General features: G+C 44.3%; 159 protein-coding genes, 2 pseudogenes and 1 riboswitch. Of the genes and pseudogenes, 128 read left to right on the top strand and 33 right to left on the bottom strand.

Features of this window, described 5'->3' with window-relative positions; translation table 11 throughout:
- Together J2Z65_RS24150 and J2Z65_RS24145 are read left to right on the top strand one after the other, a co-directional pair.
- Nucleotides 1–1,256 (top strand): stalk domain-containing protein (locus J2Z65_RS24150; RefSeq protein ID WP_209856138.1); only part of this gene is annotated, 1,256 nt, incomplete at its 5' end.
- A gap of 537 nt (nt 1,257–1,793) precedes the next feature.
- Nucleotides 1,794–1,955 carry a hypothetical protein gene (locus J2Z65_RS24145; RefSeq protein ID WP_167059587.1) on the top strand — a complete coding sequence of 54 codons (162 nt, stop codon included), beginning with the start codon at nt 1,794–1,796 and terminating at the stop codon, nt 1,953–1,955.
- Between the two features lie 239 nt (nt 1,956–2,194).
- On the opposite strand, the gene J2Z65_RS24140 is transcribed toward J2Z65_RS24145, so the two are convergent.
- On the bottom strand, nt 2,195–2,755 hold the full coding sequence (locus tag J2Z65_RS24140; protein ID WP_167059584.1) for a hypothetical protein: 561 nt from the start codon (nt 2,753–2,755) through the stop codon (nt 2,195–2,197).
- A 201-nt stretch (nt 2,756–2,956) separates the two neighbouring features.
- Here J2Z65_RS24140 and J2Z65_RS24135 point away from each other — a divergent pair, with 201 nt between their 5' ends.
- The 8 genes from J2Z65_RS24135 to J2Z65_RS24100 all read left to right on the top strand — a co-directional run bounded on the left by J2Z65_RS24135 (nt 2,957) and on the right by J2Z65_RS24100 (nt 14,366).
- Nucleotides 2,957–5,098: a sensor histidine kinase gene (locus J2Z65_RS24135; RefSeq protein ID WP_167059581.1), complete on the top strand. Its 2,142-nt coding sequence runs from the start codon at nt 2,957–2,959 to the stop codon at nt 5,096–5,098.
- The gene (locus J2Z65_RS24130) at nt 5,095–5,748 is read left to right on the top strand and encodes a response regulator (RefSeq protein ID WP_338111703.1); all 654 of its coding nucleotides are present in this window, start codon (nt 5,095–5,097) and stop codon (nt 5,746–5,748) included. The genes J2Z65_RS24135 and J2Z65_RS24130 overlap by 4 nt, the downstream gene beginning before the upstream one ends.
- Nucleotides 5,749–6,048: 300 nt before the next feature.
- The gene (locus J2Z65_RS24125) at nt 6,049–6,870 is read left to right on the top strand and encodes an SDR family oxidoreductase (protein WP_167059578.1); all 822 of its coding nucleotides are present in this window, start codon (nt 6,049–6,051) and stop codon (nt 6,868–6,870) included.
- Between the two features lie 122 nt (nt 6,871–6,992).
- The gene (locus tag J2Z65_RS24120) at nt 6,993–7,580 is read left to right on the top strand and encodes a TetR/AcrR family transcriptional regulator (protein WP_167059575.1); all 588 of its coding nucleotides are present in this window, start codon (nt 6,993–6,995) and stop codon (nt 7,578–7,580) included.
- A gap of 336 nt (nt 7,581–7,916) precedes the next feature.
- Complete coding sequence (ppsA, locus tag J2Z65_RS24115) at nt 7,917–10,529, top strand: phosphoenolpyruvate synthase (protein ID WP_209856136.1); 2,613 nt, start codon at nt 7,917–7,919, stop codon at nt 10,527–10,529.
- Between the two features lie 188 nt (nt 10,530–10,717).
- The gene (locus tag J2Z65_RS24110; protein ID WP_167059572.1) at nt 10,718–12,112 is read left to right on the top strand and encodes a spore germination protein; all 1,395 of its coding nucleotides are present in this window, start codon (nt 10,718–10,720) and stop codon (nt 12,110–12,112) included.
- Nucleotides 12,094–13,278, top strand: coding sequence for a Ger(x)C family spore germination protein (locus J2Z65_RS24105; protein ID WP_209856134.1), 1,185 nt, complete (start codon nt 12,094–12,096; stop codon nt 13,276–13,278). The genes J2Z65_RS24110 and J2Z65_RS24105 overlap by 19 nt, the downstream gene beginning before the upstream one ends.
- On the top strand, nt 13,275–14,366 hold the full coding sequence (locus tag J2Z65_RS24100) for an endospore germination permease (protein ID WP_167059563.1): 1,092 nt from the start codon (nt 13,275–13,277) through the stop codon (nt 14,364–14,366). Before J2Z65_RS24105 ends, J2Z65_RS24100 begins: the two co-directional genes overlap by 4 nt.
- Before the next feature lie 18 nt (nt 14,367–14,384).
- Here J2Z65_RS24100 and J2Z65_RS24095 read toward each other — a convergent pair whose 3' ends face one another.
- From J2Z65_RS24095 to J2Z65_RS35430, 3 genes are all read right to left on the bottom strand, one after another.
- The gene (locus tag J2Z65_RS24095) at nt 14,385–14,804 is read right to left on the bottom strand and encodes a hypothetical protein (protein WP_167059560.1); all 420 of its coding nucleotides are present in this window, start codon (nt 14,802–14,804) and stop codon (nt 14,385–14,387) included.
- A gap of 27 nt (nt 14,805–14,831) precedes the next feature.
- Entirely contained in the window at nt 14,832–15,251 is a 420-nt protein-coding gene (locus J2Z65_RS35435) for a class I SAM-dependent methyltransferase (protein WP_240159753.1), read from the bottom strand.
- Between the two features lie 96 nt (nt 15,252–15,347).
- Nucleotides 15,348–15,506, bottom strand: a complete 159-nt coding sequence (locus tag J2Z65_RS35430; protein WP_240159752.1) for a hypothetical protein — start codon at nt 15,504–15,506, stop codon at nt 15,348–15,350.
- A gap of 122 nt (nt 15,507–15,628) precedes the next feature.
- On the opposite strand from J2Z65_RS35430, the gene J2Z65_RS24085 reads away from it, so the two are divergent.
- The 3 genes from J2Z65_RS24085 to J2Z65_RS24075 all read left to right on the top strand — a co-directional run bounded on the left by J2Z65_RS24085 (nt 15,629) and on the right by J2Z65_RS24075 (nt 17,084).
- Nucleotides 15,629–16,129 (top strand): NUDIX domain-containing protein, encoded by a 501-nt coding sequence (locus J2Z65_RS24085; protein ID WP_167059557.1) that lies wholly within the window; start codon nt 15,629–15,631, stop codon nt 16,127–16,129.
- Between the two features lie 147 nt (nt 16,130–16,276).
- Nucleotides 16,277–16,651 carry a GNAT family N-acetyltransferase gene (locus tag J2Z65_RS24080; protein ID WP_193580971.1) on the top strand — a complete coding sequence of 125 codons (375 nt, stop codon included), beginning with the start codon at nt 16,277–16,279 and terminating at the stop codon, nt 16,649–16,651.
- Between the two features lie 163 nt (nt 16,652–16,814).
- A complete protein-coding gene (locus J2Z65_RS24075; RefSeq protein ID WP_167059551.1) occupies nt 16,815–17,084 on the top strand; it encodes a hypothetical protein in 270 nt (89 codons plus the stop codon).
- 93 nt (nt 17,085–17,177) lie between these two features.
- On the opposite strand, the gene J2Z65_RS24070 is transcribed toward J2Z65_RS24075, so the two are convergent.
- Entirely contained in the window at nt 17,178–17,507 is a 330-nt protein-coding gene (locus tag J2Z65_RS24070) for an antibiotic biosynthesis monooxygenase family protein (RefSeq protein ID WP_167059548.1), read from the bottom strand.
- A 195-nt stretch (nt 17,508–17,702) separates the two neighbouring features.
- Between J2Z65_RS24070 and J2Z65_RS24065 the strand changes: the two genes are divergently transcribed.
- The 9 genes from J2Z65_RS24065 to J2Z65_RS24025 all read left to right on the top strand — a co-directional run bounded on the left by J2Z65_RS24065 (nt 17,703) and on the right by J2Z65_RS24025 (nt 26,885).
- Nucleotides 17,703–18,305, top strand: coding sequence for a class I SAM-dependent methyltransferase (locus tag J2Z65_RS24065; RefSeq protein ID WP_167059546.1), 603 nt, complete (start codon nt 17,703–17,705; stop codon nt 18,303–18,305).
- Nucleotides 18,306–18,500: 195 nt separating this feature from the next.
- The gene (locus J2Z65_RS24060; protein ID WP_167059543.1) at nt 18,501–19,061 is read left to right on the top strand and encodes a 5' nucleotidase, NT5C type; all 561 of its coding nucleotides are present in this window, start codon (nt 18,501–18,503) and stop codon (nt 19,059–19,061) included.
- Between the two features lie 309 nt (nt 19,062–19,370).
- The gene (locus tag J2Z65_RS24055) at nt 19,371–20,453 is read left to right on the top strand and encodes a metallophosphoesterase family protein (RefSeq protein WP_338111702.1); all 1,083 of its coding nucleotides are present in this window, start codon (nt 19,371–19,373) and stop codon (nt 20,451–20,453) included.
- Between the two features lie 378 nt (nt 20,454–20,831).
- Nucleotides 20,832–21,200 (top strand): DUF5412 domain-containing protein, encoded by a 369-nt coding sequence (locus tag J2Z65_RS24050; RefSeq protein ID WP_167059537.1) that lies wholly within the window; start codon nt 20,832–20,834, stop codon nt 21,198–21,200.
- 162 nt (nt 21,201–21,362) lie between these two features.
- Entirely contained in the window at nt 21,363–22,460 is a 1,098-nt protein-coding gene (locus tag J2Z65_RS24045) for an acyltransferase (protein ID WP_167059534.1), read from the top strand.
- A 199-nt stretch (nt 22,461–22,659) separates the two neighbouring features.
- Entirely contained in the window at nt 22,660–23,088 is a 429-nt protein-coding gene (locus J2Z65_RS24040; RefSeq protein WP_167059530.1) for an NUDIX hydrolase, read from the top strand.
- A 45-nt stretch (nt 23,089–23,133) separates the two neighbouring features.
- Entirely contained in the window at nt 23,134–24,714 is a 1,581-nt protein-coding gene (locus tag J2Z65_RS24035) for a hypothetical protein (RefSeq protein WP_167059528.1), read from the top strand.
- Between the two features lie 259 nt (nt 24,715–24,973).
- On the top strand, nt 24,974–25,582 hold the full coding sequence (locus tag J2Z65_RS24030; protein ID WP_167059525.1) for a manganese efflux pump: 609 nt from the start codon (nt 24,974–24,976) through the stop codon (nt 25,580–25,582).
- A 136-nt stretch (nt 25,583–25,718) separates the two neighbouring features.
- Nucleotides 25,719–26,885: an FtsW/RodA/SpoVE family cell cycle protein gene (locus tag J2Z65_RS24025; RefSeq protein WP_209856132.1), complete on the top strand. Its 1,167-nt coding sequence runs from the start codon at nt 25,719–25,721 to the stop codon at nt 26,883–26,885.
- A 61-nt stretch (nt 26,886–26,946) separates the two neighbouring features.
- Here the strand turns inward: J2Z65_RS24025 and J2Z65_RS24020 are convergent, their stop codons facing one another.
- Nucleotides 26,947–27,279, bottom strand: coding sequence for a winged helix-turn-helix transcriptional regulator (locus J2Z65_RS24020; RefSeq protein WP_209856149.1), 333 nt, complete (start codon nt 27,277–27,279; stop codon nt 26,947–26,949).
- Between the two features lie 119 nt (nt 27,280–27,398).
- Here J2Z65_RS24020 and J2Z65_RS24015 point away from each other — a divergent pair, with 119 nt between their 5' ends.
- The 6 genes from J2Z65_RS24015 to J2Z65_RS23990 all read left to right on the top strand — a co-directional run bounded on the left by J2Z65_RS24015 (nt 27,399) and on the right by J2Z65_RS23990 (nt 33,428).
- Nucleotides 27,399–27,842 (top strand): DUF4267 domain-containing protein, encoded by a 444-nt coding sequence (locus J2Z65_RS24015; protein WP_167059519.1) that lies wholly within the window; start codon nt 27,399–27,401, stop codon nt 27,840–27,842.
- Nucleotides 27,843–28,072: 230 nt separating this feature from the next.
- Nucleotides 28,073–29,272, top strand: a complete 1,200-nt coding sequence (locus J2Z65_RS24010) for a TIM barrel protein (RefSeq protein ID WP_167059517.1) — start codon at nt 28,073–28,075, stop codon at nt 29,270–29,272.
- Between the two features lie 104 nt (nt 29,273–29,376).
- The gene (locus J2Z65_RS24005; RefSeq protein ID WP_167059514.1) at nt 29,377–29,976 is read left to right on the top strand and encodes a TetR family transcriptional regulator C-terminal domain-containing protein; all 600 of its coding nucleotides are present in this window, start codon (nt 29,377–29,379) and stop codon (nt 29,974–29,976) included.
- Nucleotides 29,977–30,039: 63 nt separating this feature from the next.
- Nucleotides 30,040–31,248, top strand: a complete 1,209-nt coding sequence (locus J2Z65_RS24000) for an MFS transporter (RefSeq protein ID WP_167059512.1) — start codon at nt 30,040–30,042, stop codon at nt 31,246–31,248.
- 138 nt (nt 31,249–31,386) lie between these two features.
- The gene (locus J2Z65_RS23995) at nt 31,387–32,859 is read left to right on the top strand and encodes an amidase family protein (RefSeq protein ID WP_167059509.1); all 1,473 of its coding nucleotides are present in this window, start codon (nt 31,387–31,389) and stop codon (nt 32,857–32,859) included.
- Between the two features lie 245 nt (nt 32,860–33,104).
- The gene (locus tag J2Z65_RS23990; protein ID WP_167059506.1) at nt 33,105–33,428 is read left to right on the top strand and encodes a peptidylprolyl isomerase; all 324 of its coding nucleotides are present in this window, start codon (nt 33,105–33,107) and stop codon (nt 33,426–33,428) included.
- Nucleotides 33,429–33,523: 95 nt separating this feature from the next.
- Here J2Z65_RS23990 and J2Z65_RS23985 read toward each other — a convergent pair whose 3' ends face one another.
- The gene (locus tag J2Z65_RS23985) at nt 33,524–33,616 is read right to left on the bottom strand and encodes a YjcZ family sporulation protein (RefSeq protein ID WP_167059503.1); all 93 of its coding nucleotides are present in this window, start codon (nt 33,614–33,616) and stop codon (nt 33,524–33,526) included.
- A gap of 210 nt (nt 33,617–33,826) precedes the next feature.
- Between J2Z65_RS23985 and J2Z65_RS36170 the strand changes: the two genes are divergently transcribed.
- The 7 genes from J2Z65_RS36170 (at nt 33,827) to J2Z65_RS23950 (ending at nt 43,673) form a co-directional block, all read left to right on the top strand.
- Nucleotides 33,827–34,084 (top strand): spore germination protein, encoded by a 258-nt coding sequence (locus J2Z65_RS36170; protein ID WP_420850825.1) that lies wholly within the window; start codon nt 33,827–33,829, stop codon nt 34,082–34,084.
- Nucleotides 34,085–34,606: 522 nt separating this feature from the next.
- Nucleotides 34,607–35,494 (top strand): ABC transporter permease, encoded by an 888-nt coding sequence (locus tag J2Z65_RS23975; RefSeq protein ID WP_240159751.1) that lies wholly within the window; start codon nt 34,607–34,609, stop codon nt 35,492–35,494.
- 16 nt (nt 35,495–35,510) lie between these two features.
- Nucleotides 35,511–36,386, top strand: a complete 876-nt coding sequence (locus J2Z65_RS23970; RefSeq protein ID WP_167060310.1) for an ABC transporter permease subunit — start codon at nt 35,511–35,513, stop codon at nt 36,384–36,386.
- A gap of 82 nt (nt 36,387–36,468) precedes the next feature.
- Nucleotides 36,469–38,106, top strand: coding sequence for an extracellular solute-binding protein (locus J2Z65_RS23965; RefSeq protein ID WP_167059494.1), 1,638 nt, complete (start codon nt 36,469–36,471; stop codon nt 38,104–38,106).
- Between the two features lie 106 nt (nt 38,107–38,212).
- Complete coding sequence (locus J2Z65_RS23960) at nt 38,213–40,438, top strand: helix-turn-helix domain-containing protein (protein WP_167059491.1); 2,226 nt, start codon at nt 38,213–38,215, stop codon at nt 40,436–40,438.
- Nucleotides 40,439–40,484: 46 nt separating this feature from the next.
- On the top strand, nt 40,485–42,674 hold the full coding sequence (locus tag J2Z65_RS23955) for a family 78 glycoside hydrolase catalytic domain (protein WP_167059488.1): 2,190 nt from the start codon (nt 40,485–40,487) through the stop codon (nt 42,672–42,674).
- Between the two features lie 114 nt (nt 42,675–42,788).
- The gene (locus J2Z65_RS23950) at nt 42,789–43,673 is read left to right on the top strand and encodes a helix-turn-helix transcriptional regulator (protein ID WP_167059485.1); all 885 of its coding nucleotides are present in this window, start codon (nt 42,789–42,791) and stop codon (nt 43,671–43,673) included.
- On the opposite strand, the gene J2Z65_RS23945 is transcribed toward J2Z65_RS23950, so the two are convergent.
- Nucleotides 43,664–44,482: a phytanoyl-CoA dioxygenase family protein gene (locus J2Z65_RS23945; protein ID WP_167059482.1), complete on the bottom strand. Its 819-nt coding sequence runs from the start codon at nt 44,480–44,482 to the stop codon at nt 43,664–43,666. The genes J2Z65_RS23950 and J2Z65_RS23945 overlap by 10 nt on opposite strands.
- A 345-nt stretch (nt 44,483–44,827) precedes the next feature.
- Here J2Z65_RS23945 and J2Z65_RS23940 point away from each other — a divergent pair, with 345 nt between their 5' ends.
- From J2Z65_RS23940 to J2Z65_RS23910, 7 genes and pseudogenes are all read left to right on the top strand, one after another.
- Nucleotides 44,828–45,283 (top strand): hypothetical protein, encoded by a 456-nt coding sequence (locus J2Z65_RS23940; protein ID WP_167059479.1) that lies wholly within the window; start codon nt 44,828–44,830, stop codon nt 45,281–45,283.
- Between the two features lie 437 nt (nt 45,284–45,720).
- Complete coding sequence (locus J2Z65_RS23935) at nt 45,721–46,668, top strand: helix-turn-helix transcriptional regulator (protein ID WP_167059475.1); 948 nt, start codon at nt 45,721–45,723, stop codon at nt 46,666–46,668.
- 56 nt (nt 46,669–46,724) lie between these two features.
- Nucleotides 46,725–47,207 carry a GyrI-like domain-containing protein gene (locus J2Z65_RS23930; protein WP_167059472.1) on the top strand — a complete coding sequence of 161 codons (483 nt, stop codon included), beginning with the start codon at nt 46,725–46,727 and terminating at the stop codon, nt 47,205–47,207.
- A 597-nt stretch (nt 47,208–47,804) separates the two neighbouring features.
- A complete protein-coding gene (locus tag J2Z65_RS23925) occupies nt 47,805–48,650 on the top strand; it encodes an NAD-dependent epimerase/dehydratase family protein (RefSeq protein ID WP_167059469.1) in 846 nt (281 codons plus the stop codon).
- Nucleotides 48,651–48,942: 292 nt separating this feature from the next.
- Nucleotides 48,943–49,302, top strand: coding sequence for a phage holin family protein (locus J2Z65_RS23920; RefSeq protein ID WP_167059466.1), 360 nt, complete (start codon nt 48,943–48,945; stop codon nt 49,300–49,302).
- Between the two features lie 17 nt (nt 49,303–49,319).
- Nucleotides 49,320–49,412 (top strand): annotated as a pseudogene (locus J2Z65_RS23915) (histidine phosphatase family protein); the annotation flags it as partial.
- Nucleotides 49,413–49,459: 47 nt separating this feature from the next.
- The gene (locus J2Z65_RS23910; protein ID WP_167059463.1) at nt 49,460–49,663 is read left to right on the top strand and encodes a hypothetical protein; all 204 of its coding nucleotides are present in this window, start codon (nt 49,460–49,462) and stop codon (nt 49,661–49,663) included.
- Nucleotides 49,664–49,829: 166 nt separating this feature from the next.
- Here the strand turns inward: J2Z65_RS23910 and J2Z65_RS23905 are convergent, their stop codons facing one another.
- Entirely contained in the window at nt 49,830–51,818 is a 1,989-nt protein-coding gene (locus J2Z65_RS23905) for a hypothetical protein (protein ID WP_167059460.1), read from the bottom strand.
- A gap of 192 nt (nt 51,819–52,010) precedes the next feature.
- On the opposite strand from J2Z65_RS23905, the gene J2Z65_RS23900 reads away from it, so the two are divergent.
- The 8 genes from J2Z65_RS23900 to J2Z65_RS23865 all read left to right on the top strand — a co-directional run bounded on the left by J2Z65_RS23900 (nt 52,011) and on the right by J2Z65_RS23865 (nt 58,371).
- Nucleotides 52,011–52,439 (top strand): VOC family protein, encoded by a 429-nt coding sequence (locus tag J2Z65_RS23900; RefSeq protein WP_193580955.1) that lies wholly within the window; start codon nt 52,011–52,013, stop codon nt 52,437–52,439.
- Nucleotides 52,440–52,812: 373 nt separating this feature from the next.
- Nucleotides 52,813–53,601: an SDR family oxidoreductase gene (locus J2Z65_RS23895; protein WP_342357355.1), complete on the top strand. Its 789-nt coding sequence runs from the start codon at nt 52,813–52,815 to the stop codon at nt 53,599–53,601.
- A gap of 284 nt (nt 53,602–53,885) precedes the next feature.
- Nucleotides 53,886–54,812: an alpha/beta hydrolase family protein gene (locus tag J2Z65_RS23890; RefSeq protein ID WP_167059454.1), complete on the top strand. Its 927-nt coding sequence runs from the start codon at nt 53,886–53,888 to the stop codon at nt 54,810–54,812.
- Between the two features lie 104 nt (nt 54,813–54,916).
- Nucleotides 54,917–55,261 carry a VOC family protein gene (locus J2Z65_RS23885; RefSeq protein WP_167059451.1) on the top strand — a complete coding sequence of 115 codons (345 nt, stop codon included), beginning with the start codon at nt 54,917–54,919 and terminating at the stop codon, nt 55,259–55,261.
- 165 nt (nt 55,262–55,426) lie between these two features.
- The gene (locus tag J2Z65_RS23880; RefSeq protein ID WP_167059448.1) at nt 55,427–55,942 is read left to right on the top strand and encodes a DinB family protein; all 516 of its coding nucleotides are present in this window, start codon (nt 55,427–55,429) and stop codon (nt 55,940–55,942) included.
- A gap of 468 nt (nt 55,943–56,410) precedes the next feature.
- Nucleotides 56,411–56,656, top strand: a complete 246-nt coding sequence (locus tag J2Z65_RS23875; RefSeq protein WP_167059445.1) for a hypothetical protein — start codon at nt 56,411–56,413, stop codon at nt 56,654–56,656.
- A 296-nt stretch (nt 56,657–56,952) separates the two neighbouring features.
- On the top strand, nt 56,953–57,279 hold the full coding sequence (locus J2Z65_RS23870; protein WP_167059442.1) for an ArsR/SmtB family transcription factor: 327 nt from the start codon (nt 56,953–56,955) through the stop codon (nt 57,277–57,279).
- 90 nt (nt 57,280–57,369) lie between these two features.
- A complete protein-coding gene (locus J2Z65_RS23865; protein ID WP_167059439.1) occupies nt 57,370–58,371 on the top strand; it encodes an NADP-dependent oxidoreductase in 1,002 nt (333 codons plus the stop codon).
- A gap of 87 nt (nt 58,372–58,458) precedes the next feature.
- On the opposite strand, the pseudogene J2Z65_RS23860 reads toward J2Z65_RS23865, so the two are convergent.
- Nucleotides 58,459–59,314 (bottom strand): annotated as a pseudogene (locus J2Z65_RS23860) (MATE family efflux transporter); the annotation flags it as partial.
- 137 nt (nt 59,315–59,451) lie between these two features.
- On the opposite strand from J2Z65_RS23860, the gene J2Z65_RS23855 reads away from it, so the two are divergent.
- The 6 genes from J2Z65_RS23855 to J2Z65_RS23830 all read left to right on the top strand — a co-directional run bounded on the left by J2Z65_RS23855 (nt 59,452) and on the right by J2Z65_RS23830 (nt 67,646).
- Nucleotides 59,452–60,039, top strand: coding sequence for a TetR/AcrR family transcriptional regulator (locus J2Z65_RS23855; RefSeq protein WP_167059436.1), 588 nt, complete (start codon nt 59,452–59,454; stop codon nt 60,037–60,039).
- Nucleotides 60,040–60,041: 2 nt separating this feature from the next.
- Nucleotides 60,042–62,714 carry a phosphoenolpyruvate synthase gene (locus tag J2Z65_RS23850; protein WP_167059432.1) on the top strand — a complete coding sequence of 891 codons (2,673 nt, stop codon included), beginning with the start codon at nt 60,042–60,044 and terminating at the stop codon, nt 62,712–62,714.
- Between the two features lie 639 nt (nt 62,715–63,353).
- On the top strand, nt 63,354–64,220 hold the full coding sequence (locus J2Z65_RS23845; RefSeq protein WP_167060304.1) for a pentapeptide repeat-containing protein: 867 nt from the start codon (nt 63,354–63,356) through the stop codon (nt 64,218–64,220).
- 13 nt (nt 64,221–64,233) lie between these two features.
- Nucleotides 64,234–65,478 (top strand): serine hydrolase domain-containing protein, encoded by a 1,245-nt coding sequence (locus J2Z65_RS23840; RefSeq protein WP_167059429.1) that lies wholly within the window; start codon nt 64,234–64,236, stop codon nt 65,476–65,478.
- A 162-nt stretch (nt 65,479–65,640) separates the two neighbouring features.
- A complete protein-coding gene (locus tag J2Z65_RS23835) occupies nt 65,641–66,162 on the top strand; it encodes a GrpB family protein (protein WP_167059426.1) in 522 nt (173 codons plus the stop codon).
- A gap of 248 nt (nt 66,163–66,410) precedes the next feature.
- Nucleotides 66,411–67,646, top strand: a complete 1,236-nt coding sequence (locus J2Z65_RS23830; protein ID WP_240159749.1) for an MFS transporter — start codon at nt 66,411–66,413, stop codon at nt 67,644–67,646.
- 146 nt (nt 67,647–67,792) lie between these two features.
- On the opposite strand, the gene J2Z65_RS23825 is transcribed toward J2Z65_RS23830, so the two are convergent.
- The 3 genes from J2Z65_RS23825 to J2Z65_RS23815 form a co-directional block, all read right to left on the bottom strand.
- Complete coding sequence (locus tag J2Z65_RS23825; RefSeq protein WP_167059423.1) at nt 67,793–67,942, bottom strand: hypothetical protein; 150 nt, start codon at nt 67,940–67,942, stop codon at nt 67,793–67,795.
- Nucleotides 67,943–68,325: 383 nt separating this feature from the next.
- A complete protein-coding gene (locus J2Z65_RS23820; protein WP_167059420.1) occupies nt 68,326–68,889 on the bottom strand; it encodes an NAD(P)H-dependent oxidoreductase in 564 nt (187 codons plus the stop codon).
- Between the two features lie 62 nt (nt 68,890–68,951).
- Nucleotides 68,952–70,700: a DHA2 family efflux MFS transporter permease subunit gene (locus tag J2Z65_RS23815; RefSeq protein ID WP_167060298.1), complete on the bottom strand. Its 1,749-nt coding sequence runs from the start codon at nt 70,698–70,700 to the stop codon at nt 68,952–68,954.
- 528 nt (nt 70,701–71,228) lie between these two features.
- Here J2Z65_RS23815 and J2Z65_RS23810 point away from each other — a divergent pair.
- The 12 genes from J2Z65_RS23810 to J2Z65_RS23755 all read left to right on the top strand — a co-directional run bounded on the left by J2Z65_RS23810 (nt 71,229) and on the right by J2Z65_RS23755 (nt 83,357).
- Nucleotides 71,229–71,414, top strand: coding sequence for a hypothetical protein (locus J2Z65_RS23810; protein WP_167059417.1), 186 nt, complete (start codon nt 71,229–71,231; stop codon nt 71,412–71,414).
- Between the two features lie 69 nt (nt 71,415–71,483).
- Entirely contained in the window at nt 71,484–71,885 is a 402-nt protein-coding gene (locus J2Z65_RS23805) for a hypothetical protein (protein WP_167059414.1), read from the top strand.
- A 953-nt stretch (nt 71,886–72,838) separates the two neighbouring features.
- Nucleotides 72,839–73,852, top strand: coding sequence for a thiamine pyrophosphate-dependent dehydrogenase E1 component subunit alpha (locus tag J2Z65_RS23800; protein ID WP_209856130.1), 1,014 nt, complete (start codon nt 72,839–72,841; stop codon nt 73,850–73,852).
- 12 nt (nt 73,853–73,864) lie between these two features.
- Nucleotides 73,865–74,848: an alpha-ketoacid dehydrogenase subunit beta gene (locus J2Z65_RS23795; RefSeq protein WP_167059411.1), complete on the top strand. Its 984-nt coding sequence runs from the start codon at nt 73,865–73,867 to the stop codon at nt 74,846–74,848.
- 18 nt (nt 74,849–74,866) lie between these two features.
- Nucleotides 74,867–76,099 (top strand): dihydrolipoamide acetyltransferase family protein, encoded by a 1,233-nt coding sequence (locus tag J2Z65_RS23790; RefSeq protein ID WP_167059408.1) that lies wholly within the window; start codon nt 74,867–74,869, stop codon nt 76,097–76,099.
- 23 nt (nt 76,100–76,122) lie between these two features.
- Nucleotides 76,123–77,271: an acyl-CoA dehydrogenase family protein gene (locus J2Z65_RS23785; RefSeq protein WP_167059405.1), complete on the top strand. Its 1,149-nt coding sequence runs from the start codon at nt 76,123–76,125 to the stop codon at nt 77,269–77,271.
- 4 nt (nt 77,272–77,275) lie between these two features.
- The gene (locus J2Z65_RS23780) at nt 77,276–78,622 is read left to right on the top strand and encodes an acetyl-CoA carboxylase biotin carboxylase subunit (RefSeq protein ID WP_167059402.1); all 1,347 of its coding nucleotides are present in this window, start codon (nt 77,276–77,278) and stop codon (nt 78,620–78,622) included.
- 58 nt (nt 78,623–78,680) lie between these two features.
- The gene (locus J2Z65_RS23775; protein ID WP_167059399.1) at nt 78,681–78,893 is read left to right on the top strand and encodes an acetyl-CoA carboxylase biotin carboxyl carrier protein subunit; all 213 of its coding nucleotides are present in this window, start codon (nt 78,681–78,683) and stop codon (nt 78,891–78,893) included.
- 22 nt (nt 78,894–78,915) lie between these two features.
- Nucleotides 78,916–79,815 (top strand): hydroxymethylglutaryl-CoA lyase, encoded by a 900-nt coding sequence (locus tag J2Z65_RS23770; protein ID WP_167059396.1) that lies wholly within the window; start codon nt 78,916–78,918, stop codon nt 79,813–79,815.
- A gap of 40 nt (nt 79,816–79,855) precedes the next feature.
- Complete coding sequence (locus J2Z65_RS23765; protein ID WP_167059393.1) at nt 79,856–80,638, top strand: enoyl-CoA hydratase; 783 nt, start codon at nt 79,856–79,858, stop codon at nt 80,636–80,638.
- A 122-nt stretch (nt 80,639–80,760) separates the two neighbouring features.
- Complete coding sequence (locus tag J2Z65_RS23760; protein ID WP_167059390.1) at nt 80,761–82,299, top strand: acyl-CoA carboxylase subunit beta; 1,539 nt, start codon at nt 80,761–80,763, stop codon at nt 82,297–82,299.
- A gap of 146 nt (nt 82,300–82,445) precedes the next feature.
- Entirely contained in the window at nt 82,446–83,357 is a 912-nt protein-coding gene (locus J2Z65_RS23755; RefSeq protein WP_167059387.1) for a LysR family transcriptional regulator, read from the top strand.
- A gap of 120 nt (nt 83,358–83,477) precedes the next feature.
- Here the strand turns inward: J2Z65_RS23755 and J2Z65_RS23750 are convergent, their stop codons facing one another.
- Nucleotides 83,478–84,665, bottom strand: a complete 1,188-nt coding sequence (locus tag J2Z65_RS23750; RefSeq protein WP_167059385.1) for an MFS transporter — start codon at nt 84,663–84,665, stop codon at nt 83,478–83,480.
- A 119-nt stretch (nt 84,666–84,784) separates the two neighbouring features.
- Here J2Z65_RS23750 and J2Z65_RS23745 point away from each other — a divergent pair, with 119 nt between their 5' ends.
- Nucleotides 84,785–85,663, top strand: coding sequence for a LysR family transcriptional regulator (locus J2Z65_RS23745; protein ID WP_209856147.1), 879 nt, complete (start codon nt 84,785–84,787; stop codon nt 85,661–85,663).
- A 222-nt stretch (nt 85,664–85,885) separates the two neighbouring features.
- On the opposite strand, the gene J2Z65_RS23740 is transcribed toward J2Z65_RS23745, so the two are convergent.
- Nucleotides 85,886–86,788, bottom strand: coding sequence for a LysR family transcriptional regulator (locus tag J2Z65_RS23740; RefSeq protein WP_167059382.1), 903 nt, complete (start codon nt 86,786–86,788; stop codon nt 85,886–85,888).
- 144 nt (nt 86,789–86,932) lie between these two features.
- Here J2Z65_RS23740 and J2Z65_RS23735 point away from each other — a divergent pair, with 144 nt between their 5' ends.
- Together J2Z65_RS23735 and J2Z65_RS23730 are read left to right on the top strand one after the other, a co-directional pair.
- Nucleotides 86,933–87,796, top strand: coding sequence for a DMT family transporter (locus tag J2Z65_RS23735; RefSeq protein ID WP_167059379.1), 864 nt, complete (start codon nt 86,933–86,935; stop codon nt 87,794–87,796).
- Nucleotides 87,797–87,883: 87 nt separating this feature from the next.
- The gene (locus J2Z65_RS23730) at nt 87,884–88,456 is read left to right on the top strand and encodes a beta-class carbonic anhydrase (protein WP_193580954.1); all 573 of its coding nucleotides are present in this window, start codon (nt 87,884–87,886) and stop codon (nt 88,454–88,456) included.
- A gap of 135 nt (nt 88,457–88,591) precedes the next feature.
- On the opposite strand, the gene J2Z65_RS23725 is transcribed toward J2Z65_RS23730, so the two are convergent.
- Nucleotides 88,592–89,224, bottom strand: coding sequence for a hypothetical protein (locus J2Z65_RS23725; protein ID WP_244999171.1), 633 nt, complete (start codon nt 89,222–89,224; stop codon nt 88,592–88,594).
- 1,070 nt (nt 89,225–90,294) lie between these two features.
- On the opposite strand from J2Z65_RS23725, the gene J2Z65_RS23720 reads away from it, so the two are divergent.
- The 3 genes from J2Z65_RS23720 (at nt 90,295) to J2Z65_RS23710 (ending at nt 96,338) form a co-directional block, all read left to right on the top strand.
- Nucleotides 90,295–90,930, top strand: coding sequence for a 2OG-Fe(II) oxygenase (locus J2Z65_RS23720; protein ID WP_167060293.1), 636 nt, complete (start codon nt 90,295–90,297; stop codon nt 90,928–90,930).
- An 865-nt stretch (nt 90,931–91,795) separates the two neighbouring features.
- Nucleotides 91,796–95,362, top strand: a complete 3,567-nt coding sequence (locus J2Z65_RS35940) for a rhamnogalacturonan lyase family protein (protein ID WP_167059373.1) — start codon at nt 91,796–91,798, stop codon at nt 95,360–95,362.
- 367 nt (nt 95,363–95,729) lie between these two features.
- Nucleotides 95,730–96,338 carry a hypothetical protein gene (locus J2Z65_RS23710; RefSeq protein ID WP_193580953.1) on the top strand — a complete coding sequence of 203 codons (609 nt, stop codon included), beginning with the start codon at nt 95,730–95,732 and terminating at the stop codon, nt 96,336–96,338.
- Between the two features lie 239 nt (nt 96,339–96,577).
- Here the strand turns inward: J2Z65_RS23710 and J2Z65_RS23705 are convergent, their stop codons facing one another.
- On the bottom strand, nt 96,578–97,666 hold the full coding sequence (locus tag J2Z65_RS23705) for a M24 family metallopeptidase (RefSeq protein ID WP_167059367.1): 1,089 nt from the start codon (nt 97,664–97,666) through the stop codon (nt 96,578–96,580).
- A gap of 302 nt (nt 97,667–97,968) precedes the next feature.
- On the opposite strand from J2Z65_RS23705, the gene J2Z65_RS23700 reads away from it, so the two are divergent.
- The 3 genes from J2Z65_RS23700 (at nt 97,969) to J2Z65_RS23690 (ending at nt 100,277) form a co-directional block, all read left to right on the top strand.
- Nucleotides 97,969–98,403 carry an SMI1/KNR4 family protein gene (locus J2Z65_RS23700; RefSeq protein WP_167059364.1) on the top strand — a complete coding sequence of 145 codons (435 nt, stop codon included), beginning with the start codon at nt 97,969–97,971 and terminating at the stop codon, nt 98,401–98,403.
- A 712-nt stretch (nt 98,404–99,115) separates the two neighbouring features.
- Complete coding sequence (locus J2Z65_RS23695; protein WP_209856128.1) at nt 99,116–99,592, top strand: DinB family protein; 477 nt, start codon at nt 99,116–99,118, stop codon at nt 99,590–99,592.
- 154 nt (nt 99,593–99,746) lie between these two features.
- Entirely contained in the window at nt 99,747–100,277 is a 531-nt protein-coding gene (locus J2Z65_RS23690) for a GNAT family N-acetyltransferase (protein WP_209856126.1), read from the top strand.
- Nucleotides 100,278–100,544: 267 nt separating this feature from the next.
- Here the strand turns inward: J2Z65_RS23690 and J2Z65_RS23685 are convergent, their stop codons facing one another.
- From J2Z65_RS23685 to J2Z65_RS23670, 4 genes are all read right to left on the bottom strand, one after another.
- On the bottom strand, nt 100,545–101,858 hold the full coding sequence (locus J2Z65_RS23685) for a voltage-gated chloride channel family protein (RefSeq protein WP_244999170.1): 1,314 nt from the start codon (nt 101,856–101,858) through the stop codon (nt 100,545–100,547).
- Nucleotides 101,859–101,921: 63 nt separating this feature from the next.
- A riboswitch (Fluoride riboswitch) is annotated at nt 101,922–101,982 on the bottom strand.
- Between the two features lie 178 nt (nt 101,983–102,160).
- Nucleotides 102,161–102,535, bottom strand: coding sequence for a hypothetical protein (locus J2Z65_RS23680; protein WP_167059353.1), 375 nt, complete (start codon nt 102,533–102,535; stop codon nt 102,161–102,163).
- 203 nt (nt 102,536–102,738) lie between these two features.
- Entirely contained in the window at nt 102,739–104,271 is a 1,533-nt protein-coding gene (locus J2Z65_RS23675; RefSeq protein WP_209856120.1) for an MDR family MFS transporter, read from the bottom strand.
- Between the two features lie 52 nt (nt 104,272–104,323).
- On the bottom strand, nt 104,324–105,028 hold the full coding sequence (locus J2Z65_RS23670; protein WP_209856117.1) for a hypothetical protein: 705 nt from the start codon (nt 105,026–105,028) through the stop codon (nt 104,324–104,326).
- A 214-nt stretch (nt 105,029–105,242) separates the two neighbouring features.
- Here J2Z65_RS23670 and J2Z65_RS23665 point away from each other — a divergent pair, with 214 nt between their 5' ends.
- From J2Z65_RS23665 to J2Z65_RS23650, 4 genes are all read left to right on the top strand, one after another.
- Entirely contained in the window at nt 105,243–106,223 is a 981-nt protein-coding gene (locus J2Z65_RS23665; RefSeq protein WP_209856114.1) for a dTDP-glucose 4,6-dehydratase, read from the top strand.
- Between the two features lie 13 nt (nt 106,224–106,236).
- Nucleotides 106,237–107,151, top strand: a complete 915-nt coding sequence (rfbA, locus tag J2Z65_RS23660; protein WP_167059344.1) for a glucose-1-phosphate thymidylyltransferase RfbA — start codon at nt 106,237–106,239, stop codon at nt 107,149–107,151.
- Nucleotides 107,148–108,218, top strand: a complete 1,071-nt coding sequence (rfbB, locus tag J2Z65_RS23655) for a dTDP-glucose 4,6-dehydratase (protein ID WP_167059341.1) — start codon at nt 107,148–107,150, stop codon at nt 108,216–108,218. Before rfbA ends, rfbB begins: the two co-directional genes overlap by 4 nt.
- 310 nt (nt 108,219–108,528) lie before the next feature.
- Nucleotides 108,529–109,110 (top strand): TetR-like C-terminal domain-containing protein, encoded by a 582-nt coding sequence (locus tag J2Z65_RS23650; RefSeq protein ID WP_167059338.1) that lies wholly within the window; start codon nt 108,529–108,531, stop codon nt 109,108–109,110.
- 74 nt (nt 109,111–109,184) lie between these two features.
- Here the strand turns inward: J2Z65_RS23650 and J2Z65_RS23645 are convergent, their stop codons facing one another.
- The gene (locus tag J2Z65_RS23645) at nt 109,185–110,522 is read right to left on the bottom strand and encodes a glycosyltransferase (RefSeq protein ID WP_209856110.1); all 1,338 of its coding nucleotides are present in this window, start codon (nt 110,520–110,522) and stop codon (nt 109,185–109,187) included.
- 278 nt (nt 110,523–110,800) lie between these two features.
- Between J2Z65_RS23645 and J2Z65_RS23640 the strand changes: the two genes are divergently transcribed.
- The 23 genes from J2Z65_RS23640 to J2Z65_RS23530 all read left to right on the top strand — a co-directional run bounded on the left by J2Z65_RS23640 (nt 110,801) and on the right by J2Z65_RS23530 (nt 133,775).
- Nucleotides 110,801–112,027, top strand: coding sequence for an FAD-dependent monooxygenase (locus tag J2Z65_RS23640; RefSeq protein ID WP_167059329.1), 1,227 nt, complete (start codon nt 110,801–110,803; stop codon nt 112,025–112,027).
- Between the two features lie 27 nt (nt 112,028–112,054).
- Nucleotides 112,055–113,308, top strand: a complete 1,254-nt coding sequence (locus J2Z65_RS23635; protein WP_209856107.1) for an acyltransferase family protein — start codon at nt 112,055–112,057, stop codon at nt 113,306–113,308.
- A gap of 18 nt (nt 113,309–113,326) precedes the next feature.
- Nucleotides 113,327–113,770, top strand: a complete 444-nt coding sequence (locus tag J2Z65_RS23630) for a YrdB family protein (RefSeq protein WP_338111700.1) — start codon at nt 113,327–113,329, stop codon at nt 113,768–113,770.
- Between the two features lie 302 nt (nt 113,771–114,072).
- The gene (locus J2Z65_RS23625; RefSeq protein WP_209856104.1) at nt 114,073–116,424 is read left to right on the top strand and encodes a beta-ketoacyl-[acyl-carrier-protein] synthase family protein; all 2,352 of its coding nucleotides are present in this window, start codon (nt 114,073–114,075) and stop codon (nt 116,422–116,424) included.
- Nucleotides 116,425–116,512: 88 nt separating this feature from the next.
- On the top strand, nt 116,513–116,800 hold the full coding sequence (locus J2Z65_RS23620; RefSeq protein WP_240159744.1) for a phosphopantetheine-binding protein: 288 nt from the start codon (nt 116,513–116,515) through the stop codon (nt 116,798–116,800).
- An 88-nt stretch (nt 116,801–116,888) separates the two neighbouring features.
- Complete coding sequence (locus J2Z65_RS23615; RefSeq protein WP_167059322.1) at nt 116,889–118,406, top strand: phytoene desaturase family protein; 1,518 nt, start codon at nt 116,889–116,891, stop codon at nt 118,404–118,406.
- Nucleotides 118,403–119,146 (top strand): 3-oxoacyl-ACP reductase family protein, encoded by a 744-nt coding sequence (locus J2Z65_RS23610; protein WP_167059319.1) that lies wholly within the window; start codon nt 118,403–118,405, stop codon nt 119,144–119,146. The genes J2Z65_RS23615 and J2Z65_RS23610 overlap by 4 nt, the downstream gene beginning before the upstream one ends.
- Before the next feature lie 11 nt (nt 119,147–119,157).
- A complete protein-coding gene (locus tag J2Z65_RS23605) occupies nt 119,158–119,895 on the top strand; it encodes an SDR family NAD(P)-dependent oxidoreductase (RefSeq protein ID WP_167059316.1) in 738 nt (245 codons plus the stop codon).
- A gap of 48 nt (nt 119,896–119,943) precedes the next feature.
- Nucleotides 119,944–120,969: a ketoacyl-ACP synthase III gene (locus J2Z65_RS23600; RefSeq protein ID WP_338111711.1), complete on the top strand. Its 1,026-nt coding sequence runs from the start codon at nt 119,944–119,946 to the stop codon at nt 120,967–120,969.
- Nucleotides 120,966–122,879 carry an HAD-IIIC family phosphatase gene (locus tag J2Z65_RS23595; protein WP_209856101.1) on the top strand — a complete coding sequence of 638 codons (1,914 nt, stop codon included), beginning with the start codon at nt 120,966–120,968 and terminating at the stop codon, nt 122,877–122,879. The genes J2Z65_RS23600 and J2Z65_RS23595 overlap by 4 nt, the downstream gene beginning before the upstream one ends.
- Nucleotides 122,876–123,109, top strand: coding sequence for an acyl carrier protein (locus J2Z65_RS23590; RefSeq protein ID WP_167059309.1), 234 nt, complete (start codon nt 122,876–122,878; stop codon nt 123,107–123,109). Before J2Z65_RS23595 ends, J2Z65_RS23590 begins: the two co-directional genes overlap by 4 nt.
- Nucleotides 123,109–123,933: a 2-oxo acid dehydrogenase subunit E2 gene (locus tag J2Z65_RS23585; protein ID WP_167059306.1), complete on the top strand. Its 825-nt coding sequence runs from the start codon at nt 123,109–123,111 to the stop codon at nt 123,931–123,933. Before J2Z65_RS23590 ends, J2Z65_RS23585 begins: the two co-directional genes overlap by 1 nt.
- Nucleotides 123,923–125,461 carry a phytoene desaturase family protein gene (locus J2Z65_RS23580; protein WP_209856098.1) on the top strand — a complete coding sequence of 513 codons (1,539 nt, stop codon included), beginning with the start codon at nt 123,923–123,925 and terminating at the stop codon, nt 125,459–125,461. The genes J2Z65_RS23585 and J2Z65_RS23580 overlap by 11 nt, the downstream gene beginning before the upstream one ends.
- Nucleotides 125,458–126,240 (top strand): enoyl-CoA hydratase/isomerase family protein, encoded by a 783-nt coding sequence (locus J2Z65_RS23575; RefSeq protein WP_209856095.1) that lies wholly within the window; start codon nt 125,458–125,460, stop codon nt 126,238–126,240. The genes J2Z65_RS23580 and J2Z65_RS23575 overlap by 4 nt, the downstream gene beginning before the upstream one ends.
- An 18-nt stretch (nt 126,241–126,258) precedes the next feature.
- Nucleotides 126,259–126,726: a 3-hydroxyacyl-ACP dehydratase FabZ family protein gene (locus J2Z65_RS23570; protein ID WP_205300991.1), complete on the top strand. Its 468-nt coding sequence runs from the start codon at nt 126,259–126,261 to the stop codon at nt 126,724–126,726.
- A complete protein-coding gene (gene acpS / locus J2Z65_RS23565) occupies nt 126,726–127,133 on the top strand; it encodes a holo-ACP synthase (RefSeq protein WP_244999169.1) in 408 nt (135 codons plus the stop codon). Before J2Z65_RS23570 ends, acpS begins: the two co-directional genes overlap by 1 nt.
- A 14-nt stretch (nt 127,134–127,147) precedes the next feature.
- The gene (gene fabD / locus J2Z65_RS23560; protein ID WP_342357354.1) at nt 127,148–128,077 is read left to right on the top strand and encodes an ACP S-malonyltransferase; all 930 of its coding nucleotides are present in this window, start codon (nt 127,148–127,150) and stop codon (nt 128,075–128,077) included.
- Nucleotides 128,078–128,079: 2 nt separating this feature from the next.
- Nucleotides 128,080–128,925, top strand: coding sequence for an acetyl-CoA carboxylase, carboxyltransferase subunit beta (gene accD / locus J2Z65_RS23555; RefSeq protein ID WP_240159740.1), 846 nt, complete (start codon nt 128,080–128,082; stop codon nt 128,923–128,925).
- A gap of 13 nt (nt 128,926–128,938) precedes the next feature.
- Nucleotides 128,939–129,952, top strand: coding sequence for an acetyl-CoA carboxylase carboxyl transferase subunit alpha (accA, locus tag J2Z65_RS23550; protein WP_167059295.1), 1,014 nt, complete (start codon nt 128,939–128,941; stop codon nt 129,950–129,952).
- A gap of 46 nt (nt 129,953–129,998) precedes the next feature.
- The gene (accB, locus tag J2Z65_RS23545; RefSeq protein ID WP_167059292.1) at nt 129,999–130,523 is read left to right on the top strand and encodes an acetyl-CoA carboxylase biotin carboxyl carrier protein; all 525 of its coding nucleotides are present in this window, start codon (nt 129,999–130,001) and stop codon (nt 130,521–130,523) included.
- Nucleotides 130,520–131,902: an acetyl-CoA carboxylase biotin carboxylase subunit gene (gene accC, locus J2Z65_RS23540; RefSeq protein WP_167059290.1), complete on the top strand. Its 1,383-nt coding sequence runs from the start codon at nt 130,520–130,522 to the stop codon at nt 131,900–131,902. Before accB ends, accC begins: the two co-directional genes overlap by 4 nt.
- A gap of 98 nt (nt 131,903–132,000) precedes the next feature.
- The gene (locus J2Z65_RS23535; RefSeq protein ID WP_167059288.1) at nt 132,001–132,801 is read left to right on the top strand and encodes a hypothetical protein; all 801 of its coding nucleotides are present in this window, start codon (nt 132,001–132,003) and stop codon (nt 132,799–132,801) included.
- A 5-nt stretch (nt 132,802–132,806) separates the two neighbouring features.
- Nucleotides 132,807–133,775, top strand: coding sequence for an MBL fold metallo-hydrolase (locus tag J2Z65_RS23530; protein WP_193580967.1), 969 nt, complete (start codon nt 132,807–132,809; stop codon nt 133,773–133,775).
- A gap of 446 nt (nt 133,776–134,221) precedes the next feature.
- On the opposite strand, the gene J2Z65_RS23525 is transcribed toward J2Z65_RS23530, so the two are convergent.
- Entirely contained in the window at nt 134,222–134,332 is a 111-nt protein-coding gene (locus J2Z65_RS23525) for a YjcZ family sporulation protein (protein WP_163954161.1), read from the bottom strand.
- 433 nt (nt 134,333–134,765) lie between these two features.
- Entirely contained in the window at nt 134,766–134,876 is a 111-nt protein-coding gene (locus tag J2Z65_RS23520; protein ID WP_082595659.1) for a YjcZ family sporulation protein, read from the bottom strand.
- 1,279 nt (nt 134,877–136,155) lie between these two features.
- Between J2Z65_RS23520 and J2Z65_RS23515 the strand changes: the two genes are divergently transcribed.
- The 3 genes from J2Z65_RS23515 to J2Z65_RS23505 all read left to right on the top strand — a co-directional run bounded on the left by J2Z65_RS23515 (nt 136,156) and on the right by J2Z65_RS23505 (nt 137,608).
- On the top strand, nt 136,156–136,647 hold the full coding sequence (locus tag J2Z65_RS23515) for a hypothetical protein (RefSeq protein ID WP_167065665.1): 492 nt from the start codon (nt 136,156–136,158) through the stop codon (nt 136,645–136,647).
- 126 nt (nt 136,648–136,773) lie between these two features.
- Nucleotides 136,774–137,052: a DUF3953 domain-containing protein gene (locus J2Z65_RS35935; protein ID WP_342357353.1), complete on the top strand. Its 279-nt coding sequence runs from the start codon at nt 136,774–136,776 to the stop codon at nt 137,050–137,052.
- Nucleotides 137,053–137,098: 46 nt separating this feature from the next.
- Entirely contained in the window at nt 137,099–137,608 is a 510-nt protein-coding gene (locus J2Z65_RS23505; RefSeq protein WP_167065671.1) for a P-loop nucleotide/nucleoside kinase family protein, read from the top strand.
- Between the two features lie 261 nt (nt 137,609–137,869).
- Here the strand turns inward: J2Z65_RS23505 and J2Z65_RS23500 are convergent, their stop codons facing one another.
- Nucleotides 137,870–138,271, bottom strand: coding sequence for a VOC family protein (locus J2Z65_RS23500; protein WP_167065674.1), 402 nt, complete (start codon nt 138,269–138,271; stop codon nt 137,870–137,872).
- A gap of 370 nt (nt 138,272–138,641) precedes the next feature.
- Between J2Z65_RS23500 and J2Z65_RS23495 the strand changes: the two genes are divergently transcribed.
- Nucleotides 138,642–139,679 (top strand): phosphotransferase, encoded by a 1,038-nt coding sequence (locus J2Z65_RS23495; protein ID WP_167065677.1) that lies wholly within the window; start codon nt 138,642–138,644, stop codon nt 139,677–139,679.
- 433 nt (nt 139,680–140,112) lie between these two features.
- Here the strand turns inward: J2Z65_RS23495 and J2Z65_RS23490 are convergent, their stop codons facing one another.
- Nucleotides 140,113–140,541, bottom strand: a complete 429-nt coding sequence (locus J2Z65_RS23490) for an exosporium protein C (protein ID WP_167065680.1) — start codon at nt 140,539–140,541, stop codon at nt 140,113–140,115.
- A gap of 429 nt (nt 140,542–140,970) precedes the next feature.
- Here J2Z65_RS23490 and J2Z65_RS23485 point away from each other — a divergent pair, with 429 nt between their 5' ends.
- Both J2Z65_RS23485 and J2Z65_RS36165 read left to right on the top strand, forming a co-directional pair.
- A complete protein-coding gene (locus J2Z65_RS23485; RefSeq protein ID WP_167065682.1) occupies nt 140,971–141,459 on the top strand; it encodes a hypothetical protein in 489 nt (162 codons plus the stop codon).
- Nucleotides 141,460–141,537: 78 nt separating this feature from the next.
- Nucleotides 141,538–142,128, top strand: a complete 591-nt coding sequence (locus tag J2Z65_RS36165; protein WP_425326208.1) for a dockerin type I domain-containing protein — start codon at nt 141,538–141,540, stop codon at nt 142,126–142,128.
- Between the two features lie 318 nt (nt 142,129–142,446).
- On the opposite strand, the gene J2Z65_RS23475 is transcribed toward J2Z65_RS36165, so the two are convergent.
- The gene (locus tag J2Z65_RS23475; RefSeq protein WP_167065688.1) at nt 142,447–143,085 is read right to left on the bottom strand and encodes a DUF1796 family putative cysteine peptidase; all 639 of its coding nucleotides are present in this window, start codon (nt 143,083–143,085) and stop codon (nt 142,447–142,449) included.
- 390 nt (nt 143,086–143,475) lie between these two features.
- On the opposite strand from J2Z65_RS23475, the gene J2Z65_RS23470 reads away from it, so the two are divergent.
- On the top strand, nt 143,476–143,787 hold the full coding sequence (locus J2Z65_RS23470) for a DUF1806 family protein (protein WP_167065691.1): 312 nt from the start codon (nt 143,476–143,478) through the stop codon (nt 143,785–143,787).
- Nucleotides 143,784–144,494 (top strand): PIG-L family deacetylase, encoded by a 711-nt coding sequence (locus J2Z65_RS23465; protein ID WP_167065694.1) that lies wholly within the window; start codon nt 143,784–143,786, stop codon nt 144,492–144,494. Before J2Z65_RS23470 ends, J2Z65_RS23465 begins: the two co-directional genes overlap by 4 nt.
- A gap of 82 nt (nt 144,495–144,576) precedes the next feature.
- Here the strand turns inward: J2Z65_RS23465 and J2Z65_RS23460 are convergent, their stop codons facing one another.
- The 5 genes from J2Z65_RS23460 to J2Z65_RS23440 all read right to left on the bottom strand — a co-directional run bounded on the left by J2Z65_RS23460 (nt 144,577) and on the right by J2Z65_RS23440 (nt 155,816).
- Nucleotides 144,577–149,634 (bottom strand): OmpL47-type beta-barrel domain-containing protein, encoded by a 5,058-nt coding sequence (locus tag J2Z65_RS23460; RefSeq protein WP_209856092.1) that lies wholly within the window; start codon nt 149,632–149,634, stop codon nt 144,577–144,579.
- Between the two features lie 116 nt (nt 149,635–149,750).
- Nucleotides 149,751–151,424, bottom strand: a complete 1,674-nt coding sequence (locus tag J2Z65_RS23455) for an extracellular solute-binding protein (RefSeq protein ID WP_240159969.1) — start codon at nt 151,422–151,424, stop codon at nt 149,751–149,753.
- Nucleotides 151,425–151,490: 66 nt separating this feature from the next.
- Nucleotides 151,491–152,366 (bottom strand): carbohydrate ABC transporter permease, encoded by an 876-nt coding sequence (locus J2Z65_RS23450; RefSeq protein WP_167065702.1) that lies wholly within the window; start codon nt 152,364–152,366, stop codon nt 151,491–151,493.
- Nucleotides 152,367–152,385: 19 nt separating this feature from the next.
- Nucleotides 152,386–153,327 (bottom strand): ABC transporter permease, encoded by a 942-nt coding sequence (locus J2Z65_RS23445; protein ID WP_167065744.1) that lies wholly within the window; start codon nt 153,325–153,327, stop codon nt 152,386–152,388.
- Nucleotides 153,328–153,584: 257 nt separating this feature from the next.
- Nucleotides 153,585–155,816: an AraC family transcriptional regulator gene (locus tag J2Z65_RS23440; protein ID WP_209856088.1), complete on the bottom strand. Its 2,232-nt coding sequence runs from the start codon at nt 155,814–155,816 to the stop codon at nt 153,585–153,587.
- A 348-nt stretch (nt 155,817–156,164) separates the two neighbouring features.
- Between J2Z65_RS23440 and J2Z65_RS23435 the strand changes: the two genes are divergently transcribed.
- The 9 genes from J2Z65_RS23435 to J2Z65_RS23400 all read left to right on the top strand — a co-directional run bounded on the left by J2Z65_RS23435 (nt 156,165) and on the right by J2Z65_RS23400 (nt 167,703).
- Nucleotides 156,165–156,965 carry a class I SAM-dependent methyltransferase gene (locus J2Z65_RS23435; protein ID WP_167065708.1) on the top strand — a complete coding sequence of 267 codons (801 nt, stop codon included), beginning with the start codon at nt 156,165–156,167 and terminating at the stop codon, nt 156,963–156,965.
- Nucleotides 156,966–157,223: 258 nt separating this feature from the next.
- Nucleotides 157,224–158,171: an ABC transporter permease gene (locus tag J2Z65_RS23430; RefSeq protein WP_167065710.1), complete on the top strand. Its 948-nt coding sequence runs from the start codon at nt 157,224–157,226 to the stop codon at nt 158,169–158,171.
- 12 nt (nt 158,172–158,183) lie between these two features.
- On the top strand, nt 158,184–159,053 hold the full coding sequence (locus J2Z65_RS23425; protein ID WP_167065712.1) for a carbohydrate ABC transporter permease: 870 nt from the start codon (nt 158,184–158,186) through the stop codon (nt 159,051–159,053).
- Nucleotides 159,054–159,124: 71 nt separating this feature from the next.
- Nucleotides 159,125–160,711: an extracellular solute-binding protein gene (locus J2Z65_RS23420; RefSeq protein ID WP_167065714.1), complete on the top strand. Its 1,587-nt coding sequence runs from the start codon at nt 159,125–159,127 to the stop codon at nt 160,709–160,711.
- A gap of 89 nt (nt 160,712–160,800) precedes the next feature.
- The gene (locus tag J2Z65_RS35415) at nt 160,801–161,565 is read left to right on the top strand and encodes a PDC sensor domain-containing protein (protein WP_244999168.1); all 765 of its coding nucleotides are present in this window, start codon (nt 160,801–160,803) and stop codon (nt 161,563–161,565) included.
- Nucleotides 161,562–162,539, top strand: a complete 978-nt coding sequence (locus J2Z65_RS35410) for a sensor histidine kinase (protein WP_240159971.1) — start codon at nt 161,562–161,564, stop codon at nt 162,537–162,539. Before J2Z65_RS35415 ends, J2Z65_RS35410 begins: the two co-directional genes overlap by 4 nt.
- Nucleotides 162,536–164,161 carry a response regulator gene (locus tag J2Z65_RS23410; RefSeq protein WP_244999167.1) on the top strand — a complete coding sequence of 542 codons (1,626 nt, stop codon included), beginning with the start codon at nt 162,536–162,538 and terminating at the stop codon, nt 164,159–164,161. Before J2Z65_RS35410 ends, J2Z65_RS23410 begins: the two co-directional genes overlap by 4 nt.
- Nucleotides 164,162–164,261: 100 nt before the next feature.
- The gene (locus J2Z65_RS23405) at nt 164,262–166,487 is read left to right on the top strand and encodes an FAD-dependent oxidoreductase (protein WP_244999166.1); all 2,226 of its coding nucleotides are present in this window, start codon (nt 164,262–164,264) and stop codon (nt 166,485–166,487) included.
- 7 nt (nt 166,488–166,494) lie between these two features.
- On the top strand, nt 166,495–167,703 hold the full coding sequence (locus J2Z65_RS23400; protein ID WP_167065720.1) for an SGNH/GDSL hydrolase family protein: 1,209 nt from the start codon (nt 166,495–166,497) through the stop codon (nt 167,701–167,703).
- 556 nt (nt 167,704–168,259) lie between these two features.
- Here the strand turns inward: J2Z65_RS23400 and J2Z65_RS23395 are convergent.
- Nucleotides 168,260–169,480, bottom strand: coding sequence for an MFS transporter (locus J2Z65_RS23395; protein ID WP_205301071.1), 1,221 nt, complete (start codon nt 169,478–169,480; stop codon nt 168,260–168,262).
- A gap of 375 nt (nt 169,481–169,855) precedes the next feature.
- Between J2Z65_RS23395 and J2Z65_RS23390 the strand changes: the two genes are divergently transcribed.
- From J2Z65_RS23390 to J2Z65_RS23360, 7 genes are all read left to right on the top strand, one after another.
- Complete coding sequence (locus J2Z65_RS23390; RefSeq protein ID WP_193581105.1) at nt 169,856–170,611, top strand: YheC/YheD family protein; 756 nt, start codon at nt 169,856–169,858, stop codon at nt 170,609–170,611.
- 275 nt (nt 170,612–170,886) lie between these two features.
- On the top strand, nt 170,887–171,279 hold the full coding sequence (locus J2Z65_RS23385; RefSeq protein WP_167065723.1) for a hypothetical protein: 393 nt from the start codon (nt 170,887–170,889) through the stop codon (nt 171,277–171,279).
- Nucleotides 171,280–171,590: 311 nt separating this feature from the next.
- On the top strand, nt 171,591–171,908 hold the full coding sequence (locus tag J2Z65_RS23380) for a rhamnogalacturonan endolyase family protein (RefSeq protein WP_240159974.1): 318 nt from the start codon (nt 171,591–171,593) through the stop codon (nt 171,906–171,908).
- Between the two features lie 456 nt (nt 171,909–172,364).
- Nucleotides 172,365–176,195 (top strand): polysaccharide lyase family protein, encoded by a 3,831-nt coding sequence (locus J2Z65_RS23375; RefSeq protein ID WP_167065729.1) that lies wholly within the window; start codon nt 172,365–172,367, stop codon nt 176,193–176,195.
- Between the two features lie 688 nt (nt 176,196–176,883).
- Nucleotides 176,884–178,731: an S-layer homology domain-containing protein gene (locus J2Z65_RS23370; protein ID WP_167065732.1), complete on the top strand. Its 1,848-nt coding sequence runs from the start codon at nt 176,884–176,886 to the stop codon at nt 178,729–178,731.
- 116 nt (nt 178,732–178,847) lie between these two features.
- Nucleotides 178,848–179,018: a hypothetical protein gene (locus tag J2Z65_RS23365; RefSeq protein WP_167065735.1), complete on the top strand. Its 171-nt coding sequence runs from the start codon at nt 178,848–178,850 to the stop codon at nt 179,016–179,018.
- A 478-nt stretch (nt 179,019–179,496) separates the two neighbouring features.
- Complete coding sequence (locus J2Z65_RS23360) at nt 179,497–180,864, top strand: eCIS core domain-containing protein (RefSeq protein ID WP_193581106.1); 1,368 nt, start codon at nt 179,497–179,499, stop codon at nt 180,862–180,864.
- Nucleotides 180,865–181,132: the final 268 nt, after the last annotated feature.

Raw genomic sequence — 181,132 nt, 5'->3', positions numbered from 1 at the left:
CACCAACACCAACACCAACACCAACACCAACACCAACACCAACACCAACACCAACACCAACACCAACACCAACACCAACACCAACACCAACACCACCTATATCGAGCCCAGCTCCAGATAGTCCGTTGATTCATGTGCTCTTCAATGGTCAGGAGCTTCAATTTGATCAAGCAAGACCGCTATTGAAAGATGGTTCAACACTCGTCCCGTTCCGTACATTATTCGAGACGCTTGGCTTCGAGGTAAATTGGAAGGAGACTGAATCGTCACAACAGGCAATTGGAATCAAGGACGGTCTCACAATTGTGTTGACAATTAATAGCACAACCGCAATCGTGAATGGTAAAAACGTGAGCTTGGATGTCCCTGCACAAATCCTGAATGGCAGCACCTTAGTCCCGCTTCGCTTTGTAGCGGAAAACAGCGGTTACCAGGTGACTTACTCCAGGAGTGGCAACGAGGCGACAGTTCGGATTGATGAAGCAGATGCACCAACTACACCAACACCAACACCAACACCAACACCAACACCAACACCAACACCAACACCAACACCAACACCTGTCCCTTCTCCTGCTCCAATCCCCGATCCTGTGAAAGAGGAGGTTGAGCCCTATGTCGTCAAAGGTTATGTGCGCGATGCAAAAGGTCAACCCATCCCTGATATCGTCGTTTATGCCGATAACACATTGCTTTATGACAGTAATATCCTCGGAGTTACCGATGAATCGGGACACTATCGGATTGAATTACCTCAGATGGCTACAACATGGCGAATGGGTGCCGATGTGACTAAAACATTTAACGGAAAGGACTATACCTTTCATTTAAACGCGAACAAGGATCTCCCGCTTTCAGGAAGTACAGGAGCCGTCCGCGACTTTACCTGGAACAAATTTGATGGGCAAATTTATATTTATCCGAATTTTACATCTTCGGACGATTCGCTTCCGGAGTTCGATATGAGCGATTTGGAAGTAACGTTGACACCCGTCGGCCCGCTGCTCGATGGCAGTCCAGGTCAAACGATAACGAAGCGAGGAGGACCGATTTCAGGTGGAGCTGGCATTGATCAAATACCAATTGGCCGCTACAAGGCTACTGCCAGATGGGTGCCGGAAGGGCATGCGCCAATTTCGTTGCAGATTAGTGACTCCGCCGGTAAATATGCAGAGTCTGTAGAGTTCGAATTCGGTCCTCCTAAAGGAGTATCCACAACTAATTATCTGAGTGAACTCGAAGTTAAGATTCCTTAAAAATGGGCAGTTATCAAAGAAGTATATTGGAATAAATAAGTCTTACAACTATTTCTAACTACCAACTGCGCCATTATTTAAGCAATTCATTGTATTTACGGAATTATTCTAACAGTTCTCCAATGAAGTCCATGAAATCTGACAAAACAAACTTGAAACGGCTGCCCTAGGGCAGCCGTTATTATGTAAACAGAAACGTTAGTTCAATCGTTAGTGGTTTTGCATATCATTCATTTTTGTAATGGGAGGAGCGACTTGCTTAATCATAGATGTGTCAATCCGATATCCTCAATTTGCCCCAGAAGCCTCAATGGTTTAGCGGAAATAGGGATCAATTTAGCATGTCCTTTAGGGACAACTTTGGCTTTCAAGGTTATTTGTATGTAGGAAGACGCTTTTTTTTAGAGGAGTTTTCACAAAATAGGCATTCACACATACATTACATTAGGTAAATAACCGCGATAGAAATGAGGAGTGATTGCTATATGTTAACATCTAACGAGGAAGAATTGCGCCCACCTGTTGGAGGAGGTATTCATGGTGGCGTTGGTCCTGGAATTCATGGTGGTGTTGGCCATGGTATCCATGGTGGAGTTGGTCCTGGAATTCATGGTGGTGTGGGCCATGGTATCCATGGTGGAGTTGGTCCTGGATTTCATGGGGGTGTTGGCCACGGACATTTTCACGACTTTAACGTAGTCCCTATTGTCGTTCCAATTCCTACACCATATCCTAGTTATCCAACCTACTATCCATACCCTTGCCCATATCCACCATACCAATACCCATGTCCATACCCATACCCATATCCATATCCATATTAAGTTCAAAAACATGACAAGAGCCGCAATTTATTGCGGCTTTTTTGTTGAGCCTTACATTCCACTAGTCAAAAGCAAAAAAACTCTGACCACACGGTCGGAGTTCCTAGCTTGTAATTAAGCAGTTAGTTCATTTGTCTTGACCTTCGGATAAAAATTTCCTGTCCATACCATAAAACCCATCGCTACATACACTAAGCCCCAGAAGAAGGCGAACCATTTCTCAAGCCCTGGCATTCCGAACGATACGAGCATGAGGATAAAAAGGATAATCGTCCAACGAGGAAATACTTTAGCTCTGAAAGTAACAATCATAAGAATGATAGTTCCGAGCAGCATCCCTATACCGGAGACAGCTCCGGTAAGATCAACGAACAACTGCCCTTTTTTAGCATATTCGCCGTATGCGAACAAACCGTAAAAGTTAGATGCGACAAGCAAATTGCCAATCATGATAAGCAGCGTAGAAATAAATCCCAATACGCCGGTCTCCTTAGACTGTGCCATATACAGCGCAATAGAACTTACGGCCATGAGGATACAAGCGATAAACCCGCAGATTACTTCCGGCATGCTGTCGTCTCCCCAAATGAGCGACGACGGGGTCATTCCGATTCGTACGATGCCTGCTAAGAAACAGATAAATCCGAGCAATTTCACTACTTTTTCTATTGTCATTTTGACCAACCTCCAACTGTTTATTGACTTCCTTGTAACGAATTGTACCAAATGATCGTTCCCGTCATCGAGAGTATCTCCTACCTAGCGAAGACAGGAATATTTATGGGTAGATCCGGGAAGTAGTCCGCAAGTCATATACAGATTATGGGTCAGGGTTTATAATTTCGATATACGATCCTTGGCAGATTAGGAGGAAATATGAGGCCGTTAAGCAGGATACTTAGCAGTCAAACGGAGTGGCTATTGAAGGCGCTTATGGTTGCAATTAGCGCCATTTTCGTTGTTTTTTTCATTAGCAGCATTTCGGGCTATTATGAAAAGCTACGCAATTATTGCATACTGCAAGCATGTGGTTCATTGGCTCCAGCTCCGCCGACCACGATTGAAGTGCTGAACCAGCACAATTTAACAATCGATTCGTATGCGGTGGTTTTAGTCGCGATTGACTGTGGGCTTGCCTTCCTCTTCTATACAGGTGCCGGTATCATACTCTGGAAGAGCGGGCGGGAGTGGATGGGGAAGCTTGCCGTGCTCGCGCTCGTTGCGTATGGTACTACGTTTCCCTCGCTCGTCTATATCGCTTCGGAAGGAAGTAAGGCGCTGCAGAGGTGGCCGGATGGAATCAGCACGATCGGATGGATGACGTTATTTTTGTTTTTCTTATTGTTTCCTAGCGGAAAGTTAGCACCTTTCTGGACACTCTACGTTTGGATCCCGTTTAGCTTGGTTCAGATTGCCAGCTTTCTATTCCCGGAAACCGGAATCGATTTACAGCAATGGTCCGCAACAGCGAGGATCTTGTACTATTTGACTGCCATCGGCAGTATGATTTATTCGCAAATTTATCGGTATAGGAAGTTGTCCAATACCGAACAGCGACAGCAGACGAAATGGGTCGTCTACGGCGTTACCATTTCGTTTCTCGGTTTTTTCGGAATCGGTGCCTTTTTTGTTTCGGATGCAGCGTTCAGCCCGGTCTCCTACATCTATTTAAACGTCGCTTTACATGTATTTGTTTCCATTATTCCTTTGACGCTTGCATTTGCCATCCTTCGTCACCGCTTATGGGATATCGATCCACTCGTCAACCGAACAATTGTCTACGGTGTGTTGTCACTTGCCATCGTAATCGTCTACTCGGCATCGGTACTATATCTAAGCAGCGTGTTCCGGACGGAGAAAAACTATATCATCTCCCTTATCGCAACCTCCATCGTCGCTATTCTCTTCGCACCACTTAAGCAGTGGCTTCAGCGTATCGTGAATCGGTTGATGAAAGGCAGGCACGATGACCCGTTTGCCGTGTTGGTCGAGTTGGGGGACAGCCTAATAAAACCGATGACCCCTGATCGAGTGCTAAGTGTCGTTGCCCGAACGATACAAGACGCTCTTCGTCTTCCACATGTCGGTATCTCGATCGGAATGAACGGGCAGGAGACGGTGGCGGTATCCGTCGGTGAAAAAAAATATGATATGCATGTCTATCCACTTATTCACAGTGGTGAAGAGCTTGGAACGCTTTGGCTGTCGAGTCGTTCGCAAGGCGGAGCATTCAGCACAGAAGACAACAAGCTGCTGGATATTTTGCTTCGTCAGGCTGTGCCCATCGCAAAAAATATAAATATGACTACCGGTATGAAACTGCTGGCCAAAGATTTACAGGAATCGCGTGAACGGTTGGTGCTTGCCCGTGAGGAAGAGAGAAGGCAAATCCGAAGAAATCTTCACGATGATCTTGCGCCGCGTCTGATGTCGCTCGCGTTTAACGTAGCGGCTGCGGAACAATATATTCGAAAAAGTCCAGATACGGCGATTGAGCTACTGGGAGAGCTGAGGCTGGTCATCCGAACGACCGTAAACGAAATTCGCACAATGGTACACGATTTGCGCCCGCCGACGCTGGACGAGTTCGGTTTGTTGGGCTCTATTGAGGCACGCATTGACGAGTTATTGAAGACGTCCGGTCAAATGAATAGTGACCCGATATGTGTGAAATTACACGTATTGGAGGCGCTTCCGGCTTTACCAGCAGCGGTGGAGGTAGCGGTGTATCGCATCGTAACAGAGTCATTAGTTAATGTCATCAGGCATGCTGAGGCAACGGCTTGTGATGTTCATATACGATTGACGCCGGCACAAGAGCTGCAAGTGGAAGTCATCGATAACGGGAAAGGCATTCCTGTTCCTATGAAGACAACAGGAAATGGGGGAATCGGATTGACCTCAATTCGCGAGAGAGCGGTAGAGCTTGGCGGTCAATGCATAATTGAAAGACTGGAAACTGGCGGTACGCGTGTAATGGCACTGCTGCCGCTAATACGTGGGGAGGAATTAAAGTGAGAATTTTGCTAGCAGACGATCATCCGCTATTTCGCGGAGGGGTGCGCAACTTAATTGGAACTACAGAAGATTTGCAGGTAGTAGGGGAAGCCTCAAACGGGGAAGAAGCGGTGCAATTAGCCTTGTCACTGCTGCCTGATGTCATCGTCATGGACATTCGGATGCCGGGCATTAACGGTATCGAAGCGACAAGAATGATCAGGGAAAAGCAGCCAGAACAAAAAATACTCATCGTAACAATGCTAAAAGACGATAAGTCCGTTTTTATGGCCATGCAAATGGGTGCACGAGGTTATGTACTTAAAGATGCCGGGGAAATGGAGCTGCTGCAGTCCATTCGAATGGTTGGTGGTGGTGGAGCTGTATTCAGCTCCGATATTGCAGCACGCATGATGCATTATTTTACGATGCCGAAACAGTCACAGCCGCTAAATCCGGCGCTCTCCGAACTGACGGGCCGTGAGACGGAGGTGCTTGAGCTGATCGCGGACGGATACTCGAATGGACAAATAGCATCCCGTCTGTCATTGAGCACCAAAACGGTCGCCAACCATGTCACGAATATATTAAATAAGCTTCAAGTTCAAGACCGTCACGAAGCCAAAAAAGTGTTGAGGAATTTTCATGAAGCAGCTGACCTCGAATCGTAATACCACTAAGAGGATAAGAACAAATTATGAATGTACAATATATTTTTTGGTATCAAAGGCTGCCTGGTGCAGCTTTTTATGTTAATGGGCTGGATAACGCAATTACGTCATCAATTTATATTGCTACAAAACGCTTGATTTTCATCAGGTTTTCAGCGTGATGGTAGAAATTAATATTCCGCTAAAGAGTTTGTATTTGACAGATTACGAAACCTGCATCATAATTAGAATGAACTTTCGATCTAATACGTATAATTGTTATAGAGTGAACGTTCAATTTATAACTTGGAGGTATTCAACATGAGTAAAACAGTTTTTATTACAGGAACCAGTTCAGGCTTGGGAAAACTTACGGCAATTCGGTTTGCTGAAATGGGCTGGAACGTAGCTGCAACTATGCGTACACCCGACAAAGAAACGGAGCTTATAGCTTACGATAATATTAAAATTTTCAAACTGGACGTCACCAATGTGCGTGAAGTTCAATCATCGGTAGATCAGGCCATAGCCACATTCGGTAAGATCGATGTTGTTATCAATAATGCCGGTATGGGGACTTACGGTCCGCTGGAATTAGCCCAAGAGGAAGCGATCGACTGGCAATTCGCGGTTAATACGCGAGGACCGATCAATGTTATCCGTCAATTTGTTCCTCATTTTAGAGCAAATGGCGGAGGCATGTTCATCAATATCAGCTCTTTCATGGGAATCACGACCGCGGTGCCGCTCGGATCTCTCTATAATATGTCTAAATTTGCTTTGGAAGGACTAACGGAAGGTCTTTATTACGAACTGAAGCCGTTGAATATCGAGCTTAGATTGATCGAGCAGGGAGGTTCTACAGGAAATAATTTCAAGAACAGTATTACTTGGAACCGAGATGAAAACATACAGGATTACGATGACCTGATGACGAAAGTGCAGGATTTAATGAATCATGCGGAATCCGGCTCTACATTGGATGATCCTCAGATTATTGTAAATGCCATAGTCGCATTGGCGACTGGAGAGAGCAATAAATTTCGCACTGTCATCGGAAAAGCGGGCAATGATCTGATGACGCTTAGAAATTCTGTACCGATTGAACAATATTTGGAGACGATAGCTAAAAATTATATGTAAGAACATTATGAAACGCTTCGTCATAACGCAGGGTCGATATGACAATCTTGACTATGGATTATATGGGGTGTATGTTAGATTAGAATGATCATTCGATCTTATGGTGGGAGCGGGAAAACCAAATGTTTGAGAAATATAACAAGGTGCAGCAAGCCGTCCTTGAAACAACACTTAATATCATCATCCGAAAGGAATTACAGGCTACCTCAATGTCGCTTATCGCCAAGGAGTCTGGTGTATCGACCGGGAACATTTATCATTATTTCAAAAGCAAAGAAGATATCGTTAACGAATTGTACAAAGCCATTGTAACGTTTAACGGAGAGTATGTGAGAGAAGGCTTGCTGAAGGGCACAACGATTCGTGAAAAGTTTGAATTCGGTTGGAATCGGGTTATCGAATTGGGGAAACAATATCCTCAAGGCTTTCAATTTATTGAGCAGTATTCGTTCTCACCTTACATTTATGAAGAGGTAAAGCAAGAAGTCTATACCGGCGGATGGTGTGGGCCAATGAACGAGTTATATCAAGAAGCTATTCAGGAGAAGCTGTTTATTCCGATGAATCCAAAAATGATGGTACAGATGCATTACGGCACATTTGTTTACATGTTGAAGGCCCATCTGCACGGAATCTTCGAGTTAAGCAGTGAGAGCATCAGCGGCGCAATCCGTTCGTGTTGGAATGCTGTAACTAAAGATGTAACGTAGCTAGATGAACAGAAGCCGCCTTCAAAGGAAGTTCGATAACATCCTTTGAGGGCGGCTTCTTTATTTATGGGTGGGGCATAATATCTCAATGTAAACTTCCAAGGGATTATGGAGTGACGGAGATCGTTGTGTAGAATTGTTTAATAAAATCAAAAAAGAACCTGTGTAGTTTTATCAGGTTTTTCTATATTGCATATAAACAGTCATGGTGATATAATCACATTACGGCTTTTTATTTCACATGAACAAATGTATTTCATCTTACAATTTAATTGTACCATGCCGGTGAGCTCTTGTCAAATGTTTTCTCAAATTAATGGATAGGGGAGATATTGAATGAGTTCTTTGGTTCTCGGTTTTCAGGAAATGGAAAAAACGCAGCTTTTGCTCGTTGGCGGAAAAGGGTTAAATTTAGGGGAATTATCAAAAATCAAAGGCATACAAGTACCAGAAGGATTTTGTGTTACAACTGTGGGTTATCAAAAAGCCATCGAAAAAAACGAAATGTACCATGCTTTGTTGGATCGACTAACCATGCTAAAAGTAGAAAATCGAGATCAAATTAGTGAAATCAGTAGGAAGATTCGGCAAATCATTATGGAAGTAGAAATTCCTTCCGATGTTGTGAAAGCAGTTACTCACTATCTCTCCCAGTTAGGTGATGAACATGCTTATGCGGTGCGTTCTAGTGCGACTGCTGAAGATTTACCACATGCCTCTTTTGCTGGTCAACAAGACACCTATTTAAATATCATCGGTAAAGAAGCAATCTTGCAGCATATCAGCAAATGTTGGGCTTCCCTGTTTACGGATCGCGCGGTAATCTACCGTATGAAAAATGGATTTGACCAAAGTCAGGTATATTTATCCGTTATTGTTCAAAGGATGGTTTTGCCACAAGCTTCTGGGATTATGTTTACTGCAGATCCAATTACATTCAACCGAAAGTTACTTTCAATCGATGCCAGTTTTGGACTTGGAGAAGCGCTGGTCTCTGGCTTGGTAACTGCCGATTGTTATAAAGTACAGGATGGGGAAATCGTCAATAAGCGGATAGCAGCCAAAAAACTGGCTATCTATGGCCGAAAAGAAGGTGGAACAGAAACAAAGCAGATCGATCTTGATCAGCAAAAGACCCAAACACTTACTGAACAACAAATTGTACAACTGGCACGTATCGGAAGACAGATCGAAGCTTATTTTGGCTGTCCACAAGATATTGAATGGTGTTTGGTTGATGATACGTTTTATATTGTCCAGAGCCGGCCAATCACGACTTTATTCCCCATCCCTGAAGCAAACGATCAAGAAAACCACGTCTATCTATCTGTTGGTCATCAACAAATGATGACTGACCCCATAAAACCATTAGGGTTATCTTTTTACCTGTTAACGACTCCTGCACCCATGCGTAAAGCTGGTGGAAGGTTGTTTGTTGATATTGCACCTAGGCTTGCTACACCTATCGGCCGGGAAGCTTTATTAAATACCATGGGATCCGATCCGCTCATAAAAGGCGCACTCATGACTATAATAGAGCGAGATTTTATAAAATCGTTACCAGATGATGGTGAAAAAATACCAAGTTCCAGTAAAAACAATGAAGGGATATCTTCTTCGGATTTTCAAGCACAAATCGAATACGATCCGACAATCGTTTCTAATTTAATTAAGAGTAGTGAAACATCAATAGAAGAGTTAAAACAAACCATCCAAACGAAATCAGGATCAGATTTATTTAATTTTATTCTAGAAGATTTCCAGCAATTAAAGAAGATTTTATTTAACCCGCAAAGTACTCGTGTATTTATGACTGCTATGGAAGCTTCATCATGGATCAATGAAAAAATGAACAAATGGTTAGGTGAAAAGAACGTAGCAGATACGCTTTCTCAATCAGTACCTAACAATATTACTTCGGAAATGGGTCTGGCTCTATTGGATGTCGCGGATATAATTCGTCCTTATCCAGAAGTAATTGATTATTTACAGCGTGTAAAAGATGATAACTTTTTGAGTGAACTCGTTAAGTTAGATGGTGGACAGGAAAGCCATGACGCTATCTATGCTTATCTTAACAAATACGGAATGCGGTGCGCTGGAGAAATCGATGTGACTAAAACTCGTTGGAGTGAAAAACCAATTACACTTGTCCCGATGATTCTTGGTAACATCAAAAACTTTGAGCCTAATGCTGGCAAACGTAAATTTGAGCAAGGACGACAGGAAGCTTTAGATAAAGAACAAGAGTTATTAGATCGATTGAAACAATTACCGGATGGTGAACGAAAAGCCAAAGAGACAGCACGAGTGATCAGCCTAATCCGGAATTTCATCGGTTATCGTGAATATCCAAAATACGGGATGATTAATCGCTACTTCGTATATAAGCAAGCTTTATTGAAAGAAGCCGAACAACTCATACAAGCGGGCGTTATTCATGAAAAAGAAGATGTTTACTATCTCACTTTTGAAGAATATCGCGATGTCGTTAGCACCAATAAATTAGATTATCAGATCATCAACAAACGAAAAGATGATTACAAATTTTTCGAAAAACTAACGCCCCCACGTGTAATTACTTCTGACGGTGAAATCATTGCGGGTAAGTACGAACGAGAAAATCTCCCAGCCGAAGCTATTGTAGGTCTGCCTGTTTCTTCAGGAGTGATTGAGGGTCGAGCACGAGTCATCTTAAACATGGAAGATGCTGATCTAAAAGAAGGAGATATCTTAGTAACCTCCTTTACTGACCCTGGCTGGACACCATTGTTTGTATCCATTAAAGGACTAGTCACCGAAGTTGGTGGACTGATGACCCATGGAGCAGTTATCGCACGCGAATATGGCTTGCCTGCAGTTGTCGGGGTAGAAAATGCTACCAACCTGATAAAAGATGGGCAACGAATTCGTGTGAATGGGACAGAAGGGTTTATCGAAATATTGTAGCCTAAGTTAAATCAAATAATTGGCTCTCAATCGACATCAAAGCATAAATAAGAGTGCATTTAGATCCCCGTCAATCGGGGATTTTTTTTTTCGAAGCATCTATGTAGTTCTTCTTTTACTTTTTCTGGAATAATGCAATAAAAATTCGCGCAAAATATACAGTGAATTTCTGGAAAGGGGGAATCAGCATGGATCCGAGCATTCCCGTGGATTTGAGTGAAAATGCTGTTATCAATCATGATGCATTGCGATACATTTTTCGTAATTGTGATGATGTCGTATTTCGGTCACTAAAACTATCGGATCACTCAAACATTCTGCTCGTTTATATAGAAGAACTGACTGATTCTACCAAACTGGAAGAGATTATTTCTGCATGCATAATTAGTCATGATTTTGAGCGACTTACACAATATAAAATTGTAATTCGCATATCAGAAATTGCAGCTAAAGTTCTGAAAGGCAGTACAGCCATCATTCTAGACGGTAAGCCATACGCTTATTTAGCAGATCTTTCCGCTTTCAAACAACGCGCGATCAATGAACCTTCGAACGAGGCATCGATACGCGGTCCGCGTGAGGGATTCACCGAAGACCTAAAAACAAATTTAAGCATGATTCGAAGAAAAATAAGTAACCCGAAACTAAAGTTCGAAAGCCATCAAGCAGGAGAGCTGACCAATACAGAGTTTATCGTTGCATATATCGAAGATAAAGTGAAACCCGAATTGCTTCAAGAAGTCACAAGAAGACTTCATACTTTCCGCACGAATCAATTGTTGGATTCCGGCTATATTGAAGAATTTATCGAGGATAAGACCTTATCCCTATTCCCGCAAATCCAAAATACAGAACGACCGGACTCCGTTTCCGCAGGTTTATTGGCAGGAAGAGTAGCCATTATCGTTGACGGCTCTCCAAACGCACTATTATTGCCAATGACATTTTGGTCAGGCTTTCAAGCAGCTGAAGACCATTATGAACGCTTCTTATATGTCTCAGCAGTTAGACTTTTGCGGTTCTTGCTGGCAATTATGTCTTGTCTGCTTCCATCCGTATATGTTGCTCTAACGACGTTCCATCCACAGATGATTCCGCTTTCTTTAATGCTTAGTATTTCAGCGTCTAGAGAAGGTATTCCGTTTCCGACCGTTATTGAAACTTTGTTAATGGAACTTATGTTTGAAGGATTGCGAGAAGCCGGGCTTCGTTTGCCTAAAGCAATCGGTTCAGCCGTGAGTATCGTAGGCGCATTGGTTATTGGGGAAGCAGCAGTCCAAGCTGGTTTTATTTCTGCTCCTATCGTCATGATTGTTGCAGGTACTGGAATTGCTTCGTTCGCTTTTCCAAGTTATAGTTTGGCATTGCCTTTTCGAATTCTGCGATTTCCGCTGCTGATATTAGGGGGATTCCTTGGGCTGTACGGTGTCGCGATCGGAATTATGTTTATCATGATCCATCTTGTGACACTCAAGTCGTTCGGCATTCCATATTTAAAACCGTTTGCTCCTATCAGACCAAATTTCTGGAAGGACACGCTGATACGAATGAATAAACGATACGTATGGGCGCAACGAAAATAATGATGAAAATCTGTTGCTCAATCCTTTGTTTAGTACTGACATTGTTGCTTGCCGGATGTTGGGACAGGAATGAAATAAACGATTACGCTTTCTGGATAGGAACTGCCCTGGATCTAACGGAGAGCGGTAAGCTTCAAAAGAGCGCACAAATCGCAGTTCCCGCCAATATCAAGAGCACCAAAGGAGGCGGGGGAAACGAACGAAGGGCAAATATCGTACTAACAGCGACTGGATCCTCCTCCCTCGTAGATTTGACGCAACAAATTCAAGACAAGCTGCCCCGCAGGGTTTTTCTTGGCCATCGCAGGTCTATTTTCATTGGAGAAAAGTTGGCACGTAAAGGACTAACCGATATAATGGATCAATTTACGCGAAATACCGATACTCGATTGCGGACGGATATCTTCGTTGTGAATAATGGTAAAGGAAAGGATGTCTTAAATATCAACAGTCCGTTCAATCAATTTTCAGCGATTGTGGCCGTTGATCAAGACCGATACTGTCGATTGGGAGACACTGCCCTACGGGATGTCTTGCTCGATGTAGGACGTGATGGCATTCGGCCTTCCATGCCGATGATCGAAATTTCTCCGATTAATGACCAAGAGAAACACAAAATCTTTGACGTTAGATCCGTTGCTATATTTAATAAACAATTGCAAATGGTCGGGGAAGTGAGCGGGAGAGAATCTTTAGAATTGTTTTGGGTCAAAGGGGTATTAAAAAGTCAATTCGTGACGGAAGAAACGGAGCAAGGTAGCATATCTTTGTATGAATCCAACTTAAAAAAATCTATTCGTACAGAGTTCGAAGGCAATAAACTGAAAGCCCATGTGAAACTTGAGGGAACCGGAAGGGTGCTTGAAAACAATACGGATATTGATCTTTCGGTATCCGCCGAACGTATCCGATTAGAAAGAAAACTTAATGAAATTAAAGCAAAGAAAGTTGAAGCGACAATAAAAGAATTACAGCTTCAGTTTGGACAAGACGTGTTCGGATTCGGAGAAGAAGTTCATAGAGAACATCCTTACTACTGGAAAGAAATTCGGAACAAATGGGATCAAATTTTCCCAATACTTGAAGTATCTGTTGATGTCAAATTGAAAATTCAGAGTATAGGGGATATAGGCAAGCGAATCCCAGGAATAGGAGAAAGAAAGTGAAAATTTCAACTTGGCAGTTGTTTTGGATATTCACGACGTTAGAAATTTCGATGAGTATTTGGCTGACTGTATCGCCTACGATCGATATTGCTAAACAGGACGCTTGGATTTCGCTTGCAGTGGCAGGAGTCATTGGACTAGTCGTGACGCTGATTTTAGTTCGAGTCTGTCAACGGCATTCTTCCCATACGCTGGTGGAGTTTACACAAAAGCTTTTTGGAAAGTGGGGTGGAAAACTAATTGGTGTGTTATATGTTTTGGTGTGGTTTTCAGTAGCTGCCGATATACTAAGAATTTTTTCTTTGTTTATTAAGCAATTTCTCTTTCACGATACGCCAATATGGATAATCGCAGCTCTTATGGTTGCAGCTATGGTTTACATAAATTACGCAGGAAGCGTCGAAGCTATTGCACGCTTCAGTGAATTGGCCGGACCTTTGCTTTTGGTCGGAATTGTGATAACTTTTGCATTAAATTTAACTAATCTGCACACATCGCTTCTTTTGCCTGTATACGCGGATTCGGGAGTAATGCCCATTTTAAAGGGTTCACTCGTGAATGCATCCTTCCTAGGAGAGTCCATGATGATCATGATGTTAACGCCTTTTATCGCGAATTCGCAAAAGCTTCTAACGCCGACTCTATTGGCGATTGGTATTCCATCATTGATCGCTACGATTACGGCGGCTATGGTTGTTGCAACATTCGGAACAAATATCGGAGCAACGTTAGTCTTTCCGTATTTTAGTATGGTGCGATTTATTAATTATCTAGAATTTATTCAAAATATGGATGTCTGGATCGTGTTCATCTGGATTTTCAGCGTATTCGTAAAGTTATCCATCTACTTGTTCATCAACAGCTATGGAACCGCGCAATTGCTTGGCATCAAGAATTGGCGGGTTATGATCGGATTTGCTGCAACCGTCATTTTCGTTACTTCTTTAACACCTGCTAACATCGTAGGTATGTTGGATTACGCGAAATTTGTTTGGATTAAATTCATTTTTCCGATTTTCATCGTCGGTTTCCCGATTATTTTTCTACTCGTTAGCTACATTAGAGGCCGACATATGCAAGAAGTGTAGTTGAAAAACCGGGAGAACCTAGAGTTCTTTTTTCTCCAAAATGATGAAATGAGAGGAAGATAGCTGAGGATAGCGCTGATTAATGATCTCGACAATTTCAAAATCTGAAAACTTGGCTAGATGGCTCAATGTATCCCTGTCTTTAATGGTTGCGACTTCCTGAGGTTCAAGCCCTGTAGTAATCTTCGTATATAAAACAACCCACTTGCTCGAACATTGAAACACATCCAATAAGGTCGTGTTGAAATCATGTTCATCCGTTATGTGATACAGTACATCTAAGCACACTACCAGTTCCGCTTTGAAAAAGCCGCGGTTAACAAGATAACCTGGCTTATAGAGCATGAAACTTTTGTTCGTGTCCTCCTTGAATATCTCCTTGCATAAACTAATCGAGGATTGTGCAACATCCAAGCCTATGTACTGTGGATATTTCATAGTTCCAATACTCAATGTAATCGAAATTCACCCAGATGCCTCCTTGCTAAAAACCGCTTTTTTTAGCACAGCTCGAAAACAATATAATCCGCCCCACATGTCAGTATGTAAAGCATCAGGCGGAAGTGTGAAGTTTGCTTCATGATCCATTTCCAACCCTGCGTTTCGAACAAATGACTGAAAGATGCTCAAGTCAATGGTTGGGTAATCGAGTGTGAGGAGAATGATTCCGTCGTCTTTAAGCGTTCTTTTGAATTCCTCCAATACAGTCTGCATGTCCTCGAGGTTCAAATGTTCGAAAACAGAAATACAAAATATTTTATCAAAAAAACAATTAGTGTAAGGAAGATTAGTAAGGTTTGCTTGACTGAGGTGAGTTTCCGTATATGCCCCCTTTTGTACATGCTCGGCTGCCTCATCGCTAATATCTATCCGAATGGTATCCATAATGCTGTTGAATGAAACAATGCGAGAGTCCCAATCACAAGCATAAGCATGCTTACATCTCCGGCCAAGAACAAAATTAAACGGATGGGGGATTCCTCAAGCCGCATCTAAGATAATATCACTTGATTCTATAAAGGAAGCACACCAGGCATACTCATAAGGTCTGCTCCACCAAGTCTCAGGTAATGGATAAACAAAGTCTTGCTCCTTCGGATCGGACTGCTTGAAAAATCGGGAATGGGAATGGGAAGCCATACGAAGTCCTCCTTTTAAGAAACTCAATATTACTCGAGTTCTTTGGAATGGCACGATTCAGATATGTATGCTAAATTAGATGGAAATAGAAGGTAATCCATTTAATCCAAAGGATGATAAAGATGCGCGGTAGTTGGCATGATTCGTATTTAGGAAAACTTCGCAATGCAGTCGGCACTCAGAAGATCATTGTAAACTCAGTACGAGCAATCTTACTTGATGATGAAGGACGTGCCTTGTTTATTAAGCGCCGTGGTGATAAAAAATGGGGTATGCCTGCTGGAGCTATGGAATTAGATGAATCCGTATTTGATGCGATGAAACGTGAGGTCAAAGAAGAAACTGGACTTAACGTTTTGCAGGCAACATTAATTGCTATTTATTCTTCTCCAACAACACAAACATTCACGGACCGTTGGGGGAACGAGCATCATGTAATTGAATATTTATTTCGAGTGGATGCGTGGTCGGGTAGCCTTGATAAAGAGACAGACGAAAGTGTAGATGCTGAATTTTATCCAGTGGATAATTTACCAGAAGCTTCGAGTGAGCTTTTTGCAAGACATCATCTAAGAGTATTTAAAGATTATGAGAAGTACGATGGTAAGGTAATATTGGAATAGTTGTCGGCAAGGCGCAATATCTAGATTAACTTAGTGAACAGATGGTGAAGAATTTTTATAAAACACTTCAAATCCTAAGGAGAGACTTAAGTGACTTATACAATCAGAAAAGCTACTTCAAAGGATTGTTTGGCATTAAGCCGATTAATGACTCAATTGCTTAATAGAGAAATTACTGCGGATATTATGAGAAATAGAATAGATTTTGTAGCTCAAAGCCCTTTTGACTCATTGTTTGTATATGAAGAAGATAAAATAATGGGTACTCTTGGATTTAGAATTCGAGAAAATATAGAAGACATTGTTAGATATGGAGAGATCTCTGTCATCGTTGTCGACGTTGAGGAGAAAAGAAAAGGAATAGGTAGAATATTAATGGAGTATGCTGAGGACCTTGCTATAAAGAACCAATGTAAGGGTACTTGGCTAGTAACAGGACATAAAAGAATCAACGAAGCACATAATTTTTATAAAGATCTTGGGTATGAAGATACAGGAGTAAGATTTGTAAAGAGTTTTTAAGAGTTTCAGGAAGTCAGTAGCCATCAGATCAAAACGTATTCACTCATTGTCACACCAAGGGGTTGTGTAATGCAAATTTGCAGTTGTATAGGATAAAAATGGAATTAATTCCGAAGTTAATTTATAATTAAATAGAAGTACAGCTATGAGAGGAGCGCGAAACATGCTGCAACAAATATCAGACTATGTTTTTATGGGCTCTCTAGGTCTTTTGGTGGTATCGTTAATGTTGTTTTCCCCAGGAAGTGGAGGCAGGTCTAACTATATCAATACCTGGAATACGACAGGCGCTTTAACCGATTTACAAAGAAATCACGACCACACGAAAATGGCAGTTTCGCAACACAATTGGTTAGTCGGACTACTAAAATCATATTTGTTTTGGATTCCAATTTCTGGAATGATTCTTTCGGTTATACTCTCTAAAATTTAGCAAAGCGCAGGAGCTGCATTAAAGCAGCTCTTTTTTGATTCGTTAATGTAAAAAACCTCCAAGTAATCTTGAAGGTTCTTACTCCAATGCTGTTTATAGGGTGACTCTTTTGAAATTCGGAAATGGCTTGTCCGCTTCAGGCAGCGACGATAGGCTTACCAACTCGGCAACTTTCATCATTTTTTCCCATAGCGGCCATACTTTCGGAGAGGTATGCGCTTTGTCCTTCGCTTCTTCAGACAACCATTCGAATATTTCAATCAGTGTTCCATCTGCAGATTGCAGCGTTACTGGAGTAAAATCAGTGATGAGTCCTTCTTCGCGAAGCATCGGGACGTGTTCTTTGACAATCTCAGCTAGTTCATCTTCTTTACCCGGGTGAGGGCGGTACATTGCCATGGTAAACATACAGGAATTTGACATGCGAACCTCCATCTAAAAGAATTGTTTTCCACTTGTGGATTAAGTATATCAGATTGTCTCCAGAAAACGAAAATCCCCCTCAAAAAGGGGTCTTGGTTTTAGATCGCGAATATTTTATATGTACAAAAATTGATTGAATCGGTTTTAAGCTAAACGGGCACGATAAAAAGATGTCAATAGACTGGAGAGGTAATAATGGGAAATACAGATAAGTTTGAAATGATAGCTAATATATATGACACTCCTGAAAGAATTCAAATTGGAAAGGTATCATCTGATGCCATTCGTGAATATTTAGTTGGCACTGATAGTAAAAATGCTATTGATTTCGGGTGTGGAACTGGTCTTGTCGGGATGAGCTTGTTAAGCGATTTCAATTCTATGCTTTTTCTGGATACTTCACAAAACATGATTAATCAAATACAGCAGAAGATTTCTGATTTTAATATTCAGAATGTCGATACATTATGCTTTGACTTTGAAAAGGATGATCTATCGGATTTACATGCTGACTATATTTTTATGGCTCAGGTTCTACTTCATATTAAGGATGTTGAATTTGTTTTATCAAGATTATTTGATGTTCTAAATGAAGGAGGACATTTATTAATCGTAGATTTCAATAAAAATGAAAAAGTAGTTTCAGATATTGTTCATAACGGATTTGATCAAGAAAAGCTAACTGACATAATGACTAAAATAGGGTACAGGAATATTCAATCCAAAACTTTTTACAATGGAAGTAAAATATTCATGGGACATGATGCATCTATGTTTATTCTTGATTCTCAAAAATAAACTTTAGGCGGAAATTATCCCGTTTGTAGATTTGTGACTATTGAGATAGTGTGATCAAGAGGCCACCCGTAAAGGATGGCCTTTAAACTTGCCATTTCAGACAGCGCGGTTGTCATGTTGGAAGGCAAGAAAGGGGAATAAGTATTGTGCAACGCCCCAGTTAGATTAATTCTTAGAAGTCGAGGATGAAAGAAAATGCATATTGGAGTAGATTTAGACAATACAGTTCTTGATGCCACTTCGTCATATTTGCACTTTTATAATAAAGTATCCGGTTTATCGTTTACTCCAGAAGATGTTAACGATTTTTATTTTTACCGTCTGTATGGGTGGGACAATACTGAGCGTGAAAGAGTTTATCATCGATACGGTCACGATATTCATTGGAACTCATCGCCTTTTCCATCAGCAGTAGAAGTATTACAGGAATTATTTATTAGTCATCAAATATCAATTATTACTGCTCGTCCTTTACTTTTTCGAGATGTTACCATTGACTGGCTTAAACATAATGGGATTAGATATCATAATATAGCTTTCACTGAGAATAAGCTACAGGAATGTATAGACTCCGAGATCAGTGTGTTAATCGATGATGCCCCGCATTATGCGAAAGAATTTGCCGATAAGAATATTCCAGTTATTTTGTTTGAACAGCCATATAATACTTCTGTGAACATTGATTTGGTTTATCGTGCTTCTAATTGGTTAGAGGTAAATAGACACATCCATGATTTAGAAGGATCATTGCGCTAACAGATCGATAGTGGAGCTGCACTTTAAGTGCGGCTTTTCACTTTAATTCATTGAAGTAACGAACAGGCTAATCCATGTGCGTAGGCAGCCGAAATATAAACCGGCGGCCGTTTCCACTCTATAGGACAGTTAATTATCGTTCCTTATGCCGCAATTATTTCAATTTCGAGGTTAGATTTGTGAAAACGATGTGAAGAATACCAAAGCCGTTCATATAAGCTTTAACTGCGCTAAATCTCCTGCTTACATTCAAACGTTATGGTAATTCATATCAGGTGCCATAATGCATGGAAATGGAGTGTGGTAGGAGTGAAAACAGGGTTATTGAGATTGGGATTGTCACTTGCTTTACTCGCTGTTCCCGTCAATGTGAAGGAAGAGGAGGAGCCTGAACTGTCCTTCCCCGTTATTAGCGATATTCATGTGCAGTCTTGGGATGAACAGTCCCATTACAAGTTCGCTGCCGCATTACGTGACTTAAACGATCTGAATCCGAATCCCAATATCCTGATCATTAATGGTGATTTAACAAACGGAATGTCATCTGACTATGACAAATTAGATGAATTGCTGAAATCGAATCCTCATCCGAAGAACATTGCATTTACGATTGGGAATCATGAGTTCTATCAAGCATGGTTCGACGCAAAGAAGGCATGGAATGCTGATACATTCCCAAACAAGGAGTCGGAGCAAGCCTCCATTCATCGATTCTTGCAGCTAAGTGGAGAAAAGCAAGTCTACTATGACCGGAAAATTCAGGGGTACCATTTTATTTTTCTTGGATCGGAGCAATATCGTCAATCCAATGAAGCAAACTTGGAAGATGCCTACCTATCCCAAAAGCAGCTAGACTGGTTGAGAACAAAGCTAAAGGAAGATGTTGATGCAGAAAAGCCAGTCTTCGTATTTTTGCATCAACCTTTACCATACAGTGTGGCGGGCACGCATTTCTGCTGTACGAATAACAGAGCGGTCGTTCAACATGAGGAACTGAAAAAAATATTGTCCAATTACCCGCAGGTGATTTTCTTCTCCGGCCATACCCATTGGGAGTTGAAGTTGCTGAATACACTTGTGCGTGATAAATTCACGATGGTCAATTCATCGTCAGTGCGGCAGCCCTGGACAGACAACGGACTCGGCGGTGAAATGGCATTGGGGCCAGATGAAAGCGAGGGACTGTATGTAGAGGTATACAAGGATAAAATGACGATAAAAGGACGTGACTTTTATCGACATCGTTGGATTCCAGAAGCACAATTCTTAGTGACATTGGGGGGGAATGACAAAGAGCCAGAGCGCTTTCACGATGTTGAAAGATCACCAATAGGCGAGCTAATTCGTTGGGTAGCCGCAGTTGCAAAAGATTGGTTTAGAGTTGGCATCTAAATGAATACATGACGATTCATCACGATTGGATCTCATTAAGGTCGGCGTAAATCGCGGCCTTTTTGTTTTATGGGATAAGATTCTAGGCAAAGCCCAATGACAAGATTACGATCATTCAGTTTATATCCTTTTCAAGATACTCGACAGTTATTGTAACATTTGTTTTATTGGGATCGGCTTTATTAGTTTCAAAAGTTGGTTGATCCAATTTCAACAACATCGTTTCTTATACAAAAAACTTGCAATTAGTATGAATATTAACATTAGATAGGTTCTCATCTTTCAACTCCAAAAAATATTAAACTACACAAGTATCATATCAAATTGAACTTTGGGAAAATAATGATGTTAATAAATCTTGCATTTAATGGGGGAAATATGAAATTTAATAAAAAGCTTAAATATGTGCTGCTTCCAATCACATTGGTTGCTTGCTTGATTGGTTACGGTTGGTATTGGGCGTTCTATGACTTGAACAGGCTCTCAGGTGGAGAATTCATTTTACAAACAACTTCGCCCAATGGTACCTATACGATAAAGGCGTATCTTTCCAACGGAGGTGCAACGACAGATTTTGCTGTGAGAGGGCAGCTCATTTTTAATAAGAGTTCAAGCAAGCCCCAAAATGTGTATTGGAATTACGGAGAAGACACTGCCGATATAAATTGGGTAGATGATGATACAGTTAACATAAACGGTCATATTTTGAATCTACCAGATGATAGATATGACTTCAGAAGGCACTGAAACCATGCTGACGTCTTTTCTTAACAAAGTGGCAGGAATTTGGAAATAACTTGCAGAAGTTAAAGGGAGTAGTGTGAGTTGAACGGAAATGAATAAGGGCATCGGGATATTACTGAGCCTCACATCACTATCAATAATAACGTTGAGGTGGTAGGTGATTAATTGATAAATTCCGTTAGATCAAAAATTCATGAAATGGATATTGTAAGAGCATTGGCTATTCTTGCGGTCGTTCTTATTCATTCTACTTCAGATGCAACCCTTGAACCGACTGAGGGAAGCTTATCACAAATGATCTTTTATGCAATCAACAGGGCATGTCAATTTGCCGTTCCTTTATTTATCCTAATCAGTGGTTTTGTTTTATTTTATCAATATTACGATAATTGGAATGGAAAGTTGGCTTGTAAGTATTTCCGAAAAAGATTATGGAGGGTTGCCTTTCCTTATGTAGTATGGTCTTCATTTTACTACATGTTTTATCAATATATATCTAAAAGTGGAATAAAGATAAATTTACATGAATTTTTTGTTTCTTTTCAATGGGGTGAAATCGGATACCATTTATATTTTATGATTCTAATTCTACAGTTTTACCTGCTGTTTCCTGCTCTTATGACATTAGCAAAAAGATGGACCTGGTTTAGGCATTGCTTAATCCCCTTAGGGTTCCTAATACAAGGGTCTTTCTACGTATATAAAAATTGGGTTAAAGAAATACCCCATGTTTCATCATTATCACCTACATATTTTGCTTATTTTTTAATCGGGGGTTATCTGGGTGTTTACTGCATGCTCTTCAAATCATGGTTGAAGAGCAATATTATATGGATATTGCCGGTTACCTTTCTTTCAGGTTCTATCTATGTCGGAATGTTAATAGAAAGTCGGTATTCAAATTTACTCTTTGAAAATACACCATGGTACGATATATCTGTTCTTTTTTATTCAGTAGGAATTGGGGTATCGTTCCTTTGGATAGGGTACTTATTGATAAATAAATCGTATGCGCCAATTCGTTGGCTTAAATCTATTAGTAAATACTCATTTGGTATCTATCTAATACATCCATTTTTACTAAGTTCATATAAAAATTTCTATAAACCTCCCGGTGCCATCTGGGAATATAATTTATACACTTTATTTAGCTTTATAATTGTTTTTGTAGGAGCATGGTTTCTTTCTTATGTCTACCATGAACTAATTAAATGGATGCTAATGATTTACCGAAAAAGAAGCACTCAAAGTTTACAATCCTAAATTCACAAGCAACAGAAATAAATAATTTTTAAGATTGAACATGGCATCCTATGAAAAAATGGGTGGCATGTTTCTTATTTTTGAATAGTACGCAGCAGTTCGTATTTCCGAGTTGTATTTTTAGCGTGGTGAACTTAAAACTTTTTCCACTTATTTCCGTCTATAATTATGCAGTTAATGATCATAAGGGGGCAACACTTTGCCAAAGTTAATTGGTGCAGCAGCCGTTATCTTGGATTCCGAGGGAAGAGTATTATTAGTAAAACATAGCTATGGTAAAAATAATTGGGATTTGCCTGGAGGAAAAGCTGAAGAGAATGAATCAGCGGAGGAAACTGCAAAAAGAGAAGTTTATGAAGAAGTAGGGATAGAAGTCGGAATTGGTCAGTTAACTGGTATATACTACGATCCGAACTTTGACATGCATCATTTTGTTTTCAAAGCGAATAACGATGATAATCAAATACCTCAACCAAGTTCACATGAAATTCTAGAATGCAGGTATTGGTCAAAAGATGAACTTCCTAAGCCGATTAGTGATTTCACATGTAAACGTATTGAGGATGCATTGAATAATGAAAGTCAGCCTCTTTTCCATACTGTGGGACCAAGAAAGTGGATTGAATGATAAGTCTAACGTCTAAAAATGAATGTCGAGATGGAGGCAAAAGTCATGAGAAATCGATGGTTTGCTGCGATGCTAATAGCTTGCAGCATCGTTATGTTGGTAGACCAGTGTCGGGCGGAGGCTAGCTCTGTTGGGGACCGGGTAGGTGAGGTGGTCTCCACCGATATCGCCGCCTACGTGAATGGGAAGCTGATACCTTCCATGAATATCTCAGGAGAAACGGCCATAGCTGCCGAGGATTTGCGGGAGATTGGCTTCGATGTGGCATGGTCACCGCGGGCGAGGACGCTGCGGATTGAGCCGAAGGCTGCGGAGGAGCAGGCAGCGAAAGAATCGGCGCCTCGGAAAGAGCCGGACGGTCTGCCGATAGGAACGCACCTGAAGGATGTGCTATACACCGACATCCAAGCCTATTATGGCGATACACCGCTTCGTTCCTTTAACATTGACGGAAGGACGGCAATCGTCCTGAACGATCTGGATGCCTTCGGCACGGTAGCATGGAGCGAAGCGGAACGGACGATCCGGTTCCAATCGAAGCCCCTTGCTAAGGAGGGGACGCAGGAAGCTTGGCGGGAAGAGGGAGCGAATCTTGTGCTCCGCACGCTCAAGGATGTCAACCTTGCCCTGGATTTCAGGGAGGAAGGGCAGTTTTATGAAGAGGAGCAGGTGGGGTTCGGGGAGGACGGTCTGCCTTATATGAAGCTGGATTTTTTCGCCGACAAATTTGGTTTTACAAAAATACAAGATGCAGGCAGTAAGAGCATCCGGCTAAGCGAAGGACTATATTCCTTCTCCATACAACCGGGGAGCAAACAGGCGGTCACGTATTGGGGCGGGCAGGCTGTGCATACGTATGAGCTGATCTTCCCACCGCGGAAGAAAGATGGAGTCATTTATTTGTATAGTATTGATTTGGAACACTTATTCGGTTATATCGGAAAATGGAACCAGAATTCCCATACTCTATTGATCCGGTATACGAGCTACGATGTGAAGGATTATGCCTTCCCTGCTCAGGAGGGCAGCGACAAGCTGACCGTCAGAGCCGTTGTGACGGAGCCGCCGAGGGACTTCTCGTTGAACGGAGGGATGGCGCTGAAGCTGGATAACGACGGTATCTTCGGCAATCTCATCTCAGCAATGCAGAAGACAGGGGCTAAGGGAGAGACGGTCTCCTGGATGGAGGTTCCAATTCGGCTGCATCTGGGAGATAACGGCATCAGTGCAGAGCTGGTTCAGGGCAACCGAATCCTGTATTCGGCTTCGTATCCAGTACGTACCAGCTACGAAACAGTCCCACTGCTTGTCGGCATCCCCGGCTTCAAGCTGGATCAGACCGAAGAAGGCTATCTAAAAACCAATTCGTCGAATCTGACATTCTCCGGGAGGGCGGATTCGAGCTTTGCATTCACTATCTCCAAGTTTGAAGACGGTCAAGGCTTCGTTCCCCTTACTTCACAAGTCCAGGTGGGAGTAAAAAACGACGGCACATTCCAGATGCCGCTTACCTTAAGCGAAGGTAGCGGATTGTATCAAGTGCAGCTGTTTCGTCCGGTGGCTACTCCGCGGGGGCCAGGTTACAGCAACGAAGGCTATTTCTATGTCATGCTGCTACAACCTTAGCAATTTGAGATTGATAAGGTTTCTACTCAAAAACGTTTAATGTAATACGATAAATTCCGTTTCTTATTAAATCACCATTGAAGGCAGCCGACACTAAACGGCTGTCTTTTCCCCGTGAACGGGCAGTTATGCGTAACAATAACAACCATTTCCGTAAAACTCCTGCTTATTTCGTCAGATTCTTTATTTGTCAATCTCAGGTTCATCTGGGCTGCCTTCTGCATAGTGTAAGTATCTGATTGATTGGAGGAATGCAGCTATGCATTGGTTCTCAATAGCAGTAATCGGGGTTGCTGCGAATATTGATAATTTAGGTATCGGCTTCTCATTTGGGGCACGCTCAACAAAAGTACCGTTCATTTCAAATTTACTTATTGCGCTGTTATCGATGACTGCAACTTATTTAGCCATGTCAGCTGGTATGGTTTTATCCCATTTGATTTCTCCATTATTGGGTAATTTTATTGGAGGCATTGCAATTATAACCATTGGTGCATTGGGGCTTCGTTCTAGTCTTGTAAATCATAGAAGGACTATAACAGGTGTAACACAATGTGACCAAACTACTAAACCTGATCGAATTGCCGATACAGCCGATAAAGATGAAAATCATATCATCTCCTGGGTCGAAGCGATATCATTGGGTTTTGCATTATCGCTTAACTGTATTGCAAGTGGTTTGGGGGCAGGAGCCAGTGGGGTTTCTCCATTGTTTACAGCAATCTCTGTCGGCATTTTTTCACTGTTATCTGTAGATATTGGAGTTAGGTTCGGCTACAAAATAGCAAAATCGTGGTTTGGAAAATATGCGGAAGTTGTAGGATGTATTCTTCTTATTGTCATCGGTATGTATGAAGTTATTATATAAATGTCGATTATGTTAGTTTGAAAAAATGGAACTATTTGTTAAACTGATGCGTCTACACTATGTAGTATTCGCTGACATTTTAAGAAATAGGTGATTTGTTATTGAAAATATCTTCGGGGGAACGCAATTAGCCTTCATGTTGAAGAGGATAACTAAAGGGCTAGATGCCACAATTTTGTTACTGCTGCTCATCTTTATGATTATTAGTATTTTCTGCATCTATAGCGCGACACGGACTGTTCCAGATTTTTCCCAATCTTATATTAAAATGATGTATTATTACGGTTTGGGGTTTATGGTCTTATTTATGATGCTATTTTTTAACTATAAACTCTTATTGCGTTTTGCGCCGTTGTACTATTTCATTGGGCTGGGACTGCTGGTCTTATTATTTTTTAAAGGAGATACTCTCAACAATGCTCAGGGGTGGTTTATTCTTCCTGGTGGGATCGGATTTCAGCCGGCAGAGCTTTGTAAGCTCATTTTAATCCTGTTTTTGTCGTATCTTCTATCCAAAAGAGAAGTCGAGACCCTTAGCTTGTTCAAGGAAATATTGCCGATGGGCTTTATTACATTTGTTCCTTTTTTATTGGTTCTTATGCAGCCAGATCTCGGTAATTCTATTGGGTACTTGGTTATTTTCATTGTGCTCTGTTGGTTCGGTCATATTAACTACAAACATGCTTGGATAGGCCTGGTTATTATGATAATCGTAAGCGGAAGCTCCCTCTACAGCTATATAAAATACCATGAGGAAGTAAAGCAATTCATGGTATCCAAACATAAGGCGTATTGGTTGGATAGGGTGGATGCCGTTCTTTTGCCAGACCAAGCTTCTGAAAAAGCAACCTATCACATGAAACAATCGGTCAAAGCAATCGGATCAGGATCGTTAGAAGGAGATGGTTATCTTCATGGAACCTCTGTCCAGAGTGGTCAGGTTCCGTATACCTATTCAGATTCCATTTTCGTTGTAGTGGGAGAAGAATTTGGATTTATAGGAGCATCTGGATTACTCATCCTTTACTTTCTTCTCATTTATCGAATGGTCACTATCGCACTAAACATCCGCAGCCAAACAGGTATATATATCATTGGTGGTATTTCCGCAATGTTTTTGTTTCAAGTTTTCGAAAACATGGGGATGCTGATTGGTATCATGCCGATTACGGGGATCACGCTTCCTTTTATCAGCTATGGGGGAACCTCGCTGTTGATCAACATGATTTCGATAGGCTTCGTTCTAAGCATAAAAATCTATGATGACTTAGATGTTGCTGGCTTTTCAGCTTATAGACATTAAGCTCGGGAGAATTTACCTGAGAGCTTTTCCATCAAAGTCGCAAAAACAAGAAGAACCAGCTTTAAGACGCTGGTTCTTCTTGTTTTTGTTTATTATGAATTTCTCCCCAAGCACACATCACTTCTGCTGCAGGGTTCAATGTTCTGCCATATTCACTAAGTGAATATTCTACTTTTGGAGGGACGGTGGGGTATACCGTTCTTTCGATCACGCCTTCTTGTTCCAAGTCTCGAAGATGTTGCGTGAGCATTTTTTGGGAGACATCAGGTATTAGCTTTTCAAGATCGTTATACCGCTTGGTTGATTCCACCAAATGCCATAAAATCATCGGCTTCCATTTTTCACCTAAAACATGTATGACTGTCTCGATGGGACATTCACGCTGATGAATTATTGTTAAATCACACCCCTACTTTTAAGTATGTGGCGTACTTTAAAGTGCGTTCTTAACAGAATAATAGTACCGATATACAATAAAGTCAATCAAATCAATTGGAAAAAGGAGACAAAAAAATGAGTAAATCTTATTGGGGACCAAAGTCAGTAACATTTTGGTTAGTGGGTGTTGTTACACTGTTGATGTTGTTTTTAGGAGTAAAAGGTTTTATCCAGCCAGAAGCTGCGATTCGAGATTTTGGTATTCCCCTGCATGATGTTTCTGATAAATATCTTGTTCATATTAAAGCAGATCGTGATTTGTTTATTGGTATCTTCCTACTAGCCTTGATGGTACTTCGTATGAGAAAAGCAATGCTCGTTGTTATGTTAACTTCTATTCTAATGCCTATAATAGATGCTTTATTGGTATTAACGAATGCGGTAGATAAGACACCTTCTTGGATTCATATTGTTACTGCGATATATGGACTTGTTGTAGGTTGGATGTTGTATCGAGAAGAACAACGAGTTCCAACAGCAAATACTAACATGGTTTCATCATTAGAAAAGCAAATCTGAAGCAAAGGGAATATGAACATTTGTCAATAATACTCCAGGAGGAGGCTGCCAATATCAATTGGCAGCCTAATTTTAGTGTAAGGCTGCTATGAAGCTGATTTTATTGAACAAAATATCTCAGTGAGATTACCTAATTTATGGTAAGTTAAACGAGAAGTCGGAAATAAGTTCCTTGTAATTGATATGATTTATTTAAAATAACAAATGCATTTAATGAAGGGAGAAGTTACATGATAGATCCTAAGATTTTTTTGGCTGTGGATAATTGTGTCCTTTCCAAGAGATGGACGCGTCCAGCAGAATGGATGAATTTACTCAAATCCATGGGTGTTTATTTCGTTGAGGCTAGCGCCGATAATGAATGCGATCCTCTTTATATGGGGAGAGAATATATGCTTAGATGGGTTCAGGAAGTGAAAACCGCAAGTGAGAATACAGGGGTAAAGGTAGCGAATATATATTCCGGGCATGGAACATATGCAACATTGGGATTGGCTCACCATGACATTGCTGTCCGCGAACGTATTCAAAATGAATGGATTAAACCATTGGCCGATATTGCAGCAAACGTAGGAGCTGGAATCGGTTTTTATTGCCATGCCTTCTCTGATTATGTTTTACAAAATCCTGTGGTTTACCGCGAGACGGAAGAAGATTTATATACCCGGCTTGCAGATATTGCAGCATATTGCCGAGATAACGGTATTCGCACTCCTGGTGTCGAGCAAATGTATACTCCGCATCAAATACCTTGGACGATCGCAGGTTCAAAACGACTGCTTAAGGAAGTGTTCCGCACTTCACAAGCACCGTTTTATTTAACACTGGACACCGGGCATCAAAGCGGTCAGCGCAAATTTCTTCGCCCGGATATTCAAATGATTAAGGAAATGGTGAACCGTTTTAGAATAAATGGGTATCTGGATTCATTTTGGCTAGGCCCTAAATCCGCTTATGATCTATTTAATCAAATGATACATATGTCAGAAGACCAAGAGTTCGATATGATGGAGCAGATCTTGCAAGAAATAGATCGTCATCCATATCTGTTCGCAATTGAATCGGATGGTGACACGTATCGTTGGCTTGAAGAGCTTGGCTGTTATTCGCCAATCGTACATTTACAACAAACAACAGGCACATCTTCATCCCACCTGCCATTTACGGAGGAGTGCAACCGAAACGGCTTAATTTATGGGGAACCTGTGTTAAGGGCTCTCGAGAAAGCCTATCAAACTCCTGCCCAAGAGGGATTTCCTCCTAAATGCAAGGAAATCTATCTAACGCTCGAGATTTTCTCCGGCACTAGCGAGATGAACGTTGACATTATGAAGAAATTGCAGGACTCGATAAATTATTGGAGACAGTTCATACCTGTAGACGGTATGTCATTAAGTGAAATATTGAAAAATAATAGTAAGCTAACTTAGGCTTGCAACGACATCAATTATCACCTATAATACTGAATAATTGTTCAGTATTATAGGTGATTTTCATTTTATAGATCGATCAGCTAGAAAGTGGTGAAGCAAGTGTGAATAAAAAGAAACAACAAACCGAGCAAACAAAGAAGAAGATCGCCGATGCAGCAAGAATATTATTTGCTCAAAAAGGCTACAAAGCAACCGCCATTGAAGATATTGTAAAAGCAGCCGGGTGCAGTGCCGGTAATATTTATTATCATTTCAAGAACAAGGAAGGGCTTTTTTTATACTTACTTGAAGATTGGAACAGGGAATGGGATAGGACATGGCTGGCCAAGGAAAACCTGTACCCTTCTACAACCGAAAAAATATATGGCATGGCCGAATTTTTGGCGCTTGATCAATTGAGTCATCCGTTAACGAAGGCCGCTGATGAGTTTTTTAATAACGCTGAGAAAGCTCCGGATGTGGAGGAGCGAATTAACGAAATGGTCAAAGGGTACATTGACTTTAATCGGCAGTTGCTTCAAAAGGGGATCGATAACAATGAATTTGAAATTACGAATGTATCCATTCTCGCGATTATTCTGGACAGTCTGTTGCTTGGATTAAGTCAACATTCCCGGAGAATGGAACGAGAGGAAGCGCTAGCGGCGTATCGGTTGGCTATGGACGTGTTTCTGCGGGGCATTGCCAAGCCGATCCATTAGCCTTTTTTTTTGCTATTATCCTGAATATATATTCAGTATTATTTGTGGATGGAGGAAATATCAATGACATTATTAACAAAACATCAGGGAGCCTTATTAATACTCATGTTTAATCTACTTTTGGTCTTTTCGGGAATAGGACTCGTCATCCCTATCATGCCTAAGTTCATGGAGAGTCTGGGCATTACTGGGGGGACTATCGGCCTGTTAGTTGCAGCTTTCTCGCTCACGCAGCTTCTTTGTTCGCCGTTGGCCGGCCGTTTGGCCGATTCTTTTGGCAGAAAAAGAATGATTGTCATCGGCATGATTGTATTCGCTGTCTCTGAGGGGATGTTTGGATTAGCCAGTTCACCTGGCCTGCTCTTTACTTCGAGGATGATGGGCGGCATCAGTGCCGCAATGATTATGCCGGCCGTTATGGCTTATGCAGCAGATATCACAACACCGGAAGAACGCGCGGTAGGGATGGGGTATATTACAGCAGCAATTACAACGGGCTTTATTATTGGACCGGGCATTGGCGGTTATATTGCTGAATTTGGTATCCGCGTACCTTTTTACTTCGCGGCGGCGGCAGGGGTTTTCGCAGCATGTATCACATTGTTTATCCTGCGGGAATCACTTCCTTCAAAAGAGAATTCTGCAGATACTCTACCTAGCGCCGTTGAACGAAGAGGGCTTTTTTCGCAATTGAGGTACGCCTACAGAGAGCCCTATTTTTTAAGCTTGATCATCGTTTTTGTTATGTCGTTCGGACTTGCTAATTTTGAAACAATCTTTGGGCTATTTGTGGATCGAAAATTTGGTTTTCAGCCCAAGGATATCGCCTTTATCATAACGTTCGGATCCATAGCCGGCGCCGTGGTTCAAGTAACGGCCTTCAGCTGGATACTGAAGCGTTTTGGGGAGCAGCGCGTCATATCCCTTTGTCTCTTCTTTGCAGGTTTGTTTATTCTGCTAACGCTTTTTGTTCACCAATTCTGGATGATTTTTGCCGTTACCTTTATTGTGTTTTTGGCGATCGACATCTTACGGCCTGCAATCAGTACGCAAATGTCAATGGTGGCGAAGGATCAGCAAGGCTATGTTGCCGGCTTGAACTCTGCCTTTACCAGTCTTGGCAACATTGCTGGGCCTATTGCAGCTGGTTTTTTATTCGACATGGATGTTAATTTTCCATATACGTTGGCGTGCCTAGTCTTGTTTATTTGTTTCATCATATCGCTTAAAGGTAGAAAGCGTAGCTTGCCGGATAGCCATACATCCTCATGATGAGGAGTTTTGCACCTTTGGCAAAAAGCTTATCGTCTAATTTGACTATAGTTAATCTTTCCATATATGCCTTGCCCCAATTTGTGGTAAAGTTGGTTGCAACATGATGCCTAATAAGGCAATAGGGAGCCGATCAATGTGATAAATCATCTTAAGGATTGGATCATAGAAGCAGATATTGAACGTATGCAGGCAGCCATGGAAACAGGCTTGGTTACATCTGAGGAGCTCGTTCGTACATATCTAGAGCGAATTAATCAGTATGATTCAAAAATCAATGCCATCCTGGAGAAGAATCCTGATGCGATTCAAATCGCGAGGGATTTAGATAAAGAGCGCAAGGAAGAGGGAAGCCGGGGGAAATTGCACGGAATTCCGATTCTTTTAAAAGACAATATAGATACGAAGGATAACATGATGACGAGCGCGGGCTCGATTGCGTTAGCCGAATCGTATGCTGCCAAGGATGCATTCGTAGCAGCTAAGCTGCGATCTGCAGGTGCCGTTGTGTTGGGGAAAACGAATATGTCCGAATGGTCGAATTTCATGTCGAGTTCGATGCCAGCGGGATACAGTTCACGTGGTGGGCAAGTGTTCAATCCGTATGGTGCGAACCTCTTCGTTAGCGGATCTAGCTCGGGTTCAGCAGCGGCAGTGGCCGCAAATTTGGGAGCCGCATCGATAGGTACGGAAACAGCAGGATCTATTGTTGGTCCTGCAAGTCAACACGCTGTCGTGGGGATTAAACCTACAGTCGGATTGGTGAGCCGTGCGGGTATTATTCCGATATCTAGCAGTCAGGACACCCCTGGACCAATAGCTAGAACCGTGAAGGATGCCGCTATTTTGTTAGGTGCATTAACTGGCGTTGACAGCGAGGATTCCGCTACGTTTGCGAGCGAACATGTCTTCCATCAGGATTACACGCCGTTTTTGGATGTGAGCTTTATACGTCAGGCCAGAATCGGTATTCCAAGGCACTATTATCAGCATTTAGACTCAGAAAGACTTGCCATTATGGAAGCCGCTATTACCACGTTGAAAAATGAGGGAGCGACCATGATAGATTCCGTTATCGTTCACGTTGAACAGCAAAGCTGGAATAATGATGTCATTACTTACGAATTTAAAAAAGGCTTAAATGCCTACTTATCGCAACTTGCTGAATCGGTTCCTGTTCACTCTTTGGAGGAGCTGATTGCCTATAATCAGAACCATGCGGAGGCAGCTTTGAAATACGGGCAAGACACACTAGTTCGTTCACAAGAAACTTCTCTGACAGAGGAGACTTATTTGCAAAAAAAACAAGCTTACGGGGAACTGCCTCTCCAAAAAGGGATCGACTATGCGCTAAATAAGGATCACCTAGATGCACTCCTTTTGCCAGGCGATGTGGATGGCATGTATATTGCGGCTCGCTTGGGATACCCTTTGATTTCGGTTCCAGCCGGATATGCTGTGCACGGAGTGATAGATGCAGATGGGGATTCGACAAAGGGTCCTTTTGGCGTTGTTTTTTCGGGCAGAGCCTTCAGTGAACCTACTTTGATCAAAATCGCCTACGGATTCGAACAGGCTGCACAGCATCGTGTTCCTCCTCAATTGGATTAAAGGCAAACTTGAGCAGAAACGATGTGTTAATGCTCCTCACATAAGAAACAAAAGCAGCCGGTCCCAGAGGATCGGCTGTTTTGCTGCACGCAAGACAGTATCTTCTTGCCAAGATTAACTAGGAAGCGATTAGGTCGGGAGCTTAGCAATTCAACCGACAATTGTGTTGAAGAAATGGGTTGAACCCATAGCATCGAACGAAGAAGATGCACACCAGTGGATTTAAGGAGCTGTACCAGGATCTGATGACTGGTAAAAATGTCGATGAGCTATTAGTAAATCCGGAGAAGGCAGCTGAGGAGACGATCAGTGAAGAGAACAAAAGGAATTATTTGAAGTACCGAGAAGCGTTTTTTGAGCATGCAAACAAATTAGAAGTCGGGAAATTTAGCGACATTTTTATAGATCAGGGGAATTATGTCATTGTATACTGCAGCAATCGAATAGAGAGAGGGTACAAATCGCTAACAGAGGTTCACGATGAAGTTTACCGTATGACGATGGATAAACAGTTCCAAGTCTATATAGATCGACTGAGTGAATCGGCGGATGTCCAATACTTAGACTAGGTACAACAAAAGAAAAGAACGGCCCATTTTCTCATCTAATGAGGTAGGGCCGTTTTTGTTTTGCTCGATATTTTTTGTGATATTAGATTAAGAAATTACCATACAAAAGCTGATGTGATGATGACCAAAAGAATAAAAAGAACCAAAATAGCTGCTGTGTTGTTGCCATAACCAACTGCTCCACTCATGTTTTTTCATTCCCTTCAAGTGATTTTCTTAACTACGTATTAAGTATACGCTCAGTACTTATTTCTTGCTTGGACGTTTGCCATGGGATGGAATAAATGTCTAACTATCCAAATCAGGGCACTGGACATATTCACACAACCAAGCAAAATGGTCAAGCTCACATATAATAAGGACATCATAAAGATAAAGGGGTTGAGAGGTTGAAGCAGATGCAGTCTATAATTGGTGCCTTAATGGTTGTCACTAATTCAGGGACTATAACCAATGGTAATTCGTTTAACATCGCACCAACTCAAAGCTCTACAACTTTCAAAGGTTCTGGCACCGATGTTACTGGTGACCATGTCATGACGTTTTCTTTCTTTAACGCAACAATAACGTATGGTTCTAATTCAATTGATGATAGTCCAGTCAAAGTGAATAGAAAGTTATCAAAGAATCGGAGGAAGCCTCCTGGTACGAACTAGAAGGAAAGCAAACAAGAAAGACGGCGGCCATTAATGGCTTCCGTTTTTTTGTTATAACCTATAAAGTTAATTCCGTTTATATATTAATTCTTTAGCGAGCCTCTTCCACGTAATGGGGAAGAGGCTTTGATAAGGTTTACAGCGTTATTAATGCGGTATTAATGCGTTCTTCAAGCAGTACTGAAAAATCCCTATTAATTTGATTAAAAGCGTTCGAAGAACAAACGGACACCCGAGGTGTGAGACACAGTAACGGGTAGCGTTCTTAGAGCGTTCTACTGCCCATATTGAAATAATTGAGGCAAGTGAAAAAGGTGAGATCTGTTGAGTATGTAAGATATGTGATCTACCAGGAAATGTGTGAATTGAATCGGAATGGATCACAAGATAAGATGGGTGCACAGTTTGGCAAAGCGATTTAGGGCTATTGGACAAAAATTCACAAGGAAGGTGAGAGATATCGAGAAGCTACTCCATACAACCGTATCCGGACAACTCAAAAGGAGACGTGGATTTGATCGAATGCGTTTCCGGCAAAATGTTCCCATTATGCTTATGTTTTTACCGGCGCTTGCATTTTTTCTTATATTTCGATATGCACCTATCGGGGGGCTTGTTATTGCTTTTAAAAATTACAATTTTGCGGATGGCGTGTTCGGAAGTCCCTGGGCAGGCATCAAAAACTTCGAAATCCTGTTCTCGCAACCTCAAATGCTGCGAATTATCCGCAACACGATTATTCTAAGTTTTTTACAAATTGTTGTGGGATTTCCTTTCCCAATTTTCTTAGCTATTCTTTTGAACGAAGCTAGGAAGTTGTGGTTTAAAAAACTTGTTCAAACACTTGTTTATTTGCCTCATTTTCTAAACTGGGTCATCATAGGCGGCATTATCGCCCTCGTGTTTGCCCAGGAAAAAGGGGTTCTGAATCATTTTGTTACCCAATGGTCAGAAGCCCCATATCCCTTTTTGTACAAAGAGAACAGTTGGATTGCCATATTTGTGGGCAGTGGGATATGGAAGGAAGCGGGTTGGAACGCCATCATTTATTTGGCAGCTCTTGCTGCAGTTGACCCGTCGCTGTATGAAGCAGCCAGCATGGATGGTGCAGGTAAGTTAAGGCAAATTTGGAGTATTACACTACCGGCTATATTACCGACCATTGCGATCATGTTTGTTCTATCGGTTGGTCACTTTATGGAGGTCAGTTTCGACCAAATATATGTGATGCAAAATTCGGCGGTATCCGCTGTCTCAGATGTCATCTCAACCTGGAATTTTCGGGTGGGCATTAACGGTGGTCAGTTTAGTCTGGCTACGGCAATGGGCTTTTTCGAGTCGATGGTCGCACTAGTGCTCGTCATTGCAGCCAACGTACTTGCAAAACGAACAGGCAATAGTCTTTGGTAGAAAGGAGGGGATTCTCATAAAAGCTTCGTTAACAGAAAAGATATTCTACTTGATAAATTATGCACTTCTTGGAGTTATCGCTGTCAGTTGCTTACTCCCAATGCTGCATATGCTCGCTTTGTCTCTCAGTACAAATGATGCCATCGTATCCGGATTTGTCAGCTTATGGCCTATTGGATGGAATTTCGAGACTTACCATAAGCTTTTTACAGGCACCCGCATTTTACAAGCGGCTCGTAATAGCGTCGAGGTGACAGCGGTCGGAACGTTCCTCAGCATGTTGTTCACCATATTAGGGGCATACCCATTATCAAGGAAGTTTATGTACGGTCGAAAATTTTTCACCATGCTTATTGTGTTTACGATGGTTTTCAATGGAGGATTAATTCCCACCTATCTTGTCATTAAATCACTCGGATTGGTCAACACATATGGCGCACTTTGGCTGCCTGGACTGATAAGCGTTTATAACATGTTGGTTATGCGTTCTTTCTTTAACGGCTTTCCAGAGGAGATAGAAGAAGCTGCCCGCATTGATGGTTGTGGAGAAATCAGACTGATGCTTCAGATGATCCTGCCGCTTTCATTGCCGGTACTCGCCGCACTAACGCTTTTCTACGGTGTTGGATATTGGAATTCCTTTTTCAGTGTCATGATTTACATCAACGATTCCAGTAAGAATACGTTGGCTGTACTTATTCAGCAGATGATTTCCAGCCAGCAGCTGCTGCAGGAAATTGCAAACACTTCATCGGAAGATCTTACTTCCGTTACACCGGAGTCGATTAAGGCGGCAGGGGTATTCGTCATGATTGTGCCAATGCTTATCCTATATCCTTTTCTGCAAAAGTATTTTGTTAAAGGCGTAATGATTGGTTCTGTTAAAGGATAAGTTGAACATCTTAATTTCTGACAAGTCTGCTCTTCCTAAAAGAAGAATGCTTGTATACAATACTAAACAGGAGGGTTATTATATGAACAAAAAAGCGCTAGTCATCTCCACGGTTGCGTTGACGCTTACTGCAACGTCACTGGTAGGCTGTTCCGATAGTAAGACGGGAGAAGCTCAAACATCTTCCACACCTCTTACTTCAGCATCTGCGCGTGCCATGTCCCTCTCGATGTCGTTTTATGATCGGGGAACGATTGCACCTGACCTCGGAACAGCTGAAAACAATATCTGGACGAAATTCATCCAGGAAAAAACCGGAATCAATTTAAAGATATCACCCGTCCCGCGTGCAGAATCAGTTAACAAGCTGAATACCCTTGTCGCATCAGGGTCAGCGCCGGATGTTATTTTAGAATACGATGTGGGATTCCGTAATCAACTGTATTTACAAAAACAGATCATGCCAATCGGAGATTTGATTGAAAAAAATAGCACAACATACAAGCAACTGCTAAATAAATTTCCTCTACTCAAAAAGCTGAGCACGAGGGATGATGGAAAGATTTATGACTTAGGCCGCATTCTTGGCTATGTGCCATACAGTTATACCGTGATTAGGCAGGATTGGTTGGATAAGATGAAATTATCGGTGCCCAAAACGGCGGAAGAATTGTTTCAAGTTGCGAAAGCGTTTGCAACGCAAGATCCAGACGGTAACGGCAAGAAGGATACATACGGCTTGAATATGGCCGGAGGCGGTAACTTAATTGATCCCATGTTCCAAAATGTGACCTGGATTCTCAAAGACGGCAAGTGGGTGAAGGACTGGGATCGGGCCGAGACTGCAAACGCTTTCCGCAAGAAGCTTTTCGATGAAGGCATCGTCGATAAAGATTTTCTGACCGATAAGAATGGAAAGAAAGCCGAGCAGGATTTTGTTACAGGTAAGATAGGTATCTACACAGCTGCAGGCTCATACAAAGTTTTTACTTCTCAATACGAAACGTTGCGTAAAAATGTCCCGGATGCCAAGCTTGTGGCAATCGCTCTTCCATCCAGCCAATATGGCAGCTTTTCACCTGATTTCAATCCACCGGTGCAGTTGACGGGTGTTTTGAACGCCAAAACGAAAGATCCTGAAGCGGCCATCAAAATGATTGATTATTTGAGCTCACCGGAGTGGATCAAAACAACCTATAGCGGCATTGAAGGTACACATTACAAAGTTGAAAACAGTAAAGAAGTTCCAATTAATGCGGATAAAAATAAGAAAGAGCTTGACTGGTTGGGCGATTTCCGTATGCTGGGTGGTCAATATGTGTATAACGAGTTTGATACGACGATGAAGGGATTTGATCAAAGCAATCCACTTCAGAAGGAATTTTACGATCTCGGCAAGGAAGTTTTCAGCTTGAACATTACAAAGGACCGTCCGTTAGCCAGCATTACGCTTGGCGGTTTCATGCCTACGCTTCCTGCTGACATGCAGTTCATCTCCAAGAACTTGCTTGATTCCACCAGCAACCCGATCGGGGACTTATGGAATAAAGCGATTGTTAGCGGATCTTCGTATACTTCGGCTCAAGCGAAGCAGGATGCGATCAATCTTTGGAAAAAATCGGATGGAGATAAACTGGAGGCCTGGTATCAGGATTGGTATACGAAGAATAAGGATACGATGGTTAGCCAGAACGATTTACTTTCTATGAATTTTAACTAAATGAGTATGGAGAATGCTGTCGGCGGATTTCTGCCGACAGCCTTGTTCGTACCGTCCCTATTAGACGGTTTCGCTGTTTCATTCCGATGCCCGAGGAGAGAATGCTATGTTAAAGAAACACTCTTGGTTTTATCGTTTGGTTACAACCTACTTGCCAATTGTCTATTTGCTTGTTTTCGTTCTGTTTTTTGTGTTCTTCATGACGATGAATAAGCAGTCCCAAACGCAAACTGTGAGTGCAAATGAAGCATTTACGCGATATACCATGCTTCAGCTTAACTCGATTCTCGGCAACATCGATCAGAATGTGAATGCGGCAACCGTTAATAATAGAGAGTTTAATCAGTATATGTTTCAGCTTCACGATTCTGACGTCAATCCGTATTTGCTCCGCAGTAAGGTAGCGGAACTTTTCAGGCAAGTCCAGGCGGGTTTTCCATTCATTCAATCCATTTATTTTTATCGCAATATCGATATGACTGTGCTCGGCACGGAAATGTACCTGCCACTTGCAGAGTTTGGTGATCGCGATTTCGTACAAGAGCAGTTGAATCAGCCGCTGCCAAGCATTTGGACGAATGTAAGAACTTACAAAGTTCTTCCTTCTCAACCTTATGACGTTCAAGTTGTATCACTCGTTAAAAAGGTCCCTTTTCTAACAGAGCCAAGCGGTATCCTCATTGTGAATATCGATGTTTCGAGTCTAGCCTCATGGTTGCAAAGCATCTCTGTAAACTCAATTAGTTCAATTACATTAGTCGATCAGGCAGGACAATTAATCGGGCAAAGTAAAGTAAAAGCCAATAAGGACATTCTTAACTTGAAGTTTGAAGAGACTGGATGGACGTTTAACAGCGGTATTAAAGAATCCTACCATTATGGCATTTTTTCAGAGCTCTACTATAGTTGGATCATTATCGGAGTTGTTATGGTTCTGATTGTTTCAGCATTAATTATCTATTTGTCCAAACGATATGCAAGACCGATCGATGCGAGTATGAGCCGAATAACCGATTATTTAAACGTGAGACAGCCGGGTGGAGAATTGATTTCGGTTGTCGATGCCGCCGTAGACAAGATTATTGATTTCGCTGATCGTTATCAGTCGGAGAGTAATTTAAATTTGCCGTATCGTCAAAAATACTTTTTTCAAGAACTTCTAACAGGAGATCGTCCCATAAGTCAAGATGAATTGATCGATGAGATGCATAACTTTGGTTTCCCTTGTAATTGGCATTCTTTCAATACGGCTAAATTGGAGATTGATAGAATTAGTGATTTTACAGAAAGTTATTCCACTCGAGATCAGGTGCTGCTGAAATTTGTATTGTCGAACGTGTTCAAAGAAACCGCTGAGCAGTATGGGATAGGTATTTGGAGTGAATGGATCTCCGTTGATAAAATGAGTATTTTGTTTGGAGCGGACGGCGAACTTTCGATGAGTGATATGAGTACCATTTGTGAGAGTATGCGGGCGTGGGTGGAATCAAATCTTGCATTCACGGTAACGATCGGAGTAGGGAAAAGGACGGAGCGTTCGGAGGATATCGGTGAATCCTATGAGCAGGCTGTTAAGGCCGTACAATACCGCTCCGCATTAGGAAATAATCGAGTTATTCACTATGAGGTAATTACGCGGCAGACGGAAACCGAGTTGTTTGATATTTTGCAGTTAATCCGCACGATCGTTCAGTTATATAAGAGCGGAAACGATGAATGGTATAACCAGTTCGATTTCCTTTTCAAAGCCATCAATCGCGAATTGTATACCCGGGATGAGTTGAAGAACCTGCTTTACTATATGACCTTTACTTTTACGCGTGAATTGTCTGAATTTCCCAGTGAGTATACCGAGTCATGGCGGGTGGAGGCGCTCGTTCCAATTACCCAAGCTATTGACCGATTCGAAACGATGGAAGATATCAAGAAGATACTTCTGGAGCGTCTCAGTACCGTCGCCGAGTTATGGAAGCAGTTGCGTGAAACAAAAAATCACAGGCTGTTAATTCATGATGTGAAAGCTTATATTGACACCCATTACGCAAATGCAGACTTGTCCCTGCAGCTGCTTGCAGAACAATTTTCATTAAGTAAAAATTACGTCAGCCGCTTATTTAAAGAAGAAACAGGTGAAAATTTTATCGATTATTTAACGGCGCTGCGTATCTTTCATTCGAAGCAGCTTTTGGAAGACACGGATACTTCGATACAGGATATTGCCGGACTGGTTGGTTATGAGCACTATTTTTCGTTTAACCGAGCGTTTAAGAAGCTGACCGGGTTTCCGCCGAGTGATTTTCGGAAGAAACGAATCATTGAAAAAATATGGTAATACGTAGTCTGACGTGCTTTCTATTATTGAAGAGGAGATGGTTCGGTTGGCAATAAAGTGGCAGGCAAATTGGTTGACGGATCATGCATTTATAAATTTAAATAAGCCCTATCTCTACCATAAAGAGCTTGAAGCATGTGTAGTAGAACCACATCGAATCGATTTACAGCATCACCACTGGTATGTAAGAACCGTATTTATGCTGGATGACAAGAGTTTGGATGTGAAGGAGATCTGGCTTAATCTGACTGCAGATGATTATTACAAGCTGTATATCAATGGTGAGTTCGTTTGTCAGGGGCCCGCTCAGAGTGATGCGAATCATTACTATTTCAATCGTATCAATGTTCGTTCATATTTAAAGGAAGGGAAGAACGTAATAGCCGTTCATGTCTACTATCAGGGGCTGTTAAATCGTGCTTATAACAGCGCCGACTACAGGCAAGGTCTACTGGCAGAATTGTGGGCAGGCGAGAACTTGCTGCTTAAAACAGATCGTACTTGGAAGGCGAAGCGGGCAAATGAAAATCGGCCCGGTGTGATTTTCGGCTATGACACGCAATTCACCGAGCATTTGGACGCAAGGCAATCGGAGAGAGGCTGGATAGAAGCCGGATACGACGATTCAGATTGGGAGCAAGCAGAAACGACGGAGAATATCGATTATACATTTGTTCTACAGCCGACTCCGCTGCTTGACGTCTATAAGAAACCGCCCACGTATGTTCGTCAGCTTGCACCCGGTCATTATCTGATCGATTTCGGTGGAGAACTGACTGGCCAATTCGCCATGACTGCGCATGGAAATGCGGGAGAAGAAGTGCATATATGGTCCGGGGAAGAACTGATGCCGGGGGATCAAGCGGTACGCTACGAAATGCGCTGCAATTGCCTTTATCATGATCAGTGGACATTATCCGGTGACATCGATTCCTTCCAAACGTTTGATTACAAGGCGTTCCGCTATGTGGAAGTCCAAGGACCGGAGGAAGCACTGAGCCCGGCATCCTTCCATGCTGTGGTAAGACATTACCCGTTTGATGAGCAAAGCTGTTTGCTTCACAGCTCGGATGAGCGGATGAATCAAATTTTTAACATTTGCAAAAACGGCGTCCGATTTGGAGCTCAGGAAAATTATGTAGATTGTCCTAGCCGAGAGAAAGGTCAATATCTGGGTGATAATACGATCATTGGTCACTCCCATATGCTGCTCAGCGGCGATTTACGGCTGTATCGCAAGGCTATTGAGCAATTTGGACGCAGTTCTTTCGTCTGTGGAGGACTCATGGCAGTTGTACCGGGACATTTCATGCAGGAAATAGCAGATTTTTCTTTACAGTGGCCGATGCAAGTAATGACCTATTTCAGTTACAGCGGAGATAAGGCATTTCTTCAAGAGATGTACCCGTATGCGGAAGGTTTGCTGCAGCATTTTGAGAAATTTGAGCGTGAAGATGGATTGCTGCATGGGGTTGTGGATAAATGGAATCTTGTCGATTGGCCGCAAGGATTGCGCGATAACTATGATTTTGAACTAACCAAGCCGATTGGTCCAGGCTGTCATAATGTCATCAATGCGTTATATATCGGTTGCGTGCGTACCATAAACGAGATGCGGGATTTGCTGGGTGTTGACTATGAGAATCGTCTGCCGAAATTAAAGCAAAGCTTCTTGGAGGTTTTCTACGATGAGGAGAAAGCCTTGTTTAAAGATTCGGAACAAAGTATGCATTATGCACTGCACGCCAATGTCCTCCCCTTACTGTTTGGCATAGCCCCTGAGAAATCCGTCGTCGCTATCGTCGACATGATCCGGACCAAACGATTCGCATGTGGCGTTTATTTCTCCTACTTCGTTATGAAGGCACTTGCGGAGGTCAACGAGTATGAATTGATCTATGATTTGCTTTCGTCAGATGATGAGCATTCTTGGGGGAATATGCTGAAAGAAGGAGCGACTACCTGCTTCGAGGCGTGGGGCAAGGAACAGAAATGGAACACCAGCCTATGCCATCCATGGGCGAGTGGACCGGTTCCTGTGCTGATTGAAGATATTATCGGACTAAAGCCTGCTAAGCCGGGTTGGCTAGAAATCGCATTTTGTCCAAAGCTTCCGGCAACTTGGACGTCGTTTTCGCTGCAGTTACGTGTTCCAACCGGAACGATTCAACTCCGTTACCAAAACGGGGTGTGGACCGAAAGCTTCCCGCCTGGTATCACTGTCAATAGAAATTGAGGTGACCTATTATACAGTCGTGAGTTCTAGACCCCAAGCGCCTTTAATCGAGATATGGTTAGCGAAGTTGATGCGCGGCAGTGCAGGCGGACAAATGGAGAGGAGGCTAAGCTTTTGGTTAATCATACCAATGACCGCTTTCTAGAAAGCAATGTATTCCCATTCTATGCGGCCCCCTACGAGCTTTCGGGAGGACGGTACGTAGCTCCGCACAGCCATGAATTCGTCGAATTCGTCTACATCGTCGAAGGTGGAGGCATTCACACATATAAAGGAATTGAACACAAGCTTCGCACAGGCGACGCATTCGTCATTGAACCCGGTACGGAACATTCTTACAGCGTGGGGGAGAGCGAACGGCTTCTCGTCTATAATGTATTGTTTCATCCGGCCTTGATTTTCCATGAGCTGGAGAGGTTGAAGGAGGACTCCTCATTTTTCGATTTTTATTATGTCGTTCCCTTCATGCGTCAATCGGTCAAAGATCAGCCTTCGCTGTGGCTGTCTCCGGTCGAGCAGAGCGCATTGAAATTGCTGCTCGACGAAATTGTCCGGGAATTTACCGTGAAAGACCATGGTTACCGGTCGATGATCCGGTCCAAGCTGGTGGAATGCTTCGTTTTTTTAAGCCGCTGCAACCGAAAGAACAACGACACCGTTAGGCTTGCTAGTACAACCGAAAAGCAGGCGATGGAACAAATCGCCCGCTTCATTGAACGTCATCTGGAAAAGCAGCTTAAGTTGGCCGAGGTTAGCCGTCTGTGCGGCATGAGTGTCTCTACCTTCAAGGCTAAGTTTAAAGCGAATACAGGACGTACGTTTCTGGAATACCGCAATGAAATGCGAATCATGGCCGCCAAACGACTGTTGGTACAGACGGAACTCAAAATGATAGATATTGCCCAGGAGGTCGGCTTTGAGGACGTTAGCTTATTCAATCGCACATTTCGACATTGGACCGGCATGTCCCCCCGCCAGTATCGAAAGGATCATCTTTGAGCAGGGACTTTGGCAAGCAGCGGGAACATAGGCCCGCGCAGCGGTTCCTCCGGTGTACATGACTGTCCATCTAAAACCATGTGAGGCTTCCCGTTAAAAGTTGTTCCGTCCGGCATATAGATGATTGCGTAAGCGCGTCTAGGCTTATCGGTTTTATTCGCATGAGCATAATGAAAAGTAAGACCGTCATGAAATGTGCAGCTGCCCGATTTCAAAGGTACCATTACAGGCTTACGATCAGCTAATTCGGTTCCTTGAACAAAGTCGAAAATATTAACGGGATCATGCAACGAGATGTTCGTTAACTTCCCAACCTTATGAGATTTCGGTACAAACATCATGCAGCCGTTATTCTCATCCACATCATCGAGCGCAATCCAAATGCTCATGCAACCATCCTCATTCATCGGCCACTTCGGAGAGTCTTGATGCCATGGCGTGGCATTCGTGTCACCGGGCATTTTCCATAACGCATGATCGTGGAAGAAACGAATTCCTTTGGCACCTGTCAGACGTAGGGCGATTTCCGCAAATCGGGGGTGAAAGGCGAAAGTCGCCATGCCGCCGTGATCCCTCCAGGTGTTCACCTTCTGATTAAGTACTCTGGCGTAGGCTGCGTTGTCTTTGCCCGTTTTCACCGACAAGCCTTCCTTCGCACTCATCGACTCCTCCATATATTCGCGTAATGCAGCAAGCTCATCCCCATTCAGCAAATCATTGACTTGAACGAATCCGTTTTCCCGATAGAATTCAATGTGGTCCTGAGAGATCCAACGGTCTGCCGGGTGTTGTCCGAATAGTTCATTCATGGCGATCGTCCTTTCGTAATTGGTTTGGCGTTCAACTTTAAGCTAAGTATAGAAGCAATTCTCGGTAAGAACTAGGAGGATTCGCCGACGATATATGCAGATTAGCTGAGGTGCTGCGGGGAAATGGTTGATAACTCCCTGTTACATCTTCAATACCATCCAATTTGAATAAATCTTTCCAGACTTTTTGAGGCTCATCTCCAAGAGATTCCCACTTCTCCACAAAATAGCCCTTGCCCCAAACTGTTCCTTCTTTCTTAATACGACCCTACTAACAGACAGGAATATTATAACTGTGGTAATATTATCCATGCGTCTCAAATTTAAAGTTGGGGTGATATGAATTTGACAAAAAATAAGCTTACCAATATTGGTAGAATTGTTGGATACTCTATATTAGGTTTTGTTTTGTTAATAGTAATTCTCTGTTTGATATATTACAAAGGATTGCTCGATCTCGAGAAAAAAGAGAGAGGTTTTGTTGAGCTACCAAACAATTATTATGTCTTTCAGGCCAGTCAAGAAGGGCCTTATGATATTGCGGCTTGGAAAAATGATGATAAACAAGTCGTAAAACCAAACATTTTAGAGATAGCTTGGGATGAACGGTATGTATTATTTAAGCGTGTAGATGGAACGGAGGAAGAAATTGGTGTTCTAGATACTAAAACAAAAAAAGTTAAAAGCCTTTCTTACAGTTCTGATAATTTACAAAAATTGAAGTCAGAGTTTAGTATAGCTCAAGATATTACTTTAAAAAGTGTAACTAGCTTGTGGCCTGATAGGACTAAAAGGAGATAAAAAGAAACGATTATCTTATTCTACAAATGTACATTTATCCCCCTTCGTTGATACACCCGAAGCTAACGTGAAACGATAGTTAAATAAACGACCAAAACAAGGCAACCGGCAAGATGTGACAGCTGCCTTTCTTTCAAATAATGGCAGTATAATGGGAATATCTGGGGAATATAGTTAGAGGGATGAATTAGGAAAGAATCGAGGATTACATTTATGTTTTGTCCATTCTAGAAAATGATAAAGTATTGTTCAAAGTAATGAATGAGGACAATGCTTCAATAACACAAATCTAAAATGGGATTGGTACGTAGCTATTCCTAACGGGAAACGATAAATTAATGAAAATAGGTTAAGGCATTCGTAAGAGAAGAGAGCCTAAAGTGGAGTCTAGTGAGGTGTGCAATCTGTGATTTTTGTATGTATGAACAGCTATTCGTATGAAAATTGACCGCTTGCTGGCAATGACAGTGCTGCTGTTGAATCGCGGGCGTGTCAGTGCCAAAGAATTGGCTGACCGTTTTGAAGTTTCGACGAAGACGATTTATCGGGATATGGAGACCCTGAATCAATCGGGCATTCCGATTGTGGCCCATCAGGGCATCTCCGGCGGATTTGAAATCATGGAACCCTACACCATGGCTCGGCAATTCTTAACGCTCAGTGAAATTGAAGCGATCGTTGCGGCGGTAAAAGGGATACATACAGCCGTGGATGATCGCATGTTTGGCACCCTACTGGATAAGGTAAGGGCGCTGCTCAGTCGAGTAGATCGCCTTCAAATGGAGCAGCAGGGAGCGGGAATTGTTTTCGATTTCAATCCGTGGGGGCAAGGGCCTGCTGCGCGGGATAAAGTGAACAGCCTGAGACAGGCGATTGAGCATACTAGCAAGGTTAGCTTCAAGTACTTGAACATGAACGGTGCGGAGAGTGAGAGAGTTGTCGAACCTGCAGCTTTAATTTTAAAAGGATACCTATGGTATTTGCAGGCTTATTGCACGCTTCGAAGTGAATTTCGAGTGTTTCGATTATCTCGTATACAGGAGTTGCGGGTGTTGGAGCAATCCTATGTAAGAAAACAAGCCCCTTCGCTAGAGGGTTACGCCTGGGAGTCGGATTGGTCGAATACTAATTTGCAAGAGATGACATTTTTGTTCCATTCGAAAGTTCGGCACCGCGTTGGGGATTCCTTCGATCCGGAACAAGTTAAAAAACAGGAAGATGGTTCTTTACAGGTAAAAGGACCCTTCGCCGAAGATGAATGGCTGTACGGCATGCTGCTGAGTTACGGTGAACATGTCAGAGTCGAAGAACCGATCCACGTCGCCGAAGAATTGGTGAATCGGGCACGAAAAATTATTGAACGATATAAGAAACTGGACAGATAGGTGTCCACGTTCTCTCTGTATACTGATGATAAATACATGGAGATGAGGACGAAGCTATGCATACATATATAACGGAGCAACCAGCAATAACACTAACAGGCGTTCATGTGCGAACAACAAACGCGGAGGAAGCGGGTCCGAATCGGCGACTGCCGCAGCTGTGGAAAACGTATTTTCAGAGCCAAATCACGTCGCAAACCCCGACAATCAATTCCCATCTGATCTATGCGCTCTATACGGAATATGAAAGTGATGCTGCAGGCGCGTACACCACTCTGATCGGGCACGAAGTAGCCGGCGATAAGTTGCAAGATGAGAACAAGTTCCATGCCGTTAAAGTACCAGCGAGCAAATACTTGGTATTTTCGACAGAAAAGGGCCCTGTCTATGAAGTGGTCGCACAGGCGTGGGGAAACATTTGGACCTATTTTAAGGAATCAAAGGAAGTAAGGGCATTTACGGGGGATTACGAGCTGTATGACGCCAGAAATTCGGATCCCGCACAGACACAAATACAGATCTTTATAGCAATTAAGTAGATAAAAAGGGCGCCTAATGAAGGCGCTCTTCGATAATTTATACTTACAGCTTTCAACTCCATGAACTTTTTTTGCTTCTAGGAGACAATCTCTGCGCCAGCTCACTTTTTGCTTTGGATGGTTCGATGGAGTCAAAAAGAAAATATCTGAAACTCTTCCTCGACCGCAATAAAGCATAAAGACAGCCGGTCAGATGTTGGTCTGCTGATTTTGCTCAATTATACGGACGGGCAAAGACTCTTATTCTTGAACAATAAAAGGAACCCCCCTCGCCGTAAAAGGGGTGTTTGTAAGTTTAGAATGACGAGTTGACACTATCAATATATTCGCCCGCTCCATGTCTGTTTTAGGTGTATAGCCCAGTTTTAAATGAGAATTTTCTAAGAAGGGACGCTCCAGATCTTTTTTATTCAGATACATTTAAAAAAGAACACCCCTGCCGCCATAAGAGGTGTTTTTAAAGGTAATTCTCATTGACCATACATTTATATTCAACAGGTTCACTAGTTGCCCTTGCTTGATCTCACTAGTTAATTATGAAAATTTTCTAATGAGATTGGATCATCCTGCTGTGAATGTTAACTAGGAGGCAATACGATGAATATACTCATTACGGGCGCAAACGGATTTATCGGCAAGAAATTGGTTACTAGTTTGGCAAACCAGCATAACGTTATTTGTATGTCGCGGTCATGTCATCCTTATAAAAAAGCTGCTGCGTATGTTCAAGGTTCGTTTGATAGTATTGTGGATTTACGTGCTTTGGATATTCATGAGATCGATGCGGTTATTCACCTGGCCGCCGTTACCGGCGGATGCACAGAAGAGGAAGGACTAGCTGTCAATGTGATGGGCACGAGAAGACTTTACCGGTATTTGCTCGATCGCGGGTGTAAAAAGTTTGTGACGGCCAGCTCGATTGCAGCAGTTGGCGGCTTGGATGATGATTTTATTCCGCTTAAGTTACCGATCCAGGCTAATCATCCTTGTTTGGCAACAGATGCGTATGGGTTAAGCAAAGCCTTAGTGGAGGAATTGACCCGTTATTTTCAACGTGTAAATCCGGACACGGATTTTATCAATTTACGCTTTGGCGCGGTAGCGAATGAGGATTGGTTACCGCCCTTGATTGAGAAGGATAAAAGGATGGCTGTTCCGTTTATCGTCTTAGGACATGTATATGCAAGCGATGTCGTCGAGGCAATTGTCAGAGTCGTGGAAGCGCCAATCAAATCAGGCGTAAGAAACTTTAACCTGGTAGGACCGGATATTAGCAGTACGATACCCGCGCGGGAAATTCTTTCTTCAATTCTGGGGGCCCATTATGATCTGGATTATTACAAACTTCCAGGCAATGAATATAAACCCTTGTATGTCATGGATGATTTCATCGCGGAATTCGGCTATGAACCACGCAGATCAACGCGCCGTCCCGCAGAATAAACTACTTACAAGGAAAGACCTCACTTATTTTTATCCCCAAAATGATTAAGATAACGCAGAACGATAGTGGAGGAGTTTGCATCAGGCAGCTCCTCTTTTGGTTTATTGAAATAATCATGTGACGAAAGAAATTTTCATATAGTATTTAATATCCAATATCATTTTATAACTTGTAAGAAGTGCTTGAAATTTTAAAGAAGTATTACATGTTGAAATTGAACATAGAAATCGTGATCAGTAGGATAGGTGATGAGTGGCTAATTTTATCAGTACATAACAAGGAGGACTGTATTTGAGAAACATACTTAACTTATTGGTTACATTTCTTGTTTTTTGGTGTGGGAGTCATTACTTCAATTCGTATATATCCATATCGGATACAAAAACATTGATACTTGCTACAGTGCTTATGTTTGTTATCAGTATCATTTACGGTTTATTATTAACAGTTTCCATGCTTTCCATTGTAGTTGGAATTGGTTGTTTAACTACTCCATTGTTAGTGGTAGCTTCACTTGTATTAACACCAATAAAGTTGTGGCTTCTTGATAAGTATTTAACGGGATTTGAAATTCATGGATTTTGGACTTATGTGATTCTTACTATTATTTTGAGCATATTTACTGTAAAAGTAAAAAGCAAAAAGGATTAAAGGGTTAAGATCAGTTAATGAAAACCTTTACATTCATGGTCAGGCACGGTGAATCGCTTAAAATGGAAGGTAACGAAAGAACACGTGGACTGACTTTAAAAGGGCGAATCAGATGCCCAACTCGTAGCTCCCTACTTGAAAGGAAATATGATACGTTATGGATATTACTCCACAAGAAGAAAACATGATTAAGGCTCTTCGTGATGCTGCATTACCCCCTTTATTTGTGCTTATACGAATTAGAAATGATATATCAAATGATACTGTAAACGTCGCAGAGAGCCGAAGAGATGACGTCGTAAACACATTAGAAAAATACATCGCTCCACTATGGGAAGATTATCATGAGGGGAAGAAATAAAACAGTAAGAAAGACTGATTGTTATAATGAGGGACGGGAGCACGATAGTTTCACAAACGACTTCTCAACTTGGAGCACGAGGACATGACACATACACATGTGCATAATAAAAAAAGATCGTTCTCCTATAAAGAGAGACGATCTTTTTATATTTAAGCGTGAGTGATTAATTTTGAGCCGGAGCGGTTACATCCCAATCTTTTTTATCGAGTATGCGTTTACCAACTTGGAACACGAGGGATAAATGATTAATCCCCGGCTTCAAGGGAAACTGTAGCGTAACATCATACAACCCGAAGTTGTAGCCCAGTCCGTAAAGCTGTTTTACTTTCGCCAAATGAATATTCGCCAGATCGTTATCATCGGTGTTTTGGCTTTTAACTAAAATTTGCAGATCAGAGGAAATCGCGCCGCTATCCAGATAGCTGTTTTCGTAGAGAAGCCCGGAGAGATGAAGCTCATTTCCGTCCGCGGTTGCAGGCAAGTTAAAACCGGCTATCTCATATTCGCGGGAACTTAGTGTTACATTTTTATCGCCATATACAACCTTGTCATTATTGGCCGTCGTAGCGCCTAAAAGCATTCTCACATCAGATAAGCTTAATAGTGGCGGGAGCTTGGCATCCGAAGTCGCAACCGGCGATGCCGCAAGGTTGACTTCATTCGCAAGTGCACCGTTCCAAAACGTCTTCGACGTCTTCTCGTCAGCCTTGATTTGAAACGTATACCCGTCTTTGTTCTTCAGCGACCACCAACCATCCATATCCGGACCGGTCAGATCATAATGATACTGCTTTGCCAAAAAACTGGCACTGAAATGCGGCTCTCCGTTCAGAATTTTGCCGACGGATTCGGAGCCGAAAGTGAATATACCCGAGTCATTTTGATAAAAAACGCCTTGATACCGCATCGTAGATCGAATTTGTGCATCATTTTCACGACCTTTCAATACGATGCTGTCTTGATAAGGGTCCAACTGAATCCAGCCTTGACCTACAAAAGTATCAATTTTGTACCAGCGCGTGCCGTCCGGTGCGGTCCATGCCGCTAACGGATGGAGTGTTTGAGGCCCAATTTGACCATTATTTAGTGAAATCCTTGTATTTGGGTACCGCAAGATACCTGTTACATGGCCGCGAAGTTGAATGGTCATCGTATCATCCACCGTACCGTCAGGCTCAGCATAGGTCGGGCTAAACCAGCCCTCCGCTTGATCGTTTTTGACGTGAAACCATTCTTCATGAATCGAGTAGCCATCATCATTGAGGGTCGTTTCGACCACGTTCAAATCGCCCGGTGGCAGCTCTGTAATAATATTCACATTCGAATCCGGATACACGAATAATGGACTAGGCTGCGTACGCTTGATTGTCTTTTTTTCTGATGTGATCGGCATGCTTGGGGCAGAAGACCATTTTGGACCATTCTCCGTATCAAATTGATAAGAGCTCCCAAGCAAGGATCGGTATTCTGCCGTTTGATGGAGGAACATTTTGGTAAGAAGCCCTTCATATTGATACGTAATGTAGTCCATGTGCGGTGAGCTTCTGTAATAAACGCTCGGGTAATATACGGTACGATCCAGCGGTAGTAAAGCGCCGATCTCATCCAGGTGCAGGTGAACCCATTGATCACCGAGCCAGGTTGTGTGGACTTTAATCCAGCGCTTCGGATTGTAATCCATCTCTGCTTGACGGAACCAGCTTTTCTCTGCTTCCACAACCGTCACTTCCTGAGGGGAGAGAGCTGCCGTTGGTCCGCCGGCTTCTGATGCCCGCGCATACATAGGAGTTTCCGACATTAATCGAATGGTCGCCGGGGGAGGCACTTCGATTTGCCATGGAACGGTTTTGACCCAACGATCCCCGAAATCGGTATGTATTTTCCACCAGTTGCCTGTGGTAGCCCAATGCACTTCCGCTTCGATCACGTCGACCGTTTGCGGAGAGAAGGAGCCTTCCGGCGCATTTTTCAGCGTATTTGGAATAACGTAGTACGGCATCTTTTCTACAAACGTAAGTTTCTTGGGAACAAAAAATCCGTCTGCCGGCTCCGTTGGCGTATCTGCGTATTCATAGGCAAGACCGGAGGAGGCCAGCAGTGTGATTTGGATTGCGGCGCCTGATAAAGCGAGTAATAAAACTTTTTTCCACATAAGGAGGTCCCCTTTGCGCTTGAGTTTCAATCGTCTAGTATATTCTACTAAGAAATGGATTCGAAGTTGCGGAGGAGGATTCAAAATCACCAGAAAGAACATCTTCAATCGACAGACTTCTCCGTGTACGTAACTTATACTGAGATTGAAATATTTGCACGGTCCGAACATATCGATAAAGGACGTGAAACTATGGAGTGGCATGGCATTCACCACATAGCTATGGCGACACAAGATTTAGAAAAAACGATCCAATTTTATACGGAAGTTTTGGGTATGCAAACAAGCCCCATTTTACCCGCAAACCCCTTTCACGGGCGGCATGCCTTCATAAAGCCAGGGGCCACTGTTGAAACCTGGGGGCTACATTTCTTCGAGCTCGCTGATGCGCAAATTCATTCGCACCCCGATGCTCTGCAACGCCTAACCTTTATCCCAGGTGCTTTGCAGCATATTGCTTTTGCACTTCAGGATGAAGCTGCCGGCTTGCTTATGAGGAGGCGGTTGGAGGATCTCAATGTTGAAATGACCGAACTGCTGAGCAATGGACCTACGAGAAGTTTTGGATTTTTCGATAACAACGGCATTCAATTGGAAGCAATATGGCCTAGACAGCAATAATTTCTCGGAAATCGTCCTGGGAATGATTACCAATAATTTACTTTGTGAAAAAGAGAAGGAGACCCTGTAGTTTGCGGGTCTTCTTATTTCATTGTCCGGACATAGAAACTACCTGCCAATCGTAGATAATGCTACACTTACGTAGGCTTCAAGTTGGGGCTGCTTTTTTCATGATATCCCGATGCACAGACTATCTTTTAGTTAGTATGGTCTTAACGGAATGTGTTTATTGATGGAGTATTATAGAAATGATAAAAACGCCTGAACGATGTCACACATTGAAACCGCCAATTGTCTTAACAGTGTCAAACAAAATATCAACCAGTTAGATTAACAAGAGTTTTTGTTAAAAAAACAACAATAGCCTGTAAATATGGGTTATAAAACTAGGAGGATTATTATGAAAATTGTTGTTATTGGCGGTAGTGGACTCATTGGAAAAAAACTTGTGAACAATCTTCGTGAGCTAGGCCATGAGGTTGTGGCAGCCTCACCTTCCTTAGGCGTCAATTCGGTTACGGGAAAGGGATTGACTGAAGCGGTTAGTGGTGCACAAGTTGTCGTAGATGTTTCTAACGCTCCTTCGTGGGAGGACCAAGCAGTTCTAGAATTCTTTGAAACATCTACTCGAAATCTCCTCGAGGCTGAAGTTGCCGCTGGCGTGAAACATCATGTTGCGTTGTCGGTTGTTGGTACGGATGGCCTCCTTGAAAGTGGTTATTTCCGAGCGAAGATGGCCCAAGAAGAATTGATTAAAGCTTCTAAAGTTCCCTATACAATCGTTCGAGCGACACAGTTCTTCGAGTTTGTTGAAGCTATTGCACAATTCTCCACAGAAGGGCAAATCGTTCGTATGCCGTCTGCCCCAATACAACCGATCGTATCGGATGATGTTGCTGCCGCGTTTGTGGATTTCACTCTTGAGGCGCCTGTGAATGATATCGTTGATCTGGCTGGTCCAGAACGTCTAGGTCTCGACGAACTCGTTCGTCGTTTCCTAACCGCAAAAAAAGACACAAGACAGGTAGTTACAGACGAAGAAGCACGTTACTATGGTGTTGTGATAGACGATAAAGATCATTCTCTCGTCCCTCGCGGCAATGCACGCATCGCCCCGACACGCTTCGAGGATTGGTTAAACCGCTCCATGAGTCAGGTATAATGACCTGCGCGGTCAAGAATACTTTACGAAAAAGAGATGGAGACCTGGTAGTTTGCAGGTCTTCATTTTTTCATTGTCCGGAGAAAATTACACGAAAGTAAATAAATGAGAAAAATCGTGGCTTCTAAACCTTTTGAATTAACTTGGTTGAATGGGGAGAGAGTTGCTCTTTTTGTCTTTAACCTATCTGGCAGTGTACTTCCAATATGTGTTAATGTACAATTGTGTAAAAAGTGAGGATATTAGAGCAGCTGGAATGTGAAATTCATACAGGAGGTTATAAATTGATAGAACAAGTTACGGTTGTGGCAAACGCCGCCTATCCGTTGGAAGGGATTTTGACGTTGCCGGATTCTCTTACTGAGAATGTCCCGGCAGTTGTATTTGTACATGGATCCGGTCCCTTGGATAAAGACGAAACAATTGGTGCAAATAAGCTGTTTCGCGACCTTGCGGACGGACTATCCAAAGAGGGGATAGCATCGCTCCGGTACGATAAACGCACTTGTACCTATGGCAAGCAGATAATTCAAGAACTCGGCGGCAAACTTACAGTAGAAGAAGAGATAATCCAGGATGCGATTATGGCTGTCCATATGCTGAAAAAAGACCCACGCGTGGATGCAAACCGCGTATTCTTGATCGGACACAGTCAAGGCGGGATGCTTGCTCCTAGAATTGATGCCGAAGGCGGCGACTTGGCAGGATTATTTATCTTAGCCGGTACTTCTCGAACGCTTGAAGAAGTCATCATAAACCAAAATGAAGATTCCATAAAGCAGCTTGAAAAATCTCAACAAGAGATAGCCTTAAAGCAGATCAAAGAACTGCAAGACAAGTTTGATGCCATAACTGACATGACGGATGAGATGGCGCAGCAGACTATTTTATTCGGTTCTGTCTATGCTTGGTATCTAAAAGAAATGAAGCAACATCCGATCAAAGATTACTTATTGCAAAGCAAAAAACCGATTTTCGTCATACAGGGTGATAAAGATGTACAGGTTTCCGTCGAAAAAGATTTCAACCGATACCGTGAATTGTTAAAAGACCACCCGGATGTCACATTCAAGCTCTATCCCGGTTTGAACCATATGTTTATGAATGCTGTGTATGGTACGTTAAAAGACATTTGGGATGAATATAATATCCCGCAAACCGTGGACAGGACTGTTTTAGAAGATATAGCACAGTGGATACAGTCGGTTTAGCCTAACAATCAAGCAAATGAGATTGATGGCGAGTGATTAACAAATAGAAAAGTCTAATGTAATCGGATAAATAAAAATTTGATGACAGACAGGAGTAAGATACGATGATAAAAGGTTTCGGAGGAGTATTTTGGAGAACTAGGAATCTTGAAGTTGTAAAGAAATGGTACAGTGATGTGCTGAAGATTGAAATAGAAAATTGGAATGGGACTGTGATACCCCAATTAGGAAATGAGACGATCTTTTCTTTCTTTACGGAGAATGACAGTTATTTTCCAACAGAACAACAAGTGATGTTAAATTTCCAAGTACATAATCTAGATGAGACGATTAAGCATCTTGAACATATTGGTGTGCCTCTTGCGAAGAAAAAAGAGATTAGTGATTTTGGGAAATTTATTTGGATTGAAGATCCTGAAGGTCGACTCATCGAGCTTTGGGAGAAATAACGAATTGTAATTCACAGAGAGCAGCTTGTCGCCGCGGTAGATCCTGCCCCTCTCGAAAAGCTTCTATATTAGCATTGACAATAGAACGGGCAATTCGTATGATCCAAATAGATTGTAAAAAAATGCAAATGGGGTCAAAGTAGGATTAGCAGGGAGAGGATCTGGATGTTGAACGATTCTTCGGCTATTATCGAGCAATACATGCGGAATCTGGAAAGATATTCGATAGATCAGTTGCGATTTAAATGCAAAGAAAACGTATGGTCGGTCGGGCAAATGTATATCCACGTGATCGAAGTGGCGGAAGAGTACATCGGGCATATTGAAACATGCACCAAGGCAACGTACGAAGAGACTGAAGGCAAGACGGAAGTCGGAACGAAGGCGCTTGCTGAAAAAGAGTGGCCTAATATCCGAGTGAAACTTGATGAACCTCCCAATGCGACATGCAATCCCGCGAGCAAGGATGAAATCATAGCAGGCTTGGAACAGGTGCTTGAGAAGTTGGCATACTGGGCTGGTTGCGTAGATGAGGTTAATACGGCTTGCAAGGTGCGCCATGGCTGGTTTGGCTGGCTCAACGCGCGTGATTGGTTTGAGATGGTTGGTATGCACAGCAGGCACCATTTGCGCCAGAAGGCAAGGTTAGACGAGAAACTGGCGGAAGCAGGCATTAAATAGCCCGATTTTCTAAAGAACGAACTGAACATATGAGGTGCAGCGCAAAGCCTCAAGTTCTTCTTATTTCAAAGACAGTATCACTTTACAGCTAATCCCTCATGGCAGTACGTGGGGGAATTTTTTGTTTTAGTACTTGTATAGCGACTACGTCACTTAATAAGAACTGTATGGAGAAGAGAGATATCAAAATGCTCAGCATAATACTTGTTAAAAGTTAATCTTGACCGTTCATTCTTGAAATTGGGGCTAGCCCCTTTGATTTCTTTGTGTGTACAGCCGGAGGAATGGGCGTTTCTGACGGTCAGATAATCTCAACAGTATATTGAAAAAACATGTATAGTATGTGAGTAAATATTGAACTTTGGTAAATTCTTGATATAAATTAGCAAAATTCGACATAATCCTAAAATAATCTATTTTAATATATTGTTGTAAACACAAATCCTTCAATACAAAGGAGCATGTTAAATGCAACAAATATCCGATTATCTGTTTATGGGTTCTTTGATTCTATTCATAGTAACTTTACTTTTTAAAGGTTTAGGTTCAACAGGATCCTCTAATCCTTTAGGGAATATCGATTTACAAATGCAACAAAACCACAAGAATGACTTAGAAAAGCAAGATTCCATTATTTCAAGGGTATTTAAATCTTACTTAGTATGGATATCAATTACTGGAATAGTAATCTCAATAGTCATAACTAAAATTTAAATTCTAAGAATAAAAGTTCATGCGCTTTTTATGTTGGATCAATGAAATCAGTAGGGAATGAACCCGATATTACCAGGCTTTACTAGGGGATTGGGAAAAACTCAAAAAAGTAAAAAAACGAGAGTGTCACAACGATGGTTACACATGCGGCTTGCCCAACAGGCAAGCCGATCGTCCCCGAAGCATCAACGCAGAAACGCTTTTGCGTGTTTCTTTGAGGTTGCACTTGATCTTATAAATCTGATGCTTTATATTTGTTTAAGTGATTAAACTAATGGACGGAATGAGTGAAGTGTATGAGTCAGGTCGAACATATTCAGAAACAATTTAAAGAGTGTATCCCTCTACTAGAAGTTCTGACCGATGTAAACCGTCAAGCCATTATTATGTTGCTGGGACAACATAAATCGGGACTTAATGTCAATACGATCGCAGAACATATCAAATTGTCCAGACCGGCCATTTCCCATCATTTGAAGGTATTGAAACAGAATGGCTTTGTTAATTTTGAAAAAAAGAGCGTTGAAAATTACTATGTGCTGACTCTCCATCAACCTCTTGAGCAAATCAAATCATTAATAACCGCCGTGGAAGATGAGTGCAACAGAATTCAACGTGACTAACAATAGACAGTAGGGAGTAGTTATAAATAGTTTTTTTTGCATATTTGGTTCATTTGTTTAAACCAATAATCATATGGAAGGTGATTTATTATGAAGGCTATGATCATTGAGAAGTACGGGAAGAACACCCCTCTGATTATGTCAGAACAACCAACGCCTGACATGGGAGAACACGATGTGTTGGTAGAAATTCATGCAGCTAGCCTAAATCCAATCGATTTCAAAATAAAGGAGGGAAAAATAAAATTTCTATTAAAATACGAGTTTCCTTTAATTTTAGGCAATGATTTCTCTGGGATTGTTGTCAAGGTTGGTGACCGAGTGAGTGCATTTAAACCCGGTGATGAAGTTTATGGCAGACCACGCAAAAGCCGTATCGGCACATTGGCGGAATATATTGCTGTACACGAGGAAGATATTTCGTTAAAGCCGCGGAATTTAAACTTTGAAGAAGCTGCATCTATACCACTGGTCGGATTAACGACTTACCAAGCCTTCACCGATATTATGCATCTTCAAAAGGGCCAGAAAATTCTAATTCACGCAGGTTCAGGAGGAGTGGGGACGTTTGCCATTCAACTGGCAAAAATGATGGGAGCTTCTGTTACCACAACAGCAAGCGATAAAGGCTATGATTTGGTCAAATCATTGGGAGCCGATTTGATAATTAATTATAAACAAGAGAATTTTGAAGAAATGCTTACTGGATATGACGCTGTTTTTGATACTTTAGGAGGAGCAGCCTTGGAAAAATCATTCCGCATATTGAAGCCAAGTGGACAAATCGTATCCATCTCTGGCGTGCCAAACGCAAGATTTGGAAAAGAAGCAAAATTGGGGTGGATGAAAACGGCAATTTTGTCCATCGTGAGCCGTAAGATCAAAGCTCTTGAGAAGAAGAACCAAACGAGATATCATTTCCTTTTTATGAAATCGAGCGGAGCGCAATTGAAGGTTTTAAAGGAATTTATTGAAGGAGGTCACATTAAGCCCGTTATTGATAAGGTGTATCATTTGAAAGATGCCGGGCAAGCATTCCAGTACCTAGAAGGCGGTAGTGCCAAAGGAAAGGTAGTCATAAGAATAAAGTAATTTTTAATGGCTTACTCGGAGTAGTTGATTTTATTCCCACGATAACCCTCGACCATGTACCTAAAAAGGCAGGATAGGGAAGTGCCCTTATCCTGTCTTCTTGTTTGTTATATCTTCTACTATACCAAAATTATCAAGATCCGGCTGCAATTTAGTCCGCAGGACATACAGCATGATGGCACCAACAAGGAATGCGACGGCATCCGCAATGACGAGCGACCATACCAACCCGTGGAAGCCGTTTATTTGATTAGAGATATACAATACAGGAATAAGTGTAATTCCTTGAATAACTGACATAATAAACGCGGCGGTTCCTTGCGCTGTTGCTTGGAAGATCCCCGTAAACAACGAGGTCATTCCTATAATGAACAAGGATAAGAACGTCACATGTAGAATGTAGCTGCCCATTTCAATTAATTGCGGGTCATGCGTGAATAAACCAATTAAGTGGTCGGAAATTAGATAGACGATGACGCCGAATACGACTGCTAACGCCACAATCGCTTTGATCGTAAGGAAATTGCAATAAACGAGATGAAATTCCGAATGCCGCTATGGCTTGCTCCCCATATTCAACCCAAAAACGGGAACTCCGATTTTGAATACATTGCTGAGAATGTCCTTGGGTAGCCTTGAACCATTTTACGGAGAAGGTTAAGAATTGACTCATATATCCTTTATGGAAGGCGTAGAATACACTCGCAGCCAAATTAGAAATAACCGTAGCAGATGCAACGCCGATCACGCCCCAATGGAAGACGAAGATGACTAGCGCATCGAGAATAATATTCACAACAACACTTAGAATCATACCGATCATCGACGTGATTGCTGCACCCTCCGAGCGCACGATATTCTCCAACGTGAACTGAATATAAACTTTGTGCCGCAGCAACAAACAAACCTGTAACGACGGGTTTGTCGTGTGAAAATTGACTGATCTTCAGCACCTGCCGGTTGGGCCATTCTTGGATGATCAGCATGAACTTTTCACCTTGCGGTTGGTGAAGCCATTATGTAAAATGGAAACTGTAGAAACCATTTTAGTTTCCGGAGTGGAAAGGAGGAGGCGTACGGATGGATGAATCGATCAGGTCGCGCATCGTACAGGAGGCTGCCGATCTGTTTAATGCTAAAGGCTATCGTGGCGTGACATTGAGCGAGTTGGCGTCCCGGCTCGGGATGAGCAAGAAGACGCTGTATTTGTATTTTAGCGGGAAAGAAGAGATCGCAGAAGCAGTGCTGGATACGATTATGAAAGCGATTGCAAATTACGTGAAAACGCATATGCAGACCTCCGGCCATCCGCTTGACGTATTCGAGCGTGTGTTTATGAGCATCAAGAGTGAGATCGTCAAGCTGCATCCGTTATTTTTGAACGATATTCAAAAATATATCCCAGGCTTATGGACGAAGCTAGAAGCGTTCCGCAGCGAACAGCTCACATTCATAGAACGGCTGCTTCAGCGGGCGATGCAGGAGGGACATATCCGGAACGTGAATCCGAGGCTTGTGACAGCCATTATGTTGGAAAGTATTCAACGCATGGCGCGGCCGGATGTGGCTGCCAAGTATGGGGTAACGATGGTGGAGATGGGCGAAACGTTGTTTGGTTTGTATATGCACGGTCTACGCGCGGACCAATCCAATAAGAGGAGCGAATAGCCATGAGCGTTTATGTGCTTGATTTTGACCATCTGGATAAGAGCAGCCTTCCCCTCGTCGGAGGCAAGGGAGCTAATTTGGGGGAGATGATGAAGGCGGGCTTTCCCGTCCCTTCGGGCTTTTGTATCACTACGGAAGCGTACCGGTCATTTCTGAAGCAGAGCGACGTCATGGACGGTTTTTTGGGGCGATTAGACAGAGTTGAGGCGGACCAGCTCGGGGAGATTACGGCGTTGGGGCAGGACATCCGAGAGCATCTGGTAACTTTGCCGGTTCCAGATGACATTCGCACCGCAATCATCCAGGGCTGGCACCGGTCAGGAACGGATCAAGCCTATGCGGTACGCTCAAGTGCCACGGCGGAGGATTTGCCGACGGCTTCATTCGCTGGTCAGCAGGACACTTATCTGAATGTATGCGGGGAAGACGCGCTGCTGGACGCAGTCCGCAAATGCTGGGCGTCGCTGTTCACCGACCGGGCGATATCGTACCGGGCTCGCAATCGGTTCGATCACCGTACTGTGCAATTGTCCGTCGTCGTACAGCGCATGGTGTTCCCCGAGGTATCCGGCATCATGTTTACCGCCGATCCGATCACGGGCCACCGGGGCACCGTGTCGATTGACGCCAGCTACGGCTTGGGGGAGGCGCTTGTGTCCGGGCTAGTCTCCGCCGATCTGTATCAGGTGCGGTCAGGGAAGCTGCTGACGAAGACCGTCTCCCGCAAGAAGCTTGCTATCTATGCGCTGCCGGAGGGAGGCACCGTGAAGAGGGAGCTGCCGGAGATTCAACAAGAGATGCAGGCGCTTGACGATGTGCGGATCCTGGAGCTCGCAGCGCTCGGCGAGAAGATCAAGCGGCATTACGGGTCGGAGCAGGACATCGAGTGGTGCTTCGCGCAAGGGAGTTTCTTCATCGTTCAGAGCCGACCGATCACCTCGCTGTATCCGCTACCCGATTTGAACATCCCGCCAGGGGAGAGCCCGCATCTGCTCGTTTCCTTCGGCCATCAGCAGATGATGACAGACGCTATGAAGCCAATGGGCTTGTCCGTGCTTCGTACTCTTATTCCTTTCGGGAAAACGGGCATCCAGGCGATGAACGAGCATACGGCTGCGGTCGGCGGAAGAGTCTACGTCGATATTACCAAGCTGCTGACGGTGAAGCAGGCCCGTGTTATTTTGCCGAAAGTATTGGCCAACGTCGATGAAATGATCGGCCTCGGCGTAACGGAGCTTGTGAAGCGGGAGTCATTTGTCCAGCATTTGCCTCCAGCGGCCGGTGTGAAAAAAGGCGTACTCCGCTTTATTCGTCCTGTACTGCGGAGGGTAGCGCGCAAGCTGCTGTACGCTCCTGTCACCGATGCGCATCTGGAGGTAAATGCGTATATCGAGGCTTCGGTCCAGAAGGGGGAAATCCGGCTTTCCGGCGTCACCGGCCCGGAGCGGGTCGTCCGAATCCAGGAGCATATAGGCATGCTCCTGCTGACCATTTTTCCCCAGCTGATCCCCTATCCGCTCGCCGGTATCATTTCGTCCCGACTAGTGAATGCTCTGTCAATCAAGTGGTTGGGCGACACCGAGGTCGTGCATGTACTGAATCGAGGACTGCCCGGCAACATCACGAGCGAAATGGGGCTTATGATCGGCGACCTGGCAGATGCAGCCAGATCGTATCCTCAGGTGATCGAGCTGTTAAGGCGCGGCGATCCACTGCAGTTCCGAGAGCAGCTGCGGCAGGTGGAGGGCGGCGATGCGTTCGGGCTGCTGTGGGACCGGTTCATAGCGTTGTACGGGATGCGATGCCCTGGCGAAATCGATATTACGCGGCCACGGTGGCGAGAGGATCCGAGCACGCTGCTTCCGTCGATCGTCTGCCATATGCGGAGCATGGAGCCCGGGGAGCACCGGGCCAAGTTCGCCGAAGGAACCCTCGAGGCTTCAGCTGCGGCAAGCGAATTGCTAAAGCGTCTGCGTGCCCAGCCTTTCGGCTGGCTCAAGGCGAAGCTGATGTCGCGGCTGGTATGCGTATACCGCGGGTTGATGGGACTGCGGGAGCATCCCAAATATTTGATGATGCAGCATTTCGGCCTCGTACGAGAAGGTCTGCTTGACGAGGGTCGCTCACTGGTCAAAGATGGCGTTCTGAATCGGGCGGATGAAGTGTTTTATTTGTCGCTCGACGAGTTGCTGAAACTGACCGAGGGGGAACGGCTGCCCGGGCTTGCGGCGCTGCTCGAGCAGCGGAAGGAGGAGCTGGAGCGATTCCGAGGCATGAAGCCACCAAGGCTGATGACGAGCGAAGGGGAAATCATTACCGGCCGGCGCAAGCTGCAGGACGTCCCCGAGGGAGCATGGGTCGGAACTCCGGTATCGGCCGGCGTCATCGAGGGCATCGCCCGTGTGGTGCTGAGGCCGGAGGAGGCGAATCTGAACAGGGGAGAGATTATGATCGCTCCTTTCACCGACCCTGGCTGGACACCGCTGTTCCATTCCGCCGTCGGGCTGGTGATGGAGGTCGGCGGTCTGATGACGCATGGCGCTGTGGTCGCCCGGGAATACGGGCTGCCAGCGGTCGTCGGCATCGACGGGGCGACGACCTTGATCCGTGATGGCGACCGCATTCGCTTGGACGGGACGCGCGGCTATGTGCTGGTGCTGGAGCGGAGCGAGTGAGGCTTCGGTTGCAGCTAAGCGCCGATCTGCAGCCCAACAGCCGTTGTTATTAAAATAAAAAGCAGGAATGTTGATTCATGAGGTTGGCATATAAATATACTTCCTAGGAAACTGCGCTTTGCGCGGTTTTTTTTTGTTCGTAGATAAGAAAGTATAAGTTTTCTACTTTTGCTTCGCATCTACCTTGACAAACGCGCTCGTCCTAAAAGGACGATGAAGCTGTTTATCCTTATGTATGCACAAATTATTCTAGATAGCGTATTGTATTATAAATAGTACCTTGACAGACATAGTAATGTATCTTATTATGCAGTTATGGAGGTGATTGTATGAGCGAGAACAAGACCACATCCGACCTGCTGCTAGGACATACAGATACGAAATTGTCTAGCTAATTGCCGAGCGTTCGGACGGTGAGAATGAACGAAAGGAAGCCACGATGTACTCCAGGTTCCGGCGGCTTGAAGCAGACAGCGACATCGAGTGGTATTGGGGTGATGACTCACAGGAGCGGACAGCGCAAACATTTTAGGATTACGTTTACCGAAAGGGGAAAAAACACTTACGACCGTCACAAAAGAAATTGTGACTATGCAAAACGCTTGTTAGAAAACTTAGTATAAGGGGAGATTTGATATGATGAATCCAAAATTGACGGATTATCTGAACAGCGTTTTTACGCCATACGATGGGGTAAAAAGCGTCACCGAATTAAAGGCCGACCTGCTTACCGATTTGCAGGAACGATACCGTGAACTTCGAGCGGAGGGCAAGGACGATGAAAAAGCTTTTAAGATGACCATTGAGAGTATCGGTGACATCGAGCAAACGATTCTGGAGGTCGCCAACCTTTCCCGCTCACTAGAACGGAAAGTACTGACAAACTTTAGTGGAAGCAACTTGTCGGAAAGCGACTTTGCAGGCGTTACGGCCCATAAAGGACAGTTTAAAGGCAGTGCACTGCACGGCTCCGACTTTTCGGGCGCAGATTTGACCGGCAGTTCGTTTAAGGCCAGTGACGTGCGCGAAGCTAATTTTGATGGAGCGAATCTGACGGACTGCAGTCTATACGCGCTTGACCTGACAAATGCAAGCTTTAATAAGACGATCCTTGTACGAACCAATTTCAGCAAGTCGGGGCTTGACGGAGCCAAATTCACAGGCGTAAGACTAACCGACGTGACGTTAACGATGACCGATCTTAGAAAAACGATTTTTGAAGGTTGTTTATTTGATGGGGTTGACTTCAAATACACCGATCTGACCAGGCAATGTTTTGACGGACAGACGTTTATCGGCGTTAAGTTTGATAAAGCGGCCTTAACCGAAGTCTCATTCAGGGGCGCTACATTTAATAATGTTTCTTTCCAGCCTGGGTTTACTCTTACTAATAAATACTATCGTATGATCAAAACCATCTGTTTTGACGACGCAATGATGGATAAACTGACCTATGCGCATCTCAAAGGCATGGGGGCCGATTTGTCCAAAGTTACGATTCGATAAGGAGGGATACCAAATGGAAAAAATTATAACGGGACAAAGCAACAGCGGCTTCTCCAAAAGAGGGCTGAGCAGAATGCGCGAAGTGCTGGCACGGCATGTCGAGTCCGGGAAGATTCCTGGGCTCGTCGCCCTGGTCAGCCGGTACGGTGAGACGCACGTCGAAGCGATCGGTACGATGCGGCATGACGGTGGTGCGCCGATGACAAGGGACACAATCTTCCGGATGGCGTCCACTTCCAAGCCGGTCGCGGTCGCGTCAGTGATGATCCTGCTCGACGAGTGCAGGTTGCGGCTGGATGACCCGGTAGAGCCATGGCTGCCCGAACTCGCCGACCGGCGGGTGCTGAAACGGGTCGACGGTCCGCTGGACGACACCGTGCCGGCGCGGCGGCCAATCACCGTACGGGACCTGTTGACCTCCACGTTTGGGCTCGGCATGGATATAACAGCGCTTGGCACTCCGATCATGGGTGCGATCTTCGAGCAGGGGCTCACGCCCGATCTGCCGACGCCGATGCCCGAGCCGGATGAGTGGATGCGCCGGCTTGGCACGCTTCCGCTGATGTACCAGCCCGGAGAGCGCTGGCAATACCACATTAGCAACGATCTACTCGGCGTCCTCGTCGCCAGGGTCACGGGCCAATCGTTTGAGACGTTCCTGCGCGCACGCATCTTCGAACCGCTGGGCATGAAGGACACTGGTTTCCACGTGCCCGCCAACAAGATCGACCGGCTGCCGCCCCTCTACGCCCCGAACCCGCAGACAGGGGAGTTCAACGTGTGGGACGAGGCGAAGGGGGGACGCTACAGCCAGAATCCGGTGTTCCAGGGCGGCGGCGGCGGACTTACCTCCACCGTCGACGACTACCACGCCTACTTCCGTATGCTGCTGAATCACGGGAAGCACGGGACCGAACGGATCCTGTCCCGGCCCGCCGTCCAACTAATGACCACCAACCGCCTCACGCCTGAGCAACAAGCAGTCCGAAACGCCATGGCCAGCAACAACGTCCATCTGTCATTCGGCCAAGGGCAACATGGCGGCTGGGGATTCGGGATGGCGGTGCGCACCTACCGTGGTGACTACGCGTCCATCGGCCAATTCGGCTGGGACGGCGGAAGCGGCACGTCGACCTACGCCGACCCCGACAATCAGCTCACTGGAATCCTGCTCACCCAGGTCGGGATGTCAACCCCGGATTCAGCGCGGCTTATCCACGACTTCTGGACCACAGTCTATCAGGCAATCGAAGACTGACAGCTGCATTTAACTATAAAAGTGAAATTTTGAGGTGACTCCAATGTAATTGAGCTGGAATCCGTAGTGGTACGATTTTGACCAAACTTTAACCGCTGGTGATGTTGATTAATTCTATTTGGATACGGATATGGGTCTTTGATGTTGAAATGGAGGAGTTTGATGGGTACCAGTCTAATAGTGCGTGAATATGACCCTAGTTGGGTTCAATTGTTTCAACAGTTACGAGGCTTTGTGCTGCCTGTTTTAAGTGATTTTGTAGTCGCAATAGAACACGTTGGCAGTACATCCGTTCCAGGGTTGGCAGCGAAGCCGATTGTTGATATCGACGTGGTGGTGCCTAAGCAATCGGATGTCCTTAAGGCTATTCAAAGGCTAGCCACCATTGGCTACGTTCATGAAGGCGACTTAGGAACTACAGGACGAGAAGCTTTTATTCCTCCCGCCGATGTAACCTGGCATCACCTATACGTCTGTACCATGGAAAACTCCGAATATAAGCGACATATCCTCTTTCGAGATTATTTGAGAAATCATCCAGTGGCTGCCAAACAATATGGTGACTTAAAATTGGAACTCGCACAACGATTCCAGAATGACCGTCTGGCATATACGAATGCTAAGGGTGACTTTGTGAGAGAGATACTACAACGCGCTACTACGTTAACGCAGAATGATGGCTAAATAGACGACCAAAACAAGGCTGCCGGTAGACGGTAGCCTTTTCTAACGTGGTGGATGTAATAGCCATCCTTGACTTCCCAGCACTTCACCATACTTTGGCAAGATGGTTTGAATTGATTTGGTGACAGAAGGTTCGGTTTTTCTGAAGTAGTCATTACAACATTTTATCATCCTAAAAAAACGTTCTATTAAGAGCCTCTTAATATTAATGGTATGATAGAGGCAAACGAAGAAAAGGGAGTGCCGCTTTGGTTGATAATTCCTGGAAAAGTAATCTTTTCGTGCTGTGGGTAGGGACTTTCCTCGTCAGTATGGCCTATACGGTATCCATACCGTTTATGTCTATATTTCTGCAGGATGATCTCGGTGTACAAAGTCAACTGGAACTATGGACGGGTGTCGTATTCGCCATTACGTTTTTTGCTGCGGCTTTAATCGCTCCGTTCTGGGGCTCTATGGCCGACAAATATGGCCGGAGGCCTATGATGCTTCGCGCGGGGATTTGTCTGTCGATTGCGTATTTTTTATACTTCATCGTACAAAATCCATACGAGCTTATACTCGTAAGAATTATGGAAGGATTGCTCGCGGGATATATTCCTTCAGCCATCGCCTTGGTAGCAACCAATACGCCGGAGAAGCACGTCGGCTATGCGCTTGGCATTATCTCTACTTCCAGCGCATCTGCTTCCATATTAGGACCGCTGTTGGGAGGGGTCGTAAGCCACTTGATCGGTACGCGTGAAACCTTTTTGCTGGCAGGTGTGATGGTGCTGATTGCCTTCGTTATCGCATGGGTTTGGGTGAAAGAGCCTTCCTTTGTTAAATCCGATGCGAAGCGGTCTTCGGTTCTTAATGACCTTAAGGAAGCAGCGGCCAATCGGACGCTCGTATCCGCGCTGTTCATTGTCTTTATTACATCGACGTCGATCATGATTTTGGAGCCGCTGCTAACGATCTACGTGCTGAAGCTGGGATCCAGTAAGTCATCAGCTTCACTTCATGCGGGTATCATTTTCTCTGCGGTAGGAGTCGCTACATTGATTGCAGCTCCTCGCTGGGGCAAGCTCGGAAGCAAGCTGGGCTACGAGAAGGTACTGTTCATCGGGCTTATCGGCGGAGGGATTGGGAATTTGCTGCAAATATTGTTTCACGATCTGATCGGATTCGGAACGCTGCGGTTTGTTTACGGCCTTTTTTTCGCTGCCGTATTTCCTGCGCTTAATGCTTTTATCGCTACCCATACGGAACCGGGCTTCCGCAGCCGCGCGTTCAGTCTTAATCAATCGGCCAATCAAATGGGCCTGCTGTTGGGGCCGCTAATCGGAGGCTTTCTCGCAACCCAATTGTCGATTCCCGTGGTATTCGGCATCAACGGCTGCCTGTTATTGCTGGTTGCTGTTCTGCTTAAGTTGCCGAAATTTTCTTTCCAGTCTAGTGCATCCGCAGTAAAGGTAGGAACCGGAAACAACCAGAGAGGGTAGCGGTCGCGCTTAAACAAGTGAGGCTTTAAATATCTGCCTTCATTCGGGAAAGACGATGAATTTAGAAGACGAGGCCGCCCTCAAAGGACTATGGATCAACGACCTTTGAGGGCGGCTTCTGTTTATTTAACTAAATACATCAGGATCTAAAGTAGAAAAGAGCCGTACGACAAATTCGTACGACTCCGTTCAATCTTATTGATTGTCTTCGCGTCCTCCTTGCCAATTACCGCCTTGATGTTGACCTGGATGAGGTATTCCTTGCCATCCGCCATGTTGACCTTGCCATTGTCCATGATGCATCCCATGATATGGCATTGGGTGTTGATGTGGATGTTGAACTGGATGAATAATCACATGATGGAAGTGGTGATGGTGATATAGCTGATGAGGATGTTGTTGGTGATGCTGTAGGTGTTGTTGATGTATATTTTGATTGTAACTCATTAGGCAAGCTCCTCCAAATTTTGATACATCAACTTATGTTGAATTGTGATATTCGGATGCTTGACTGTATCTATTTGGGCCTGTTGAAAATGCATAGGCAGTATATCCCCAGACCTTAACATTTAACAGGCGAATACTGTCATGGGGTTTAACCATTTATAATAAACAACCCCCCATTGTAAAACTGGAAGGTTTTTATGTAAAGGTATTCTAGGCCATGGCGTGAAAAAGTTTAATTGCTGGAAAGATACTCCTTACCGGTTAAAAAGATTTTGGTCATATAAGCCACGCGTTTACCTAAGGATTCACCTAGTGAGATACCCTTTTCATAAAGTGAATGAGTGAGCTCATCGTCGGTATCTTCGTCAGGAGACGTAACTCCTATTCCATAATAGCTGCCGTAAAAAGCATTCTCCGGAATATTAGCCGGTAATCCGACAACCATCATGCCTTGATGCAACATCGGTGTAATCAAGTTAAGCAAAGTTGCTTCGATGCCACCATGGACGGTTGCTGTTGTACAGAATACTGAACCGATTTTATCAACTAAATTCCCTTCTGCCCATAAAAAGCCGAGCTTATCAATCCAAGCTTTTAAGCCGGAGCTTATGGTGCCAAAGTGTCCGGGACATCCCCAGATGATAGCATCCATCTGTACAAGATCCCTGATATTTGCATTATTGACATGATTGATAAAAACCTCTGTTCCTTCTATGCTTTTAGCACCTTTAGCAATGGATCGAGCAAGCTTTTCCGTATGACCAACCTCACTATCATAAACGATATAAATTTTCATCGTATACCCTCCTACACGTAGTAGTTTTTCCGTTATTCTTAATAGCCCGTCTCTTATTAAAATTAAAGATCTGATTCTTTATGAAGTTTTTTAAGAGTTTCTCGATATCCTTTATCGTCAATTACTACCACATCATTCAAATCCTTATCATTCCCATTTAACCTCTGTAGAGCCTTCCTGTATTCTTTATCGTTAAAAAGCATATCGTCTTTCGCGGATTGAGATTTGCTTGAAAACCCTTTTAGGGCATTACGAAATTCATAATCAGCACTTTGCTGACCCGCAAGCTCAATTTCCCCAACTCGTTCGGTTTGCCTATATTTAGGTGCAAAGTTCTTTTCTTGTTGAGATTGAACTACTTCAGAACCTTGTTCTACTCCTTGTTCTACTCGTTTGATAAAGAAGGAAAGCACAAGACCGACAACACCGATGGCAACAATAACAAGATATGCATCGTTAATTCCCTCTATGGTTGCTTTTGTGATAATTTGAGCTTGTGTTGCTCCTTTAGTTGCTCCACTATTAGCCATCATATCCTGAATATGCGTTTTCGTTCGATCGCTCATGACGGTTACAAGCAGAGAAGTGCCGACAGCTCCGGCTACTTGACGAATGGTATTTGAGATGGCTGTACCATGAGGATTCAATCGTGTTGGCAATTGATTCAAACCTGCGGTTTGAATTGGCATCAATAGTAAAGCCATCCCAATTCGACGTGCCGTAGACATGAGCAGCAAATAGGTGTAACTAGTTGAGTCCGTTAAGTTGATAAAACCAAGCGTTGTTACAATAGTAATGACCAATCCAATGATCGATAACCATTTTGCACCAAAACGATCGAAGAGCTTACCGGTTACAGGCATTAGAAAACCCATCACAAGAGCACCTGGAAGCAATAAAAAGCCGGATTCTAAAGCGGTATATCCTCGTGCATTTTGTAAATAAAGCGGCAGCAGCATCATATCTGCATACATAATCATTGTTACAGCGATACTGATGAACGTCGTCAAGGAAAACATACTATACTTGAATGCCCGTAAATCGAGCAAAGGAGAATTAGAAATCAACTGACGCCACGAGAAAAGAGCAAGCGAAACAATCCCAATAGCGATTGTGAGAATAACCTCAGTGCTCGACCAACCCAAGCTTCCTGCTCTGCTAAACCCATACAGCAAGGAGCCGAATCCGATGGTGGAGAAAATGACGCTTAGAATATCGAATTGAGTGTTGATCCGTTCGGATACATTTTTCAAAAAAATGAACCCACATGCGATAACTATGACGGCGAGTGGAATCATGCCATAAAACATGGCTTCCCATCTGTAGTTTTCCAAAATGTAACCCGCAAGTGTTGGTCCAATGGCAGGAGCAAAAATAATGGCAAGTCCCATCATTCCCATTGCAGCTCCTCTTTTATCGGGCGGGAACAGTGTTAAAATAACCATTGAGAGGAGTGGCATAATGATTCCTGCACCGGCAGCTTGAATCATTCGACCAGTAAGGAGGATGGGGAAAGTCGTTGCGATTGCAGCGACTATAGTACCCAGAAGGAAGATGATCATCGAAGCCTGAAATAGCTGTCTTGTGCTGAAACGCTGCATGAAGTAGGCCGTAACGGGGATCAGCACTCCGTTAACCAACATGTAACCGGTTGTCAGCCATTGGGCGGTTGCGGCAGTGATATCAAAGTCTTTCATGAGTTCTGGTGTTGCAACGCTCATTATCGTTTGATTCAACGTGGCCAAGAAGGCACCCAAAATCATAACAAACAGAATAGGCCCTTTTTTGATTGAACTACTAATTGTTTCCATTTTTGCATTCAATACAATCTATCCTCTCCCGATACGCTAGATTAAACAGCAAAATCAATAGAAATGTTGATTTTAATATGCTTTAAAAGACATTTTTATATCCCTAAATTAATAAAGACATCGTCAAAAAATGTGGAGATGTTTTTAATAAAATTACAGTAAACGGTAAATCTATTGATAATTCTAAAGAGGCATATCCGATTTTATCGTTTAGAAACATTACTTACTTACCATTACAATAACGTTTTGCCGATCTGATTGTTGAAGAGACTCAAGCATTAAATAATAAATTCGAGGAGTTGTTTGAACCGCGTCTCCAGTGCACCAACAGACCTTAGAAACTTCTTTTCTCAATGTAAGCGCAACAAAACCCTTACCATTTATTGCTAAGGGTTTTTAATCTTGTTATCAACGGATGGTCGGAAAGTGGAGAACTTAACGATTAAATTCATAAAGCGCGAATAGATTTATAGAATTTCCAATCTTATTATCCAATATATGGTACAATTTTGATTGGGAGGGATACTTATGTCATTATACATAATCGGACAAATTGCGAATTTTTTGTTTTTCTTATCTCCATGGGCACTGATATATCTGCTGTATCGTTTTTTAAAAACATATGAGTTGAGAAAAGGAACTGATGAAGAACTTCATCGCAAACTAGATGAATTGAACAAACAGGTTGCAGAAATAAAGGAAAACATAAGTTAATTTCACTAGTAGGTTCAGCCGTAGCTTTTAAGTTATCGGAAAACAATACTTCAACTGACCCAGGGAGCGATGATGAAGAAATATGAACGATCATTAAAATCTCAATTACTTTTTTCAATAATTTCTAGTCTACTCTGTGCAATTCAACTGATAATTAACTTTTTGGATCACAGACCTAAAATATTTATTATTACTTTTAGTAGTGTACTTGTCATATTTGCTGTGTTAGCAATACTTATTAGTCTAGATTTGATTTTGAAAGACGCTTTAATAGTAAAAGGTAAAATAGCCAAGATTGACGGTAGAACGATTAGTGTATTAAAAGCTAATGGGAAGATAAGGAAAGTCCGAATACCTACTGATACAGAGCTTGAATTATATAAAATGGATCAGGAATTAGAATTAATTATTTCAAGACGTACTGGAATCTTAAATGAGATTAATACTTTGGGCAATCCAGATAATCATTGAACCAGTGGTGAACGTTTGCTCAATAAAATCGTCAAAGAGGAATATATGAATGACAATACAACCTAGTACACTGAGTGTGGAAATAACTAAAAAAGTTTCAGAGAATCATATTATTTTGGATCACATCGAGTTGTTGAGTACCATGTTTGGGTAAAATCAATGTCTTATTTATTGCGAAGAAATGGACTATAGACTCTCAGATGGAAAATGACAATTATCAAATAGGGACAGGGTTTATTGGTATATTAAAGTGAAACTTGTCCAAGAACCGTCAGCCATTTGAGTTGCTTTCAAGAATAGAGTAAATCAAAAGTGAGGTGAGATATTTTTGAGGATCGGTGAGGTAACATCAGAGGGTTTTACCTTCAATAATTTAGATAAGGAATCATTCGTCGATTTTAAAGAGTGTAATGAAAATTGGATTATGTATAACAAGAGGAAAAATAATTGGACGGATGATGAAATTCTAGATTTTCGGACAAAGAGTAAATGTGTAGGGCAACGGGATATCTGTGCAAAACCCTTGATTTGAGCTGATTAATGGGTAATAATACTTCAACGAACAGGGAGCAATTGCCGCACAAGAGTGCTCTCATTATGTTGGTTGTATTGTATGTTTGCTTGGTTAGTCGAAAATGAGAAGCCAAACACAATTGAAGATAGCTTAGACGTGACATTAGATATAAACGAATGTGGCCACACCCGAATACTCTTGATATGAGTGATATATGTCAGTTAGGATCTATATTTCATGCCCAACTGTTACTTCTCCATGAAATATTCAGCTCAAAACCCTTACCATTTATTGGTGAGGGTTTTTGGTTTTGCCGCATTGCCGCTATATTTTTTTTGCATAGTTTCTATGCACAATATATATTTCTCGATTGGAATGATGGTATGTAAAATAAAGGAGACCGGAATATGCAACGGCACAATTGTTGGAGGGATACGATATGGATAAAACCGGAAATGGTCAAGTCAAGAACCGGCACCAAGCACTAGGTTTATCGGATCAGCAGGTTCTTGAAATGTATCAGAATATGGTTTTGGCGCGAAAAGTAGATGAACGGATGTGGCTTCTAAATCGTGCTGGAAAGATCCCTTTTCTAGTTTCTTGCCAAGGTCATGAAGCAGCACAGGTTGGAGCGGCTTATGCGCTGGATCAAACGAAAGATTTTCTTTGTCCGTATTATCGGGACATGGGAATGGTCATAGTTTTCGGAATGACGGTAGTGGAATTGATGCTTTCCGCTTATGCCAAGGCGGGAGATCCAAACAGTGGCGGACGCCAAATGCCAGGGCATTATGGAAGTAAAAGACTGAATATACTGTCGGGGTCCAGTGTTGTAACGAGTCAAGTGCCGCACGCTGTTGGAATCGCTTTATCTGGAAGAATGCAGGGGGAAAATCTTGTCGTGTTAACGGCCTTTGGGGAAGGGGCCAGCAATCAAGGGGAGTTTCACGAAGCGGCGAACTTTGCTGGGGTGCACAAGCTTCCTGTCATTTTCTTCTGCGAGAATAATAAGTATGCCATCTCTGTCCCCTTTTCGAAGCAGGCGGCTTGCGAAAGTATCGCGGATCGAGCAAAAGGTTATGGTTTTCCTGGTATCCGTGTGGATGGCAATGATCTCTTAGAAGTGTATAAGGTCACGAAAGAGGCGGTCGATCGGGCAAAAAGAGGAGAAGGGCCAACGCTTATCGAGGCGGTCGTCTATCGTTTAGTTCCTCATTCAAGCGACGACGATGATCGAACCTACCGTACCCGTGAAGAAGTGGAAGAAGCCAGAAAGAAGGATCCGCTAGTATCCTACCGCAATTATCTTAAGGATTTGGGGATATTAGATGAACCTAAAGAGAAGGAAATCCATGACCGGATGCTGATGGAAATCAATGAGGCCATGGAATATGCAGAGATTGCTCCGGATTCGGCTCCGGAAGATGCCCTTAAACACGTTTATGCAGAATAGGGGGAGTGAGAAATGGCCGTGATTTCTTATCTTGATGCAGTGACCCAAGCTCTTCGGGAGGAAATGCAGCGAGATAAAAGGGTATTTGTATTAGGAGAAGACATCGGGGTACGTGGGGGTGTGTTTCGGGTTACACAGGGATTCTATGAGGAGTTTGGCGAACAACGGGTTATCGATACGCCACTATCAGAAGCGGCCATTGTAGGTGTATCGGTTGGGGCAGCCGCTTATGGATTGAGGCCTGTAGCAGAAATTCAGTTTGCCGAGTATATGATGCCTGCCGTAAACCAAATTGTGAATGAAGCGGCCAAAATGAGATACCGCTCGAACGGAGATTGGAACTGTCCCTTGGTCATACGTGCTCCTTATGGAGGAGGAGTTCACGGTGCCCTCTATCATTCGCAAAGCGTCGAAGCCATGTTTTGCAACATTCCTGGTTTAAAAGTAGTCACACCTTCCACTCCTTATGATGCCAAAGGACTGCTAAAAGCAGCCATCCGCGATGAAGATCCTGTTCTTTTCTTTGAACATAAGCGATGTTATCGATCAATCAAAGGAGAAGTGCCAGACTCGGATTACATTGTTTCCATCGGGAAGTCGGATATTAAGCGGCAAGGAGAAGACTTCACGGTTATTTCTTACGGACTTACTTTGCATTTTGCGTTGGAAGCGGCAGAAAAACTTTCCCAAGAAGGATACAGCGCTCACATTCTGGATTTGCGTACCCTTTATCCTCTAGATAAGAAATCTATTGTAGAGGCTGCTCGTAAAACCGGGAAGGTGTTAATTATTCATGAAGACAACAAAGAGGGAGGCGTTGGGGCTGAAGTAGCAGCTGTGCTCGCAGAGGAATGCCTTTTTGAAATGGATGCTCCGATCAAACGCCTTTGCGGTCCGGACGTCCCCGCTATGCCGTATAGTTCGTCAATGGAGAAATTCTTCATGCTCAACCCGGATAAAGTATATCAGGCCATGAAAGAATTGGCCCAGTTTTGATCCGATCGGGAGGAGAATATGGCTGAGAAAATCGTAATGCCTCAGTTAGGGGAAAGTGTAACGGAAGGAACCATCTCCAAGTGGCTCGTAAACATTGGGGATAAAGTCAAAAAATATGATCCCGTATGCGAAGTGATTACAGATAAAGTAAATGCGGAGGTTCCTTCATTTTTTAGTGGTACGATATCCGAAATTGTCGTTCAAGAAGGCGAAACGGTAGCGGTAGGAGCTTTGATTTGCTGTATTGCGGTGAAAGATCACGCGATCTCGCCAGTTGAAACAACGCAAGCAGCCATGAACCAACACTATTCGCCGGTCGTGCTTAAACTGGCGCTAGAAAACAACCTCGATCTTTCTTGTGTGGAAGGATCAGGCGTTGACGGACGTATCACCAGGAAGGACATCTTGGAGATTTTACAAGGAAAGAGGCAGGGCGTAGCAGCCCTCATTCCCAAAGTAGAACCTCCGTCTAAGCCGTCCCAACCGATTGAAACGGCCCGCGAAATTCCGAAGCCGTCCATTTCGGTTGATGCCGTCAATTCCACGCTCAATCAAGCAGACGAGACGATCCCGGTTACCGCCATCCGTAAAACGATTGCCAATCGAATGCTAAAAAGCAAGCAGGAAATCCCCCACGCCTGGATGATGGTTGAATGCGATGTCTCCAATCTGGTACGTTATCGAGAACAGATTAAAGAGGATTTTAAGAAAAAAGAAGGAATCCATCTAAATTATTTGCCATTCTTTATCAAGTCGGTTGTAGAAGCCTTGAAGGAATTTCCCACCTTAAATTCACAATGGGCGGAAGATCACATTATCGTCAAAAAAGCGGTTCATATCTCGATTGCCGTTGGCACCGATCGAGCGTTATTCGTTCCCGTCATTAAGGACGCCGACCAAAAGAGCATTTACGGTCTTGCAAAAGCAGTAAATGAATTGGTCAAGAAGACGAAGGAGGGCAGTTTAACGCTAGAGGATATAACCGGCGGAACGTTTACCGTTAATAACACAGGCTCTTTCGGTTCCGTTCTTTCAGCCCCAATCATCAATCCTCCGCAAGTGGCCATTTTAAGTGTTGAAGCTATCGTAAAACGCCCGATTATTATAGATAACATGATTGCCGTCCGCGATATGATGAACATCTGTCTTTCCTTGGATCACCGGGTATTGGACGGTCTTGTGTGCGGACGCTTCTTGAAGAGAGTCAAGCAAAATATTGAAGGTTACGGCATGGAAACCCGACTCTATTAACGGTTCAAAGGGGCGATGAAATCATGCATTTTGATTTAACTGAAGAACAAGCGTTGATAAAGAAGATGATGCGTGATTTTGCGGAAGGAGAGGTTGCACCGGGAGCAGATGAACGGGATCGTACAAAGGAATTTCCGGAAGCTGTTTTCGATAAGTTAGCTAAGCTGGGAGTCATGGGTCTGCCTTTTCCAGAACAATATGGCGGCGGGGGAGCAGATACAATAAGCTTTGCTATCGCTGTAGAAGAATTAAGTCGGGTATGCGCATCTACAGGTATCACCTACTCTGCCCATATTTCTTTAGGCGGGGCACCCATCCAATTATTCGGAACGCACGAGCAAAAGGAAAAATATTTAACCCCCCTATGTAAAGGAGAATACTTGGGGGCGTTTGGGCTGACTGAACCGAATGCAGGTTCTGATGCAGGAGGAACCCAAACGACCGCGAAGCTGCACAAGGAGCAGTGGATCATTTCCGGTTCCAAATGCTTTATTACCAATGCAAGCTTTGCCAAAAACTTGGCTCTCACGGCCGTAACGGATCGCTCCAAAGGGACGGATGGAATTAGTGCGTTTATAGTATCTACAGAAGCACCGGGAGTTACGGTCATTAGCAATTATGAAAAGATGGGTCTGCACGCTTCGAATACAGCGGAGTTGGTTTTGGAAAATGCAACCGTTATCAAAGAAAATCTCTTAGGGAAAGAAGGAAACGGATACAAGCAATTTCTAGCTACGCTTGACGGAGGGAGAATCGGAATCGGGGCTATGGCAGTCGGAATCGCCAAAGGAGCATATGAAAAATCGCTCCAATATGCCAAAGTAAGAAAACAATTTGGCAAAAGCTTATCCGCCTTTCAAGCCATCCAATTTAAACTGGCTGACATGGCCATGAATATTGAAGTAGCAAGCAACATGGTTTATAAAGCGGCATGGCTTAAGGATCAAGGAAGAGGATTTAAGAAGGAAGCAGCAATGGCTAAATTATTTGCTTCGGAGATGTGTATGAAGGTTTGCGATCAAGCCATTCAGATCCATGGCGGATATGGTTATATGAAGGAATACCAGGTGGAGCGCTATTTCCGGGACGCCAAGCTTTTAGAGATCGGGGAAGGAACTTCGGAAATACAACGAATGGTGATTGCACGCCAGATCGGCTGTAAAGGGGAGTAGTAATATGTTCAAGAAGATTCTAATCGCTAACCGGGGAGAAATTGCGGCTCGAGTAATCCGTACATGCAAATCGCTAGGCATTGCCACCGTCTGTATATATTCGGAAGCGGATAAGAAAGCCCCTCATATCAAGCTTGCAGATGAGGCCTACGGGGTGGGAGGTCCTAAAGTAGCAGAGAGCTACTTGAATATCGAAAAAATTTTGGAAATCGCCCGTCTTTCCCAATCGGAAGCCATTCACCCCGGATATGGCCTTCTCTCGGAAAATGCCGAATTTGCCCGCTGCTGTGAGGAAGCCGGTATCGTATTCATCGGTCCATCAGCGGATGTCATCTCCCGTATGGGCAGTAAAATCGAATCCCGGAATATCATAGAAAAGGCAGGTGTGCCTGTAGTCCCTGGCATTTCCTATCCATTAGCGGATGCGGAAGAAGCAGCACGCGTAGCTAGTTGTATCGGCTATCCGGTCATGCTCAAGGCTTCAGCCGGCGGTGGCGGGATCGGTATGCAGATTGTTCGCAGCGAATCGGAAATTCAAAAAGCATTTGAAGGGAACCGGAAACGCGCCTCTGATTTTTTCGGAGATGGGGCCATGTATATTGAGAAAGTTGTGGAAAATCCCCGGCACATCGAAATTCAGATTTTAGCCGATTCATATGGGAATACAGTGTTCTTATGGGAACGGGAATGTTCCATTCAACGGCGTCATCAAAAAGTAGTGGAGGAAGCCCCATCTACCTATTTGGATGAACTCACACGCGGCAAAATGGGAGAAGCGGCGGTAATGGCGGCTAAATCCATCGGATACCGGAATGCAGGAACCATTGAGTTTTTAGTTGACGAGAACAAAAACTTCTTTTTCCTTGAAATGAATACTCGTCTACAGGTCGAGCATACGATTACAGAAGAGATTACCGGCTTAGACTTGGTTGCAGAACAACTGCGAATTGCGGCCGGACATTCCTTGAATTTTGGTCAATCCGATGTGAAACTGGGCGGTCATGCGATTGAAGTGCGGATTTATGCAGAAGATCCGAAGACGTTCTTCCCATCTCCGGGAACGATTACGAAGTTTGCCATTCCCGAAGGACAGGGAATCCGCCATGAGTTGGCTGTTTATGAAGGCTCCCTGGTCACTCCTTTCTATGATCCGATGATTGCCAAGCTCGTAGTCAAAGGGAAAGATCGCAACGAGGCGATTGACCGACTTCAAGAGGCGTTAGCCCATTATCAAGTTCAGGGAATCAAAACAAACATCCCGATGCTGCAAGAAGTAATCGCGCATCCCGCATTCCGTTCAGGCGATACGACAACGGATTTCGTTGCAAAGTATATACTAGAGAAGACATGACGATATGGCGCCTCTGCGAGTTTCCGGAAGGCTATTCGTAAAACAGGAGGTTATTCAGGTGAACAAAATCGTGGCGATTATGGCGGGGAGTGTATATAAAATTCTTGTCAAGCCAGGGGATCAAGTCGAAGCGGGACAAGATGTGGTCATATTGGAATCGATGAAAATGGAGATCTCGGTTGCGGTTAGTTCCGGAGGGACGGTAAAAGAAGTCATCGTGAGCGAAGGCGACTTTGTTGATGAAGGAGGTCTATTGATCGTACTGGATTAAACATATGCTGGGGGTGGAGGAGATGAACTGGCCGGCGAGTGTGACGATCAAAGAGGTTGGTCCGAGGGATGGATTACAGAATGAGAAGGTCTTTGTTTCGACAGAGGATAAAATAGCTTGGATCAACCAATTGTCCGGCACCGGAATCAAATCCATCGAAATCACTTCGTTTGTGAATCCAAAGTGGATCCCGGCGCTGGCAGATGCTGCAGAAGTTGCCAAAGGAATTGAACGAATGCCTGGCGTCATTTATTCAGCTCTCGTTCCGAATCGTAGGTGGCTGGAGCGAGCGCTCATCGTCGATGTGGATGAAGCGGCCGTCTTTATGTCAGCCAGCGAAACCCATAATCAAAGGAACATAAACAAGTCGATTAGCGTTACCTTTCCCATGCTAAGAGAAGTGGCACAAGAAGCTCTTTCAGCAGGAAAGTCAGTCCGTGGTTATGTGTCAACCGTCTTCGGTTGTCCCTATGAAGGCCCTGTTTCCATCGACGAGGTGATCCGTGTATCGGAAACTTTGTTCGAAATGGGGATTGGAGAGTTATCTCTCGGGGACACGATTGGCATTGCAAATCCTAAGCAGGTGCAAGATGTATTGGATATTCTTTTAAAGCGTTTTGATGCAAAAAAACTGGCCCTGCATTTTCATAATACGCGCGGGACGGCGCTTGCCAATATTCTGGTCTCCATGGACATGGGGATCACGACGTTTGATGCTTCCGTCGGCGGTTTAGGCGGGTGCCCGTATGCGCCTGGGGCCTCAGGCAATGTGGCTTCGGATGATTTACTTTACATGCTTGATGCGATGGGGATTAAAACTGGGGTAAATCAGGAAAAGCTGCTATCCGCTGCCCGTTTTATTCAGGGAAAGATAGGAAGAGCTTTACCAAGCCATAATCTTCAGGTCGACGGCTCGAACTGAAAGATAATCTCGTGATTCGGTTCAGGGAAGGATCTTGTTCATGGAAAAAGCTGTATTGGTCTCCAACATTGGCGATGGAATTGTGCTCATGACTTTAAACCGGCCGGAAGCCGCGAATGCGCTATCGATAAAAATGCTGGAAGAATTGCGGGATGCAGCCGCGACATGTAGATTTGACCGATCTGTTCGCTGTGTCGTGGTCACAGGGGCTGGAAAGAAAGCCTTTTGCGCAGGTGCCGATTTAAAAGAGCGCGCAGAGATGGACATGAACCAGGTGCGCAGGACGGTTTCTTTGATTCGCGAGATCATCAATGATTTAGAAGCCTTGCCCCAGCCGGTCATTGCCGCCGTGAACGGTGCAGCTTTTGGCGGGGGAACAGAATTGGCGTTGGCATGTGACATTCGGATCGCCTCCGAAACGGCAACATTCGCCCTCACGGAGACTTCACTTGGGATTATTCCTGGCGCAGGAGGAACGCAGCGGTTGCCGAGGCTGATCGGGAAGGGGCGCGCCAAAGAGCTCATTTTCACAGGAAGAAAAATCGATGCTAACGAGGCTAAAGACATGGGGTTGGTAGAGTATGTGACACCGCCTGAATCGCTTCTCGATAAAGCACTTGAAATAGCGGGCCAAATTGTTCGAAATGCTCCTATCGCCGTGGCGCAGGCCAAGTTCGCAATCGATAAAGGATTCGATGCGGATATGAGTACCGGGCTTGCGATTGAGCAAAATGCCTATGAAGTAACGATTCCGACAAAGGACCGCTCGGAAGGACTGCAGGCGTTCAAAGAAAAGCGTCCCCCCATATTTAAAGGCGAGTAACTAGCATTTTGAGTAGATAAGAAAGTATAAGTTTTATACTTTTGCTTCGCATCTACCTTGATAAACGCGCTCGTCCTAAAAGGACGACGAAGTCGTTTATCCTTGGATAGGAGGAATAGGGGATGACCATGGAAATAAATCCGGAGGAGCTGCAGGAACGTATTTCACGGATCTTCAAAGGGGGAGCACAGGCTTATCATCAAAAGAACGCGGGGCAAGGAAAACAATTTGTTCGCGACCGTTTGAAGTTATTGTTTGATCCGGGTTTCGAGTTGGAGGATGCATTATTCGCCAACTGCATGGCAGAAGATCTTCCGTCGGATGGCGTGGTTACGGCGATTGGAAAGATTGACGGGAGAATCGTTTGTGTAATGGCCAATGATTCCACCGTCAAAGCCGGTTCTTGGGGATCACGTACGGTAGAGAAGATCATTCGAATACAAGAGACGGCCGACAAAATGAGAGTGCCATTGATTTACCTGGTGGATTCAGCAGGTGCTCGCATTACGGACCAGGTGGAGATGTTCCCCGGACGGCGCGGGGCTGGCCGTATTTTCTACAATCAGGTCAAATTGTCGGGTAAAATCCCTCAAATCTGCTTGCTCTTTGGTCCTTCGGCTGCAGGCGGAGCATACATTCCGGCATTTTGCGATATCGTAATTATGGTGGATGGAAACGCATCCATGTATCTCGGTTCCCCGCGGATGGCAGAGATGGTTATCGGAGAAAAGGTTACGTTAGAAGAAATGGGAGGCGCGCGCATGCATTGCTCGGTATCTGGATGCGGTGATGTGCTGGCCAAAGACGAAGAAGAAGCCATTTCGATGGCACGACGATACCTCTCCTATTTTCCCGCCAATTTTTCCGAAAAACCGCCGGTCGTGGAAGCAGCGGCTCCAAAATACTTTGAGAAGTCATTAGAAGAGCTCATCCCATCCAATCAGAATGCCCCGTTTAATATGTATGGCCTAATTGACCGGATTATTGACGAGGGGTCATTCTTCGAGATTAAGAAGCTGTTTGCCGGCGAATTGATTACGGGATTGGCCCGAATGAACGGAAAACCGGTTGGGATCATTGCGAATCAGCCGCAGGTTAAAGGAGGCGTGCTGTTCCACGATTCGGCGGATAAGGCAACCAGATTTATTAACCTTTGCGACGCATTTCATATCCCGCTTCTGTTTCTTGTCGACGTCCCTGGTTTTATGATCGGTACCAAAGTGGAACGGGCAGGAATTATCCGCCATGGTGCGAAAATGATTTCTGCCATGTCTGAGGCGAGCGTACCAAAAATCTCGGTGATTGTTCGTAAAGCCTACGGGGCAGGACTCTATGCTATGGCTGGTCCTGCGTTTGAACCGGATTGCTGTCTCGCATTGCCTACAGCTCAAATTGCAGTGATGGGACCGGAAGCTGCGGTTAACGCGGTCTATGCCAATAAAATTGCCGGGTTGCCTGAGAACGAACGGGCCGCTTTTACCCAGCAAAAGCGGGAGGAATATAAGCAAGATATTGATATTTACCGGTTAGCCTCAGAAATGATTATTGATGGGATTATTCCGGCCAATTCGTTACGCGGCGAGTTAGTGAATCGATTCGAGGCTTATTCTTCAAAAGTTATGGTCTTCTCTGAGCGGAAGCACCCGGTATATCCGGTTTAATTTGCCGGCATTATCGAACAGCACTAAGCGTTTAGCGGCGCGCGGTGCTGTTTTTTGCGCGTACGACATATCATAATCTTAAGACGAAGGATGAATGGTTTGGATACCACTTTGCCTATAGGGGGAAGGAGGCAGATCCGGATCAGATGGATATTAGACAGCTTCATTATTTTGCAGAAGTGGCCAAATATAAAAATTTCACAAAAGCTTCGCAGGCCCTTTTTGTTTCTCAACCATCCATCAGCAAGATGATCAAAAGTCTGGAAGATGAATTGGGAGTTACTTTGCTTGACCGTTCCGAGAGGGAGGTTGAACTCACGGATACAGGAAAGTTGGTTAACGAGAAGGCTTTAATAATTTTGCAACTGCTGGAGGAGTTAACTTCTTCTGTTAATGAGCTGGTTCAATTGAAAAGAGGAAAAGTGAAGATGGGAATATTGCCTACAATCAGCGCATTGCTTTTCCCAAAAATAATTGCCGGATTCAAGAAGAGTTATCCCAGGATTGAGATTCAAATGGTAGAATACAGCGCGAAACAGGTAGAGATGCAGATGGATCAAGGAAATATCGATTTTGGGGTCACTGTGTTACCTGTGAACACTAAGCTGTATGGAACGGTTCCATTGTTATCTGAAGAGCTGGTTGTCATTGTAAGCAATCATCACTGGCTTGCCGGGAGAAAATCTGTCAGTTTAGTCGAATTAAAGAATGAGCCGTTTATTCTGTTCACCAAGGAATTCGCCCTGCATGACGTAGTTTGGCAAGCATGCTCGCAGGCCGGATTCGAACCCGAGGCAATTCATATGACCTCACTGTGGGATTTCTGCTGTGAGATGGTGTCGTCTCAATTAGGAATTTCATTGATCCCCAGATCGATGGCGAACCGTTTGCATCATCTTGCCGTTCAGACCGTTTCAATTTCCCATCCGCAGATTGCTTGGGAGTTGGCGCTTATTTATCCCCGGGATAAATACCTTTCTTATGCATCCCGGGAGTTTATTGCCTATATCCAAGCCAATCCGCCGCAAATCAGCCAAGATTATGAACAGCGGCTGTGATTGGGGAAGGCATCAAATACTTGTTCCGAGAAATAGGTGATAATGTTGTTCAAGAGTATGTGACAAGAACATTGTCTCATGGAAAGCCGCGTAAATCGCGGCTTTTTTGCAATTCCGAATTCATCCCTTCTCAAGGGACGGACTATTTGCTTGTGAGCCAAGGAGACGTCGAGACAAAAGAAAGGAAAAAGCCAGAAACGCTACTACGATAAAACCATACAACAAGAAATAGCCGCCGATATGGTAGAATAGGCTGCCAACGATCGGGCTAAAGGCCATTCCCATATACCGGAAAAGGTTATACGCTCCGACGGCAGTCGCACGGTTTTTCGTGAAAGCTCCGGTCAGCAGCGTCGTCTGCACGGGGAGAGAGAGCCCAAGGAATAACCCGAAGAAGATAATTCCGGCCAGCAACCAAACTAATGAAATCGAATAAAAGATGAGGAAGAATAACACCGAAATTGCATTTAGAAAAGTCGTCAGAACGACCAGCTTTTCTCCATCTATCCGTGCTTGGATTTTCCCGCCGAAGTAACTGCCAACCACAATGCCAAGCGACATCGGCAGAAATACCAGTCCCTTTTGCTCAGCCGACAATCCGTAACGATCGCTTAAGATGTTCGGCAGGAAGACAAGAAAATCGTAAAACACATAATACTGAATAAACCCAAGATAAATAATGGACGATCCGATCCGATTCTGAAGAATCTTTGCAAAATCCCGCGGTTGAAAGCGGCCAGCTTCGACGTTGTCCGGTTTTGTTTCCTTCAAATATAGGTAGTTGAAAACCAACACAAGCATACCCGTTGCTGCAAGAGCGAGAAACACAGAGTGAAAATTGAACAACCCGCTAAGGAAGCCGCCGATGACCGGCCCGAGCACAGGGCCTAACGAAACCAACATTTGAAAGGTTCCCATCGCTTGGCCGCGTTCTTTTCCATCGAACAAGTCGCTGATGACCGTAACCGCAACGACTGATCCCGCGGCGATTCCGATAGCCTGCAACGCTCGGAAGACAAGAAGCAGCTCTATGCTTTCGGAGAAAAAACACCCGGCCGAAGCGATAACATACAGCGTTAGTCCGAAAAGCATGACTTTGCGGCGCCCCTTCGAGTCCGTAAGCGGACCATAGATCATCTGCATGATGGCAAGAAATAAGGTAAACACTGAAATCGTCAAGTTTACGACGAATGAGGTGGAGTGGAGTTGACTGGCAACCTCGGGTAACACCGGGGTGTAAATGGTTTGTGTGAACGGCCCAAGAAATGCAGCAAACGCAACAAGATAAACAACGAACCTACGATTCATGATGTTCAATCCTTTCTATAGAAGATCTTATTGTCATCATACTTGAAACCAATTATTTATTCCAACGCATTGCATGCTATAATCTCATTGACTAGAAGGAATGAATGGAGTGTGCGAAATTGGAACTTCTTCAACTGCGCTATTTTCTCGCGGTAGCTCGTTCGGAACATGTGACCGAAGCTGCCCGGAGTCTGCACGTTACGCAATCGTCATTAAGCAAAACGATTCAACGCCTGGAGGAAGATCTAGGGGTCTCGCTTTTCGATCGAGTAGGAAGGAAGCTGCAATTAAATGAGTTCGGAAGAAGATTTCTTCGGCGTGCAGAAAGGGCTTTATTCGAATTGGAACAGGGGAAACAGGAGCTTAGCGATTTAGCCAGCCCCGATCATGGCACACTTGAATTAGGGGTGACTAGCGCTAGCGTATTACCCGACATTCTTCGGGAATATCGAAAAAAGCGGCCCAATATTCAATTTCATGTGCAAATGCTGACCACACAGGAAATGGTTATGCTTCTGGAGAGAGGTGAGGTAGATTATTGTTTGTCCTCGCCTCCTATCGAACGGGATGACATCGGATGCCAAATTGTGTTCATCGACCCGATCCTTGTCGCCGTTCCAAAGGGGCATCGGCTGGCGGATCGAAACAGCGTATCCTTGACCGAACTAAAGGATGAATGGTTTGTCGGGGTAAAGATCGGCTACGGTACGCGCGATTTAATGGACGCGGTATGCAGATCGGTTGGATTTGTACCTCATTATGTGTACGAGGGGGATGAACCGGCAAGGCTGGTCAATCTGGTGGAAGCCGAAATTGGCATAGCCTTCATACCAAGCACGGCTAGGAATGAACGAGCACAAATCAAATATCTCCAGGTAGAGACTCACGAAGTGGTGCGGGAAATCGCATTATTGTGGCACAAGAGTCGATATATATCGCCGGCAGCTCTGGAATTTCATGAGATCGTTGTCGAATATTTCGAGGCCATGTCCAAATAGACAATTTAGAATTGATTATTAGTATGGAGAAAAGATTTTAGGTGAGCTGGAATACAAGTACTTTGAAGATGGACTATATTCATTTTTCTAAATGTGAGACTCTACTGACGCAGAACAAGAGCTGAATAAAACACGATTAAAGGCAGCCGGCAAGCGGCTGCCTTTCCCCGTTACCGGGCAATGGAAGGTAATGACCTCGCATACTAGAGAGGGAGTCAAAGCTTAGCTGTTTTGTGTAAAGTCGCATCCGGTGAGTCGTACTGCTGTCTCGAGAAATTGTTTAACGATGGGAGAGTTGTTATCCGTTCGCCAGGCGATACTCATATCTACGCGCGGGGCATTTCCCTCTATGTTCACGTACGCGACGTCCCGGGCATGTAAATTCGCCGTTGAGCTGGGTACGATACTTATACCCAGTCCCGCTGCAACCAACCCGACGACGGTTTGTATTTCTTTCACGTTTTGACGGATGATCGGGCTAAAACCGGCTTCACGACATTTCGTGACTATATCGTCATACCAGCTCGGCCAAACCTCCCGCTCTACTAGTATAAATCGTTCTGCGCTAAGATCGCCCATCGATACGGAAGAGCGTTGTGCCAGTGGATGCAGTTTCGGGACGACCGCGATACATGTCTCTTGATGAACGGACAAGAGTGATAGGAGTCGATCGACGACAGGAGTTCTTACAAAGCCGATGTCGATGTCCTTTCTGCGAAATGCCTCAATTTGCATTGGAGTGGGCATCTCGTGAAGAACCAAATCTACATACGGATACTGATCCTGAAACGCCCGAACAAGATTTGGAAGAATATCAAATGTAGCAGACCCGACAAAGCCTAGCACTAAGCGACCGAGCATTCCCATCTGAGCCCTTTGGGCCGCCGCCTTTGCTTGTTCTAATTGAGTCAGGGCATGGAGGGACTCTTGCAAGAAGACCTTTCCAGCATTTGTTAGCTCTACATGCCGTTTTGATCTCTCGAACAACATGACTCCAAGTTCTTTTTCAAGCTGCAAGATCTGTTGGCTTAGAGGCGGTTGTGTCATCTGTAGGCGCTTTGCCGCACGTCCAAAGTGCAACTCTTCCGCAACGGCAATAAAATATTCAATCTGACGCAGTTCCAAATATGACTCCTCCTCATTAAGATGTTTTTCGACTTAAAGCTACGATATTTATATATTAGACGATAATTCAATTTCGTTGTAAAGTGTCGTTAGCAAGGTATAAAAATTCGAAGAACACGAATATCAAAGAGAGGGTCATTTCGTATGAAAGCTTCGATGGCTATGTTGTGTCTTGTATGGGGATTTAATTTTGTGATCATGAAATTAGGAAATGGCGCGTTTCCTCCAGTCCTGTTTGCCGCACTGCGATTTTTGACCGGAGCCGTGGTGCTCCTTTTCGTGAGCTTTATGAAAAAAATCCCTTTGCCCAATAAATCGGATTTGAAGTGGTACATACTCTGCGGGCTGCTCCAAACCACCTATTTTAACATTGCCATTCAAATCTCGCTTAATTATGTCAGTGCAGGACTTACCTCTGTTCTGACTTACAGTATGCCACTTTTTCTATCAGTTATGGCACATAGATGGATTCCAGGAGAACAGCTGACGACAAGAAAAACGGTCGGAATAGTGCTAGGCCTAGTCGGATTATTTATCTCTATGAACATTCAATTGGGTGGTTCCTTCTTGGCTGTGTTATTGGCTTTAAGCTCCGCGATTTCTTGGGCTGCGGCGAACTTGATATTTAAATTGAAATTAAAGCATTGTGACAACGTTCCATACACCACATGGCAAATGACGATTGGAGCGGTGGGATTATTGTTGTTTTCTTTTTCCTTTGAGCACGGGGAATTGCATTGGGGATTCATGCCGGTCGTTTATATTCTGTTTGCAGGAATTGTTGCCTCCGCCTTGGCGTTTGTGATGTGGAATCATATTTTGAGTCGTACAGAAGCAAGCAAAGCATCGATATTTTTACTGCTTGTGCCCGTCGTGGGTGTCATTTCAGGATACCTATTCTTGAAAGAAAGCTTAAAAATAGTGACGTTGGCAGGAATTCTGCTTGTATTGGCAGGCATATGGGTTGTAAATAGTAAAGGCACTCGCGAAATGAAAGTAATGGATTAGTAGGAGAAAACGGTTTGGCATGTTGAGGGTGCTTAGTAGGTTATGATAAGATGATAAGATATCCAAAAAGAAATTGAGGTGAGAAGCTTGGACCGACTTTATGATATGTTACACTTTAACTCGGAGTTTGTAGAGAAGAAGGAATATGAAAAATATAAAGCATCTAGATTCAAAGATAGAAAGATGGTTGTTGTAACTTGTATGGACTCCAGGCTTACCGACCTCCTTCCCCGAGCATTAAATATAAAGGATGGAAATTCCAAAATCATTAAAGATGCTGGAGCGATTGTTTTGCATCCATTTGGCAGCGTTATGCGTAGCGTTATTGTCGCTGTATATGAATTAAATGCCGATGAAGTGTTTGTGGTCGGTCATCATGATTGCGGGATGAGCTGTATTGACCCTGGCGAAACCATTAATAAAATGAAGGAGAACGGCATATCTTCCGAAACTATCGACACCCTTGAAAGTTCCGGAATTAATTTGCGAAAATGGCTACACGGTTTCGATAGTGTTGAGGATTCCGTCAAAGGAAGCGTGCAAACGGTCAAGAACCATCCCCTTCTGCCAAAAAACATTCCAGTTCATGGCCTTGTAATCGACCCGGAAACAGGAAAGTTAGATTTAATAGTTGACGGTTATAAACATAAGGAATTGTAGGGAAATCAAAATTGAATGAAGCCATTATGGATTACGAAGCGTAATTCTGGGGAATGAAGACACGACGGCAGCCGGCCAGACGATCGGCTGCCGTTTCCTTTGAAATAACGGGAGATTAGTGCTATCGGGATCGCATTATTGGATTAGGGTTAGCATCTGATAGACTTGGCGTTGATCTCCATTCAACCGGACATAGCGACACAGCATTTGGGAGGAACCATCTCCGTCCAAATAGATGCCGTCTACCAATCTTCGGTTGCCTAACGTTTCTAGAATGGCTGTTCGGAACTCTGCTATCGTACAGTATGTAGGTGTAACAATCATATACATATTCTCTAGATTATCATATACAATTGCCGTACGCATACGACTTTCGTTATATGCAGGCATCTCCTCTAAAATCATATCATTCTCCCAACCAAAGCTATCGTTAAGCCTCATACTGACACCACCTTGAGCCCAATAATGATACTTATCCGTTACAGTCAACTCTCCAGCATGCGTGACTACTTGAATCGAGAAGCGTTTAGTGATGTCATCCCAAACGAGTGTTCCACGTTTTAAGTTAGTGTCAATGCCAGTGTTGTACCATCCAGAACCGTAATCACCAGGCAATCCTTTTAGAGGTTGATCGTTAATAACCGCAATGCTTAACAGAGCCCCTTCCCAGAAGAATCCCCCGTTAATTCCATAATATGGAGTTTTGGTTACATTCGTATCAATTGCCTGAAGTCGGATATTATCCGGGGTAGTCCTAATTGTATGCAATATGACATCGTTTGAAGCTTTCTGTTTTTCATAATGATAATGACGGGGAAATTTAGACTCGTTTTGATAATAACTAATTAATGAAACAAGCAATATAAAGGTAATAATAAGAAAAATATGAAAATGATTGAATTTTGTAAGTAACAGTTGCGATAATCTCGAATTGTTCACAAATTACTCCTTATTGGATGAAAATGTTTACGTTGCGTCATTTCTTCTATGTTTGTTCCAACAATAACATGCATTGGATATATATGTATATATAGCTAAAGCCTCATAATATCCTTTATTATCTAATTCTGCCCATTACTTTTGCAGCAAAAAATAGGAGCTGCCGCTTGCAAGCTAATGGGTAAAGGGTGACAAGAAGATTAGCTCATTAAAGGCCGCGAAAGTAGCGGCTTTTTTGTTTGCCGCGGCAACTGCTCTTTTTATAATTAAGATATTGGGCAGGATGACGGAACTTACAATACTTGGAAGCATGGATTATTGTGTTTAATCATTCTAACAATAATAGTTATTGCAATCTTTTATGTGTGTGTATTATTGGACTTTAGCAATCCTAGTGCTCTTCAAGTTCAACTTTTTGGTTTACATATTATACTATTCGGAGTAATCGTTTTGTTGGCTTTTGAAGGTTCTTCTGGATATGGATTTACTTTTGGATTAATTGGACTTATTACTGGCATTTTCGGTTCATTTAGAGAACCCCAAAGGGCTCAGAAAGATAACGTTGATTGAACTAAAACTGAACGATAGTTGAATGACAATGTGTATGGAATGTAAGAAATACTTCAAACTTATTTGTTGTAGATTCAGGTTTTGCCAAAAACATCGCCACGTGGGCTGTATGCTCCAGGCGGTGTTTTTATGTTTGGAGTTAACACTCAATTGCTGAGAGTACATATAGCACGAAGATGAATAGTAGAAAAATCTCGCTTGTTCTAAAAAAAAGTGCAATAGAATAATTTTTATCAAATATGAGGAACTTCTGATCCACGAAGAACTGTTAAAATTAACTGACATAATGTAGATTACTTCCTCAGTAATTAATAATGGAGGATGCAATGATGGCCATTATAGAGCAGACGATCTTCAATTCATTTGGAAACAAAATTATTACTAAAGATAAAGAGATTCAGATTGTCGGCAAAATGGATGAACCGCTCATTTTAATTTTGGACAATGTATTAAGCTACACAGAATGTGACGCTTTGATTAACTTAACTAATAACAGAATGCAGCGAGCTAAAATCGGCAAATCTCGCGTAGTAAGCAATATTAGAACAAACAGCAACATGTTTCTTGAGGAAAGCGAAAATGAATTGATTCAAAAAATTGAGACGAGAGTTTCTGAACTGATGAATATACCGGTTTCACATGCTGAGCCGCTGCAAATTTTACATTATAAAGCTGGGGAACAGTATCATCCTCATTTCGACTATTTTACATCCGGAAATGTTGTAAACAATCGCATCAGCACACTGGTGATGTATTTAAATGACGTGGAAAAAGGCGGTGAAACGTATTTCCCTTCGCTTCGTTTAGCAGTAACTCCGAAAAAAGGCAGTGCCGTCTATTTTGAATATTTTTATAACGATAATCGTTTAAATGAACTAACATTACATGCAGGAAATCCCGTAGAAGTCGGGGAAAAATGGGTAGCAACCCAGTGGATGAGAAGACAAAGACATCGAAACAATTAAAGAACGAAAGAGGAGTTTGCAGCGATGCAGCTCCTCTTTTTCATTGTTACGGGCAGATTAATGCACAATAATGTTATCCGAAAGAAACCTTCCTTACTTATTCAGGTTCTGCGATGTTCCGTGTTCGGAACGTTGGATACATTCGCGCGATTCCTCCGAATCCGTCCCTTTTTAAAACGCGCGGACTAACACCTCTGATTTTTGAACAAATAGGTATGATTTTTAACCTACCCCTTGACCTGTTCGTAGTGTAAGGTGGGATTACCTGGATATCGCAGCGATTCTGGTGGTTTACGACGAACAGGAATAAGGGAGGGTGAATCGAATGGTTGCAAATCTGTAGAGTATGAATGGCTATCAACGGTACCAACTTGGAGAGATACAACGTTTGTTGACCTATTAGCGGAGGTGAAAATTCCTCCGGTCTGTATAAAGGGTAAAAACGCATCTCCAAACAGGAAATGCTGCGAGCTCTCCTATTCCGAGGATGATGCCGATGATTCTCCGCAACGAAGCCTTTAAAAAGGTTACATGAGTATTATACAAACCATAAGGTTAATCCTTTATGCATGAAGCAGTTCATCGTGTTCTATGCGGCAATCTATTAAAAGTATGTTACATCGAATCAGCACTAAGCACAAAGCGTTTGAAGCACAGCGAATGATGAGAGATATTCCTAATCTCATAGAGATTGCATTGGGCCCTATATCTCCTTAATAAGACCTAGGCAACAAGAAAACACGGAGAAGCTGGCAATACTTTCACCATTTGACCGAGAGTCCCTAAAGGAGCTTCGCTATCCTCTGCCTTATGTCTAGACCGAACGAAAGAATGTAGGCACACTGATGCCCTGAGACATGGGAGGGTGGACGGTGACGCTGACTTTGTGAAGATCACCACCATCACTCCCCGGGATGTACAGCCCGAGAGCAACTACGAGACAAACCCCGGCATTGTGAAAGAAAACGTCACTCCATCTAACTACAGCGACCCGGATGGACTCATAACTTCCATCTATGAGGTTGCGCCGGTCATCAACGGCGTTGAGGGGTTGAGACAAGGTATGTCCGTACCTATGTTGTCGGCCTTGGCGGGAAGTTCGGGGCAGGCGAATAGGGGCGCCGTGCAGTATATTCCGATGAAGCCGGCCCCGGTTCCTGTGCCGCTCGCGCATTTCATGTACCGAGGCAATAGATTTGGCCCAGGCACCAATCTGAACGCGGCTAACATGGTTATCCCCGGTACGGGAGGCCAGCACTGGTACGTTGTCGACATGGATTTGCTCAGGGCTTTCCGCGAGCCCCATAACAACAAGACCCCAGTCAGCGTGACAGATCTGAGCGGATGGGTCGACAAGCTCAACGGGTACAACCATGAAACCTGGCAGCCAACCAATTCCCTCGGGACCGACGGCATCATCAGCGACGCCCTGTACACCGAGCTGGAAGCTAAGTTCATAAAGTACGTCGAGGAACTGGACCAAGGTACCAAGCTCCCCTACGCGAAAACCAGCACCGGCGCGATATATACGTCGCAAAGCAGCGCCTACTCCACCCATGACATGACGGTGGGCGATTTTGACGGCGACGGCGAATACGAGATCGTCGTTAAGTGGCGCAGTACCCAGCAAGATCCCATGTATTCCGAACCGATCTTCAGTGGCAGTAACAACTTAACCGCTCCCGAGTACATAGACGTGTACAAGTTGGATGGAACCCTGCTGTTCCGTATCGATATGGGCTATAACGTAAGAGCGGCCAACGATCACGAGACCACCCTGTTCAGTGAAGACTTTGACGGTGACGGCAAGGCTGAGCTAATGCTCAAAACTGCCCTGGGAACTCGTATCGGCAACTGGGACGAAGAGTCGCAGTCCGTCATATATCCGGACACCCTCAACACCGTCGTTGGCGGCGAGGATGGCCTGAAAGCCACCACGGACAAGTTCAAGGAATACTTCGCCACCGGCAACGAACAGGCTCTTGACACTTACTGGTCTCTCCTTAACAGCTTCACCATATCCTACCGCAGCCCGATTGCTGGAGGTGGCAACGACGGAGTCAATGATCCGACTATCAAACGGTGGATTAAGACATACCACGTCGGCCCGATCGGCCCCGCCAAAGACGACCAGGAGTTTTTCTCGGCTTATAAGTGGGACGACGAAGCTGGTAAAGGCGTGCTCGTAGACAGCGCCAAATATCCGTTCCCCTACAAGGGCAGTGTCGACGGCGAAAACTGGGCCATGACGCCTGAATCCCAGCGCGGTAATTTCTCCTATCTGGCCTTCCCCGGCGCCGGCGCCGGTAGTTCGTCTAGTGATTATAAAGCGCAGATAATGGCCGAGAAAGAAGCCTACTGGCTTGAGCATCCCTGGAAGGCGGCCGTATGGGGTGACGCGCAAGGTAACCGCGCGAACCGCTATCTAGGCGTCGTGGCCGCTCTTGACGGCGTTAACAAATATGCTGTCTCGCAGCGTGGCTACTACGCGAGGACGACATTCGCCGCCTACAATATCGTGAACGGCAAGGTCAAACTCCAGGCCAGCTTCGACTCGGCCGACCCGCGGTACTGGGCTCTGGGCGGCACCTCCTACGACTACCAGAACCGTGGCAACCATCAAACCCAAACCGCCGACCTAGACGGAGACGGCCGGGATGAGATCGTGATGAAAGCCATGGTCCTCGGCCTGAACGCCGACAAGACCATGATCCTGCCCAAGGTACTCAATGGAGATATCATGCCTACAATCGAGGGGCAGAACAGCATCCCTCCAGTTGCTGACAGCTTTGAGTTCGCTACCGACGCGGTCCGGAACAACCCGCTGAACGTGTGGGCACCCCTCCGCCACGGTGACCGCAGCGCGCTGCTCCCTGTCTCCAAGGACAACAACATCAGAATGTGGTCGGGTAGCGAGGAGCATATTCTGGACGACATTCGCAACGGCAAGCAGTACGGCTGGCTGCCCGGTCCGGAGGCCCACGACCCGATGAAAGGCAAACGGCTAAACGAGCAGGGTGAGATTGTCAATGAAAACTCGCTTATCTTCGGCGTATACGCCGGGACTGATGCCGAGGGAGCGGTGGCCGGCAACTTCTCTAACCGTTGGCCAGGCGCGCAGGGATACTCGCAGAACGGCGCTAGGAGCATGATCACCGGTGAGCTCCTGAATGGCAGTAGAAATCTGGGCAGCGGCCAGAACGCCATCTGGTTCGGTAGTGGCTTGACGGCCATGGCTGTCAGCAGCGCCACCATCAGCACGGTCAACGATATGACCTTCGCGACCACTCCATATCTCGCGACCGGCCTTACGTCGACCGGCAATAAGAGCACACCCACACTTAAGGCCGACATGTTTGGAGACTGGCGTGAGGAGCTCATTCTCCGGGCTAGCAATAACCGTCTAGCCATCGTCACGACCCTGTCGCCGACGGAGTACGGCATCCGCACGCTGATGCACGACCCGATGTACCGCAACGGTGTGGCGAACAAGAACACTGGCTACGATCAGATGGGATTCGCCAGCTTCTATCTTGGCGACGAGGCTAAGCTGCCCTCCATGAGGACCGACATTGCTATTCCAACGATGGCTCCCAATGCCCAGAGCAAGATCAAATTGACGGGACCGACAGCGGTGCAGCCCGGTGAAACGTTCGAGCTGATCTACCGTGGGAAGGATCTGGAGTCCGGAATAATGGCGCAAGATCTGACCTTCGAGTTCGATCCGACGATGCTGGAGCTGATATCCGATCCTGTCACAATGGCCGATGGGCAATTCGTCATCGCCGATCACAAACAGGTCGGCGGCAAGCTGCGCGTGCTGGGTGTTCATCTTGGTGTAAAGCAGACAGATCCGAACGGGTATCTGTTGAAGCTGAGCCTGAGGGCGAAGCAGGATTCGGAAGGGAATACATCGATCCTTCTCAGCAGGCTGGTTACTGCGGATGCAAATGGCGTTGAGACGACACTTGGCGGAACAAGTCACAGCCTGAGAATTCAGCAGCAGGCGGTGGTAGATAAGTCGGCTCTGAATGCGTTGATTGCGGACGCCCAGGCGAGGCATGACCAAGCGTCGGAGGGCAGCGGAGTAGGTAATTATCCGGAAGGCTCGAAGGCGGCGCTGCAGGCGGTGATCGATCAGGCCAAGTCGGTTGCGAATAACTCGGCAGCCGATCAGGCGGCGGTGGACCAGGCGGCAGCACAACTGCAGACGGCGCTGCAGACGTTCCTGAATTCGGTAATCAAGCCGATCGGCGGCGACTTTAACAATGACAACAAGATCAGCATCGGCGACCTGGCGTTGGCGGTTCAAGCTTACGGTAAGTCGTCCGCGGATTCCGACTGGAGCTCGTGGCAGCAGTTCGACCTGAGCGGCGACGGCAAGGTAGATATTCAGGATCTGGCCATTCTTGCTACCAAGATTTTGAATTAGCAATAGGTTGAGAAGGGGGAGGTTTCGCCTTCCTCCCTTCAACTCACTAATGGAATGCTGCGTAAACCGGAGGGAGGGTGTACACCGGTAGGAGATGCGCAGCGCAAAACCCTTTACCATTTATTGGTGAGGGTTTTTTATTGGTTTTGTCCGACGGATTGCAGGAGACCCCTTAGTGATTAAGCTAACGGGCAGATGTCTTTCAAAAACATCCTCAACAACAAAGGGCTGGATACTTCCAATATGTGTTAAAATGATTTAAGCGTTTAATTTGTGGCGGAAGGAAGTTCACTGAACAAATGGGGATACGTAGCAGATATATATTTGTTAGAGTATGTTTACAAAAATATTGTTAATCTGAGGAGGAATGTTAGTGAAACGAATGCCATTTGAACGTCCTACCGAGCATTATGAAGAGCGAATATTCCTTATTGATGAGAAAATTTGCGAATTGCTTAAACAACGCAAAGAAATCTCGAACAATAATCCAGGTTATCCGCCATTCGAGCATATTAAGAAATGGGCAATTTCTTTTCACCTCTACGAGGATTACTTGAAATCAGTGTTCCACGTCCTGAGAAATGAAGAGAATTATAAACCGATAGTTGAACCTTCTGGATTCAGAAAACATGTCCCTATTTTGAAATCCGTGAATCACGAAGAGTTTTTTTATTCGGTGACCTCTATGCGGCAATATAGTAATGCAAGCTTAATTACTTTTAATATTGATTGGGATGTTACGAGTGACCACTCGGTAAATTCGAATAAAACAAGACACTTCGAATTGTATCTAGGGGAAAATTACCAATGTCATATGGATAGTGGGGGAGGGAGTCCAGGGCATTTATCCTTTAACTATGTTGTATCGCCAGCATTACCTGACGATATTTCGGGTATGAATTTTGTCTTTAGGGAGCTCGGTTCTCCCATGATGGATAAACCGACAGGGGATGATATCGTATTTCATGTGGATTGATTTCGATTACGACGGAGAATGAGAGTGCATTATTTCCGTTACCATACGACAATTCAACGGGGGGAATAATGGCGATTATGATACATGGCATACTACGCACCATCAGGCTGCCGCGATATCGATCGACAGTCGATGCGAGGACAGGAGGAGGGCTCGACTCGCTCCCCGGGCGAACCGCGAGGCTGCTCCGATGCGACAAAAGCCAGCATAAGCTGGCTTTGTCTTTTGTATAGAACCGTTTACCCGATGACGGTAAGTCCCTTCGGGAACGACGTCAGCACCTCGACGCCGCTGTCCGTGACGAGCACATCATCCTCGATCCGCACGCCGCCGACGCCCGGTACGTAGATGCCCGGCTCAATCGTGAAGACCATGCCGCTGCGCAGCAGCTCCTGGTTATGGCCGTGCACGGACGGATACTCGTGCACATCCATGCCAAGGCCGTGCCCGAGCCGGTGCATGAAATACGTCCCGTAGCCGGCGTTGGCGATGTGCTCGCGCGCCGCGTGGTCTAGGCTGGCCAACGTAGCGCCGGGGCGAGTTGCTTCAATGGCCTGCAGGTTCGCCTGAAGTACCGTCTGATAAATTTTCGCCTGCTCTTCCGAAATATCGCCTACCGCGAACGTTCGCGTAATATCCGATGCATATCCGTCCGCATAGACGCCGAGGTCGAACAAGAGCAGCTCTCCTTCGCGGACGGCCCGTGAGCCCGGAGTGCCATGCGGCAGCGCAGATTTCTCGCCAGCCAGCACCATCGTCGAGAAGGAAGGTCCGCTCGCACCGAGCTTCTTCATCTGGTACTCCAGCTCCGCCACAAGCTCAATCTCCGTAACGCCAGGCTTCACTTGCGCGATGCCGGCGCGCAGCACATCCTCGATGATCCGCACCGCATGCTTCATGCGCATCACTTCGTCCGGAGTCTTAATGACGCGCATCTCACGCAGCGGTTCGTCGATATCCGCATAAACGGCTGCACCTACCGCTTGGCTAATTGCCTCGAACCGGCTGACAGTCATATAGTCCTTTTCCAGTCCCAGTGTCTGGACTCCCGCCGGCATAAGCTTGCTGAGAACTTCGTATGGGTTATCGGTATCCGTATGGGTATGGATCTCCTTCACGGACGATGTGGCTTGCGCTGCTTCAAGGTCCAGAGCCGGTACGATTAGCAGCGGTTCGGCTCCGCGCGGAATCAGCAGACCGAGAAAACGCTCATGCGGGTCACTCGCAAAACCGGTCAAATAATACACATGCTTCGGCATCGTAATCAGTACGGCATCGATCGCCCGTCGATCCATGTATGCAGTTAGCTGTTCAATACGAGTATTCATTAAATCAATCAACCGTCCTTTCGCTGTTCACAGATATAAAATAATCCATCATTAGCATTATCGGTAAATGACATTTGAAGTAGACCAATTCAATAAAGCCCATAAATGAATCTGAGGTGACTTAAATGTCACTGCCGATAAATTGTACATAATGGACCCATTATAATGTCAATAAGTGTCGGATGACAAGAAGATTGTCTCATTCCCGACGGATTGCAGGAGTGATTAAGTTAACGTGGCTTGTGCCGCATTTATTAATTAAATGGATTAATTTGTTGATATAGTGAAGGTGAAAAAATTGTATGTGGATGGATCTAATCAATGAACTGACTAAAGATTATAAGTTCCAATTACCTGTTACAGAGTCTCAATTGTTAGAACTTGAAAGTTTACTGCAAGTTGAACTTCCAAAATCATTAAAGGGACTATTGCTTGAGAGTAACGGAGTAATTGGTGAGTACGGTTGCGACATTATTTGGACACTTGAACGAATAAAAAAGGACAATTTTGAATTTAGAAATAATAAAGATTTTAAAGAACTCTATATGCCATTCGATCACCTTTTGTTTTTTGCTGATGCTGGAAATGGAAATCAATTTGCTTTCCCTATTCTAAACGGGAAGATTGTAAGAAACGATATTTATGTGTGGAACCATGAAGATGATAGTAGAACATGGATAAGTTCTTCTTTATCAAGTTTTATAAAAGGTTGGATTAATGGGACAATTAGTGTATAAAACAAACACCAAACCATTGAACTAACTGAAACGTTAGTGGAATAAATGTAACAATAATGAATTCTTATTTTCATAGGGCTTTAATGAATCAAGCCTATAATAAAACTGCCCCCCCCTTTAAAATATAAATAATTATGACTCACAGCCTGTTGCTGTGGGTCACTTTTTTCTTCATGGTAACGAGCAGGTTTTCGCAGTCAAAAAGGATTCAACAGTTCAATGGGGAACCCTCATGCGGGAGGTGTAACCATTCAACCTAGGGACGTAGAGCTTTAATTGAAACAGACCAGTGAGCAGATCGCCGCTGCAGCTGCTATTTTTGTCATTAAGCAATTGGGCTGGATAATGGGACAGTAACTCTCATTGATTTGGAAGAATAGCATGTACGATTTTATAAATATTTTTTTCGATGAAACGCATTCTCAAAGAATTGAAGCGAATGTATTGGAGGCGTTCTTAATTTCAGAGCTAAAGTTTTCCAAGGAGAGTCATCTAAATTTTTTTAAGGGAATTGGTGGTGAAAAAATTACGATTATGGGTATTAAACCCATCATGATCACGCTAGCGAGGGAACGATAGTTAAACATTTGAAGGGCTGCCGGGTGGCAGCTCTTCACTTTGCTAACAGGCAGGATAGTTTTAAAATAATGTAGTTCGTAGAGGTAAAATGTGGTAAATTATCGCTAATATAAACAAAGTGGGAGTGAAGACGATGGAACACTTTTTATTTAAGCAGATGGCATTTGTAAGAGGCCAAACCCTAAAAATGATGGAGGGAGTCACTGAGGAAAGCGCAGATCGGATCCCCGAGGGATTCCGAAATACGATACGCTGGAATTTGGGGCACATTTATGTTGTCTTAGAACGGTTCGCCTTTCAATATTTGGGCCTTCCACAACACTTGCCCGATGGGTTTAATGAACAGTTTGAATATGGTACTTCACCTGCCAACAAATCAGATTCCATTCCCGTGCCGAACTTGCAGGAACTAGAGATTCTGCTAAAAGAACAACAAGAGCGGATACGTAAAGTTTTGGAGCATCGCTTGCAGGAAAAGCTTGTTCCGCCTTATACCACGTCTGCTGGGATGACTCTGGAAACGCCGGAACAATTCCTCAGCTTCAATTTATACCATGAGGGTATGCATTTGAGCGTCATTAAACTTTATAAATCGTTGTTATCCCGCTAATGCGCTGAAATATTTGAGGCGATCATTCAACTAATAGGAGTAGTTTGTCGCGGCAGCTACTCCTTTAATTTTGTCAATGAATAACCAATTAGAGTATTGCGAATTTATCTGCTGAATGATACTATGGATAAAATTTACATTCGGAGGCTGAGAGATGCAAATTTCGAATAGGTTGGTACAACCATCAGCTGACTATAAGGATGAATACATATCGTTTTATGAAGATTGGAAATCCAGTGGTGAAAATATCGTTCCATGGGTTGTAGAAAAAGAACCTTATGATTTCACTGGCATGCTGAATTTTTTGTACTCACAAGATTCAGAAGGTAAGATAATTGACGGAAATTTTGTTCCTCACTCTACATACTGGCTATTAAATGATGACTCAAAAAAAATTATTGGTGCTGTAAATGTAAGGCATAGACTCAACGTAAAACTACTGAACTGCGGCGGGCATATTGGGTATGGAATTCGACCGTCGGAAAGACGAAAAGGTTATGCATCTGAACTTTTGGCATTAACCTTAGAACTAACAAAAATTATGGGTCTGGAGAAGGTTCTTCTTGTTTGTGATAAGTGTAATTATGCATCTGAAAAAACTATTATAAAAAACGGAGGCCGATTTGAATCGGAATTAGTGGAGGATAACGGAAATATTGTTAGACGCTTTTGGATCCAGCTATAAAGAGCCGGGGCTGAGTAATGAAAATTGAGCAAGGTGATTTTCTTGTCAATGGACTAAGTTTGGATTCATAAGACTCATACTTGATTGAGCTAAAGCAGAACGATCGCTTAATAAAATACCAGTGAAGGCAGCACACGAATGGCTGCCGTTGTCCGAGGGAAGTAAAGGGAAGTTTAGCGCAGCAACACAAAGAGGCCCCAACTCAGTTGGAACCTCTTTGTGTTGCGGTGAGGTATTTTGTGTCTCACCTAATCCCCCTAGATACCATTACTTTTTGTTGTACAGAGAGCCAAGAGTAGCATTTTCTCCTATGATGACACTCCTGCTTTTTGAAATGCCGATCCTTTGGGCTACATAAATTCCGGTGTGACCTGAAAACAAGAAGCTAATGATACAACCGATAAACATATACATAGCACCTTCCGCTCCGAATAGTTCGATTCCCATAATGAAACAAGCGATAGGCGTGTTAGTTGCGCCGCTGAATACAGAGATAAAACCAATTGCCGCTAGGAACGGAGCAGATAGATGTAAGTAGTGTGCTAGCGAACTTCCCAGTGTCGAACCAATTACAAACAATGGGGTGACTTCTCCACCTTGAAAACCTGCTCCTAATGTGACTGAGGTAAAAATTGTTTTAAGCAAGAAGGTAAAGGGGGGCACACTCTCACTGAATGACTGCTGTATTAGTGGAATACCCAAGCCAAGATAATTGCTTGTACCAAAAAGGTATACCATTCCGATAATCATGAATCCGCCACAAAAGCTCTTCATAACCGGATTCTTGAACACTTTCGTAAATAATGTCTTTAGACGATGGGTTAGTTCACTAAAGAGTAAGCCTGCTAATCCAAACAAGACGGAAGCAACAACGACCTTAAACAAGAGAAGGGTGCTAAAATCTGGTATTGCCCCCATGTAATAATGGAGATGATGGATTCCCCAAGCTGTGGTAACTTTATCCCCTACGAGACTTGCAATAAAACACGGAATCAGAGCTTCGTACCTGACGAGTCCAATAACAAGAACTTCAAGGCCAAATACCGTACCTGCTAAGGGAGTGCCGAATACAGAGCCGAAGCCGCTGCTTATTCCACACATCAAAATGATTTTACGGTCGAGTGGATTAAGTTTGAGGACATTACAGATCCATTCGGATAAACTTCCCCCCATTTGTACAGCTGTTCCTTCCCGGCCTGCCGAACCTCCGAACAAATGGGTGACGATGGTTCCAAATAGAACGAGCGGTGCCATTCGGAAAGGGATCGTCCCATTGCCTTCGTGTATTTGCTCTAAAATGAGGTTATTACCTTTAGACGAATCTTTGCCAAACTTAAAGTATAGGTAACTGACGACTGCACCACCGACAGGCAAAAGCCATAACAACCATGAATGGTTCGTTCGTGTATCTGTTGCCCAATTCAAACTCGTCAAGAACAGAGCAGACGCAGAACCAGTAAAAATACCGACAAGTCCACCAATTACAATCCATTTGAGTACTGAAGCAAGGATCCCAACGTGAATCCATCTTTCTGCATAGCCCCTGATTCTTACCGCATGGCCTTGGAAGTAACTTTTCAACTTTTGTCTCTCCTTCATAGTTTAGATAAGAAAACAAAAAACTCCTACCAGTTCATGTCAAATAAACTGATAGGAGTCATTAGCACAAAGGCGGTTGATGGCGAACTCCATCGCCTATACAATTATAAGTACCTTAACAAGTATACGTATATCGGGTATATATTTCAAGAGTTATGTCATTATTAACGGGAAACGTTAGTTACATACACTAATTACACTCCCAACTTCTTCGAACTGCACCCCAATTGTAAGACACATTCTAACGATTGGGGTGCAGTTCATCTCACGAGACCTGCTTCTATTTAACATTGAACTGAAGTGACACGGTTAGATAGTCCGAGTAGTTGACTCGATTGGAAACTGCCCCCGACCATTTGATCATCATAATGAGTCAAGTAAAACGAAAGCGAAATATGATTGGGAAGAACAAGTTGAACCCATTGACCCTTGCAAGCCTCTGCCTGTTGTGAATTTTGAATGACAGTCCCATTGCAAACTAATGTGTTATAAGATGGGTGGGTTAAAAATCCTGTTGCATAGCTGAAATCGGCAGAGGTCACGTTAACTTGCAAATTAGTCCCATCTTCTAATTGGATGGTAACCCACTTATTCATACATTGTAAAATGTTTGAAATCCCTTGTCTGTTATCGGGATATGATGGGAAGCTATTCCACATTTGATTATCTCCTTTGAAATTAAAGTTGAGACAATACTCCTCCGAGTGAACTGATCATACATTGCTTCCACCATATGCAATGGAGTGGGCATTTGTGCACAAATTGAAAAGAGCCACAGGTGATTGTGGGCTCTCTTCTTATTTATTTTCTATTAAAATCTTATTACTTTAATGTTTTCGATCCAGGTTTCAGCGTTGTGTAATTAATGAACAATCGCAGATGCCTCAGCTTTTGATTTAGAGTCAGGGTCAGTCTCCAACTTTTCATTACTCATGGCTGTTGCTGTCAAAAGCGCTAGTATGGCAGGAACTAAAGCCCAACCAAAGGTAAGCACAATGGAAGAAGAAAGAGCTTCTGTGATTTTATCAAGTATAGATGAAGGGATTTGCACTCGCATGGCTGGATCAAGAAGAGAGTTATTCGCCATTCCTTGTGGCAGTTGGTCCTTAACGTGAGCATCGGATGCAAGCTTATTCATGAAAGTATGACTTTGGATGATACCGAAGATGGTAATGCCTATCGTCATGCCAAGTGAACGGAGAAAAGTTAACGTTGAACTGGCCGACCCGCGTTGATTTGCATCGAACGAATGAATCGAAGCGTTTCCGAGTACTGAGAACGAAAATCCGATACCTAGGCCGACAATTATCATGTACATCGTAACAATAAGCTGGGAGGAGCTTGATGATAGTGTGGTTAATAAATAGATGCCGACTGCAAACATAACTGACGCAGGTATCATGATTGCACGGTAACTAAATTTTTGCATCAAAAATCCTCCGATGGTTGCAGTAACGACGGTACCCAGCATCATGGGAAGTAGAACCAGACCTGAATTTGTGGCGGAACCACCAAGCACCCCCTGAATGAAGATCGGCGTATATACCGATGTGATAACAAAGGCAGCCCCTCCGAATATCGCGGTTGCGTTGCTCATTGCGTACAGCCGTTTCCTGAACATGTCGAAGGAAATAATTGGTTCTGCGGCGCGTACCTCGGCAATGAGAAACAAGACGGTCATTAGGGCAAACCCACCAAACAAGCTGATAATCAGAGCCGAATTCCAAGCTAGCTGCCTACCCCCGAGCTCTAAGGCGAACATCAAGCAAACGATAGCTCCGACTAAAGTAAATGCTCCCAACCAATCAATTTTTTGTTTGGAGTGCTCATGTGATTCCTTGTAGAAAAAGGCAACAAAAATAAGTGCGAGGAATCCGATCGGAAGATTAATGTAAAATACCCAATGCCAGTTAATGTGATCCGTAATGAAAGCACCAAGTAAAGGGCCAAAGATACTGGCAATTCCGAATACTGCACCGAACAAACCCCCGAGCTTGCCACGACTGTTCGACGGAACGACATCATACATGATCGTGAAAGCGATAGGGATGATAGCACCTCCGCTGATACCCTGAATAGCGCGGTAAATACTTAGCTGAATCATTGTTTGCGCAGTTCCGCAAAGTATAGAACCGAGCATAAAGACAAGGATACCGAAGATAAAAAAAATCTTTCGTCCGTACATATCAGAAAGCTTCCCGAAGATTGGCATACCTGCCATTTCGGAAATCAAATACGCAGACGAAACCCAAACGAATTTGTCCAAACCACCAAGGTCCCCGATAATCGTTCCCATGGCGGTCGTAACGATTGTATTATCCATTGATGCCATCAGAATGCCCAACAAAAGGCCAGCGAACACAATACCCAAATTATTTTTTTTTTGTAGTGACATATTATTTACCTCGCTTTAAACATTAGTTTCAATCCTCTTTCAGTCATTACTTTTACAAGACGCGACTTTTCCTCCACAAACTCACTGCTATCCATAGACATCCAATAGCCACAATCAATCCATGTGCTACTCTTATCGGCTGAGTTCCCATAAATTGCGGAATATACAGCAGAAATCCTAAAGCAAGCGGAATACCGGACCATTTCGGTAAGGTACGAGATTTCCATATCGCAACTGCAGCCATGATGCATCCAATGGCAAGCAAGAGGAGCCCAACTAGTATCATAATGAACCCAGGGCCGAAACGGACTACATTGGCCAAACTGACTAAGTCCGAGTTCTGCTGCTTAATTGCTACCTGACCGATCGCGTGCAGGCCAAAAACCTCGGCACCATAAAAAGGCAATGTCAAGCCTGTTCCCAGCCAACTCAAAACAAACCCTCGGAATGCAAGGCGATCCAAAGTTGCTTCTTGGAGAAAAAGGTGAAGTCCTAAAATTCCAAACGTTAAAAGAATGAATCCGAGCATTGCCATAACGTGCGCAATAATCCATTCCGTGGAAGCAAATGCCGCTGCCCCTAATAATGATACTTCATCAGAGAAGGGACGAATCGCGGGATAGAGGACAAAGAGGATACCGGAGATAGCTAGCGCTACCGTTGCAAATCGAACCCGGTAAACATTCACAGATTTTGGCAAATAGGTCTTATACTCGTTAGTGCTAGTCATTTTCCCTGCAAGCATGCTTGGTTTCATTCCGACAAACCTCCAATAATCAAGTGAAAAGATATCATTCCTTTTGATTCACACACAGTAATCTTAAAACTAATACAATTAGTTTGTCAATAAATTTAGTTTTTATAACTGTTAAACAAATTATTTGACAGACTAATTATATTAGTTTAAATTCTAAGATAGTTCGTAAATAGTTCCACTTTATCGTAAAGATGAAAAAATGGAGGGAATAAGAATGCGTATTTTGTTGACTGGCGGTTCAGGATTTATAGGGACAAACTTAACCAGCCATTTGTTCCAGAAGCATCCAGACTACACAATCATTAATTTTTCTCCTTACCGGACGGGAAGTCGGGCTACGAATGTCGCACGGTTTGAAACAAACCCGAATTACATTTATGTTGACGGAATTATCGAGAACGAGCAGGCTTTAGAACAAGCTTTTGGTCTTGGGGTGGATGTTGTGGTTAATTTGGCTGGCCAAACACACATCGATCGAAGTTTGCAGACGCCCGGTTCGCTGATTTGTGCCAATGTAATCGGGACTCAAAAGGTGCTTGATATGTCACGGAAGTATAGTGTCAATCGAGTGATTCAAATATCTTCCGCTGAAGTATACGGTCCGGTGCATAAAGGGAGCGAGGTTGCAGAAACGTTTCGCCTTGCGCCAGTCAACCCTTACGGAGCAAGTAAAGTCGCAACAGAATTGATTACACAGTCCTACCACCAGACGTTTGGTATGAATACGATTATTACTAGGAGCTCGAACAATTACGGTCCGTACCAGACACCGGAGAAATTGATGCCGCTTGTGATTACGAATGCACTCCTAAACAATCCGATTCCTTTATATGGCGATGGTGGACAAATGCGGGATTGGTTGCATATTACAGACCATTGCTCTGCTCTTGACGCCATTATTCATAATGGGGTTCCCGGTTCAGTCTACAATATTGGTGGGAATCAAGCGGCAACCACGAAGGACATTGTTCAATCGGTGCTTCAATGTTTAGATCGTCCATGGTCATTGGTCCAGTCTGTCCCTGATCGGCCGGGTAACTTTGACAGATATCCGCTCAGTTTTGATAAGCTGACGACGGATACCGGGTGGAAACCGACTTACCTTCTAGAAGAGGGAATCCGCGAGACAGCTTTGTGGTATCAAAGTAATGCCGATTGGTGGGCTGAACAAAGAGAAGTAACTACGATCCGATAGGAGGAGGATAAGAATGAAAGGAATTATTCTAGCCGGCGGACAGGGGACTCGACTATATCCGCTCACAATTTCAGTGACGAAGCATTTGCTGCCTATTTACGACAAACCCATGATTTATTATCCGCTTTCCGTTCTGATGCTTTCTGGCATTCGTGATATTCTAATTATCGGTACGCATCAAGATACCCCACGGTACCAAAGTTTGTTCGGGGATGGGAGTGACCTCGGCCTGTCGATTTCCTACGCGGTGCAAGAACATCCCGGCGGTTTGGCGGAAGCATTTCTGATCGGAGAATCGTTTATTGGGAAAGATGATGTCGCGCTCATTCTGGGAGATAACATATTCTTTGGTCAAGGTTTTACGACAATGTTACTGGACACGGTTAAACGCAAGAATGGAGCTACCGTGTTCGGTTACCGGGTAAAGGATCCGTCACGTTTCGGCGTTGTCGAATTTGATGAGAGTCATCGCGTATTATCTGTGGAAGAGAAGCCGAAACATCCGAAATCGGACTATGCGGTAACGGGGCTATATTTCTACGATAACGACGTTGTTCGGATTGCAAAGTCGCTCAAACCGTCTGTGCGCGGAGAACTGGAAATTACAGATTTAAACGCTGTTTATTTAGCGCAGAGCAAGTTGCATATAACGCTGCTCGGTCGCGGTCTAGCCTGGCTTGACGCAGGAACGCACGATTCATTGATGCAAGCTTCACAATTCATCGAGACATTGGAGAAACGCCAAGGATTCAAGATCGCCTGTATCGAGGAAATTGCCTTTCATTTAAACTATATTGATCAAAATCAGCTCGTTAAGATTGCCAAACGATTGAAGAACGAATACGGTCAATACTTGTTGGATATTGCCGAAAGGAATCAAAGTATGCCTATGAATGCGGCAAACAGAATGGCGGTGCATTTGGTATGACGTCCACCCATACGATTAACCGTAAGCCGATTCTTGTGACTGGCGGTTCTGGATTTATCGGCTCCAACTTTATACTGCACATACTTTCAAAGTATCCGGATTACGAGATTGTCAATCTAGACAAGCTAACTTACGCAGCTGCGCAAGATTTTAATGAGCAAGCGGGACAGTTTCCTCAATATACGTTCCTTCAAGGATCGATCGAGAATCAAGAGCTGGTTAATTTTATTTTCGCAGAATATAACATTCGCGGCGTTATACATTTTGCGGCTGAATCACATGTGGACAATTCGATTTCGAACCCTGGCGTGTTCGTTCAAACGAATATCGTCGGCACATCCACGTTGCTGAACGCCGCAGTGACGCACTGGATGGATGGTCCTGGAAGGGTGAAGCTGGGTTATGAAGAATGTCGTTTCCATCACATCTCAACTGACGAGGTATATGGAGCACTTGGAGAGACGGGCAAGTTCTCGGAAGAGAGCAAGTATGCCCCGAACAGCCCATACAGCGCGAGCAAGGCGAGTTCTGATCTGCTCGTGAGAAGCTTCAACCGTACCTACGGCCTAAATGTGGTTATAACGAATTGCTCCAACAATTACGGTCCGCGGCAGCACGATGAAAAACTCATTCCAACGATAATCCGTTCTGCGCTGCAATTGAAGCCAATTCCTATTTATGGCAACGGATGCAATGTGCGGGATTGGCTCCACGTGCAAGATCATGCGGAAGCAATCGATTTAGTGTATCACAGAGGTACAAACGGCGAGACCTATAATGTAGGCTCGGATAACGAATGGAACAATTTGAATTTAGCTTTGGAAATTTGCACGATTCTGGATGAATTGGCAACTGAACAACTGAGGGAAGCAGGCTTGACCAATTACAGCGAACTGATTCAGTTCGTTAATGATCGGCCAGGGCATGATTGGCGATATGCGATCGATACCACCAAAATAAACAAGGAATTGAGTTGGAAGGCGGGCACTCCGTTTCGCACCGGGCTGCGCCAGACCATTGAATGGTATCGGGAGATGTATCAGCCTAAACAGATTGTACGAGTGTAAGGTTCGTTAATATTATTAACTAAATACATTATCTCAAATAAGATGATCTGCGGCATTAAACTGGATGCTGTAGCCAAATTAATAAAAGTAATTTGATATAACTTTTGGCATTAGTTATAATGGGAAACAATAGCTATCTTCTTCCCCGACTGTTTTTCCGCTATCTGTTATTCGGGGCGATAGAACAGGACGGGGAATTTTATGATACCGGAAAGTCTTACATCCTGAAGCAGACGAACTGCCAAGCTGTTATTGTCAAAAAAGAAAAATATCTTCTTGATCAAGCATAAAGAACAAAGGAGTAACAACTATGGCACCAAGAAACAGTATTAACTTGAACGTCATTTTGCAAGCGGCTACAGAAATTGTTGATACAGGCGGGGTTGAAGAATTATCGATTACTTCGCTTGCGCAAAAGCTCGACATTCGATCCCCATCCCTTTACAACCATTTCAACGGACTTCAGGGCATTCGTAAACTGCTCTCCGTCTATGGTTTGGAGCAGCTTCTTAACGTTTTAATGCGTGCCGCAATCGGCCGCTCAGGTGATGATGCAATTCGCGAAATGGCAAAAGCTTATGTTGCTTTCGCACGTTCGCATCCTGGACTCTATGAGGTAACGCTCCTTGCTCCAGGACCCCAAGACCCGGAGGTACAAGAAGTCGGCCAGGAAATTGTCGATCTCGTCACCCAAGTCTTGAAAGTGTATCAACTAGAGGAAATGGACGCCATTCATATGGCCCGCGCGTTGCGGAGCATTCTGCACGGCTTTGCTTCGCTTGAACAAAAGGGTGGCTTCGGTCTTCCGTTTGACCTTGACATAAGCCTGCAGACAATTATCGACACGTTCTTGGACGGGCTACATGTCCGCTTATCCAACACAGCGCATTAAGCAAGATGTTCTTCTAAGCGAAAAATACCGCACAACTCCTTGTCGGAGTAATGCGGTATTTTTTGTGCATTTTATCAGGCGATAATGAAAGCTTTCTCGTGAGCCGTTTCAGCGGTATCTGAGCAATTAGAAGATGCCATGTTTTCAAGACATTGAATGGAGAGCGAGTAGGCGTCTAGAGTTTCAATTTCTTCTTGTAATTGATTAACCCTTTGCTTAAAACTGGGGTTGGCAAATATTTGGTCAACGGCTTGTCCTACTTCCTCGGGTGTTACCCGATTCAATTTAAGACTGATACCGATTCCGGACCATTCGACGCGTGCACTGACTTCACTTTTATCTTCGGATTTCCCCCAAACGATAAGCGGAACTCCGTGCTGAATCGCATAATGAACTCCGCCATATCCAGCATTGGTCACCATTACATCTAAATGAGGCATTAAAAGAGAATATGGAATAAATTTTTCTACCCTCACATTGTCTGGCAATTGGAACGGAAGATTAATTAATGGTTTGTTTCCGGTTGTCGCTACAACGAGAACATCTTTGTTAGCCAGCGCTTTAATAGCCGGAATCATCAATTGATTAAAGTCTTCATTCGCAAGCGTTCCTTGCGTAACGAGTACGACACGTTTGGCGGTCTGCAAATCGCCCCACCATGATGGCAGCGGGAAATCGTGTACTGGAGTCGTAAGGTTAAAGGGACCCACAAATTGTACATTCGGAGGCAGATCACGGTTAGGATATTCAAAAGATGGGCAAGTCCCCTGAAGGTAAACATCAGAATAAAAGACAGCTGCGTCAAACACCCAACGATCCAATACTGGAAGCCCCATTTTCTTTAAATTATTATTAAAATGCTGCTGCTCTCGGCGAAATACAATTTTCTGAACAAGGAAATTCAACATGCTGTTCCTGAGACGACCGAAAGCAGAATTGACAGGTTTGATGCCGAGTCCGAACGGCGCTATATCCTTGCTGGTAACCGACAACGGCAGCATACCGAGACAAACTGTCTTTATTTGATCCCCGCGTCTTCGAAGCGGAATGATACCGGTGAACGTAGGGCAGATAACAAGCACGTCAGGCTTGAAAGTCTTGCGAATATCGTTTAGGTCCTTATCGAACCCCTCCATTGTACCGCCAATAATGTTGCGGACTCCCCATTTGAACTGTTTGAGCCCCTTTAACTCCATATACTTAGGGAAATGTTCATTCAATGTGGAACCACTAAAATTTTTGAGATTGGTAAAAGGGACAAAAGTGACACCTGTAGACTGAATTTTCTCCTTAAAGAGCGAACTGCAGTACCAAATGACATCATGTCCTCGTTCAACCAGTTTCTTTGCCAAGGGGATTGTAGGATTTACGTGTCCATCAGATGGCCAAACTGCGATTAAAAAGCGTGCCATATTATCTCCTCCTAATAATTCTTGATTTGGCTTTGAAAAATTGTTTGCAAGTGAAGTCAATGCACTAACATAAATAACATGTTAACTTATTGTTTTTGTTGACAAACTAAAGTAATTAGTTTAGTTTTTACTTGTATTAGTCTATCATATAGACATGCATCGGTCAACGGACGTTGGAATGCATCCGTAACCTGCAGGGACTAATCTATATTGTCTATCATCATTATGGAAAGTGGACAGGCGAATGGAACTTGAGTACCAAAAAAGGAGGATTTGTCATGAATCATGTCATTCAAGCAGATGTGTGTATTGTTGGAGGCGGTCCCGCAGGTGCTATGTTGGGATTATTACTTGCTAAGCAAAGTGATCTTGAAGTGGTGGTGTTGGAACAACATCAAGCATTTCAACGTGAGTTCCGGGGGGAGTCTATTTCTCAGGGGTCGGTCGCTATCTTAGATGTGTTGGGCATCATGGACAATCTCAAACAGCACGGGTATTTGCAGGTTGAAGGTCTGGAGATGTATGACAAGGGAGAAAAAATTTTTTCAGTCAATTTTCATGAGTTCTCCTATGAACAGAAGTTTATTATCGATTTGCCGCAGCCGGTTTTGATTGGCGCTATCTTGGACAAAGCCAGTGGTTATCCTAATTTCCACTTAAAAATGGGGGCAACTGGTGTAGAACTATTCGAGGAACAAGGACTAATTAAGGGTGTTGTTTATCGTGAAAAGTCTGGAGAGCTTGTGACGGTGAATAGTTCTGTTGTCGTTGATGCGAGCGGACGGTACACGCGAATACGCGAAATGGCCGGAATTCATGCCAAAATCGATCATTTCAAGCGCGATGCCGTATGGTTCCGTGTACCGCGCCCTGAAGGATGGGAAAGTGCAACCCGTATTAAGGTTGATGGTCATCAGCACTTAATTATTTTGCCTACTTATCCGGATCAGCTGCGTGTCGGTATTAACATTGCGAAAGGCGCATATCAAGAATTTAGAAAACAAGATATTAGTATTTTCTATGACACAGTTTGCAGACTGGAACCTCAGTTGGATGGCATCGTGCAAGAACATATTCAAAGCTGGAAAGATACGGTTCTCCTTGACATTTTCACAGCAGAGGTATCCCAGTGGTCCCGTGACGGACTTGTATTGATTGGAGACTCCGCTCATACCGTTTCCCCAATATTGGGACAAGGGGTTAACTTGGCTATCCAAGATGCATATGAATTGGCACCTGTGATCATAGATTTTCTTGCCAAAAATCCAAAGACAGTCATGCCACAAGAAGCCTTTCAATCGTTCCAGTTAAGGCGCCAGGAATTTGTAAGCTTTATTCAAGGATTTCAGGCGGATCAAGAAAAGGATCTAATGGCTGAAACGGAGGAAGATATGAGTAAAAGACGTATGAAGATGCAAATGCTTGATCAGTCTCCTATGAAAGTAGAACTCGCGACGAAAATGGCGTACGGAATCTTTAGAGAGAGTCTAATGAAAGTCTACTAAAACTATGAAGTAGGAGATCAAGTCCCCGTGAACAAGTCAAACCAAACTGTCAACCATTTAGGTGGAGCTGATGGATTTAGGGCAATAGCCTGTCTTGCCGTCATTTTCCACCACCTGTCACAATTTCTAGCGATGCAGTCGCAGTCGCCTTGGATGCAGGAACTGCAATCCTTTTTACTTATGGGGAATGCTGGAGTAAGTGTGTTCTTTGTATTAAGCGGATATTTATTGGCTTCACCGTATTGGCATAAGTATCTTGACGGTAGCGCATATCCGGATATTAAGCAGTATGTGGTTCGGCGCGCAGCAAGAATTATGCCTGGTTATTACATTGCTGTCATGGTTGCAACGTTAATTACAGTTCTTTTTCATGTACCAACGGAGCACTTCTGGGCACGCCTGATGGCAGGACTAACATTTACTGCGGGATTTCATTACATTACATTGTTTCCTAATGAGGTGAATGGACCTTTATGGTCTATTAGCTTTGAGGTATTTTGTTATGTATTGATGCCTATGTTTATGTTGGGCCTATATCGCTGGACATTCAAACAACGATCTATTCGGAATGGTCTGTTGTATTGGATGGGGGTATTTATCCTTATCTTAGGACTAAACCAACTTGTCCATTTATTTTTTTCAACGGGCAATGAAGGGAAAGGTTGGGACAATGGCTGGATTGGCGGTGCGAAATATTGGATGCCGAACTACAATCCTATCGGTTTTTTTGGTCAGTTCACCATTGGGATACTCGCTGCGGGTGTTGCTGCAGGACTGCGCCAAAGTTCTGAAGGGTTAAACAGGATGAAATACATCGGTTTATTCGATTTTGTAAGCTTAGGGGGATTGTTTTGTTCGTTTGCTCTCCTATGGTACGTACGCCACATGCCAGAATTCAGCCTAAGTTTGCAAAAACAGCCCTTCTTCTTTCCATTTTATTCTTTGCTTATAGCGGTCAGTTTGTGTGCTGCTTCACAATCGAGATGGGCTGCAAAAATATTAGATAATCGCGTGTTTAAGTTTACGTCCAAAGTGTCATTCGGACTGTATCTTTGGCATTTTGTGATTATTGGCGTTTCCTCGGTCACTTGGGCGAAAGACTTCCAGTACATGGGGACGAAAAGTCTAAGTACTTGGTTCAGCGTATCCGGTGTCGTTCTGGTTGTCTCATTCCTATTCGCAACACTTTCCTTTTATTTTGTTGAAAAACCGGTACTTCATTGGTCTCACGGAAAGAGAAAATTTATGGGCAATACGCATCAACCCCTATTGGAAGCCTGATAAGAGTCATTTATTTCCATGCTTCATTACTGGCTGTTAGGGCTGTCCCTGCAGCTATTTTTTATTTTATTGACTCATATAATCATGAGTTTTGGAATGGTGGTGTGGCTATCCTTGTTGATCTTAAATTGGGTTAACTTAGCGTTAAGAGGGCTCATGGAGCTAGGCATTGTGATTGCTTTAGCATACTGGGGCTATCATAGCGGTAAAAACACGATACAAAGTACACTGCTAAGCATCGGTGCACCATTGTTGATCTTTGGGTTTTGGAGTCTATTCGATTTTCGAAAAGTGGTGGCGACTCCTGAACCTTTTCGTCTTGTTCAAGAGTTGATCTTATCCGGTTTAGCAGCTGTAGCATGGTATACAGCAGGGCAGCGAAGCCTTGGTATTACTCTCGGCACGATTTCAATCGTACATCATGTCTTGGTGTATATATTGGGGGAAAGGCTGCTGAAATAACGAGCAATGGATTGGATTGAATAGCGTCATTTGAGGATTGAATAAAAATACAAATTTAGGGAATTTGTATTTTTATATTTACAATAATTATATTAGTTATTTAAATAATAGTATTAATTAATTATAAAAATATATTAGTATTATCTGCAAATAGAGTCATGTTATATCTTAATCATTTTTTAACTTGCCTAATATACTTTATCTTGTTATCTTGAGATTCGATGGAAATATTTGAGTGGAGAGAGCAAAAAGTAAGAAAATTATTGAATTCATGTAAATTAAAAATTAGGGTGGAGGACTTTATGAAACTGAAACCAAAAAACCGTGTAGTCGTTACAGGAATAGGTATCATTTGTTCGCTCGGAGCAGACAAGTCCCAAGTTCTTGCCAAAATGAAGAAAAATGAAACAGGCATTGGATCCATTACCCGATTCCATACAGATAAATTTATTAGCCGAATCGGTGCCGAAGTGAAGGACTATCAGCCAGAGAACTTCTTCTCGGAAGAGGAACAAGAACGTTACGACTACTGCAGCCAATTCGGAATTATCGCTGCTAAGGAAGCGATGGCAGAGAGTGGTATTGCTATTACCAATGAGAATGCGGCTCGTTTCGGTGTAGCGTTCGGCACTTGCAACGGGGGGATTAATTCCTTGGAGGAGCAAGCAACGGTTACAGAGCTTGATGTGGATCGGACTTCCCGTTATCCGTTCTTTCAGCAAGGAGACAATATCGCCATGTATTTCGGTATGCAGGGTCCTGTCAATACACTGAATACGGCATGCGCCGCAAGCGGTAATGCGATTGGCTATGCTTACGATATGATCACTGCCGGTTACGCCGATAAGATGCTGGCTGGCGGTTCGGATTCGATGTCATCCTCGGTCTATGCTGGATTCAACGTCCTGCAAGCACTGAACACGGTACCTTGTTCACCTTACAATAACAAGTTCGGTTTAAGTTTGGGAGAAGGTGCTGCTTTCGTTGTGTTGGAATCATTAGAGAGCGCACTGGCACGTAATGCCACGATTTATTCTGAAATTTGCGGATACGGTTTGAGCAGCGACGCTTATCATGAGACAGCGCCTGAGCCCGAAGGAAAAGGTATTCAGCTGGCAGTTGAGTTTGCATTAAACAACGCTGGCATATCGAAGGATCAGATCGACTATATTAATACGCACGGTACTGGGACGAAGGCCAACGATTCAGCAGAGCTATATGGCTTGCGCCAGTTGTTTGGCGAAGAGCGATTCAGTCAAATTCTGATCAGTTCAAGCAAGGCCTACTTCGGACATAACTTAGGCGCAGCTGCCTCCATCGAATACGTAACGACGCTTCTCGCGCTGCAAGAAGGATTGCTGCCGGCTACCCTTCATTTTGAAACACCACGCGATGATGTGAATTGGGCGAATCTTGTTGTAAATGAGATGAGAGAAAGTAGTGTGAAATACTTCTTATGTAACAACTCCGCTTTCGGAGGTCATAACTGTTCCATCGTTTCTTATAATTGGGCTGAAGGGGGGAGAATCGCAGAAGAGTTACATACCCAAGAACCAAAACGAGTAGCCGTTGTTGGACTTGGAACAGTTTCCCGATTCGGCCACCGCTCCGGAAGTATTCTTCCTTGGCTCGCTGAAGATGGGATGGCAGTGACGGCAGCGGAATCCTCTTTTTCTCTGAAAGAATATAACAAAGAATTGTATGAACGCAGAATGAATCCACTATCGCAATACAGCATTGGAGCCGCACATTTGGCCCTTCAAGATGCAGATCTTTCGACTAGCGAGAATAGCTGTGAAATCGGCTTATTCTATGGGACATCTAGGGGAAGCCTGGAAAGCGCTCAGAAATATTTATCAGCTATTTTCGAAAAAGGTCCTGAGCATGCGAGTGGTGTCTATTTTCCGGATATGGTGCTTAACTCAACAGCTGGGAAAATTGCCAAGAAATTAGGTCTTAGAGGCTATGGTACTTCAATGAGTACGGGCGGCAACGATGGATTAAACAGTGCGTTATACGGCTATGAGACGATTCGCGCAGGAGTTCAAAAATACAGTCTCATTGGCGCAGGGGATGAGCGTTCCTTATTCTCGACGCAAGTAGATACAGCACTAGGACTGGATAATATTCCATATGAGATAGGCGAAGGCAGCGCGTTCCTCGTTCTAATGGATCTGGAGCAGGCTAAGTTGGAAGGGAAAGAAGTATACGCAGAGCTGAAGGGCTTTGGAACTGCTTTTAGCGGAACGAAAGGTGGTTCTGACGGAAGTGCAGTGACGCGAGTTATTGAGATGGCTCTAGCACGATCCGGTGTTGAAGCTTCCTCCATAGATTTTGTACTATTCAACAGTTTTATTGGCATGGACGAGCCTTCAGCTGAACGAGAGGCGCTTGATGAACTGTTTTCCGATAACGAGCTGTCTGTGGTATGTCTGAATGATCGCTTTGGCTATTGTGAGTCTACAGGTTCCTTATTCCATTTGAGCGCCGCCGTTGATATTTTACATGCCAACAAGCAGATTTCTGACACCGGTTTGGATGTTGCTGCAGCTGCTGCTTTTGTAAGCAAAGGAATGAAAGGAAACTACGGGCTTGTAGTGAGTTCTTCCATTAACGGTAATTATACAGCCGTCGTCGTTGCCCCTGGAGAGTAATAAGAATTGTGAGGAGCGGTTCCAAGGAACGATTCCATTACGGAGTCGATTCATGAACATATAAAAAAAGATCTGATGGGAGAGAAAAATGATGAAAAATTTAGAAGAAATCAAGCATGCTATTAAACAAAATATTTTGATTGACCGACTTGAGCTAGAGGACATTACCGCAGAGGAAATCGAGGATAATGCTCCGCTGTTCGGTGAAGGTCTTGGACTGGACTCTGTTGAGGCGCTTGATGTAGTTGCCGGGTTAGAAGCAGAGTTTGGCGTCAAATTGCACGGTATGGATCAAGAGGCAATCAGAAAACATTTCTATTCGGTAGAGACATTATCTCAATTTGTTTCCGAGCAATTGTCCACTGTGGCGAACTAACAATCGACACCCACCCTGCTGTGCAGCCGACGTTGCTAGAAACAACAGTCTGATCGTCGGCTGCCAGAACTTTGGAGGTATATCGGATATGAAGGAAGTTACGATAATCGGTGCAGGTCTAGGCGGTTTGGTAAGCGGAGCAATGCTTGCTAAAGCCGGAATGAAGGTTCGAGTCCTAGAGCGTCATTTTATCCCAGGCGGTTATGCGACTTCTTTTACCCGGAAGGTTCGGGGCATAGTTCGTCCGGTAGAATTCGAAGTATCGCTGCATCTGATGGGAGATCTTAGCGAGAAGGGAGCTCTTCGAGAAGTATTAAGCGAAATAGGTCTAATGGATCACGTTGAATTCCTTCGTGCCAAAACTCTTTATCGAGCTGTATTCCCTGGGGACGATATCCGGGTTGGGAATTACGAAACATATATGCACGACCTGGAAACCAAGTATCCCGATGAACGGAATGGAATCCATTTATTATTTGAACAGTTTTGTCAGCTTCGCAAAGAAATACTCTTGATGATGAACAAGACAAATCAAGGGGAAGCGAATGATTTATTCCAAGATGGACCTACGGTATTAGCCTACAACAATTTATCTCTGCAACAGGTGCTTGACCAGTTCCTAACCAGCTCAGAACTCAAGTCCATTATTGCTCAGCAGTGGCAGTACTATGGACTTCCCCCTTCCCAGATATCCGCCGTTTATTACGCTTATGCATGGACGGAATATATGTTGAATGGCGGTTATTATCCCAAAGGACGTTCCCAACAAATTTCCAACGCCCTTGTCCAAATGATCAAGAGTCACGGGGGAGAAGTACTTACACGGCATCATGTCACGCAAATTCAGGTGGAGAATGGAGCCGTGAAAGGCGTTAAAACGCTGAAAGGTGAATTTGCGTCAGAGGTTGTTATCTCGAACGTTGACCCATTTCAGACGTTTGGCAAGATGATCGGTTACGATCAGTTGCCACGCCGATATGTCAAAAAGATTGAATCGCTCAAGCCGAGCCTCGCGTGTGTTCAGGCTTATTTGCTGCTGGACATCGATTTCCCTAGCGTTTATGGGGAGACGGATCATGAAATATTCGTTAATGAGTACTATGATCTTGAGCAAGCATACGAGGAAATGCGGAATGAAAGTTACGAGACAATGCCGTTTAGCATTACGATCTATGAAAATCTCAATCCCTCTTACCAAGCAAACGGTAAAACGACGATGTCTTTGTTTGTATTAAGCGAGTATGATTGCTGGAAAGAAATCGATGAAGAAACTTATCGGCAAAAAAAAGAAGAAGTCACCCGCATCTTGATCAATAGGCTGGAGCGGCTGTACCCGAATGTGAGTGAGCATATCGCCTACGTGGAACTCTCAACTCCGAGAACGAATCATGCCTATACTAGCAACATGCATGGCGCTATATATGGAGCCCAGCAGTCGGTTGATCAATGCCTGCATCGCAGGTTGCCCCAAACGACTCCCATCCAAGGTTTGTATCTAGCAGGTGCATGGACACAGCCAGGGGGAGGATACAGCGGAGTTATTTGGAGCGGATATAATTTGGCAAAACAACTAATGCTTCAAAACAAAGAGGTGGTACTGAAATGATGATGAAAGATCGGGTAGCTATCATAACAGGCGCTACTCGCGGAATTGGAAAAGCGATTTTGTACAGGTTTGCAGAGGAAGGTGCAACGGTTGTAGGCGTTTATGCTAACAATGACCAAATGGCACAAACGATCCAAGAGGACCTTCGTTCGAAGGGAGTTAAGGTCACATTTTTCAAAGGCTCGATAACAGACCAGGGGTTCATTCGTCAACTGATGGAGCAAATCATTACGGAGTACGGCAGCATTGATATTTTGATCAATAATGCTGGCATAGTAGCAGACAACTTCTCTTCACAGATGTTGCTGGATGAATGGAACCGGGTGTTCCGCACGAATTTCGAAGGAACTTACTGTTGTTCGAAAGAAGTCATCCCTTATATGGAACGAAATGGGAGCGGGAAAATCGTAAATGTGATCTCGGTTACCGGTGTTCTAGGACGTGAAGCGCAAACGAATTATGGAGCGTCCAAAGGTTCCATCATCGGGTTGACTCGCATGCTGGCCCGACGTTACGCGTCCAAAGGGATCTATGTCAACGCGATAGCTCCTGGAATGATCAATACCGAAATGATCGGTCACGTTCCTACGGACAAGCTGGATAATTTTCTTTTGCATACGGACATGAAGAGATTAGGGGAGCCACGGGAAATTGCGGATTCGGTCCTCTTCCTAGCCAGTACTATGTCGGATTATATTGCGGGAAGCGTGTTGAAAGTGGACGGCGGCTTTATCAGATAGGAGGAGACAGGATGAGCAAGTCGATCTTTATTACTAATGGGCAGCATGCGTTCAACCAATTGATCGCAACTCGTATGCTGTCAATCGGGCATCGGGTTGTGATGCACATAGAAGATTCGGAGGAAGGGATGTCATACACTCGCTCATTAGAGAGTGAAGCTGCTCAAAGACTGCATATAGTAAATGGTATGCCTTCTGAAGAAACGGAGTACGCAGCCATGATGGAAGAGGCTATCTCTGTCTTGGGTGGGCTTGATGTCATGATTCACGGCAATGAAATGCTCGATGAAGAGAAGCTGTTCGAGGACATGCCTGATGTGTTGGGAGAACGAATTCCTGCTATATTTGAGCGGATCTTTTTGTGGAACAAATCGGCTGTCAGTCATATGATCAAGCGTAAATCAGGGAAAATCGTGTTCCCGATTATTTATGACACGCTCTATTATGATCAATATCCAAGTTCTCCGATCATTAACCACGGCAAAATTTCTATGATGAAATGTTTGTCCCGGGAATGCAGTGCATTCCGCATTGACGTCAATGTAATGACATTCGGTTACCATGATGCCGATTTTGAGAAGAGTGAGAAAAAAGAAAGACAGCGGAAGCTGGAGATATATGGGCTGAAGCCGGTGATGAAGCCGATGAGCGAAATGTTGGCGATGCTGGATTTCATCATCGACGCGCCTAACAGCTTGATAGGAGGTCAAAATTTCGAAATCGGCATCGGAGTGGAAACGAATCTGTAAGGTTAAATTCGACTGTTTAATTCAGAGGAGGAAAATCATTTGAAATCCGTGAAGCTCATTGGAGTTGGCACCGCGCTTCCAGGGAATCCGGTTCCTAATTCCAAGATGGAAGAAGTATTTGGATTGCGCGAAGATTGGATCGACCTCATGATCGGTACAAAAACACGGCATTTTGCCGTCGATCTGGACGAGAAGGTCGTCAAATTCCAATTGCTAGATCTCGCCTATGAAGCGGCACAGAAGGCAATAACAAGAGCAGGTTTCACGAACGATGAAATTGACTTGATTGTGATGTCGACAGCAACGCCGGATCATTTGATGCCTGCAACGGTCAATCTTGTAGCTGATCGGCTTGGGATGAATCAGATACCGACCTATGAAATTCAGGCGGGTTGCTCTGGAGCCATTCAAGGCTTGGAGGTCGCGTATCGCTTCTTGCTTACGGGGGCTTTCACGAATGCACTTGTTATCGGAGGAGATGTTTGTAACAAATACATGAGTTTCCGTCGTGATTTTAAAAAGCTGCGCTCTTCGGAACTGATCAATTTAGCTTTATTCGGCGACGGAGCGGGGGCGGCTGTGTTATCTACGGGTTCGGAATACGATGGGATCAACATTGAACATATCGTCAACCGTTTTGAAGGTTTGAATCGGGAGCCCGGTCAAATGATGAACTGGTTCGGTCTGCAAGAGAGTCCGGAGGAGGGCAAGAAAGTCCAGTCTGCCAAAGAGGACTACAAAGCGATCGAGCGGGATGTTCCAGTCATGGCCAAAGAAATGCTGGTGGAACTCTTGGAGAAGCTGCAATGTCCTGCTGAGTCAGTTGATCATTATTTGCCCCCGCAATTAGGTGGACATATGACGGACAGAATTGTGCAATCCCTCGAACTCGACTCAGCCAAAACAATCAATTGTGTTGCCGAGACAGGTAATAACGGGAATGCGCTCCCGTATTTGCAATTGGAGCAGCTGATTGACAGAATGAAGCCCGGAGAAAAGGCGGTATGCATCGCCATTGAATCCTCCAAATGGATTAAGACAGGCATGGCTTTAGTGAAAGAGGAAGCCAAATGATGAATAATAAAGAACTAATTGCAAGCATTCGTCAAATGAAGAACGATGGCTCACTCGGTGCGAATCGGCAAAAGATCGTCAGCGCAATTAAGACAAACCGCGATGCCATGTTTAGTGAAAAAATCGGTTATATGCTTAAAAGCGTTGCTCATGAAGCTTGGCAAGCAGCAGATGTACAGCCTTTGAAACCGTTGAAGGTTGCAGTGCTCAGCAGTTTTACAAGTGATTCTTTTCCTTTGATGCTCAGGCCTCTATTGTTGAGCGATGGTATTTGGCCCGAAGTGTACGCAGCAGGATTCAATCAATATGTTTATGAGCTCATGAATACGGGCAGTGGCTTATACGAAATGTCTCCGCAATTGACGGTTTGCCTGCTGGATGAACATGCAGTAACGGAAGAACTGCCTCGTGATTGGGATGCTGCTGATCTGGAGCTTGCCTGTGAAAGAAAGCTGGAGCAGCTCAAGCAGCTTATAGGGATTTATCATGAGCAGTGCAAAGGCTTGCTGGTGCTAAATACGGTTCCGCTGACTAGTGTAACGTATAATGCCAAAATCGATTATAAGACAAAGGCCAAGATCAGCCGGATATGGCGTTCCTTCAACATCGGGCTTTTGGATTTGGCTAATGCTTGGAGTCAGGTCATCATCATGGATACGGAAATTCTGCTGCAAGAGCATCAGGTAGCTAAACTTTCCGACCCTCGATTGGCGCAGTACGGAAGCTTCCATTTAAGTCAGGACGTTTTGTTTGCTTACGCTTCCGAAAGCGTAAAAGTAGCAAGAGGCATCTTGGGAATGACCAAGAAGTGCCTTGTCCTTGATCTGGATAATACGCTTTGGGGCGGAATCGTCGGCGATGACGGAATAAACGGTGTGCATTTAGGCGATTCAGCACCCGGCAAAATCTTTGTGGATTTTCAGAAAGCAATCCGGCAGCTGAAGAATCAAGGTGTACTGCTGGCGGTGAGCAGCAAGAACGAAGAATCCGTTGTCCGGGAGATGTTCGAAGAACATCCGCATATGCAGCTAGGATTGGAAGATATCGTGATTATTCGCGCCAATTGGGATCCTAAACACGAGAATATTAAAACGATTGCCAGCACACTGAATATCGGACTCGATAGCCTGGTATTCATCGATGACAATCCATTCGAGCGGAATCTAGTGCGTGACTCATTATCTGACGTCACAGTGCCCGAACTCCCCCAAGACCCTTCCTATTATGTTGATTCTCTATTATCTGCCGGCTGGTTCAACTTGAACAAGCTGACTTCTACGGATTTGGATCGTACGAATCAATATAAATTGGAAGTAGAAAGGGAGCAGTTGAAGCAATCTAGCGGTTCTATAGAAGACTATTTGCATTCGTTGGATATTCAAGTGAATCTTGTACCCGCAAATGCCTTTAACCTTCCACGACTCGCTCAACTAACGGTGAGAACGAACCAGTTTAACATGACATCTAGACGCTATCAGGAATCAGAGATCGAACAACTGGAAAACAGTGGTGCTTATTGGGTGTTCGGATTTCAGACCAAAGATCGCTTTGGTGACTACGGCTTAATCGGCTGCGTACTTGTGGAGAAATCAGAGACCGCGTGGCGGATTGATAATTTCATGATGAGCTGCCGAGTATTTTCCAGAAAAATTGAGACAGCCATTATGCGTCATGTGTTATGGAAGGCCAAAGAGGAAGGCATTCAGGAAGTTTATGGGGAGTACATTCCTTCGATGAAGAATGTGATTGTAAAGGACTTCTACGTGCAGCACGGGTTTGAATACGTAGAAAATGATCAAGATGACCCTGTAGATGGGGTGAAGCAGCAATTTGTCCAACGATTGCAGAACATACCTGATGAAGTAGCATGGATAAACATGTTAGCCGGAGAGGAGATTGCTGCTCAATGATCGAGATGAAAGAACTCAAGGAAGTTGTAGCTGACGTATTGGACATGGACGAGAACGACCTGCATGACGAAATCAGAATGGAAGATCTGCCGGAATGGGATTCCGTGAATGCGGTGCGTTTAATGGTGCATTTGGAGTCGGCCTTAGGTGTACGTCTCCCCGTAGAACAAGTAATGAAAGCACAAAGTCTGAAGGATATGCTTCATGCCGTAACCGAGGAGGTTGTTTAATGTATCGTGCCAGGGGCAAGACGAGCATTTATCCGATGCCGCAGGCAAGAAGACATACCTATCATTTTTTGGATTATGCCAAGGAATTCAAAGCGGTTTATTTAGATACAGAGATTGATATGTCAGTCGTTAAGCAGCGCAGAGCTGAGAGTACGGTAACCGGAGAACGGATCAGTTATATTGTTTATTTAATCGAAGCGATATCCCGTATCCTCCAGAGGTATCCTGAGGCCAACGCTTCTGTCAAGCATGGACTGATTCCGAAAATGGCTGTTTATTCGAACGTTTCTGCCAAGTTTACCATGGATAAGTCGATAGGCGAGAGTCGGGTTGTATTGTCTGGACTCATCGCAGATTCGGATCAAAAGTCGGTGGAAGAGATGCAGAAGGTGATCAATTACTATCGTGAAAGGGAAGTTAACGATATTACTGAGTTCAAAGGCGTGCGTAAACTTCAGTCTCTGCCGATGTGGCTCGGCAAAATCGCTTATCGCCTAGCCATGGGAAATCTGGAAAGCCGTGATAAACTGCAAGGGACATTCACCATCACGTCTCTCGGACACCGACCGATTCAAGCATTTTACCCGATTATTTCCAATACACTTTGTTTTGGGGTAGGTACTATTGAAGACAAACCTGTAGCGATAGCAAGACAAATTGTGATCCGCCCGATGATGAAACTAAGCCTCGCTTTTGATCACCGGGCTATTGATGGAGCACTCGCCGCCGATATCCTCGCTGAAGTAAAGGAGTTTCTGGAATTTGATTCTTCATCCATTCAAAAAAACAATGAGGAAATAGAGGTGAGTTTCATTGGCTCGTAAACCTAAAAAGGATAAGTATGACGTCATTGTTATCGGTGCAGGTATGGGTGGCCTAGGAGCCGCTGCTTACTTAGCTCAGCAAGGTTATTCTGTGCTTGTGGCCGAGAGGCACTATTTTGCCGGCGGTTATGCGCATTCGTTTGGAAGGCAAAAGTATACATTTGATGCCGCTGTTCGCATTGTTGCCGGGGCGGAGAAGCATGGGTTGCTTTACGACCTGCTCAGCAAAGCGGGACTTTCAAATAAACTGCCTTTTATTCAGCTACCTGAAATCTTTACAGCCATCTATCCCGAACACCGTTTTACGGTGCCAAGACAAGTTGAGGGATTAATTGAAACTTACTCCCGCCTTTTCCCTAGTCAGAGAAACGGGATTGTGAACCTCGTTAATGACATGCAGCAAATTTATAACGCAACGATTGAGCTGCTTCATGCCCGTGATCCGTTTCATGTCATGTCCAATCAGGTCATCATGAAATACCGCTATATGACGTTCCATGAATTGCTGTTTAAGCATTTGACGGATGAAAAAGCGGCGTATACGTTTGCTGCATTATGGAGTTATTATGGTGCACCACCTACACGAGGCAGTGCGCTATATTTTGCCTATGCCATCATGAGTTATTTTAATGAAGATATTTACTATTTAAAAGGAAGCTTTCAAGAGCTGGCTAATGCTTTCGTGGAACGCATTGAGGAATGTGGTGGCGAGGTATGCCTGCGCAATGAAGTGAAACGGATTGTTGTTGAAGATAAACAAGCGAAGGGAATCGTTTTGCAAACCGGAGAGTACGTGGAAGCGCCCATTGTTATCTGTAACGGGGATCTGAAAAAAATGGTGCATGGGCTCGTCGGCGAACAATATTTCCCTGCCAGATATGTGAAACGTCTGGCTGAGATGACAGTTTCCATGTCTGCCTTTGAAGTTTTTATCGGAACAGATTTGCCTTTGGAATCGTATGGATTGGCTCATGAAACGTTCATTTATAACCATTATGATTACTCCAAAACATATGATCAGCATTTGAATTTGAAGCAATCAGGTGTTGACGGTTTGTGCGGTCTGGCTATTTCATGTCCGACGCTGGTTGATGCGAGTCTGGCTCCACATGGAAAGCACACGGCCATTCTGACGACGCTTGTTCCTTATGATGTCGGTGCTGATTGGAAAACGGAGAAGCCTAAGTATCAAGAAGCATTAATACGCATGGCGGAAAAAGCCATACCGAATTTAGGCAGCCATCTCGATTTTGTTGAATCCGGTTCGCCTCTTACGATGGAGCGATATACAAACAACAGCCAAGGCGCTACCTACGGATGGGAACAGAACATGAAGCAGATGACTTCGCGTCCACAGCACGGTACTCCGATTTCTGGTCTTTATCTGTCCGGTCATTGGACCGATCCAGGCGGAGGTGTTGTATCCGCCTTGCTCTCAGGCTATAAGCTGTATCATAAAATTATTAATGAAGCATCTTCCTCGCCAAGCGCTTTGAAGTTGTTAGTTCAGGCAGGTGAAGGGTTATGAGCTCGATACAAGTCGACAGTAAAGAAGGGATTTATTACATTTTAATGAACAATCCTGAAACGAGAAATAGTTTGGATCTTGCAATGGCGACTGAACTATATGAAGCTGTGCGGGAAGCGAATGAGAATCCGAGCTGCAACGCGATTGTGTTTCTTTCTAAGGCACGAGCGTTCTTTTCCTCCGGACCTGCACTTGATGAGCTTATTGAACTATCCACGCTTCAGAATGGGGCAGCTTTGTTGTCCGAGGTGGTGGAGAAACTCAATCAAGTGATTTTGGAAATTTATCATTCGCCCAAGCTGACCATTGCAGGTGTTCACGGATATGCCTATGGTGGTGGTCTTAACATTATGCTTGCTTGCGATTACCGGATCGCTGAAGAGAAAGCGAAGTTCGTAGAAAACTTCCATTATATGGGGTTCACACCGGACTTAAGCGCAAGTTATTTCCTTCCTCGCTATATCGGACTTTCGCATACGATGGAATTGTTGCTGACCGGACGCATGTTTACTGCGAAGGAAGTGGCTGATTGGGGTCTCTTTCATGATGTAGTAGAGAAAAGGGCAGTCATGTTAGAGCGCATTGACACGTTATGCCGTCAGTTTGTACAAGGTGAAGTTAGAAATCTGCAACGGATGAAAGAACTGCTCCGCACGTCGTTTTACTCCACATTGGAAGAGCACTTGGATAAGGAAAAACGGTATCTGTCGGATTGCTTGAAATATCCAGAGCTTACAGGCCGGTTAAAAAACGTTGCAGGGATGTCACTGACTAATTGACAGGGGGTTTAATAAAGAATGAGCGTATTGGAAAAACAACAAATGGATGTGCTGAACAGACCTCCGCATCAGATATTGAAGCAATCGCCCCCGTTCCTATTTATCGACCGAGTGATCCGTTTGGAAGGCAATACCATCGAATGCGTGAAGAATGTTGCTTATAATGAACCATATTTCGCCGGTCATTTCCCCGGGGAACCGATCGTTCCAGGTGTTCTAATGATTGAGATGGCAGCACAGGCAAGTATGCTGCTATCGATTGCATTGGAAGATTCGGTTTCTACGGAATCACGCATCGGATATTTGGTACGTACGCAAGATTTCCGGTTTATTAATCCGAGTCGTCCTGGCGATACTTTGCACATCATCGTGGAAATGAAGGAGAAGCTCGGCAACTATCATACAACCAAGGTGCGGATCATCAATGGCAATACGCAAGCCAAAGTAGCAAAAGGCGAACTGATCTTTTTCCTCCCCGAGGGATAATGGCCATGTTGATAGGGATCGGACTTGATTTGGTTGATATCGAACGGATTCAGAGAATTGTGACCAGAGAAGAAACTTCCTTCATCCGACTGTTGCTGTCAGAACGGGAGCTCCATTTGTACGAACAATTGCGGGCTCCGAGACGGAGAACGGAATGGCTATCTGGACGTTTTGCCGCTAAGGAGGCCGCTTCTAAAGCATTTGGGACGGGGCTTTCGAGTGTTGTAACACCCAAAAGTCTTGAGATCCTGCCCGACAGCCTAGGCAAACCGGAATTGATGATTCCAGCCGTATTGGTGAATCAGTACAAGGAGCCAATTCGTTCTCATGTAACAATTACGCACACCAAGCATACCGCTGCAGCGGTTGTTATGATTGAAAGGATAGAGGCAGTTATCAACCATTGAAAGGAGCGGATACTGTGAATCCGAAAATCGCCTTTGTATTTCCGGGACAAGGAGCGCAAAGCATAGGGATGGGCAAAGAGTTCGTAGATCGATTCTCTGTATCACGTGCCATCTTTGAGGAGGCGGATCGGGTGCTCGGCTACCCGCTAAGTGATCTGATTTTTCATGGTCCTGCAGACGAACTGAAAAAGACTTATCATACACAGCCTGCATTACTTACAACTAGTGTTGCTTACCTGGAAGCTTTCCGGGAAGCAGGTATAACGCCTCACTATGTGTTGGGGCACAGCCTTGGTGAATTTAGCGCACTCGTGGCTTCCGGTGTGTTGAATTTTGCGGATGCGGTACGAATCGTACACGCTCGCGGGAAGTTTATGGATGAAACGGTCCCCTACGGTGAAGGCGGGATGGCTGCAGTGATCGGGTTCGACCGAGAAGAATTAGTGCTTATTTGTGAGGAAGTAAGCCGCGAAACGGGATTAGTGGAATTGGCTAACTTAAATGCGGGAAGCCAAATCGTCATTTCAGGGACCAATGATGGTGTGCGGGAGGCATCAGCACGTGCGGAATCGCGTGGTGCCAAACGGGTACTGGAGATTGATGTCAGCGGACCGTTTCATTCTTCTTTGATGAAGCCGGCAGGGGATAAGCTTGCTCCGCTGCTAGCTAATGTCTCCTTCAACGCAGCGCGGATTCCGGTTATCGCCAACGTTTCGGCCGAGCCGTTAACTGATCCTGAGGAGATTCGCCAATCCCTCATCAAGCAAGTATCTGCTCCCGTCCTTTGGGAAGATAGCATCAAGTGGCTGCTCGCGCGTGGCGTAAACACGTTCTATGAAATTGGTCCGGGCACCGTGTTGGCAGGTCTTATCAAAAAAATTAACCGTTCGGTAACGGTGCGTTCCATCAATCACCCAGATGCGTTACTGCAATGCGAGGTGTAACCATGCTATTTCAAAGGAAAAAATCGTATGCCACAATTACCTCGGCATCAGACCGTATTCCGTCAGAAATACCAGACGGACTGTTAAGTAAATGCCCGCAGTGCACAGCGATTCAATACTTTAAGGAGTTGGACAAAAACTCCAAAGTTTGCTCGAAATGCGATCACCATTTCAAACTGAGTGTACATGAGCGAATTAAAGAAACGTTCGATGAGGGCAGCTTTAAGGAATTTGACGAGGACATGATTTCCAAGGATCCGCTCGAATTTCCTGGGTATCCGGATAAATTAGCGGTACAGAAGGAGAAGTCGGGTCTTAAGGAAGCCGTTGTTACGGGAGAAGGCAAGATTAACGGAATGCCACTTATCGGCGTGATCATGAGCTTTGACTTCTTCGCGGGCACGATGGGCTCGGTTGTCGGTGAGAAGGTGACGAGGGCGATCGAGTCTGCGATGGCACAGAAGCTGCCGTTGCTTATTTTCTCCACATCCGGCGGAGCCCGTATGCAGGAAAGTATTCTTTGTCTGATGCAGATGGCCAAAACTAGTGGAGCGATCGCCAAATTTCAGGAACAGGGTGGATTGTACATTTCTGTTATAACCAATCCGACTTACGGTGGCGTTTCCGCAAGTTTTGCCATGCTTGGCGACATTATTTTGGCTGAGCCCGGGGCTGCGTTCGGATTTGCCGGACGTATCGTCATCGAACAGACGATTAAACAAAAGCTGCCGGATAACTTCCAGAAGTCGGAATTTCATTTAGATCATGGGCAACTGGATCGCGTTGTTCACCGAAAAGAATTGAGAACATCACTTGCTCAATTGCTGGAGCTTCATCAATCCCATTAGGAGGTTGTATAGTATGCGCAATGATCTGCCTTTTGAACAAACGCTTACGGAGCTTCGCGGTAAAATCGAAGATTTACGATCTTTTTCCACAGATAAGAAAATGGATTTTCAGCATGAAATCTCCGTTCTAGAAGAGCGCTTCGACACATTGAAAGATGAAATCTACAATAATTTGACAGCGGCTCAAAAGATGCAGATCGCCAGGCATCCGGGGCGTCCCACAACACTCGATTATATACGGCAGATGTTTACAGATTTTTTCGAAATGCAAGGGGACCGATTGTTTGGAGATGACCAAGCCATTGTAGGAGGTATTGCCAAATTAAATGGTATCCCTGTGACCGTCATTGGTCACCAAAAGGGAAGAAACACGAAGGAGAATCTGAGTCGAAACTTCGGAATGCCCCATCCAGAAGGCTTTCGTAAGGCGCTGCGCCTTATGCACCAAGCAAATCGGTTTAACCGGCCGCTTATTACTTTTATCGATACGCCTGGTGCTTTCCCGGGTGAAGCAGCCGAGGAACGGGGGCAATCCGAAGCGATTGCCCGTAATCTGTATGAGATGTCCAAGCTCGACATCCCAGTGATCTGTATTGTCATTGGGGAAGGAGGCAGCGGCGGCGCGTTGGCTCTAGGTGTAGGGAACAGGGTCATGATGCTGGAACATGCGATTTATTCAGTGGCTTCACCGAATGCGGCAGCGGCCATTTTGTGGAAAGATGCGTCCAAAGCGGAACAAGCTGCTGGAGCAATGAAGATTACAGCTCAAGATTTGCAGGAGCTTGGAATCATTGATGATATCATTCCTGAACCGTCTCCTACCAGTATAGAAGTACAGGCGGCTCTAATGAAAAATGCCGTTCTTCGACATCTGCGGGTGTTGCAATTAATGGACAAAAAACAATTGCGTGAGGACCGCTATAAGAAATTCCGCAAGATGGGAACATTCTCTTTCGATACCAGTGAACCCAAAATTCAAAAGAAAAGTAGCAAAGTAACGCATACCGAGATTTTAATCAACGTGTAATCCCTATGAATGGCATATGGATACGTCGGATGAAGGAGAATGCAGCATGCTGAGCTTTAAAGAAATTAGTGAATTGATTAGGACGGTCGATGCTAGTTCCATTGAAGAGCTGGAGCTGGAAAATGAAGGTTTGCGATTAATGATCTGCAAACAAAATAAGACAAGAGCCGGTGCTACGGCACAACCGGATTACCGCCACGTTTCTCCAACTATTCTGATCGATCAGCCGATTCGGCCGACTTCGCAGAAACAAGAACCTTCCGTTATGCAAACGGGCATTTCCGTTGAAGCGTTTAGCCCTGCACAACCTCTGCTGGACGCGAAAGCGGAACTCAAACCGATTTTATCACCAATGGTAGGAACCTTCTATCACGCTCCTTCTCCAGATAAACCTGTATTTGTAAAAGTAGGCGATCAGGTGAAAGAAAGGACGGTCGTTTGCATCTTGGAAGCCATGAAGCTGATGAATGAAATCGAGGCGGAATGTGCAGGCGAAATTGTGCAGATTCTGGTGGAAAACGGCCAACTCGTGGAATATGGTCAGCCGATGTTTCTGGTGAAGCTGATATGAGCGATGTTGGACAATTCCGAAAGGTGGTTATCGCCAATCGCGGGGAAATCGCCGTACGTATTATCCGAGCTTGCAAAGAGCTTGGCATTCAGTCGGTGGCTGTTTACTCCGAAGCGGATCGCGATGCGCTGCATGTACAATTGGCTGATGAAGCCTATTGCATCGGTCCATTCGCTTCGAAGGACAGCTATCTTCGTTTCGACAACTTGATCAGTGTAGCGATGTTAACAGGTGCAGACGCTATCCATCCAGGTTATGGTTTCCTTGCGGAGAACGCTGATTTCGCTGAGTTGTGTTCGAGCGTCAATATAAAGTTTATCGGCCCCTCCGCATCTGCCATTGCTAGGATGGGGGATAAGTCTTCAGCCAAACAGACGATGAAAGAGGCGCAAGTCCCCGTTATTCCGGGGTCGGACGGCATCATTGATTCGACCGAGGAAGCGATTCGGATTGCAGGGGACATCGGTTATCCAGTCATTATCAAAGCGACTGCCGGCGGTGGAGGCAAGGGGATTCGCGTCGTCCACGACAAAGAGGAACTGATCCGCCAGGTAACAGCTGCCAAGCAGGAAGCTCAGATGGCATTCGGCAATGCGGGCGTGTATCTGGAGAAATTTTTGACCGGTATGAAACATGTGGAGATTCAAATCATGGCAGACCATCACGGGAATGTGGTGCATTTGGGTGAAAGAGATTGTTCCATTCAGCGCAGACGCCAGAAGCTTGTGGAAGAATCCCCATGCCCGACGTTGACTTCGGAAATACGAAGACTAATGGGCGAGGCGGCGGTACGAGCTGCCAAAGCGGTCAATTATACGGGTGCGGGGACATTAGAATTTCTGCTTGGTGAGGATGGCAGTTTTTATTTCATGGAGATGAATACGAGAATTCAAGTGGAGCATCCCGTGACCGAAATGGTTACTGGCGTGGACATCGTGCAAGAAATGATTCGTGTAGCGGAAGGAAATCAGCTCTCATTTCGCCAGGAAGATGTCGATATGCGAGGCTGCGCCATCGAGTGCAGGATTAATGCGGAAGATCCTGCACGGAATTTTATGCCATCGCCGGGTCGAATTCAATTTTATTTGCCGCCTGGTGGCTTTGGTGTTCGTGTCGATAGCGCTGTCTACGTGGATTACACCATTCCTCCGCACTATGATTCCATGATTGCCAAACTGATTGTGTGGGGCAAGAACAGGGATGACGCAATCGCAAGAATGCAACGTGCGCTTGGTGAATTTTTTATTGAAGGTGTACGCACGACGATTCCTTTTCATCAGAGACTACTGCAGCATCCGATTTTTGTTGGCGGGAGCTTTGATATTAAGTTTTTGGAAGAATACAATGTGAACACACCGAAGGATGCGCCGGAACCGTGATTGGGATAGAGATTGGGTAAAGGGATTATTGTGCTAATCCCTTTATCGCAATCGACGAAGGGGAATGAGGCCGCTAGTCAAAATGGAGTGGTGCAGATATGGAAGTATACGGGTTATATGGCAAAAGCGGAACCGGCAAGAGCTATAAATCCAGTGAGATTGTTGCACTCTATCAGATTGACGCTGTGGTGGACGACGGGATTTTAATCATGGACAAACAGCGTGTAGCAGGGAAATCCGCAAAAAATGAACGCACCGCGTATGCCGCCACGAAAACAGCTATATTTTTCACAGACTCCCATCGCCTGCAAGTATACAACTATATAATGAGGACTGGGATCAAAAAGATTCTGGTGATTGGTACTTCCAAGAAGATGGTTGAGAAGATTGTGCAGCGTCTGGATTTGCCGAGTGCCATCGAATGGCTGCCAATTGAATCCTTCCAAACGGAGGAAGAGTTGAAGTTGGCCGGAGAACGTCGGCGTATCGGCTATCATGTGATTCCAATTGTTCCTGATGAAGTCGAGAAAACGTATATCGGCTGGTTTAGTAAGCAGATCATTCATTTTGGCAAGCAGAGAGAAGAAGTTATTCTGGTGAAGCCGGCGTTCTCGAGAGATAAAATAACCATATACCCTCAATGCATAAGGGATATCGTCTCGTTCTCGGCAGATTCAATGCTGCAGATTCATTCCGTACAAGTAGATAGAAATAAAGTATTCATTAAGTTGTCTTTGCAGCGCGGGGGTACGATTGAATCACTTCAAAATTGGAAGGAACATGTCACTGCAGTCTTGCTTTATTGCTTGAATATTTCATTTGAAGTCAACATTGAGTGGACATCCATCCATAAAGAAAAAATAAACAAGCCTGAACATGCTAGAAGGAGACTGAAATAGTTTTGATGATAACGCAGGCAGGATGTTCTGTGTATCCGATTGTGGTTCCGAATCCTTACAGCTTACGAACGTTTAATTTTTATTTATTCCAGGAAGCGGGTTTGCTCACTTTAATTGATGCCGGGGTCAACTCGGAAGAATGTTGGGAAGCATTTTTGGCAGTGATGGCCGGAAACGGATTTGTCATTGGAGATTTGGGTCGAATCGTTATCACACATAGTCATCCGGATCATATTGGCATCATCAATCGCATTATCGCTACTCATGACATTCCGATCTATGCTCATCATGAATCGATTCACCGCTTAAAGAGGGAGGAAGAATTTTCAAAGTTAAGGATCCAATTTTTCCAAGAATTATATCAAAACATGGGGTGCGGCGACATCGGTAGGCAACATGTTACGCTTATGAGGGAAGCAGGTACTGCTAATAGGCTGCATAGAATTGATAGCCCCATTATACCGCTGTATGATGGGGCTATGCTTTCGGGGCTTAGGGTCATAGAGACCGCCGGCCATTCTCCTGATCACATCGTACTGGGTCATTTACAACGAAAGTGGCTTTTTGCAGGAGATCTCCTAATCAGCCATATGTCTAGTAACGCGCTTATCGAACCTGACCGGGCGGGTCAACGTCTTCCGACATTAGTTCAACATATGGATTCGCTACACAAGTGTCTAGGACTTGAAATGGAGACCGTATTTTCCGGGCACGGAGAACCGATATACCATTTTAAGGAGCTAATAAGCCGAAGATTACAGCGAATTTATCGAAGAGCCGATAAAATATGTCAGTTGGTTGCAAGTGGAATTTCAATACCGAGCGAGCTGGCAGCAGCCTTTTTCAAAGAATTGTATCGCAGTGAATTTCCTTTCGTAATTTCCGAAATTATCGGATATTTAGATTTGCTTGAAAAGCAAAATAGAGTATATAAAAAAAAGATCAATCAAGTTTGGCACTACTATATCTTATAACGCGTAAACAGGGAGTTCGGCGATTCTATGTCCGCGACCCATTTGGCAAGCTTATCAACATCCTTGCTCATGGACATTAGGCCAGCGGTCAGGGCGTACAGAATTCTTGTGAAATACTTCGAAGAGGCCAAACATTTACAGATAGAAGATAAACACTGCCAGTTTTATTTGCAGGCTCTGACGACGATGAAGGGAGCACCAATGATTGGTTTAGGAGAGGAAGTATGCGGATTCCCCTGTGATGTGGGTCGGTAAATGTGATCGTTGGTATGGCGGTAGTACCAACATGAATGTGTTGATCATACGTTGCGGCGGGTGCGTCCTATATGTCCGTGAATTATTTTAAATTTGAATCATCTCATATTTCATCCTTCAATTAACCAAAAAAAGTCACCCTGAGATTATGGATGACTTTTTTTCTTTGTTCGTTGTGTTGGATTAATGAATTACCAGACAAAAGCTGAAGTGATGATAACCAAAAGAATAAAAAGAACCAAAATAGCTGCTGCACTTGAACCGTAACCTGCACAACTTGCACCATAACCTACTGCTCCCATGTTTACTCATTCCCCTCTGGTGATTTGTCACTACGGTATAAAGTATGTTTGTTGAAAAGTGATTGATTGGACGTATGAACTAAATTGAGTATTGGAACAGCCAGCACTCTGAGCAATTAATTTGAACAGAAACTGAGAATTAGAATTATCTTGATTTGCCCATTCAATGCCGGATTAATTGCCCATTTATAACACCCGGAAATAATAATCACAAATTCCCACTATGTGCCCACGCATTATTTTATTATTTGAATCTTATATATTAAGCCTCCACAGCCCACTCATTTAATGTTTCATCCTTCATTTACCATAAAAAGTCACCCTGAGAGTAAGATTAAGGGTGGCTTTTTTATGATAAGAACAACGAAAAAAACGGCCCGCATTTTAATTCGCGGCCGTTTTTTTCGTTGTATCTTTGTGTTAGATTAAGGAATTACCATACAAAAGCTGATGTGATGATAACCAAAAGAATAAAAAGAACCAAAATAGCTGCTGCGCTTGTGCCGTAACCTGCACAACTTCCACCATAACCTACTGCGCCCATGTTTACTCATTCCCCTCTGGTGATTTGTCACTACGGTATAAAATATGTTGGTTAAATAGTGATTGATTGGACGTATGAACCAAATTGAGTGTTGGAATAACCGGCATTCGTAAAAAACACTTCGGATGGTCTCATTATCGCTTTACGTAAAGTTTACACTCAAAGTAAAACTTTGGATCCTATACCGAGTATAATCAACTGAAATGATTTAAATTGCGAGGAAAGAGAGCATATCGCCATTCTCAACCTGGCACACGGCAGGCATTAACGCTTTGGGAAGGCAAAGAAGTTGGGCGGGTGAGCTTAACAGCAGCACCTCAGATCTCATCTAACGGGGAGCTGTATCTGAAAGAAGCTGATGTACGAAATCTGTTTGGTTCGCTCATCGCTAAGGTTGATACTTCTCTAACCTTTACAACAATATACAGCAACTTTCAGTCAATGCTTCACCTGAGCAAAGGCCCAAGCTGACAGTCGAAGAGCTCGGAGCCCCGCCGACAGAGACCGTCCAGACTTATGCAAAATGGATCGCACCTCTGCACTGGGACATAGCTCAGTTCCAATACGATGCTATCAAACCACTGAAAGTCGGGCCTAACCAGCTACGAGCAAAAGCTCGAGATTGGCAATAGGATCTTGTGGCAACAAGATTTAACGGTACAACGGACTAAATAAGGAATTTTTTTGGCAAGAACATTAAAGCGTATAGTCTAACGGGAGAACGATAGCCCCATAACACAGATCAAGCAAGCTACCCAGTGATAAACTCGGTGGCGGCTTTGTTAACTATCAGGAAGCCACGGTAATCAATAAATTGGATATTAGTGGTAAAATATTTTCTGGGGAACATTATCTTAGGGGGGATATAATGAAATTCATATTAGAATTTCTGCGATTCATTATAATAATGGTAATCCTCGGTGGATTGCTAGCTTCATTAGTAATTAATGTTTATTCCACCATAGGACTTAACATAAATAACAATGCTTGGTTCATTTGGATTGCCGCTGAAATATTAATTTTTGTGATCTACAGAAATAAATTGCATTTTTCAGGTTGGTATAAAGTAAAAGAAAAACTCTCAAATTCCATTACTTTTGTCATGATTATCTGTTCCTTTATTTTGTTAGTAATTCCCCTTTTTTTAACTTGATGATTGAATGGGCAGGTTAGCGGAATAAATAAGTGAATGTAATTGTTGAATTATGGAACTTTTGTAAATTGTGGACGTCTAAACTGTATGGAATGTTTGTTAGATGCAGGACAGAGGGGAAATCAAGTGATTAAGATGAAACAAGTAGCCAAAAAAATTGTATTAATACCTCTTTTGACACTATTCATTGTCGGATGTGCTAAACCACAAAAAATTGATAGTAGTGAGTATTTAGATATATATAAAGATGCTATCCAAACAATTTTTGAGCAAGAGGCCAATTTTTATAATAATTCTAGGATGAGTTATTTATTAGTTAGAACGGATAATTTGAAACTCAAACCTGAAGAGAAAGCTGAATTATTAAACTACGTAAAGCAAATCAGTAAAGTTGATGTTGGGGAAGGAAAATATTCTGATATAGAGACTAATTTAGCAAAAAACAAATTTGGTGGTATGGCGATTGAATTAGAAAATATAATTTTCAGAACAGATGGGAAAGCAATACTAACTAGCAGGAAGACTTTCCTAGGCTCAATTCAACTAAGACAAACAATCGAGAAAAAAGATGATATTTGGATAACAAGCAAAAAAGATAAAATAGTGAAATCTAAATAAAGATAAATAGGAACTAAAGAGTACTGAGTATAAATAGAAAATACTTATTTTCTTCATGTAGTTATATTGGTTGTGGATATATGGAGTACTTTGTAATAACACCAAAAGAAGGCAGCCGAGCATAAAATGTTCGGCTGTCATGATGGGATTGATGAAATGTTGAAAATAAGCAAAGTTATTATAGCGATAATCGTTATCGGCTTTTCTAGTTACCTTCTAATTACTAAGTACTTTGAATTAATGCCTTATTTGATGTTATTTCTGGCGATATTTATGTTGGTGACAGGACTAGTCGAGCATCAAAGAAATAGAAAAGGATTGTGGGGGTATTTAAGTATTTTAGTTTCTTTGTTTATCTTATTTGTCTCTATACAGGGCTTCTTAGGGAGAACGATAGCTGAATAAACTAAAACAACGAGCAGTTATGCGCTTTAAAAGGAGGCGAGTATTTATGCTCTATATCTTTAGCGGGTTGCCAGGTACCGGGAAGTCTACGTTATCAGCAGCTTTGGCCGGAGAGATCCGGGCCACGTATCTGCGGGTAGACGTCGTGGAGCAGGCCATGCGGGTTGCCGGGACCTGGGTTAACGGACCTGCAGGTTATATCGTGTGTTACGAGATTGCTTCGCATAATCTCCGGCTAGGCCTTGACGTGATAGCTGACACAGTCAACCCCATTCATGAAACTCGTCGAGCTTGGCGCGACGTTGCGGAGTCTCTCGGAATTCCGTTTGTGGAAATCGAAGTAGTCTGCTCGGATGAAAGGGAACACAGGTATCGAATCGACACGCGTTTAACCGATATTCCCGATTTTGTTTTACCTACGTGGGATGAGGTTAAGACCCGACAGTATGATGTTTGGGACCGAGATCACATCATTATCGACACAGCTCATCAAACCGTTGTTGAAAGCCTGACGACGCTACGTGAAAAATTGGATCAGGAGCGCAGGAAAGTTTAAATGATTCAAGCGAGAAACGATAGCTCAATTATAATGGATCAATGCAGCCGGTCAGATGATCAGCTGCTACCTGTATTTATCTGAAAGATGGTTTAGATCACTGGGATAATCAACAGTTTGCAGTTTTCGTCCAGGCTTGCAGTAGTTTAACCCACAAATTTTTCCTTCTAAGCAACGATTTTGATTTGAATGACAGATATGAGATTATACGGGGTGTATAAAAACGCCGGTGACCTTAAGCAGGTGACTGGCGTTTCCATTTTACCGTTTCGGCATTTTGCTCTCATCCATGTACAGCAGGTTCCAGCGGTGACCGTCCAGGTCGGCAAATCCTGCGCCGTACATCCAGCCGTCAGTTTCACTCGGCTTGCCAAAGATGCTTCCTCCGGCAAACTCTACTTTTTGAATAAAGGCATCTATTTCTTCTCTACTCTCAGCGCCAATGGAAAATATTACTTCTGCGCTATGGGAAGTATCTGCGGTTTTTGAACCTGTAAATTTCTCAAACGCCGCATCAGGGAACAGCAGAATCGTTGTTTGGCCTATGGCAAGCTTGGCTCTCTCGCTACCAAAGCTCACCGCATGTAATCCAATCTCATTGAAAAAGGCAGTTGACCTCTCAACATCTTTGACCGGCAGGTTAATCCAAATCTCCTGTGACATAGCTGTAGCCTCCTGGAATATATTTTAAACTATTCCTACTATACTCTACTTCTGGCAGCAGAAGCGAATCTTAATAAAAGAAACCCCAAGGTATGACACTCCTGTCATGCATCCTGCGGTTTCCTTAGTAAACTTATTTACTTGTCTGCTCCAGCATCGTCTCCGTCAAGGTATCGATCTGGCCCAGAAATGGACTTCGCATTAAAGATGATAGTTCATGTATGATTGTATTAAATACACAAATCACAAAAAAACCAAGTAAACGATAGTGTTAGAAAAAACAATACTATTGTTTCTCGAAATATATTCAGCGGCATTGCTAAAATAACGGCATGAATGAATCATACAACTTAAAGGGGGAGTGAAAAGTTTGGAGGTTAAGTATAGTATTGAAGATAGTGTACTTATGTTGAACCTTGATAAGGAGTACGGGATGCAGATTGAAAGCGTTCATTTCATCCCTCTGGGGGACTCAGCCTACTCTTATTGGGTGAATTGTGCGAATGGAGAACGATATTATCTGAAATTATTTGACCATCAAAATGACGGACAAAGGAGAAGTATTGAGCGTCTTCGGTTTTACTTACCGTTAACTTGGCAGATGTATCATCAAGGGCTTTTTCGAAACATCACATATCCAATTATAAATCGGAATGGCTGTTTTAAAACAACATTTAATAATATCACAGTGGTATTATTTAACTTTATAGAAGGGGAGATATTGGCTGAAGCATATCCTTTCTCAAAGGAGATTCTTGAGGACATCGCTAAATCAGTGGCTGCAATACAGCTGATTACACCTTTTATAGATAAGACAACGCTCTTGGCAAATACATTTGATATTTCCTTTGAGTCTGACCTTGAGAAGTGTATATCGATGATTGAATGCACCTTAACATTTAACAATCCTATTAAACAGGCTTTACGTCAGGTTGTTTTGTCAAAGAAAGAGCAAATTTTCGACTTATTGAATCTTGTGCGCAAACTTCATGGTATATCAATAGCAGATACTAAAGAGAAAGTTTTGTGCCACGGCGATATTTGGGGAGGTAATTTGATTCGTCATAAAAACGAGTTGTATTTTGTTGATTGGGAATCAGCGATTTTAGCGCCGCCAGAATTTAATTTTGTTAACTATATCGGTGAGGAGTTCGATGTTTTCTTCTCCGCTTACGAAAAGAATATAGGTAAATCTGTGACGTTAAGTCTTGACTTATTACGCTTCTACTCTTATCGTAACCATCTTCGCAATCTAACGAATTGGTTAATGAATATCCTCCATCGCAACACTGAAGAAGTCCAGAATGAAAAGGATTTGGAAAAGATTCTTTATCATTGTATGAACCGTTGGGATAGTATTGAAGCAAATGTTAGGGCTGTGGATGCTTTATTGCAAAAACGAAAATAACAGTCATGTTTGATAGACTGCCGCGGTAGAATACGTAGCACAAGTGACGTCTAGTTTTTCGGGTTTCAGGTCCAGCAGCGGGTCGTGTTCTATACACTATTGTTCATATGCCCTGTGTTATTTGTCCAATCAATGGGTAGGAGCAGAAGGGTTTCGTCGTAACCATATGGCCGAGGTTTTAGTTCTCTTTATTCTTTTGGTTATTATAACTATGGCTTTTGCATGGTAATCTTATCGATTCAGTAAAAAAAGGGCTCCTGGTGAATTTTATCTAGGGGCCTTTTTTTGTTAATGAGTTTGAATTATATTATCCTATATTTTAGAATTTTGGTGAATAAATGATACCGACTTACATTGAACTAACGACGAATGATAGCACTTAACGAGTCCACTCTGAATGAAAAAAGCACCTTATTTAGGTGCTTTTAAAAAATTAACTTCTAGTTTGTACAGCTAACCCACTAAAAGAAATCGGACCAACAACATCAGCTCTTGTATTTGCGGTTTGGTTTTCCGCGGTCACGGTATAAACATGATTTCCTGAACTTAAATTTCTATCGATTGCCTGAAATGTAACAGCATAGTTTTGCTCAGAACCAGCAGATTCAATCCCTTGTTGTGTATTGAAAATTTCTCTGCCATCGCGGAAGACTCTAAAGAGAATTTGAGCAATGCCCGTAATCCCTTTTACACCAACTGTTGCAACCAGTTCAACCCGATTTGGTTGAGCATTGATCGATGGAATTCTTAAAGTAATGGATGCAAGGCGAACCTTTTTTGGAGAACGTGGGATAATGAAAGACCTCGATAAATTAAATCTACTAAGCGGCTGAACGGTTTTTTTGTCAAGAATACGTACCAATTTAATCACTCCTATTTTTTGATACCTCAATATATGAAAAAAAATAGTAGAGTGATTGTGTGAATGATCTAAACTATCATTGATTAATAACTATTGAGTCGCCTTTTCTGTAATAATTCTGATGATTGCATAGCCTGTAACGATAAGTAATCAGCGAACCGATCCATTTTGACCGATATGGGTGGCGACTAACCTAACGAGGAACAATAACTTAATTAATAAATGTAACATCGATTGGCTACCGTAGAATTAAACGGTGGCCTTATTGTTTTTTACAGGCAGAGAGTTGTAAAGCAGGGATTCTTATTGTATTAGCTTTAAACGTTTATTATGAAGATGTGCATAATCCTTGGTATGGATTAGAAACAATAATCTATGGAATCTGTGGTTTAGAGAATATTTACGAAAGACAAAAAAGGAGTACGCCTAATGTTTAAAAATAAAACCCACGTTTTAATGCTTTTGATTTCGCTAACATTACTAACTGCATTTAGTAAACAAGACCCATTTATTGTGAGAAGTGTTGAAACCAATGTATTAAAGACGGCTGGGGTCCTTCGTTATGACATTGTATTAAAGAAATCAAAGGATTTAAAATTAGATTATGATGCTGGTGACTCACCTGGTCACCGTATGTTTCACCATGGAAATGGGATTAACTTTGCTATAAGACCAAATCAATCTTTGGCATCTTTAATGGAACTTGAAAAAAATACAAAGTATGTAAAAATGGAATATCGCGGTGGCGGTAATTCAGGCAATATTAGTGGTGAAGATGAAACTACTCTTAATTTAGAATATGCCATTAAAAAAGGTTCGGATTTTGAAGAGGTAAGGAATTCTGCTCTGGATTCTACATTGCTTATATTAATGGGAAACAAAGTAATTGCTGAAATCCCTCTAAATAAAAAAGAGTAATTTCAACTAACCCAGAACTGTTTACCGGCAGCCGGCCAAATCCGGATTTTGGCGGCGAGTTTAGGAACGGCTCATGCGGTGAGCGGAGACGGGGATCTGCTGAAGTTGAATTTCTTAACCAAACCGGTTAGCGAAAAGACACCGGCAGAAGCCACATTCACCTTATCGAAGGCCATGATCGCAGTGGGTGACGGAAAGGAAACGGAGTTGCAGGCTATTACGCACAACGTCACAGTCACTCATGTAGATAAATCTGCATTAGAAGACTTGATTGCGAGCGCTCAAAGAATCCATGATGCAGCGACAGAAGGCGGATCGGCAGGACAATATCCGGTAGGATCGAAAGCTAATCTCCAAGAGGCGATCAACAAAGCCCAGAGCGTAGCCAAGAATACGGCAGCCACTCAACAGCAGGTGCAGCAAGCGGCTGGCGACTTGAATGCGGCCTTGCAATCATTCTTGAATTCGGTCGTTACCAAAAAACCGGGCGATCTGAACGGAAATGAAATCGTTTCCATCGGTGACTTAGCCATCTTGGCCAAGGAGTATGGAAAAGACTCCACCGATCCGGATTGGGAACGAATCAAGCACATAGATTTCAATGGCGACGGCAAAATTGACATTGCCGATCTTGCGATTTTGGCCAGGATGATTCTGGAAGAGGCATAACGGCATTATATTTGTTTACCCGCCTTGCAACCTATGCATGGCGGGTTTTTCTGGAGCAGCATGACACGACGACTTCATTCAAAATTATTATGAGAAGGAGGCTGCAAGTGGATCTGAAGACTATATGAAACGGCTAGGGGAGGTATAGTAACGTGAGTCGGAGTGCGTAGCGGCGACAGCTGTCGCTAAAAATGGATGTTAAACAAAATGAAAAGCTTCCGACTATGCGGAACAGTAACTGATGTGATGTATGGGATACTGCTGAGCTGCAGGCTGAACGTTCAGGTACTCCAAAAAGGGCACACCACAGGGTTAAACTCAACGAAGGGACGAAGCCTTTAATTTGAAGCCGTTCATACACGTATCCCAAGCTTGGTTAAATCCTCTCCAGTCTTCTCCTTTCGGTAAGAGCACCGAGCTAATTCCACTCAGCCCCCAATCTTCGTAAATCACGTCTTTACGATCTTCCAGGTGGTTATTCACGATCAGAAGATGGAACTTTCCATTCATTAGCCTTTTTAATGCTGCGTGTAGCTCCTGCGCTTCCTTTCTTTTAGAATTGGTTCTAATAAAAAGAATTGGTTGACCTTGAATAGTTCTCAAAAACCGATCTACGCGTCGATTGAGCTTTTGTTTAAATGCAGGATAAGCATCCTGCCATCGCTCCGCAGTGAGATAAAGAGGGAAATCATGGAAAGATATAACGTCATTTGCGTTATCTCTTACAACAAAGCATTCATAGGTAGTGCCAATGAGTTCAAGCTGGCTAAGTTCCATTAATCCGTTGAAACGATGATCTATCAAACGAACAACTCCGCCGATCGAATCGGAAACAAACCAATCTAAGGGACTTGCAAATTTTCGTAAGCCCAGTCTTTTAAGCTGATATGCTGTTTGACATGTGGAACCCAGACTAATGCAGGCCTTATAACCACCTAGGGAATCGCGCCATTTCATAACTTTCACTCCCGTTTCAACAAACGATCTTCTCCACAATGACGAGTAGAATTAAAATATGCAAATATTAAAATTGCGCTTGGGCAAACATACGGCGTAACCGAAAGTCTTTGCTAACAGACAACAACTTGTATGCAAGTTTAGCCTCGGCATAAAGGTTGAGTAATCGTGGGATCGAGCCGCGATGAATCTGAATAAGATGCCGCGTAAATCGTGGCTTTTTTTGTTTTATGGGATAAAGTTCTTGTCAAAACTATTATGAGAAGAACTTTATCCTATTCCCGATTTCGAACGACTTAATTTAGGGCAATATTGTATTTCGCGCAATGAGCTGTGATACGATTATGTAGTAAGCCAATTTAAATCCTTTTAGAAAAGAGAATCTAAGCGATGATCAAAATAATCAGGTCGAAAGTTGAAGCCGAGCTTCAAACCTTTATTGGGACTGATGTTTATATTCACAGCGAAGCAACTTCATTTGTATTCGTACGCAATTTTAAGGTCAAGGTTACCCATGCCTTTATATCGGGGGAAGGGTCATTTCGTGCCGCGCTCCGATTTGATGGGCATGGCTGGCTTCGAATGGAGGCTCTCACGCATTATGAGTTTGATGCGAACGGTCGTCTTTTGTTGGCCGGTTACGATGACAGAGGTCGGATGAATGTTGCACTGCACATAGGAAAGGAGCCGTTTCCAGAATGAACAATACCCATAAAGTGCCATTGAAGAAGCTACTTGCGGTGTTTGCTCATCCCGACGATGAGTCGTTTATTTGTGGAGGTACCCTCGCCAAATACGCCAGTGAAGAGGTTGACATAACGCTAGTGAGCGCTACGCGAGGAGAAATGGGACGACGAATGGGCAATCCGCCCTATCTCAACCGTGAATCCATGGCAGCTGCACGTGAAATGGAACTACGGAATGCCTGCGACTGCTTGGGAATACGCCAGCTGCTATTTTTGGATATCCGTGACAAGACGGTTGAGTTTGTGGATGAGAATAGCTTGTCAGCACGCATTGCGGCTCTCATCCACGAAGTTGATCCCGATGTCGTGCTTACGTTTCACGAAAAGCTGGGTGGACACCCAGATCATTGTGCAATTGGGAAGGCGACGACGGCAGCTTTTCAAAGAACAGCTCAGCGGGGAGCATTATATTTCATTACGTTTGGTGACGCGATGGAGCATCCGGAACGATATGGGTATTCCCGTAAGGACGTTGTCAAAGTCGATGTGCATGCTCACTTGAATGCAAAGCTTGCCGCGTTTCGTGCCCACCGGTGCCAAACCGAAATCGACGAATGGGTATGGCTGCCCGACCATGAGGCAAGAGCGAGATTCGGTAAATATGAATATTTTTTGAAGGCGGATAGGGAGTCTTCGGCAAAAATTCTCGATGATTTGTTTTAGCATTATTAAATATGATTGATAAAGGGGGAGAGGGGCATAGTATCCAAAAGTGAATTTGGATACTATGCCCCTTCTTTACTTTTCACTTCCCTAATTTTTGCTGCAGATATAGAATGGCATCCCGAAGCAGCTTGGTGCTAGCACTATCCATATACTTGCCGTCTTTGATGACAACATCAAAGTTAGTCGGATCTTTAAGCTGACTTTGGTTTAGCAGTTTCTGAAGCACAGCAACCATATTTTGCAAGCTGTTATAGGTGCTTTGGTTTTTGAAATAACCTATATTCCATAATAAACGAAGCAGATCGTCCAAATGATCGAGATCCATGATCACCTTCAACACAAAGGTGCGTACGATCGTATTGCCCGCGTTATCTGTTGCCGTTACTTCTAACGTATGCTGACCTAACCACAAGCTAAGCGGTTGGAGGTTTATGTTAGGGTTAACAAAAATGCCGTCCAGTTTAACCCTAGATGAGGCTATTCCACTTAAAGCATCTGTGATACCAACATTCATGACAAACGGATCCGTCCAAAAGACAGTTAAAGGACCGGCAATGTTGATTTCAGGAGCTTGCGGATCGTAGCGTACTTCCGCAGAGTGGTTAACTTCTTGATTGCCTGCAGCATCTATGCTGTAATAGTGAATCGTGTTCACACCGTAAGTGTTTACCGTAACCGAGGTTCCAGCACTTGCAGTTTCCTCATTCATTGAGTAAAAGGTCTGTTGTACACCGCTCAAAGAATCATAAGCCGCTATTGTGACGGTTTGTGGTATACGTTGCCACCTTTCTAATGAGGTGTGTGTGGTTGTTGGAGCGGTTTTGTCGATTCCTATAATTAAATCTTTGGGCAATTCCTCGTTATTCATCACATCAATGGAGCGGTATTGGATTTGATAAATCCCTTCATCGGCGAAGGTGACCGGCTGATCCGAGACAGTCTGCCAGGCTTCAGATCCTCCCAGAATACGGTATTCTGTCCGCTTGATTCCTACACCAACGGTAGGATGTGTGACCGTGAAAGCAACCCGCACATTTTGCCTGTTAAAAATACCGGAACCCGTTGCTCCGTCCGCTGTCGCTGTGGTCACAGGAGGGGAGATATCCCTCTTAGTCACCTGAAACGTAATCTCCTTCGTGTTGTTCGTGCGATCCATCTCAGTGAATCGCCCGATATCATTGATATTGACGCTTAATTGGTAGGTGGCTTCTCCATTAGGCACTTCCCAATAGCCATTTTCACCTCCGGCATTCGTATACAGTGTTGCACTGCCGCCAACTGGGATAGATTGATTATACGTATCCGTATAGCCGAACGAACCGCCGTTCAAACCAAATACAGCTCCTGTAATTTGACCGGCTGGAGTAGGGAGAAGACCGACGTTTTTCACCGTGACATAGAAACGAACTCCTGTTTGCCCGGCATAAGGATTGGCTGGATCCGTTCCAAGTTCGGTCACGATAAGATCAGGGCCCGGTATTAAGGGCTGGCGTTCCAAACTCAAAAACTCAAACGATTGATGGATAACTCGGCCGTTTTTAGCGACAACTTTAATGATGTGGTTTGCCATAGGGAGGCCCGTTTTTTCGAAAACCACCTTCTTCGCGCCTTGTGTGTTTGCCGTTTTCAAATCAACAGTTGCTTGCAGGACATCATCGATGTAGACGTCTGCCGCTCCTAAAGTAGACTCAATATCGGAGTACCAACGAATTCCCGTGCCTTTAAAACCCATAGCTGCGTAATCACCCAGTGTTGTCGTTTCATGAAGATCCGCTCCATTTGCTCCGAGTGCGAAGGTAGCAGAGGAATAATACGTATTTGTACTGGAATGAATGACATTCGTCCAAAGTGTTTGAGGCGTTTCATCCAAGAGGCCTTCTGTCAGCTCAAACCAATCGAAGTAGGCGAATACATTATCACTGCTCTTAACGATAGATAGCACCAGATTGCTCACGTCCGAAGGCATCATGACGTTATATTCGATTGTTGTATAGACGTTAGGCTCCGTTCCAGGCAAATCAAGGGTCCGAATCAACTGATTGTTGAGTACGAGATTGACCTTTTTGTTCGCAGCAGAACTATATTTGAGCTTAAGAATATAATTGGTATTTGCCTTAACAGGAGGTTTCAACAAGTTCATTCGCCCTTGCGTATAATACATCCCAACGAATGTGCCATGATGTGTCACTCCTTCCAGTTCCGTTTGTTCCGCTTCCACATGTAAAGCTCCCGTAGACGTAGTGGTAAAAGGGGAGGCTGGTAAAGATAAGGAAGATATGGCTATTGGGGCGCTCGACAAGGATTCATTGCCCGAATTATCATAAGCAATAAGCGTATAAGTATGAGCGCTTTCAGGACTCACATCTTGATGTGAATAGCGTGTTACTGCTCTAGGAAGCTTTGCAAGGAGTACGCCGTTATCGTACAGCTTATATCCAGCCACTTCTGCATTATCCGTAGAAGGTTGCCATGTCAGCTTGATTTGTTTGTATGAAACCGCCCGTGCTTGTAGAGTAGGTGTGTTCGGTATGGAATTCTCGTACGGAGTCAGAATGTACTGAACGGCTTCACCGGGCTGGATCGTTTCCGATAACTGCGCGCCCGAAGCGGCATCAATGATGGTAAAACTGCGAGCAGCCGCATACGTATTGCCAGCGCCAAAGCGTTCTGCCGCATACTGAGTGTTAGCAGGCAGTGTAACGTTAACGTTCATCGTGACCGGAGACGTTTCAAAATTAACAAAGTTGAGCAGAATTTTATTGGATTTCGCTCCTGTACTGCTTACACCAAGCGTTGATGTATCCACCGCACGGAAGTAAGCTTTTTTCCCAGCAAGCTCATTCTGATTTGTATACACATAAGGGAGTGGTTTGCCATGAGTACTGTAGGCAAGCGCTAAGCGGCGGAAAATTTTCAAGCGCGTTTCATCGGGATCGCTTGCGTTCAACCAAGCTTCAGCATCGTCAGCTGATTTCATTTCGATGTCCTCTTTGAGCAAGCTATACTCTCGGAAGTAAGCTGCATGCTGCATAATGTAATCAAGGTAGCCAATCGTACTGCGCGTTTCCCGATCGAAGATGGAGGCGAAGCGATGGGGGAAGGTGTCATAACGGTTATTATCGGTATGAAAATCATTCGCTCCCGTTTCACTCATCATCATCGGTTTAGCCAGTCCGTCTCCCTGATAATCAGGATAGGTTTTTAGTGTTTCTACGAGGGCGCCACCCTCACCACTTGAAATCCCGCTTAAGGTATAGCTGTGACCATTTGTCATATCGGTATAATCTTCAATCTGTTTGCGATAGGCAGGATCGCGCTCCCAGCCATCCGGGATGCCTTTGGAGGGCCAGTAGGCCCAACCTGGAGAAACCGCTTTCAACCATGGGTTTAGCAATGGCTTTTGCTCACTAACATACTTGGCAAGAGCCAAATCAGCAGCAAAGGCATTGTTGAAGACGCCAGGTTCATTATCAAGTTCCAGGTATTCAAACAAATCCCCATTTTCCGCGATGAGATTGTTATAATACTCTTTCAGCTTCTCTGGGACAACACCAGACGAGAGCTCCGGATCTTTGATATAAGTTCCGAACGGCAGCAGCACGGGTGCCAAATTCAAATCGCGCAAGGCTGTCAGCCATTCACGCGAAAATTGACTGCTACGTATGACGTTCCCGCTGTAGGCAAGTCCCAGCCACTTCGTTACTTCCATCGTTTGCAAGTCGCGGTCTTTCAACACATGCGACACTAGCGCCGTTCCCAGACGAATATATCGTCCGTGAATGGGTTCTGTTGCTGGAGCTCCCAAAGCCTCAAGTTTGGCATAATCCCACTCAAACCAATGAAATTCATCACCTTCCGTTCCCGCATACAAACCTCGATCCAACGAAAGCTTCAGTTCATTAGATCCAACCTTCAGCATTTCCTTAGGAATATACAACTCGTAAGTTTCTTTGAATTTCCGATTCGTATTTCCGCCGTTAAGGCCAACAATCTGGATTAAACCGGCCATCGTATCATTGGAAAATACAGCTAGCTGTGGAACGGAAACATACGCATCTAAGCTCCTGAAGCTGAATTGTACGCCATAATCCGGAATCGCGGCGAGGTTGTAAGTAATAACCATAGTACCGTTGCGGCTAAGCTTTAAGCCTTTGGATAACGAACTCCAATCTGTGCGAGTAGCCCAGTCAGAAGGGAGGTTGAAGGACTCAATTGGAGTCGTTTTATAATCGCTAAATTCAGTTGATAGCTGATTATCAAGCCCAATCCTCCAAAGCGTCGTATACACGGGCACGGGCTCCACAGCTTTCGTTAAGGTGTAAAAAGTAGTTGAAAACAGGGTTTTTCCAACTGGCTGCGCAGATGTTTCTTTCAACCGAACTTGGATTTGTCCTGTCGTATAATTGATATTATCCAACTGAAGCGGGTTCACTGTTACGGTTTGCCAGGTGTAACCGCGATCCGTGCTGTATTCATAGGCTGCCAAATCCGAATAACCGGGGACAAGCGTCCATCCGAATGTATTCGCTGTGTCGTCCTGGACGGGATTTGTTGGCGCATCTGGGAGCACGTAGGGTGTCAAGTATGCCCCGGGTATCACTTGTTGGGCTATACCCGGACCTTGCCAAGCGACAGCTAAATTGTCATTCGAGGTGTTTTCTTTGTGAATCGCCTCGATATAATATCTTTTGCCACTTGATAGCGGAATGACCACTGATTTCTGAGTAGGGGACTTGTTCCACTCTCTGGGCTTGGCGAAGACTGTGTTCCATGCGATTTTCTCTTTGTGCGCAGGATCGCCATCTGGACTTAGCCATAACTCGGAGCTGTCATCCGCAGCAATCCAGAAGGTGTATCCACCGCTAACTGGCGGCGTCAGAAAACCATAAACGCGAGAACCATAGAGATCTCCCGTATTGTTCGGTGTCTCAAAGTTAGCGAGTAACCTCGAACCCGACGGAGGCGTGTTTAATGGAATCTGTTCTACTTTCCCGCCAGGAATATTGTTCCAATAGTCTTGGGTAATACCTGTTCCCGCAGCCAAAGCACGGTAAGCAGGGAAGAAGGGGAGCAGGGAGACAATGATTGCCGACAGAAGGATTGAAACTAGGAGTTTTGACTTGTGTAGGGATCTCATAATTACCTCCAAATAAATGGATTATCAATAGGATTCCCTAATCCTATCCGGGGTCCACGTCATGTGTAGGCGGTGCTCCGACATAGCTAACTTAGAAGCACCGCTACTCCTTCGTTCTATTTCAATTCATTCTGAGACTGTTCAGCGAATTTGTATAGATCATCAATACTAAATGCCTTGGTTTTGTTATTCTCATACCATTTGGCATAATAATCATCGACTTGCTTGCCGCCTGCTTTTTCCCAGATATCCTTGGCATCCTTCACAGCTTGCTGTGCGGTATAGCCAGTGCCGCCTACCAATGCTTTCAACCAGATATCACCTTTGTCGATGTTGTTGGATTTGCTTGTGCTTTTGACAATCGCTTGCAGATCATCAGGCAAGACCGGTAAGAAGTCATAACCGAGAGAAGGAATAGGGCGATCTTTATTGATATAGATTTCTTTGGATTTAAGGTTAATATCGAGCAGTTCTTTTTGCGTAGGCACTTCAGGGCGAAGGTTCACCAGATACACTTCCGCGCATTTGCCCAGCAACAAATCGGATCTCATCATATTTAAATCGTCGGTGTAGAGCTCTTTCTTATTTTTCTCCGTATCAATAGGCTGCAAACAACCGTTCGAACCCATTTGCGAATGTGTACCCTCGATTCCGTTTTTCAGCAAATTGGCATGTTCGGGAGCTACCATCCAGTCTATATATTGCATAATCGCTTTCGGATCTTTAGCTTTGGCGTTGACAACACCGACCATTTGAACGGGTGTACTGATAATGGGGCTGAACTGACCGAATTGGCTTTTCGGTAATGCCATTGGAATGACTTTAGCCGTAGGATTGTTCTTCTTCAAAGTTTCATAGTTCGAGATGGTAAACCATGCACTGTCGATCGCAAAAATCCCTAATTTTCCATTCATGAAATCCTGGATGCCTTTTTGTCCGTTTTTATCTGTAAGAAAGTCCTTATCAACTAAACCGTTGTCAAACAAACGTTTCTGGAATTCGACAGATGCTTGGAGACGATCCCAATCATGGACGAAAGTACCGTTTTGTTCAGCCCAATCGATCGAACGCCCGAAGATATGGCTGATCACGGAGAAGCCGACCCCGCTCAGATTGATACCGAACGTATCCTTTTTACCGTTGCCGTCTGGATCTTGGTTCACGAATGCATTGGCCACGTTATACAATTCCTCTGTCGTCGTAGGGACTTGCAGGTTCAGCTTCTGCAGCCAATCCTCACGGATTAAGAGACGATGATGCGGGGCCACGACATTTAAGCGTCCAATTTCATAAAATTTACCATCTTCCTTCGTTCCAATCTTGCGCAGTAGAGGGTACTTCTCCAGAATTTGTTTGTAGGTCGTGCTGTACTTTTCAACCATCTCATCAATCGGCATCAGAAGCTTCTGCGAATACCAGCTGTTCCTGTAATTGGCATCATACTCCAGAATCAAATCCGGTGCGCTTCCTGAGGCAAACAAGGCATTAAATTTTGGGAATGACTCCCAACGGGGAACGGGTGTGTATTTCACATCGACAGGACCGTTCTTGTTGATCCACTCCACCCAACGGTTTTTATCCCAGTTGCCTTCCTCTGGAGGAATATTGCCCCGATCATACACGGAAACGTTAATCGCGCCTCTTTTAGTAGGTTCGGTTGCTGGGGTCGCATTCGGATTTGACGATGTACCTGGATCGTCGACTTTGGGTGTGGAGCAGCCCGCCAATACTGCGACACAGACTAGTGTAGACAGTAGAGCTTTCTGCTGATCCTTGCGTAACATAAACATGGATATACCCCCCTTAGATAATTCGTTTCCAAAAACATCTCAAGTTAGGTTGTGTTGTCTTTCGTCTTATCCTTTAATCGCACCGATCATAACCCCTTTTACAAAATACTTCTGCAAGAAAGGATAGACGATGAGCATAGGCACAATGAGTACGATCACGCCGGCCGCTTTGATGGATTCTGGTGTCATTTGCTGCAGATCATCCGGTCTCACGGAGTTAAGCTCTTGAAGAATGGATTGGCTGGCGACCATTTGTTGAATCATAACGGCCAAGTTCATCCGAGTGCTGTCATTGATAAAAATAAGTACATGTAAGAAGGAATTCCAATATCCAACGCCATAAAATAAAGTTAACGTTGCCAAAACGGGGAGGGATAGAGGGAGAATGATCCGCGTGAGAAGTCGCCATTCGCCGCAACCATCTATGCGTGCTGCCTCTTCAAGCTCTTCAGGCACGTTCATAAAGAAGGTCCGAAGCACGAGCAGATTAAATGCGTTGATCAGTCCAGGCATCCAAATGGCGCCGTAAGTATCCAATAAGCCAAGACTTTTCACAATCAGGAAAAGAGGAATTAATGGTGTACCGAACAGCATGGTAAATACAATTGCCAATGTAAAAAAACGACGCGCATAGAAATATTTCTTGGCTAACGGGTAAGCCGCCATGATGGTAAACCACATGCTGAGCACAACGCCTACAACGGTAATCACGATGCTATTGCGGAAAGCTTTTACTATATTCGTGCCCGTGTATAAGGCCTTATACGCTTCCATTGTCCAGCCTTGCGGCCAGAGAGTAACATGCCCGGATACAATCGCCTGATAGCTGCTCAGTGATAAAGATATAATATGCATCAAGGGAAGCACGCAGCTTAGAGCTGCAAGGCCAAGGAACATATAATTGAGCGTGTAAAAGATTTTCTCATCCCATGTTGGTTTCATGAGGGGGGAGGCTCCTTTCTTACCACAGTCCTTGATCGAATTTACGGGCCAGTTGATTTGCAAGGACGACGAAGAAGAAACCGACCAGAGATTCAAACAACCCAACCGCCGTAGTTAAACTGTACTGTCCTCCCTGAACGCCTACGATATAGATATAGGTGCTGATGACATTCGAGACATCCGAAACGGCTGCATTTTGGAGCGTGTACACGTGATCAAATCCGACTTCCATGACATTTCCCATACTCAGAATCAGCATGAGAATAATTGTGCTGCGAATGCCAGGCAGCGTGACATACCAGATCTGCTTCCATTTGGACGCTCCGTCGATGCTGGCAGATTCGTACAGATGCGTATCGATCGAGGTAAGAGCCGCCAGATAGATGATCGCTCCCCAACCGGCTTCCTTCCAAATCCCAGAACCCAGGAAGATAGCTATCCAGCTATGTTCCTGATACAAGAAGGCAGTGGTGTGACCCGTCCATAGCTCCAATAGCTTGTTAACGATACCGGATTGCTGGGAGAAAATCGTAACGACAATGCCTCCGACAATGACCCATGAAAAGAAGTGAGGAACATAGATCAGCGTCTGCACAATCTTTTTGAACCGCATGGCGCGAACTTCATTCAGTAAGATGGCAATGATAATTGGAAAAGGAAATCCAGCGGCAATGCTTAATAAGCTCAATGTGACGGTGTTGCGGATGATAGTCAGCGTCTGGGGTTGGCTGAAAAGTGCCTTGAAATACTTGAGGCCAACCCAAGGGCTTCCCCATATGCCATCCATCAAGTTATAGTTCTTGAAGGCAATAATATTTCCTAGTATTGGAAAATATCTAAAGATAATAAAGTAAGCAATAACCGGAACAAACATAATCAACAGCGGCATATTTTGCTTGAAACGACGACGGGGCTGCAGCGACTTTGCAGTAGGGTGGGTAAATCTTCGAGAAGTAATCATGGGGGCTGATTGAATGTTGTCTAGCGGTGTATGTGGCATCGTTTTTTCACCTTCTTTCGTGTATAAATTGAACCATCTTTTGTCCCTTGCCGTCGATGGAATCAATGTACCTCAGAGGTGCAATCTTTCTCAATATACATGAATTAGTGAATAAACTCTTTTGAAATCCCTTGCTGTACAAGGCTTGTGAGGATTTGACACCGAGGTGAATAAACAACAATTAACGAATAAACTTTTCTTGAAAAATGGCATTATTATTACTTCCGGTAGTCGCCAGGCGTGACGCCCGTATATTTCTTGAAGGCACGAATAAACGATATAGCATGCGTGTATCCAACCTTGACCCCAATGTCCTGGACGGAGTAACGACTGCTCTGTAGCAGCTTCTGCGCTTGTTCCATCCGGATCTTAACGAGATAATCGACGAATTTTTCGCCAAACTCCTCTTTGAATGCGCGGCTGACATGCGAGGCATGAAGCTGAAATTGCTCGCTAAGCGAGGTAAGCGATAACTCTGGATCTGTATAGTGCGTCTCCATGTAGGTGCGAATCTGGTTCATGACTGCATGCGTGCTTCTGTCTTCACGAATACCAGCCATCCGCTGCGACACTTCTTCTAATAGGTGAAACCACTCTGCATATAATTCTTCGATCGTATCGAACTGTTCAATGGCGTCGTTCAGCTGGGGCAGTACGATTAGCCATAACTCCCGCAGCTCAGCTGAGAGCTCCATCATTTCCCTGTGTAAATAATAAACTAAATAATTCATGAGATTCCGGATCTCATCGTATGAGAATAACCCGACTTTTAATTCGGTGAAAATTTGCTCAAAGTGCAGCTTCCAACCCTTGTCTCCCAAACGAAAACACTGAGCAAGTGATTTGATCATAGGCAAGTGCTTATACATTTCCTTCTCTGCGGACGCTTCGGATTCCCAATGATACAGAACTCGATTCGTCCCTAAGGTCGATTTGAAGCGAAGAACATGGGTGGCAGCCTCGTAGGAATGAACAAGCTCCTGAACTTGTCCGACCACATGCCCGACTCCCAGAGTAATGCGAAAATGCAGATGCTGCGCGACCCAGGAGCGAACATTTTCGCACAGATTGGCTGCGAGCTTCTCACTGTTTTTGACATTCTCATCAGCAAATATCACAACACTAAGCCTATGCGTAGCCGTCCATTCCGCCCACACAATCAGGCTAAGCAAGTCAGCTGTTTCATAAACGATCCGGCTTAGTACAAATTTGAACAGTTCTTGATCCTTTTGAGAGAACATTCGGACTACTTCCATATATTTATCCATCTCGATGACTGCTGCAGCAAGTTGACCGAAGCCATAAGGCAATTCCAGCCGATTCATCTCGGCCTTCCACTCTTCATCATCTACCACCCGACTGCCCTCCAGCCATTCTTTGAAAAAGTGCCTCTGTCTGAATACGATATCTTCCTCATGCTGCTTCTCATAGCGGCTGGATAACTCCATGAGATTGCTTATGACTCGATCAATATACTGGAACTCGTCTTTTTTCTTACCCTCCATACCCATTGACTTCAGTTTGGAATATGCATGGATTCGGGACATAATCAACTTAATCGGCTGATAATTACGATGTGTCACATAGGTCATCCAGACCCCGCCAAGAACAACCATAACCAGTCCCATTCCGATCCATACATAAGAGAAGACAGAGGTGAAGGTAAATAAATACTCATCGTTGAGACCACTGCGGTATTCCCAGTTTGTATAATTGGAATGGATACGAGTCAGCTCAGATCCTCTTTTCCTAGATCCTACAGCTCCATCTGCGTTTCCGGAAGCCATCAGCTGGTTGCCTTCGGGATCATATACTTTGATGAAGCTGATCTTTGAATTGGACATTTCACCGACCATTCCTACAATAGAATCCAAACTGATATTGACAACAATGATGCCTTTTTGCCCGGATAACAGAGGAATCTTTCGTACTAACGAAATGACAACCTTACGTTGATCAATCTCAGTAAATTCTTTAAAGATCCGCTGATTTGTCAGCTGATACTTAGAAGGGCTCTTTATCATCTCTTCGATAAAGGCTTTATCGCCGAAACGGTCTGCTGTTATCATCGTGTTTGGACTAATGACCATTTGATCGGAAACCCGGTAGAAATAAACCGAATCAATAAACTTGTTGTAGTTCATCATGCCCCGAATCAATTCTGTGACTTCATAAGCGGAGTAATAGGGATTTCCTTCAAATCTGTTGTCAAAAAACTGGTCAATCCGCTGATTTGTCTGCAATTCCTTGATCACATATTCATCTATCGTCTTCAAGGTATAGTCAACCGACTGCATGATATGTAAAGCATACGTTTTATTTGCATTTTCAGCTTCTTTTTTGGACAATTGGCTGATCGAAAGAATAATAAGCACTATGAGTACAGAAGTGATCATGAAAAATACAGGCAGATAAGAGAATAGAAGCCGATAAAACCATGGTTTGGTCATAAAAACGCTCCTCTAAAATAATCCATATGCAATGAAATAACAGTTCTGCTTCATACATTTGCGACCTTTCACTGTCGTACTTTATATGCAAAATATTCAGGGATCATGCTTGTATAAGTGAATACGCTTGATACAGGCATTTCAATACATTAAACCTTAACAGGATAGTTCCAATATGTGGAAACATATAATTGGTAATAAATAATGGACTCTGGTGAAAACAAAGGTCTGCAAAGGGAGTACTACTGTGATTTTAATTTTGCAGCTAACAAAAAATAGGGAGGAGGATTAATTACCACGACATGGTATAATATGGAAGTCCATTCTAAGAGACGAGGTGAATAGACCATGACTGATTATACGAAAAGTAACCGCGTGCATTGGAACGCCCGCACTGCCGTCAATGCCGCCAGATACGATATCGCTGGGTTCAAAGTAGGCAAATCTACTCTGAATCCGATTGAACTCGAGGAACTGAACGATGTAGCGGGTAAGTCGATGCTGCACCTCCAATGCCATTTTGGTTTGGATACGCTCTCCTGGGCTCGTCTTGGTGCTCACGTTACCGGGGTAGATTTTTCCGAGGATGCAATCGCGCTCGCCGAGCGTTTAACTCAGGAAACAGGTTTAGGCGCGCGTTTTATGTGCACAGATATCTATAAGTTGCCTCAGGTACTCGAAGATAAGTTCGATATTATCTATACGACAGGCGGTGTCTTGTTTTGGCTCTCCGATCTGGGTCAGTGGGCGAAGATCATCGCGCATTTCCTCAAACCAGGAGGCATCTTGTACCTTCAGGAGGAGCATCCGTTTCTCAATGTCTTTGATGATTCTGCCGATGTAACGGATTTGCACACGCGCTACCCATACTTTCATACGGAGCAACCCATTCGGATCGAGGGTTTACTGCCATTTTCCGATCCTGCGGCCAATCAGCGGAGCGTCGAGTATTCCTGGAGTTTTAGTTTCAGTGATATCCTGAACGCCTTGATCGCTGCCGGCTTGCGCTTGGACTATCTTCATGAGTTCTCCCATGGGAGCAACCGACGTTTCCCGTTCATGGTGCAGAGCGAAGAGGGGCGATGGCGATGGAAAGACTCCACCAACGATATTCCACTTACGTTCTCGTTGCAGGCCACAAAGGGATGATGAAAGTATCAAAGTGCGTCCTCCTATCCCCAGTGGTGTGATCAAGCAGCAGCCAAACCCAATCCTTCTCCTGATTGCGGACAAGTGAAAGCACCTAGAAACGGTTGCTCTCACTCTGTCCGTTTTTTTATGCTGATTGTATTGGAATTGTGCAAGGCCGTACTTACTTAATATCTTATAAGAAATTCTTGAAATTACAGAAATTTATCCAATAGGGGGATGCTATTATACAAATATAAATAAAGACGAGGTGATGATATGCAAGCGAAATTGGCAGCGGACGCCATTCCCCTCCCCAAAAAGCGGAATTCATGGATAAGAACGATACAAAAGTATAAAGTGATGTATGCTCTTTTATTCCCGGCATTAGTTTACTTTGCAGTATTCAAATACATTCCTATGGCGGGAATCATTATTGCTTTTAAAAACTATAACCTGGCTTTGGGACTATGGGATAGCCCATGGGTGGGATTGAAAAACTTTAAAGATTTTATTAACGGTGTTTATTTCTGGGACATCATGAGAAATACGATTATCATATCGCTGTATAAGTTATTGTTCGGTTTCTCCGCTCCCATCGTACTAGCTTTGCTTCTCAATGAAGTTTATACCCAATGGTTTAAGAAAATCGTACAAACGATCACATATTTGCCCCATTTTCTGTCATGGGTCATTGTTTATGGACTGATGGTGGCATTATTAGCCCCAGGTGATGGCCTTTTTAATATGATTTTGAAGGAAAATGGTGTTGGGCCCATATCTTTTCTAACGGAACCTGCTTGGGGCAGACTTCTGATCATCTTATCTGAAATATGGAAGGATATTGGATGGGGAGCGATATTATACCTTGCCGCATTAGCAGGAATCGATCCAAGCTTATATGAAGCGGCTCGAATTGATGGCGCTTCCAAGTGGAGACAGCTATGGCATGTCACATTACCCGGCATTCGAGGAGTTATTATTCTGATGCTGATCCTTAAATTAAGCCATATTCTGGATGCTGGCTTTGACCAAATATTCATGTTTGCTAACAGCTTTAACCAGGAGAAGATCGATATTATCGACACGTGGGTATACCGTGAAGGGTTGGAGCGACTTAAGATTGGCTTGGCTACTGCTGTGGGATTATTTAAAGCTGTCATCGGATTTGTTTTAGTTTTGGCTGCGAACAAGCTCGCTAAAAAATTCGATGGGCAAATTTGGTGAGGTGGTTTTCGTATGATTAATCTGACAATCGGGGAGAAAGTATGGCAAGCAGCCGTTTATATGATTCTTATTGTGCTATCCCTACTTTGTTTGCTTCCCTTTCTATATGTGGTTGCTGTTTCCGTGACGCCAGAATCGGAAGTGTTAAGAAAAGGAATTGTTATTATACCAGAATCCTTTACCCTTGTAGCCTATAAAGAAGTATTCATTTCTCATGGTATAGGGCAGGCGTATAAAATTACTTTGTTTCGAACGATTGTAGGCACTGCGCTAAATGTGTTTTTTACGATAATAGCGGCTTACCCGTTGTCCAAAAAATATTTGCCGGGACGAAGCTCATTTTTAATATTCATTGTGTTTACCATGATGTTTGGCGGAGGATTAATTCCGACTTATTTGTTAATCCGCTCACTGGGATTGCTAAACAGTCCGTGGGTATTGATTATTCCGCATCTTATTAGTGCATTTAATCTGGTGATCATTAAAGGCTTTTTCGAGCAATTGCCTGCTGAAATCGAGGAATCGGCGAGGGTAGATGGCGCAAGTGAACTTCAGTCGCTATGGAGGATCATTTTACCCCTGTCCTTACCCGTCCTTGCCACAATTTCTTTATTTTACGCAGTGGGGCATTGGAACAGTTATTTCGATGCTATTGTTTACTTGAATGATTCGAACTTAATGCCGCTTCAAGTTGTCTTGCGCAACATTCTGCTTAACGTCGCAACACAAAGCGCTGATTCGATTGCCAATTCCGGTACGGTTAGCAAGTTCGCTGTGCAAATGGCTGCTGTCGTCGTGACTACGGTTCCTATTTTGATCGTTTATCCATTTATGCAAAAGCATTTTACTAAGGGTGTGCTCATGGGATCGATTAAAGGTTAAAAGGCAATTCCTACCTAGGTTGTTGCGGGGACACCGTGATAATATATATACATGCAAAAGGAGAGGTCAATATGCAACGTAAAAAGATTTCATTTACTGTTCTGGCTGCTATAGTAGGGCTGGGAACGCTATTGTCAGGATGTGGGGACGCAGAAGAAGTTAAACCGAAAGCTTCGAGCAGCCCTCAATCCGAGGCTAACAAGTTTGCGAACAAAATGAAAATCTCGATGTTTAACCAAGGTACTTTCAATGCTGCCGCTCCGATACCTCCACGTGATGAAGATATTCAACGCCAAATGTTGGAAAAGGCAATGAACATCGACTTGGATATGATGATTCCTCAAGCTGGGCAAGCAACAACCAAACTGAACACGCTCATTGCAGGCGGGGATATTCCAGATTTGCTCTTCTTGAAAAGTCGGGCCGATCTCGCGCAATATTATGATCAAGGTGTTCTTGCGGATTTGACGCCTTACTTGGATCAATTTCCTGAGTTGCAGAAGCGTTTCGGTAAAGACTCTTGGGATGCGACGTCATATCTGGGAAAAACCATTGGCGTTCCGGGTTATGATAATGTAAACGGGATCAGTCGAAGCTTCTTTATCCGCAACGATTGGCTGAAAAAGCTGAATATGAAAGTGCCGACAACTCCTGATGAGCTGTTCGAAGTAATGAAAGCCTTTACAGAGAAAGACCCGGACGGAAACGGCAAAAACGATACGTACGGATTCATAGGCGGTATGAATAAAGAAGGCAATCTACAAACCTACGGCTTCGATAGCCTGATGTGGATGTTCGGCGTTAATCCGCCTTCAGCCATTGAAGTGAAAGACAATAAACCGGTATTCCTTTTTATCGATCCCAAAATGAAAGAGGCGCTCGCTTACATCAATAAAATGATGACAGCGAAAGTTGTCGACCCCGACTGGGTGACGATGAATACACCAGATTTGTTAGACCAAAAGTTATTTAAAGGTAAAGTTGGCTTCATGATTAGAGATGCCCGCAGATTGGAACCAGATTATCAGCAGAAGATGAAAGAAATCGGCGGAGAGATTCCGGAATGGATCGTCATTCCTCCAATGAAAGGGCCTTACGGTGATCAAATCGTGGAGAGAAAATCGTTCCAAGGCAATTCATGGGCCATTTCCAAGAAAGCGGACAAGGAAAAAATCATTCGGATCTTGTCTATGCTGGAATATCTCTTTACGGACAAAGAAGCCTATCCGAATTTTGCATACGGAATTAAAGGGATTCATTGGGATGTCGTAGACGGCAAGATCAAAAATAAAACCTCTGAATTATCCAAGGAAATGAAAGAAAAGTACCTATGGGTCGATCATTATAGAATGCCGCGCCGAGGCGATGATGCCGAGTACTTCAGCTTCCAGAATCCGAAGACGACAGAAGCGTTCACGAACAATCAGCAATATGTAGGTCTTACTTTACCCGGAAATTTATTGACTGCAGACCCTAGCGATACCTTGGCAGCTGACCGCACACGTTTCATTAATGAAAGCTTAGTCAAATTTATGTCGGGCAAAGACCCTCTTACGAACTGGGATCAATTCCTCAAAACATTGGATACCAAGTTTGATATGCAAACATATAAGGATACAGCGGTTAAGCAATTTAAAGAAGCAGGCTTAATCAAGTAAATAAACAAAGAGAGTGGCGATAAATTGCCCCTCTCTTTGTTGTCCTATGCTATTCTTAGTTTAATACAGAATTAAAAGGAAGATGACCGATGCGAAGAAGAATCAGCTTGCCTTTAAAATTATTTTTTATCGTGTTTGCGTTTGTATTAAGCTGCATAATCTTAGTAAGCCAATTGTCCTATCGCTATGTCCAAAAGGAAATAAGAACCAATGACATATATTATACAAATCAAATATTGGATAAAGTTGACCAGTATTTAACGGTTAATTTTTCCTCTTTCCAGACAATTTTGTTCTCGGTCGAAACATCGGTGAAAGCAAACATTAACAATACGGAAGTGATTAAAAAGCAATTAAGAGAGCTGTATGAGCTCAATAGTAATTACGTCAGTAACATTTACTTAATCAAGAGCGATTTATCCATTCTAGGCGGAAGTACGCCCACGCGAATTTTCGATGAACCTTTATCTGACAGAAAACCTTTGTTTGATGCGGTCGACAAGAACAGACGGACTACATTTGTCAGTGATCCTTATAAATCTAAGTATTCCGGCTGGACAGTTACGATGGTTCGATATCTGAACGACTCTCCGTTTCCTATGGCCATTGCAGTAGATTTGGATCTTAATGCCATTGAAGAAACCTTGTTCAAGATTAATAAAAAAGAACAAATGAATCTGGCTCTGATCACCACAACGGGTAAAATTATTGCCGGATTTTCGGAAAATAGAGGACCCCTAATATTCAAGATCATACGTTTTCAATCGGAGAAACGTCGGCGGAACAAATTCTTGATACTACGGGAACGAGCCTTCAACTGCATACCAAGTATGGCATGCCGGTCTCCATTTTGAAGAAATCGACAGAGAAATTCAATTGGTCTATCATCTCGATCAACGATGAATCTCGCTTGGAAGCTGCGTTGTCCAGATTGGAAACCTATTATATTGGGCTTCTGGTTGCCGGTCTTCTATTAAGTCTGTTCATTTCCTTTTTTATTGCCAAATATATAAGGAATCCACTCTATGCGCTCAAAATAAAAATGAAACGGGTGGAGCAAGGCGATCTGACAACGACAATGACGATGAACCGAAATGATGAATTCGGCGACCTTTCCCGAGCCTTCGACCGTATGCTGCAACAAATTGTGGAACTGATTCGGCGAGCAGAGCTTCATAATGAACTTGAGCGGAAGCTGGAGATCCAAGTACTGCAATCGCAAATAAATCCTCATTTTTTGTATAACACGCTTGGATCTATTAGCAATGTTATACGCCTGGGACAAATAGAGAAAGTAGATGTGGTGATCGGATCGCTCATTTCAATATTGGAATACGGGATAGCCGACGCTTCGGAGAAGGTTTCACTACGTCAGGAATTGCTAAATGTAGCGGACTATATCGCAATTCAGAACATCCGTTATAACAGGCACTTCCACTTGATTGAGAATATCGAAGATGGATTAATGGATTTCCCCGTATTTCGAATGCTTCTGCAGCCCATTGTGGAGAATAGTATCTTCCATGGCTATAACGGAGGGGGAATCGAAGGTTCGATTACTATTCAAGCATACGAGCAGGGCGGTATCGTCATGATAGAAGTCGTTGATCAAGGCGAGGGAATTCCAACGGATCGAATAAAGCATATTTTAGATTCAGAACCGAGTGATCTAGAGCTAAAAAGGAAAAGAATTGGGTTAAACAATATTCATGGTCGAATAAGACTTCACTACGGAGCACAGTTTGGGCTGCAAATCATTAGCATTCCGAATGAAATAACCCGTGTCCGCGCAATATTCCCAGCAGGTATGTTTAAAGGAGATGTATGATGGTGAGAGACTACACCTGCTTCATTGTTGATGATGAAGATTTAATCATCCAAAGATTGGAACTGTTTTTTAGCGAGCTCTCCCATAAGGAAGGGCGATTCCATTTGGTAGGCAAAGCGAATAATGGGCAGAAGGGGATCGAGGAGATCTTACGGCTTAAGCCGGATATCGTAATAACCGATATCGTTATGCCGCGAATGGATGGAATTTCCATGATTGAGCAGTTAAAGCCGGAGCTGCCCCATACCCAATACATTCTTTTGACTGCCTATTCGTCTTTTGAGTACGCGCAAAGAGCTATTCATGCCAACGTATTGGAGTACATTGTTAAGGTTCCGCTCAGGGAAGCGGATTTGGAGCGAGCTTTGGATAAGGCAGCCGGAATTTGGGATGAGGTTAAGAAAAAAGAAGAGGAATTTCAATCTTTAAACGTATCCGTTCTTGAAAATAAATATAGAGTTCGTAAGCAATTTTTTAACGAGCTGATCAGAGGCGAAATCCCTTCTCATCGGGCATCCGATTTCGCCAATCGCATGCAGTTCCATTTCTTTCAAGCCAACTATTGCTGCTTTATTGTTGAAATGAATCTGTATGAAAGTTTTCGTCATGAATATTCAGCGGTTGACCAAAACATCTTGAAATATGCAATTACAAATGTTATCGAAGAGACGGTGATGAATTGTGGCAGGGGGGTAGCTACGGATCTCTCCGATAATCGTTTTATTGGCTTTCTTTCCTGGGAAAATAATCGCAGTGATATGGATACGGAGTATGCTTGCCAGACTTTGGGGAGTCAGCTTGTCTCCCATTTGCATCAATATTTGAATCAAAGGGTTTCCGTCGCTTTTGGTGGTCCGCATCGAGGCTGGGAATCCATCAAACAAGCTTACGCGGAAGCTCAAAATGTGAGTGAGGATTTCTATTATCATGCAGAGAAAGTAGTCAAAACACCCGCGCATCGGTTCCATTACCGTAATGACAGAAGAGAGGACTTTCAGCAGAAACTTGTTGATTTTCTTGCATGGGTGCCTAGAAAGGTTTCCAAGGAAGAGTTGGAAAAAGAATTTGCTGATTTAAACCAATTTGTCACGGATTATAAAATCCATAAGTCCATCATGGCACCTATGCTTAGAGACTTGTATAGAGACATTACTGTGAAATTTAAATCAGGGAACACATTGACCAAGGATGTAGCAGAGTTTCCCATCGAATTCATGGCATTTCGGGAGCAGCTTGCCTATATTAGTGATTTCACATTCGAATACGTACACGCTGGTCAACTTTTACATCGTGCAGAAATCATGAGTGCCATGCGGTTTATAGAGAAAAACCTGAAACAGCGTTTAACGTTGGAGGCTATTGCCGAGGATGTGAATTTAGCTCCATCGTATTTTAGCAGCTTATTCAAAAAAACAATGAACGAAGGCGTTATCAGCTACATCAACCGTAAAAAAATTCAATTGGCTCTCGAGCTGTTAAATGTTCAGGATTATTCTATATTGGAATTGTGCGAGGAAGTAGGGATTGTAAATGAAGGGTACTTTTGCAAATTATTCAAAGAATATACGGGTGATACACCTAAGCAATATCGGATAAAAATGACTCGGTATGAATCCAAATAAGTTTGCAAAAAAATGTGTGAATTTTTCGCGAAATCATGTAAAAAAACGGGGTTCAAAAGGATTACCATGATAGATGTATCTAATCATGGAGGTTATCACAATGGAGCTTATTAAAGCGGATGTAACCGTCGTAGGCGGAGGAATTGCTGGGCTATGCGCCGCCATTGCTGCAGCACGTCAAGGGCTGCAAGTTTCACTTATTAATGATCGACCGGTTCTTGGGGGGAATGCCAGCAGCGAGGTCAGGGTTCATATCAACGGGTCGGCCTATCTTGGAAATAGTCCATCCTATTATGCGCGTGAGGGCGGGTTGGTGGAAGAACTCAAGATGAAGATTTTCCACTATAATCCGTTATATAACAAGAAGCTTATGCTTTCGCTTTCGGATACGGTCCTGTTGGATATGGTCTATGATGAGCCTAACATTTCTCTATTTTTGAATACATGCGTGCATGAAACGGGAATGGAGAACGGTAGAATTAAATGGGTGGAAGGTATTCAATTGGCTTCCGAAAGGAAATTCCGTTTTGAAAGCCGAACTTACATCGATTGCTCCGGAGACGGGGTTGTCGGATATCAGGCAGGTGCGCTCTTCCGATGGGGGAGAGAAGCGAGGCATGAATACAAGGAAGACTTGGCTCCCGAAGTGGCGGATCATTACACCATGGGAGATACGATCCTGTTTCAAGCCCGTGACGTCGAATATTCTGTTCCGTACAAGCGGCCTGGCTTTGCGTATGATATTACGAAGTTGGACTTTTTCGATAGTATCAGAAAAGGCTTGAACCATCGGGCTTTTCCTAGAAAAATCAACGGGCTCGGCGGATTGTGGTGGCTGGAATACGGCGGACATATGGATGTTATCAAAAACAATGAAGACATCGCATTGGAGCTGCGGAAATTGGTTTATGGGATTTGGGATTATATCAAAAATAGCGGCGAATTTGATGATGTGGACAATCTCATCTTGGATTATGTCTGCCCGATTCCGGGAAAGCGGGAGTCGAGGCGGTTTATAGGGGATCACATGTTGTCTCAGAACGATCTTACAGCAAAGCCGCATTTCGAAGATGCTGTATCCGTTGGAGGATGGTATATGGATTTGCATGCTGCTAAGGGCATCTACGATGAGGGACCGGCTACAGCATGGAATTTCGTACCTGGCTTGTATAATATTCCGTTCCGCAGTTTATTTTCTCAAAATATTCCTAATCTCATGTTCGCTGGTCGCAATATAAGTGCTACCCATGTTGCTTTCGGATCTACAAGGGTAATGGCAACCTGTGGTTGTATGGGGCAGGCCGTTGGTACGGCTGCTTCATTATGTTTGAAATATGAGGTAGACCCCGCAGCCATAGTCGAGGCTCATATGGGGGAGCTGCAGGCGCTGCTGCTTCGAGACGGACAAACGATTGTAGGGCTTCATGAGGAATTGGATCCTTACTTCGCTGACGGATTAAATATTCGTGCCTCGTCTCAGCGCAGCTATGACAATCTTCATCCTACCGAAGCGATTCCCTTGGAGAAAGGGTTATGTTTGGTCTTGCCGATTCAGACATCCATGGCGGAAAGCGTACAGATCAAAATTAAAAATATTTCCGAGCTTTCGGAAACTCTGCATGTGAAGCTGTTTGGCGGGGAACGGAAGGAAAATTACATTCCTTCGTGTGAGTTGAAAGACTACCGATTGGCTATTGCAGCTGGACATGATGACTGGATTACGCTGGACTTGGGCTGCGAGAAGCCAGCGGACGACAAAATCTACATCGTGCTAGAAGGTATGGCTAGGTTAGCCGTTTATGTCAACGAAGAGAAGATTACAGGCGCGGTTAGTTTCCATTATAGGCCGGAAGTGCCGTCCAGGCTGAAGAAATTCAATAAGAGCATTTGCTTTAAGGACTTTCTGCCATCCCAGCATATGTATAATCCCGAGAATGTCGTCAACGGCTACTCCAGGCCCTATGGTCTGCCGAACGGATGGATTTCCGAATGTACGGAAGGACAGGAATGGTTGGAATTCTCTTTTGCAAGCCCCAAAAATTTGGACGAAATCCATCTTGTTTTCAATTCGCAGTTGGATTTGGAGCATTTCGACGATCCTATCGAGTCCCTTATCCAAGATTATGATGTGACCTTGATCTTAGAAGACGGATCCGAGAGGAAAATCATAACTCGTGGGAATTATCTCACTTTAAATAAACATAAGGTGGATGCGGAGGGTGTAACCCGAATTCGGTTTAATTTCTGCGCAACTTACGGTTCGCCTTATCATGAAGTGTTTGCTGTAAAATTGTTTGCTCCTACAACGATAAGTGAGGTCAGGTGAAGTCGTGATGAATGAATTATTCTCTCGAAGAGGTCTACCTAATGTAATTCATAAGTTGGAAAATGGGGAAACCGTGACAATCGTCTATTTTGGCGGCAGTAATACGCGAGCTGAAGGATACAGGGTCATGACGGCGGATTGGCTTCGCGGGCAATATCCCAAGGCGGATATTCGCTGTGTGAATGCTGGTATTTCTGGAACAGGATCGGATTTGGGCTGCGCCCGTTTGGAGAGGGATGTGCTGCGTCATCAGCCTGATTTAGTGTTTGTTGAATTTGTCGGTAACGATGGCGGAGTGCCCGAGTCCAAGGCGCGTATCGAAGGGATCGTCCGTCAAATTCGCAGTCGAAGCCGGTTTACCGATATCCTGTTTGTTTATACGCTGAAGGAGCGGGATGTGATCGGATTTCAGTCCGGGGATTACCAGAAGGGGGCTCTTATGCAAGAGGAAGTGGCCGATTATTACGGTATTCCTTCGATTCATCTGGGCGTAGCGGTCAGTCGTTTGGTATCGGAGGGAAAGCTCATTTTTACCTCAGCGGCAGATAAGTCGATTCCCGGAGCCATTGTTTTTACGCATGATTCGATCCATCCGACAATTCCCGAAGGACACCAGATTTACACGGATACGATCACCCGGTCGTTTGAGAAAATAAGCGAACTTCAAGGTCACTTGGGAAGAGTCGAACATACCTTGCCTCAGGCCCATTTGGTCCCGGACAATCCTTGGGAGTACGCGACTATGCTGCCGCTGGATGGTCATGCCTATTTATCGGCGGGATGGTCCTACGTGACTCCCGATGATTCAGCTTTGGCCCGAGAGTATGATTGGTTGTTCTCCGGCCTATGGCAAGCGGTCGATCCGGGGGAGGCTATCACGGTGCAGTTCGAAGGCACCCACATCGGGTTGTTCGATATCGGGGGGCCTGATTCCGGCAGATTGAAGGTGACGGTGGATGGCGGGGCCCCCTTCCTTGTCGACCGATTCACACCGCACAACGATCATAATCGGAATCAGTATGTTTTCTTGCCGGAGCTTTCGAATGGGAGCCATACGGTTCGCTTCGAAGTCGATACCGAGAAGACAGACAAAGCGGCCGTGTTTGAGGCATGCGGCAATGAACGAAGTAGGGAACATCTTCGTCAGCATCCGGATTGGTACGATCAAACGGTGATCCAGCTTGGGAAGCTGTTGGTGGTACAGCCGCCATTATAATGGATAAGATCGGCTGTATCCCCTTGGAAGACCTATATCGTATCTGGCTGCAGTTGAGCGGTTAGATACGATGTAGGTTTCTTTTTTTACTTAAAATCTAATAAGAAATTTTTGAAAATTAAAGAAATTTCATGGTTGTGTAACATGCTATGATTTGGACAGGTGTAACGAAGGAATGAGAGGACATAGACCCGTTGAGACATGGGAGTGAAAACCTCCAGGGGCGGCGTGGAGAATTGAGCAGTATATGGAATAATATGGGGTTTAAATCTTCCCCTGTATTTCCTTGCGCCTTCATGTTTGCTCAGGTCTATTATGAGGTCTCCGCTCCTAACTTTCTGTACTTCTGGCAAGGGTGAAATCCTGCGAATAAGCGAGCATTCTTGAGAAAACTATATCGTACCGAGGGAGTTCAATAAAGAAGGAGCAGATCGCCGCGGCCGGCAGCTGTTCCTTTTTCGTTAGAAGGGGCCAATCCTCGCTTTTGAATGATTGACTCCTCTTCATAAAACGAAAAAAATTGCTGAGTAATTTGGATAATGACAGATTGAAGCATTTAAGACTGTTCGGATAGGGTCCGCATTTTTCGAAGTGATGGGAACAGAAACATCCAGAGCCCAGCAATTGCAATCGTACCGATACCACCGATGAAGGCTGCCGGAACTGCTCCAATAAATCCGGCTAATGTACCCGACTCAAACTCTCCCAACTGATTAGAAGTACCAATAAAGAGGGAGTTAACGGCATTGACCCGCCCCCGCATCTCATCCGGAGTTTGCAGTTGTACGAGGGATGACCGAATGATGACGCTAATCACATCTGAAACACCAATGAGGAATAATGCCACAAGGGAAATGAATAAATTGGTCGAAACGGCGAAAAGCATAGTTGCCAATCCAAAGACGGCAAGGGCTGCAAACAGAATGTAGCCAACAGCTTTCTTCAGCGGATAATAGACCAAGACAATTGACATTAACAAGGCACCAACGGCTGGTGAGGTACGCATTAATCCTAGTCCCCATGGTCCCGTATGAAGAACATCCTGGGCAAAAATCGGCAGTAGAGCGGTGGCACCACCCAACAGTACAGCAAAAAGGTCAAGTGATATCGTCCCAAGGATTATCGGTTTGCTGTAAACGAACATAATGCCAGAGAACAGGGAACGTAGGGAAACCGGCTCGGACTTGCGCACTATAGGCCTTGAATGGATGAAAAAGGTTAGGATACCGGCTGTTAGAAGGGCAAGTGAGGCAGTAGTATAAACTAAAGTAGGACCTGCCCAATATAGTAATCCCCCCATGGAGGGGCCAAGTATCTGGGATAATTGGCCGACCGAGGTGTTCCAGGATATAGCCTGCTGAAGGAATTCCTTTGGTACTAATTGAGGCAACAGAGCTGAGGAGGAAGGGCCTTCGAATGCACGGCAGGCTCCTAGAACGGCAGCCATTAGTAGGATTTGATTCTGACCTAACGAATCCGTAAGACTACCGGACAAAAGCAATAAGGCCATACCGGCCTCTACGATCTGGCATAGAAAGATTATATATCGCCGATCATAGCGGTCTGCGAAATGCCCCACGACCAATGTAAGTAGTACCATTGGGAGAAATTGGGCTAGGCCAACAAGACCGAGACTGAAAGCGTCGTGGGTCAATTCATACATTTGCCAACCGATAGCTACGGAAAGCATCTGGAAGGAAATCGAGGATAACATTCGGGATACCCAATAGTTCTTATAATATGGAATTTGATGAATTGAACTACTTGATGAGATCAAGTGTATGACACATCCTTTCAAATACTAACTCATAAAGTGTATTATATGCCTTACTCAAAAAAGAAGTCTATAAGCATATTGCTTTGACGATAGAATAGTTTGGTTACGGTAAGGACCTTATCAATCGATTATTACAGTAAAGTTTTGCACTCGTTTCTTGTATCTAGTTAAGAGACTTGCTGTCGCGTGACAAGAACTTGGTTAGATTAAAAGTCGCATGTGATACGGCTTTTCATTTTATGTCCTCTGGTTCAGAGTAATAAAAATAAGATGAGATTTTCAATGGGAGTCCATGTCATTGGGAACGGCTTAGGCAGATGCTGTGACAAGCACCTATTTCCATGCGTATGTTGAGAATAAGGGAGGTTGAGGCAGTTGAAATATGCGAGCATGTCTTTCAAGAGCAAATGGCAAAAGACCAAATGGCTGCTAAAGCTTCGGAGATTGCGAAGGCATATCCCCCGAACTGTGCCGTTTAACAGAAAAAATTTGCGGATGATGCTATCCGCTTATCCGACTGTTTATTTTAAGCCTACGGGAGGTACTGGTGGGTTTGGCATCATCCGTATCAAGAGAATGGCGAAAGGGTACCAAACAAAACTCAATACCGTTAAATCGCCAAGTCCGACACAAGGTCATTTATACAAGAAACTGTCCCGGTTCTCAGAAAGGAAATCGTATCTGCTTCAGCAGGGGATCCAACTTGCCAAAACGAAAGGCAAACCGTTCGATATCCGAGTCATGGTTCAGAAGACGAATGAAGGAAAATGGATAAGCACGGCGATTTGTACCAAAATAGGCAAGCCGGATATGGTTGCCACGAATTATCACCAAGGAGGTAGGCTCGGTTATCTTCCCCAAACGCTGGAGGGAGCAGGGTACAAGCACGCTTCGATCCTTCGTAAGGAAGCTGCATTGAGGCGGCTCGGCGTTGCTGTCGGAAAGAGCTTTGATCTTTATCGAAGAGGCTTTAGAGAACTGGGGCTGGATGTGGCTCTCGACACCGAGGGGGAGCTATGGATTCTGGAAGTGAATACGAGGCCGGCAATTTATCCATGGAAGCACTTGAAGGGCAAAATGCTGTATCGTCGCATCATGTCCGCTGCCAGGCAATACGGCAGAGTCAAGTAGTTTTAGGCTATAAGAAATACGGCGGTTGTCGGGGGACAAGAACTTTCATAGATATGAACATGATTGGAAGAAATTACTGTTACCGTACACGTTGAACATAGAAGAAAACAGTGATAGCAATAGCAGCAGATTATTGGCCGAAAAGCAGTCTGGCTAGACACGTCACTGATGGCAGCCTGTTGAAGTAATAGGCAGATTCTGCAACAGAAAAGTCCAATCGGGTGGGGGAGCGACCGAATATCCTTTAGGAAAAATAACGAAAGGATGATATGACTATGAGCAGAAACATTTCCGGCTGCCCGCTGCCAAGGCCGATCACTCTGACAGCTCGACTCGCCCCGTTCGTTGGCAAGATCGTTACAGTCGTTACGCCCGGTTTAATCCGGACAACAGGGGTGTTATCAAACAACTCAGCGAGTGGTTTCACAGTGGGGGCCTTGCGGGTGCCGTTTGCAACATCGTTCTATATCTTGCTGCCTGTACGGGGGAGGCCGCTCCTGCCGTTCAATGTGAATGCGAGGGCTGAGGATCTGGGCGAAATCGGAGGACAGCTTGTGCAAGTCGGCCGCAATTTCGTAGAATTAATACAGTCAAGCGGCAGTGTGTCCACGTTGTTTCCGCTGAATTTGTTTACAGAGGTCCAATGTGAGCCTATGGGAGATGAGTAAGCGGAGTGAAAGGTAAATATTTCCTTTCGCTATAATTGCAGGAAGCGTTGGGACTTAAACGCTCTTGTAATCTACATGCACATGATTGACGAACATCGGAAAGGCGTATGAGGGAAAACCTCATGTGCGGTTTGATGAGGAGGGGCAGAGTTATCTGCCCTTTACTCTAGTCTTGGCGGATACCTCTGATTTTTAAACAAAAAGGTATGATTTTTAAACTAGCTTTATATCGATACATAACGTATCGTTAAGTGGAGATGTATTATCCATTAGTTACATTATTGAATCAGAGGAGGAGGAAGCTTTGGAAAATGGCGGCCAAGGTCGGGATGTCTTCGATCGTCGCGCTTTCCGGTTTTTCTGTGGTTGGCGCGGAGCAATCCCACGCTATGGAGGCGAAGTCGGTCCACTATCGCTTTATGGATAAGCTGAACCGGGCACCTGTGGCGGTTAAGACCAGCGATGGCGTGTATGTTGGATGGCGACTGCTGGGGACCGATTCGCCCGATATCGGGTTTAACCTGTATCGAGATGGTGTAAAACTCAACACTGTACCGATTATACAGAGTACAAACTATCTGGACTCGAATGGGGCGGTTGACTCGGTCTACGAAATCAAGCCCGTGTAGACGGGGTTGAACTGCAGGATTCAACTATTGTAATTGCGACCATCCTCGACCGTCTACTGCATGCGATAGCGGTCTACATGAAAAGCGGCGGCATGCTCTGTCAGCAAAGATTTGCAAGGGTTGAAGAGTTCAAAAAAAATGGAAGATGACCTTCAATGAGTATCGGGAAATAACGGAACCAGGGCTTGGAGATACAACGATTGTTGACTATTAGCGGATATTGTAAGCGTTTACATTACGTAGATCCACGCCAACTAATTAAACTCGCGGGATTCAATTTAAGTGCTTGACCTTTCTTCATGGCAAGACAGTAGCGGCTCACAAGGAACAACATGATAAATCTCCAGGTATTTAAAGGACGCGGAGTACCTGCTTCCGTTTTAATGTGTCTGTAAACCCTCATTTCGCTGAGCTGAGAGATCTGGCAGTATACTAAAATTTTAGGAGGATAAAAATATGGTTAAGTTGAGGCTGTCTTTCGCGCTATTATTGGCGTTTGTATTGACATTTGCCCTCGTCCAGTTTTCGGCATTGGCGGCAAATGGAGAGACTGAGGAAACGTTTGCGACTGAATTGAATAATGATGTTGTGCTGAATAAAAGTCCCGGCATTGCCAACACGTGGAGGCTAAGCAACGGCACATTATCAATGGATATATCGACCACTAACGGACAAATAAGTAATATTAAAATTAACGGAAGTCCATCACTATCGGCACCTAGTTTCCCGTTCACGATGACTAATAACATAGACACCTTTACCGTAACAAAAGTGACGGCTGTTCTCGATACTGCGGACGAGGTACACATAGTTTTGACATATGCATATACTACTGCCACCCAAAGGTTCAAAGCGGAGCGTCATTTTGTCATGCGCAGGGGTGTCAATGGTCTATATGACTATGTAATACTGTCAACACCGGAACAAAGGGGCGGAGCGGCGGAAGTGCGCACGCTGTATGGTTTTAGCCACGATCTCCTTCCCAATGGCTATAATAGCGAAATGAACCAAAAAATACCTATCTGGAAGCCGGTGGTTCAGGATACCACATGGAAGGATCCTAATTCTGACACTATTTACTCCAAATACGACTTTGTGGGTTATCACGCCGAGAATCCTCTTGTAGGCCATTATGGCAACAATTACGGTGCCTGGATGATTAACGCCAGCTCCGAGTACTTCTCCGGCGGGCCGTTAAAACAGGAATTGCTGGTACACGGAGATGATGCACTGATCCTTAATTATTTTACAGGCGGCCACATGGGCGGCGCTAATATGGACCCGCCTAACGGCTGGCAGAAGATTCACGGCCCATGGCTGATTTATTTTAATGATGCTGCCTCCGTCGACGGTGGCGACCTTATAGCCGACGCTAAGAGGCAAGCGGCTGAGGAAAAAGCGAAGTGGCCATATAATTTCGTAACAGATACTGCTAATACTCCGGGACTGTATCCTAAGGCGGACGAGAGAGCAACCGTTACAGGTAAGCTCGAAACTTCCGACGGCAGGGACTTGGGAGGCGCCATGGTGATCCTTTCCGAGCCGGGCGTAGAGGTAATTCGCCAAGTCAATGGATATTACTTCTATACTTACGCCGACGAGAACGGTAATTTCAGTATTCCTAACGTGCGACCAGGGGACTATACATTGTATGTGTTTCCACAGCACGGTTCCATAATTGGTCAGCTTGAGTATGAAGGCGTAAATATTACAGCTTCGGATGGAGGAACAACAAAAGAACTGGGAACCTTAACCTGGTCTCCTACCATAGACAACAACTATCTGTTCCAAATCGGCAAGGCTAGCCATTCCACGGTAGGCTTCCGAGGCAGCGACGAAAAGAGAAACTACTCTCTTATGCGCGACGCTCCAGCGAACTTAACCTATAACGTGAACACCAGCGTAACAAAAGATTGGTATTACGCTCAGACAAAAACCGAAACCGTCGGCTCCAGCCCCAATATTTGGACAGCAACTGCGAACGCTTTTGGAGCATGGCCCGGCACCGGTCCATGGGCCGAAACCGGTGCATGGAAGATTGATTTTAATTCAACTAAAGCATATACGGGTGACGCACACCTGCGTATTGCCTTTGCTGCGGTGTCCAATCAGCCCATACTGGAAATCAAGGTCAACGGGACCGTTGTTAAAGTGCTGAACTACGTCGGCAAAAACGACCAGACCATATATCGCAGCGCAAACCGCAGCGGACGCTACCTCAGCGAGGATATCATTTTTGACGCGAGCTTGCTGGCAATTGGCACAAACACGATAACCATTACGAATAAGTCGAGAGATCTTATTATTGATACGAATCCGCCGCCATTCTACCGCGGTTCGGTAATGTATGATACAATTTTGTTGACCACAGACGAACAGGGCAATATTGATTCGCTTAAGCAACTTGTTAATAGCGGGAAGGGATCGGGCGATATTACAGCTTCCGCTGTTACTGCGCTCCATAACTACCTTGATACTAACGCCGCTAACTTCAGCAGTGCGCTTGCCGGCTTTATATCGCTAATGGATACACAAAACGTAGGAAGCGACTATAAAGAATTGCTGACTATCAGCGCCAGAAATGTGGCGGATGGCTCCGGCGTCAACAAATCAACGCTTAAAGAGTTAGTCTCGACGGCTAATGCATTCGACAAAAGCGATTACAACCGCGAGCACTGGGATGATTTTGCACAGGCTCTGAGCGTAGCTAATGCTGTTATGGCTAATGCTAGCGCCACTCAGAATACAGTTTATGCGGCGAGGAACACTCTGCAGCAGGCTATGGATCATCTCTCCCGTGCCGTACCTCCGGTTGCGGGCTATAAAGGACTTTATTACACCGATTTTGAGGACGGCACCCTGTGGGGATTTGACAGAACGGAACCGGGTCATATCTTCGCGCAAATCGATAATGGCGATATAGCCGGGAACACCAGCAAAAAGTTTCAGCTTTATGCTAACAACGTGATTAACCTTGCCATGAGGAAGACATTACCTAAACCTGTCGATAACGACAAAATGATGGTCGTATTTAACTGGTACCCCGCTCCGCCAAGGAACAATAGTTCTGCCAAAAGCGCCGAACTGCGTATATTGGACAGCAACGGCGACATATTGGTCGCTCTTACAAACAGACACAACACCAATCTGGGTGCCTACGCGCAACTCACTCGGCCAAAAAATAATTACACCAGTGTTAAAAATACTACATTCAGCGATAAACTCGCCTGGTATACTGTAACCGTAGTTGTGGATAAGACGGCTGAGAAGATAACCGTCACCTACAAGAATAAAGCTACAAGTGAAGAGCAATCCTTGGAATTTGTTTACGATCCCGCAAAAAATGACGGCACGATCGCTTCCCTTGACGCAGTCATTCTGAGTGAGGACACTACAGGACAGGTTATGACGACTTACTTGGATTCCATCGCTGTTTATGAAGCGGGGTCTGATACGGCAGCCGCGTCATTAACCGGTCCGGCATCTGTTGTATCAGGTACGTCATTTGATTTAAGCTTCAATATCAGTGCAGTGACCGATAGCGTTTATCGAGAAGTATATGCGCAAGATCTGACGATACAGTTCGATCCCGATGTACTGACATTCGTAAAGGCGAAATCACTGACGGAAGGTTTAAAGGTTATTGAGTCGAAAGAGCTGTCTCCTGGGAATATCAGATTCCTGACAGCTGCTCTTGTTAAAGACCAAGTAACACCGGCCAATGGCAATTTCGTTAGTTTTACATTCGTTGCCAAACCTATCGCTGAACCGGTTAAAGCTGCAGTAGCGGTTGGGAATGTGATCATTGCCAACGGTATGGGTCAGGAATTGCAAATACCGGGATCCTCATTCACATTCGACGTACAGATTGAACCTATCGATATGGCTGCTCTTAAGACACTAATTAGCTCAGCGCAATCCAAGGTTAATGCCGCAGTAGAAGGCAAGGCCGATGGTCAATATGTAGCCGGATCGAAGGCATTACTGCAAACGGTGATCAATCAAGCCCAAGCTGTTGTCGATCAAGTCATGGTAACTCAACAGCAGATCGATCAAGCTGCAACCAACTTAACATTGGCCATTACCGCCTTCGAATCATCCAGAATTTCCGCAGATGTTAACGGTGACGTGAAAATAACCATCGGAGATTTGGCGATTGTGGCAGCCGGGTATGGCAAGAAGTCGACCGACAGTGACTGGAATCAATTTAAAGCCGGTGACGTGAATAAAGACGGTTTAATAGACATCGATGATTTAACAGCAGTTGCGATGAAGATATTGGAGTAATTGCGTAATAGAACGGGGGGGGGAGGAGTCTGCACGATTCCTCTCCTTCTTTGTGCGCTCAGCATGGACGCAATCAATAGGGTGCAAGTTCCGAGTGGTGATGACCGACCGTTTCATCCAATAAGCGATTGCCCAGGTGTTGAATCCAATGTTCGCCCTGGGTTTTCGCCTGCGCCAAGGATCGATAGAGATCTTTTTCGAACCCGCGACCTACCTCTTGAGTGAGTGGAAGAGCTAGCGGTTGATAACGGCTTGGGCGATCTACGGGTTGAAGCTGTGATACCACCATACGGCGCTTGCGCATTACATCCGTCCCGATAGGATCGGTGTATCATATTGTCTTCTTTGATCTGCAGACTAGCATTGACCTCATTTTTACTTTTTGACCGTAGGAGGAAGGTTTGATCATCGCGGGCACGAGCCATTTTCCCGAGGGCAAAAACGTCAATGTACCCCTGATCTACGGCGATTTTTTCTTCGTTGAAGAGCCTACGCGCTGCGAGGCGAACCGGTTATTTTTTTGGCAATAGGGGGAAGTCTCGTTCAATTAATTGCTTGTGGAAAATAATTAGGAAAAATCTCTTGAGAAATTCAATCGCACCCTCTCATAATTACCCACCCTGCCGAATTCATTTGATTGATCATTAGTTATCATGATTCATATTAATGATAAGGGAGAGGGAACGGGATGTTGCATTCGAAAAAGGCAGTCGCAGCAGGACTTGCACTCGTCATGATGCTAGGCAGCGGCACGGCGGCAATGGCAGAAGGCAATAACAAGAACAAAGGCAGACACGATGACGACCGGAAAGATAATAAAAAGATTGAACTGCATTTGACGTTCAACGATTTGAAAAACTCGGAGTGGGCGATGCGTTATATTGCCAGCCTTGCTTCCAAACGGGTGTTTGAAGGCTATGACGATGGCACGTTTAAGCCGCAGAACACGGTATCCCGCATCGAAGCGATCACAGCGGCTGTTCGTTTAATGGGGCTGCGTGATCAGGCGGAATCGCCGGCGAAGATGAGTACGAAGCTGAATTTTAAGGATGCCAACCAAATTCCTGCATGGGCTGTCGGCTACGTTGCCGTCGCTCTGGAGAATGACCTGTTCTCCGAAACTGATGACATGGTCAACCCGCAAAAAGTCAGCGACCGGCTGTGGGCAACAACGCTGCTGGTGAAAGCGCTGAAGCTGGACGCAGATGCCAAAGCCAAGATGAATACGGTGCTGCCGTTTACAGACGCTAAGCAAATTCCTGCAGGATCAGTTGGCTATGTCGCCGTCGCGCGGGAGCGGGGGCTTGTCGATGGCTTTGAAGACAATACATTCAAACCGAACCAGCCGGTAACGCGTGCACAGCTTGCGGCGCTGTTGGATCGCGTCGGTGGGCAGTTGCCGGATCAGGACAATAACACGTTGACAGGCACAGTGAATGCAGCTGTAACAGGAAGCACGCTGAACCTGACACGTTCGGGCAGCACGTATTCGTATGCGCTGCATCCGGAAGTTTTTGTTTACCGGAACGGGGCTAAGGTCAGCGTTTCTGCGATTCAAGTAGGCGACCAAGTGAAAATTAGCCTCTTCAACAATCAGGTTGTGTTCATTGAAGTAACGACTCCGGTGAACTCGAACCCGAACACGGTTCTATATAACGGTACAGTCAGTGTGCCAGTTACTAATAATACATTGACGATTACGAATGGTACGCAGTCTTCTTCGTTGACGCTTGATCCGAATGTTGTCGTGTACAGAGACGGTACAAGAATCACCGCTTACGACCTCAGGGTGGGGGATGTAGTCAGCCTGAGCATTGCGAACAACCAAGTGACCTACATCTCCGTTACGACATCCGCCACACCTGTAACAAGCAGCGGCACTGTCAGCGCGCTCGTGAACGATAACGTACTGCAGCTGATGAAAGCAGGTGTGAACACGACGTATACACTGGATTCCAATGCTGTCATTTACCGCAACGGCGTTCAAGTCAGCCGCTCCGCGCTGCAAATCGGGGACGTGGTGAATATCAGCACATCCAATAACTTGGTCACTTATGTTCAGGTGACACAGATGGCGCAAACGCTTAGCACTAGTGCAACGCTGAACGCTGCGGTTTACAACAATGTGCTGCAAGTGACTTCGACAAGCAGCAGCAGTCCCGGATACTACACGGTTCATCCTGATGTCGTTGTTTATCGCAACGGTGTGCGGGCCACATTGTCCGATCTTCGCGCCGGAGATGTCGTTAACCTTCGCACTTCCAACAATCAAGTCATATACATTGAGGTTACGCGCAACGCAAGCGTTGACCAGTCGTTTGATATTTACGGATATTTGAAAAGCACAACCGTTAACGCACAAGGTGTAATTGCGACGATTACGATCTCCCAAAACGTTAATGGCACTGATCAAAACACGCTCTATAGTGTATCGCCGAGTGTCAGTTTAACTGGGAACTTGGGCTTATTCAGCGAAGGTCATCTCGTTGAATTGATCGGCACGAACAATATCGTCACTTCGATTGTTGTGAAATAAAACAGAGGGGAGGCACGCTGCTGCTGCAGTGTGTCTCTTTTTTATTTGGAATAACTTTGCAGCTTGTATGTAAAAATAAAGATGCGAAATTGGCTGCAGAGGCGGTGAATCCAAATATGACAAGTGAAGATCAAAATCCACCAAAAGGCCACGTTGAATTCCATCAGCCGGCCGTGAAGCTAGTAGCCGACATGCCGGAGGATGGGGAAATACGCGCGCACTTGGACGAAATGAAGGCGAGCGATGGGTATCCCGGCTCCTGTGGGACATGTGAAGAGGAGAAGTGAAGTTTGAGTGCGACCACGTTTGCTGCTATTGGATGCGAACGTGGTTTTTTTTTTGGCGCGTGCATGGGGGAGGGTGGATGCACAGCGGAGGGGCGTGCTCTCTCACGAGAGCGTCTGCAAAGCGGATTTCTCATCAAGAAAGTCATACGAAACAGTCTATTAATATATATTTATTTTCGCTGGACGCTTAAGTGACTTCACATGATTTTGATAATAAGGAATCCTTTTTATAGGAATTGCTATTTTGCTGGCAAAATGCTTCTTTCAGTTCGTCCCTTAATTTGGTCTTCAGGATTAAGATTAAAATTTGAATCAGAAGAACTAAAATGTTGAATGATTGGGGCTCTGCTAGATATATCGCGGCATGTAAAAAAATAAAAACTATAAATATAGTAAAGAAAAGAGGGTTAATTTTAATTAGAGGTCATGTGGTACAATGATATGGGGTGGGAAAATTTGGGTGAAGGGCAGGGGAATTATGAAAGAGCAACTCCCTCGAAAAACTGACTCAGAAACTTCAACAGTGAATCTTCATAACAAAGCTAAAGAGACAGCAGGCTATCCGTCCGTTTTGGAGGGAAGGTCTCTATCCACGGGCCGTGCCCTAATCAGCTTTGGTCAAGCTATTCAATTGCAAAGGCTTATTGGCAACAAAGGGGTAGCCCAGCTCATTCAAAGAAAGATGAATGAAACCGGCATGCCTGACGAGCTGAAATCGGGAGTTGAGCAGTTGTCGGGTCAATCTTTAGACGATGTGAAGGTCCATTATAATTCGGATAAGCCTGCGCAATTACAGGCCCAAGCTTATGCGGAAGGTACGGATATTCATATTGCGCCGGGGCAAGAGCGGAATTTGGCACATGAGGCTTGGCATGTCGTCCAGCAGCGGCAAGGAAGAGTAAAGCCCACCATGCAGATGGGGGGTGCTATGGTCAATGATGATGTCGCATTGGAACAGGAAGCGGATGTAATGGGAGCCAAGGCTGTGAGTAAAGATTCGGCCCTTCAGAGAAAGGTTGCCGAAGCGCCGCCTGCTGCGCATACCGTTGCACAAGAAACTGCGCTTGCATCCGAATCAGCCTTGTATGCCGCAGGACATCTGAAACAGCTTCCAGCTTTTCCAAGGCTAGAGGTCCCATCTGGAGCTGCAACCGGGAAGACGATGCAGCTAAGACATATCCTGCAGGATTTTGGAGCTCCCATCCTCACACATGCCGGCACCGCAGCGGCGCATAAATTGCTATTAGAATCTTACGCCGCAGGTCCTATTGCCACGAGAGGCAACAAAACGATTGCCGAGCTGTTTGCCGACTTCGCCTTCGAGAACCAGTGGGCTCAGTCATTCGATATGGACGCCATTGTGGATACATGGACTCCAGCGTGGAACAATTTTCTTGATGAAATTCGTAAACCCGATCCCGTTTTTGACTTTACTCAGGTGCAAGCTCGTTGGAAAGCTGCCGATAACCAGATTGAACAGGCTTATATAGCTACGAACAATCGAGCCAGACTCGCTCAAAAGAAAGAAATCAGAGAGGGCAATCGGAAGAAGACAGATATTAACCGGATTCTTCGCAATACCGAGGTTCCTGGCATCGATCCCATCATGGCCCAATTGCTGGCAGGTAATGGAGTCCGCTATGAGAACAAAGAAGGTGAACTCCCGAAAAATGCGAACGCGAACTATTATATGAAGCTGGATCTTCCCGATTCAGATCATCCTAATCATCGAGGCGCACGGCGTGTAATTATGGGCTTGAACCATGAGTTTTATTACACAGCGCAGCACTATGAATCCGGCAGCTTCAACATCATTGTCGGCAATGGCGCCACTACACCATACTAAGGCTGGAAAACTCTCGCTAGAGAAAGCACTAATGATTGATATCATCAAAGGCAAAACTAGAATAGAAGATCAATGAGTACAAAAAACAAAATAAGTATACGTTGAACTACCCTGAAAATCTCACATAGCAGAGAACTAAAAATGGCAATACGAAACTAGGCGCAGCTATGACGTTTTTTCAAAAGGCTGCGTTTCATGTATTAATATGAGCGAGGTATTATGAGGCGTTGGGAGCTGAAATTGTTACGGTAAAACCAAGATTCTCTAG

Source organism: Paenibacillus aceris, assembly GCF_017874035.1.
GTDB classification, from domain to species: Bacteria; Bacillota; Bacilli; order Paenibacillales; family NBRC-103111; genus Paenibacillus_E; species Paenibacillus_E aceris.
This window is presented reverse-complemented; position numbering and strand designations above follow the sequence as displayed.

Bases quoted from the DNA above. Each gene is read 5' to 3' on its own strand.
- J2Z65_RS23450 (WP_167065702.1), bottom strand. From the start codon at position 152,366: ATGAAACCAACATGGGATGAGAAAATCTTTTACACGCTCAATTATATG.
- J2Z65_RS23800 (WP_209856130.1), top strand. From the start codon at position 72,839: ATGGATAAAACCGGAAATGGTCAAGTCAAGAACCGGCACCAAGCACTA.
- J2Z65_RS24145 (WP_167059587.1), top strand. From the start codon at position 1,794: ATGGTGGCGTTGGTCCTGGAATTCATGGTGGTGTTGGCCATGGTATCC.
- J2Z65_RS23645 (WP_209856110.1), bottom strand. From the start codon at position 110,522: ATGGCACGCTTTTTAATCGCAGTTTGGCCATCTGATGGACACGTAAAT.
- J2Z65_RS23570 (WP_205300991.1), top strand. From the start codon at position 126,259: ATGAGCGTATTGGAAAAACAACAAATGGATGTGCTGAACAGACCTCCG.
- J2Z65_RS23960 (WP_167059491.1), top strand. From the start codon at position 38,213: ATGTTAAAGAAACACTCTTGGTTTTATCGTTTGGTTACAACCTACTTG.
- J2Z65_RS23805 (WP_167059414.1), top strand. From the start codon at position 71,484: ATGATGAAGAAATATGAACGATCATTAAAATCTCAATTACTTTTTTCA.
- J2Z65_RS24080 (WP_193580971.1), top strand. From the start codon at position 16,277: ATGACTCAATTGCTTAATAGAGAAATTACTGCGGATATTATGAGAAAT.
- J2Z65_RS23625 (WP_209856104.1), top strand. From the start codon at position 114,073: ATGAAACTGAAACCAAAAAACCGTGTAGTCGTTACAGGAATAGGTATC.
- J2Z65_RS23705 (WP_167059367.1), bottom strand. From the start codon at position 97,666: ATGAATACTCGTATTGAACAGCTAACTGCATACATGGATCGACGGGCG.
- J2Z65_RS23365 (WP_167065735.1), top strand. From the start codon at position 178,848: ATGACAAGTGAAGATCAAAATCCACCAAAAGGCCACGTTGAATTCCAT.
- J2Z65_RS24030 (WP_167059525.1), top strand. From the start codon at position 24,974: ATGCATTGGTTCTCAATAGCAGTAATCGGGGTTGCTGCGAATATTGAT.
- J2Z65_RS23990 (WP_167059506.1), top strand. From the start codon at position 33,105: ATGACTGGTAAAAATGTCGATGAGCTATTAGTAAATCCGGAGAAGGCA.
- J2Z65_RS23780 (WP_167059402.1), top strand. From the start codon at position 77,276: ATGTTCAAGAAGATTCTAATCGCTAACCGGGGAGAAATTGCGGCTCGA.
- J2Z65_RS23485 (WP_167065682.1), top strand. From the start codon at position 140,971: ATGTTTAAAAATAAAACCCACGTTTTAATGCTTTTGATTTCGCTAACA.
- J2Z65_RS24010 (WP_167059517.1), top strand. From the start codon at position 28,073: ATGATAGATCCTAAGATTTTTTTGGCTGTGGATAATTGTGTCCTTTCC.
- J2Z65_RS35435 (WP_240159753.1), bottom strand. From the start codon at position 15,251: ATGGATACCATTCGGATAGATATTAGCGATGAGGCAGCCGAGCATGTA.
- J2Z65_RS23720 (WP_167060293.1), top strand. From the start codon at position 90,295: ATGGCCATTATAGAGCAGACGATCTTCAATTCATTTGGAAACAAAATT.
- accC (WP_167059290.1), top strand. From the start codon at position 130,520: ATGAGCGATGTTGGACAATTCCGAAAGGTGGTTATCGCCAATCGCGGG.
- J2Z65_RS35935 (WP_342357353.1), top strand. From the start codon at position 136,774: ATGTTCGGCTGTCATGATGGGATTGATGAAATGTTGAAAATAAGCAAA.
- J2Z65_RS24050 (WP_167059537.1), top strand. From the start codon at position 20,832: ATGAAATTTAATAAAAAGCTTAAATATGTGCTGCTTCCAATCACATTG.
- J2Z65_RS24060 (WP_167059543.1), top strand. From the start codon at position 18,501: ATGCATATTGGAGTAGATTTAGACAATACAGTTCTTGATGCCACTTCG.
- J2Z65_RS23410 (WP_244999167.1), top strand. From the start codon at position 162,536: ATGATGGTGAGAGACTACACCTGCTTCATTGTTGATGATGAAGATTTA.
- J2Z65_RS24105 (WP_209856134.1), top strand. From the start codon at position 12,094: ATGGGCGCAACGAAAATAATGATGAAAATCTGTTGCTCAATCCTTTGT.
- J2Z65_RS23380 (WP_240159974.1), top strand. From the start codon at position 171,591: ATGGCGGCCAAGGTCGGGATGTCTTCGATCGTCGCGCTTTCCGGTTTT.
- J2Z65_RS23615 (WP_167059322.1), top strand. From the start codon at position 116,889: ATGAAGGAAGTTACGATAATCGGTGCAGGTCTAGGCGGTTTGGTAAGC.
- J2Z65_RS23865 (WP_167059439.1), top strand. From the start codon at position 57,370: ATGAAGGCTATGATCATTGAGAAGTACGGGAAGAACACCCCTCTGATT.
- J2Z65_RS23445 (WP_167065744.1), bottom strand. From the start codon at position 153,327: ATGATTACTTCTCGAAGATTTACCCACCCTACTGCAAAGTCGCTGCAG.
- J2Z65_RS23815 (WP_167060298.1), bottom strand. From the start codon at position 70,700: ATGGAAACAATTAGTAGTTCAATCAAAAAAGGGCCTATTCTGTTTGTT.
- J2Z65_RS23930 (WP_167059472.1), top strand. From the start codon at position 46,725: ATGCATACATATATAACGGAGCAACCAGCAATAACACTAACAGGCGTT.
- J2Z65_RS23935 (WP_167059475.1), top strand. From the start codon at position 45,721: ATGAAAATTGACCGCTTGCTGGCAATGACAGTGCTGCTGTTGAATCGC.
- J2Z65_RS23385 (WP_167065723.1), top strand. From the start codon at position 170,887: ATGAGCAGAAACATTTCCGGCTGCCCGCTGCCAAGGCCGATCACTCTG.
- J2Z65_RS23735 (WP_167059379.1), top strand. From the start codon at position 86,933: ATGAAAGCTTCGATGGCTATGTTGTGTCTTGTATGGGGATTTAATTTT.
- J2Z65_RS23680 (WP_167059353.1), bottom strand. From the start codon at position 102,535: ATGTGGAATAGCTTCCCATCATATCCCGATAACAGACAAGGGATTTCA.
- J2Z65_RS23475 (WP_167065688.1), bottom strand. From the start codon at position 143,085: ATGAAATGGCGCGATTCCCTAGGTGGTTATAAGGCCTGCATTAGTCTG.
- J2Z65_RS23770 (WP_167059396.1), top strand. From the start codon at position 78,916: ATGAACTGGCCGGCGAGTGTGACGATCAAAGAGGTTGGTCCGAGGGAT.
- J2Z65_RS23440 (WP_209856088.1), bottom strand. From the start codon at position 155,816: ATGACCAAACCATGGTTTTATCGGCTTCTATTCTCTTATCTGCCTGTA.
- accD (WP_240159740.1), top strand. From the start codon at position 128,080: ATGCTATTTCAAAGGAAAAAATCGTATGCCACAATTACCTCGGCATCA.
- J2Z65_RS24095 (WP_167059560.1), bottom strand. From the start codon at position 14,804: ATGAAATATCCACAGTACATAGGCTTGGATGTTGCACAATCCTCGATT.
- J2Z65_RS23640 (WP_167059329.1), top strand. From the start codon at position 110,801: ATGAATCATGTCATTCAAGCAGATGTGTGTATTGTTGGAGGCGGTCCC.
- J2Z65_RS23820 (WP_167059420.1), bottom strand. From the start codon at position 68,889: ATGAAAATTTATATCGTTTATGATAGTGAGGTTGGTCATACGGAAAAG.
- J2Z65_RS23675 (WP_209856120.1), bottom strand. From the start codon at position 104,271: ATGTCACTACAAAAAAAAAATAATTTGGGTATTGTGTTCGCTGGCCTT.
- J2Z65_RS23470 (WP_167065691.1), top strand. From the start codon at position 143,476: ATGATCAAAATAATCAGGTCGAAAGTTGAAGCCGAGCTTCAAACCTTT.
- accA (WP_167059295.1), top strand. From the start codon at position 128,939: ATGCGCAATGATCTGCCTTTTGAACAAACGCTTACGGAGCTTCGCGGT.
- J2Z65_RS24075 (WP_167059551.1), top strand. From the start codon at position 16,815: ATGCTGCAACAAATATCAGACTATGTTTTTATGGGCTCTCTAGGTCTT.
- J2Z65_RS36170 (WP_420850825.1), top strand. From the start codon at position 33,827: ATGCAGTCTATAATTGGTGCCTTAATGGTTGTCACTAATTCAGGGACT.
- J2Z65_RS23595 (WP_209856101.1), top strand. From the start codon at position 120,966: ATGATGAATAATAAAGAACTAATTGCAAGCATTCGTCAAATGAAGAAC.
- J2Z65_RS35430 (WP_240159752.1), bottom strand. From the start codon at position 15,506: ATGGCTTCCCATTCCCATTCCCGATTTTTCAAGCAGTCCGATCCGAAG.
- J2Z65_RS23840 (WP_167059429.1), top strand. From the start codon at position 64,234: ATGGAAAAAATTATAACGGGACAAAGCAACAGCGGCTTCTCCAAAAGA.
- J2Z65_RS23810 (WP_167059417.1), top strand. From the start codon at position 71,229: ATGTCATTATACATAATCGGACAAATTGCGAATTTTTTGTTTTTCTTA.
- J2Z65_RS23665 (WP_209856114.1), top strand. From the start codon at position 105,243: ATGCGTATTTTGTTGACTGGCGGTTCAGGATTTATAGGGACAAACTTA.
- J2Z65_RS23430 (WP_167065710.1), top strand. From the start codon at position 157,224: ATGCAAGCGAAATTGGCAGCGGACGCCATTCCCCTCCCCAAAAAGCGG.
- J2Z65_RS23530 (WP_193580967.1), top strand. From the start codon at position 132,807: ATGATAACGCAGGCAGGATGTTCTGTGTATCCGATTGTGGTTCCGAAT.
- J2Z65_RS23435 (WP_167065708.1), top strand. From the start codon at position 156,165: ATGACTGATTATACGAAAAGTAACCGCGTGCATTGGAACGCCCGCACT.
- J2Z65_RS23425 (WP_167065712.1), top strand. From the start codon at position 158,184: ATGATTAATCTGACAATCGGGGAGAAAGTATGGCAAGCAGCCGTTTAT.
- J2Z65_RS24140 (WP_167059584.1), bottom strand. From the start codon at position 2,755: ATGACAATAGAAAAAGTAGTGAAATTGCTCGGATTTATCTGTTTCTTA.
- J2Z65_RS23910 (WP_167059463.1), top strand. From the start codon at position 49,460: ATGGATATTACTCCACAAGAAGAAAACATGATTAAGGCTCTTCGTGAT.
- J2Z65_RS24065 (WP_167059546.1), top strand. From the start codon at position 17,703: ATGGGAAATACAGATAAGTTTGAAATGATAGCTAATATATATGACACT.
- J2Z65_RS23925 (WP_167059469.1), top strand. From the start codon at position 47,805: ATGAATATACTCATTACGGGCGCAAACGGATTTATCGGCAAGAAATTG.
- J2Z65_RS23525 (WP_163954161.1), bottom strand. From the start codon at position 134,332: ATGGGAGCAGTAGGTTATGGTGCAAGTTGTGCAGGTTACGGTTCAAGT.
- J2Z65_RS23670 (WP_209856117.1), bottom strand. From the start codon at position 105,028: ATGAAACCAAGCATGCTTGCAGGGAAAATGACTAGCACTAACGAGTAT.
- J2Z65_RS23825 (WP_167059423.1), bottom strand. From the start codon at position 67,942: ATGGACAATGGCAAGGTCAACATGGCGGATGGCAAGGAATACCTCATC.
- accB (WP_167059292.1), top strand. From the start codon at position 129,999: ATGCTGAGCTTTAAAGAAATTAGTGAATTGATTAGGACGGTCGATGCT.
- J2Z65_RS24070 (WP_167059548.1), bottom strand. From the start codon at position 17,507: ATGTCAAATTCCTGTATGTTTACCATGGCAATGTACCGCCCTCACCCG.
- J2Z65_RS23465 (WP_167065694.1), top strand. From the start codon at position 143,784: ATGAACAATACCCATAAAGTGCCATTGAAGAAGCTACTTGCGGTGTTT.
- J2Z65_RS23870 (WP_167059442.1), top strand. From the start codon at position 56,953: ATGAGTCAGGTCGAACATATTCAGAAACAATTTAAAGAGTGTATCCCT.
- J2Z65_RS23750 (WP_167059385.1), bottom strand. From the start codon at position 84,665: ATGAATCGTAGGTTCGTTGTTTATCTTGTTGCGTTTGCTGCATTTCTT.
- acpS (WP_244999169.1), top strand. From the start codon at position 126,726: ATGGCCATGTTGATAGGGATCGGACTTGATTTGGTTGATATCGAACGG.
- J2Z65_RS23755 (WP_167059387.1), top strand. From the start codon at position 82,446: ATGGATATTAGACAGCTTCATTATTTTGCAGAAGTGGCCAAATATAAA.
- J2Z65_RS23710 (WP_193580953.1), top strand. From the start codon at position 95,730: ATGTTAGTGAAACGAATGCCATTTGAACGTCCTACCGAGCATTATGAA.
- J2Z65_RS23695 (WP_209856128.1), top strand. From the start codon at position 99,116: ATGGAACACTTTTTATTTAAGCAGATGGCATTTGTAAGAGGCCAAACC.
- rfbA (WP_167059344.1), top strand. From the start codon at position 106,237: ATGAAAGGAATTATTCTAGCCGGCGGACAGGGGACTCGACTATATCCG.
- J2Z65_RS23885 (WP_167059451.1), top strand. From the start codon at position 54,917: ATGATAAAAGGTTTCGGAGGAGTATTTTGGAGAACTAGGAATCTTGAA.
- J2Z65_RS23795 (WP_167059411.1), top strand. From the start codon at position 73,865: ATGGCCGTGATTTCTTATCTTGATGCAGTGACCCAAGCTCTTCGGGAG.
- J2Z65_RS23630 (WP_338111700.1), top strand. From the start codon at position 113,327: ATGCTTCATTACTGGCTGTTAGGGCTGTCCCTGCAGCTATTTTTTATT.
- J2Z65_RS23400 (WP_167065720.1), top strand. From the start codon at position 166,495: ATGAATGAATTATTCTCTCGAAGAGGTCTACCTAATGTAATTCATAAG.
- J2Z65_RS23590 (WP_167059309.1), top strand. From the start codon at position 122,876: ATGATCGAGATGAAAGAACTCAAGGAAGTTGTAGCTGACGTATTGGAC.
- J2Z65_RS23880 (WP_167059448.1), top strand. From the start codon at position 55,427: ATGTTGAACGATTCTTCGGCTATTATCGAGCAATACATGCGGAATCTG.
- J2Z65_RS23895 (WP_342357355.1), top strand. From the start codon at position 52,813: ATGGGTTATAAAACTAGGAGGATTATTATGAAAATTGTTGTTATTGGC.
- J2Z65_RS24110 (WP_167059572.1), top strand. From the start codon at position 10,718: ATGGATCCGAGCATTCCCGTGGATTTGAGTGAAAATGCTGTTATCAAT.
- J2Z65_RS23535 (WP_167059288.1), top strand. From the start codon at position 132,001: ATGGAAGTATACGGGTTATATGGCAAAAGCGGAACCGGCAAGAGCTAT.
- J2Z65_RS23850 (WP_167059432.1), top strand. From the start codon at position 60,042: ATGAGCGTTTATGTGCTTGATTTTGACCATCTGGATAAGAGCAGCCTT.
- J2Z65_RS24035 (WP_167059528.1), top strand. From the start codon at position 23,134: ATGAGAAATCGATGGTTTGCTGCGATGCTAATAGCTTGCAGCATCGTT.
- J2Z65_RS23845 (WP_167060304.1), top strand. From the start codon at position 63,354: ATGAATCCAAAATTGACGGATTATCTGAACAGCGTTTTTACGCCATAC.
- J2Z65_RS23585 (WP_167059306.1), top strand. From the start codon at position 123,109: ATGTATCGTGCCAGGGGCAAGACGAGCATTTATCCGATGCCGCAGGCA.
- J2Z65_RS23690 (WP_209856126.1), top strand. From the start codon at position 99,747: ATGCAAATTTCGAATAGGTTGGTACAACCATCAGCTGACTATAAGGAT.
- J2Z65_RS23700 (WP_167059364.1), top strand. From the start codon at position 97,969: ATGTGGATGGATCTAATCAATGAACTGACTAAAGATTATAAGTTCCAA.
- J2Z65_RS24120 (WP_167059575.1), top strand. From the start codon at position 6,993: ATGTTTGAGAAATATAACAAGGTGCAGCAAGCCGTCCTTGAAACAACA.
- J2Z65_RS23855 (WP_167059436.1), top strand. From the start codon at position 59,452: ATGGATGAATCGATCAGGTCGCGCATCGTACAGGAGGCTGCCGATCTG.
- J2Z65_RS23370 (WP_167065732.1), top strand. From the start codon at position 176,884: ATGTTGCATTCGAAAAAGGCAGTCGCAGCAGGACTTGCACTCGTCATG.
- J2Z65_RS24085 (WP_167059557.1), top strand. From the start codon at position 15,629: ATGCGCGGTAGTTGGCATGATTCGTATTTAGGAAAACTTCGCAATGCA.
- J2Z65_RS23765 (WP_167059393.1), top strand. From the start codon at position 79,856: ATGGAAAAAGCTGTATTGGTCTCCAACATTGGCGATGGAATTGTGCTC.
- J2Z65_RS23460 (WP_209856092.1), bottom strand. From the start codon at position 149,634: ATGAGATCCCTACACAAGTCAAAACTCCTAGTTTCAATCCTTCTGTCG.
- rfbB (WP_167059341.1), top strand. From the start codon at position 107,148: ATGACGTCCACCCATACGATTAACCGTAAGCCGATTCTTGTGACTGGC.
- J2Z65_RS24025 (WP_209856132.1), top strand. From the start codon at position 25,719: ATGTTGAAGAGGATAACTAAAGGGCTAGATGCCACAATTTTGTTACTG.
- J2Z65_RS23985 (WP_167059503.1), bottom strand. From the start codon at position 33,616: ATGAGTGGAGCAGTTGGTTATGGCAACAACACAGCAGCTATTTTGGTT.
- J2Z65_RS23790 (WP_167059408.1), top strand. From the start codon at position 74,867: ATGGCTGAGAAAATCGTAATGCCTCAGTTAGGGGAAAGTGTAACGGAA.
- J2Z65_RS23610 (WP_167059319.1), top strand. From the start codon at position 118,403: ATGATGATGAAAGATCGGGTAGCTATCATAACAGGCGCTACTCGCGGA.
- J2Z65_RS23360 (WP_193581106.1), top strand. From the start codon at position 179,497: ATGAAAGAGCAACTCCCTCGAAAAACTGACTCAGAAACTTCAACAGTG.
- J2Z65_RS23975 (WP_240159751.1), top strand. From the start codon at position 34,607: ATGCGTTTCCGGCAAAATGTTCCCATTATGCTTATGTTTTTACCGGCG.
- J2Z65_RS23420 (WP_167065714.1), top strand. From the start codon at position 159,125: ATGCAACGTAAAAAGATTTCATTTACTGTTCTGGCTGCTATAGTAGGG.
- J2Z65_RS23455 (WP_240159969.1), bottom strand. From the start codon at position 151,424: ATGTTTATGTTACGCAAGGATCAGCAGAAAGCTCTACTGTCTACACTA.
- J2Z65_RS23835 (WP_167059426.1), top strand. From the start codon at position 65,641: ATGGGTACCAGTCTAATAGTGCGTGAATATGACCCTAGTTGGGTTCAA.
- J2Z65_RS23760 (WP_167059390.1), top strand. From the start codon at position 80,761: ATGACCATGGAAATAAATCCGGAGGAGCTGCAGGAACGTATTTCACGG.
- J2Z65_RS24125 (WP_167059578.1), top strand. From the start codon at position 6,049: ATGAGTAAAACAGTTTTTATTACAGGAACCAGTTCAGGCTTGGGAAAA.
- J2Z65_RS23375 (WP_167065729.1), top strand. From the start codon at position 172,365: ATGGTTAAGTTGAGGCTGTCTTTCGCGCTATTATTGGCGTTTGTATTG.
- J2Z65_RS23575 (WP_209856095.1), top strand. From the start codon at position 125,458: ATGAGCTCGATACAAGTCGACAGTAAAGAAGGGATTTATTACATTTTA.
- J2Z65_RS23900 (WP_193580955.1), top strand. From the start codon at position 52,011: ATGGAGTGGCATGGCATTCACCACATAGCTATGGCGACACAAGATTTA.
- J2Z65_RS23785 (WP_167059405.1), top strand. From the start codon at position 76,123: ATGCATTTTGATTTAACTGAAGAACAAGCGTTGATAAAGAAGATGATG.
- J2Z65_RS23505 (WP_167065671.1), top strand. From the start codon at position 137,099: ATGCTCTATATCTTTAGCGGGTTGCCAGGTACCGGGAAGTCTACGTTA.
- J2Z65_RS35415 (WP_244999168.1), top strand. From the start codon at position 160,801: ATGCGAAGAAGAATCAGCTTGCCTTTAAAATTATTTTTTATCGTGTTT.
- J2Z65_RS23905 (WP_167059460.1), bottom strand. From the start codon at position 51,818: ATGTGGAAAAAAGTTTTATTACTCGCTTTATCAGGCGCCGCAATCCAA.
- J2Z65_RS23620 (WP_240159744.1), top strand. From the start codon at position 116,513: ATGATGAAAAATTTAGAAGAAATCAAGCATGCTATTAAACAAAATATT.
- J2Z65_RS23965 (WP_167059494.1), top strand. From the start codon at position 36,469: ATGAACAAAAAAGCGCTAGTCATCTCCACGGTTGCGTTGACGCTTACT.
- J2Z65_RS24000 (WP_167059512.1), top strand. From the start codon at position 30,040: ATGACATTATTAACAAAACATCAGGGAGCCTTATTAATACTCATGTTT.
- J2Z65_RS23605 (WP_167059316.1), top strand. From the start codon at position 119,158: ATGAGCAAGTCGATCTTTATTACTAATGGGCAGCATGCGTTCAACCAA.
- ppsA (WP_209856136.1), top strand. From the start codon at position 7,917: ATGAGTTCTTTGGTTCTCGGTTTTCAGGAAATGGAAAAAACGCAGCTT.
- J2Z65_RS23500 (WP_167065674.1), bottom strand. From the start codon at position 138,271: ATGTCACAGGAGATTTGGATTAACCTGCCGGTCAAAGATGTTGAGAGG.
- J2Z65_RS24015 (WP_167059519.1), top strand. From the start codon at position 27,399: ATGAGTAAATCTTATTGGGGACCAAAGTCAGTAACATTTTGGTTAGTG.
- J2Z65_RS23405 (WP_244999166.1), top strand. From the start codon at position 164,262: ATGGAGCTTATTAAAGCGGATGTAACCGTCGTAGGCGGAGGAATTGCT.
- J2Z65_RS23520 (WP_082595659.1), bottom strand. From the start codon at position 134,876: ATGGGCGCAGTAGGTTATGGTGGAAGTTGTGCAGGTTACGGCACAAGC.
- J2Z65_RS23650 (WP_167059338.1), top strand. From the start codon at position 108,529: ATGGCACCAAGAAACAGTATTAACTTGAACGTCATTTTGCAAGCGGCT.
- J2Z65_RS23875 (WP_167059445.1), top strand. From the start codon at position 56,411: ATGCAACAAATATCCGATTATCTGTTTATGGGTTCTTTGATTCTATTC.
- J2Z65_RS23945 (WP_167059482.1), bottom strand. From the start codon at position 44,482: ATGAATGAACTATTCGGACAACACCCGGCAGACCGTTGGATCTCTCAG.
- J2Z65_RS24135 (WP_167059581.1), top strand. From the start codon at position 2,957: ATGAGGCCGTTAAGCAGGATACTTAGCAGTCAAACGGAGTGGCTATTG.